This window comes from Geomonas terrae (genome assembly GCF_004791675.1).
In the GTDB taxonomy this organism is placed as follows: domain Bacteria; phylum Desulfobacterota; class Desulfuromonadia; order Geobacterales; family Geobacteraceae; genus Geomonas; species Geomonas edaphica.
Window position 1 is genome coordinate 115,344 of sequence record NZ_SRSC01000001.1, and the last position, 230,686, is coordinate 346,029.

The following is a 230,686-nucleotide window of genomic DNA, read 5'->3' on the forward strand; positions in this document are numbered from 1 at the left end:
ACACTTCACATTAAAACCACCGAACCGAGGTAGTCATGAAGATAGTTTCCAGATGGGTTGTTGCCCTCGTCATCCTCGTCAACGCGTCCGTTTGCTTTGGGCAGGGGCTTGCCGAGCGGGTGCAGGAGCACACCCTCAAAAACGGCATGAAGCTCCTGATGGTGGAGCGCCACAACTCACCCACCGTGGCAGCTTGGATCCGCTTCAAGGTTGGGAGCGTGGACGAGAGAAGCGACGAGCGCGGGCTTGCCCACCTCCTGGAGCACATGCTCTTCAAGGGAACCAAGACGCTCGGGACCAGAGATTATAAGGCGGAGAAGCCGCTTCTGGACAAGATCGAAGCGACCGCGCAAGAGCTGCTGGCGGAAAAGAACAAGCGCGACGAAGCCGATCCGAAGGTGATCGAGAAACTGACCGCGGAGCTTAAGCGCCTTGAGAAGGAGGCGGAGCAGTACGTCGTGAAGGAGGAGTTCGCCGACATCTATTCCCGAAACGGCGGCGCCGGCTACAACGCCTTCACCAGCAAGGACGGCACCACCTACCTCATCAACATCCCGGCCAACAAGCTTGAGCTGTGGGCCGCCATCGAATCGGACCGGATGCAGAACGCGGTGCTGAGGGAGTTCTACACCGAGCGCTCCGTCGTGATGGAGGAGCGGCGCCGCTCCTACGACGCGGAGCCGGAGGGGAAACTATGGGAGACCTTCCTCGCCGACGCCTTCAACGCGCACCCGAACGGGCAGCCGACCATCGGCTGGATGTCCGACATCGAGAACCTCACCCGTACCAAGGCGGAGAACTTCCTGCACAAGTACTACGCCCCCAATAACGCCATCGTCGCCATCGTAGGGGACATCGATCCGAAGCAGACCGTCGCCCTCGTCGAGCGCTATTTTGGCGGCATCAAGCCTGGGACCCCGGTCCCGCCCGTCGCGGTCCAGGAGCCGGAGCAGTCGGGTGAGAAGCGCACCGAGGTGATCGGCGACGCCGAGCCCGAGGTGATGATCGGCTTCCACAAGCCGACCCTGCCGGCGCCCGACGACTACGTCTTCGACGTCATCGACATGCTGCTCACCAGCGGCCGCACCTCGCGCCTTTACAAGAAACTCGTCCTCGAGAAGCAGCTCGTCACCTCCGTCTCCTCGTTCGGAGCACCCGGGAGCCGCTATCCCAACCTCTTCATAATCAGCGCGACGCCGCGCGCGCCACACACGGTGGCCGAAGTGGAGGCGGCGATCTATCAGGAACTCGATCGCCTGAAGACCGAGCCGATGACGCACGAGGAGCTGCAGCAGATCCTGAACCAGCTCGAGTTCGAGGAGTCGCGCCAGATGGCCTCCAACGGCGGCCTCGCGCGCAACCTCACCGAGTACGAGGCGATCGCCGGGACCTGGCGCTACCTCATCGAGCATCGTCAGAAGGTGGCTAAGATCACGCCCGAGGACGTCATGCGCGTTGCCAAACAGTACTTCACGCGCCAGAACCGCAACGTCGGTTTCATCACCAAGGCGGACGCCGCGCAGTAAGACACCCCCCTCCAGGGGAGGGAGTCGCGATAGATTCCAAATAAGTCCAGAAGAAGGGGACCTTGAATGATTCGAAAAAACCTTTCCCGTTTAGTGCTGCTGAGCGCCCTCGCCCTTTGCACCGCCGGCTCGTTGGTATCTGAGGCGAGCGCGGCCCGCTCCAGCACCATCGCCGAGTCAAAGACGCAGAAGGTGACACAGGCACCAACTCAGGCGCAGCCCCCGGCGAACCCGCGCAACATGACCTTCCCGCCGCTCAAGTTCCAGCTCCCGAAGAGCGAAAGGGTGCAGCTCAAAAACGGCATGATCGTGTACCTGCTGCAGGACCACGAGCTCCCCATCGTGAACCTCACCGCGTACCTGAACGCCGGGAGCGTCTACGAGCCGGAAGCGAAGACCGGGCTTGCCTCTTTGACCGGTGCGGTGCTGAGAAGCGGCGGGACCTTGAAGACCCCGGCCGACAAACTGGACCGCGAGTTGGAATTCATGGCCTCGTCCATCGAGGCCGGCATCAACTCGGACAACGCCAGTGTCTCGTTCTCCACCCTCTCGAAAAACTTGGACCGCACCCTCGCCCTCTTCGCCGAGGTGGTCCGGGAGCCGGCCTTTGATCCGGAGCGCGTCGAACTCGCTAAAAACCACGCCCTCGAGGGGATCCGGCGCCAGAACGACGATCCCAAGGGAATCGCCGGGAGGGAACTTGCCCGGGCCATCTACGCCGGCCACCCGCTCGGACGGATCCCCACCATAGCGACTGTGAACGCCATCACCCGTCAGGACATGATCGACTACCACCGTCGCTTCTTCTACCCGGCCAACATGATCGTGGCGGTCTCCGGGGACTTCGACCGGGAGGAGCTCCTCAAGAGGCTCGAGCGCCTCTTCGGCGACTGGCCCAACCAGACCGCGCCCTTCCCGGCGGTCCCCGCTCCCGGCGAGGAAATGACACCGGCGGTGCTGCACGTGCAGAAAGAGGTGAACCAGTCGGTGATCCGCATGGGGCATCTGGGGATCGACAAGAACAACCCGGACCTCTACGCCCTCAAGGTGATGGAATACATCCTGGGGGGCGGCTTCACCTCGCGTCTCACCCAGGAGATCCGCTCCAACCAGGGGCTCGCCTACAACGTCGACGCCTACTTCGAGGTCGGGCGCCGTTTCAAAGGCCCCTTCATCGCCGAGACCGAGACCAAGGTGGATTCCACGGCGCGGACCATCAAGCTGCTCGAATCGATCATCACCGGCATGACCCAGAGCGAGGTGTCCGAGGCGGAGCTCAAGCTCGCCAAGGATTCCATCATCAACTCCTTCATCTTCGCCTTCGAGAAGAGCAGTTCCGTGGTGACCCAGCAGGCGCGCCTCGAGTTCTACGGCTATCCCAAGGGGTACCTCGAGAACTACCGCGACAACATAGCCCGCGTCACCCGCGCCGACGTGCTGCGCGTGGCGAAAAAATACCTCGCCCCGGAGAACATGAAGCTCGTGGTGGTTGGGGACCAGAAGAAATTCGACCAGCCTCTTTCCACTTTCGGGAAGGTGCAGGAAATAAAGCTGAACAACAACTAACAGGAGGCAATTATGGCAACGTGGAAATGCAAGAGCTGTGGATTCACCAAGGAAGGTCGCTGCAAGCCGCAGAAGTGCCCCCAGTGCCAGGAGAAGGGGAACTTCGAGAAGGCGGAGGAATAAACTCTTTCGCTGATCGTGCAGAGTCATAGAACAACGAAGGCCCGACCGCGAAGATGCGGCCGGGCCTTTTTCTTGTCCCCTCTCCCGTGGGGAGAGGGAGAATGGTCGATTCTATTCGCCGGTGAAGACCGGCGCCCTTTTCTCCAGAAACGCCTTGATCCCCTCCGCGTAGTCCTTGCTGTCGTAGACGGTCCGCCTGAGCCCCTGCACCCGTTCGAAGGTGAGCGGCGAGAGGGGGTGGGCGCTCGCTAAAAGCCGGATCTGCTCCTTGATCACCCCGATGCTGAGCGGACTGTTCCTGGTGATCTGCTGCGCCATGGAGTAGGTGAAGTCCGCAAGCTCCGCGGCCTCCACCAAGTGGTTCAGAAGCCCCGCCCGGTTCGCCTGCTCCGCCGAGAGCGGCTCCGCGGTGAAGAACATCTCCTTGGCGAAGTTCACCCCCATGATGTTCATGAAGTGCAGGATGCCGGAGACGTTGTAGGGAACGCCGATCTTCGCCGGCGTCATGCAGAACGACGTGGTGGGGCAGCCGATCAGGATGTCGCAGGAAAGGGCGAGATCGCAGGCACCGCCCCAGACGCTCCCCTCGATCATGGCGATCACCGGGATCGGGAGGCTCTGGATCGAGCGGAGCACGGTCACCAGGGGATCGTGATACGAGAGCGGATCGCGCCCGGGAAGCGGCAACTCGTGCACATCGTGCCCGGCCGACCAGACCTTGGACCCCGCCGGGGCCCGGATCACCAGCACCCGCATCTTCCCCTTCTGCAGGGCGCCGATCGACTGCAGCATCTCGTCGATCATGGTGCTGCTCAGGATGTTGCGATGTTCCGGGTCGTTGAAGGTGATGGTCCCGATGTTGTCCTTTAGCTGCGTGTTGATGACCGCCATGGCTTTCCCCCTCTGTCCGATGCCGTCCATAGACAAGGGCGCTGCGGATGCTCAAGCGCCAGCTACTGATTCTAACAGGTAACGGTGAAAAATCAGAAAGCGCTCTGCAGCAATTTCATTAGCTGGTCGAGCCGGTAACCCGCGGCAGCGGCGCTCTCCTTCAGGAGGGCGACAAGCGCCTCCCCGCTAAGCTCCTTGCCCACAGTTTCCTTGCCACCTTCCGCCTTCTCCTTTGCAGCCTCTGCTTTTTCCTGCGCAGCTTCCACCCTGCCCGCGAACGGCTCCACCTTCAGCAGCCACGACAGCAGGAGCTCGAAGCGCTCCTTGTTGAACCACTGGGCACCGTCGCTTTCGTGCAGGTACAGGAAACGGGCCGCCACAGGATCGGAGAAGAGCGCGGTGCAGCAGCGCACGGCGCCCGCCTCGCGGCACTGTGCCAGGAAGGTGTCGTGCCGCAGCATGAGCCCTAGGAGTTTCCCGAAGCTCTTCGGCGGCAAGTCGATCAACTGCTCAGGATCGGCCGGCGGCAGCGACTGGAAGGCCTGCACCACGGGATGCACCAGGCCGAGCTCTTCGAAGAGCCCGTCCGTCTCGGTCCCGGCAAGGTCTCCGGTTCGGTGCAGTGCAAGGTAGGCGCATAACAGGACCCACTCGGCGGGGAGGAGATCCCCTCCCGCCTTCGCGGCGAGCGCCTCGGTCAGCTCGGTTCCGAAGGCGGCGAGGAGCGCGCGATGCGACTTATCAGTGGCCTGAGGCGCCAGACCCTTGTAGAAGCCGGCAAGAAGCGGCTCCAGCGGGCCAAGGCGCACCGGCTGCGCCACGCCAGGCTCCTGGAGCACCACGGCGGCCTTGGCGAGAAACGCCCTGAGCGTCTCGTGCAGCGAAGCGTAGCGAACCTTCTTCACCTCGTCGTCCAGGCTCTCGACCCCGGCTCCGTTCAGGCGGTAGCAGAGCGCCCCCCAGGTCCCGTAATCGTCGTCGTAGATCTCCCGGAAATCCAGGAAGGCGTGGTACTCGTAGCCGCCCATCTCGACGTAGAGCCCCCGGTCGCACAGGTCCCGCCCGTTTCTCAGGTAGCTAAGCCCCGATGCGTAGTCGCGGAAGCTGTAGTAGTGGCGACCGTCCCCCTTAAAGCCGAGCGACTCGCAAAGCGTGGTCTGCGCGAGCGAGGTCCCCCCCTCGGCGTTTTTCCTCAAGACGGCGCAGGAGGTGCGAATCCACCCGGAGGTGGTGGCGTAGGCGTTGTGATAGAGGATGAGACCGCGGTCGCCGTCGCTTCGGTTGGAATAGGCGAACACGTTCTCGTTCACGCCGTGACCGGAATAGAAATCGTACAGGGTGAATTGTTCGCTCCCCGAGAAGATGTGACGCCGCCGCATGAGCGGGAAGATGTCGCTTTCGTGGCGCGCCACGAAGTGCTGGTCCACCGGCTCATCCCAGTAGGCCCGGCGGTACTCCATGCCGTACTTCTCGTGGAACCCCTCGATCTGGCCGTGGCCGAACATGGGAAGACCGGGCATGGTGACGAGAAGCACCGTCGCCCCGAAATACTTCCCTTCCTTGCCGAACTGCTCGACCGCGGTCCTCTCGTCCGGATTGTTCATGAAGTTCACGAAGCGCTTCAGGATCTCAGGCTCGAACTCCAGTACGTTCTTCAAGGTCTGACGGTACTTGGCGTTCTCCTCCATCTTCAGCATGTTCATGAAGGCGGAGTTGTAGACCCGGTGCATCCCGAGCGTCCTCACGAAATAACCTTCCATGAGCCAGAAAGCCTCGGCGAGGAGCAGGGTGTCCGGCGCCTCGGCCGCGACCCGGTCCACCACCTCGCGCCAGAATTCCTCCGGGAAGACCTGGTCGAAGCTCGCGCGGTCCATGCCGTGCTCGGCGCGGGAAGGAACACCGGAGCCATGACCCGGCAGCGGATACCAAAGGCGCTGGTAATGCTTCTTGGCAAGCGTCATGGCGGCATCGAAACGGATGATGGGGGTCTGGCGCGCCACGTGGAGGATGGTGTTGATCACCGCCTCGCGCACCTCCGGGATCAGGTAGTTCAGCTGCGCGGTGTCGTTCCAGGGGGTCGAGGTCCCGTCGTTGCCGTGGTAGATGTAGCGCACGCGCCCGTTGCCGCGGTCCAGGTGCTTGAAGACGACGGCGGCGTCGCGCTTGTCCCAGTAACCGTCCTCGATGAAGAGTCCGATGCGCCCGTCCGGTGAGAGGTCGGGGCCGTTGAACTGGTAGTCGGGGTACGGCGGGTAATCGAGCTGGATGAACCAGTCCGGGTGCTCCACGGTCCATTTGGAGTAGAGTCCGGTGTGGTTCGGGACCATGTCGCTCGCAAGGCGGATGCCGCGGGCGGCGCAGCGCTGCCTCAGGTTGTCCAGGGCCCCTTCCCCACCGAGGTCATGGGCGATGATGTAGTCGTAGAGGGAGTACGCCGAGCTGATCGCCTCCTGGTTCCCGGCGATACGCTTGATGGTCTGCGAGGAGGGAGAGCGCTCCCATATGCCGATCAGCCAGAGCGCGGTGAACCCGTAACGGGCGAGACGGTCGAGCTCCGCGTCCGGGATCTGGTCCAGCGTGTTCACCTCGATACGGTAGGTCTTCGAGAGCTGCCCGAGCCAGACGTAGACCATCTTGGCGATCATGACCACGTTGGACATCCAGTCGGCGTCGCACGAGAAGCGCTCGTACTCGGGGTACTCCTCGGCGCCGTGCGCTCCCTTGCCGAAGCGGAGCACCATGGGTTCGCCCGGACCGCCGAAGAAGGCGCGTCCCTCCTGGGAGACGATGTCGAGGGCGGTGACGAGCTCGGTCAAAAGCTCCGAGGGGAGGATGGCACCCCAGTGCTCCCTGATGTAGGCGATCTGGCCGGCGAGGGAGTCTGGAGAGGCCTTCATCGGGGCGCGCAAAAGCTCCGGAAGGGGGACCCCCATCGGCTCGAAGGGAGGGGCCTTGGAAAGGCCGCGGTCGATGTCGGTGGCTACCTTAAGATACGGTGAGGAGCCGGCGAGTTCCGAGGCGTCGAAGAGACGGCGGAACTGGTCCAGGGCCCGGTTCTCACCGTTTAACAGCATGAGGAGGAGCTCCGCCGAGAGGGCCTGGCGGCGCCCCTGCTCCTCGTCGTCGCCGGAGATAAAGCCGTCGGGGGTTTCCGTCCCGAGCACCATGCGCTGTGAGGGGAAGAGTTCCATGAAACGCCGCAGGGTCGTCTCCGCGTCGCCGGTGAAACCCGGGTATCCCGCCCGGGCCGCCGTCGACGCGAGCACCCCCGGCTGCTGCTTTACGCAGTACTGCCCGGCGACATAGCGATAGACGCGGCTCAGCGTGGAGTAGAGATGCAAAAGCCCCGGCTGGATCGGCGTTTCGTGCGCCTGCAGCCGCTTGTTCAGCTTTCCGGCCACCCGCCGCGCGTAGATGACGCCCGGCACCTCACCCAGCTCCTCGAGCGTGCCGCGCAGGTCGATGCGGTCGCCGCAGGCGGCCGAGATCTGTATCTGAAAGGGGAAATAGTCCGAGTTAATAAACCTCTGCTTCATCAAGCACCTCGTCTGCCCTACTGTAGTGATGTTCCGGTCCCGGTCGGGCGGCACGGTCAGATATCATACCGTGGAATACCACCACTGTCTTTAAAAATTTTATTATTAACAACCCATAAGCATAAAATCGTCCGCTGCAGGCTCAGGCATTTAGCCTTGACACAGTTTGCGATTTCACCTAAACCTAGTGCTGAGTTAGCAAAAGCCCTGTTTTCACCTAGGATAGTGCCATCATCGCTTCCAGCCTCAAAGACATGTTCCGTAAGCAGCGCAGACTCTGCATCGTACTGCTTCTGATAGTCATCCTGGTTCCCATCACCCGTCTCACCAGGTTTCTCCTGTTTCCCGCCGGCGACGGCAAGCGCGTGGAAATAGTGGAACTGAGCAGAGGGCGCTCGCTGCGCGCCTTCGCCGCCGACCTCGAGGCGCGGCGCATCATCACCAGCGCCCGACTCTTCGTATTTTACGCCCGCATGAAAGGTGGCGACGCGCGTCTCAAGGCAGGTCCGTACCAGCTCGACGACGGGTTGCGGCCGGGACAGATCCTCGCCAAGATGATCGCCGGCGACGTATATCTGCGGCTTTTCGCGCTCCCGCAAGGGTACTCGAGCTACCAGGCTGCCGAGATGCTCGAAAAGCGTGGGATCTTCACCAGGGAGAGCTTCCTTGCCGCGTGCAGCGACCGGACGCTACTGAAGGAGATGGGGATCGACGCACCTAGCGCCGAAGGGTACCTCTTCCCGGGCAGCTACAACATCCTACCCGGCAGAAGCGAGCACGACGTCGTGCGCGAGATGATAAAGCGGCAAAAAGAGGTGCTTTCCGGATCGATCGACGGACGGGCCAGGGCGAAGGGGTTATCGATGCGGGAATTGCTCGTCCTTGCCTCGATGGTGGAAAAGGAGGCCGTGCTGCCGCAGGAGAAGCCGCTCATCGCCGCCGTGTTCCGCAACCGTCTCAAGATCGGCATGAGACTGCAGAGCGATCCCACGGCACTCTACGGCGTGCGCGCCTTCGCCGGCAAGGTGAGCCGCGACGACATCCTGAAGCCAACCCCTTACAACACCTATCTGATCCCGGGGCTTCCCCCCGGCCCGATCGGCAACCCGGGCAAGGATGCCATGGAAGCTGTGCTGAACCCCGCCGCGGTCCCTTACCTCTACTTCGTCGCACGCGGCGACGGCAGCCACCACTTCTCGAACGACCTCGCGTCCCACAACGACGCGGTCAACAGGTACCTTAAGGCGCCGAGCACGGCGCCCCGGGGAGGAGCCAGATGACGGGAAGGGTCCTGCTGGTTGAGGACAACGAACGGCTTTGCACCATGCTGCGCGGCGTCCTCGAGGCGCGCGGGCACGAGGTGCGCTGCGCGACCAGCGGTGAGGCCGCCCTCGCCCTTTTGCAGGGTGAGCGCTTCGACCTCCTCGTCCTAGACCTGAAGCTTCCCGGCATGAGCGGGGTGGACCTCCTGCGGCACGTACGGCGCAGCGCGGCACTAAAGGAGCTCCCGGTCGTCATCATGACCGGCGTTTTCCGCGGCGCGGGTTACGCCCAGGCGGCGGCAAAGCTAGGCGTCTCGGCGTACCTCGAGAAGCCCTTCGGCAGGGACGACTTCCTGAAGGCCGTCGACGGAGCCCTCGAGCAGGGGCCGGGAGGAAAGGAGCTGAACCGCCTCCTTCTGGAGCTTTTCCGCGACGGCAAGAGCGGCACGCTGGAGCTTCGCGGCGGCACCAGGGTATTCGTCATCGGGGGTGAACCGGCGAGCTTCTCGTCGCCCAGGTTCGTCCCCTTTCTCGTCCTGGGAAGCCATCTGCAGCGCGCGGACCTGGAGCGCTTCCCCCCCTCCCGTCCCGGACGGCTCCCGCTCGTGGAGGCGGGGCTTTTAAGTTACGAGGAGCTCCTGGAGCAGTCGAGGCTGTTCCTCTCCCGCACCCTCATCGAGGCGCTCGTGCAAAAGCAGGCGCCGCGCTTTGACCCTGAGCTTGCCGCGGTCGAACTTCCGCTCACCCCCCTTTGCCTGCCGCGTCTTCTGCACCAGGCCGCCGATGCCGCCCCCTTCAACCTCGCCGCCTACCTGGCCCGCGCCGGAGAGCTGTTCCCGATGCTGACCCAGGCCTACTTCCGCCTGGCGAACCTACTCAACATGGGGCAGGAGGAAATCGAGCTCCTGCAGCAGCTCGGGCAGGGAAACACGGTACGGACCATCCTTTCCGGACTGGATAGACCCGCCCGGGGCGGCGCATTCCTGGACATGCTGGCCGGCATGGGCATGCTCTCCTTGAACGGCGCGCAGGCCTCCGACCAGGCGCCCGACTTCCCGCAGAAACGACTCTTCAATCGCCCCATCGAGGAGGTTGCCGAATTGCAGGCGGCGACCATGAGCTTCGAGGACCTGGTAGACGAGGTGTCGGACTCCATCGAGCTGGTGGTGGGGGAGACCGGGATGGCGGCGCCGCTCTCCTCAAGCGACATCGACTTCGAACAGGAAGTGCAGCGCGACTACGCCACGATCCAGGACAAGAATTACTACGAGATCTTCGGCATGACTCCCGGCTCCTTCAGTTTCGACGCCCTTAAGGAGGCCTACTTCGCCAAAACGCGCCAGTATTCGCCCGAGAAGTTCATGCAGCTCTCCGGCGCTATCCTGGGCCGCGCCCAGGACGTCCTTTCCCATTACGCCAACGCCTACAACACCCTCTCCAGCGTCATCGCCAAGGAACGCTATGACGAGATGCTGAACGCGAACACCATAGGGCTCGGCGGAAAGCGCGACGACGAGCTGCAGGCCCGCATCCAGTTCCAGTCCGGCAAGGTCTTCCTGGAGATGGAGGACTTCGGCAACGCCGAACGGGCCTTGCAGGACGCTTACACCCTCGCCCCGGACGACGCACGCACGAGCGCCTACCTCGCCTGGTCCATCTACAAGAACCCGGGCAACCAGCGCTCTGCGGGCGCCCTGGAGAAGTGCCGCATGCTCCTCACCAAGAGCCTGCAGGCCGAGCGCACCGCCGAGGCCTTCGCCTTCCGGGGCTGGATGCTCCTCGACGAGGGACGCGACGGGCTCGCCGAGGGGGAATTCCAGAAGGCACTGAAGCTGAACGCGCACGACGCCCATGCGCTTGCAGGGATGCGCCTGATCACGGAGCGGCGCGAGGCCGAGAAGAAGGGGCTTTTCAAGCGCATCTTCGGCTGACGCTCCCCGCCACCGCATACAACCTGCTGCCACAACGAAGCCTGCCTGCGAGCAGGCTTTTCTTTTTCCTGCCCCACCCCTTCCCGACGCACCGAACAACCATGAAAACATTCTAAGAAGAAGCCTTGCCAACCAATCATTAGTAGTTTATTATTTGCGAGTTTTAAAAATCTACCATCCTCTGGATGGAGCCTGTTCGCAACAGCCCGGGATCATAGTGCTTCCAACCAGGACGCAGGCTGTCCCCCAGTGGCCCCTGCGCGAGCCTACCCAGAGAAAAGGAGGTTGTCATGAGAAAGATGATTTTCCTCACCGTGGTGCTGATGATGATCGCTCCGACGGCACAAGCTGCCGGGGCGGCAGGCGGCGTCATCAAGATCGGCATGGTGAACGACCAAAGCGGGGCCAACAAAGGCTCAGGAAGAGGGATGAAGGTCGGCGTCGACGCCTACTTCAAGGCGATCAACGCGAAAGGTGGTGTTAACGGCAGGAAGCTGGAGCTCGTCGCCATGGACGACCAGATGACGACGGATAAGACCATAGACTGCCTGCTGAAGCTGGCCGACGAACAGAAGGTGTTCGCGGTGGTCGGCTCGGTGGGCACCTCGAACTGCGTCGCGAGCCTGCCGGTGGTCAAGGAATACAAGCTCCCGTACATAAACCCGAGGACCGGCGCCACGGAACTGCGCACCCCGGTGGTCCGGGAGGTCTTCCACGTTCGGGCCAGCTACCAGCAGGAGGTGGACAGGATCGTGGACCAGTTGGTGAAGCAAGGGGCGAAGCGCTTCGCGGTCTTCTACCAGAACGACGGGCTCGGCACCGACATCCTCGCCTCCACCGAGAAGGCGGTGAAACGTCACGGGCTCTCCGTCGTCTCCAAGGGCTCCTTCGAGCGGAACACGGTGGCGGTGACGGCAGGGCTTGCCAGCATCATGGAGGGTAAGCCGGACGCCATCATCGTCGGCGCGGTGTACAAGCCGGGTGCCGAGTTCATCAAGCTCGCGCGCAAGGAAGGGGTGACCGCACGCCTCGCTTCCGGCTCCTTCGCGGGCGGCATGAACCTCGTCAAGGCGGTGGGGCCCGAGGCGGCCGAGGGTGTCATCATGAGCCAGGTGGTGCCCGAACTGGACGACTTAAGCCTCCCCATCACCAAAGAGTGCAAGGAGGCGATCGAGAAGAGCCCCGAAGAGGTCGGCTTCAACTCGGTCAGCATGGAAGGATGCATGGCGGCCAAGTCCATCGTCATGGCGCTGGAGAAGGCGGGCAATCCCCCGACGCAGGCCGGCTTCATCCAGGCCTACGAGGCGATGAAGGACGCCGACATGGGTGGCATCAAGCTCACCTTTACGCCGCAGGACCACCAGGGGCAGGACAACGTCTACCTGCAGATCGTGAAGGGTAACCAGCTGGTATCCATGAAGTAGCGCAGGAGTATGACGACAGGTCGGGAACCGGCGCCGCGACTGCCTGCGGCCCGGTTCCCTCGGCACGGCATCTTATTTCCGGGGGCGTGGCAATGACCGTCAAAAGCAAGCTCTGGGGCAACATCGCGCTGACCATCGTGGGGATCTCGGTACTGGCCGGGATCGGTCTTTTCTCCATAGCGAAGGTGAAGTCGAGCATCGAGATCCTGACGGGAAAGTCGACGCCGTTGCACCTTAAGATGCTGGAGCTGCAGCAGACGGTGGAAAAGGTCTCCGCCGATTTCATGCGCCTCGAGATGACGACCGAACCTGCCGAGGTAACACGCCTCTCCGAGTCGATAACGACGCGCATCAAGAGGATGGAGACCCTGAACGACGATATCGTCAAGGGGGGCGCCTCCTCCAGCGGCGTCGACACAGCGGTGCTGCGCGACATCGAAAAGACTGTGGTGCAGGTCGCCTCACAAAGGCTCAGCGACATGTCCCTTTTCAAGAGCGAGATCGCCTCGGTCAACGCCGAGCTCTTGAAAGCCGAGGGGAGTGTCAGCGCCATGCGCCGGCAGATCAGCCAGATGGGAAACAGCGCCCTCTCCAACATCAACTCCTCCCAGGCAGCAAACCTCCAGGTGAACAGCTCCATCAAGAAACTCCTCACCCTGCAAAGCCGGCTGAAGGATATCAACATCTTCATGGCGGACCTCGAACTGGTGAAGAGCAAGTTCAAGATCGCTCCCCTAAAGGAGAGGCTGAAGAACACTGTCGAGCTCACCCGCAACATCGAGGTGGATCCGGGGGACAACCCGGCCATCAAGGAGGTGAAGGGGGTGGCGACCGAGATCCTGAACCGGATCGGCGCCGAGGAAGGGGGTCTTCTGGCCCTCAGGCAGGAGATGCTGAACAACCCGGAGAAGGCTGACGCGGAGCAATACGCGACCAAGGCGCGGGAGATCATGAAGCCGCTCGAGGAAAACAGCAAGAAGATCTTCAACACCATCGACACCCTCGAGCTGCAGATCGTTAAGGACCGCAACAAGGTGGTGTCGTCGCTAGGCTTTCAGAATGCAGCCAACGGCGTCATGGAGGCCGGCAGCAACATCAGCGTGGACGTGAAGGAGCTGAATGCCGGGGTGCGCCAGATCATGCTGAGCGGCACCGAGGCCGAGGTAGGCAAGCTGTCGGGACAGCTCGCCCAATCACAGAAGAGGATCGAGGCGAACATTGCCGCGGCGAGAAAGCTCCTGCTCGACTCCGGGCAGAAGGACCTCGCGCGGAACATCACCGACGTCTCCGGCATCATCCGCAAAGCGGGCGCCTCGATCCGGAAGATAGAGTCGACCAAGCTCGGGGTGATGCGCAGCAACCTCGCCATGCAGAAGGCGCTGGAATCGGCGCAGGGGATCTCGCGCGAACAGGCGCAAAGAAGCGAGGAGCAGGTAAAAAGCATCGGTGAAAACCAGCAGCAGATCCTGACCGGCGTGCGCCGCGCGGTTGACAACGCCACCCTGCTCTCCTACGTCATGATTGCGGTCTCGGCGGCCGTGATTCTCATCTCCTTCGTGATCAGCCTGCGCATCATCGCCTCGATCACGAGGCCGCTCGCCCACGCGAAGCTCGTGACCGCGGAGATCGCCGCCGGCAACCTGACCAGGCGCATCCAGACCGGCTCGCGCGACGAGATCGGCGACATCTGCGACAGCATCAACAACATCGTCGTGAACCTGCACGAGGTGCTCTCGCGGGTTTCGCAGAACACGGCCCAGGTCGCATCGGCCTCAACGGAGCTCTCCTGCGCCGCCGAGCAGATGGCCGCCGGCGCGGCCCAGGTCGCAGGACAGGCAGCCACAGTGGCCACAGCCAGCGAGGAGATGGCGGCGACCTCCAACGAGATCGCCCTTAGCTGCACGCAGGCCGCCGAGGGATCGAAGCAGGCCAACAACGCCGCGGAGGCGGGCGCCGACGTGGTGAAGGAAACGGTCCAGGGGATGAACCAGATCGCCGAACAGGTCCGTGCCTCAGCGGTGACGGTGGGCGACCTAGGCAAGAAATCGGAGCAGATCGGCGCCATCGTCAACACCATCAACGACATCGCCGACCAGACGAACCTCCTGGCATTGAACGCCGCCATCGAGGCGGCGCGCGCCGGAGAGCAGGGACGCGGCTTCGCCGTCGTCGCGGACGAAGTGCGCGCCCTGGCGCAGCGGACTTCAAGTGCGACACGCGAGATCGGTGAGATGATCAAGGCCGTGCAGCAGCAGACGAGAGGTGCAATCGGCGCCATGCAGTCCGGCGTCACCCGGGTCGAGGCGGGCACCGTCGAGGCGGCGAAATCGGGTGCCGCACTGGAGGAGATCCTCCAGCAGATCGGCTCGGTCACCGTCCAGGTGAACCAGATCGCCACCGCAGCGGAAGAGCAGACCGCGACCACGGTGGAGATAAGCAACAACATCCAGAACATAAACGAGGTGGTGCAGGACACCGCAAAGAACGCCCAAGAGTCGGCGGCGTCCGCGGCCCTTCTGTCACGGCTCGCCGAGGAACAGCAGAAACTGGTCGGGCAGTTCAAGCTAAGCTAGCAGATCGCTGGGCGCACGACGCCCGGCCATGGCAGCGAGATGAGGTGCGATCATGATCAAGATTCTCCTCGAGAACCCGTTGATGCTTCTGCTCATGGTGGCTGCGCTTGGGTACCCGCTCGGGCGCATCAAGTGCTACGGCATCACCTTGGGCGTCGGCGCCGTCCTCTTCGTGGGGCTTGGCTTCGGCATGCTCCACCCGGACATGAAGGCGCCCGCCATCGTGTACATCATGGGGCAGGCGCTCTTCGTCTACACCGTCGGGCTCTCGGCCGGTCCTTCCTTCGTCTCGACCTTCCGTAGAAACGGCGTCATGAACAACGCCGTCGCCGGCGGCGTGCTCTGCGTGTCGGCGGCGGTATGCATAGCACTGCAGCGCTACCTGGAGCTGAAGCCGGGGATCGCCGCCGGGATTTTCTGCGGCAGCCTCACCGCCTCCCCGGCGCTTGGCGGCGCGCTCGAATCGATCCGTCAGACCGCGCCGGAGAACATCCTCGAGAAGCTCCTTGCCGAGCCCGTGGTCGGTTTCTCGGTCGCCTACCCCATCGGCGTCATCGGCCTTATGCTGACGATAAACGTCTGCCAGAAACTCTGGAAGGTGGACTACCAGGCCGAGTACCAGGTCCTGCACAAGCCCGAGGACCGCAAGTCGCTGGTGCACTGCACCATCAAGGTGCAGACGGTGGAGCCGCCGGACACGACCGTTCAGAGGCTGAACGAGTCGAACAACTGCGAGGTGATCTTCAGCCGGGTCAAGCGCGCCGGCGAGTTCTTCTACGCCGGTCCCGCCACCGTGCTGCAGCCGGGAGACCTGGTCATGGTGGCCGGCCTGCCGCAGGAGATCGAAAAGCTCGCGGCGGTGCTCGGGGAACGTAGGAGCAAGGAGCGCCTCGGGCTGGACCGCACCGAGTACGAGTACCGTCGCATCTTCGTATCGAGCCCGCAGGCGATCGGGCGCACCATAGGCGAGCTGCACCACGACCAGCGTTTCGGTGAGGTGATCACGCTCGTGCGCCGCGGCGACAGCGAGCTCCTTCCCGACGGGGAGATGGTGCTGGAATTGGGAGACGTGATCCGGGTGCTTGCGCACAAAAGCGACATGGATGCGGTGACAGCCTTCTTCGGTAACTCGTATCGCAAGGTGAGCGAGGTGGACGTGATGACCTTCAGCCTGGGCCTCGTCATCGGTCTCATCCTCGGTCTCATCCCCTTCCCCTTCCCGGGGGGGGGGGAGCATGCAACTAGGCTTCGCCGGCGGCCCCCTCATCGTCGGCATCCTCCTCGGCACCTTCGGCAGGACCGGGAAGATGGTCTGGAGCCTTCCCTACAGCGCGAGCATGACGCTGAAGCAGGTTGGCCTAGTACTTTTTCTCGCCGGGATCGGCACCCGTTCCGGCTACAGCCTGCTCACCACGCTGACCGAGGGTGGGGGCGGCGCCATCTTCATCGCAGGGGTCTGCCTCACCGCGGTCACCGCCTTCCTTGGCCTCTTCATCGCGCACAAGGTCATGAAGCTCCCGATGACGCTCGCCGTCGGCATCGTCGCGGGGATGCACACCTCCACGCCGGGCCTCGGATACATCAAGGAACAGACCGGCAACGACCTCTCCGACCAGGGGTACGCCTGCGTCTTCCCGTTCGCCACGATTGGGAAGATCATCCTGGTGCACATCATCCTTGCCACGGTCGGCCCCTACTGACACCGGCGGGCCAGACCCGCCTCCCCCACCCGCCGGCCGAACCGCAGCTGAACGTCATCAGCGTGTATAGCGTCGTTATACAGCGTCCCCTCCGCTGGCGCCGTCCACCCGCGCGTCCACCGGCACAAGTCTCCATTTTCCAAAGAGTTAACACATCCCAGCGCAATGGCGGCTATTCCGGCACGCGTGATGCAAAAGGTCCTCTCTGAAAACAATCTGCTCGAGAAACGGCAGTACGGTACATCAATCCACAAACCGGGAGGGACAGACCATGGGACGCAGATCCGCATTCGCCGTGTTGGCCGCATTGACACTGGCAGCATCCGGGGCGATGGCACTGGAGCTGAAGAACGTAGTGTACGAGACTGACGGGGCGGGCAAGGTGGTCTTCAGCCACGCGGCCCATCTGAAGGCGAAAAATGCCCAAGGTGGGAAAACGACCTGCAAAACCTGCCACGAAAACCCGGACGCCCCGAAAATCAAGGCCACCATGGCGGACATGGAGAAGGGAAAATCGTGCGGCAAGTGTCACGACGGCAAGCGCGCCTTCACCGTCGCACGATGCACCGGATGCCACAAGGTGAAAAACATCACCTACAAGATCAAGCAAACCGGGCCGGTGCACTTCAGCCACGCCAATCACCTGAAGAGCATGCAGTGCACCGCCTGCCACGACGCCATTTTTACCACCGGCCACAACCCGCCGACGACCATGGCGGAGATGAAGAAGGGGAAATCGTGCGGGGCTTGCCACAACGGCAGCAAAGCCTTCAGCATCGACCGGTGCGAGGCCTGCCACCCCTCGCCCAAGCAGGTGGTCTTCAAGGTCAAGCAGACCGGCCCTACCGTCTTCGACCACGGCAAACACGCCGGACTCTACAGCTGCGGCAAGTGCCACTCCGCCATCTACTCGCTCTCCCCCAATCACAAGCCGGTCTCCATGGCGGCCATGCAGAAGGGGAAATCCTGTGGCGCCTGCCACAACGCGAAAGCGGCCTTCGCCCTTGCCAAGTGCGAAAAATGCCATCCGGTTCGGGAGGTCAACTTCAAGGTGGCCAAGGCCGGCAACGTAAAATTCAGCCATACCTCACACCTGCAGATGTACAAATGCCAGGACTGCCATCCACGCACCTTCCCGACCAGAAGCGGCAACAAGCCGGTCTCGATGTCCGAGATGAAGAAGGCCAGGTCGTGCGGGGCATGCCACGACGGCAAGGGCGCCTTCACGGTCAACGGCAACTGTGACTCCTGCCACGTCCGCGGCTGAGAAGGGACCTTAAAACGCAACGCGGGCCGTCGCTTCACGAAGAAGCGGCGGCCCGCGTTTTTTTTTCATGCGGCAAGCACAAAGGTTACGTCTTGCCGAAGTAATCCTTCACCGAGATCCCGAGCCGCTTCAGCATGGTCTGGAAGTTCGGGCGCAGCATCCCGGTCTCCTCGGCGGCCCGCGAGATGTTCCCCTGGGTCTTCTTGAGCGCGTTGATCACGAAGGCCTTTTCCACGCCCTCCACCGACTTGTCGCGGATCTGGCGCTTCATCTCCTTCAGGTCTTCTACGTTTTGCGGCACCAACCCACCGAACTCGTCGTCACCCTCCGTATCATCCCTACCGGAAGCAACCGTGTCGCCAAGCTCCAGGTCTTCCAACTGGACCAGTTCCCCCGGGGTGAGTACGACGGCCCGTTCGATGCAGTTCACCAACTCGCGCACGTTCCCCGGGAACGGGTAGCGCTCGAGAAACTGCATCGCCTCCTGGGAGATACCACGGATGTCCTTCCCCATCTCGCCCACGAATTTTTCGAGGTAGTGCCGCGCGAGAAGCGGGACGTCCCCCTTGCGTTCACGCAGGGGGGGGAGGTCCAGCGGGATGATGTTCAGACGGAAGAAGAGGTCTTCGCGGAAGGTCCCCTCGGCGACCATGGTCTTCAGGTTTTTGTTGCTAGCGACGACCAGGTGTACGTCGAAGGGAACGGGCTGAGTCCCCCCGATCGGGGTTACCTTCCGCTCCTGCAGTACGCGCAAAAGCTTCGCCTGCGTGGAAAGGCTGATGTTGGACACCTCGTCGAGAAAAAGGGTGCCACCGTCGGCTACCTTGAAGAGGCCGGTCTTTGTCTGCACCGCGCCGGTGAAGGCGCCGCGCACGTGGCCGAAAAGCTCGCTCTCCAGAAGGGTTTCCGCGAGTGCCGTGCAATCGACGGCCACGAAGGGACGGTCCCTGCGGGGACTGTTGTTGTGAATGGCGCGCGCCGCGAGCTCCTTACCGGTGCCGCTTTCACCGTAGACGAGGACCGTGCTCGCCGTGGGTGCGACCTGCAGGATGCGCCGGTAAACCTTCTGCATCTCCGGGCTCTGCCCCACGAAGAGGTCGAAGCCCTGGTGGCACTGCAATTCGTTTTTGAGGAAGAGGTCTTCGGGGGGGAGCTTGCGCTGTTCCAGGGCGAGCTTGACTTTTTCGAGAATCTGGTCCGGAGCGAACGGCTTGACGAGGTAATCGACGGTGCCCCGGCGCATCGCCTCGACGGCGGTCTCCACCGTGGCGAACCCGGTGATCATGATGACCGGAACTCCAGGCTGCAGCGTCTTCACCGTGTCCAGCACCTCGAAACCGCTCATGCCCGGCATCTTGAGATCGGTGATGATGAGATCGAATTCCTGTTTTTGCAGCAACGGGATGGCTACGATACCGCTCTTGGCGGTTTCCACCTGGTAACCGCTCCCCTCCAGAATCCGTGAAAGCCCCTCCCGAATTACAGCCTCATCATCTACAACCAGGATGTTCATAGGCTCACCATACCTCATTCAAGGTTACAGGCTCGATCACCTCGCCGGTTGACGGCAACAAAAGATGTCATTCATGTGCTGCTATTCAATAGCCCACAAACATCATCGTGTCAACAGCAAGCATTGTAAACGGCAACTTCCTCACTGCAACCTTCCATACCGGCGCAGTTAAAGAATCAAAAACCTCGAGACAGTAAAGCCGCACGGTAACTCCTAGAGTGTATCCCGCCTTTATACACCGTGCCGGGCACGGATAACCTGTTGAAATTGCGTCACCTGCCTTTAGCGACAGCGGTTTTGCGCTTCTTCTCGCGACAGGGGGCTGTATTAAAGAGTTATACAGATTCGTGAAGGTGTTCTTCCCACGCCGAACGCGCTCACCATTTTTACCGCATAATTTCAAGGAGTTACAACTTTTAAAAAAGCGGCATGGTCGATGCAGATAGGAAAGCAAGATCCGGGCATGACGATCTGCCCGCGACAGGGAGGAAATCATGAAAGCGCTCGCCACCTTGATCGTAGCCCTGCTTGCCTCCGTACCCCAGGCCCTTGCAGCCCAGAATTCGGCTCCCGCCTGGAACGGTTTCGCTGCCACCTTCTTCATTACTTTCGCGGCCACCGTGTTCATTTTTCAACTCTTCCCCGGCGCAGCGCTCTTCATAGGGCTCATCAAGGGGCTCTTCGGCACCCACGCCAAACGGGAACCGGCCGCGAAGAGCCGCCGCGCCAGAATCGGCTAGAGCACCCTGAACCGCCAACAAGCACAATTCCCCAAACCAAGGAGGATGCCATGAAAAAGCTAGCCAACCAAAAAGCGAAAATCGTCACCTGCTCCATCATCGGTCTGGTCCTGGCCGGTGCCGCCATGATCTCCGGCGTCGTCGATCTCTCCGGGAAGGAAGGGAGCATGTCCAAGGTGTTCTTCCTCTTCCTCGGTGCGGTGATCGTGGTCCAGGTGATCCCGGGGCTCATGCTTCTGGGTGCCATGCTCAAAGGGGTCTACTCCCTGGTCAGCAAAAAATCCCGCGTTCCCGTAGAAACCGATACCAAGTAATCGGTGCTGGCTAAGGCCAGTCGAGGTGGGCCATGAAAGAGCTCAGAGTCATAGTAGCGGAACACGACGCAGCGCGGCGCGACCGGATGGCGGGCAGTTTCAGTGCCTTGGGGTACTCGGTGACAACCATGGGTTCAGCCGCCGAGTTGCTGCAGGGGGGCTTCGAGATGCAGGGTGGCGTACTGCTGCTGGACGGTGAGTTCGATCCCCATATCGCATCGGCTGACCTGCTCCACCTGCTCAAACGGGGCAACCCGAACCTCCAGGTGATTCTGGTATGCGACGACGTCCCCGCCGCGCTTGCCCGCCGCGTCCACAACGAGGGGATTTTCTACTGCGCCTTGAAACCTGCCGATCCGTGCGACACCGAGGAACTCGAGGCGGCGGTAGCATGTGCCTTCAGAAAGAACAGCGAAAACGGCCGCAAAGGCGTCATCGGCCGGGAACGCGCCAGGCTTGCGACACCCGCCAGGCACGTCGCCTGCCTCATGACGCTTCTGGCCGTGGTCATCGGCGCGGCCCTTACCCTTGCCATTCAGGGTGCCGGATTTGCCACTGCAGGGCTGACCTACCTATTCCTCGGTTTCTGCGCCGTCATCATCACCACTCAGCTCCTGCCGATTTTCCGCATCCGGCTGACGCAGAGGGTGGCGCAGACCGCGGTTAACGAATTGTCCAAGAGATAACTGCCGTAAAAAGGAGGCCAACGTGAACCGTCACACGAACCAGAACCGGATACCCCTTTTCCTGATGGCACTGCTCATCTTGGCAAGCGCGGCCGTCTGCAGGGCGGAAGGCTTTTCCTTCGGCGGCACCGAGGGAAAAAGCGGCACCTGCCTTTCCTGCCACGCGAACCCCGCCGCCGTAAGCGGGAAGATGCTTATCGATCCCACGCGCTACACGCGGACCACGCACGCCAAGATAGGCTGCCCGTCATGCCACGACTCCGTGCCGGCGGCCCATCCGCAAGGTGGAGTGCCGGCCAGGGCCGAGTGCGCCGAGTGTCATTCGGAGATCGCCCAACAGTACGGCTCCAGCATCCATGCCGGCAAGACCAGATGCGCCGGCTGCCACAACCCGCACAAGGTGAAGTCTCCCGCGGAGATCTCCGGCCAGGAGATCAACACCATGTGTTCCAGCTGCCATGACGTCTTAAAGATGACCGCGACGCACGGGCAGTGGCTGCCCCAGGCGGACCTCCACATCAGGATGCTGCCGTGCATCACCTGCCATACCGGCGCGAAGAGCTACTACATCAGCATGTACATCGTTAAAGGACAAAACGGCTCGCGCTTCGGAAAACAGGAGATGGCAAGCTACGACGAGCTGAAAAGCCTCGCCGGGGGCGTGGAGATCGTCGCCCTGGTCGACAAGAACCACGACAACTACATCTCCATCCAGGAACTGCGCAATTTCAACAACGACCCGGCGCACAAGAACCTGCACCTGCAGGGGATGATGACCCCGGAAACGGTCACACATAACTTCGAGATCCTCGACAACCGCCGCAACTGCTCTTTCTGCCACACCTCCGGCTCCACGGTCATGCAGACGAGCTACCTCACCTTCCCGGGCAGGGACGGCACCTACCAGCGGGTGGCGGTAGAGAAGGGGGCCATTTTCGACGCCCTGTACGGCACCCCTGACTTCTACCTCATGGGATCGACGAAAAACCAGAACCTGAACCGCATCGGCCTCGCCATCATCTGCGGCGGCCTGATCATGCCTGTCGGGCATGGCTTCCTCCGCTTCCTTACCCGCAAAAACAGAGAAAAAAAGGAGCATGAGTCATGAGCGAGAAAACGAAAATATACCTACAGCCCATCCCGATCAGGGTCTGGCACTGGCTGAACGCCTTCGGCATCATCACGCTCGCAGTAACGGGCACCCAGATCCGCTTCCCCGAAACGCTCAGTTTTCTCGGGAGCTACCAGACCGCAATCTGGGTCCATAACACCGCCGGCTTGATCGTATCGTTCTCCTTTCTGATCTGGTTCTTCTACTACGCGACGGTGAAGAGCAACCTGGACGACATCTACATCCCGAACCAGGAAGACATCAAGCACGGCATAGTAAGACAGCTTCTTTACTACTGCTTCTGGTACTTCCTCGGGCGTCCGAGCCCCTTCCACGCGACACCCAAGGTGAAGTTCAACCCGATGCAGAAGGCGGCGTACCTGGTGGTCATGTTCATGCTGGAGCCGTTCGTCATCTTCAGCGGGCTGCTGCTCATGAACGTCACCCCGCTCAGGGTGCTGGTGCTCATGACCGGAGGGATCAAGTTCATCGTCGCGCTGCACTTTCTCCTTGCCTGCTCCCTCGTGGCCTTCCTCTGCACCCACGTGTACCTGGCGACCCTCGGCGCCACCCCGCTTTCCTACCTGAAGCCGATGATCTTCGGTTGGGAGGAGGTGGAGGAGCACCACGAGATGGCCGAAGATCAGCAGGGCGCACCCAGGGGGTACCGTCCCGTGCGGCATTACCCGGAGTGCATGCAGAACTTACCTGACAACCAGCATAGCTGAGGCAGCAGCCACCCCGGCGCCGGAGTAAACCGCGTCGCCGGGGGTACGTGAAAACGGAGGTGCACCATGTTCGAGCGAATCGCAGGGAGGGCTTTGGTCCCGGTCGGGATCGTGGTAACCGGTTTCCTCGTGGTCTGCTTCGTGCTCCTGTACGCGGCGATCAAGAACGTGGTGCTGCGGGACTCGGTGGAACACGCGAACAACCTGGCGGGGATCGTGCTGAAGTCCACGAGACATGCCATGCTCAAATCGGACCGCGAGCTCAACCGGGCGATCATCAGGAACATAAGCGAGCAAAAGGGCGTACAGCACGTGCGCATCTTCAACAAGAAAGGGACCGTGGTGGTCTCGTCGCATCCGGAAGAAGTGAACCGCCAACTCGACAAGAAAGCGGAAGGGTGCGTCATCTGCCACGAAAAAGCGCAGCCGATCACCACGCTCGGCAGCATGCAGAAGGCCCGCAGCTTCAAGAACAACCTCGGCGCCGACGTGATAGCGATAACCGCGCCGATCTACAACGACCCCGAATGCGCCAACGCCGCCTGCCACTTCCACCCGGTCGACCAGAAGGTACTGGGGACCCTGGATATCGGCCTTTCGCAGGAAGCTACTCTCGCCTCGCTGGCTTCAATCCGCCTGCAGATGATCATCTTCTCGATACTGACGCTGGTACTGACAATGGCGGGGGTGATCGCACTGCTTAAGATGATCGTGCTTGTGCCTATGAGGAAGCTGCAGGATTTTGCGGAAAGAAACGAGGAGGGAGGTACTGCGCTGCACCCGCCAAAACTCCCCTATGAGCTTGACAGGATCGCACAGTCTTTCTACTGTATCAGGAAAAGGCTGGACAACGTCGAACCGAACCGGGTGAATCCTTCCCCGAATGCAGATCCGAACCGGTAGCAGGCCAGTCATGAAAGCGGACGGGTGCTCCATGGAAGCGGCAGGCAAAGACAAGATGGCGACGGGTAGCGCCGCCCGGGACGCGAAAAGCGTGCTGCGGCAGGGGCTCGTGGATGACATGGCGAGGCTGCGGCGCTTCTCAAACCGCGGGCTCTTCGCGCTGTCGCTCTTCATAGTCGCCAGTACCGTTGCGTGGCGGGGCTTCACCTTCCTCCCCACTCCGCAGCAGCTCGTGGCGGCCATGGGGACGCCCCCCACCCCGTTCATGATCAGCATGGTGCTGGTGCTTTACACCTTTTCCGCCATCATCCTGAGCCTGTCGCGCATGATGGCCGGCGTGTACCACAAAAGCAGCTTCTGTCATGTCGGCTACGCGCTCGGGTTCTACCTTTTCTACTACGTGGCCGACGCGCTCGCCGACAACTACTGGGCCGTTTTCGGCGCCGGTTTCACCGTCCTCTGCCTGGAAAGCTACAGGATCTGGACTTTCTGCAGCGACCAGCTCGGAAGGAAACAGGAGCAACTGGACTTTCTGGAACGAAACGGCAGGATGCCCCCCGAGGAAGAAGACTCCCTCTACAGCTGATCCCCCATCAGTTCTCAGCCGCCTGGTGCTTCTCGTAGCTGTTGCAGGGCTGACCCGTCTTCATGCGCGGCACGTCCAGCACGGTGTAGATGGTGCAGCGCCCCTTGAGGTGGAGCTTGCAGTCTTCGTAGCTGCAGACCACGTAGGCACGGTCGTTGGGGCCGGAGAGCATCTGCTCCAGCTTGTCAGCGATCTTGTCGTTTTTCCCCGCCATCGCGGCGATCTGCGTCAGCTTGTCTTCCATCGGTTGCCACCTCCACAGTGATCTCGCTGCAGTTGGACCGGCAGATTATCATCACACGTCCGGTACCGCCACAAAAAAAGGCCCCCGAGCGCTGCTGCGGGAGCCTTTTCGTTTTTCATGCCGTGCGCGGCATAACTTCCTATCCCTTTTCCACTTTCACTTCGACGAGGTTGCAATTTCCCTTGAGAAGGGCGTTCGCGTTCAGCTCTTTGAAGTGCGACGGGGCGAAGAGCAGGCCGGGCTGCACCTTGTCGCTGATGCGCGCCTGGGCGGTCATGGCACCGTTACCGGAGGAGAGTTTGACGCTCGCTCCTTCCGCGACGCCCAGAGAAGCGGCATCAGAGGGATGCAGCTCAACGAACCCGGTCGGGCAGACCTCGAGGTTCGCAGAGGAGCGTGTGGTGGAGGTACCGTTGTGGTAACCGACCGGTCCGACAAGGAGCTGGAACCGCGCCTTGGCGACGCTTGCCGGTTTGGCGATCGGCGCGAGCGGCGCATCGCCCCTGGCAGCGGTAGCACCCTTTGTCACGCCGTCACGGGAACCGTCAAACGCCTCGTACGCCTTGATCTTGGTCTTGATTTCGGCCATGACGCTTGCCGGGGTGATGTGCTGGTTCCCGGAGGTGAGACGGCTCCAGAGGTCGGCCAGGATGGCCCAGTCTTCCCTGGCATGACCGGGGGCGTCGACCGCCTTGAAGATGGCCTGCACCCTGTTGTCGAGCGACGTGAACGAGCCGCTCTTCTCGGCAGCGGCACCGGCCGGAAGCACGGCGTGGGCGTACTGGAGGGAGTCACCCTCGAAGACGTCCTGCACGACCAGGAGCTCAAGTTTCGCGAGGGCCTTCCTGATGCGCTGGTTGTCCGGGAAGCCGGCCAGGTCGCACCCCATGAGGTAGAGCGCCTTGATGCTCCCGGCCTCGATCCCCTCGACGATGCCCCAGATATCCTTGCCATCCGCCCCGGGGACCACCCCCATGTCGAGGAGGCCTACGCTGTTGTTCTTCGCGTCGATCGGGAAGATGCCCCCCCCTTGCGCGTCGGAGGCCCCGGTGAGCACGGCGAGGTCGGCAAGTGCTGCGATCTTGACGGACGCATCGGCGCTCCTGATCAGATCGGCGCCGAAGACGATGGCCACGCGGCTCATCCCGGCCAGCTGCTGCACCGCGTTCTCGACGGCAGCCTCGGTGATACCGGCCTGCTCGCAGAGTTCGGCCATGGAAAGCTGGACAAGCCCTTCCTTGACGCTCTCGGCCCCGGCGGGGACGGCGACACCTGCCGCGATGAGACCCTTCATCAGGGCGTAGATCACCTGCAGCTCGGCACCGGGTGCGTTCTTCAGGTGGACGTTGGAGAACTTCTTCAGCTTGACGTCGCGCATGTTCACGAGGACCAGGCGCGCATCCTTCTTCGTCGCCGCCTTGATGACGCGGTACTCGGCGTTGGTCGCCTCGGCGTTCAGGTCGCAGCCAAAGACCAGGATGGCCTGGGCCTCATCAAGCGCGTCGAGCTGCTTGCTCGCACCGGTGAAACCGAAGCGTCTCTGCATCTGGGCCTGCGCCTGGGCGAAGCCAAGCCCCGCTTCCGAATCGACGTTGCCGCTTCCGAGCGCCTCGCGGAAGATCTTCTGGAAGAGGAAGCTCTCCTCGTTGGTCACCCTCGGGGAGCCGAGGCCGGCCACCGCCTTACCCCCTTCGCGCGCCACGATCTCCTTAAGCTTCGCCGCCACGGTGTTGAGGGCGGTGTTCCAGTCGGTCTTGCCGAGGGCCCCGGCATCGGTTCTCAGCATCGGCTCGGAAAGCCTCTGGTCGGAATCGAGGTAGCGGTAGCCGAAGCGGCCGTTGATGCAGAGGTTGCCGTTGTTGTAGCCGTCGTCCTCGCTGGTCACCCGCTCGACGCGCCCTTCCTTCGCGTGATACTCGATCTGGCAGCCGGTACCGCAGAAGGCGCAGACGCTCGGGATCCGGTTGAAGGTCCAGGGGCGTCCCTTGAACTTGAACGGCCTGGAGATGAGGGCGCCGGTCGGGCAGGCCGCGACGCAGTTGCCGCAGAACTCGCAGTTAAGCGGTTTGCCGTCGACGGTGTCGATGATGGCGTCCTCCCCCTTGTTCGCCACCTTGATCGCGTCGCACCCGACGATCTCGTGGTCCACCTTGACGCACTTCTCACAGAGAATGCAGCGGTTGGGGTCGCTTTCGATGAGGGGCCAGTCGTAGCGGATCTGGCGGCGCTCCAGGATCGCCGAGTAGTCCTGCTTGGTCGCGTTCAGCGCGTAGCAGGAGTCCTGCAGGTCGCACTCGCCGCCTGCGTCGCAGACCGGGCAGTCCAGCGGGTGGTTCACCAGCATGAGCTCCATGATCTTGCGCCGCGCCTCCCTGAGGGCCGGCGTGTCCGTGGTGACCTGGATCCCCTCCTTGACCGGCGTGTTGCAGGCGGTCATGGTACGCTCCACCCCGGCCACCTCTACCGCGCAGACGCGGCAGGCGCCGGTGGGGGAGACCTTCTTCAGCCAGCAAAGGGTCGGGATCCTGATCCCGACCGTGGCCGCGGCCTCCAGTATGGTGGTACCTTCTTCGACCTGCACGCTCTTGCCATCAATGGTTAAGCTGACCATATAAAAACCTCAGTATTCGGTGTAATGAATTCAACTAGGTCGGGGCCGGCGTGTCGCCTAGACGGCCACCATGGCGACTCGGTAGCAGCGCAGGCACCTTTCGGCCTCCCGCACCGCCTGGCTGTTGGCGTAGCCGAGTTCCACCTCGCAGTAGTTCTTGTAGCTCGCCCTCTGCGCCCCGTGCACCTCCTTCTGGTGCGCACGGGAAGCCGAATCGAGCCACTGCACGTCCTCGTTCTTGTCGTAGACGCCGAAGTAGGTAAGGATGTCCTCCATCCTCTCGTCGTCGGTGAGTTCTACCCCTTTACCTTCGAGGTAGCGCTGGATCACCTTGGCGGCGCGGTGACCGGAGCCGATGCAGGCCACGACGGTGAGCGGGCCGATCTCGGCGTCGCCCCCGGCGAAGACGCCGCCGCAGTCGGTGATGAGGGTCCTGGAAAGCATGTTCCCCATGCCGTCTTTGAGGTCCTTGCCGTCGTGCCCCTTGAGCGGAACGTATTGGGTGACGATGGTGCTCCACTTGGTGGTGTCGATCCCCGCGTCGGCCGGGATGAAGGAGAGGTCGGCATCCTGGCCGATGGCCGGGATGATGGTGTCGCACTCGATGACGAACTCGGAACCGGGCACCGGCTCGGGACGGCGGCGGCCCGAGGCGTCCGGCTCGCCGAGCGCCATCCTGATCAGCTCGACGCCGGTGACCTCGTTCTGTTCGTTGGCGATGACCTTGGTCGGGAGCACCTGGAACTCGAAACGCACCCCTTCCTCGTCCGCCCCGTCGACCTCCCAGACGTCCGCCGGCATCTCCTTACGGGAGCGGCGGTAGACGAGCACCGATTCCTCGGCTCCTTCGCGCAGCGCCACCCTGACGCAGTCGATGGCGGTGTTGCCGCCGCCGACCACGAAGACCTTCTTGCCCATCCCGGTGGGAAGGCCCAGGTAGACGTTTCTCAGGAAGTCGATACCGCCGGTCAAGAAGCCCTTGTAGCCCTTGTCCTCGCCCTCGACCCCCATCGGCTTCGAGCGGTGCGCGCCCGGCGCCAGGAAGACGGCGTCGAACTTCTGCCTCAGCTCATCGAGGGTGACATCCTTGCCTACCCGCGTGTTGTAGACGATCTCGACGCCGAGGCTTGCGATGATATCGATGTCGCGCTGCAGAAGGTGACGCGGCTGCCGGTACGGCGGGATGCCGACGGCGACCATCCCCCCACCGAGCGGGAGTGCCTCGTAGATAGTGACCGGGTACCCTTCAAGCGCGAGATAGTAGGCGGCGGCGAGACCGGCAGGGCCGGCGCCCACGACGGCGATCTTCTTGGACTTCTTCTCCGCCGGCACCATGGGGGGGAGATGGCCGTGCTGCCATTCGTAGTCGGAGGCGCTGCGTTTGAGGACCATGATGTTGATCGGCTCGTCGACGTTTTTCCTGCGGCAGGCGGTCTCGCACGGGTGCGGACAGACGCGCCCGCATACCGAAGGCAGCGGCATCGATTCGCGGATCGTGGATAGCGATTCGCCGAAGCGGTAGTCCTTCACCGCTTCGATGTAGGTCGGGATGTCGATGTGGGCCGGGCACTTGTCCATGCAGGGGGCGGTGTACTTCTCGATGTAACGGAATTCGGAGGAGAGGCTCTTCGCGCCGCGGATGTAGTTGATGAAGGCGTCGCGGAAGTGGGTGACCGCGTCGATGACCGGCACCGACGAACTCGGGCAGAGGGTGCACTTGCAATGGGCGAGCACGCTCCCGACGTCGAGGATGGTGTCGAGGTCCTCTTCGCTGCCGCGCCCCTCGAGGATGCCGGCGAGGGCGTCCATGATGACGCGGGTGCCCTTCTTACCAGGGGTGCACTTGCCGCAGACGTACTTCGTCTGCACTCGCTTCATGTACTCGGTTACCATGGCCGGAATGTCGACATCCTTGTTGTACAGGATGATCCCGTCCCACCCGATGAAAGCCGAAAGGGGGCGCTCGCCATCGTAGGTGGCAGGCAGCTTGAAGGACAGGTCCTTCTTCTCGCCACCCTTGCGGTTGTCAACTATGTTTCTGCCCCAGCTGGAAAAAACCACCTCTGCCACTTAGGCCTCCGAAATAGCTGTAAAATCTGCCGCTTTATCGGCTAAATATTTACATTTATTAAGTAAATTTTGCCGGTCACATTGTATACAGTATCCAGTTTTTACCACATCACTCAGCTCTAATCAAGCGAAAAATCATTCGGATTATCGCCGCTGTACGTCGTATACAAAGCGGTGCCCCCCCCGGAGGGTGCGCGCATGCATGGCTGCAATTAATGGTTGTTTTTATCTCCGTTCCCCCCTAACATCGCCCCGTCCGCGTCCGGCACCCCGCGCTGCCGGACGCCGCATCAAGAAGACTCAACTTTTGCCGGGCGGCGCCGATAATAATGGCAAAGCGCCCATGAATACCCACTGGGCGTCTTCGGGAGGCGTTCATGGAGAAAAACCATTTGCTCGACGGCACCGGCCTGGCCCTCCAGCTCACCCCGGACGGGCAGTCGCTCCAGGCGCAGTTCACCCCGCTCGTCCAGCGTCGCACCCTCGAGGTAGGCCAGCTGCAGGAGGCGCTCTTAGAGCTCGGCTTCGGGGAGCTCTTCGTCCCTCCCGAGGCGCTGGAACAACTGCTGCAGAAATGCGCCGTGACCCCGCTTGGCTTCACGCAGCGCATCGGCGAGAGGCGCGACGCGACGCTCGCGGTCCAGCTTTCCGACGACGCCATGACGGCGACGATGACGATACAGCCCGCCTGCGGCGGCCGCACCGTCACCCTGGAAGAGGTCGAGAAGGAACTGGCGCGGCTCGGAGTGGTCTGCGGCATCCTCTACGACGAAATCAGGGACGCCCTGGCGGCCGGCAAGGCATCCCGGCTCGTGATCGCCCAGGGAACCCCGCCCGCCCCCGGCGAAGACAGCCAGTTCATAAGCCTCATTCCGGAGATGGCCGCGCAGATACCGCAGCTCTCCGAGAACGAAACGGCGGACTACCGCAACCTGGGGGACATCGTCAGTGTTGGCCTGGGCGATCCCCTGATGCGGAGAACACGCCCCACCCAGGGGATACCCGGGGTGAACCTGCTGGGGGTGAACCTTCCCGCCACCGACGGCGTCGATATCCCCTTCGCCGAAAACCTGACCGGCATCGCCTGCGACCTTGAAGACGGCGACCTCCTCGTCGCGGCGATCTCCGGATACCCGGTCATCGTGCCGCGCGGGGTCATCGTGGACCCGGTCTTCAAGCTGAAACGCGTCGATCTCTCCACGGGAAACCTCCACTTCAAGGGGTCCCTGGAGATCTCCGGCGACGTCTGCGACGGGATGGAGGTTGCCGCCACGGAAAACATCACGGTGGGAGGGCTCGTCGAAGCGGCAAGGCTCAAGGCCGGCGGGGACATCGTGGTGCTGGGCGGGGTCATCGGGCACGGCCACGCCATTCCGGGGAGGATGGTCAGCCGGCAGGAAATGGCCCAACTCGAGGCGGGGGGAACGGTGACGGTGCAGTTCGCCGAGAATGCCGCCATCACCGCCGGCGGCGACATCACCATCGGCGAACTCGCCATGCAGAGTGATCTCACCTCCGGGGGAAGCATCCTGATCGGCGAGCGTGGGGGGCGCAAGGGACACATCATCGGCGGGCTTTGCCGCGCAGCCTCGCTCGTCCACGCCGTGGTAATCGGTTCCCACGCGGGAGTGCCCACCGTGATAGAGGTCGGCGTCGACCCGGCCCTCAACCGCAAGCTGGAAATGGTACAGGAAGCCCTGGCGGAAAAGCAGCGCCAGATGGATGAACTGACGAAGACGATAGCCTACGTCCAGGAAAATCCGGGGAGCATGGAACCGGGGCTTTTCAACCTGAAACAGCGGATCTATACGAAGTACCAAGGGGAGATAGCCGAGCTGACCGGCGAGAAAAAGCGTTTGCAGAAACGGATGGAGATCAACGCACAGGCGCGTGTGGAGGTGGAACGGGAGGCCTTCTTGGGCGCGCAGATCAGGATCGGCTCGAGCGTCACCCAGATCGAGGAGGACCTCACCTCCCCGACCTTCACCCTCGGGGAGGAAGGGATCACCTACTGAAAAGGAGCAGCATGCGTATCATAGGACTCACCGGGGGGATCGCCTCCGGCAAGACCACCGTCGCCCGTCTCTTCGAGAAGCTGGGGGTGCCGGTGATCGACGCGGACAAGCTGGCGCGGGAAGTGGTGGAACCTGGGACGCAAGGGCTAGCCCGCATCGTCGACGCCTTCGGCGCAAAAGTCCTGAACCCGGACGGCAGCCTGAACCGGGCCGAGCTGGGGGCGGTGGTGTTCGCAGACCCTGCGGCCCGCCGCATCCTGGAGGGGATCACCCACCCCGCGATAAGAAGGCTCGCCGAGGAGAAGCTGCAAAGGCTCAGGGAGACGGGAACGGGGACCGCGTTCTACGTCGCCCCGCTTCTCATCGAGGCGGGGATCACCTCCCGCGTGCACGAGGTCTGGGTGGTATACCTCGACCGTGAGACCCAGCTGGAGCGGCTAATGGCGCGGGACGGCCTTTCCCGCGAGGCGGCACTCGCACGCATCGCGTCGCAGATGCCCATGGATGAGAAGAAAAGACTCGGCAGGATCGTCATCGACAACTGCGGGAGCAGGAAAGAATTGGAGGCCCAGGTGCTCAGGCTCTGGGAGGAAGAGATAGCACATCGGGAAGCGGAGCGCTGCCAGGACTCCGTCTCCCCGAAATGAAAAAGGCCCCATGGTGACGGGGCCTTTTTTTCGTTCGGGATACGGTGCGACTACTTGTGGTAGCCGAGCTTGTGGGAGATCTCCTCGCCGGCCTTGATCACCAGCGGGATGAGCTCCTTCTCCATGCGCTCGTCGGTGAAGCGCATCGAAGGCCCGGAGATGCTGACCGCGCCGATGATACGGCGGGTGTAGTCGCGGATCGGTGCGCCCACGCACTTGACCCCGACATCCATCTCCTCGTCGTCGATGGCGTACCCCTGGTCGGCAATCACCTTCAGGTGCTTCTTGAGCTCCTCGCGGTCGGTGACCGTCTTCTGGGTGTAGCGCTTCATCTCCTTGGTCGGCAGGTAATTTTCAAGCTCCTCGTCGGCCATGTAGGCGATCTGGACCTTGCCGGCCGCGGTGCAGTAGGCCGGGAGACGGGCGCCGACGCGCGGCACGACACGGACTGTCAGGTCGGTCTCGACCACGTCGAGGTAGACGATGTGGAACTCTTTCAAGATGGCGACGTAGGTGGTCTCGTTGCACTCCTTCACCAGCGCCTCGAGCACCGGGCGGGACTGGCGCAAAAGCCCCATCTGCTTGATGAAGGTCTGCCCGAGCTCGAGCGTCTTCAGCCCCAGCCGGTAGTTCTCCGTTACCCTGTTCTGCTCTATGTAGTTCCTGGACTCAAGGGTCGCCAGGAGTCTGAAAACGTTGTTTTTGTGGAGTTTCAGCCGTTTGGAGAGCTCGGTCACCCCCAGCTCGTCCACCTCGTCGTGAAACTGCTCCAGGAGGTCGAGTGCATGCGAGACGGCCTGGATGATGTATTCTGATTTCTCTTTTTTCGCCATTGGCTGCACCTATTCTTATGTCAAAAAAATTTCAAACAATAGTAACTAGGCCATTTGACCAGCCGTGTCAAGAAAATTAATCGCTTGATAAACCCTTTTAATGTGTTTAAACTCGCCGTATCCCAAACCGCGCATCATGGATGGTATGACGCTGGGTTAAAACAAGCAGTTCCGTCATATAGGGGAAAAAGCGCCCCTCAGAGATAGTTTGTAGCCAAAATATAGAATTATGTTCTAAAGAAGTCAAGCCCCAAAAAACTAACGTCGTACTGGCATCTTGACTACCCGGCGCCCCCATGGACGCCGTCACGCCGGCGGAGGGCGAACGTGCGCCTCAACCTCATTTCCAAGCTTGCTCTCGCTTCCGGCCTCGTGCTCCTTTGCACCATCGCCCTCTTCGCCTATCTTAATCTGAGAAGTCTTAAGGGGCTCCTGCTGCAGGAGGCCATCGCCGAAGCGGATCGCGTCTCCGAAACCATCATCCGGACCACGCACAACCAGATGCTCAGGGATGACCGGCCGCTGTTCTACAAGACGATACAGGAACTGGGCGCCCAGCAGGGGGTGGAGAGGATCCGCCTCATCAACAAGACCGGCCGCATCATCTTTTCCACCGACGACGCCGAGATCGGCACCGTGCTCAGCAAGTACTCGGAGGTCTGCGGCGTTTGCCACGGCGGACCGCAGCTTTTGCTCACTGCTTCCTCCATGCACCGCAGCCGCCGCTTCTTCGCCCCTTCCGGCGAGGAGTTCCTGGGCATCACCAACGCCATCTACAACGAGGAGAGCTGCTACACGGCGAGTTGCCACTTCCACCCCGAAAAGCTCAAGGTCCTCGGGGTGCTCGACGTGGTGGTGCCCCTTGACCGGATGCACTCCCTGATCGTCGCCTACCGCGACCGCATGCTGTTCCTCACCCTGCTCCTCATCACCCTCACCTCGATCAGCCTCACCTTCTTCACCCAGAAGCTGGTGAACCGTCCGGTGCGCGAGCTCCTTAAACACACCCACATGCTCTCCAGGGGAGAGCTGGACGGCTCGGTCCCGAGCTTCGCCAACGACGAACTTGGCGAGCTCGCCGACTCCTTCAACGCGATGACGCTCAACCTGAAGAAGGCGCGTGAGGAGCTCGAGGGGTGGGGGCGCGACCTGGAGCAGATGGTGCAGCAGCGCACCCTCGAGGTGACCCGCATGCAGGCGCAGCTGATCCGCTCGGAAAAGCTCGCCTCGTTGGGGGAGCTGGTGGCGGGGATCGCGCACGAGATCAACAACCCGCTCACCGGGATCATGGTGTTCTCCTCCCTGATCCAGAGCGCGCCGACCCTCGACCCCGCACTCAAGCGCGACATCGAGACGGTCCTGCGGGAGACCAAGCGCTGCGCCGAGATCGTGAAGGGGCTCCTCGAGTTCGCCCGCTGCGCGCCGCCGCAGAAGGCCCCCTGTTCCCTGAACGAGATATCCGACGCGGCGCTCGAGCTGGTCCGGCACCAGATCCTGTTCCAGGACGTCACCATCGTACGGCAATACGCGGGGAGACTCCCCGCGCTGCACCTCGACTCGAACCAGATCGAACAGGTCCTCGTCAACATGTTCGTCAACGCGGGGCACGCCATGATGGGAGAAGGGATGCTCATCGTGGTGACCGGGCTCGACCAGAAAACGGCGACCGCCTTCGTGAAGATCACCGACAACGGCTGCGGCATCCCGGAGGCGAACCTGGACAAGATCTTCGACCCCTTCTTCAGCACCAAGTCGAGCAAGGGAACCGGGCTCGGCCTCTCCGTCTCTTACGGCATCGTCCAGGAGCATGGGGGAAGGATCGAAGTGGAGAGCCAGGAGGGGGTGGGGACAACCTTCACCGTACTGCTGCCGATGCACCCTGCGCCGAGCGCTTCCCTGCCGGCTCCCGATGACGCTGGCGCCGAATCCTCCGCCCCGGCCTAAGCCGTATACAAATCCGCTACATCCCCCGCAAAACGCCCCCTTCCGGCCGCAACTGCGCGGAAGAAAACGATTGACAGGGAGGGGCCGTATTGCTAGTTTACGGTCGGGGCATCCCCGAACCCGGCTTTTTGCCCCGACCACACCGGCAGCATCGAACCCCACGCTTAAAGACGGAGCAGCAGTGAACATCACCACCAACGGCGAAGCCGTATCGATTAACCCCCTTACCATTCAGGAGTACCTGGTATCCCTCGGCATCGACCCGCGCCGGGTTGCGGTGGAGCTGAACCTCGAGATCCTCCCGAAGGCGCAGTACGAGACCACTCAGCTGAAGGACGGGGACGCCCTGGAGATAGTCCACTTCGTAGGCGGCGGGGCCGCGCGCGCCTGATCCAGCCACACGGACTCTTTCCTCCGCGCTCAGCCTGGCGGCGAGCGACCGGAGCCGACCAACGCGACACACCGATTGGAGAACAGTGATGCCCGAATCAAACGACAAGCTCGTCATCGCAGGACGTGAATTCGACTCCCGCCTCATGGTGGGGACCGGCAAGTACGCCGACTTCCAGCAGATGGTGCGCGCCATCGAGGTCTCCGGCGCCCAGATCATCACCGTCGCGGTGAGACGCGTGAACATCACGGACCGCACCAAGGAGTCCCTCCTTGACCATATCGACCTGAAAAAATACACCCTCTTGCCGAACACCGCGGGGTGCTACACCGCCGAGGACGCCATCAGGACCTGCCGGCTCGCCCGCGAGGCCGGCCTTTCCGATTTCGTGAAACTCGAGGTGCTCGGGGACGAGAAGACCCTTTACCCGAACAACGAGGAACTTCTGAAGGCGGCCAAGGTACTCATCGCCGAAGGGTTCACCGTACTCCCCTACACGAGCGACGACCCCATCATCTGCAAGCGCCTCGAGGACATGGGTTGCGCCGCAGTCATGCCGCTGGGCGCTCCGATCGGCTCGGGGCTCGGCATCCGGAACCCTTACAACATCCAGATCATCCTGGAGACGGTGAAGGTCCCGGTTATCGTCGACGCCGGCGTCGGCACCGCCTCCGACGCGGCCATCGCCATGGAGCTTGGCTGCGACGGCGTTCTCATGAATACCGCGATCGCCGGTGCCCAGGACCCGGTCGCCATGGCGCTGGCGATGAACCTCGCCGTCCGCTCCGGGCGCCTCGCCTACAAGGCGGGACGCATCCCGAGGAAGCTCTACGCGAGCGCCTCGTCACCGCTTGCGGGTCTCATCTCGTGAGAGAGTTCCACTCCCCCTGGATCGACTTCAACCTGTACCTGATCACCGGGCGCGGGGAAACCCTCGGGCGCAACCTCGAGTTCGTCGTCGAGGAGGCGCTGCGCGGCGGCGTGCGCGCCGTGCAGTTAAGGGACAAGGGGGCCAGCAGCAAGGAACTGTACGAGACGGCGCATGAACTGAGGCGTCTCACCTCGCGCTACGGCGCGAAGCTTTTCATCAACGACCGCACCGACGTGGCCCTGGCCGTCGACGCCGACGGGGTCCACATAGGGAGCTCGAGCCTGCCGCTTTACAAGGTGCGGCGGCTTATAGGGGAGCGCCGGCTGATCGGCGTCTCCTGCCACAACCAGACCCAGGCGATCACCGCGCAGGAGATGGGGGCCGACTTCATCACCTTCGGCCCGGTCTTCTACACGCCGAGCAAGGCGGAGTACGGCGACCCGGTCGGGGTGCAAAAGCTGGCACACGTGGCCGAACTCCTGCAGATCCCGGTCTTCGCCCTCGGGGGGGTGAACCAGGAGAACTGCGCCGAGGCGGTGGCCTGCGGCGTCCACGGCATCGCCCTCATCTCCGCGATCCTGTCGGCACCCGAACCGCGCGACGCCGCGAAGAAACTGCTGGCACAGCTCCCTGCACTGGAGCACAACGACTAGATGACCACGAGCGAACTGATCCATAGCGACCTGCGCATAAACTCCTACGGCTCTTACCTTAGACGCCGCTTCTCCTGCCGCGTCAGCAAGGTGAACGTGGACGGCGGCTTCACCTGTCCCAACCGGGATGGCAGCCGCGGCACCGGCGGGTGCATCTACTGCGACAACAGCTCCTTCTCACCGAAGGAGACGGTCGCCGTGATCCCGATAGAGGAGCAGATGGCGGCGGGGATGGCGTACCACCGGGAGCGCCTTGGAAGCGAGAAGTTCATCGTCTACTTCCAGAAGTTCACCAACACCTACGCCCCGGTGGAGCGGCTGGCCGATCTCTATCGACGCGCCCTCGACCACCCGGACGTGCTCGGCATCTCGGTCGGGACGCGTCCCGACTCGCTGGCACCGGGGGCAATCGACCTTTTGACCGAGATCGCCCGCGACCGCTACGTCTGCGTGGAACTGGGGCTGCAGTCGATGGACGACGCCATCCTCGCGCGCATCAACCGGGGGCACACCCTGGCCGAGTACCTGAACGCGGTGGAGCGCCTCTCCGGCCGCGGCATGGAGATCTGCACCCACCTGATCCACGGCTTTCCGGGGGAGACCCGGGAGGGGTTCCTGAAGACGGCGCGGCTCATCGCCGGGCTCCCGGTCACCTCGGTGAAGCTGCACCAGCTCCATGCCGTCGAGAACACGCGCCTCGCGCAGATGTACCGCGACGGGAGCTGGCAGCCGATCGGGGTCGACGAGTACATCGCCGCCGCCTGCGATTTCCTGGAGGAGCTCCCGACGCGGGTCTCGGTGCAGCGCCTCTACGGGTCGGCGCCGCTTTCCATCCGGGTGGCACCGAACTGGAACCTCAAGAACAACCAGATGTGGTATGCCGTGCTGAACGAGCTGAAGCGGCGGGGGAGCTGGCAGGGATGCCGGCTGGACCGCGCGGTCCGGGCGGCCTAGGGCAACGGGAGAGTCATGAAAAGCGTACAAGTGAAGGGAAGCGCGGAGCCGGTGAGGATCGGCAAGATCCTCTGCATCGGGCGCAATTACGCGGATCACATAAAGGAGCTCGGGAACGAGACGCCGGAGCGCCCGGTCATCTTCACCAAGCCCGCCTCCAGCGTCATCGGCGAGGGTGAGGAGATCGTCATCCCCCCCTACTCCGGCGACTGCCACCACGAGGCGGAACTGGCACTCCTCATCGGGAAAAAGGGGAAGGATATCGCTTCCGCGGACGCGCTCTCGCACGTGGCGGGCTACGGCGTCGCCATCGACCTGACCCTCAGGGACGTGCAGGCCGAGCTCAAGAAGAAGGGGCTTCCCTGGGACATCGCCAAGGGGTTCGACACCGCCTGCCCCCTCTCCTCCTTCGTCCCGGCCGGCGAGGTACCCGACCCGCAGGCCCTGCGCATCACCCTCACCGTGAACGGCGAGAAGCGCCAGGACGGCGGCACCGACCTCATGATCCACCGCATCCCGGAGCTTCTTTGCTACCTCTCCTCGGTCTTCACCCTGGAGCCGGGGGACCTCGTGCTTACCGGCACGCCGGCGGGAGTCGGCCCGGTGAAAAGCGGGGACCGCGTGGTCGCCGAGATCGGCGGCGTCGGGCGGATCGAGGTATCGGTCCGCTGACAGTTATGTTCAAAGAAAAGGAGGGTCAAGAGATGACCAACGAGAAGAGCTGCCCCGACTGCCAGGGGCTCATGATCCTGATGCCCGGCTGAGGGGGCCTCTTCTGGCGGTGCCAGAAGTGCGGCAAGAGAATGCCGGCAAGCCCCGACGGCTCCAAGGGATGCGGGTGCAAATGACGAAAAGGGGGACCGGGTAACCGGTCCCCCTTTTTAATTCGGAAAGCCCCCGCTAGAGGAGGAAGTCGACGACGAGCCCCTTGATCTTCACGATCTGGGCGACGATGCGGATGTGGTCTTTCTGCTCGCGCATGACCAGGTGATAGAGGAGGTCGGCCTCCTTGTCGATCACGGTGATCACCTCGTGGCTGCGCCCGGCAACGCCGCCCCCGAGCAACTCCATCCGGTACGCCTCGGCGGAAACCTTGCGCGCCATGGTGCCAAGAAGCTCGCGAAAGGCCTTGAAGTTCGCGATGGTCGGTTCCTGCTCGAGGATGTCCCCGGCCCGGTCGATCTCCTCCTTCAGGCGCTGCAACTCGCCGGAGTAGTCGGAGCTCGCCTTGGTGACCGCGGCGAGCCGGCCGGCAAACAGGGGGGCGCCCGGGGCCGCCACCCCCTTCGCGGGGGTCCCTTTTTCCTTCTTTGCTATGGAGCGGGAGTCGGATTTTTCGTTGATACGCATGTAGCACCGTCCTCACGGACACTAAAAAGGCCCCGACGAGATCGTCGGGGCCCGATCAAGGACAAAGGCGAGCCTAGTTCCTGACCACGTTGGCGGCCTGGGGCCCTTTGGCGCCCTGGACCACGTCGAAGGTCACCGAGTCACCTTCGGCGAGGGACTTGAAGCCGTCCCCCTGGATGGACGAGAAATGCACGAACACGTCCCCCCCGTTTTCCTGCTCGATGAACCCAAAACCCTTCGCGTCGTTGAACCACTTCACTACACCTTTTGCCATTCTCTTTCTCCTGGTACTGCCTTCGTTTTTGTCGGCGGCCGTTGCCGGCCGCCCCCGTCTCGCGTCATGGACGCGTTATCGGCTATTACACGTTTACCTTCAGCATGTCAAGGTTTCCGGCACTGTTGCGACGTCCCCGCCGTGGTGCCTGCCGGACTAGGCGCCTGCCACGGGCTGTTGCTGGGCGTCACTCCCCTTTCCCGCTGCGGCACCCTTGGCGGCGGGAGCGGCCGCCTGCGCGTTCAGCGTGGCGTGGGCTGCGGCCAGGCGCGCGATGGGCACCCGGAACGGCGAGCAGGAGACGTAGTCGAGACCTACCGAGTCGCAGAAGATGACCGAGGCGGGGTCGCCGCCGTGTTCGCCGCAGATGCCAAGCTTGATGTTCGGGCGCGTCAAGCGTCCCTTCTCGCAACCCATGCGCACCAGCGCGCCTACGCCGTTTTGGTCGAGGGTGACGAACGGGTCGTCCTCGAGGATGCCGTTCTCCACGTAGAAGGGGAGGAACTTGCCGGCGTCGTCGCGGGAAAGGCCGAAGGTGGTCTGGGTCAGGTCGTTGGTACCGAAGGAGAAGAAGTCAGCCTCGGTTGCGATGCTGTCGGCGGTGATGGCGGCGCGCGGCAGCTCGATCATGGTACCTATCAGGTAGTCGACCTTGACGCCGTAGCGCTTCTGCACGTCCTCGCAGACGGCGACCGCGTTGGCGCGCATGATGGAGAGTTCCTTGGTTACCGCGACGAGCGGGATCATGATCTCGGGGACGATCTGGAAACCTTCGTCCTTCACCAGCTCGCAGGCCGCCTCCATGATCGCCTGTACCTGCATGTCGTAGATCTCGGGGAAGGTGACCCCGAGGCGGCAGCCGCGGTGGCCGAGCATCGGGTTGAACTCGTGCAGGAACTCGACCTTGTGCTTCAGGGTCTGCGCCGACACGCCCATGGTGGCGGAGAGCGCGTCGATGTCCTTGTCCTCCTGGGGAAGGAACTCGTGCAGCGGCGGGTCGAGGAGGCGGATGGTGACCGGGAGCCCCTTCATTTCGCGGAAGAGTCCCTTGAAGTCACCCTTCTGCATCGGGAGGATCTTGGCGAGCGCCTTTTTCCTACCCTCGAGGTCGGCGGAAAGGATCATCTCGCGCACCGCGGCGATGCGGTCCGCCTCGAAGAACATATGCTCGGTACGGCAAAGGCCGATACCTTCGGCGCCGAAGTCGCGCGCGGTCTTCGCGTCGTGCGGGGTGTCGGCGTTCGCGCGCACCTTCATCCTGCGGAACTTGTCCACCCAGGCCATGACCGTGGCGAAGTCGCCCCCGACCCCGGCCGCGACCATGGGAACCGAACCCTTCATCACCTCGCCGGTGGAGCCGTCCAGGGTGATCACGTCACCCTTCTTGATGACGGTGCCGTCCTTCGCTACGAACTGGCCGGCGTGGTAGTCGACCTTGATGTCGCCGCAGCCGGCGACGCAGCACTTGCCCATGCCGCGGGCGACCACCGCCGCATGCGAGGTCATGCCGCCGCGGGCGGTGAGGATACCCTGCGCCGCGTGCATGCCGTGGATGTCCTCGGGGGAGGTCTCGACGCGCACCAGGATCACCTTGTGACCGAGCTTCGCCGCGCTCTCCGCCTCGTCGGCGGTGAAGACCACCTCACCGGCGGCAGCACCCGGGGAGGCCGGGAGCCCCTTGGCGATCACCTTCTTCTCGGCTTTGGGGTCGAGGGAGGGGTGCAGGAGCTGATCGAGCTGGGAGGGGGCCACGCGCAGCACGGCGGTCTTCTCGTCGATGAGCCCCTCGGCCACCATGTCCACCGCGATCTTGATGGCGGCCTTCGCCGTCCTCTTGCCGCTTCTGCACTGCAGCATGTAGAGGATCCCCTTCTCGATGGTGAACTCGATGTCCTGCATGTCCTTGTAGTGGTGCTCCAGGATGTCGCGAATCTGCACGAGCTGCTCATAGCACTCGGGGAGCACCTCCTCCATGGAGGGGAGGTCGCCCGGCTTGTACTTGGCGCGGTTGATCGGCTGCGGGGTGCGGATGCCGGCAACGACGTCCTCGCCCTGCGCGTTCACCAGGTACTCACCGTAGAAGTAGTTCTCGCCGGTGGAGGGGTCGCGGGTGAAGGCGACGCCGGTTGCGCAGTCATCCCCCATGTTGCCGAAGACCATGGACTGCACGTTGACCGCGGTCCCCCACTCGGCCGGGATGTTGTTCAGTTTCCGGTAGGTGATGGCGCGCTGGTTCATCCAGGAGCCGAACACGGCGCCGATGGCGCCCCAGAGCTGCTCCTTCGGGTCCTCGGGGAAATCCACACCCAGGGTCGCCTTGATCTTCGCCTTGAACTCGGCGACGAGCTCCTTCCAGTCGGAGGCGGACAGTTCGGTGTCGAGGTGCGCGCCGCGCGACTCCTTCTTGCGCTCGAGGAGGTGCTCCAGCTCGTCCTTGTGCATCCCCATGACGACGTCGGAGTACATCTGCACGAAACGGCGGTAGGCGTCATAGGCGAAACGCTCGTCGCCGGACTGGGCGATGATCCCCTGCACCGTGGTGTCGTTCAACCCGAGGTTCAGGATGGTGTCCATCATCCCCGGCATGGAGGCGCGGGCGCCGGAGCGGACCGAGACGAGGAGCGGGTTCTTGGCGTCGCCGAACTTCTTGCCCATGAGCGCTTCCACACGAGCGAGGTTCGCTTCGACATCGGCGGCGAGCGGGGCCGGGTACTGCTGGTTGTTCTTGTAGTACTCGGTGCAGACCTCCGTGGTGATGGTGAAACCGGCCGGGACGGGGAGTCCGATCGCGGTCATCTCGGCCAGGTTCGCCCCCTTGCCACCCAGAAGCTCTTTCATTTTGGCGTTGCCGTCAGCCTTGCCCGCGCCGAAGAAATAAACGTACTGCGTTCCCATGTGCACCCTCCTTACAGTTTGTTAATTAATTTGGAGCTTAAAGTATACACACAATCCAAAAAAGGCAACAGCCGCCGGGAGTTCCACCCGGACGGCTGTTTACGTGAGCGTCAGATATTCGTGTTACCGCTGCGGCGCCCTTCCCGAGGTTTTTGCATCCCGGTTCCGGCTGTCGCAGTCTCATCATGCCGATAACCTCGCGAAGTCGGCGAGGCGTCCGAAGAGCCTCGCGATCGAGGTGAGAAGCGCCAGGCGGTTTTGGCGCACCCGCTCGTCCTCGGCCATGACCATCACCTTGTCGAAGAAGAGGTCGACGGCGGGCTTCAAGGTGGCGATCTCGGTGAGGGCGGAGAGGTAGTCGGCGCGCTCCACGGCGCCCTCCACCTTCCCCTTCACCGCCTGCTGCGCCTGGAAGAGACCGCCTTCGGCATCCTCCTGGAAGAGTGCCGCGTCCACCGGGGTGTCCACCCCATCCTTCACGATGTTGCAGACGCGCTTGAAGGCGACGGCGAGCGCGCCGAAGTCCGCGCGCTTTCTAAAGCCGGCAAGGGCCTCGATCTTGGCGGCCGCCTCGACCAGGTCGTCGAAGGAGACCGAGACCACCGCGTCCACCACGTCGGAGGGGTAGCGGTCCGCCATGAGGTTCACGAAACGGCCGCGGAAGAACTCCAGCACGTCGCGGTAGACGTCCTCGACCGGGCGGGTCGCCTTGGCAGCGAGGAGGTCCAGGGATGCACGGACCAGGCCGGAGAGCGGCTCGCGGTACTGCTTCTCCAGGATGATGTTGATGATCCCGAGCGCGGAACGGCGCAGCGCGTAGGGGTCGGCGGAGCCGGTCGGGATGAGACCGACGCTGAAGCAGCCGCAGATGGTGTCGACCTTGTCGGCGAGGGAAACGAAGGCGCCGATGTCGGAGGCGGGAAGCTCGCCGCCCGCCTGGGTCGGGAGGTAGTGTTCGGCGATGGCGTTGGCTACCGCCGCGTCCTCGCCATCATACAGGGCGTACTCGCGCCCCATGATCCCCTGCACCTCGGGGAACTCGCCGACCATGCCGGAGACGAGGTCCGCCTTGCAAAGCGTGGCGGCGCGGGCGGCCTTGTCGGCGACGGCGGGGTTGTGACGTCCCGCGAGCCCCCTGGCAAGTTCGCGGAAGCGCTCCATCTTCTCGTAGGAGGTGCCGAGTTTCGCCTGGTACACGACGCTTTTGAGCGACTCCACGCGGGACTCGAGTTTAACCTTGTGGTCCTCGTCGAAGAAGAAGCGGGCGTCGGAGAGACGGGCCCGAAGGACGCGCTCGTTCCCCTTGACCACCACGGAGGGATCCTCGGTGAGGGTGTTGTTGATGGTGATGAAGCCGGGCAAGAGTTTCCCCTGGTCGTCGACCAGCGAGAAGTAGCGCTGGTGTTCGCGCATCGAGGTGATGAGCACCTCGCGCGGCACGACGAGGAAGTCCGGCGAGAAGGTGCCGTGCACCGCGGAGGGGTACTCGACCAGGAAGGCGACCTGCTCGAGGAGCGCCTCGTCGGCGAGGACGTTCCCCTTCGCCTGGCGCGCCACGCGCTCGATCTCCTGGCGGATGATCGCCTTTCTCTTCTCGGGGTCCGGGATCACGAAATGGCGCTCGCACTCCTCGAGGTAGCTCGCGAGGTCGCGCACCGGGAAGGTGGTGTTGGCCATGAAGCGGTGCCCGCGCGAGGCGCTGCCGCTTTCGATGTTGCCGAAGGAGAAGGGAACGACGACGCCGTCGAAGAGCGCCACGATCCAGTGGATCGGACGGGCGAAGCGGACGTCGAAATCGGCCCAGCGCATCGACTTCTTGAACGGGATGGCGCCGATCAGGCGCGGGAGCATCTCGGGGAGGAGCTCGGCGGTGTCGCGCCCCACCTCGCTTTTCACCGCGGCGAGGTACTCACCCTTGGGTGTCATGACCACCTTCAGGTCGGCGACGTCCACACCCTGGCCGCGGGCGAAGCCCTGGGCCGCCTTGGTCGGGTTGCCGTCTGCGTCGTAGGCGGCACTTTTGGCCGGCCCCATCGCGGTCAGCTCGGCGTCGGGCTGGCGCTCGGCCATCCCCTTCACCGCGAGCACCAGGCGGCGCGGGGTACCAAGCGTCACGATCTCGCCGTACTCGATGCGGGCCGTCTCCAGCTCCCGCTTCATGAGGGCTTCCATGTCGGCCATCGCCTTGGGGACGAAGCCGGCGGGAACCTCCTCGCATCCTATCTCGAGGAACAGATCCTTTGCCATTAGCGACCTCCTTTCAGGAGCGGGAAGCCGAGCCGCTCGCGCATCTGCAGGTAACCTTCGGCGCAAAGACGCGCGACGTTCCTCACCTTGCCGATGTAGGAAGCGCGCTCGGTGACCGAGATGGCGCCGCGGGCATCCAGGAGGTTGAAGGTGTGGGAGCACTTCATGACGTAGTCGTAGGCCGGGAGCACGAGCCCCTTCTCAACCAGGCGGATGCACTCCTTCTCGTACATCTTGAACAGGGAGAGGAGCATGTCGACGTCGGCCTCTTCGAAGTTGTAGGTGGAGAACTCGACCTCGCTTTCGTGGTGGATATCGCCGTACTTGACACCCTTGACCCACTCGAGGTCGTAGACGTTGTCCACCCCCTGCAGGTACATGGCGATCCTCTCGCAGCCGTAGGTGATCTCGGAGGATACCGGTTTCAGGTCGATGCCGCCTGCCTGCTGGAAGTAGGTGAACTGGGTGATCTCCATGCCGTCCAGCCAGACCTCCCAGCCAAGGCCCCAGGCGCCCAGGGTCGGCGATTCCCAGTCGTCCTCGACGAAGCGGATGTCGTGCTTGTTCGGGTCTATGCCGAAGGCGCGCAGGGAGTCGAGGTAGAGGTCCAGGATGTTCATGGGGGAAGGCTTCATGATCACCTGGAACTGGTAGTAGTGCTGCAGGCGGTTCGGGTTCTCGCCGTAGCGCCCGTCGGTGGGACGCCTGGAGGGCTCCACGTAGGCCACCTTCCACGGCTCGGGCCCGAGCACGCGCAGGAAGGTGGCGGGGTTGAAGGTGCCCGCCCCCTTCTCGGTATCATAGGGTTGCTGGATTACGCACCCCTGCCCTGCCCAGTACCCCTGCAGGGAGAGGATCAGGTCCTGAAATGTCAACACGCCGCCTCCGATCTAATCAATATTTTCAAGTGGTGCAGCTTTTGGCAGAAAAAAGTTTACTGTATCCAAACAGTTAGGCTCGCCAGATTACAACAGCGGCAAGCGCCCTGTCAAGGGAATATCACCGGGAAAAGGGCGGAAAACCGGGCTGCGGCGAACGCGCGACGGAGGGCGGGGAAAGGGAGCCGGAAAAAAACCGGTGAATTCTTCTGTTTACCGGCCACCCCTTTACGGTAAACTCATCGGGGGGGGGATCTTCACATGAGAGACAGCGATACCATCGTCATAATCGGCTCGGGTTCCACCGCGTTCGCCGCGGCGCTCAGGGCGAAGGAGCACGGGGTCAAATCGATCATGATCGAGCAGAGCATCCTCGGGGGGACCTGCATCAACTGGGGGTGCATCCCCTCGAAGACCCTCATCCACTGCGCCCTGTTCCGGCACGAGGCGCAGCTCGGCGAGCGGTTCGGACTCGGCGTGCGCCGCGACGGCGTGGAGTACCAGATCCTCGACGGGCACAAGTTCGCCGTGGTGCAAAGGCTTCGTGAGGAGAAGTACCTCGACGTTTTGCAGCGGCTGCCGGAGCTCTCCCTGGTGAAGGGAAAGGCTGTCTTCACCGCCCCTGGCACCATCCAGGTGGGGAAGCAGGTCATCGAAAGCGACCGCATCCTCATCGCAACGGGCGGCCATCCCCGCGTCCCGCAGATCCCCGGCCTCGATAAGACCCCCTTTCTGACCAGCAAGAGCGCCCTCATGCTGAAATCGCTCCCGGAGAGCCTCACCATCGTCGGGGGGGGCGTGATCGCCCTGGAGCTCGGGCAGATGTTCCTGCGACTGGGTGTTCCGGTCACCATCCTGGAGCACGGCTCAAGGGTCCTGCCCGCCGTCGAGGCAGAGCCTGCGCTTGCCCTGCAAAAGGCCCTTGAGAACGAGGGGATGCAGGTAGTGGTCGGTGCCGCGGTCTGCTCGGTGGCAAGGGACGGAGGCGGGGTGAAGGTGGAAGCGCTCGTCGACGGGGAGCCGCGCGAGTTCCGCTCGCAGCAGCTTTTGATCGCGGTCGGCACCGCCCCCGCCACCGAGGGGATCGGCCTGGAGCAGGCAGGGGTGGAACTGGACGCGCGCGGCTTCATCAAGGTGGACCGCGAGATGCGCACCACCGCCCCCGGCGTCTGGGCCGCCGGCGACGTGACCGGCGGGATGCAGATCGCCACGGTCGGGGCCCGCGAGGGGATCGCCGCCGTCGAAAACATGCTGCAGGCCGGCTGCCACTGCGCCCTCGACTACGAAAGCCTCCCGATGGCCATCTTCACCGACCCGGAAGTCGCCATGGTCGGTCACGGCGAGGAGTCCGCGAAAAAAGCGGGCTTCGACGTCGAGTGCCAGACCATCCCCGCCTCGGCAATCCCCAAGGCCCACGTCACCGGTTCACTCGACGGCGCCGTCAAGATCGTCGCCGACCGCGCGACCGACCGCATCATAGGCGTCCACCTCTGCCTGCACCGCGGCGCCGACATCATCAACGAGGCGGCGCTCGCCATACGCTGCCGCATGACCGTGACCGAGCTCGCCGACACCCTGCACGTCTACCCCTCGATGGGGGAAGGGTTGCGCCTTTGCGCCCAGGCCTTCAAGAGGGATCTGGGCCAGCTCTCCTGCTGCGCCGAATGACCGCTTCCTGCGCTTTATTCCTACATTAGATTAAAATTGACAAGTAATTCATGAAGGCATACCATGCAGCGCGAACGACCTCCGGGTCGGAACTGCATCTGCGCGGATATGCGCATGTTATGAGCGAGGGGAAGCACCGATGGCGGCTGAAATTCTGTTCGTGGACGACAACAAATTGATCCTGCAGGCATCCGTAGATCTCTTCAAGCAGAAGGGGATCGACCTGCTCACCGCCGGCAACGCGGAGGAGGCGCTGGAGCTGTTCCGGCACCACGAGATCGCGGTGGTGGTATCGGACAACCAGATGCCCGGGATGTCGGGGCTGGATTTTCTCACCGAACTGCGCCACGTCTCGCCGGACACCGTGAAGGTGCTCATCTCCTCCTACGTCGACCTCGCCACCGCGCTCGCCGCCATCAACAACTCCGAGGTGTACCGCTACCTTTTAAAGCCCTGGAAGGAACAGGAGATCCTGGACGTGGTGCAGGAGGGGCTTAAGCGCTACCGCACCGTGCGCTCCATGCGGCGCGAGGACGAGGCGGTGCTCCGTTCCCTCGCCCAGACCATCGAGCTCAAGGACCCGAGCACCAAGGGGCACTGCGACCGGGTCGCCGTGTACGCCCTCTTGATCGCCGACGCCATGGGACTTTCCAAGGAGACCCAGCGGCAGATCAAGTACGGCAGCTGGCTGCACGACTGCGGCAAGATCGGCGTCTCCGAGGTGATCCTGAACGGCAGCGGCAGCCTGAACGCCGCCGAGTACGCCACCATGAAGATGCACACCGACTGGGGCGCCGACCTGGCGGACAAGGCGAGGCTCTCCGAGGCCGCCCGCAACATCATCCGCCACCACCACGAGAAATACGACGGCACCGGCTACCCCCTGGGGCTCGCCGGCGAGGCGATCCCGCTGGAGGCACGCATCGTCTCGGTCGCCGACGTCTACGACGCCCTCACCATGGACCGCTCCTACCGCAAGCGCTACCCCCTCGCCAAGGCGCGCGAGATGGTGGCCGCCATGAGCGGCGAGTCACTCGATCCTATGATCGTGGAGGTGTTCCTCACCGTGGTGCCGGAAGGCTCCCTCCCGACCTCCGAAGAGCTGCAGGGAGAGATCCCGCTTGTAGCCAGAAAAGGCGCCCCCTTAAGCCTCCAGAGCGCCCGCGCCTAAACGCCTCACCCTCCCGCGCGGGGAAACCACCGGCGCACCACGAAGGTGCGGTCCCCGGCGCTCCCTTCCGGGAAACGGTCCACGGGCCTGCGCGTCTTCATGATCCCCTTCAAGAGCTCCAGCTTCGGCGTCATCATGACGCCGCTTTGCTTCCCGCCGCACCCCATCCGGCTCTCGATCACCGACTCTTCATCGAGCACGATCATCACGTGTCCCTTCCACACCAAAAGGTCCAGCGGTTCGAGCCTTCCTGCGATCGCCTCCGCGGAAAGCCCCGCCACCGCAACCGGATTGCCGTAGGAGGTGAGCATCGAGGTGTTGCGCGGCGTGAAGCCGTCGGTCGCCTCGTACAAAAGCCCCGAGCAGTCCACCCCGGATAGCGGGTCCCCCTGCGGGTAGTACTTTCTCAAAAGCGGCACACCGTCCTTGACGTTCCCGCCCCATACGTACGGCTTGCCCAGAGTGGATAGGAGCCGTTTCTGGATCTCTTCCCGCGCCGGGAGCTTGCGGCTGCGCTCCGTGACGGGACCGCTCGCCTGCTTCACGAAGCGCTCGTCCACGAAGAGCCCGGTCTTCGAGGGGTACGGGTAGTCGTTGGTGGTGACGCGCAGGACTTTCACACCGGAGCGCGTAAGCTCGCCGTGCACGGTGAAGAGGGTTCCCGGCAGGGCGACGAACTCGACGGGTCGCACGCCGCGGCAGGGGTCGAGACGGACGGCGCCGCCGAAGCTCCCTGCGAAGTCGGGGGTGTTCAGAACAGGGGCATAAGAGACGGCAACGACGTGTCGCTCGGCCGCCCAGGCGTGCCCGGGGACGGTGACGGCGAAAGTCGCGACAAGGGTGAGGATGACGAGAAAGAAAGGCTTCATGACGCACCTCGGCAAAAAGCTGCGGCACGCGGCCGGCAGCCGGTGGAACGCGGCGAGCGCCGCGCGGGGTAAAGGGGAAAAGAGCGGGATTTCAGCGGGCGAAGGCCTCCGAAAGCGGCAGCAGACGCGGCTTTTTCTCCCTCAAAAGCGGCAGCGCGAGCCTGATCCCCTTCGGCTCGTTGCCGTTGCCGTGCACGAGGATGAAGCTGCCGCGGTGCGGCTCCTCGCCCTTGGCGAGCCAGGCGTCGGCTCCGACCGGCACCAGGGAGAGCTCGCCCAGGCGCTCCATGACGGCGCGGTCCGACACGAGGCCGGGAAAGCGGAAGAAGGGGGACGGGACGAGGTCCCGGGCGAGGAGGAGCTCCTCCAGGTGGAGCACCTCGGCGGTCAGGTCCGTGCCGGGGGCAAGGAGGAAGTTTTCGGCCAGGGGCGCCTTGGCGTCGTAGTGATGGTGCCAGGAATGGTTCACCCAGGTGACGGCGAGCCGCCCCGCCGCGACCTCCCCTTTCAGGTAGGCGACCTCATCCGGGTGGCTTGCAAGCCACAGCCCCGAGACCATGACCGCGACCGGGACCGGTGCCCCCTTCCCAAGCGCCTCCGCCGCCTCGAAAAGCTCGCGCTCGAAGGGGCGCTTCGAGGGGCAAAGGTCGACGGTGAGGAACAGACCGTCCGCGCCGCTCTCGGCGCGCGTGGCGCCGCCGTTTTGCAGCCGGTAGGGGGGAGCGGTGTAACGGTACACGGTCCGGCCAAGCCGCGTGCGCCGGAAGGAGTCGGCCGGGGCGTCCTTGACGGGAAAAAGCTGGGCGGCCGGTAGATCGAAGCTCGCGAAGCTCTCCGCATCGACCGCGAGCCGGTGCTCTACGCCGTCCTTCTTGAACCCTCGAACGGCCCAGAGCGCACGCCCGGCGCGGTCGGTGACCGCTTCGCGCATCACGCGGTAGCCGGTGATTTCCGAGGCGGTCGCGCAGGCGGCGGCGAGCATCATGAGCGTAAAGCAAAGCGCCGCTACACGTAGCGGCGCAAAACGGCATGGTGTTGTCTTGCGGGTCGACATGGGGCTAGGCCAGCACTGAGCGGAGCGCGGCGTCGATCTTCTCGACGTCGACGCGGGTGTTGAAGCAGGGCCCGAAGGGACGGTCGTTCAGCACCCCGATCACGGGAAGGGGGTAGCAGTCCTTGATGCCGGAGGTGAGGTCGCGTTCGCAGGCGACGGCGAGTACTAACTTCGGGCGCTTCTCGATGATCACCTTGCGGGCGAGCGTGCCGCCGGTGGCCACCGAGATATCCACCTGGTAGCGCTGCGCCAGGTCGGCAAGCCCCATGATGTCGCAGCGGCCGCAGCGCATGCACTTGTTGATCTCGCCGGTCACCTTGATCTCGCACTCGGCAAGCTGCAGGCAATGCGGCAGCAGGATGAGGATCCGGTCCGGCTTCACCTTGAGGCGCTGCGAGATGACCAGCGAGTTGTTCATCGCCACGAAGGACTGCCTTATGGTGTCCTTCGATATGCCGCAGAGCTTCCCCATCTGCTCGATGAGCGGGAGGAGGAACTTGATCACCACGCCGCGCATGAACTTCGTTCCGAGGATGTCCTTGCCGAACGCGGTGGTGAGCACGAGAAGCGCCGTGCCGAGCACCGCGATACCGGAGAGGACGGCGAACACCATGCCGACGACACGGGGGAGATCCGGATGGATGTTGGCAAGCCCCATGGTGGGGATGTACCACCCGAGGTAGATGAGTCCCACCACGAGCAGGCACGTAACTCCCATGAGGGCGACGAAGAGCCGCTTCTGGGGCGGTTTCTGATAGGTTCCTTTAGACGCCAACGGCGGCATCCTTTCTACCGAGGGCAAGGCCTGCCTGCACCTTGTAGCCGGCCAGGAAGTCGCCGGCGGCCATCCTCTTTTTCCCCTCGAGCTGCAGCTCGCTGATCAGGAGGCTCCCCTCGCCGCAGGCCACCTCGATGCCGTCGCGCGAGGCTGCGAGCACGGTGCCGGGGACGCCGGTTCCGGTTGCGGTCTGCACCTTGTAGACCTTGAGGAGCTTGTCGTCCAGGTAGCTGAACGCGCCGGGCCACGGCGTCATGCCGCGTACCTGGTTCTTGATGTCGCGGGCGCTTTTCTGCCAGTCGATCAGGCCGTCCTCTTTCTTCATGATCGGGGCGTAGCAGGTGAGGGAGTCGTCCTGCTTCTCCGGGACGAGTTCCCCCGCGACCAGGCGGTCCAGGGTTTCGGCCAGAAGTTCCGCACCGAGCTTGGACATCCGGTCGTGCAGGCTCTGGGTGTCCTCGTCCGGATCAATGGGGGTGGCGCTTTTCAGGAGCATGTCGCCCGTGTCGAGACCCACGTCCATCATCATGGTGGTGACCCCGGTCTCGCTCTCGCCGTTTATGATGCACCAGTTAAGCGGAGCGGCGCCGCGGTAGCGCGGCAGGAGCGAGGCGTGCACGTTGATGCAGCCGTATTTCGGGATTTCGAGGAGCGCCTTCGGAAGGATCTGCCCGAAGGCGATCACCACGATGAGGTCAGGCTCGAGGGCGCGGATCTCTTCGATCGACTCGGGAAGGCGCACCTTCACCGGCTGCAAGACCTTGATGCCGTGCTCCTCGGCCAACACCTTCACCGGAGGGGGGAGGGTCTGCTGGCCGCGCCCCTTGGGACGGTCCGGCTGGGTGACGACGGCCACCACGTTCTCACCGCGGTCGATGAGGGTGCGCAGGGTCGGGCAGGCGAATTCGGGGGTTCCCATGAAGATGATGCGCAAACCGGTCATCAATGCTGCTCCTTTGCTTCCTCCAGGGCGCGCTGGTAGCGCTTCCTGAAGATCCCCTTCTTGAGCGGGGAGAGGTGGTCTATGAAGAGGACGCCGTCCAGGTGGTCGATCTCGTGCTGGAAGGCGATGGCGAGGAGATCATCGGCGCGGATCACCACTTCCTCCCCCTCCAGGTTGAGCATCTTCACCACGACGCGGGCATGGCGGCGCACGTTGGCGGAGAACTTAGGCACCGAGAGGCACCCCTCCTCCTCGAACGCCTCACCCTCGGCGTGGATGATCTCGGGGTTGATGGCGACGATCAGCTCGGGCTTTTCGTCCTTGCACGAGACGTCGATGACGACGATGCGCTGGTGCACGCCGATCTGCGGCGCGGCGAGCCCCACGCCCGGGGCGTCGTACATGGTCTCGGCCATGTCCCGCACGAGTTCGCGGGTCTTGTCGGTGATCACGGTGACCGGCAGGGAGCGCTGCTTCAGCTCCGGGTCCGGATAGGTCAGTATTCTTCGTACCATAAGTCCTTCCTTTGGCTTTGGGCTATCCGGGTCAATATACTAAAGTTGTCGATGAAAAATCAACGGGATACTCATGAGTGGGGAAAGCACGTCACGCGTCAAATTCCCGTCACAAAAGGGGCGAAAGTCAAAAAAACCTCCGTCAAAAGCGGTGCGTCCGGAAGGCGGAACCAAGCGATACCGGGTATTTACATCGGGGGAACGCCTCTTGCTTGTCTCGATCCCCGATGCAGCTTTTGAACCACGGAGGGAGCATGACGCACGAAACGATGACCATATTGAAGAGCTTTGCGGAGGCGGGCACGACCGCCGCCCCGGTGGCGCTCCTGGCCGCGGCCGCCGCACTGCCGCACCTGCTCACCCTGGGACATGCCGCGACGCCGGTCCGCGTACCGGCAAGGCGTGCGCGCCGCATCTGGGGGCGCGAGGACGGCTTCACGACCTCCTCACCCCGCAGGTAGCGCCGCTACCGCTCCAGCACCAGCTTCTCGCCCAGGAAACGTGCCCTTGTGAGGGTGCGTTTGCCCGCCCCCTGGCGCTCCTGCCGCGCCGCGAAACCGACGAAAACAGTCCCCACGCAACGAGCCCCCAAAAGATCCGCGCTTTGCCGGAGCGTCTTCAGCACCGGGGTGAAAAGCCGCGCCATGAAGGCGGGGGCCGCACTGGAGGCGACGAGGACGGCGCGCCGCGGCCTTTCCTGCGAGCGCGTCTTAGGGGCCGGGGTTCCCCAGGGCCAGTAGGCGTAGCAGACGAGCCGCTCCACGAAGCGCTTTGTAACGGCGGTCACCGAACCGAAGTTGGTGGGAGAGGCAAGAACGAGCGCCTGGCACCCCTCCACAAGGTCGAGCACCCGCGACATCTCGTCGGCTATCGGGCAGATGCCGCGCGCCCTCCCGGGCTCTTGGGTGCAGAGGCGGCAGTTGGTGCAAAATTCCACGTGGGTGTCGAGCAGGTAAAGCTTCTCGGCGCGACCGCCCGCTGCGACCACGCCGGCAAGGACCTCGTCCACCACCTGGTCGACGACGCCCCCCCTCACGTAGCTCCCAACGATCGCGACGACCTTCACCGCGCCATCCATGAAGCCCCCTACCCGGCCGGCCGCCGGTCCCTAACCCCTCTCGACGCCACGCGCCTCGGCCTCGGCGCGCGCCTTACGCTCGAGCCGCCTCCTGCGGCGTCCCCCGAGGAAAGACTCCTCGATCACGATGGCGACGAACAAAACGACGAAAAGGGCGAAGATCACACCCAGGATCTTGAACAGCATGGTCATCCTTCCTGCTCCTTCATTGCTTGCTTGCCCGGGGAGCCCGGACCGGCGGCTAATATACCGATCCGGCACGCCCTGTCAAGGCAAACCCTCTAGCCGTTGCCGGTGAGTTTCTTCCAGCCGCTGCCGGCAAGCTCCAGCATCCCGTCCATGGTGCGCCGGTAGAACTTGCGCACCGGGATCCGGTTCACGAGGATCTCCTCGCCCGCGCGCTCGAGGCTCACCGGATCACCGGTTTTGAGCTGCGCGATCTCCGCGTAGTGCTCGCCGGCAACACCGAAGAGGAAGGAGTAGCGCTTCCCTTCCGCGAAGCAGGAGACGATGATGATGATCCCCTCCGGCTCGCCGTTTTTGAAGTTGAAGCGGGTGGTGGCGGCAACGAAGCGCGCGGCTACCGGGGTGCCGTTCACGAGCTCGTTCACGGTGAGGTTCTTGGGCTTCATGCGCCCGAGGGGGGGAAGCCCCCACGGGGCGAGCTCGGGACGGGGGCGCTGCCGGTAGTGCGAGGTCTGCTCCAAAAGGGTCACCACGTTGTTGTTGATCGGGCCGCCGATGGAGTGGGCAAGCCCCGCCTTGAAGCGCCCCTGCGTGATGAGACGGTGGTTCTCGACGATCTGGATCATCCCGGTGGCGCCAAGCGGATGGCCGCGCCCCTTGAGCCCGCCGGTCACGTTGGTGGGGAAAGCCCCGTTTTCCCCGGTGAGCTCGTCGTCCAAAAGCCCGTCAAGGATGCGGCGCCGGTGCACGAAACCGAGGTCCACCATGTTGATCGGGCCGAAGCCGTTGAAGGGGTCGTGCATGTTGACGTGGATCTTGCCGGAGAAGTCGGTGATCTTTCTTATCCCGGCCATGGCGTACGCCTCGGCCGCGGCGCGCACCGTGGCGGGGAAGCTGTGGAAGTAGGGGCGGTCCGCGATGGTGGGGATGTCGGTGGCGCTCCCGACGCCGGAGACGATCACCTCGTGCGGCGTGGCCGACAAAAGGACCGCGGCAACCCCGTCGGACATGGGGCAGAAGTCGTGGTAGCGAAGCGGCCACCAGTAGCGGTAGTTCTTCCCGGTGACGATCTGGCGGTAGTAATCCTCGAGGGGGATCTCGAAATTTAGGTGCGCTTCCGGGTTCTTCGCGGCGAAGCGGTGCGCCCTCTGCGTCAAAAGCGCCGAGAATGCGGTCCACTCCTCGGTGGAGAGCTTCAGCCGCTCTATGAGGGAGCGCGCGACGAGGGCGCCGCAGGCGGGCATGGAGAGACCGAACTCCGCCTCGTCGCGGTCGATCACCCCGGCCACGATGCGGGTCGCCTGCCCGGTGGCGACGTCGCTCATCTTCTGGATGCCGATGGCGAGGACGTGGTCGCAGCGCCCGGAGGCGATCTGCAGGTAGGCGTACTCGAGCGCCGAGGCCCCCGACGAAGATGCGGTGTCGATCAGTACCGACTTCGCCCCGGAGATGCCGAGCACGCCGGCGATCTTGGCCGCGGTGTTGTCCACCCCGGAGAAGGCGACCGGGTTCTGGCAGCCGACCACGACCGCGCCGACGTCGCTGCGCCGGATGCGGCTCCCGGCGAAGACCTCGCCCGCCTTTTCCGCCATCTGCAGGAAGGTGAGCGCCTCGCGCTCGCGGCCGTTGTAGCGCCCCACCGGGGCCATGTACGAGGAGGCGACGTAGACCTCCCTGGGCTTGAAATGCTGCGTCACGTATCCCTCCCGCGGACGAAAAGTCGGCGGCTGATTAACCTTGCCAGCGCCCGCTCACTCTGCTATGTAGTTAAAACGCTGTCACAACATACCATTCAAGGTGGTTTCCATGGTAGAGAAAATTAAGAATGTTGTTGTATTTGTCAAGGACATCAAGGCCGCACGCCGCTTTTATCGCGAGCAGTTGGGGCTCCCCCCCGGCCAGGAGACCGAGTACATGATGGAGTTCCTCCCCGGCGAGGGTACCGCACTCGGCGTATCGCTTGCCATGCACGATGCGGCGGTAAAGCTCGTGGGACGCCACACCGGCATCACCCTGACCGTGAAGGGGCTCGAGGAGCTCTACGCGAAGCTCGTGAGCGAGGGGGTGCGCTTCACCGAGCCCCTGGAGAAGAGTCAGTGGGGCAAAATGGCGGTTGTCGCCGACCCGGACGGCAACGAGTTCGCCCTGGTGGAGATGTGAGACACCTTTTGCCGGGAGCCTTGCTTCTGGCCCTAACCGCCGGCGCTGCAGCGGGTGCCCCGCCGGCGCCGCGCCCCTACAGCGGCAGCGGTGTCCTCGTGGTGCAGGACGCCCCGGGGCGTGAGCCGGGAACGGTCCCGCTCTACCACGAGCCGGGCGTGGAGCGGCTCACCGAGCTCGCCCCGTTTTCCCTGCCCCACCTTAGCGGAGCACCCGACAGCGCGCTCGTCGCGGTGTACGAGAGGCGGCGCGGCTGGTCCCGGGTCGCCCTGGACGATGCGGGGCGCCAGGGGTGGGTGCAGGACGACCGGAGCTGGCGCTACATAGCCTGGCGCGAGTTCCTGCCGGGACGGAGCGTCCGCGTGCTCCCCGGCATGAAGAAGGAGTGGTACCAGGTGAAAAGCGCCCCGGGTGCTGCGGGTAGCGCGGCGGGAGCCGTCGCGCGCGACCAGCGCGTGCGCATCCTCGAGGTGGAGGACGCCTGGGCGCGGCTTGAGAACCCTGCTGGCTGGATGCGCTGGCGCGACCCGGATGGCAGGCTCACCGTGGCGACGGAACTTGCCCGGTAGACAGAAAAAACGTTGACATTGACATTTCCGCATGATATCAGAGGCGTCATGTATACTAACAGCGTTACATCACGTGGCGTCGTCCACGCAGCAGCAGCGGCCAGAAACTTCCAGAGCCGCCACTGCTGATTAGAAAACAAAAGATTTCTACTAAAGGCCGTGGGGGACCCCCACGGCCTTTTTTTATACAAAATCCGCTCGAACAACAGCTGCATACATACCATCAGGGGGAAAAAGATGCGCAACGAAATAGTTACTCCCGGCGCGGGAGAACTGACCTACGAAATCCGAAACATCGTCACCGTGGCCGAGAAGGTGCAGCGCCTCGGCGTGAAGGTCAATTGGGAGAACATCGGTGACCCCATCGTCAAGGGCGAGATCATCCCGCTCTGGATGAAGGAGATCGTAGCGGCAGAGGCGATGAACGACGACAGCTACGCCTACTGCCCGACGCGCGGCGTCCTCGAGACCCGCGAGTTCATCTGCAGCATCACCAACAGCCGCGGCGGCGCACAGATCACCCCGGACGACATCATCTTCTTCAACGGTCTCGGCGACGCCATCGCCAAGGTGTACGGGAACCTGAGGGCGGAGAGCCGCGTGCTCATGCCCTCCCCCACCTACACGACGCACTCCATCGGCGAGGCGGCCCACGCGAACGCCGTCCCGGTCTGCTACCGCCTCAAACCCGAGGACAACTGGTACCCCGACATGGATGACCTCGAGTGCCACGTGAAGTACAACCCGCAGATCTCCGGCATCATGCTCATCAACCCGGACAACCCGACCGGGATGGTGTACCCCCCCGAGGTGTTAAAGCAGATCGTGGCGATCGCGAAGAAGTACGACCTGTTCCTGATCGCCGACGAGGTGTACAGCAACATAGTCTACAACGGCGAGCACACCGTCCCCATCTCGGACGTGATCGGCGAGGTCCCGGCCATCGCCATGAAGGGGATCTCCAAGGAGCTGCCGTGGCCCGGCTCGCGCTGCGGCTGGATCGAGGTTTACAACGGCGAGCGCGACGCGCGCTTCAAGAAGTTCGTCAACTCGATCCTCTCCACCAAGATGAACGAGGTCTGCTCCACGACGCTGCCGCAGCGCTGCCTCCCCGCCGTGATGAAGCACCCGGACTACCATAACTACCTGAAGGAGCGCATCACCCGCTACGAGAAGATGAGCAACATCATGTACGAGGCGCTCGCGAAGGTGCCCGAGCTCTCGGTGAACCGTACCAACGGCGCGTTCTACATGGCGGTCCCCTTCAAGAAGGGGGTGCTGAACGACACCCAGAGCCTTCCCATCGCGAACCCCGAGATCCGCGCCCTCGTGGAGGGGATCGTGAACCAGCCCGGAGTGGCCCCGGACAAGCGCTTCGTCTACTACATCCTCGCCCACACCGGGATCTGCGTCGTGCCGCTCTCCTCCTTCAACACCGAGCTTTTGGGCTTCCGCGTGACGCTCCTCGAGCGCGACGAGGTGGAGTGCCGCAAGATCTACCGCACCCTCACCGAGAACATCGCCGCCTACCTCGCGTCCTAGGGTTACCCCTTCACGCGTGAAGGGCAAAAAGCCCCGTCCGGACAAGGCGGGGCTTTTTTCGCGCAAGTAGACGTCCTCATTGACTTTTGAGCCGCAGTTGTGCTATCTGATTTGCTGTTTGAACGGCATCTCCAATCACCAGTTCACAGGGGCTTTTCATGACCTCGGTTGCACCAGGCAAGGCAACGGCGACAAACGCCCGCGGCGCGGCAGATGCTTGACGGCGTAAGCGGCGCCGAGCCGGATATCGCCCCGGAAACCTTCGAGGCCATCGGGCGCATCCTGAAGACACGCTCCGGGTTCACCCTGGACGGGTACAAGGACAAATGCGTCAAAAGGCGCATCCATATCCGGGTACGCGCCACCCAGTCCCCCTCCCCGGAGGCCTACGGTGAACTCCTGGGCCAAAGCACTACCGAGCAGGACCACCTGCTGCGCGTCCTCACCATCCACGTCTCCCATTTTTTCAGGAACCCGTCCGTCTTCGAGAAGCTCGCCACCACGGTCCTGCCCGAACTCTTGGCCTCCCGCGAGCGGCTGAGGCTCATGAGCATCGGGTGCGCGGGGGGTGAGGAGCCTTATACCCTGGCGATGATCCTGAAGGAGCGCTTCGCCGGGTACGCCGAGAGGGTCGAGATCCGCGGCGTGGACGTCGATGCCGCGACACTCGTGCAGGCGCGCGAGGCGATCTACCACCCGGACCGGCTGGGCGAGCTCGCCCCCGGCCAGTTGGAGCGCTGGTTCGAGCCGGAGGGGGCGCGCTTTCGCCTGCGCCCCGAGCTCTCCGGCAAGGTCGCCTTCTCCCAGGCAGACCTGAACCACCAGAGGGAGTGGGAGCCGTGTGACCTGATCCTTTGCCGCAACGTCCTCATCTATTTCGAAAGGGAGCGGCAGGAAACCATCCTGAACGCCTTCGCCGACGCCCTCGCCCCTGACGGTTACCTCGTGCTCGGCAAGTCCGAGACCCTCTTCGGCACGGCCCGCAGGCGTTTTCGGACCGTCTGCCCGGTGGAACGCATCTACCGGGCCGTGTAGCGCACCGATTCTTGCAGCAAAAAGGAGCTCGCTTCATGTACATCCAAATCGGCTACAAGTTCATCCTAGGCTTTCTGGCCGTCGTCGCCGCCGTGGTCTTCGTACCTTCCGGTGTGAAGCTTTTGGACTACTCCCCCGAGATGACCAGCGTCATCTCCTACGTGGTGGCGCTCACCATCGGACTCATCCTAGGCTCCTTCTTCTCCAAGAGCTTCACCAAGAACATCTCGATCCTGACCGGTGCGACCGAATCGATCAGCCGGGGGGATCTCTCGAGCGACGTCGACTTCCCTGAGCCGAGGTTCCCGGACGAGACCCACTCCATGGCGCAGTCCATCAACACCATGCTGGAGAGCCTGAGAGCCCTGGTGCGCCAGATCCGCGACACCTCGGAGCGGGTCTCCGAATCGGCGCGCACCCTCTCCTCCACCGCGCTGCAGATAAACGCCTCCACCGAGGAGGTGGCCCAGGCGATCGAGACCATCTCCGGCGGTGCTGAGAACCAGGCCGAGATGCTGACCAAAGGGGCCAAGGTGATCCACGAGATGGCGATCTCCATCGACCTCGTGGCGCGGCGCGCCAAGGAGACCGCGAAGGCGGCGCGTGAGACGAGCCAGACCGCCCAGAAGGGCGGCGAGCTCGCCACCGACTCGGTGGAGCGGATGAAGAGCTTCTTCGACTCCGTCGAACTCATCTCGATGCAGTTCATGGACCTGAACGGGAAACTGCAGCAGGTGGGCAAGATCGCCGACTTCATCGTAGAGATGGCGCGCCAGACGAACCTCCTCGCCCTGAACGCCTCGATCGAGGCGGCCCGCGCCGGCGAGTCCGGCAAGGGATTCGGCGTGGTCGCCGAGGAGGTGAGAAAGCTCGCCGACGGGAGTGCGAAGAGCGCCACCGAGATCGTCGAACTGATCGACATCGTCAAGGTGGAGAGCCGCCGGGTGCAGGAAACCATCACCGACAGCTCGCGCGGCATCATCGGCGGCAAGAAGAACCTGGACACCACAGCCGAGGCCTTCAGGGAGATCCTCGCCACCGTCGTGGATACCGAGAGGAAGGCGAACTCCATCGCCGATCTCTCGCAGATGCAGACCACCGGTGCCGCCAAGATGGTGACCATGGTGGACGAGATCGCCAAGGTGGCCGAGGACAACGCGGCCTCCACCGAGGAGGTCTCCGCGGCAACCGAAGAGCAGCACGCCGCGATGCAGGAGATGGTGTACCAGACCCAGGAGCTCGCGAAACTGGCCGACGAGCTGCTCCATTCGGTGGAGCGCTTCCAGGTCGACCCGGGAACCGCGCCGGAGCCCCAAGCGTGATTGCGGAGCGCCTGCTCGTTTTCAGCGTGGGGCGCGAGCTCTTCGCCCTGAACCTGACCGAGGTCTGCGAGGTCATGGAGCCGCAGCAAAGCTACCCCTTTGCCGGCGCCCCTCCCTACTACCTGGGCCTCATCAACTTTCACGGCAACCTGACCGCCCTCCTCGACTTCGCCCAGTACCTGGGAGCGGGAAGCCGCCCCCTTCCCGGCAAGCTCCTCGTGATCGACACGAAACTCGCCCACCTCGCCCTGAAGGTGGATGCCGTCGGCTCCATCATCGATGCGCAGAGCATCACCGGGGCGACCCGGTCCGACGATCCCCTTATCGAGGCGCTCCTCGAGACCCCGCAGGGGCACCTGCGCCTGGTGAGACTCGAGACGCTCCTTTCCTCCCTGGAGGAGGATCTGCGCGCGGCCGCACCCAAATCCGCCCCAGGAGGTAACTGATGGCCATCAAGGTCATGATAGTAGACGACTCCATGTTCATGAGGAAAATGCTGCGCGACATCCTCACCGAAGAAGGTTACGAGATAACCGCCGAGGCGTCCGACGGCGAGGAGGCGGTCGCCAAGTACCGCGAATCCCTCCCTGACCTGGTCACCCTGGACATCGTCATGCCGAACAAGGGAGGCATCGAGGCGCTCCAGGAGATCATGGCGTACGACGCCGCCGCCCGCGTGGTGATGTGCTCCGCCATAGGCCAGGAGGCCCTCACCACCGCCGCCGCCGAGGCGGGGGCCAAGGCCTTCATCCTCAAACCGTTCAACCCGGAGCTCGTCACCCGGGTGCTCAGGGAAGTGGTCCAGGGGTAACCGATGGACATGTCGCAGTACAAAGCCCTCTTCCTCTCGGAATCGCGGGAGTACTTGAGAACCATCGCGGAGCAGGTGGTTGCGCTCGAGCAGTCCCCGGCCGAGCGAAGCGCCATCGACGCGCTGTTTCGCGGCGCGCACTCCCTGAAGGGGATGGCGGCCTCGATGGAGTACGGCGACGTGGTCGTAGTGGCCCACAGCATGGAAGACCTGATGGCGCGGGTGCGCGACGGCGCCCTCCCCTTCGGGGCCGGGGTGGCCGACCTCTTGCTCGAAGGGGTGGACCTGATCGACGCGCTTTTAAAGGACGTCGAAGAGGAGCGCCCCTCGAGCCTTCCGACCGACGGGTACGCCTTGCGGCTCGCGTCCTACGTCCCCGCCCCGGAGAAAAAGGCGCAGAAACCGGACGAAGCGCCCAGGGCCTTCTCCCCGGCTGCCGAGCCAGCGCAGGCTTCCGAACCCGCCCCACCGGCCGAAACGGAACGTGCGAAGGAGAGCACAACCGATCTGGGGGGCACGGTGCGGGTGAAGACCGAGCTCCTCGACCACCTGATCAACCTGACCGGCGAGCTGGTCACCAACAAGCAGCGCCTTTTGAGTATCGGCCGGGAGCTCGAGTCCACCGCCCTGAACGACGCGGTGTCCGAGACCTCGAAGCTGTTGCGCGCCCTGCACGACGAGGTGATGAAGGTGCGCCTGATGCCCTTCGAGGCGATCAGCGACCGTTTCCAGCGCTCGGTGCGTGCCGTCGCCAAGAAAAGCGGCAAGGAGATCCACTTCGAGCTCACCGGGCGCGAGATCGGCCTCGACCGCGGCGTCCTCGAGCAGCTCGTCGATCCCCTGAACCACATCCTGAGAAACGCCGTGGACCACGGCATCGAGGACGGGGAGGAACGGGAGCGGGCCGGGAAACCGGCGCGCGGGCTCGTCAAGCTGTCGGTGTCGCGGGACCGGGACCGGATCCACATCACGGTGCGCGACGACGGGCGCGGCATGGAGCCGCAGGCGATGATCGATGCCGCGGTGCGCAAGGGGCTCATCACCCCCGAAGAGGGGGAGCTCCTCTCCCCCCGCCAGGCGCTCATGCTCTCCTGCATCCCCGGCTTCTCCACCGCCAAAGAGGTGACCGACATCTCCGGGCGCGGCGTCGGCATGGACGCGGTGAACGCCGCCATCGCGAAGCTGGGGGGGACCCTCGGGATAGAGTCCGAGCCGGGACAGGGAACCGTCATCACGCTCAAGCTGCCGCTCACCATCGCCATCATCCACGCGCTTTTGGTGCAGTGCGGCCCGATCAAGACCGCCATCCCGGTGAACGCGGTACAGCGCACCGTGGAGCTCTCCCGGCGCCAGATCGAGACGGTGGGAAAAAGGCAGATGTTTCAGCTCGACGACGAGTCGATCCCGCTATTATCTCTGAACCGGGTGCTGGGGCTCCCCCTCGGGCGCTTCCCCGACGGGATCCTCCCGCTCTTCGTCACCGAGGCCAAGGGGCGCCGCGTGGGCATGGTGGTGGACCGCCTCCTGGGGCAGCACGAACTGTTCGTAAAAAGGCTGGGAAGACCGCTAGACGGGATGACGGGGCTCGCCGGCGGGGCGACGCTCGGCGACGGCGAGATCGTCACCATCCTCGACATTTCCGAACTTCTATAAGACGCATCGCGGTTACCCGCTTCAGCGCGGGAACCACCGGAGGCTGACATGGCTGACCAGGCAGAATACGAAGCGGAACTGAAAACGCTGACCAAGGTGTGCAGCCTCGGCATGGAGCACGCAGCCATCGCCCTGTCGCAGCTCATGGGTAAAGGGGTGCACATCCAGGTGCCGCGCCTGCAGGTGCTCGACGGCCCGGGGATGACCGGCCTGATGGAGGCGCACGAGGTCACCGCGCTGCAGTTGCAGATCCTCGGCAACGTGCGCGGCAGCATCCTGATCATGCTTCTCGAGGAAAACGCGCACCGGATCCTCGAGCTCCTCCTCGGGGTGGTCCCGAAGCCCGGGACGCCGCTTTCCGAGATGGAAAGAGCCACCCTCATGGAGGTCGGCAACATCCTCGCCTCGGCCTGCCTGAACGCCCTGGGTAACTCGCTAAAGATGACGCTGCTCCCCTCGGTCCCGGCATTTTGCTCCGGCAACGGGCGAGAGATCCTGGAGCGCGCCATGGAGCCCGGGGCCGACGGGGAAAAGGTGGTCATGATCGACACGGTCTTCGACGTTTCCGACTCGCGCTGCGGGGGGAGCATATTCCTCATGCCCTCCCCCACGTCGCTGGGCGCCATGCTCGCCTCCCTCGATCAATGAAACAGTTGCACGATATCCGGTTGTATGTCACAATGCCCGGTCAAACCGCCGCTTATGCGGCGCCACGAGGGTCCCGGGTCCACACCCGAGACCTTCACTAATTTTCAGAGGTCGAACATGAAATTTGCCAGAACCGTCGTCCTGTGTCTCGCCCTGATCACCCTTTCCGTCAGTTCCGCCCTCTGCGCCGAGCTCTCCCAGGTGGTACGCACCCTGGAGCAGGGGTACGCCTCCCTGAACGACCTGCAGGCGGACTTCAGCCAGAAAAGCCACGTCAAAGCGCTCAGGCGCGATGAGAAGGGGGGCGGCGAGCTCTTCATCAAGAAGGGTGGGAGCAAGGACTCCATGTTCCGCTTCAACTACACCAAGCCGAAGCAGCAGATCGTTTCCAACGGCAAGACGGTCTGGTACTACATCCCGGACCAGAAGCAGGTCATGGTGATGGACCTCGCGCAGATGTTCGAGGCGGGCAACGGCATCGCCATGAACTACCTGACCGGTCTCGGGCAGGTCTCCAAGGACTTCGCCATCGCCTTCGCCGACAACGCGAAGGACAAAAACGGCAACTACCAGCTGGAGCTCACCCCGCACAAGAAGAGCGCCGCCATGGCGAAGCTGCAGCTCACCATCTCCGGTGACGCGGTCGAGAGCTTCATCGCCAAGGGGAAGCCCTCCACCCCCTTCCCGGTGGTCTCCTCCACGGTGGTCGACCAGATCGGGAACACGACCCGGATGGACTTCAGCAACGTGAGGACGAACCGCGGCATCTCCAGCGGCAAGTTCAGCTTCAGGATCCCTTCGGGGGTGCAGGTCATCAAGAACAGATAGCAGCAGCTTGAATTTAATAGGGGGTTCTATGCCGTCATTCGACATCGTTTCCAAGGTCGACATGCAGGAAGTCGACAACGCCATCAACCAGACCGTGAAGGAGATCAGCCAACGCTACGACTTCAAGGGGAGCAAGAGCGAGGTGACCCTGGAGAAGGAGAGCATCAAGGTCCTTTCCGAGGACGACTTCAAGCTGAAGGCTGTCATCGACATCCTGCAATCCAAGTTCGTGAAGCGCAACATCTCGCCCAAGGCGCTGCAGTACGGCAAGGTCGAGCAGGCCTCCGGCGGCATGGTGCGCCAGATCATCACCCTGCAGGTGGGGATCTCCAAGGAGAAGGCGAAAGAGATCGGCCAGGTGATCAAGGATACCAAGCTGAAGGTGCAGAGCCAGATCCAGGACGACCAGCTCCGCGTCACCGGCAAAAACATCGACGACCTGCAGGATGTCATCAAGACCCTCAAGGGTAAGGACCTCGACATCGACATGCAGTTCGTCAACTTCAGAAGCTAATCAAGAAGAGGGGATTTTTTTGAACCAGAAGATTAAGGAAAAAGTGAGCCTGGTGAGCCTGGGCTGCCCGAAGAACCTGGTGGACGCCGAGGTGATGCTGGGCTACCTCTCCAAGGACGAGTACGAAGTCACCACCGATGAGATGCAGGCCGATATCATCGTGGTGAACACCTGCTCCTTCATAAAAGAGGCGAAGCAGGAGAGCATCGACACCATCCTCGACCTGGCGGACCGAAAGCACGACGCGCGCTGCAAGCTCCTGATCGTGACCGGCTGCCTGCCGCAGCGCTACCAGGAGGAGCTCGCCAAGGAACTTCCCGAGGTGGACATCTTCATCGGCACCGGCGACTACCCGCGCATCGCGGAGATCATCGCGGAGAAGAAGGGGACCGACACCCAGCTCTGCTACACCGGCGACCCGAACTTCGTCTACAACGACGAGCTGCCGCGCCTGCAGTCCTCGCCGCACTACACCGCGTACCTGAAGATCGCGGAGGGGTGCTCGAACAACTGCTCCTACTGCGTCATTCCCTCGCTGCGCGGCGCACACCGCTCCCGCCCCTTCGCGACGCTCATGGCGGAGGCCAAATCGCTCGTGGCGGCAGGGGTGAAGGAGCTGAACCTGATCGCCCAGGACATCACCGCCTACGGCCGTGATCTTCCCGAAAAACCGAGCCTCGAGCAGTTGGTCCAGGAGCTCGCGAAACTCGAGGGGCTCAAGTGGATCAGGCTCCTGTACGCCTACCCGGACGGGGTGAGGGACTCGCTCATCGAGCTCATAAAGAACGAGCCCAAGGTGTGCAAGTACTTGGACCTCCCGATCCAGCACATAGCCGATCCGGTCCTTAAGAACATGAAGCGCAGAAGCGGCGAGGACGACATCCGCACCCTGATCAAGAAGCTGCGCCGCGAGATCCCGGACATCGCCATCCGCACCTCGCTCATCGTCGGTTTCCCGGGCGAGACCAACGAGGACTTCAAGAAGCTCCTGCAGTTCGTGGAAGAGACCCGCTTCGACCGCCTCGGCGTCTTCTGCTACTCGCGCGAGGAGGGGACCCCGGCCGCCGAGATGGCGGACCAGGTTTCCGAGCGCGTGAAGCGCGAACGTCACAAGAAGCTGATGCGCACCCAGGCGCGCGTCTCCTTCAAGCACAACCGGACCCTGGTGGACAGCGAGGAAGACGTGCTGGTCGAGGGGTACAGCGAGGAAACCGAGCTGCTTCTGAAGGGTCGTTCCTCCCGTCAGGCCCCCGATGTGGACGGTCAGGTTTACATCACCGCAGGCAATGCCAATGTCGGTGACATAGTCAGATTGAAGATAACAGATTCTTCAGACTATGACCTGATTGGGGAGATCATAGAGTAGGCTTTTAACTTGACATGAACCTCTATTGCTGTATTATTGCGTCGCTTTTTGAGGGTATTAAGAAACAACGGAGATAGTTTATACATGACTGAAAAACCTGAAGAAATGAAAGCGATGCTCCTCAAAATGAAAGAGGAGACGCTTAAAGAGATTAACAAGACTGTCAAGTCCGGTTCTGATGCACCGATCAACGAGCCGAGCGGCGACATCTACGACCAGGCTTCCAGCGAGCGCGACCGCGAGCTCGGCCTTTTGCTGGGTGACCGGGAGCGCGAGAAATTGCGCAATATAGACGAGGCGTTACTTCGCCTCGAAGAAGGCGAGTACGGCATCTGCGAGGAGTGCGAGGAAGAGATCCCGATGGGGAGACTTAAGATCGTTCCCTTCGCCCGCCACTGCGTGAAGTGCAAGGCGGACCTCGAGAAGCAGCAGGCGCAGACCAAACGCTTCGAAGAGGACCGCGCCTACCGCGAGATCGCGCTCGGCGAGGAAGAGGAAGGGTAAGCAGAGAAAATCAGGCGGGAAAAGGGGCGAAACGGCACGATCCATTTTCACCCTCGCCATTCTGAAAATAACAAGAGGGGACGGTAGCGATACCGTCCCCTCTTTTCGTTTTTACTGCAGTTGTCACTCCGCCCCCCGGAGGGGCATGGACTACGGGTGCTCCACCGGCGGTGCGGCGATGAGCCTCTGGTAATCGCTCTTCGTTATGGAGCTGTGCCAGTGTCCGGTGGCGCGGCCGATGAGGGTCCCGCCGATGAAGACCGCGACGACGAGGGCTGCGTACACCATCCCCGGGATCACCTTGCCGTTCTTCGCCTTCATCTGCAGCGCCTCCGGCTTCGGGCAGGCGCTCACGCAGCGCAGGCAGCCGACGCACTCCTCGGAGCAGACCCGCTCCTGGTGCATCACGTCGATGTAAGAGGGGCAGGCCCTGGTGCAGCCGCCGCAGGAGATGCAGGCGCTCTCGTTACGCTGCACCTTGACCGGAGACAGACGGGAGACGAGCCCCAGGAGCGCGCCGTAAGGGCAGAGGAAACGGCAGAACGGGTTCTTGAAGAAAAACGACAGGGCGAGCAGGATCCCGATCACCACGAGCGGCGTCCCCGAGAGGTGCACGAAGAAGTCCAGCATCTTGATGTCGGCCATCTTGTTGTAGTCGCCGGCGATGAAGTCGCTCACGCTGTCAGGCGCCATGAACCCCAGGATGGAGACCACGAAAAAGGCGAGCAGCAGGTACTTGATGGGACGCAGCAGCCAGTCGAGCCAGAGCCAGATCTTGAAGTTTTTCCCGAAGATCTTGTACCCCACCTTCCAGCAGACCTCCGTGATCGTAGAGACCGGGCAGACCCACGAGCAGAAGGAGCGCTTCAGAAGAAGCGACATCGCGATCACGCTCAGAAAGACCACGAGCGCTGCGGGGTGCACGTCGTTGATGGTGCCGGAAACGATCCAACCCTTGAGGCTCACCAGAGCTGAGATGGGGAGAAAGGCCTCGACGCCGTTTGGACGCTCCACGAACGGCGTGGCACCGCCGCTTTGGAAGTGCAGCACGAAGCGGTAGAAGGTTACCCCCAGGTATAGGGAGAAGAGAAGGAAGCCCCACTGGACGGCCAAGCGAACCTTTTGCACTTTTTTTTCTGCCATGAACCTCACCTTGTTTTGCCTAGCTTATATAGTTGCGACTTTTCTTGTCGCTACCACCTGCTACCGTCGTATCATCACACGAAGCGGAGGTAGCACATGGAACCGATGGTCATAGGAGCCGTGGGAATCGTCATCTACTGCGGGCACATCACCGTGAAGGACATCATCGCCGACCTGCGTCAGGAGGGCTTTCTCGTCAACCCCTTGTCCAGCAAATGGCGCGGGTGGACGTTGGACAAGGCCTTCAGGAGGCTGTTCTTCACGAAGGGGTTGTCCCGCTCCAAGGTGGAGAGGAGTTCCTTCATCCTCTTGCGCTGCAGGTCCGCGGTCCCGCAGACGGGACAGCAGCAGCAGACCACGGGAAAACGGTTGTTGCGCGAGAACGGGATAATATCCTTCTCAGGAACGTAGACCAGCGGCCTGATAACCGTGGTTACGCCGTTATCCGCCAGCATGCTCGGGGCCATCGCCTTCAGCGAGCCGACGAAGAACTGGTTTAAAAGCAGCGTCTCGACGAAATCATCCATGTGGTGCCCGAGCGCCAGCTTGTTGCACCCCATCTGCTGCGCGAGGGTGTACAGGGTGCCGCGCTTGAGCCTCGCGCAGATCGAGCAGTAGGAGGAGTTCGGGCGCCGCTTCTCCGAGATGATGTCGTAGTGCTCAGTCTTCTCCATGTGGTAGGTGAAGCCGTGCTCCTTCAGGTGCTCCTCGATGATGTCGGCGCGGTACCCACGGTAGCCGGAATCGATGTTGATGGCGACCAGTTCGTAGCGCACCGGAGCGCGCCGGCGCAGGGTCTCCAGCACGTGCAGCATCGCGTAGGAGTCCTTCCCCCCTGAAACCGCGACCGCGACGCGGTCACCTTCCGAGATCAGGTCGAACTCCGAAATCGCCTTGCCTACCCTGTTCTTGATGCGCGTGAAGAGCGCGTCCTCAATAAGCGCCACGTGTCCCTCCCGCGCGTAGATCTTTTCTTGTCATCGTTGCCGCTCTCACCCTGACCTACTGCTGCGTGCCGAGGACGCGAACGCGGAAAGCCTCGATGCCGATCTCCTCGATCAGCCTACCCAGTCGCCCCTGCTGCGGGTCGTTCTTGTAGACCTCTACCACCTTCGCCACCACCTCGAGCACTTCTTCCTCGGTCTGGATGTTGTCCACGAGCATCTCGCCCAGGCGCGGACGGGGCCCGGCGTTACCTCCGACGAGGACGCGCCACCCCTTGTTGTGGCCGACGATGCCGATGTCCTTCACGCCGGACTCGGCGCAGGCGAGCAGGCAGCCGGAGACACCCATCTTCATCTTGTTGGGGAGCTCCATGGCGTGGTAGATCTTGTCCAGCTTGAGGCCGAGCGAGGCGGAGTCGAGCACCGCGCGCTTGCACTGTTGGGTGCCGGGGCAGATCCGGATGCTTCTCACGCACAGGCCGATGGCGGCACCCGGTTCCTCGGCGAGGTCGGTCCAGACCGCGTCCAGTTCTTCTTCCTTCACGCCGAACATGGCGATGCGCTGCGCCGAGGTGATCTTCAGGGTGAGCCCGTACTTGTCGGCCACGTCACAGATCTTTCTCAGCGTGGCGGTGTCGGTGAAGCCCCCGGGGATGTGCGGCGCGATGGCGTAGGTCTCACGGTCGCGCTGCAGGATGGCGCCTTTTTGCAGGATGTCTTTCTTCATCTCGGTCATCATCTGCTCCTTGGTCTCGATTGAAATTGATGCAGGTCAAAATAAGTTAAAAGCCGCTTTTCGGGTTTTCTCTTTTATGAATCTAACCAGTTCCACGGCGATCTCGTACTTGCCGAAGGGGGGGATCAGGTAAAACCCGCCCGCCCTGGCGCCTGCCGCCTCGATGAATTCCCTGGCTATGGCGAGCCCCTCGGCGACTCCGTCCTCGCCGGTCTTCCCGGCCATGCGCTTACGGATCTCCTCGGGGATGACGATACCGGGGACCTCGTTGTGCAGAAACTCGGCGTTACGCCCGGATACCAGCGGCAACACGCCAGGGAGGATGGGGATACTAAGACCGGCGGTGCGCTCCATCATCTCCTCGAAACGCGCGATGTCGTAGATCGGCTGGGTCTGCACGAAACGGGCACCGTTGGCCACCTTCTTCTCGAGGCGCCCAACCTGCACGTCCATCCGCTGCGTGTTCGGGTTGAAGGCGGCACCCAGGGTGAAGCCGGTCCCGGCGCCGATCGGGTTGCCGAGCGCGTTTACCCCGCGGTTCAGATCGCTCAAAAGCTTAAGGAGCGTGAACGAGTTGAGATCGAAGACCGAGGAGGCACCGGCCTCGTCCCCCAGGCTCGCCGGGTCGCCGGTGACGGCGAGGATGGAGGTGACCCCCAAAAGGCTCGCCCCCATCAGGTCGGACTGCATCCCGATCAGGTTGCGATCGCGGCAGGTGACGTGGGCGATCACCTCGATGCCGACCTCGCGGCGGATGGTCGCGGCAAGGGCCAGGTTCCCCATGCGCACGCGCGCGAGCGGGTTCTCGGCGAGGTTTATGGCGTGCGCCCCAGCCGCCTTGAGTGCCCGGCTCCCGGCCAGTACCCTCTCGCAGTCGAGCCCCTTCGGAGGGTCGAGTTCAACGGTGATCACCGGCTCCACGCCCCATGCGTCGAGGAAACTGCCTGAGAGCTCCCCTCGCCCCGTGGGAGAGGGGCCGGGGGTGAGGGCTTCGCCCACTGCAACGTCTTCACTGCGTGGCACCGCACTCACCAGCCCTGCGGGCACCCTCTCCTTAGGGGAGAGGGTAGAACCCTGCAGCCGCTCCGCCATCACCCGGATGTGTTCCGGCGTGGTACCGCAGCACCCACCCACCAGGGAGGCACCGGCTTCGACAAGTTCCTCGGCGCGGTCGGCGAAGTACTCGGGCGTGGTGCGGTAGATGTAGCGCCCTTCCAGGTATTCGGGGAAACCGCTGTTGGGATAGGCGGCGATCGGGAGGGAGCAGGCGGCCGCAATCCGCTTCACCGTGGCGAGGAGCTCGAGCGGTCCGGCGCCGCAGTTGGCACCGACCAGGTCGGCCCCGGCAGCGGCAAGACGCTGCGCGGCGTCCTCGGCGCGGGTCCCGCCGGGGAGACGCCCCCCTTCACCGAAGGCTAGGTTGGCGACCACCGGGAGCCCGGTCTCTTTCGCAGCGGCAAGCGCGGCGAGTAGCTCGTCGAGCTCGGAGAAAGTCTCAAGGATCAGCAGATCCACGCCACCTTCGGCGAGGGCCGACGACTGGACCCGGAAGCACTCGGCGATCTGCTCGGCGGAGAGCTCCGCCTTGCCGCGCCCGAGGGGACCGATGGAGCCGGCCACGAAGACGTCACGACCGGCCGCGGCGCTTTTCGCGAGCAGCGCCCCCTTGCGGTTGATCTCGGCCACCTTGGCGCCCAGACCGATGGCGGAGAGTTTGGCGCAGTTGGCGCCGAAGGTGTTGGTCTCGATGACCTGGGCTCCGGCGTCGAGGTACTCGCGGTGCAGCTCCAGCACGAGCTCCGGACGCACCAGGTTCAGGTGCTCGAAGTTCGCCTCCGGCGCCACCCCCTTGGCGTAGAGCATGGTGCCGATGGCGCCGTCGCCGACAAGGACACCCGCCGCGATGCGCTCCAGGAAGCTTTCCCTCATCGGGCGCCCCCGAGCACCTTCATCAGGTGCGGAACCAGCTGTTTCTTACGCGACATGACACCCTTCATCTCGAAGACGTGCGGCTCGGGCTGCGGGTACCCCATGAAGCGGACGAAGGCCTGCCCCCCTTCCATGACGAACATGGTGCTTTCGCTCGAGATGTCGGTGACCATGAGGCCGGCAAGCTCCAGCCCCTCTTTTTCACGCCGCGCCGCGAGCGCCTTGCGCAATTCCGCCTTCATCTCGTAGAACTCGTCGAAGCCGAACACCTCGACCTGCCCGACACCGAAGGTCACCTCGCCCTGGCTGAAGAGCTTGAAGTCGGAGCCGACCACGCGCTCGGGGCTTCCGTAACCGGAAAGGGCCCCCGAGGCGGCGAAGATCTCGGCGCCGAAGGACTCCCAGTCGAGCCCGGCAATTCCCGCAAGCCGCTCCACGGCGTCACGGTCGCGCTGCGTCGTGGTCGGCGACTTGAGGATCACCGTGTCCGAGAGGATCCCGGCGAGCAGGAGTGCAGCGATCTCGGCGGGGGGGAGCATGCGGTGCTCGTCGTAGAGCGACGCGACGATGGTGCAGGTGCTCCCGACCGGCGCGGTGATGAAGGGGATCGGGTGGCTCGTCGGGGCGTTCCCGAGCTTGTGATGGTCCACCACTTCGAGGATCTCCACGTCCTCTGCGCCCGGTACCGCCTGACCGAGTTCGTTGTGGTCCACGAGGATCAGGGCGTAAGGTAGCGGCGCGAAGAGCGAAGACTTGGTGGCGACGCCGGCGAGGGTCCCGTCCTCCTCGAGGGCTAAGACCGCGGTCTCGCCGGAATGCAGGAGCTTGTCGCGCAGGCGCCCGAGCGGCTCGTCCACGGAGACGCTCTCGAAACTCGGAACGGCAAGCTCGAGAACCGGAGTCGCTAGCCTGGCGCGGGAGACGGTCGCCGCGGTGTCGAGCGGCGTCGTCAAGAGGGCAACGCCACGGGAGGCGGCGACGCGCACGGTCTCATCGGAGACGGCAAGGCCGCCGGTCACGATGAGCAGGCGCACGCCGCGCTCGATCGAGGCGAGCTGGATGGAAGCCCGGTCGCCGGTAACCACGATAAGGGTGGCGGGGTCGCAGGCGGCGATCCTGTCGAGGAAGGATTCCTCCCCCATCGCGCCGACGAAGAGATGCAGGTGTTCCACTGCCGTGTCGGGAGCGCCGGCGAGGAAGCTACCCACGAGGCAGTCGGCGAGCGAGGCGAGCGAGGCGGAAACCAGGCGCAGGGAGTCCGGCCCGGTGACAAGGAAGCGCTCGGCGATCTTTCGGAGCGGGATCACCCCCTTCGGGACGCCGGCGTCGTCGACCACCGGAAGGATCCTGATGGAGTTGTGGTGAAATTCTTCCAGCGCGTTCAACAGCGGCGCCCCCGCCGGCACGGTGACCGGCGAGCGCTGGATCACGTCGCGCACCTTCGGGTGTACGTCGGCCAGGTAGAGCGGCGCTTCGATCCCCAGACGGGGGAGGAGCCAGGTGGTCTGCGGGTTCAGGCTGCCCGCCATCGCCGCAGTGACGCGCTCGTTGCCGAGCTCGCGTTTCAAATGGGCGTAGGCGATGGCCGAGGCGACCGAGTCGGTGTCCGGGTTCCTGTGGCCGATTACGAAGATCTGTTTGTCCATGTTTCCCTTCATCCGCCCGCCGCGGTTCCGGCAGGCGGAGTTAAATATTAAATTGGTCGTTTTTTTGCGGAGACCCGTATAGAATGACCGCCGCACAAAAAGTCAAAAGGAGAGTCAGGCATGCACGCAGCGGTACAGTGGCTGGTAGATACGATAGGCGCGATGGGATACCCGGGGATCTTCCTCCTGATGGCGATGGAAAGCTCCGTCTTCCCGATCCCCAGCGAGCTCGTGATGCCGCCCGCCGGCTACCTGGCGCAGCAGGGGCAGATGAACATGTTCGCGGCCATCGCCTGCGGCACCGTGGGGAGCCTCATCGGCGCCTACGCCAACTACTACGCGGCCCACTACCTCGGCCGTCCCCTGGTTCTCAAGTACGGCAAGTACGTCTTCATCACCGAGGAGAAGTTCGCCAAGGTGGAGCGCTTCTTCAAGGATCACGGCGAAATCTCCACCTTCATCGGGAGGCTTCTGCCGGTGGTCAGGCACCTGATCTCGCTTCCCGCCGGACTTGCCGGGATGAACCACGTGAAGTTCTCGCTCTACACGCTTTTGGGCGCCGGGATCTGGGTCACCGTGCTCACCTTCATCGGCTACTTCATCGGGAGCAACCAGGAACTGATCATGAAGTACTCGCACCAGGCGCTCATCGGCGTCATCATCGTGAGTGCCGTGATCATCACCATCTACGTGAGGCTGCAGCGCAGAAACGGCGCCAGCTCGCCGGAATAACCCACATAAATGAAGGGCGGGTCCAAGACCCGCCCTCAGATAACGCCTTTGTTACCCGTCGCGGGGGGGAGCCCCCGCGTCACCCTTCGAAACTCCCGCCTTACTTGGGAACCTTCTCCCAGTCTTCCAGGAACTTCTTGATCCCCGCGTCAGTGAGCGGGTGCTTGGCAAGCTGCAGCATGACCGAGTACGGGATGGTGCAGACGTCGGCGCCGATCAGTGCGGAGTTCAGCACGTGCACCGGGTTCCTGATGCTCGCCACGATGATCTGGGCGTCCATGCCGTAGTTGTCGAATATGGTCCTGATCTCTTCGATGATCCCCATGCCGTCCTGGGAGATGTCGTCCAGGCGGCCGACGAACGGGGAGACGTAGGTGGCGCCCGCCTTGGCGGCGAGGAGAGCCTGCATCGGGGAGAAGATCAGCGTGACGTTGGTCTTGATCCCCTGCTTGTGCAGGGTCTTGGTCGCCTTGAGCCCTTCCGGGGTCATCGGGAGCTTGATGACGATGTTCGGGTGGATCTTAGCGAGCTCGGTCGCCTCGGCGATCATGCCGTCGTGTTCAAGGGAAATGACCTCGGCGGAGATCGGGCCGTCCACGATCTCGGTGATCTCCTTGATCACTTCCTCAAAACGCCGGCCACTCTTGGCGATCAGGGAGGGGTTGGTGGTGACGCCGTCCACCAGGCCCAGTTCGTTGGCCTCCCGAATTTCCTTAACATCCGCTGTGTCGATAAAAAACTTCATCTTTCCTCCGGTTGGTTGTTTATTGCCGCTGTTGCATCGCTTCGAATTTCCTCAGGCACTCCATGGAGCAGAAGTGATATCGCTTCCCCTCCAGCCTGCCGACCACCGCGTCGGCCTCGGCTATGTACACGCCGCAGACCGGATCCTGAAAGGTCTCGGCGGCGCTTTTTTCCTGCTTCTCTATCTTTTGGGGCGCTTTCCCCACGAACATGCGGTACACGAGGTACCCTAAAAGCGCCCAGATCAAAAATTTCACGTTCCCCCCTAGATCCTGACCGCCTTCTCGGGAGAGGTCAGTTCCGTCAACAGTTCGATGATTCGCTTGCCCAGGGTCGGGTGTACCAGGTCGGGGGCGAGGTCGGCCAGCGGCTGGAGGGCGAAACGACGCTCGGCAAGGCGCGGATGCGGGATAGTGAGCTCGTCGCCGGTCATGACCAGCTCGCCGTAGAGGAGGATGTCAAGGTCCATGCTGCGTGCGCCCCATCGCTGCGAAGGCGCCCGGTGGAAGACCTCCTTTTCCAGCCGTTTCAGCCGTGCCAGGAGGTCGAGCGGCGCAAGCTCCGTGTTGAGGCGCACCACGGCGTTGTAGAAGTTATCCTGGGGCACCCCTCCGACCGGTTCGGTCTCGTAGAAGGGGGACACCGCGGTGACACGCGTTTGCGGCAGTTTCCCGAGCTCGGCAATCGCCATCAGAAGCTTCAACTCGCGGTCGCCGATGTTGCTCCCAAGTCCTATGTACGCGCATTGTTCCACAGCGGCAGATTAGAACATAAATCCCTTTTTTTTTCAACCCTGCCCGAGGAACTCGGGCTTGCGAGGTAAATTAGATGCTATAGTGTAGAATCTTAATTTGCCGTCACCATGGCCACTCCTCATGGACGGCCACGGACCAACAACAGGAGAATGCGTGAACGCTGCAGAGATTGCCGAAATGGAGACAGGCGAACTGGTGCACCTCGGGAAGGAGGCGCTGGAAACGCGCCGCATCACGGTGGCGCAACGCTACCTGCATGCCGCTCTGGAAAAGGAGCGCACGCCAGAGCACCTCTCCCTTTACGCCCTGGCTTTGGCCCAGGCGACTGGAAATGTACAGACGGCGGTAACCCTTTGCCAGGAGGCGGTTAAGAGAGAGCCCAAGAATTCGGAGCATTACCTGCGCCTTGGCACAATCTACCTAGCCGCCGGAAGAAAGAAAGAGGCGATCAGGGCGCTGCATCTGGGGCTCAGGGTGGGGAAGAATCCCGCCATCACGAAACTTTTGCAGGCACTTGGGCAGCGGGAACGGCCGGTGCTACCCTTCTTGTCCAGGGGGAACCCGGTTAACAAGTATCTGGGCAAGATAAGGAGCAGCCTTTTCAGGAAGTAGGAAGTCCATCCGGGAATTCCTGGGAGGCATGTGTGCGTTAGCCACGAAGCATTGAGCACGCATCACGCTCCCCCCTTCGAAAGGGGGGGCATTAAGTCACCTGCGGCGCTTCGTGGACACACTTTTTCGCCGTCACCGGAATTTCCTGAAGAACCTTCGCAAAGGGGGGAACGTTAAGGCTCCTGCAGCACTTCGTGAACTGCTCCAAGGTGGGTCTCCATGGGGAGGAGAGTCTATATATAAATAACGGACGGAGGGACGGATGATCCAATACATTACGCTGAAAAGCAGGGAGAGGACGGAGTTGATCGACATCACCGCGCGGGTGGAAGATCTCGTCGCGGCGGCAATGGTGGGAAGCGGCACCTGTGATGTCTTCGTGCTGCACACGACGGCCGGGGTCACCGTGAACGAAGGGGCCGACCCGGCGGTGAAGCGGGACATCGCAAACTGCCTTGACCAACTGGTGCCGGACGCGCACTACTTCACCCACGCGGAAGGAAACTCCGCGGCGCACGTGAAATCGACCCTGGTGGGGACCTGCCAAAGGCTCTTGATCGATCGGGGCAAGCTTTTGCTGGGGACCTGGCAGGCGCTCTACTTCTGCGAGTTCGACGGGCCGCGGGAGCGGCGCGTGGCGGTGAGGATCAGCGGGGATTAAGCAAAATGATCGAAGCCGCGCCTTGGCGCGCGGTAGGGCGTCCCGTCGGGAGCGGCGAGCTCGATTCCGGAGCCGGCGGTGACCGTCCCGATCACGGAAACCGGGACTCCGGCGCGGGCACAGACCTCCAAGGCTTCAGCATCCCTACCTTCAGGAATACAAAACAGCAACTCATAGTCCTCCCCACCCGAGAGCGCCAGGGCGAACGGGTCTTCGGCGCACTCGGAGAGGTATTCATCGGAAAGCGGCAGCTTCGCAAGCTCCAGACGCGCACCGACGCCTGACATCTCGCAGATGTGCCCCAAATCCTGCAGCACCCCGTCGCTTACGTCGATCATGGCGGTGACGCACCCCGCCGCGGCGAGGGCGATCCCCGCCTCCACCCTCGGGGTCGGGTCGAGCTGCCGCGAGACCAGGAATCCCTCCCGCTCCCCGCGCATGAGCAGGTTCAGCCCTGCCGCCGCGTCCCCGACCGTTCCGGTCACGCAGACCAGGTCCCCCGGCCGCGCGCCGCTTCGCTTCAAGACCAGCTCGGGATGCTGCTCGCCAAGCGCGGTGACCGAGATGGCAAGCCCCCCCTTAGAGGCGCAGGTATCGCCGCCAACCAGGGTCGCGCCGAAGCGCTCCGCCTGCTCCAGCATCCCGGCCATGAAGCCGTCCATGAATTTCAGAGGTACGTCCTTCGGGAGGGCGACGCCGAGCAGGAAGTGGCGCGGGCGCGCCCCCATGGCTGCGACATCGGATAGGTTGACGGAAAGCGATTTTCTGCCGAGGGTGCGCGGATCGCAGAAGGAGAGGTCGAAGTGGACCCCTTCAAGGAGCATGTCGGAGGTGATGAGGGTAACGAAGCCTTCGGTGGGAACGAGCGCCGCCGCGTCGTCCCCGATGCCCAGAAGCACCGAGGGTGACGCGGCGACGTGTGCCTTTATCCTGTCGATGAGGCCGAATTCCCCGAGTTCAGCAAGTTTCAAGCCTTGCCCCTCACCGTGGAGGATACCGGGACCCGGGTCCTCACCTTGGTCTTCGGAGGTTCGGCCTTTTGAGGCTTGGGCGCCGGGGGGGGATACTTCTCGAGTGCGACGGCCAGGACATCGTCGATGGTGGAGGCGGTGACGATCTTCAGCTTCTTGAGGATGGTCTTCGGGACGTCCTCGAGATCCTTCTTGTTCTGCACCGGGATGATCACCGTGGTGACGCCGAGGCGCGCCGCGGCGAGGATCTTCTCCTTCAGGCCGCCGATCGGGAGCACCTTGCCGCGCAGGGTGATCTCGCCGGTCATGGCAACCTCTTTTCTGACCGGGATCTTGGTGAGAGCCGAGACCAGGGCGGTCGCCATGGTGACACCAGCCGAAGGGCCGTCCTTTGGAATGGCGCCGGCCGGGACGTGCACGTGGATGTCGATCGAGGAGTTGAAGTCCTCGTGGATGTTAAGCTCTCCGGTCCGGGAGCGGATGTAGGAGAGCGCGGCCTGGACCGATTCCTTCATCACATCGCCCAACTGGCCGGTGAGCGTCAGCGCCCCCTTCCCCTTCATCACGGTCGCCTCGACGAAGAGCACCTCGCCCCCCACCGGGGTCCAGGCAAGGCCGGTGACCACGCCGACCTCGTTCTTATCCATCTCCTCCTCGCGCAGGAACTTCGGCGGACCGAGGTACTTGGCGACGGTGCCCGCGGTGATGACGAACTTCTCCCCCTTCCCTTCGGCGTACTTCCGCGCCACCTTGCGGCAGACGCTGCCGATCTCGCGTTCCAGGTTCCTGAGCCCCGCCTCGCGGGTGTACTTGGCGATGATCGCCCGGAGGGCCTCCTCGGAGAAGACGACGATCTCCTCGGTGATGCCGTTTTCCTTCACCTGGCGCGGCACGAGGTAGCGCTTGGCGATGCCGAGTTTTTCCTCCTCGGTGTAGCCCGCGAGGTTGATAACCTCCATCCTGTCCCGCAAGGGGCCGGGGATGGTGTCCATCTGGTTCGCCGTCGCGATGAACATCACGTTGGAGAGGTTGAAGGGGAGGTTTATGTAGTGATCGGAGAAGCTGTTGTTCTGCTCCGGATCGAGCACCTCTAAAAGCGCCGAAGAGGGATCCCCCCTGAAGTCGCTCCCGAGCTTGTCGAGTTCGTCGAGCATGAAGACCGGGTTGTTCGAGCCGGCCTGCTTGAGCCCCTGGATAATACGGCCGGGAAGCGCGCCGACGTAGGTGCGCCGATGCCCGCGGATCTCGGCCTCGTCGCGCACGCCCCCCAGAGAGATGCGTACGAACTTTCTCCCCATGGCGCGGGCGATGGACTTGCCGAGGCTCGTCTTGCCGACACCCGGGGGGCCGACGAAGCAGAGGATCGGGCCCTTCATCTTCTTCTTCAGCTTTCGCACCGCCAGGAACTCGAGGATGCGCTCCTTCACCTTCTCAAGGAAGTAGTGGTCCTCGTTGAGGATCTCGGAGGCGCGGTTGATCTCGAGGGAGTCCTTGGTCGCCTTCCCCCACGGGATGTCAACCATCCAGTCGAGGAAGGTCCTCAGCATACCCGCTTCAGCGGCGTCCGGATGCATCTGCTCCAGGCGCCCGAGTTGCTTCAGGGCCTCCTTCTCGACGTTTTGAGGCATCTTGGCGCTCTCGATGGACTTTCTTAGCTCCGCCATCTCCTCGCTGCGCGCGTCGCTCTCGCCTAGCTCCTGCTGGATGGCGCGCAGCTGCTCGCGCAGGTAGTACTCGCGCTGGCTCTTGCCCATCTCCTCCTTGGCGGCGGACTGGATGCGCGCCTGCATGTTGAGAAGCTCGCTCTCCTTATTCAGGAGGTCGTTCACGCGCTTTAAGCGCTCCAGCGGATCGACCACCTCTAAAAGCCCCTGCGCCTCCTCGACCTTGAGCCCTATGTTGCTGGCGACCAGATCGGCCAAGGCACCCGGCTCCTGCATGTTCTCAACGATGACCATGACCTCGGGGGAAACGGCCTTGCCGAGCGCCACGATCTTCGCGAGTTCCTCTTTGACGGTACGGATGAGCGCCTCGGCCTCGAGGGTGTTCTCCGGGGCGGCGGGCTCCAGGATGCGGTCGATGCGCACCGAGTAGAAGGGCTTGTCGGCCAGGTATTCGGTGATGCGCGCCTTGGTGAGCCCCTGCACCAGGATCTTCACCCTGCCGTCGGGGAGCTTCAGCATGCGCATGATCATGGCGACCGTGCCGACCTCGTAGATCGCCTCGGGTGCCGGATCCTCGTCACCCACGTCCCGCTGCGTCGCAAGGAAGATCATGCGGTCCTTGGAAAGTGCGTGATCGACGGCGGCGATCGATATCTCCCGCCCCACGAAAAGCGGCAGAATCATGTAGGGATAGACGACCACGTCCCGAACCGGGAGCAGCGGCAGAACATCCGGTATGTTCAGTTCTTCGGTCTCCTGCCTGTTTTCCATGTACTTCTCCTTACTCTATCGGGATCTCCCGGATGTGCGGTTTGTCGTTTTTGCGCCAGGGGAACGCCACGGTAAGCAGGCCGTTGCGGCAGCCGGCTTTCACCCCGTCCAGGTCGGCGCCTGGGGGAACTTCGACGGCCCGGCAGAAGCGCCCGGCGGGGCGCTCGAGGCAGATATAGGTGGCGCCGGGGTCGGTCTCCTCTCGGATGTTCCCCTCGATCACCAGGGTCGAACAGCAAAGGCTCAGGGTGATGTCTTCACGGTTGCAACCGGGGAGCTCGGCTTCGACGACGAACGAGTTGCCGGTCTCGTAGATGTCCAACAGCGGGGCATGCTCCTTTTCGGCGACTCCCTCCCGCCCCTCCAGCGTGGTGAGATAACGGAAGATCTCGTCCATCTGCTGGCGAAACAGGTTCAACCACTCCAACGGTTCCTTCGGAATCACCGCCATTTCGCCCCTCTCGCCCGACGCCCTCTTCCCGGCCGCCGGGGCCGTGACCGCTAAAGAAAAACCGGCCCCGTGGTGCCCACCCGGACCGGTGCAGATGATTTAACCATCTTTATCATGAAAGTCAAGGTAATCCGCCTTAACCTTGGAGCCCCCGCGCCAGGCAAGGCTTCCGGGGCGCAAAGGATCGGTATCGTTAATGATTGGCGTTTTGGAATTGAATTTAGCACCCCCGATGTGTATAATCCGCCATCCTCGCACGGTCCCCAAGACCGAGCCGCCGGCGCCCACGGCGCCTTCCATATCCTCATTACAATTTCAAAAGGGCCTTACATGAAACGATACGTAGCACTCTCATCGCTTTTTGCGGTGACCCTGTTCGGCACCGGCTTCAGCTGGCCTTTCCCGGCGACCAACAGCTGCCTGCAGGCGAAGAAGATCATCATGGAGCTCCCGCCGCAGGCGAGCGAGCAGAAACGAAACGACGCCGAGAAGCGCGTGGCCGAGCTCTGCCCCACCGGCGCTCCGGGGCGCTACCTGAAGGCGCTTGCCTTCGAGCGCAGCGGCAACATCGATGCGGCCATCCAGGAGTACCGCGAGACGCTCGCACTCGACCCGGAGTTCTACCCGGCGAGCGGAAACCTTGGCCTTTTGCACCAGCAGAAAGGGGCAAGCGAAGAGGCCGCGGTCGAGCTCTCCCAGGGACTAAAGGCCGGCGACCCGCGCTACCACGGCGGCCTCGCCCGTATCCTCGCCCAAAAAGACCTGCACCAACTCGCCGTCTTCCACTACACCGAGGCGCTCGCCGCCTTCCCAGAAGACGCCTCCCTGCACGGGGACCTCGCCGTCTCCTACCAGGCCCTCGGACAGCAGCAAAAAGCGGAGGACGAGTACCGCAAGGCGCTCGCCATCCAGCCCGGCAACGCACGGGCACGCCTAGGCCTCGGTGCGCTCCTGCTCACCCGCGGCGAGACCGACAAGGGTGTCAACGAGCTGAAACAGGCGGCCATCGCCGACCCGAAGAACAAGGAGGTGCACCGCCTCCTCTCCGAGGGGTACGCGAAGAAGGGGGACCAGAAGAGCGCCGACTACGAGCGCATGCTCGCCGGAATAACCACGGCCGAGAAGGACGCCCCCAAGGTCGACCACATGGCGCTTGCCGAGCAGCACCGGACCGCCAAGGACCTCGACATGGCGATCAGCGAGTACCGCCTGAGGCTTGCCGAGGAGCCCACCGACGCGGTGGCGCAGCAGCGCCTTGGGGATGCCCTGGTCGCAGTGGGCCGCGAAGACGAGGCGATGAACTACTACCGCGACGCGATCAGGAACAAGGCGGAGAACCCGCAGTTGCACCTGAACCTCGCCGGGATCTACGAGAGAAAGGCGCTCCTCGACGAGGCGGTGGTCGAGTACCGCCAGGTGCTCGCGAGCACGCCGGACAACGTCCAGGCCAGGCAGCGCCTCGCCGACATCTACACCCTGAGGGGGAGCTTCCCGCAGGCGCTCGAGCAGTACCAGGAGCTCGTCAAGCTGACACCTACCGACGCGGTGGCCCAGTTGAAGCTCGCACGCGCCTACGTGAACGCGAAGAACCTCGACTCGGCGATCACCGCGTACCAGACCGCGATCAAGCTGGACAGCGAGTCGCTGGATGCCCACCGCGAGCTCGCCGGGCTCCTGCGCAAACGTAACGAGATGGACCAGGCCGCCGGCGAGTACCAGGAGGTGCTGCGCCTGAAAAAGGACGACCAGGACGCCCGCACCGCGCTCACCGCGATCTACGTAAAGAACAAGAATTACGACGCGCTCGCTAAGCTCCTGAAGGAAGGGGTCGAGCTTGCTCCCACCGACTCCAACGCCCATTACAAGCTGGGCCTCGTTTACGAGTTCCAGAAGAACTACACCGCAGCGACCGACGAGTACAAGGAGGCGGTGAAGCTCAAGGCGGACCACGCGAAGGCGCTGAACGCGATGGGAAGGGTCCAGATGAAGGACGGCCACATCGCCGAGGCGAAGGAGTCGCTGGAGGCGGCCCGCAAGGCCGACCCGGAGCTCGAGGAGGCCCAGGTCCTTTTGAGCAACATAAAGGACGAGTTCAATCCGGAGCCGAGAAGCTACCGCAAGCACAAGTCCAGCTCCTCCAAGGCTTCGAAGGGGAGCAAGGCAAAGAAAGGGAAGAAGGGGAAGAAATCCAAGGACAGCGACGACAAGCCGTCCAAGAAGTCCTCCAAGAAGAAAAAGAGCTCCAAGAAGAAGCACAAGGACGATTAAGCCGCTGCCGCGGCAGGAACCGAACACGAAGCAGCCCGCAAGGGCTGCTTTTTTTGTTGGCGCGCGCAGCCGGCTTGGCGCGCGCATGAAAAAAGGCCGGGGTTGCCCCCGGCCTTTTCCTCTGTTCGCCCAGATTGTATTTTGATGTTTCTAGGATTCGCCTTCGGTGAGCGGGATGATGGCCACCTTGGCCTTCCCTTCTCCGAAGAAACCCAGCTTCCTTGCCGCAGCCCGTGAGAGATCGATGAACGGGAAACTCTTCTTGCGGCAACGGTCGTTGATAACAACCGTAACTTCCTTGTCGTTGGCGAGGTTCCTGACGAGAACCTTGGTCCCCAACGGCAGGCTCTGGTGGGCGGCGGTCAACTTCTCCGGATGGTAACGCTCTCCGGAGGTGGTTGCCCTGCCATGGAACTTCCTGGCATAGTAAGTCGCTATGCCGATCAGCTTTTTCACCACCGATTTTTGCTGCTGTTCTACTTTTTCAACAGAGGATTCTGCTACCGGTTTTACTACTTGTTCTGAAGCCAGCAGGGGAAGCGTGTGGATCGGGAGGAGCATCAGGGCCAGGGCGACTATGCGCACCAGCCTGAGACTCCGCTCGGGTGATGCCATGCGCACCTCCTTTGTTGGGCGAGGCATTCGTATAACATACCCCCGCGGCGAAGTCAAGTTCCAATGAGCCCGGAGGCGGCCAACCCTTTAATCTTGCGCAGGTTTTTCTACCTGACTGCGGACACCTGTACCGGTGCAGCTTCGTGCACCCCAACCTCCTCGGGGCGCCGTCCGATGTTGGTCGTGTCGTTAATGATGACCACCTCGCGCGTGGTGCCGTCCACCTCGGCAGTCGGGAACGCGTGCCTTTTGAGGACGAACCACTTCCCGGTTTCCTTGTGCAGAAGCTCGATCCCCGGAGCGGCCAGATGCCCCTTGAGCCCGTGCTCCTCGAGGAAGGAGAGGCAGTCACGCCCGACGATGTCCCGGTGCGCCTTGCCGGTGAAGGTCTCGACGGCACGGTTGAAGCGGCGGATCTTGCCGTACTGGTCGGAGAGGATGAACATGTCGGAGATGCAGTCCATGATCTCCTCCCACTCGCGCCGGATCCCCTCCATCTGGTGGAAGACGTTCTTCAGCTCTTCGTGCTTCATGTAAAGGCGTGCGTCGCTCTCGAGCAGCTCGCGCTCCATCTGGCGCTGGTCGGTGACGTCGCGCGAGATGGCGATCAGGCAGGCCTCCCCCTGGTACTCGATCACGTCCGCGGACCATAAAAGCTCCCGGATCTCGCCGGACTTCACCCGGAAGCGGACGTCCAGGTTGCGCACATGGCTGTGCTCGTTCAGAAGCTTCAGCATCACCATCCTGGCATCGTGATCCGCCCAGAGCTGCAGGTCGGTCGAGGTCCTGCCGATGACCTCCTCCCTGCGGTAGCCCGTGATCTCCTGGAACGCCTCGTTGACGTCGATGTAGGTGCCGTCCTCGGCGCGGGTGATGACGATGGAGTCGGGGCTTGCATGGAAGGCCTTGGAGAACTTCTCTTCGGAGTTTCTGAGCGCCTGCTCCGCCTCGATGCGCCAGGTGATGTCCTGGGCGGTGCCGAGCATGTGCAGCGGTTTCCCCTGCGCGTCGTAGGTCACCTCGCCCCGCGCCGACAGGGTGCGGACCGCCCCGCTTGCCAGCATGACGCGGTAGTCCATCTGGTAACTCTTGCGGTTGTAGATGGCGTCGTTCACGGAGCGGATCACCATCTCCCGGTCATCCGGGTGGACCGCCAGCAGGACGAGTTCGTGGGAAGGGGTGAAGTTGGCGGGGTCCACGTCGTGGATGCGGAACATCTCGTCGGACCAGATGAGCGTGTCGGTGGTGAGATCCCAGTCCCAGTTGCCGAGACGTGCGATGCGCTGCGCGACGGCGAGGGTGGCGCGGCTTTCCCTCAGTGCCTCCTCGACTTCCTTGTGGGCACTGATGTCGACCAGGGAGAGCACCGCCTGTTCGGTCCCTTCGATGGGGGCCCAGTTGCCGACCATGGTGCGTACCGCGCCGTTTCTGTCCACAAGCTGTACTTCGAAGCTGCGCCTTGGCGTGGCCGGCTCATCGACGAGCGGTGCGGCCGCGATCCCGTCGGAATCGCAGCTGCCGAGGAACTCGGTCCAAAGCTTCTTCCCTTCGAGCTCCTCACGCGAAAGCCCGGTGGCGTCCTCGAAGCCGCGGTTCACCGTCTGGAGCGTGCCGTCCGGGAGCACGATGGCCATGGCGGTCCCGGTGTTCTCGAATATGGCGCGATAGCGGGCCTCGGACTCCTCCAGCTGCTCCTGGGAGCTGCGGCGCGAGGTGATGTCGCGCGCCGCGTAAAGGACGGTCTGGATGCCTTGTTGCAGATCGCCGATGGGATGGATGGAAATCTCTTCGTAGTGGCTGCCGCCATCCTCGGTGTGGTAGCTTACCTCGCTGCTTACCGCAGTGGCGGTGCAGACGCACCGGGAGAGCTGGCTCATGACCTGCTCGGAGAGCCCGTAGCGGGTGATCAGCTCGGGAAAGCTTCGGCCGACGGCCTCCGCTTCAGCCAGAGCGTATTTGGCCAGGAAGACGCCGTTGCAGTTGGCAATGGTGTAGTCGTCGGTCCGCACCACGCAGATCGCGTCGCGCGAGGAGGCAAGGAACATGCTGGAGAGGTCGTCGGAATGACGCAGCGCCGTCTCGACCCTGCGGCTGCGCTCGCAAAGCACCGAGAGGGAGGCGAAGAACACGCCGAGCAGGCTCGCGTAGAAGGTGCGCATCCAGAGCTCGTACGCGTTCGGCGCGCTGAGCTGGTCCAGAAACGGCGCTCTCCGCAGGATCACGGCGTCGATGAGGGCGTCCCCCACCCAGAAGAGCAGGATGAAGCAGAAAGCCACCGCTATGTGCCGCTTCCAGTTGAAGGGCTTGGTCATGCGCATTCCTCCACGATGCTACGTACGGCACATCCCCGTTTCGGCAGCAAGGCAGATAACTTGAGAGGTATCCCTGTCAAGGGATCAGCAGCGGCTCCTGCCAGCGGGGTATGATCCCCGCCTCGGCCGCCCGGTTTAGCAAAAGTCGCACGGCATCCTCCCCCTCGGGGCCGAGCCCGCGGGAGAAGTCGTTCACATAAAGGGAGATGTGGGCATCGCACACCTCGTCGCTCATCTCCTGCGAGTGGGCGCGTATGTAGGGACGCGCCGCACCGGGGTGGGCGAAGGCGTACTCCACGCTAAGCGCAAGCCCACGCTCCAGGGATAAAAGCGCCTCCCGCCCGAGCGAGCGTTTCGCCGCGATGCCGCCAAGCGGTATGGGGTGCCCCGTCTCCTGCTCCCACCACTCACCCAGGTCGAGCACCTTCTTCAGCCCATACCCCTGATAGGTGAAGCGCGACTCGTGGATGATCACCCCAGCCGCGACCGAACCGTCGGCTACCGCACCCATGATCTCGTGGAACGGGAGGTAGACGAAGTCGGCAAGCGACGGGTTGAAAAGCCGCAAAAGAAGCGCCGCGGTGGTGTACTGCCCGGGGAGGGCGATCCTCTTGCCGGCGAGCTCGCCCGGGTCAATACCGTCGCGCGCGACGACCAGCGGACCGCAGCCGCGCCCGAGCGCCCCCCCGCTTCTGAGCAGGAGGTAGTCCTTCAGGATGTGCCCCAGTAGGTGGTAGGAGACCTTCGAGACGTCCAGCGTCGCGGAAAGCGCCATCCGGTTCAGGGTCTCCACGTCCTCGAGCTGCTCGCGGAAGGAAAAACCGCAGTCGACCCGCCCGTGGATCAGGGCGTCGAAGATGAAGGTGTCGTTGGGACAGGGAGAAAAGCCCAGGGTGAGCGTCGGGCGCTGCCCGTTTTCTGACATTACGCAATCCATGTCTTGTACAAGCTCCGATAAATCAGTCAAAGAGGCCCGGTTCTCTCTCAGATCCGCCCCTTGCAAAGTTTTTAAGACTCACCAATATACTACTTGAGGGAAGGTTGTGCAAGAAAAGCTTAACGAGCGCGCGATATATATAAGAGCAGCGCTGCAAACGGAAGGAAGCATACGAAGGGAAAACGGTGCAGATCAGCTCCCAAAGAGTGCATCGGGGCACTTAAGAAGGCTGAAGAGGAAGCGCTGCACCTCGCCTACGGCACGTTTCAAGTCCCAGCGCGACATGTCCCGGTCCTCCACCATGTTGCTGATGCCGCGCACCTCGAGACAGGCAACGCCGTAGATGAGCGCGACGTGGGCGAGCGCCGCCCCTTCCATGTTCTCGCAGATGCCGGGGAAGCGGCGCAGCATCTCCTCCCCGCGGCGGGAGGTCCCTGAGCAGGTGGAAACGGTGAGAAAGGGTCCGAGGGCGGCGGCAAAGCCTTCGGCAGCGGCATGCGCGAGCGCGCGTCGGGCCGGCTCAAGCGGCAGCGGGACGCGGTTGAAGACGCGCTCCCCCCTCCCCTCGTAGAGCGGGATGCCGATGAGGTCGAGCCCGCGCCACCCGTCAGGGGTCAGCACCCCTTCGTCCGCGAAACACTCGGCGTCGGCCACCGCTATGTCACCGACGCCGACCCCGCAGCCGGGAAAGGCGCCGCCGCAGCCGGTATTGACGAGAAGATCAGGCGTCAGGCGCTCGCAAAGAAGGGTCGCCGCGCAGGCGGCGTTCGCCTTGCCCATGCCGGTCTGGGCGATGAAGAGTTCCTGCCCCGCGAGCTCGGCGCGCCAAAGGGGGAGGTGCCCCACGCCGGAGAAGGGGAGTGCGGAAGCGGCCGGTATCAGCTCCGAGAGTTCCATCCTGGTTGATGCGGTGACGACGACTCGTCTCATGTGCGGCTCCAAGGTGCGTGGTTGCGCGAGTCTAGCACAGCAGTCGGCGGCAGTTCAACAGCGCTGTCAAAAAGCCGTCGAAAGTCAAAAAGCCGCTCGTCTTCCCTGGGCATCCTTGGCACCGGTTGGCAGGGACGCCCGACGAACCCAATGGTCTTCATTGGAAAAAGTGTGGCAATGCGGGAAGGTTTTGTTACAATGAGGCCTGCGACTTCGCTCCAGAAGCGGCGGCACAGGTTTTGCTGTTACTGTGGCGTTCGGTTAAGGCACGGGCAGCGCAAGCTCTCATTATCCTTCTCCCCCATGAGCTGAAGCTGCAGCGGTCCGGCGCCGGAAACGCAAAGGCGAATCGACTACGATGCAGGGGGGGAAGAACGAGCGTGCCGGAGGGCCTCCGGAGGAGCACTCGTACCCCCTTTTTTGTTGCATAACTCAAGGCCATCTAATATATTCGCACCGTTTCGACTACTCGCAGAGAAGGGTATTTCATGCCGCGCTGGATTCTCCCCCTGAACATAACCCTGGGCATCGCCATCATCGCGGTGGCGGCGCTCATCGCAGCGGACCTGCTGAGCTTCAAGATCTCCGGACTTTACCCACGTAACGCGCAGAAACCGGCCTCGCAGAGCGCGACCGCACCTGCGGCGAGCCAGGATCTCCTCACCTTCGGCCCCATCCTAGAGCGCGGCCTGTTCGGCAAGGCGACCCAGGGGAGACTGACCGCGATCGTGCAGACCGCTTCGACCGCCGGAGGGCAGGCGGCGGCGCCTCCCCCCCCTGCCGTGAACGACCTGATCCTTTTGGGGACCGCGGTCGGCTCGTTCCGCGAAACCTTCGCGCTGGTGCTGAAGAGCTCGACCCACGAGGAGCGGGTCTTCCGCCTGGGCGACACGGTGTTCTCGGCGGGACCGCTCGTTTCCGTCAAGAAGGACGTGGCCGAGATCCTGGTGGGAGGAAAACGGGTGAAGATCCTCACCCCGACCGCGGCAGCGGAAGCTGCGGCGACGGCAGCGGCGGCCCCTGCGGCACCCGCGTCCGGCGGCGGTCTCGCCGCCTCCGCCGGTGCCGGAAACTACATAGTCGACCAGCGCGCCTTGAACGCTGCCCTTGACAACATCGGGCAGGCCATGACCGACGCGCGCCTCCTGCCCAGCATGAAGGACGGCAAGGTGGAGGGGTTCCGGGCCACCGAGGTGAAGCCCCAGGGGATCTTCGGCACCGTCGGCATCAGAAACGGCGACGTCCTCTTGAGGATGAACGATTTCCCGATCGACTCCCCGGAGAAGGCGATCCAGTCCTTCGCCTCGCTCAAGGGGCAGAGCCGGATCAAGCTCGACCTGATCCGCGACGGCCAGCCCACCACATTCACTTACGACATACGGTAAAGACGGTTGCACAGAGACCCAAAGATCATCTGTCACTAAAAGCCTATAAGCTGTCACCAGCCGGTTTGAGTATCGTCTCAACCTCGACCCGGTTTTAGGGGGGTGCATTGAAAAGTAGAGTTACCCGCATAGCCGCCATACTCATGTTCCTGATCGCCGCACCGAACCTCGTCTTCGCGAAGGGGGTGGTGCTGAACTTCACCGACGTGGACATCGCCACCATGGTGAAATTCATCAGCGACCTCACCGGCAAGAACTTCATCATGGACGACCGGGTCAAAGGGAAGATCTCCGTCTTCTCCCCGGCCAAGCTCTCCAACGAGGAGGCGTACAACGTCTTCACCTCGGTGCTCGAGCTGAAGGGCTTCACCGTGGTGCCGGCAGGCAAGGTGATGAAGGTGGTACCGACCGCGGCGGCCAAACAGGCCGGGGTGAAGGTGCTTTATGACGGCGAGAAGGGGACGGTGAACGACAGCTATCAGGCGCGCGTGATCCAGTTGGAGCACGTGGCACCGCAGGACGCGGTGACCTTCCTGCAGCCCCTGGTCTCCAAGGACGGCCAGATCTCGGCCTTCGGCGCCGCAAACCTCATCCTCGTCATCGACTCTGCATACAACATCCAGAAGATCCTCGGGATCCTGAAACACATCGATACCGACCAGGTGCGCGAGGGGGCCGAACTGGTCTTCCTCAAAAACGCCGCCGCTGACAGCGTCGCCACCATGGTGAAGGACTGGCTCTCCGGCAAGCAAAGCGCGAAGCCTGGAGCGACTGCCGCCGCTACCGGCGCGGCTCCCGTCGTCGCCGACACTAGGCTGAACGCCCTCATCATCTTCGGCTCGGACAAGGACAAGGCCGACGTTAAGAAGCTGATCGAGCTGGTCGACGTGGTGCCGCCGACCACGAGCAGCAAGGTGAACGTCTACTACCTGGAAAACGCCGAGGCGACCGAGGTCGCCAAGGTGCTGGACGGCCTCGTGAAGGGGACCTCCAACACACCTGCGGCCGCAACACCGGGGGGCACCGCGGCCGCACCGCAGCAGGCCGTCTTCGAGGGGGGGAAGATCACCATCACCCCGGACAAGGCCACCAACTCGCTGGTCGTCATGGCCTCCCCGACCGACTACCAGAACCTCCTGCAGGTGATCCAGAAGCTCGACAGAAGAAGCCGCCAGGTCTTCGTGCAGGCGATGATCGCCGAGGTTTCCGTCAACAAGGCGAAGGACCTCGGGGTGCAGATCGGCGTGATCGGCGCCGCCTCCAACGGCACCGTGGCCACCATCGGCACCTTCGACCCCTTCGGCACCGTGGCCGGGCTCTCCACCACGGCCGCGGCGGCCAAGACCCTCGGCATGGACGTGACCCTCGGCAAGATCAACGTCCCGGTCGTGCTGCAGGCGCTGCAGACAAACGGCGCACTGAACGTCCTCTCCACACCGAACATCATGACCAGCGACAACAAGGAAGCGGAGATCTTCGTCGGCGAGAACGTCCCCTTCCTTTCGGGCACGAACCTCACTTCGACCGGCCTCTCCCAGCAGTCCATCGAGAGGAAGGACACCGGTATCATCCTGAAGATCAAGCCGCAGATCAGCGAGGGGGAGTACGTAAAGCTCGACATCTACCAGGAGATCTCCGCGGTGAAGGACTTCGGCACCGCGACCAGCCCGAACCTGGGGAGCACCAAGCGCTCCGCCAAGACCTCGGTCGTTGTGAAGAATACGGACACCGTGCTGATCGGCGGCCTGATCCAGGACACCGACCAGGTGGTCGAGAGCAAGGTCCCCCTCTTGGGCGACATCCCCGGGCTGGGCTGGCTCTTCAAGACCAGGACCACGAAGCGGGACAAGACGAACCTCCTCATCATGCTCACCCCGCGCATCATCAAGGACGCGCGCGACCTGGCCGAGGTTTCGACAACCCAGCGGAACAACTTCTCCGATGCGGTGAAGAACAACGCCCCCTTCAACCTGGAGCGTGCCCTGGAGGAAAAGCCGAAGTCGGTGACCGCGGACAAGCCCGAAATTCGCAACCAGTAACGGCGGACAGACTCCCATGGCAGAAACGCTCGATATAGAACGCATAGCGGAACGCCTCGGCCTCCCTTTCCAGGCCGAGATCGACGACACGAAGGTGGACGGCGCCCTGGTGAACCGGGTGCCCCTGAACTTCGCCAGGAACAACCTCCTGTTGCCGCTGCGCGAGGAGGAGGGCGCGGTGGTGGCGGCGAGCGCCGACCCGGCGAACCTACTGGCTCTCGACGAGATGGCGGGGCTCTTCCAGCTCCCGGTGCGCACCGTCGTGGTGCCGCAGCCGGTCCTCATCGACGCGGTGAACCGGCTCTACTCGCGCCTCTCCGGCTCCGCCCAGGAGGTGGTCGAGGAGCTCGAGGGAGAGGAACTATCCACCCTCGCCACCTCGTTCAACGAGCCGCGCGACCTTATGGAGCTGACCGACGAGGCGCCGGTGATCCGGCTTCTGAACTCGATCCTCTTCCAGGCGGTGAAGGAGCGCGCGAGCGACATCCACATCGAGCCGTTCGAGCGGGAGCTCGAGGTCCGCTTCCGGATCGACGGTCTCCTCTACAAGATGCTCTCCCCCCCGAAGGTGATCCAGGAGGCGCTCACCTCCCGCGTGAAGATCATGTCGGGGCTGAACATCGCGGAGAAGAGGCTGCCGCAGGACGGCCGCATCCGGGTGAAGGTCGCCGGGCGCGACGTTGACATCCGCGTCTCGCTCATCCCGACCTTCTTCGGCGAGCGCGTGGTGTTGAGGCTTCTGGACAAGCAGCGCGGCGTGCTCTCCTTGAAGGAGATCGGCCTCTCGGACAAGAACGACCTCCTCATGGAGCGGCTTTTGTCCCGCACGAGCGGCATCATCCTGGTCACCGGCCCGACCGGCAGCGGCAAGACCACGACGCTCTACGCGGCGCTCTCCCAGATCAACTCGCCGGAAAAGAACATCATCACGGTCGAGGACCCGATCGAGTACCAGTTGAAGGGTGTAGGCCAGATCCAGGTGAACCCGAAGATCGACCTCACCTTCGCGAACGGTCTGCGCTCCATCCTCAGGCAGGACCCGGACATCGTCATGATCGGCGAGATCCGCGACGCCGAGACCGCCGAGATCGCCATGCAGGCCTCGCTCACCGGCCACCTGGTCCTCTCCACCCTGCACACCAACGACGCCGCAACGGCGGTAACACGCCTCATCGACATGGGGATCGAGCCCTTCATGGTCGCCTCGTCCCTCTCAGCGGTACTCGCCCAGCGCCTCGTGCGCGTGATCTGCCCGCACTGCAAGGAGTCCTACGTCCCGGACCGCAGCTACCCGGGCGTCGAGCTCCCGCCACTTCTGTACCGCGGCCGCGGCTGCGAGAAGTGCTTCAACCTCGGGACCATCGGCCGGGTCGGCATCTACGAGCTCCTCCCCATCGACGCGGAGCTCTGCTCCATGATCATCCGGCAGGCCTCCTCCGGCGCCATCAAGGAGTACGCCGTCTCGAAGGGGATGCGCACCCTGCGCGAGGACGGCCTTTTGAAAGCGGCCCAGGGGATAACCTCCATCGAGGAGGTCCTGAGGGTGACCCAGGACGACTATGCCGACCTTTCGCTATAGCGCATTCAACCAGAAGGGGGCCGAGGTCACCGGCACCATGGACGCGGCGACTGAAGCCGAGGCGCGCCTGCAGCTCAAGGGGAAAGGTCTCTTCGCCAAGGAGATCGCCCCGGCGACCGAGGCGGGCTCGCGCTGGTCGTTTGGTTCCGGCGTCAGCGTCCCCGACCTCTCCCTCGCCACGAGGCGCCTCGCCACCCTTTTGGGCAGCGCCGTCCCGGTTTACGAGGCGGTCGCGACGCTCTGGGAACAGGAGGCGCCCGGCGAGCTGAAACGCGTGCTCGGTCGGGTGCGGGACCGGCTCGCCGAGGGTCAGGGGCTTGCCCAGTCACTTGCCGCGGAGCCGCAGGTATTCTCCGAGAGCTACATCGGCATGGTTTCCGCCGGCGAGGCGAGCGGCGCACTCGACGTGGTGCTGGAGCGCCTGGCCGAGTTCCAGGAGGACCAGGCCGAGGTGAGAAGCCGCGTCATCACCGCCCTCATCTACCCCGCCATCATGGTGGTGGTCGGAGTCGGCGTCATGATGGTGCTTTTGGGCTTCGTCGTCCCGAAGATCTCCGCGGTATTCGAGACCAACAAGGCGACCCTGCCGCTGGTCACAATTCTCCTCATCAAGGCGAGCACCCTGGTAAGGAAGGGGTGGTGGGCCATGGGGGCGCTCGTGATCCTGGCCGTGGCCGCCTGGAAGCGGGTGAAGGCGAACGAGGAGCTTCTTGTCAGGCGCGACCGCTTCATCCTGCGCCTTCCGATTGCCGGGCAGCTCTGGCGCCGCCTGGTGCTGTCCCGCTTCGCCAAGGTGCTGGGCCTTTTGCTGCAAAGCGGCGTCCCCATCATCAAGGCGATGGAGATCACCGGCGAGGCCGTGGTGAACCGGGAATACAAGAGCTTTCTCGCCCAGGCGCGGGAGACCCTGATCCAGGGTGGGAGCCTCTCCGGGGCGCTGAAGACGAGCCCGCTCTTCCCGCCGCTATTGACCCACATGACCGCCGTAGGCGAGAAGAGCGGCGAGCTCGACGCCATGCTCATCAAGGCGGGCGACGCCTTCCAGAAGGAGTTCAACGCCCAGGTGACCCGTTCCATGGCGCTTCTGGAGCCGATGCTGATCCTCGGCATGGGACTCAGCATAGGCTTCATGGTCATCGCGGTGCTGCTCCCCATCATGCAACTGAACCAGCTGGTTAAATAGTCGACTGACTCCATAAAATTCATTGCGAGGTCTACCCATGCTGAAACAACTGAAAGACAGCCGCGGCTTCACCCTGATCGAACTGATGGTGGTCATCGTCATCCTGAGCCTTCTGGCCGTCCTGGTCGGGCCGAAGATCATCGGCCGCAGCGACGACGCGAAGGTCGCCGACGCCAAGGTGCAGATCCGCAACATCGAGACCGCACTGAAGCTCTACAAGCTCGACAGCGGCGTTTTCCCGACCACCGAGCAGGGGCTGCAGGCCCTGGTGACCAAGCCGACCACCGGCAAGGTCCCCAACAACTACCGGGCCGAAGGTTACCTGGAGAACAAGAACATCCCGAAGGACCCCTGGGGCAACGACTACGTTTACCTCTCCCCCGGCGAGCACGGCGACTACGACCTCTCGTCCTACGGCGCGGACGGCGCCCGCGGCGGCGAAGGCAAGAACGCCGACATCGAAAGCTGGAGCATGAAATAGGGGCAGGTTGTCGGGAGACTGATTCTTTGGCTGGCAAGCAAACCGGTAAATCGTGCCGCCGCGAGGCGGGCTTCACCCTCCTGGAGCTCATGGTGGTGGTCTTCATCATCGCCCTGGCAGCGGGGATCGTGCTCCCGCGCCTGCCGGATACGGAGGGGACCCGGCTGAAGAGTTCGGCACGTAACCTGGCGAGCGGCATCAGGTTTTTGAACGACCAGGCCATCATCACCAAGAAGGTTTACCGCCTGCACCTGGAGCTCGGGGAGAACACCACCCACATCGCCGAGCTCTCTCCCACCGGCGAGGAGATGCAGCCGCAGGACCAGTTCATGGGGCGGCGACTCGTCGAAGAGGGTATCGACATCGAGGACGTGAGCGTGGGCAGCCGGGGTGTCGTCAACGAGGGGGAGGTGGTGATCCCTTTCGGACCGGCGGGGCTTGGGGACGGCGTCACCATCCACCTGAAGGCGGGGAAGGTGCATTTCACCGTCATCGCCTACCCCTCCGGGGGTAAGGTCACGGTCCAGGAAGGATACCAGGAGGTTACTTCGTGAGAGGCTTCACCCTGCTCGAGGTGATGATCGCCCTCGCCATCACCGCCGGCGTCCTTTTGACCGTCATCTCATCGGTCAACTACCATCTCTCCAGGATCGCCGAGGACACGGAGGAGACCACCGCGGTCCTTCTTGGACGCGCGAAGCTCGAGGACCCGGAGTTCGCCAAGAAGACCGACACCAAGGGGACCTTCGCCCCCGATCATCCCGATCACAAGTGGGAGCGCGAGATCTCGAAGACCGACATCCCGGGCCTCAACATGATCCGCTTCACCGTGATCTGGGGCAACAACAGCAAAAGGCTCTCCCTTGTGCAATACGTGCCGCAAAATGCCCAGTAACAAGGGTTTCACGCTCATAGAAGTCCTGATCGCCCTGGCTCTTCTGGTCATCCTCGCCGGCGCGCTGTACGGCACCTACTTCTCAGTGGTCGGGGCGCGCGAAAAGGGAGGCGTCCGGATGGAGGAGCGCCGCGAGCTCTCCACGACGCTCGGAAGACTGCACGACGAGCTGTCTTCGGCATTTTTCAAGGCAGCCACATCAAACGCAGGCGCAACAACAACGACAACGACGCAGCGATACCACTTCGTGGTGGAGGACCGGGACAGCTTCGGCAAACCCGCGTCGCTTTTGCAGTTCACCGCGGTCACCCCGCCCCGCATCGACCCCTCACCCGCGTCCGACGTCATGGTGGTGCGCTATTCGGTGCAGGAAAAGGAGGAAGACCAGGCCCTCACCCTGGTGCGCGAGGCGCGTGACCTCTACCTCGACACCAGCGTCACCTCGGTCCCCTACCCGGTCATGGACCGGCTGGAGGGGTTCCTGGTCGAGTGCTGGGACGGAGCCAAGTGGGTGAAGACCTGGGATACCGCACTCAACAACCAGATGCCGCAGAAGGTCAGGATCACCATCACCGTGAAGGGGGGAGAGACCTTCAGCACCGTCGCCACACCGAGGAAAGGGATATGAGGGGGGAGAAGGGTTTCGCCCTCGTCATAGCGCTCATCGTGACCACGCTCCTCGTTGCGCTTCTGGCCGAATTCGTCAACGAGGTCTACGTCGACGCCTCGCACAGCCGCAACTTCGTGGCGTCGCAGCAGGCAGGGATGCTCGCGGAGTCGGGGGTTGCGGGGGGGATCAAGCTACTGCAGGTCTCCAGCTCGCTCAGGCTTGGTGAGCAGTACAGCTCCCTTCTCGAGCCGTGGGCGCAACCCCAGTCACTCGATGCGGACAACGGCACGGTGACCGTCACCATCGAGGAGGAGAGCGGCAAGATCGACCTGAACTCGGCGACCTCGCAGACCGGGGTGCCGGACGACTTTTACAAGAACGCCCTGTTGAGGCTTTTCGACAACCTGAAGCTGTCGCGTGATCTGTACGACCCCCTGGCGGACTGGGTGGACACCGACGACACGCCACGCCCGAGCGGCGCCGAGAAGAACTACTACGGAACCCTGAAGCCGCCGCTGCAGGTGCACAACGACAAGCTGGAGACGATTGAGGAGCTCGGCCTCGTCAAGGGTTACCCCCCCGAGGTGCTGGCCAAGCTGCGCGGCATGGTCACGGTGTACGGGATGGCAAACGGCATCGCCGCGGCGAAGATCAACATCAACACCGCCCCCAAGGAGGTCCTCATGTCGCTGGACGACAGCCTCATGACCGGGGACCAGGTGGCGCAGATCCTAGAGTACCGCAAGACCAAGGTGATCAAGACGCTCGCAGATGTGTTTGGCAGTTCGCCGCTCACCAACACCCTGTCCCTAAAGGTGGGATGCAAGGGGTTCATTTATCGCATCCGTTCCGAGGGGAAGGTGGGAGAAAGCGTCAGCGTCGCCGAGGCCGTGGTGACCAACGTGGAGAGCACATCGCCTACGATCCTTTACTGGAGAGAATATTGATGGACATGCTGATCGTACAACTGAAAAGGTCCGAGCTGGTGCTCGCCTCCTTCAAGGCGAAGAAGGGGGGCGCGACCTTCCTCTCCGCCGAGCGGCACCCGCTCATGGGCGAGGAGGGGGAACTCTCCCGCATCATCGCGGGAAGCTCCATCGCCGCCGGTGAGCACCGCGTGGTCCTAGCCCTCCCGCCGTCCTCGCTGTTCATGAGGGAGCTGGAACTCCCCATCACCGACCGCGCCAAGGTACGCGAACTCCTCCCGCTCGAATTGAAGGGAGAGACCGCACTCGACACCGACCAGCTCGCCTTCGACGCCCTGCCGCTTGCCGGCGGCAAGGTGCTCGCGGTCTGGGGCAAGGTTCAGGACCTTTCCGAAAAGATCGCGCTCCTAAAAGAAGCGGGGCTCGAACCGGAAGTAGTCACCGCGTCCCTTTTCCACTGGGAAAAGCTCGCCCCCGCCACCGGGACCGTGGCGGTGAGCGACGGCGAGGCGCTGGCTGCGTACCGCGACGGGGCCCCCATTTACTTCCGTGCCCTCCCCCCGGGCGCCACCGAAGCCGAGCTCACGCGCACCATCGCCGCGCTGGAACTCTCCCGCGAGCTGCGCGTGGATCGCATCATCTCGCACGCCCCCGGGAAATTGGAAGGCGACGCGGAGTCGCCATCGGGCAAGGATCTCTTCGAAGCCTTCGGCGATGACCCGCGCGCCTCGCACGATCTCGCCGGCGCCTATGCACTCGCTGCCGCAGTCGCGGACGGCTCCGCCGTCAACCTGCGCCGCGGTCCCCTCGCCTACACCGCCGCCACCGAAAAGCTCTACCAGCGCCTCAAGATGAGCCTCATACTCGCCGCGGCCCTCGTCCTTCTCATCTTCGCCGAGAGCGGCGTGCGCTACTACCTCGTGAAACGCGACCTCACCTCGCTCGACCGCACCATCACCGGCATCTACAAGGAGGTCTTCCCGACCCGCAAGAAGGCGGTGGACGAGGTGGCCGAGCTGCGCTCCGAGATCAAGCGCCTGGAGGGGGCCAAGACCTCCAGCAACGTGCTCAAATTCCTGAAGGACCTCTCCGAGGTGAAGGGGGAGGACGTGGGTGGGATCTACGAGACCGAGGTGACCGGCAACGACGTGCGTTTAAAGGGTGACGCGAAGAGCATCCAGGCCGCGAGCGATTTCAAAGGGCGCGCCGCCGCCCTCCTCGAGGGGGCCGAGGTGAGCGAGACGAAGTCCCGCGCCGACGGCAGCATCACCTTCACGCTTAGCGGAAAGATCAAGGGGGTGAGCCAATGAGCCGCCAGGAGATGATCAGCATGCTGCAGGGACTGGACAGCACGATCCGCCAGCGCATCGGCGTAGCACTCGCCGTCCTCCTCGCCATCGTGGTCGCACTCTCGGCGATCAACAGCCGCATCACCGCGCTCGAGCACAAGCGCGCCGCGCGTGAGGCGGACATCGGCGAGATGATGCGCCTGAAGCTGCGCTACCAGGAGGCGAACGCCGGTGCCCAGCGCATGGCGAACCGGCTCATGGCCACTCGACCGGACGACTCGCCGGCCAAGATCATCGAGGAGACCGGCATCAAGGGTCGCGGCAGCCAGATCAAGCCGGTCAAGGGTGACGACATCCCCGGCTACGTCGAGGACGCCGCCGAGGTGAGGATGGAGGGGCTTTCCGCAAACGAGGCGGTGAACCTCGTCTACCGCCTTGAGAAGGGGACGCGCCCGGTGACGGTGAAGAAGGCCCTTATCAAGCAGAGGTTCGACGATCCCTCGAAGCTCGACGTAGCACTCACCATCGCGCTGATCAAGCCTGCACCGGCGGGGAAATAGATGAACAGACGTGCCCTATACCTCGCCCTGGGTATCCCCTCGGCGATCCTGCTGTTTTTGCTGCTTACGCTTTTGTTCACCCCGAACTACGCCATAAAGGGTGTGCTGGTGCGGGCTGCGGAAAATGCCGGTTATACGCTTGAGTGCGCGGGCCTCGGTAAGGGATTCCCGCTTGCGTTGCACGCCGACAAGGTGGAACTGGGTACCGCCAAAGGGACCGTTTTGAAGCTCTCCGACGTGAAGGTGCGCCTCGAGATGCTCCCCCTTCTCACCGGCAAGGCCCGCCTCGCCTACCGCTGCGCCATCGGTACCGGCGAGGCGAATGGGGAGCTGGAGCTGGGCAAGGGCAAGGGTTGGAGCCTGCAGTGCCGCGGCGTTCGCCTGGAAGACATCCCCTTCTTCAGTACCGTGGCCGAGGCCAAGGTCAGGGGGGAACTGAGGGTGAACGGTAAAATGGAGGAGGGCAAGGGTGGCAGCGTGGGCGACCTGCAGCTTGAGGTCCGCTCCGCCGAGGTCGCCGGGGTCAAGATCGGCGCCATGCCGCTTCCCGATGCCGCTTACCGCGAAATACGCGGCGTGCTGAAGGTCCAAAAAGGGCGTGCCGTTTTAAAAAGCTTCACCCTTAACGGCGACGGCGTCTACGTTCGCCTTTCCGGGGACACCGTTCTCGGGACTCCGCTCGGGGCATCCCCGCTCAACCTGACCATGGAGATGATGCCGAAACCCTCCTTCCTGGAGCGGCAGAAGTTCGTGTTTTTACTGCTGACCAAGTACCAGAGCTCCCCCGGGGCCTTCAGCGTGCCGATCCGCGGCACCCTCGCCCATCCATCCATGTAGACTCAAACAAAACACAGTTTCAGATTTTGGGTTGCATTTGCCTCCTCTCTTACTTAACATTACTGTAATGAGCGAAGTGCAGCGCTCGTCTTAACGAGAGGACCAACCCATGATCGAATTCCGCGGCGTCCACAAGTGGTTCAAGAAGCTCCATGTGCTGAACGATATCAACCTGCACGTGAAGCCTGGCGAGGTTGTCGTCGTCTGCGGTCCCTCAGGCAGCGGCAAGTCGACTCTGATCAGGACGGTGAACCAGTTGGAGCCGATCGACCAGGGGACCCTGATCGTCGACGGCAAGGACTTGAGCGAGAAAAAGCTCGACATCAACGCCCTGCGCGCCGAGGTCGGTTTCGTCTTCCAGCAGTTCAACCTGTACCCACACCTCTCCGTACTTTCGAACATCACCCTCGCCCCGATAAAGATCAGAAAAACCCCGAAGGCGGAAGCGCAAGAACAGGCCATGGCGCTTCTCGAGCGGGTGGGCCTTGCCGAGAAGCGCGATGCCTACCCAGCGCAGCTCTCCGGCGGACAGCAGCAGCGCGTCGCAATTGCCCGCGCGCTCGCCATGAAGCCGCGCATCATGCTCTTCGACGAACCCACCTCCGCGCTCGACCCGGAGATGATCGGCGAGGTGCTCGACGTCATGCAAAAGCTCGCGCTAAGCGGCATGACCATGGTGGTGGTCACCCACGAGATGGGGTTCGCACGCGAGGTGTCAAAGAGCGTCGTCTTCATGGACCAGGGGACCATACTGGAGCAGGCCGCCCCGGAAGAGTTCTTCATAAATCCTCAGCACGACAGGGCGAAACAGTTCCTGAAACAGCTGCTGTCACCAATGCATTGAACCTAAAGGCCGTTCTAAGTTCTATGTTCTATGTTCCAGGTTAACGGCGAAACCGAATATCGCGCTGACGCGGGACATGCCTCGCAGCATCTCCACTCAGATAGAACAGAGAGCAGCCATGGGAAGTTTTTTTGTGTGACGGGATGCGTGTGAAAATCACTCTGGTATAATGCCGTACGCTTTGTGTCGTTTAAACGTAGAACCTAGAACATAGAACTTAGAACGATTCTTTTATCCAAGGAGGAATGTTGATGAAGAAACTGATGACGCTTTTTGCTGCAATGGTCCTGACGGTACTCACGGCGCAGGTAGCTCTCGCGGCGGACACCCTGGCGGAAGTGAAGAAAAAGGGCGTGCTCGTGGCGGGGGTCAAGGACTCGCTCCCCCCCTTCGGCTACATCGATGAGAAGAGCCGCGAGATCGTGGGCTACGACATCGACTTCGTCAAGTACATCGCCAAGAAACTCGGCGTGAAGGTCGAACTGAAATCGGTCACCTCGGCGTCCCGCATGCCGCAGCTCATGGAAGGGAACATCGACATCATCGCCGCCACCATGACCAAAAACCCGGAGCGCGCGAAGCAGATCGACTTCAGCTACACCTACTTCCTCACCGGCCAGAAGTTCATCACCAAGAAGGGACAGGTGAAGACCCTCAAGGACCTGCAGGGCAAGAAGATCGGCACCGCCAAGGGGTCGACGTCCGAGCAGAACGTCTCCAAGGCGATCCCCACTGCCACCGTCCTCTCCTTCGACGACTACCCGCAGGCGTTCCTCGCACTGCAGCAGGGCAAGGTTGCCGCCGTCACCACCGACGAGTCGATCCTCGCCGGCATCCTCGGCAAGGCGCCCAACCGCAGCAAGTTCGAGATCCCGAACCTGCAGATCTCCGAAGAGCCGTACGGCCTCGGCATGCGCAAGGACGACAAGAACTTCGTCGCCTTCGTGGACAAGACCCTGCTCGAGATGGAGAAAAACGGCGAAGCGAAGAAGATCTTCGAGAAGTGGTTCGGTCCGAAAACAGCCACCCCGCTCAAGCGCACCTTCAAGATCACCGCCGACAAATAACAGTTCTTGCCAGCTCTCCCCCTCCCTTTGACGGGAGGGGGATTTTTTTTCACTACCGCCACATCCTGACTGGGAAAACTTCTGCCCCGATGCACCATTTCTCCGGCTGAATTCCCTTTTCCCCTCCCCTTCTTCTTGGTCATCTCTGCCTCAGACAGATCGTTTCCCGCTCAGCACAGGAGTAAGTTCAGCTTACATCGCTTGAATGCTGGATCAGAGCCTCCCTTTTAGTGCCTAAACCCTTGACAATTCACCTCAAGACGTTATATAAATCCATGCTTAAAATTAACTCTGTTTTAATACCAAGGAGGGGGCAATGAGAGTAGCAAAGTTTTTCAACCTTGTAGCGGCCCTTGCGCTGTTCGCTTTTGTGGGAACCGCAACCGCTGCCGATCCCGCACAACCTGCGGCAGTACTGAGCAATACGGACTGTGTGAAGTGCCATGAGCAGCCGCCCAAGGATATCGCCGCTGCAGGTGGCAAGCACAAGACCGAGGTGACCTGCCAGGACTGTCACGTCGGCCACCCGCCCAAGGTTAAGAAACCGATCCCGCAGTGCAGCCAGTGCCACGACGGCAAGCCGCACTACAAGCTCCAGGGCTGCCTCGGCTGCCACTCCAACCCCCATACTCCGAAGAACATAAAGTTCGGCAACAACGTAACCGATCCGTGCCTCACCTGCCACAGCGGCCAGATCGAGCAGCTGCGCACCTTCAAGAGCAAGCACACCGCCCTCAACTGCTCGTTCTGCCACAACGTTCACGGCCGGATTCCGGAGTGCACCCAGTGCCACAAACCGCACTCCAACGACATGGGCGCCAAAGACTGCAAGGTCTGCCACCAGGCCCACAAGCCGGCTGACGTGACCTACAAGTCCGACACCCAGTCCAAGATGTGCGCGGCCTGCCACGGCAAGGCGTTCAGCCTGCTCACCGCAAGCACCGCGAAGCACAGCAAGCTCGCCTGCGTCTACTGCCACCAGAACAAGCACAAGATGGTGCCGCAGTGCACCCAGTGCCACGTGAAGCCGCACCCGGCCGCCATCATGGCGAAGTTCCCGAAATGCGGCGAGTGCCACAGCATCGCCCACGACCTGAACCGTTGGGGTGACGCGGCGGCCCCGGCTCCGGCCAAGCCGGCTGCCAAGCCTGCTGCCAAGCCTGCCAAACCGGCCAAGAAGTAACGACTCCTGCAGTACATCGGGGAGGCCACGCGGCCTCCCCGACCTTTTTACCCCTCCCACGTAATCCAAGCCTTTTAAAATTCAGTTCCCGTAACACCAGGAGGATCGCATGCTCTTTCTACAGATAACCTCGGCAGTGACGGCGGTAACACTCGTGATCCTGGCAATGTGCATGATACCGGTTCTCGTGGAACTAAAGAAGGCGGCTGTCTCAATGCAGAGTGCCGCCGACCTTTTGCAGAAGGAAATCACCCCGCTCGTGAAGGAGTTGCGCGACACGGTCTCCGACGTACAGACAGTGACGAGCGCCGCTGCTGCCAACGCCGACGGAGTGAACATGCTTTTGTGCGAGCTCGGCCACGCCGGACACAACATACGCATGATCAACAAGGTGCTGGGGATCGCCTCAGACATCGTGACGAACTCTTCGGTCTATGCGACCGGCCTCAAGGTTGCGACAAGATATATTGTTGATAGAATAGTGAAATCCAAAATTAGGGGGTAACACCATGTCAAAAGATAATGATATCGGGACCGGAACCATGCTGCTTTCCTTCCTTGCCGGAGCCGCGGTAGGCATCGGCGCCGCACTTTTGTTCGCGCCGAAGACCGGCGAGGAACTGCGCGGCAGGATCAAGGACATGGCCGACGACGCGGTGGACAAGATCAAGGAATACGCGAGCGAAGCACAGGAAAAGATCAGGACCAGCTACGAAGACGGCAAGGATCTGGTGCTGGAAAAGAAGAGCATCATCGCCTCCGCTATCGAGGCGGGTAAAGAGGCGATGGAGCGGGAAAAAGAAAAGCAGAAGTCCCAAGAGGTATAAGGGGAGTTCCCCCGCCGAAAAAGCCCACCCCGGTGGGCTTTTTTTCGTTCAAGCAGACGCCCTTTGGGCAGCAGGTGGTGCATCCGGTATGAATGACAACAACAAGAACAAATTCCCCGGTATGATCTGGCGCCACGATCCGGCACAGGTCGGCGGCTTTAAGGGGAAGGGGCTCAGGCTCTTGCAGTTTCTGGACTTCGTCTTCGCCAACTTCATGGCCAACAACGCGCTCTTGCGCGCGACGGCCCTCTCTTTCACCTCGCTCCTTTCGCTGGTCCCCCTTCTGGCCCTTGCCTTCTCGGTGCTGAAAGGGCTCGGTGCCCAGAACCGCCTGGTGCCGCTCATCCTGAAACAGGTGACCGCCGGCAACGAGGAGGTGGTGGACCGGGTCGTCTCCTACATAGGCAACACCAACATGGGTTCGGTGGGGGCCATAGGCCTTGCCGCCCTCCTCTTCACCGCGATCAGCATGCTCGGGAGCATCGAGGAGGCCTTCAACGCCATCTGGGGCGTCCCGGAGACCCGCTCCTTTTACCGCAAGTTCAGCGACTACTTGAGCGTCCTCATCAGCGCACCGCTTCTGCTGCTCGCCGCGACCAGTATCACCACCACGCTGCAGAGCAAGTGGCTCACCAGCTGGATCATCGAGAAGACCTACCTCGGGGACCTGTTCCTGTTCACCCTGGGGCTCACCCCCTACCTCGTGGTCTGGACCGCCATTTTCCTCTTGTACGTCTTCATCCCCAACACCCGGGTACGCTTCGACTCGGCCGCCGTCGGCGCTGTGCTCGCCGGGACGCTCTGGCAGTTCGCCCAGTGGGCCTACATTCACTTCCAGGTGGGCGCCGGCAACTACAACGCCATCTACGGCACCCTTGCCGCCCTCCCGATCCTCATGGTATGGCTCTACGTCAGCTGGATCATCGTCCTCTTCGGGATGGAGGTCGTCGCGGCGCACCAGAACAGGAGCACCTTCCGGCGCGACATCCGCGGGCGCGATATCAGCCACGCCCTGCAGGAGCTGGTCGCGCTGTCGGCGCTTCGGCATATCGCCGATTCCTTCTACCGCGGCGAGCCCGCCTGGGGCGAGCACCACCTTGCCGTCAAACTCGGCATCCCGTTGCGCATCGTGCGCGACACCCTGGAGCATCTGCGCGAACAGGGGTTCATCGTGCAGGCGGGCGAGGGACGCGGCAGTTTCTATCCCGCCCGCGACTTAGACCAGGTCTCCATCGCAGACGTGCTCCTCTCCCTCAGGCGGCGCGGCGCCTCCGCAAGCATCGCCGGCGAGGAGCAGGCGGAGGCAATTGTGGCAAGCTCCGAACGCGCCCTTCGCGCCGCACTGGAGGGGCTTTCCCTAAAGGATCTCGCGCTGCCGGAAAAGCGCCCTGACGGCGTTGACAAAGGGGGAGCAGTTGACATATAGTGGCCCGATTAAACTGACGGCCAGAAGCGGGACATGCAAGATTTCAAAGATATAGACAAAGAGAAAAGCAAAAGAAGATTCCTCAGGGCGAAGGAACAGGACGGGCGCAACACCTTCAGGCAGATCAAGGAGACCAAGCCGCAGAAGAAACGGCTCAAGTACCTCCTCCCTGCCATCGCTCTCCTGCTTGCCGGCTACCCCATCATCTCCCTCTTCGGTTCCCCGCGCGCGAAGAGCGCGCCGACCGCTGCGAAGCCCGCCGCGGTATCCCTCTCCAAACTGGATCAGGGAAGTGCCTTCAAGCTCGCCGCCGGGGCCTATTCCAGTGCCCGCGTGCAAAACGGCAAGCTGTCGGCGCCCCTGCCGCAGGGTGGAGAGGTGATCTACAGCATCGACGCCGAGGTGCAGCAAAAGGTCGCGAAGCTCTTCGCCGACTACAAGGTCCCCTACGGGCTCTTCGTCGCCATGGATCCGAAGACCGGACGCATCCTCGCCGCCGTATCCCACTCCGCCTCCCGCCCCGGCTGGGAGAAGGACGCCAACTACCACCTCTACCCGATGGCCTCTCTCTTCAAGATCGTGACCGCGACGGCCGCCCTCGAAGAGAAGAAAGTCGGGCCCCAGACCCCCTTTGCGTTCAACGGCAAGCTCACCTCGGAAAGCCCGAAGTACTGGAGGGTGAAACCGGGGCGCGGCAACCAGACCATGCCGCTCTCCCTCGCCATGGGGAAATCGGTGAATCCGGTGTACGGCCGTTTGGCCGGCGAGGTGGTGGGACGCGACCCGCTGCTTTTGTACGCGGGGAGGTACGGCTTCAACCAGCCCATGTTCTCCAACAGCCCGATAGCGGCCAGCACGGCCCCGGCGCCGGGCACCATCGACGAGCTGATGAGGATGGGGGCTGGGCTCAACCGCGAGGTGAAGATCTCTCCGTTCCACGCCGCCGCCATCATGGCATCGGTTGCCAACGGCGGCGTGATGATGGCCCCTTCGCTTGCCAGCGAGATCCGCGACGCGAAAGGGAGCGTCGTCTTCACCCAGAAACCACAGCCGCTGCGTACCGTGATGACCCCTCAGACGGCGAACTCGCTCGCGCAGATGCTCGCCACCACCGTGGAGAGCGGCACCTCGCGCCGCGCCTTCCACGACCGCAGGGGAAGAAGGATGCTTGCCTCGGTGAAGATCGCCGCCAAGACAGGCTCCATCGACGGCACCGATCCCGCGGGACACTACAGCTGGTTCGCCGCCTATGCTCCGATGGAAGATCCCCAGATCGCGCTCGCCGCGCTGGTGATCAACGAGAACAAGTGGCGCATCAAGGCGACCACGGTGGGCGAACAGGCACTCGAGGCGTTTTTCCGGTAGGTGTGATGATGGAATGTACGGGATGCGGGACCTGCTGTGTCGCTCCTGACATCAGCGCCCTAGGGAAGAAGGTCGGCGAGCGGTGCCTGCACCTGGCAGAGGGGGAGCGCTGCGGCATCTACGCCGAGCGCCCCGCGGTATGCCGCGGCTATCGCCCCGACGATATCTGCCAAAGCGTGGCGGCGCCGACCCTGGAGGAGCGGGTGGCGCGTTACCTCGAGCTTTTTGGCCTGGAGCGTTCCTAGCGGAATCGCTCCAGCGTAACGTTGCCGTCCAAGAGCTGCGCGTACGAGTAATGGGTGATCCAGTCCCCGAGCGCCACGAACCGGCGCCCACCCTCGTCTTTGACCATGGGAAGGTGGAAATGCCCGGTGATGACGACGTCGCACCCGGCGGCGAAACGCCCGCGGGCGAAGTTTTCCAGGATGGCGCGGTAATCCCAGCGTACCTTGCGTGCGGCGTGCCTGCCGCTGGAACGGCGCGACAGGGTCGCCGCGGTCCGGTCGGCGAGGCGGCGCGAGAACACGGGGACGAGGGCACGAACCAGGGGGCTGTGCAGCACGAACCGGAAGAGACGGTAACGGTAGTCGGCGCGGTTGATCTGGTCGCCGTGACACAGGCAGACCCTGAGTCCGTCGATGGTGAGTTCGGCACCGCCTGCATGCACCTCCGCCTGCAGCTGCTCAGAGAAGAAGTCTCCCAGATGGAAATCGTGGTTCCCTTCGAAGTAGACGATGCGCACGCCGCGCGCCCTCACCCTCTTCAGGCAGTCGATGATGTCCTGGTAATGGCCGTAGACCGGCTGCGGGTTCCCGATCCAGAACTCGAAGATGTCCCCCAGAAGGTAGAGGGCGTCCGTGTCGGCGGGGAGCGTGTCCAGGAAGCGGAGCATGGTCCGGTAGTTCTCGTCTTCCGGGGCTCTAAGGTGGGCATCGGCGATGAAGATCTTGCGCATTGGCGCAATATATACAAAAATAGCGAGTTGGTAAAGGGAACAGGTTCTTAGGGGTATGTCCGCGACCCGGACCGTGACCTAAAAGCCGTCAAGAGGTATCGATGCACGCACTGCGCAACCTGGAGATCGTCTGGGAGGACCTGATGGAGGCCTTCGAGAACGTGGACTCCGACATGATATTTTTCCTGGACCGCGAGACCGGCGAGGTCTTCTCGGTCCCCACCGAGTATGACGACGAGGCGTTCTGGCTGGAGGTGGACGCCCAGCAGGACCGTTTCCTCGAGATCCCCCCCTTCGACTACGGCCAGGAGCGCCAGTTGGTGCACACCTTCATCCAGGGGATCGAAAACGAGGGGCTGAAGGGGATGCTGGTACGCGCCTTCACCGGGAAGCAGTCCCACGGCAGGCTGAACGAAATCCTCTCCTTCTACCCGGAGGAGCAGGAGCGCTTCCATGCCATCAGGGAAAGCTTTCTGACGGACCGGGCGGCGAACTGGCTCGAAGAGCACGACATCTACCCGCCGGAGCGACTGTAAGCGTTACCGTTGACCAACACCCCTCTTTTGCGTAACATCTCTCAGGTACTCAACGCCCCACGGATGCAATAGGCCATGATGAGAATGCGCTCGATCCATCCCCTATCAGAAATCGCCCTCGTGGTTTTGCTCGCCGCCCTCATCGGCGTTGCCAGGAACAAAACCCTGCTCACCGACGCCTGGCGCGGCGAGATCTCCAAAGCCGCCGTCGTCGCACAGCCGGCCCAGGCCGCCGAGGCGGTCCCCATGCCGGTTGGGCTTGCCCAGGCAAAGGAGTTGCACGACTCCGGGCAGGCCGTGCTCGTCGACGCGCGCAACGCCGACAGCTTCGTCAAGGAACACATCAGCGGGGCCCTCTCCCTTCCCCTTGCCGTCGCCGACAGGAAAAAGCCTCCCCTGCCGAAGAACGTCACCCCCGACACGATCATCATCGCCTACTGCAACGGTTTTTCCTGCCACGACAGCATGGAGCTCGGGAAAATCCTGATCAAGGCCGGCTACCGCCAGGTCTTCGTCTTCGAGGGGGGGCTTCCCGAGTGGCGCGATGCCGGCTACCCGACCGCGGGAGGGGCATCATGAAACGCATCGACTTCGTGATGGTGCTCCGCATCGCCCTGGGCGGCGTCTTCATCTACGCCGCAGTCCCGAAGATCGTCGATCCGGTCGCCTTCGCCGGGAGCGTGGCAGCCTACCGCATCCTCCCCTATTTCTGGAACTACGTGGCCGCGGCGGTGCTCCCCTTCCTCGAACTGATCTGCGGAGTGCTCCTGGTGCTCGGCATCCGGGTCAGGACCGGCGCCCTGATCATCGGCGCGCTGAACCTCGTCTTCATGGTCGCCCTCGCCTCCGCCATCGTGCGTGGCCTGGACATCGACTGCGGCTGTTTCCGCCAGGGGGGCGAAAAGACCACGCCGTGGCTTGCCCTCGCCCGGGACGCCGTCTTCCTCGCCATGACCGCCGCCGTGCTGCGCTACGAGCGGCTCCGCGCCGGTTAGTTTTTCTTTGCCAGCGCGTAAGCTTTTCCCCCGCCGCTTGCAGTTTTCACTGAAATCCTGTAGGATGCCGCGTTGTTTCATTAAGCTTCAGGAGAACGTTTTGAACGAGATAATGCTCCTCATCGGCGCGTACCTGCTCGGATCGGTACCGACCGGTCTGCTCCTGGCCCGGAGCATGGGCATCAACATAAGAGAATGCGGCAGCGGCAACATCGGGGCAACCAACGTCTACCGCACCGCAGGCAAGAAACTCGGCATCATGACCCTCCTCGGCGACTGCCTGAAGGGGCTCGTCCCGGTATTGGCCGCCAAGGCGCTCGGGCTTCCCCCCGTCTGGATCGCCGGCATTGGCCTCGCCGCCTTTCTCGGCCACGTCTACACCGTCTTTCTCGGCTTCAAGGGTGGCAAAGGCGTGGCGACGGCACTCGGCGTCCTGCTCGGCACCGCCCCCCTCGCCGTCCTCTTCGGCATCCTCGTTTTCGCCGCAGTCCTTTACAAGTGGCGCTACGTGTCGCTTGCCTCCATCAGCGCCGCGGCGGTCATCCCCGTCCTCGCCTGGGCGACCTGCACGCCCCGGGAAGTGATCGTCATGGCGTTCGTCATCGCGGTCATCGTGATCCTCAAGCACCACGAGAACATCGCAAGGCTGCGTGCCGGCACCGAGAACAAGTTCAAGGCCTGACCTTCCGTTCCCCCTGCGCATTCCCGCACTCTTCGCGGGAAAACCAGCAAACCCCATTGCACACCAAATGGGTCATTTCGCCTAAAAAGCGTCTTTCGCCGCACCGGCGCACACCTCCTCTGCAACAACACCGCGCTAACCTGCGGTAATCACGTCCATTCTCAACACACCACCGCCCGCGGTACGCGTCTTGCTCTCCACGACAGGTCAAGAAAGATCTGCGTGGAGGAGTGATGTTTTTCAGCAACAGGACGATGCGCGCCGCGATCATCGCGTCCTTTTTTTCGCTCGCCCTTAGCGCGTGCGACGCCTCCCGCGAAGAGCACGGCGAGGCGGCCTCGCTGCTTGCGCCTGAAGGTGCGCCGAACGAGCCGATTCAGAAGGTGAACGGTTCGGTGATCACCCGGGGCTCGGTGCAGCGCCGCCTGCAGTTGCTCCTGGACCGGAGAGGTCCCGTGCAGCCGACCGGCCCCGAAGAGATTCGCCTGTTAAGACGCGAGGCGCTGGAGCAACTGATAGCGGCGGAACTCCTCTACCAGGAGGCCAGGAAGAGTCCGGTGAAAAACCTGGACGAGCTCGTGGCGCAGCGCATAGAGCAGTACCGCAACAGGCTCCCGAGCGACGACGCCTTTGCCAGAAGCCTCGACGAGGCAGGGCTTAGCCTCCCGATCTTGCAGCAGGAGGTAAGAAAAGAGCTGGTGGTGAGCGATTTCGTGGACACCAGGTTCGGGCAGAAAGTCAGCGTGAGCGAGGACGAGGCCCTGAGTTTCTACGAGGAAAACAGGGAGAAGTTCAAGACGGGAAGCTCCGTCAGGGCGAGCCAGATCCTCGTTGCGGTGAAGGAACCGTGCGGCGAGCGCGACAAAAAAGAGGCCATGGAGAAGGCGGAACAGCTGCTGCAGCGGGTGCGCCAAGGTGAGAATTTCGGGATCATCGCACAGCTGCAGTCCGACTGCGCCAGTAAGGTTAGAGGCGGGGATCTCGGTTTTTTCAGCCGCGGCGACACAAACCCGCGCATCGAACAGGTGGCCTTCACCCTGAAACCCGGGGAGATCAGCAACATCGTCCAGACGTCATACGGCTACCACATCCTGAAGCTGACCGAAAAACGCCCACCAAGGCTCGAGACCTACGACGAGGCGCGGGGAGAGATCTTCCAGCTGTTGAAACGGGAGAAGACCATGAAACTGGCGGCGGAGCACGTTGCTCAGCTGCGCGCCAGGGCGAGAGTGGAGCGGGTGACCCGGCAATAAAAAAGGCGTCCCGGAAGGGACGCCTTTTCGACGAAACGGCATGTGAAGCGGCTCAGGCCGCCTGCGCTTCCACGACCAAGGGGGTCAGGAAACGCTTCATCTTTTTGAGCGCACCCTCCTCGACCTGGCGCACGCGCTCCCTGGAGATGGAGAAGTGGTCCGCGATCTCCTGGAGGGTCATCGGGTTCTCAGCGGCGACGCGCTGCTCGATCACGAAACGCTCCTTCTCGTTCAGGTGCTCGAGGGCGCTTGCCACCGTCTGCTCGAGCATGGTGGCCTCCTGCCGCTCGGCCAGCATCTCCTCCTGGTTCTGGCGCTGGTCCGGCAGGCTTTCCAGGAAGGTACCACCCTCCCCTTCAAACATCTCGACGTCGAGCGAGAGCTCCCCTCTCAGACGCTGCTCCATCTCCTGGGCCTCGGAATCCTTCACGTCGAGGGACAGGGCGACCGCGTGCAGGTCACCTTCGCCGGTCATCTGGGCGATGGCCTGCTTGGCCTGGTTCAGCTTGAAAAATAGCTTTCTCTGCGCCTGGGTGGTCCCGATCTTCAACAGGCTCCAGGCGGAAATGATGTGGTTCTGGATATAGGCCCTGATCCACCAGACGGCGTAGGAGATGAGGCGAACCCCCTTGGAGGGATCGAACTTACGCACGGCCATCATGAGGCCGATGTTCCCTTCCTGGATCAGGTCCAGCATCTTCATCCCGTAGGAGCGGTACTCCCCGGCTATCTTCACGACGAAGCGCAGGTTGGCGGTGATCAGCCTGTGGGCCGCCTCCAGGTCGCCTTCGTTGCGGAACCGGCAGGCCAGATCCATCTCCTCGTCCGCCGACAGAAGCGGGAAGCGGTTGATCTCCGCGAGGTACAGGGTAAGGCTGTCTACAGGTACCGGCATGGTGTATGTCATGGTTCATCTCTCCCTTGTGAGCTGCTTATTTCGTGCCTCGTGTTAGCACTCTCCACTCGTGAGCGCTAACAATATAACAAGGGGTAGGTAAAAAATCAAGGGGATGCCCGGCGATTTGCGGGGGTTAAATTGCTTGCGTGGTCCGCCGCTAATGTGGTAAACGAAAAGATCGAATAAGCGACGCCTGGCGCCGAAAAACCGGAGGTTTTGCCACATGGAGATCAGGATAGTACCGATTAGCGAGGGGGAGAAGAAGGCCAAGTATACCGACGAGTCGCAGCTCGGCTTCGGCAGGATCTTTACCGATTACATGCTGCTGGTCGAGTGGAAAGCGGGTCAGGGATGGGTCGACGCGCGCATCAAGAAGTACGAGCCGTTCCAGATTGACCCGGCTGCGCTCGTTTTACACTACGCGCAGGAGATCTTCGAGGGGCTCAAGGCCTACAAGTGGGAAGACGGCACCATCGCCCTGTTCCGCCCGGAGATGAACGCCCGCCGCTTCAACCACTCCGCCGAAAGGCTCTGCATGCCTGAGATCCCGGAAGAACTCTTCGTAAAAGGGATCGAGCAGTTGGTCGCCCTCGAGAGCGCCTGGGTTCCCGGCTCGGAAGGTACTTCGCTCTACATCCGTCCCGCCATGATCGCCGTCGAGCCTCACGTCGGCATCAAGCCCTCGGACCACTACTACTTCTACGTCATCCTCTCCCCGGTGGGCGCCTACTATGCAGCCGGCTTCAACCCGGTCAAGATCATGGTCGAGGACAAGTACGTCCGCGCCACCCCCGGCGGCACCGGCGAGGCGAAGACCGGCGGCAACTACGCGAGCTCGCTCAAGGCGGGCCTCGAGGCGAAGAAGAAGGGTTACGACCAGGTGCTCTGGCTGGACGGCGTACATAAGCGCTACATCGAGGAAGTAGGCTCGATGAACATGTTCTTCGCCTACGGCGACACCATCGTCACCGCGCCGCTCGAGGGGAGCATCCTGCGCGGCATCACCCGCGACTCCGTGATCACCATCGCGAAATCCCTCGGGCTCAAGGTCGAGGAGCGCAAGATCGACGTGAACGAACTCATGCAGGACCTGAAGAGCGGCAAGGTCACCGAGGCCTTCGGCAGCGGCACCGCCGCCGTGGTCACCCCGGTAGGGACGCTGTGCTACGCAGACGAGACGGTTCAGGTCGGCAACGGCGGCGTCGGCAAGCACACCCAGAAACTGTACGACACCCTCACCGGCATCCAGACCGGCAAGATAGAAGACAAGTTCGGCTGGATCACCAAGGTAAAATAGAGCCGAGCTCAAACAGACAAAAAGGGGACAGGCACCTTTAAACGGAGCCTGTCCCCTTTTTTTATTCAGCTCTCATCCCCTCTCCCGCCGGGAGAGGGCAGGGTGAGGGCGTCGGCAGCTGCAATCTCCTCACTTCGTGGCAATGCCCTCACCCGCCCGTTGGGCACCCTCTCCCGAGGGGAGAGGGAAATGGTCAGAAGAGGTCCATCTGCCCGTGCAGCAGCTCGCCGGGAGGCGGTGCGGTTTTGCCGGCGCCCTCGAGCCCCTTCCATGACTGACCGGTCCGGATCATCTCCTGGAGCCATTTTTTCGGAACGGAACGGTAACGGCACCGCTTGAGCGAGTCGACGGTTATGGTGGCGGAAACCACGCCACGACGAAGACGCGGCACGATCTCCTTTATTCTGGCGATGAAGAGGAAGCAGCGCGTCGCGTCTTTATGCTCCAGGAGCACCTCGTCACCGATTACCGCGAGACAAATGCCGTGGTGACGCTTGTTGTCCGCGAAGAAGCTGACCGCACATCCGGGAGTGGCTACGACCGGTTTGGCTAATTCTTCCGCGTCCCACACCAACTCCTCGGCGTCGTCCGGTTCCTCGTCGAAAGAGGCATCGGGATCCTCGCCGTAGAAAAGATTTTCATCGGCAGCCCAGTCCAGGTCGTCATCCAGATCGTCCTCGGCGTGCGCATGCAACTCCGCCTCGGTCTCCGGATCGTCCTCGACCTCCCTGCCCGTATTTTTGCCCGTGAACTTTGCCAACGTATCTCCCCAGCAGGCACCACAGCGTCATTAGCCGTGCGAACCATTGCGCGCCAGCGGTGTGCCGCTGAAACGCTGCCACCGCCCGCCGGATAATGCCATATCTTGTCGCGCACTACAAGCCTTGCCACGGGTAGAGCCACCTCGCGCCCCCGCCGCGACGACACTTAAAAGCTGCGCCCTGCCTTGACACACAACACTCCCCTCCCTATCTTCTTCTAAGACTTAGGAGGCAACCCCATGATTAGACCCGAGAAAATGACCGTAAAGACCCAGGAAGCGATCGCGACGGCGCACGAAAACGCCCTCGCCATGTCGGCTCCCGGCATAGAAGCCGAACACCTTCTGCTGGCCCTGATCGACCAGGAAGGGGGCTTCGTCCCCGACCTCATCAAGAAGATCGGCGCTCCTCTGCCGCGCCTGCGTGAGAGCGTGGACGAGGTGCTCAAGCGCCTACCGAAGGTGACCGGCGGCGCTCAGGTCGGGCTCTCGGCCGCTTTGAACCGCGTCCTCGATCAGGCCCAGAAGGAAGCGGACGGGATGCACGACGCCTTCGTCTCGACCGAACACCTTTTGCTGGCGCTGGTCGCGTCCAAGGACACCCCGAGCGGAAGGCTCTTAAGCCAGAACGGGGTGACCCGCGACGGCATACTCGCCGCGCTCAAGGAACTGCGCGGCGGCGAGGCGGTCAACGAGCAGGACCCGGAGCAGAAATACCAGGCACTCGCAAAATACTGCCGCGACCTCACCGACCTGGCCCGCCAGGGGAAGCTCGACCCGGTGATCGGCCGCGATGACGAGATCCGCCGTGTGCTCCAGGTGCTGTCGCGCCGGACCAAGAACAACCCGGTCCTGATCGGCGAGCCTGGCGTCGGCAAGACCGCCATCGCCGAGGGGCTCGCCCAGCGCATCGTCTCCGGCGACGTCCCGGAGACGCTGAAGGACAAGGTCATCATGGCGCTCGACATGGGGGCTCTCATCGCGGGCGCCAAGTACCGCGGCGAGTTCGAGGAGCGGCTGAAGGCGGTCATCAAGGAGGTGGCACGCTCCGAGGGGAGGATCATCCTCTTCATAGACGAGATGCATACCCTGGTCGGTGCCGGAGCAGCCGAAGGCGCCCTGGACGCCTCCAACATGCTGAAGCCCGCCCTTGCCCGCGGCGAGCTGCACTGCATCGGCGCCACGACGCTGAACGAGTACCGGAAACACATCGAAAAGGACGCGGCACTCGAGCGCCGCTTCCAGCAGGTGTTCGCCGGGGAGCCGAGCGTCGAGGAGACCATCTCCATCCTGCGCGGCCTCAAGGAGAAATACGAAAACTACCACAAGATCCGCATCAAGGACTCGGCGCTCATCGCAGCGGCGACCCTCTCGGACCGGTACATCACGGACCGCTTCCTCCCGGACAAGGCAATCGACCTCATCGACGAGGCCGCGTCCCGGCTCAGGATCGAGATCGACTCCAAACCGACCGAAATCGACGAGATCGACCGCCGCGTCATCCAGTTGGAGATCGAGCGCCAGGCCATGCTCCGCGAGAAGGACGCGAAGGCGCTGGACCGCTTGAAAAAACTGGAAGAGGAGCTCAGTACCCTCAAAGAGCAGTCCGCCGAACTGCATGACCACTGGCAGCGGGAAACCAGCATCCTGAAGGAGCTGGGCAACCTCAAGGAGCGCAGGGAGGAGAAGGTCGAGGAGGCGAAACGCGCTGAACGCGACGGGCTTCTCGCGCGCACCGCGGAGATCCGCTACGGCGAGATCCCGGCTATCGAGAAGGAGATGGAGGACAAGCGGCTCACCCTCGAGGCGATCCAGAAGGAAGGGAAGATGCTCCCCGAGGAGGTCGACGCCGAGATGGTAGCCGAGGTGGTCGCCAAGTGGACCGGCATCCCGGTGAACCGCATGCTGGAAACCGAAAGCGAGAAGCTCGTACGCATGGAAGAGCGCCTGAAAAGCAGGGTCGTCGGGCAGGACGAGGCACTCACCCTCGTGGCAAACGCGGTCCGCCGCGCGAGAAGCGGCCTCTCCGACCCGAACCGCCCCATCGGATCCTTCATCTTCCTGGGTCCAACCGGCGTAGGCAAGACCGAGACGGCGCGTGCGCTCGCATCGTTTCTGTTCGACGACGACCAGGCCATCGTGCGCATCGACATGAGCGAATACCAGGAGAAGCACACCGTCGCCCGTCTCATCGGCGCTCCGCCGGGATACGTGGGCTATGAAGAAGGGGGACAGCTGACCGAGGCGGTGCGGCGGCGCCCATATTGCATCGTGCTCTTCGATGAGATCGAGAAGGCCCACCCGGAGGTGTTCAATGTCTTCCTGCAGATCCTCGACGACGGGCGGCTCACCGACGGCCAGGGGAGGACGGTCGATTTCAAGAACTCGGTGATCATCATGACCAGCAACCTGGGGTCGCAGTGGATCCAGCAGTACGGCGCCACCGACTACGCGAGGATGCAAAGCGAGGTGATGGAGACGCTCAGGGAAGCCTTCAAGCCCGAATTCCTGAACCGGGTGGACGAAATCGTCATCTATCACGCCCTGCCACTCGAGCGGATCAAGGAAATCGTCTCGATCCAGTTGAACGCCCTCGTCCGGCGACTCGAGGAGCGGAGCATCGGTCTCGAGGTCACCGACCAGGCCAAGGAGTTCCTGGCACGCGAAGGGTACGATCCCGCCTACGGCGCTCGCCCGCTGAAGCGTGCCCTGCAGCGCAAGATCCAGGACCCGCTGGCCCTCATGCTGTTGGAAGGGAAATTCGGCCCCGGCGACGTGGTCCGGGTCGATCTGGCGCCTGGTGGCGACAGCCTGAACATCACCAGACAACTGTGAATACATTAAACAAAAACTAACAAATTGCTATTTCACGGTGAAGCTGCTATGGTACGCGGCGCAAAGCTGCAGTTTTGCGCCGCTTGCGCGGCATCTCGATCGGGGAGTCTTTCAATGAAGCGTTATTCAACTATTATGTCGGTCCTTGTAACCCTGGCACTGCCCGTCGCGGGAACCTGTGCAGACGCACCCAAGGCGCCTGAAAAGGCGGATACCAAAGTAGAGGCAGCCACCGCTCCCGGCGCGTCTGAAGCAATGACGAAGAAGGCCGAGGCCATCAGCAAGTCCATGCAGAAGAGCGGGCACAGCATGATGATGGCGGGAACCCCTGCTCCGGGCACCCCGGAAGCGAACCCGAACGCGGCCGGCAAGGTCGTCGAAACCATGAACTCCGGGGGGTATACCTACGCCAACCTCGAGTCCAACGGCACCAAGACCTGGGTTGCCTATCCGGTACTCGAAACCCGCGTGGGTGAGAACCTCTCCTTCCACAACTGCATGCCGATGACTAACTTCCAGAGCAAGACGCTGAACCGCAAGTTCGACACCATCCTGTTCTGCAGCGCACCGGACGTTGCCGCCACCGCCCCGGCGAAGCCCGCCCAGAAGGAGGCTAAGAAGGCCGCCCCCGGCGACACGATCAAAGTCGAAAAGGCAAACGGCGCCAACGCCTACACGGTCGAGGAGATCTTCTCCAAGCGCGCCGCCCTCGACGGCAAGCAGGTGGTGGTCCGCGGCCAGGTTGTCAAGGTCGCAGCCTCCATCATGAACAGGAACTGGGTGCACCTGCAGGACGGCACCGGTAGCGACAGCAAAAAAACCAACGATCTCGTTGTGACCACCAACGACAACGCCGAAGAGGGCGATATCATCACCGTTACCGGCACCCTCGCCAAGGACAAGGACTTCGGCGGCGGCTACCGCTACAACGCGATCATCGAGAAGGGTATCGTGATGAAGTAACGCCGATCGCTACATGCACCGGCAAAGGCCCTCCGTTTCGCGGAGGGCCTTTTTTGATCGTGCACAAAAATCTTTCCGGGACTCGGGACAGGGATACAGACCATGTCGACCACATCGCTATTGATAGCACTCTACTTCTGCCGTTTCGCCGCGGTATGCCTGCTGCGCTTTATGAACCTGAGCCACCTGAAGCGCTACGGTGCCACGGTCCCGGTGGGGTTCGAGGGTGCGATCGATGCGGACGCGCTGGCGAAATCGTCTAGCTACACCTTCGCGCAGAGCAGGCTCGCGCTCATCGAATCCATCTTCGACAGCGCATTTTTGCTGCTCTTCATGTTCACCCCGCTGCTGCCGCTCTACGACGCCTGGATCGGTTCGTTGACAGGCTCCTTCCTTTTGCGCGGCGTGCTCTTCATGCTGGTGCTCACCCTGGTGCAGGAGGTCCTCGAGATCCCCTTCTCGCTTTACCGCACCTTCCGGCTGGAGAGGAGCTTCGGCTTCAACACCACCACCGCTGGCATCTGGCTCTCCGACTTCTTCAAATCCACCCTCATCTCTGCGGTCATTACCGGCATCGTCATTTCGGCGGCGCTCCTGCTCGTCGAACACTCCCCCGATCTTTGGTGGCTCTGGGTCTGGGCCTTCTTCGCCCTCTTTTCCATCACGATGATCTACATCTCGCCGTACCTCATCGAGCCGCTCTTCTCGAAGTTCGAGCCGCTCAAAGACGAGGAGCTTGCCGAGGAGATCAGGAGGATGCTCGAGAGAACCGGTCTGCGCGTGAAGGACGTCCAGCAGATGGACGCCTCGCGCCGCAGCCTTCACTCCAACGCCTACTTCACCGGCATCGGCAGGGTGAAAAGGATCGTGCTGTACGACACGCTCCTCGATCAGATGGACCGCCCCGAGGTGCTCGCCATCCTTGCGCACGAGGCCGGACACTGGAAAAAGGGGCACATCTGGAAGCGCCTGGTGCTCATGGAGGCAGGGGCGCTCGCACTATTTTTCCTGGTGCACCAGATGCTCGGCTGGGGCGGGCTTCCCGCGCTCTTTAGGCTTGGCGAGGCGTCCTTCATGGCGCAGATCCTCATGGTGAGCTTTCTGTTCTCGCTCGTCTCCTTCCCGCTCACTCCGCTAGGGGCCTGGCTTTCGCGTCGCAACGAGTGGGAAGCGGACCGTTTCGCCACCGCACTTTCCGGCACTCCGGGTGCGCTCGCCTCGGCCCTCGTCAAACTCTCCAAGGAAAACCTCTCCAACCTGCATCCGCATCCGTTCTACGCGTGGTTCTACTACAGCCACCCACCGACGGCGGCGCGAGTGGCGGCACTGCGCGCGGCGGAACGGGAAACGGCGTCGGAATAATTAACACAACTTCATTGCGCCCAACTCCACGTTCTGGTATTTTTGGAAGGCTTAAGCCGTCAAGATACCTGCAACAGGAGCCGATTACATGCGCCTGAACATCCTGATCACCGCATCCGAAGCCGTCCCCTTTGCGAAGGAAGGGGGCCTTGCCGACGTGGTCGGCGCCCTGCCCCGTTACCTGGCGGCGCGCGGACACGACGTGCGCGTGGTCATGCCGCGCTACTACAAGGTTGACCGGGAGCGTTACGGACTTCGCCTGCTTCCGGGGACCCTCACGGTCCCCATGGGGATCATCGGCAACATGTACTGTGGCGTGTACGAGGGACGACTCCCGGGTTCACAGGTTCCCATTTATTTTCTGGAACACGAAAGCTTCTACGGACGCGACTCCCTGTATGAAAGGGACAACGAGGGGTACCTCGACAACGACAACCGCTTCATCTTCCTCGCCAAGGCCGGTCTTGAGATCTGCAAGATGCTCAACTTCTCCCCGGATGTCGTCCACGCCCATGACTGGCACACCGCCGCCGTCCCCGTGCTCATGAACACCTGGTACCGCCACGACTTCCACCTCGCTCAGGCCGCCTCGCTTCTCACCATTCACAACATGCAGCACCAGGGGAGCTTCTACGAGGGAGCCATGGACGTCCTCGGCATAGGCTGGGAGCACTTCAACTTCCTCGAGCTGGAGAAGGAAAACCAGGTGAACCTCCTCAAGGGAGGGATTTACCACGCGACGCTCCTTAACACGGTGAGCGAAGGATACGCCAGGGAGATCCAGACCGAGGCGTACGGCTGGGGGCTGGAGGACGTGGTGCGTGAGCGTTCCAACGTGCTCTCCGGCATCCTGAACGGTGTCGATTACGGCGAGTGGAACCCCGAAGCCGACCGACTGCTTCCGGCCAACTACAGCGCCTCGGACATGAGCGGCAAAAAGGTGTGCAAGCGGGAGCTGCAGCGCTCACTAGGGCTTCCGGAGCGCGAAGACGTCCCGCTCATCGGCATGGTATCGCGCCTGGTGAAGCAGAAGGGGATCGATGTTCTGGCCGAGGCCTTGCCGCGACTTCTCGACCTCGACATCCAGCTGGTTCTTTTAGGCGCCGGGGAGCCGTGGGCGCACTTTTATTTCGGTGAAATGGCGGCAAAACGTGGCGATCGCTTTTCCTGTCGCATCGGCTACGACAACGCTCTTGCCCACAGGATCGAGGCGGGGTGCGACTTCTTCCTGATGCCCTCGGCGTTCGAGCCGTGCGGGCTGAACCAGATGTACAGCATGCGCTACGGCACCCTTCCCATCGTGCGCGCGACTGGCGGCTTGGATGACTCGGTCGACAACTTCGACGCCGCCCAGCGTACCGGCGACGGCTTCAAGTTCTGGAACCTTGACGCGGGAGCGCTGTTCGACACGGTCGGCTGGGCAGTGCACACCTGGTACCACGACCCGGAGGGGATCAGGGCGTTGCGGCAAAACGCGATGGCGAAGCGGTTCACCTGGGAGGAGGCAGCGCAGAAATACGAGCACTTGTACCTGGAAGGGATGCAGAGAAAGCTTGGCGAGGAAGGCTTCCAGCAGGTGCTGCAGGATCGGAGTCGTCAGAAGAGGAGAGTCCCAGAGGATAGTACGGGACGGTTCCAGCCGCAGGCGTGACACTCGAGCAGAACACTTAGCCGTTACAGCCCGGCTACACCCCCACCCAACATGTCCCTCCCACAAAATATCTCACATGCAAAGGCGGACAACGCTATTCCGGATGAAATAGCACTATTCCCTGCGAAATAAGCTTATTCCTGGAGAAATAAGACTATTTTCTAGAAAACAAGCTTATTCCCGGGAGAATAGCACTATTTTGCATGAAATAAGCTTATTTCACCAGAAATAGCGCTATTTCTCTCCAAACAACACTATTTCGCCGTAAATAGCGCTGTTCCAACGAAAATAGTGTTATTTCGGCAAAAACAACACTACTCACCACACACGACGCAGCCAACCAGGCGTTTCCCCTCCCACGCCGCTGCGGCGAGGAAAAATCGCGGCACAATGAAAAAAAAGGCGCCCCGGAAATCCGGGACGCCTTTTTCACTTCAGCAAAAGCCGGTGCTACATCTTGTTCAGAAGCGGAACGATGAGCAGCGAGACGATGTTGATGATCTTGATCATCGGGTTGACCGCCGGGCCGGCGGTGTCCTTGTACGGGTCGCCGACGGTATCGCCGGTAACGGCAGCCTTGTGGGCATCGCTACCCTTGCCGCCGTGGTAGCCGTCCTCGATGTATTTCTTCGCGTTGTCCCATGCGCCGCCGCCGGTGGTCATGGAGATGGCCACGAAGATACCGGTGACGATGGAACCGACGATCACGCCGCCCAGAGCCTTGGGACCAAGGGTGAAGCCGACGACGATCGGGGCGAGGATCGGGATGAGGCCCGGGATGACCATCTCTTTGAGAGCGGTCTTGGTCACGATGTCTACGCAGGCAGCGTAGTCCGGCTTGCCGGTGCCTTCCATGATTCCTTTGATGGTGCGGAACTGGCGACGGACTTCGTCGACGACCGCGCCGCCCGCCTTACCGACCGCTTCCATGCACATAGCGGCGAAGTAGTACGGGAGCATGCCGCCGATGAAGAGACCGACGATGATCTTCGGATCGGAGAGGGAGAAGCTCTTGTCCGCGATGGTCAGCTCCTGAACGTAGGAGGTGAACAGGATGATGGCGGCCAGACCTGCGGAGCCGATGGCGTAGCCCTTGGTGACCGCTTTGGTGGTGTTGCCGACCGCGTCGAGCGGGTCGGTGACGGCGCGGACGGAGTCGTCCAGTTCAGCCATCTCAGCGATGCCGCCTGCGTTGTCGGTGATCGGGCCGTAAGCGTCCATGGCGACGACGATGCCGGTAAGGGAGAGCATGGAAACTGCTGCGATGGCGATGCCGTACACGCCCGCGCAGTTGGCCGCGACGATGATGCCCGCGGAGATGACGATGACCGGCAGTGCGGTCGCCTTCATGGAGATGCCGAGACCGGCGATGATGTTAGTGGCGTGACCGGTCTTGGATGCCTCGGCGATGTGCTTGACCGGGGCGTACTCGGTCGAGGTGTAGTACTCGGTGATCCAGAAGATGGCACCGGTGACGACCAGACCGACGATTGCGGAGATGAAGATGTTGGTTGCGGAGATGACCGTACCGTTTGCCTCGGCGAGACCCTGCGGGAACATCTGCACGGTGACGAAGTAGAAGGCGATGCAGGCGATCACGCCGGAAGCGATGAGCCCCTTGTAGAGGGCGCCCATGATCTTGCCGGAAGCGCCGAGCTTCACGAAGTAGGTGCCGATGATGGAGGCGATGATGGAGATGCCGCCCAGGATCAGCGGGTAGCTTACCGCGCCGGAGTTAGTGAAGGTGATGGCGCCAAGGAGCATGGCGGCGATCAGGGTGACGGCGTAGGTCTCGAAGAGGTCCGCGGCCATGCCGGCGCAGTCGCCGACGTTGTCGCCCACGTTGTCAGCGATGACGGCCGGGTTGCGCGGATCGTCCTCGGGGATGCCGGCTTCAACCTTGCCCACGAGGTCGGCGCCGACATCAGCGCCCTTGGTGAAGATACCGCCGCCCAGACGGGCGAAGATGGAGATCAGCGAGCCGCCGAAGCCGAGGCCGACCAGCTGGCTGACGACGTCCTTGACCGGTGCGCCCGGCATAACCTGCTGAAGGAACATGTAGTAGCCGGCAACGCCCAGAAGGCCCAGACCAACAACGAGCATGCCGGTGATGGCGCCGCCTTTGAAGGCAACGTTGAGAGCCTTGTGGATGCCGGACTTGGCAGCCTCGGTGGTCCTAACGTTGGCGCGCACCGAGACGAACATCCCGATGAAGCCGGTGAGGCCGGAAAACACTGCGCCGACCAGGAAGCCGACTGCGGTCATCCAGCCGAGGGAGGCGAAGAGGGCCACGAACATGGCGACACCCACCACCGCGATGATGGTGTACTGACGTTTCATGTAGGCGCCGGCGCCTTCCTGGATCGCGGAAGCGATCTGCTTCATCCGCTCGTTGCCCTGGGGAAGCCCCAGGATCCACTGGGCCGAGATCAGGCCGTAGGCGACTGCCGCCGCGGCACAGACCAGGGCGAAGACTACTGCATACTGTTCCATTGAAAAAATTCCTCCTATTTAGATATGCCTCAAGAAAAGGCGTGCCTTCTAAATACGGTGACAAAAACGCGTGATTGTTATCGAAAATGCACTATTTTGTCAATCTAATTCATACCGCTGCAGGCGATTTCTTGGAATACACTCATCTTCATGACGTATACTTTGTGTCGACCGCACCGCAGCTCGCTCCGGCTGAACCTCTAATTGATGCAAGGCTGGCGTCGTCACTCAAGTGGCAAGAGGTCATTCACACACACCTCTCCTTGCCGACAGACAAAAGGTATCTGCCACACACGAGCTTGATAGCATGTTGGTACTGTCGGGGCGACGATCATGTCCCCCCCTCTACCAGCCGACCGGCATGACGGCATCTATGCCAGTCACTTCAATTTCTTATCCAAGAACCGGATCCCGTAAACAGTTGCTTAACGGAGGTCGAATATGTATCATAACCCGATGCTTGATCTTAAATGCGGCGATCACAGCTATCCTTTGCATCTTGCGCCGGAACACGTCCTTTCCGTGCTGCGCCCCCGCCCCTGCACCCCAGAGGGAACGCCGGCCGAACTGGTCGAGCGCGCGCTTGACGGCTGCGCCGGGATCCTGGCGGGCTTCGCCCCCGGCGAGAGGGTGGTGATCGTCACCTCAGACGTCACACGCCCCACCGGAAGCGATATCTACCTCCCCTTGCTTGTCTCCAGACTGAACGCCGCCGGAATCAGGGACCGCGACATCGAGATCGTCGTCGCACTCGGGATTCACCGCAAGCAGACCGCGGCGGAGCACAGGAGGATCGTCGGCGGGCTCTACGGCCGGATCCAGGTCACCGACCACGATTGCGACGACCCCGGCGAGCTCGTGTACCTGGGCGACACCTCGCGCGGCGTTCCCGTCGAGATCAACCGGCGCGTTGCCGAAGCGGACCGGCTCATCCTGACCGGCGCCGTTACTTTTCACTACTTCGCCGGGTTTGGTGGCGGCCGCAAGAGCATGCTTCCCGGCGTATCCAGCCGTAAAAGCTGCATGGCGAGCCACTTCTCGGTCTTGAACCCGGAAGAGGGAAGCGGCCGGCATCCCAAAGCCGTGACCGGAAACCTGGAGGGGAATCCGGTGCACGAGGCGATGCTCGAGGCTTGCGCGATGCGGCCTCCGAGCTTCATCCTCAACACCGTGCTGGGAGGCGACAAGGAGATCATCGCCGCCTTCGCCGGAGACTGGCGCGAGGCCCATGGCGCCGGATGCCGTTTCTACGCCGAGACCTTCTCGGCCCCCATCGCTCAACAAGCGGACCTCGTGGTGGTTTCCTGCGGCGGCTTTCCCAAGGACATCAACCTGATCCAGGCCCACAAGTCGATGGCATACGCAAGCCGAGCGCTGAAGCCCGGTGGGGTCATGATCCTTTTGGCCGAGTGCCGCGACGGCTACGGCAACGCCACTTTTTTCAATTGGTTCGGCTACGAAACATGCACCGAGCTGGAGTCCGCCCTCAGGAAACGCTACGAGATCAACGGACAGACGGCCTGGTCGGTGAAGGAGAAGGCGGAACGCTTCCGCATCGTGCTTGTCTCCGTACTGCCCGATGAAGAGGTGCGCACCATGGGGATGGTCCCGGCGGCGACGCTGGATGCGGCGCTGGACGTCGCACGCCCAATGCTCCCGGAACAATTCAAGGCGTACGTGATCCCGGCAGGGGGAACGGTACTGCCGGTCCTGAACATTTAGAATACGAAATCCCCCTCTAGGCTTCCACGCTACAGCGGGGAGGAGCTATGAACGAAAGGAAATCTTGAATGCTAGACGCAAGCGTATTGAAGCAATTGACCGATATCGTCGGTGCAGAGAACATCGCCACCGGAACCCAGGACCTCATCTGCTACGGCTACGATGCGACCCAGATGGAATTTCTTCCGGACGCCGTGGTGCACCCGGACAGCGCCGAGCAGGTATCCAGGATCCTTAAGCTCGCCAACGAGGTGAAGCTCCCAGTCTTCCCGCGCGGCGCCGGCAGCGGCTTCACCGGCGGAGCCCTCCCCAAGGGAGGCGGAATCGTCCTCGTCACGACGAGGATGAACCGCATCCTCAGGATCGACACCGACAACCTGGTGGCCGAGGTAGAGCCTGGTGTCGTCACCGAGACATTCCAGATGGCGGTCGAGAAGCTAGGTCTTTTCTACCCGCCCGACCCCGCATCGCTCAAGTTCTCCACCCTCGGCGGAAACGTCGCAGAGTGCGCCGGCGGCCCGCGCGCGGTCAAGTACGGCGTCACCAAGGATTTCGTGATGGGTCTCGAGGTGGTACTCCCGACCGGCGCGATCATCCGGACCGGGGGCGAGACGGTGAAGGGTGTCGTCGGTTACGACCTGACCAAGCTTCTGTGTGGCTCAGAGGGGACGCTCGGGGTGATCACCAAGATCATCTTCAAGCTCCTCCCCTACCCCGATGCCAAGAAGACCATGCTCACCGTTTTCGACTCCATCGACGGTGCGGCGCGCGCCGTTTCAACGATCATCAAGAACAAGATCATCCCGACCACGCTGGAATTCATGGACCACCCGACACTAACCTGTGTCGAGCGCCGCTTCAACCTCGGCATGCCCGACAGCGCGCGTGCCGTACTCCTGATCGAAGTGGACGGTGACCGCGACCTGATCGAAAAGCAGGCCGGAGAGATCCACAAGCTGATCGAACCCCTGGGGCTCGTGCAGTTCAGGGTGGCGAAGGATGCCGCCGAGAGCGAGGAGCTTTGGAAGGTGCGCCGCCTGGTCTCCCCGTCGTTGCGCGACGTGAACCCGGACAAGTTCAACGAGGACATCGTGGTGCCGAGGAGCAAGGTGCCCGACGTGATCCGGCGCATCGAGGTGATCCAAAAGCGCTACGACATCCCGATCGTCAACTTCGGGCACGCCGGCGACGGCAACATCCATGTGAACATCATGATCGACAAGAGCGTGCCGGGTCAGCTTGAGAAGGCGCACGAGGCGATCAAGGAAGTGTTCCAGGCGGCGCTCGACCTGGGCGGCACCATGTCCGGCGAGCACGGCGTGGGGCTTGCGAAGCAGCCCTACATACCGATGGAGCTGAACGCCGAGCAGATAACGGCCATGAAGGCGATAAAGAGCGCCCTGGACCCGAACAACATCCTGAACCCGGGCAAGATGCTGCCGTAAGGCGAAAGACGAATTGACAATTGAGAATGGACAATTGACGATGCGGAGCCCCCATAATTCCCAAGCCTCCCATAAGTCATATAGTTCCCATTGACTACTACAAGCGAGACCCCAGCATGACCAAGAAGCAAACCGACCCGCTCGAGCGGGTAGCTCAAGACATGAAGAAATGCGTGAAGTGCGGCGCCTGCCGCGCCAACTGCCCCGCCTTCAGCACCTTCCAGCGCGAACCGGCTACGGCGCGCGGCAAGGTGGCGCTAGCACAGCACCTGGCGAAAGGCGACATCACGCTCGACGACGGCACCTATGCGGCGATGTCCAAATGCCTTCTGTGCGGCAGTTGCGTCGACAAGTGCCCGAACCAGGTTCCGACCGACGAGATCGTCATCGCGGCAAGAGAGGCGCTCGCGCAACGCCGCGGCCTCACCACCTTCCATAAGGCGGTTGGACAGGTGATCAGAAACCGCAAGCTGATGAACTTCGGCGCGCTCGCCGCCGCGGTGCTCGGCCCTGTCTTCTTCAGGAAGGTCCCCTCTACCTCGGGCCTCAGGCTCCGCTTCCCGATACCGTTTCTCGGCGGCAGCCGCCACGTCCCGCAGATCGCCAAAAAGCCGTTTATGAAACGCCACCCCGAGGTGATCAAGGGGGAGCCGGGTAAACCGACCATCGTCTTCTTCGTAGGGTGCATGACCAACTTCGTCTACACCGAGATCGGTGAGGCGACCCTCGCCCTGTTCCGGCATCTGGGGTGCACGGTCATAATCCCGCAGGGGCAGCAGTGCTGCGGCCTCCCCGGCATGTCCGGCGGCGACCTCAACACGGTGCGCGAACTGGCCGAACAAAACCTGGCGGCGCTGGAGAAGTACCCGGCGGACTACGTGATGACCGCCTGCGCCACCTGCGGCGGGGCGCTGCACAAGCTCTATCCTCTGGTGATCGGGAAGAGAAACCCGGAACTGAAGGAACGCCTGCAGGCACTCGCGGACCGGACCGTCGACGCCGCCGTCTTGCTGCAGAAACTCGGGTTGCACCCCGAGGAGACCGGCGCCGCGGAGGGGATGCGCATCACCTATCACGACCCCTGCCATCACAGGACCGCAGGGATCGCCAAACAGCCGCGCGCCCTTTTGAAAGAAACACCGGGACTGGAACTGGTCGAGATGGAGGGTGCGGACCGCTGCTGCGGCCTGGGCGGGACCTTCAACGTCTACCACTACGAGAGCTCGCTCGACATAAACGCCGGCAAGAGTGCGGCCATCATCGATACCGGCGCCGACGCCGTGGTAACCGGTTGCCCCGGATGCATCATGCAACTCTCCGACGGCCTGAAACAAGCCGGAGATAAAACGAGGGTATTACATACCGTCGAGCTTTTAGCGCGCAAAATCAGGAGCTGACAGGCACCCCCTGTCAGCTTTTCCTCCGCTCCTCCCCCTCCTAATTTTTTACTCTCCCTATAACCACCGTATTTCCAGCACTTTGGCCGTATACACGCTTTTTCTTATTGACTTTTTTACAGCAAAACCTTATGAAGGGTACGCGCCTAAAAAGTAAAACAATAGTTCGTTTTACTACGCCTCATTAGCTGTTCCGGCGCACCCAGGCCAGGTTCCATCAGCCCGAATGCTCTTTTAGTTAAAATGAAATTTCGAATGCTGCACGATACGTGAAAAGGACGTTACACCGGCCCGACCGACAGTACCTTTCTCCGCCGCACCACCCCTTCTGATTTACCAAAAGCCACCAATACCGCAGCATTAGCCTCCGGATCGTGCCCCAGGCCCCGCCCCCGCACGAAGGACGGCGACCGCCGCATCCCAGCCGGCGGTTTCAGGCAGCCTAAAACGGGCGGCCACGATAAGAGCCTCCCTTACCGCCCGGAGGTTGACGTTTTCGATAACTGACGAACCAAAGTGCAACACTTTTTTAATATCAAACCAGGAGGAAGTAGATGAGCTGCGCTGCACCCCCGAAACAGATGCAAAATCACAACGCCAGGAAGGATGCCACCAATGTCGAATAAAATAACCAAGCCCTCACTGAAAAACCCGTTTGACGTAGCGGAGAAGGTTGAATTCAATATCCCTGGCGAGATTTCCCGTGCCACGGGCGGCTATGAGGAGGCGATGCAGGCAGGTTACGACCTGATCCAGCGCCCCATCAAGTCGGTGAGCATCGACCAGATCGAGAAACAGCACTTTAAAAAACGTATGACGGTTTGGGAGAGGATCCGCGTCCTCACCGAGGAGGAGCCGAACATCCTGTTCCAGAACTGGGGCAAGAACTTGGACGGCGCTTCGCTCGTCACCGGCATCCTCAACATCCACGGCCGCGACGTCGCCGTGTACGGCCACGACTTCACGGTCCGCGCCGGCTCCATGGACGCGACCAACGGCAACAAGCTGGCCCGTCTTTTCTACATGGCAGGCGAGAAGGGGATCCCGGTCATCGGCATGAACGACTCCGCGGGCGCCTTCGTTCCCGCCGGCGTCGGCGGCCTCGACGGCTACGCTGAGGCCTTCACCGCGCTCAGGAAGATCTCGGGCGTGGTTCCCTCCATCATGTGCATGTTCGGCTTCAACGCCGGCGGCGGTTCCTACCTGCCGCGCCAGGGGAGCTTCGTGATCCAGCCGAAGGACACCTTCTTCGGCCTTACCGGCCCGGGCGTCGTCAAGAGCGTCCTCGGCGAGGACGTAACGCCTGAGGATCTCGGCGGCCCCAAGGTGCACGGCCAGTCCGGCGTCGCCGACCTCACCGTTGAGGACGAGGTGGGAGCGCTCAGGACCGCGATCATGCTCCTCAACTACCTCCCGGACAACAACTCGGTGATGGCCCCCTACCAGGAGACCAGCGACCCGCTGGACAGAAAGACCTGGGAGATCAACACCCTGCTGAAGAAGGCCTTCAACTCCCCGACCGGCTTCAACACGCCGTTCGACGTCTCCATCATCATCCAGCAGATCTGCGACCACGGCGACTACTTCGAGATGCAGCGCGACCGCGCAAGGAACGTCGTCACCGCCTTCGGCCGCCTGGGCGGCAACGTGGTCGGCTTCGTCGCCAACAACTCGGCCGTCGACTCCGGCCAGATCGACTGCGACGCGGCCTACAAGATCGCCCGCTTCAACCGCTTCTGCAACATCTACAACATCCCGATGATCTTCATGGAGGACACCACCGGCTTCCTCCCCGGCCGCGAGCAGGAAGCGCGCGGCATCGTGCAGGCCGGGCGCGCCATGCTCGACTCCATCGTCGACATCCGCACCCCGCGCATCCTCTTGATCCTCAGGAACGCCTACGGCGGCGCCTACGCCTCCTACAACAACTACCCGACCGGCGCCGACCTGGTCCTCGCCCTCCCCACCACCCGCCTCGCCGTTATGGGCCCGGCCGGCAAGGAGTTCGTCTACAAGGACGAACTGAGGAAGGTGAGAAACGCCGTGATCGAGCGCGTCAAGCGCGGCACCCAGGAGAGGATCGACGCCGGTGTCAAACCGGAAGCCGCCAAGGCGGACGCAGAGAAGGAAGCCGCTGAATGGCTGAAGACCGAGGAGGCCCTTCTCAACTCCCGTTACGAGAAGGAACTGATGAACCCGAAAGAGGCGCTATCCCTGGGCTCCATCTCCTCGCTGGTCATGCCGACCGACCTGAGGAAGGTGCTCGGTGAGAACATCAACTTCTTCCTGCGCCACTACAAAGCCGGCCCGATGCAGGGCGTACAGAGGGAGTTCCACTAATGGCCACTACTGACTTGGGAATTGGAATTGCTCAGGGTGGGAGCACGGCTCCCGGTATGCCCGCAGGTTTCGCCGCTCAGGGAACGGCCGCCATGCAGGGAGTGCGCCCCTCGACGGCGACATATAACGTAACGGAGATGAAATCGATGGCACACACGTCCGAAAAATACACTACGAACCCGATGATCCACCGGGACCGCCGACTCGGCCTCTCGCAGTCCGCGTGGATCCGCTCCTTCTCCTGCGAGGACCTGAAGCCGCTCATCGTCTGCCGCGGCCCGATCCGGAAAGAGGCGATGGACGTCTACCAGGAGATGGGCATCACCCACTACGGCATCCTCCTCTCCGAGAAGGACTCGATCGTTTACCCGAACGCCCTGGCCCCCGAGCTGCGCACCCTGACCGACTCCAAGCGCGTGCACCGCGTGCCCGACTACACCGGCGCCAGCAAGGAGGAGCGCGTCGAGCGCATCCACCAGATCATCAACATCGCCATCGACAACGGCTATGACTCCATCTTCGCAGGCTACGGCTTCATGGCCGAGGACGACGAGTTCGTCGGCGCCATCGAGAAGGCAGGCCTCAACTTCATCGGCCCCTGCGCCGCCACCCAGACCGGCGCCGGCAAGAAGGACGAGGCGAAAAGAACCGCACTCTCGGTCAACGTCTCGGTCACCCCGGGTATCGACAACGTCACCGCCCGCACCCTGGTGAAGAAGCACGGCACCCGCGAAAAACTCCTCGCGCTCGCGAACTCCGACGGGCTCCAGTGCGACCAAAAGGTCCTCGCCGACGAGAAGCTCTCCCTGGAGGACCTGGCGGACCACATCCTGTACGCCTCCTACGCCAGGGGCGTCGACCTCTTCTCCATCGAGGAGCTCTGCGCACAGGTCGAGGCGGAATGCGCCGCGATGCTGAAGAAGCACCCGCAGTCCCGCGTCCGCCTGAAGGCGATCGGCGGCGGCGGCGGTAAAGGGCAGCGCCTCCTCGGCGCGGCGCTTCTCACCAAGAAGAACGCATCCGACGCGGACATCGCCAAGGCGGCAGCCGACGCCCCGGGTCTCGTGCGCGAGATCCTGAACGAGGTCAAGGCCAACGGCATAGGCGACAACAAGAACGTCCTCGTCGAGCTCAACATCGAGCAGACGAGGCACAACGAGATCCAGCTGCTGGGCAACGGCGACTGGTGCATCGCCCTTGGCGGCCGTGACTGCTCCCTGCAGATGCACGAGCAGAAACTCCTCGAGGTTTCGGTGACCCAGGAAGGGCTCATGGCCGCCATCGAGGAAGCGAAGGCCGCAGGCCGCAAGGCCGAGGTGAAGGCGCTCGAAAGCGACCTCAAGGTCCTTAAGCGAATGGAAGAGGAATCCGAGCGCTTCGGTAAGGCGGTAGGGCTTGACTCCGCCTCCACCTTCGAGTGCATCGTCGACCGCGACCGCCACTACTTCATGGAGGTCAACACGAGGATCCAGGTTGAGCACCGCGTCACCGAACTCTGCTACGCGCTCAAGTTCGTAAACCCGGACGACGCCAACGACTTCTTCGTGGTCGAAAGCCTCGTCGAGGCGATGGCGCTCCTCGCACGCCACAAGAAGCGGGTGCCTAAACCGCAGCGTTTCGTCCGCATGAACGCCGCCGTCGAGGCACGCCTTAACGCCACCGACGCCTCCCTCTCTCCGCACGCAGGTGGGATGATCCGTTACTGGTCCAAGCCGATCGAGGGTGAGATCCGCGACGACCAGGGTATCAGCATGCTGAACCCGGATACCGGCATCTTCATGAAGTACAAGGTAGCCGGCGCCTACGACTCCAACATCGCCCTCTTGCTCACCACCGGCGATGACAGAAAGGCAAGCTACGACAAGATGTCCGAGGTGCTGCGCGCCACCACGCTGCGCGGCTCCGACCTCGCAACGAACCTCGAGTTTCACTACGGCCTGGTGAACTGGTTCCTCGGCCGGAACGTGATGGCGAAGCCGACCACCCGCTTCGTGGTCCCGTACCTCACCCTGGTCGGCACCCTGAAGGAGGAGGCGAACAAGCTCGATCCGGTCTACGCCTTCCTGCAGATGAAGAAGCACTACGCGAAGATGGTGGCCGACGCCTATGCCGACCAGCCCGAGGTTGCGGCAAAAGAATCGAAGAACATGTCAGCGCTTCTGGACCGCAAGGGGACCCTGATCATCCGCCCCATCGAGCGACTGCTCGGCGACCCGCACCTCCTTTCCGGCTGGCTGTCGATCAACACCAAGAACTTCAGGATCGACAACGGCAAGGTTGTTTGGCTTAGGAATCCGGTAGGTGTTCTGAACGAGACCTACGAGTACCTGCACATGAACCACCGTCCGCACAAGCCTGCGGCGGAGATCATCTGGAGCCACGACAACGAACTGCTGCAGCAGGCGCTGCGCTTCTCGAGAACGCTGCGCGAAAACTTCGGTCTCGCTCGTGACGAGTACTTCACCCTGAACGAGATCGTCAACAAGGAGGAGCCGCAGGGGGGCTTCGACGCGGATACCTGGCAGCAGATCCGTTCCGCCCACTTCGGCTACGAGGCGGGCCTGGAGCTTCTGGGCATGCTCTTCCTCGTCGGCCAGAACACCAAGTTCTGGGACCTGCGCGTCGAGGAGGACCTCGAGATCACCATCCCCGAGTACCTGAACGATACCGACCTGCAGGCCCGCATGAAGAAGGTGCTGGTTCCGCCGCCGGCCACCAAGGCGGACGAGATCGTCGCAGCCTGCGGCGGCATGTACTACGCGCAGGAGGCCCCGGGGATGCCGGCATTCGTCGCCGAGGGTATGCACTTCGAGAAGGGGCAAGCGCTCTACATCATCGAGGTCATGAAGATGTTCAACAAGGTATACGCACCCTTCTCGGGAACCATCGACAAGATCCTGGTCACCTCCGGCGACGGCACCATCGTCTCCAAGGGGCAGCCGCTCTTCAAGGTCACCCCGGACGAGAAGTTCGTCGAGGTCGATGTGAACGCGCTCGAGAAAGAGAAGCGCACCCTCACCTCCGAGTACCTGAAGGCGGTACTCTAGGGGGTCGTCTGCACGACGCAAAAGGGCTCCGGATGTAACCATCCGGAGCCCTTTTCCTCATCGACTGCCCCAGCGCAAACGGCCGGGTCAGTTGTTTTTTTGTCAGCGTATCAAGCGGCGGCGAAGCAGATGTTGTCGCCGGAGAGTGCCTCGAGGAAGGTGTCTGCAAGGGGGTCCTTCACGATGGCCATCATGCCGTGGTTGACGGACCAGGTGGTACCGCAGGTCGGGCACTCGACGAGGTCTTCGTTAAAGGCTCCGGCACGAAGGTCCATGCCGTTGTGTTCATCGTTCTTGCATACGGGACATTGCATCTAGGTTCTCCTCCAGCCCCCGATGGGGCGCTCTTTGTTTTTTTGTCGAAGTGAACTATAGAAACCCCGGGCTTGTTTTACAAGAGAAATAATCCCGAAAGTCGTTGTAAAACAGAATGTTATCAGGGCGTTTGCGTTTTGTATGACAGATCGACATTTTACGGAATCGTTCAGAAATAAAACAAGCAGAAAGAGGGCCGCCGAAGCGCGACAATATAAACTGTTGTTTTTACATAAATTTTGATATTTAGATCATCATTCTAAAAATAAAACAGTTTGAGATCCAGTCCCGGCTCAAATCGGCCGTGACAGTTAATAAAAAATAATTCCCTTTCCCGTAAATTTAGCGTAAACAAAAAACGTCTTCGAACCTTTCCTCTCATCACAAACACTTTGGTACCGCCAGGAGAGCAACATGAGCATTTCTGAAAAGAAGCAGGCATGGCAGGCAGCAGTTGAGAAAAGCATGGCCAAGGCGCCCGAGCGCAGGGGCTCGTTCAAGAACAGCTCCGACATGGAACTCGAGCGCTGCTACGCGCCGCAGTTCGACTACCCGGGCTACGGGGAGAACTTGGGCTTTCCCGGGCAGTACCCGTTCACGCGCGGCGTGCAGCCGACCATGTACCGCGGCAGGTTCTGGACCATGCGCCAGTATGCAGGCTTTGGCAACGCCGCCGAGTCCAACGAGCGCTACAAGTACCTGCTCTCCGCCGGCCAGACCGGCCTCTCCATCGCCTTCGACCTCCCGACCCAGATGGGATACGACTCCGACGCCTCGATGAGCCGTGGCGAAGTGGGCAAGGTCGGGGTCGCCATCGACTCGCTGGCGGACATGGAGGTTCTCTTCGACGGGATCCCGCTGGACAAGGTCTCCACCTCGATGACGATCAACTCCACTGCGGCCATCCTGTTGGCCATGTACATAGCGGTAGCCGAGAAGCAGGGGGTTTCCGCCGACAAGATCTCCGGCACCATCCAAAACGACATCCTCAAGGAGTACATGGCCCGCGGTACCTACATCTATCCGCCGAAGGAGTCGATGCGCATCATCACCGACATCTTCGCCTACTGCAGGGATAACGTTCCCAAGTGGAACACGATCTCCATCTCCGGCTACCACATCCGCGAGGCGGGCTCCTCCGCCGTGCAGGAAGTGGCATTCACCCTGGCCGACGGCATCGCGTACGTCGAGGCCGCCGTAAAGGCGGGGCTCGACGTGGACGAGTTCGCGCCGCGCCTCGCCTTCTTCTTTAACTCTCATAACAACCTCCTCGAGGAAGTGGCCAAGTTCCGCGCCGCCCGCCGCATGTGGAGCCGCATCATGCGCGAGCGCTTCAAGGCAAAGGACCCGCGTTCCCAGATGCTGCGCTTCCACACCCAGACGGCCGGGTGCACCCTCACCGCGCAGCAGCCGGACAACAACATCATGCGCGTGACGCTGCAGGCGCTCGCCGCCGTCCTTGGCGGCACCCAGTCGCTGCACACGAACTCCCGTGACGAGGCGCTTGCGCTTCCCACCGAGGAGTCGGTGCGCATCGCACTCAGGACCCAACAGGTAATCGCGTACGAGTCCGGCGTCGCCGACTCCATCGACCCGCTGGCCGGTTCCTTCCTCGTCGAGTCCATGACGGACCAGATCGAGCAGCAGGCAATGGCATACATCGAGAAGATCGACTCGCTTGGCGGCGCGGTCGAGGCGATCTCGAAGGGATTCCAGCAAAAGGAAATCCAGGATTCCGCTTATGCGTACCAGCGCTCCATCGAGAAGGATGAGACCATCATCGTCGGCGTGAACAAGTTCACCGTCGAGGAAGGCGCGCCGCAGGGTCTTCTGAAGGTCACTGACGAGGTGGAGGTTAAGCAGAAGGAAGCGCTTGCCAGAATGAAAGGCGCCCGTGACACTGCAAAAGTCGAAACGACGCTCAAGGCACTGGAGCAGGCTGCCAAGGGAAGCGAGAACCTTATGCCCTTTATCCTCGACGCGGTTAAGAGCTACGCGACTCTCGGCGAGATCGCCAACGTCATGCGCGGCGTCTTCGGTATACACAGAGAAACCGTGGTCCTTTAACCACAAACAGGCATACAGTTCCTGCCGAAGCAGCATCACGTTGTTCCGGCAGGAACCATACTCTTCCAGACAGTTGCAACCACACAACCACGATTCTTGCCGCCTTTTTTCCCGACTATACAGTCAATGCCTGCACCCAAATACTTCTCAGGCTGCTCACACTGAGTAAATTTTTCAGAACTGTAACTTGCACCCATTTCATTTTGCTGTAATATTTTCCGCGGTCAGATTTTTTCTGGCACGCAACAGGGGAGACGCATGCTCAACAAGATAAATCACCTCGGCGTAGCAGTCACATCAATCGAAGAAGCACTTCCTTTTTACCGCGACATCCTCGGAATGAACTTCGCAGGAATCGAAGAGGTCCCCAGCCAGTTAGTGAAAGTGGCTTTTCTATCCATCGGGGAATCCAAGATCGAACTGCTGGAGCCGACCTCTCCGGAGAGCCCGGTGGCCAAATTCCTCGAGAAGAACGGCCCCGGCGTACACCACGTGGCCTACGGTGTGAAGGATATCGAGGCTACCATCGCCAGACTCGTGGCCGGCGGCACGCGCATGATCGACGCGACCCCCAGAATCGGCGCCCATGGCGCACGCATCGCCTTTCTACACCCCAAGAGCAGTAACGGAGTGCTGACGGAACTGTGTGAGGCGCACGACGACTGTCATTGACACATGCAGGATCCGATATCTCATGAGTCGAATTTTTTTTTGTTGACATTTGTTTGAATAATAATATAGTGACGCCAGTTTTATATAACAGTGGTTTGCTCATTGGGATAGGCTGTACAGGCTGCTCTGCGTGACGTTCTGCTTTTATGTCGAGGAGATAATCGTTGCTGACTCAAAACAGCCGCGGGACACTAACACAAGAGCTCTCACATCGCCCTGTTCATTAACAGAGGCTGACACGAGGGCTCTTTTTGCGTAACAAGTTTCGCCCTTTAGGCGAAAATCGGCATAGCAGCAAATACATTGTGTTTAACAACCAACCAGGAGGTAGACAATGAGCTTTCAAAAGAAACTGCTTGCATTTGCAGCCGTAAGCGCGCTGAGCGCAGCAACCGCCGTTCCGGCAATGGCGCTGGAGAACGAGTTCCACGGGATGTTCAAGTTCATGGGTTACCAGACCAACGCACTGCAGGGCGGCGACGCTAAAGTCCTCGCATCTGACGACCCGCATTCCGGTTTCTTCGCCGAGCAGCGTGCACGCATCATGTACATCGCCAAGGCAAATGACAACCTGAAGCTCGTTACCCACTTCGAGCTCGATTCCCGCTTCGGCGGCATCAAGGTCACCGACACCAAAGGGTACAAGGGTACCTACAACGGCAACGACTCCGGTAACCTCGACGCCGACGCACTTACCCTCGAGACCAAGAACATCTACCTCGACTTCAACTGCCCGATCACCGGCGCCAACTTCAAGGTCGGTATGCAGCCTTGGGCTGACGCATACCAGAGCCTCTTCCTCCTCGCCGACATGACCGGTGCCATCGCCACCAAGAAGGTCGACAACTTCACCGGTTCGCTCGGCTGGTTCCGCTTCGACGACAACACCGCCGCTATTGCAGCTGGCGACACGACCAACACCGGTGCCGGCAAGTACACCGCAGACCTGATCGTTGTTGACGGCAAGTACGCCATCAACAAGGACATCACCGTCGGGGCTACCTACTACAACGTCCAGAATGACACCGTAGCCGTCGCCGCCACCGCCGGCACCACCACTCCGAGCGTAGTCGCTGGTACCGCTGCTGTTCCGCGCACCACCTCTTACGACTTGTTGCACATGATCGGCCTCAACGCTGACATTAAATTCGGCGACGCTGTGGTAAAACCGTTCGCCGCATACCAGTTCGGCGAAAAAGACAGCTCCACCGACATCTCCGCATACATGTTCGGCGCCACCGGCAAGGTGAAGGTCGGCCCGGGCTCGGTCAACTTCGCTGGCTACTACCTCTCCGGCGACAACAACAACACCGGCGACGTGAAGAGCTTCCAGACTATCGCTGCCTCTACCACCTACTTTAACGCGTCCAACATGTGGCTGCTCCAGCGTCCGGGCCAGGCGATCAACACCTCCACCTCGCTGCTTGGCAACGACAACACCGCTAAAGGCCTCGGCTCCGCCGGCGTATTCGCAGGCTACGAAGGGACCATGGACAAGGTCTTCTACAACGCCAACGTTGGCTACATGACGACCAGCAAGAAGAACGCAGCCGGCGACAAGTCGATCGGCACCGAGATCAACGCCCAGGTCGGCTACAAGGTCTACGACAACCTGAGCGCCAGCGTGGCGGGCGCCTACGCGTTCCTCGGCAACTACTTCGACGCAACCGCGCCGGACGCCGACAACCCGTACCTGGTCAACGTTCAGCTGAGCTACGCATTCTAAGAGCCAGCGAGACAAAGATCCAAACGAAGGGCCGGAGGGGCAACTCTCCGGCCCTTTCTTTTTATGCACAAAGTTGTCTCCCCCCTGCCAGCCACTGTGCCCCCCCTCACCCTTGCCGCTTTGACTCCTTTTCCATCATGAGCCACTGCTTTATGAGTAAATCCCCCTACAGCAGAGCCACCAAAACTCTTCAGCCAATATTTCTCACCCGAGTTGACAACGTGTGGCAATATGGTTCAATCCTTGCTGGTTTTTAATTCATCAGACAAGGAGCTACCGTATGAGAAAGATGGCACTTTTGTTGGCTGCCGGGCTGTCAATGCTGTCTTCGGTACCGGCTTTCGCACAGGCATCGGCCGATCAGAAGGACGAGTGCCTGCTCGCCTCCAGGAACTGCATGAACCAAGTCGACGACATCAAGGAAAGGATCTACAAGCTGAACAGCGAGATCAAAAAGGGGACTAGGGTCTACACCCCTCAGGAACTGAAGAAGCTCAAGGACAAACTGAAGGAAACGAGCGACGTGTTGCGTGCTCTGGAAAATCCGGACAGTTAGGGGTAAACTTAAGCAGTTGGCTATCAACAGCTGTCACAGAAAGGAGTGCACTATGAGAAGGGTTATGCTGGTATTGGTAGGATCCTTGTTCCTGGCAACTAGCACTGGCGCGTTCGCCCAGCAGACTCCGGCTGAGAAGAACGAGTGCCTGCTTGCCTCCAAGAACTGCAAGGATCAGGTAGACGACATCTACAAACGGATGCAGCGCCTGGACAAGGAAATCAAGAAAGGGACCAAGGTTTATACCCCGCAGGAGCTGAAGCGACTGCAGGAGAAACTCACCGAGACACAAGAGACCTTGAGGGATCTGGAAAAACCTGGTCACTGATGCCGACTTGAGACAATCTGATGCGTTGAAAAGGGCGGGCCTTGGGCCCGCTTTTTTCGTATCTCCCTCCAGCTCTACCACCCTGCAAAACTGCGCCCAGCAAGGTGCGAAACAGTTTGACTATCGCATATCGCTCTGCGATAATTCGGCGTCTTAAATTCACCCGAAAGCGGAGCAATCATGAAAAGATCCCTCGTCGCAACACTGGTTCTCCTTAGCGCACTACTCGCCGCCACCGCAGCCTCCGCCGGCACCATCCGCGCCTATATTGCCGACTTCGCCGTATCCCCGGCCGACACCGCCAATCTGAAACCGACCCTGCAGCGCCTCCTGGCTACCCGTATCGCCGGCGACGGCCTCGTAACCGTCGACAGCGCCGCCGAGGCCGATGTGATCGTCTCCGGGAGCTACGTCACCCTAGGCAAGATGTTCAGCCTCGACGTGATCGCCAAGAACGCGTCCGGCAAGCAGGTGGCGGCAGCCTTCGAGCAGGGGGAGAGCGTGGACGCGCTGATCCCGGCAATCGGCAAGCTATCCGCGAAAATCAAGGGCGACATCCTGAGCCAGGTTAAAGTTACGGCGGCAGCCCCTGCCACGACCGCGCAGGTCGCACCGAGCGCAGAGATCATCAAGAAACCGGCGTCCGCCGAAATCGTCATGGCCCCGACCGCTGAAATCGTGCGCAACGATGCGATGCCCGGCTGGTACAGCCAGCGCATCACCGGCGTCATGAGCGGGATAGCAACCTGGGGGACCAAGGACGTCGTTGTCGCCGACAGCACCGGGATCCACGTCTACCGTCCCGGCGCCAAATTGGACCTGGTAACCGAGGCGGCCCTCCCCGACCGGATGAAGATCCTCGGCATCGACGCAATGGGGCCCGAGGCAAGCGGGCGCGTCCTCATCTTCGTGACCATCATAGACCGTGAGACCGTCGCATCCAGGATCTACGCCCTGCAAAACGACACACTGAAGATCGTGGCGGAGGAGATCCCGTACATGTTCCGGTCTCTGTCACCTTACGGCGGTCCCAAGAAGGTGTACGCCCAGCAGATGGGACGTACCGAAGACTTCTACGGCGACGTGTACGAAGCGAACATCGTCGACGGCGGCGTGAAGCTCACAAACCCCATAAAAATGCCGCGTTATGCGAACGTCTTCAACTTCAACATGTTCCGTGACAAAAGCGGCAAATCCTACCTGACCGCCTTCAGCGAAAGCGGCTATCTCCTGGTTTACTCGGACACCGGCGAGGAGATCTGGAGAAGCAGCGACAAGCTGGGCGGCTCGGAGACCTACTTCCAGAAGAAGGATGCCGACGAAAGGACCACCGGCACCCCCTTCCGCACCCGCTTCATCGACCAGCGCATCGTGGTGACCGACAAGGGTGACGTGATAGTGCCCCAAAACAGCGGCTTCTTCGTGCTCGGCAACCTCCGCTCCTACTCCAAGTACTCGATCGTCTCCTTCGCCTGGAACGGCTCCTCCCTCGAAGAGAGCTGGCGCACCAAGCAAAGCCAGAACTACCTGGCCGACTGGACCTACAACCCGGCAGCGAAGGAACTCACCCTCCTCGAGGTCGCCCAGAAGGGGACCTTCGGCGGCAAGGGTGGCAGCGTGGTACGGGTTCTCGGCGTAGAGTAGCTCAAACGGCGGGGGGAATGGTCTTGACTTCCCCCCGCCATACTGTTACGATTCCTCGCTTTCTTGCCACATTTAGCCGGACTGCCGGTACCCCCGGACGTTAGGACGACCCGTGACCAACCCCTCATGTATTGAAGCGCCCCTCCCCAAAGGGGTAAGCGATTTTCTCCCGGAAACCGCAGACAAGATCACCTTCATCGCGGACAGCATCCACCGAGTCTTCGAGCTCTGGGGCTTCAGGCGCATGATCACCCCGCTGCTCGAGTTCGAGGACGTGCTCGCGCGCATGGGGGACGAGCTGCGCAGCAAGACCTTCCGCTTCGACGACCGCCAGACCGGTCGACTCCTGGCCATTCCGCCCGACATCACCCCGCAGGTGGCGCGCGTCGTCGCCACGCGGATGCACGCCCTTCCCCTGCCGCACCGCATCTACTATTCCGGCCGCGTGCTCAGGCAGGCGCAGATGCAGTCCGGCAGAAGCCGTGAGATCTTCCAGTCCGGCGTCGAGTTGATCGGCCTGAATTCGCCCGAGGCGGACGCCGAGATGGTGGCCATGGCGGTTGAGGTTCTGAAAGACCTCGGCTTCACCGGTTTCAAGGTAGACCTGGGACAGGTCGAGTTCTACCGTGGCATCATGGACAGCTCCGGGCTCGGCGCCGAGGTCAAGGCGCAACTGCAGGAGGCGATCAGCAAGAAGGAGGTCACCGCGGTGCGCTCCATCCTGGAAGCCGCCGGCGCCCCCGAGCGGGTGAAGGAAGAGATCTCCCTGCTGCCGAGGCTTTACGGCGGACGCGAGGTGCTGAAGGAAGCGGCCCGCATCGCCGGCAACGAGCGCTCGAAAAAGGCGCTCGACAACCTGGCCCAGGTGATCGAGATCCTCGACATCTACGGCGTTGCCGAGCACCTCACCATCGACCTAGGTGAGATCCGCGGGCTCGACTACCACACCGGCATCACTTTCGAGGGATTCGTTCCCGGCATCGGCGAGGCGGTTTGCAGCGGCGGCCGTTACGACGACCTCACCGCGAAGTACGGCTACCCGGCTCCGGCAACCGGCTTCACCTTCAACATCCTCGCCCTTCTCGCCAGCATGGCGAAGCGGCCCGAGGTGGAGGCGTCGAGCAGCCGCGACTTTCTCATCTTCAACAAAAAGGACGAGCGCCGCGAGGCACTCGAGGTGGCGCAGAAACTGAGGAGCCTAGGCTATACATGCGCCAGGGACATCATCAAGCGTGACTTTGAAAGCTCGTTGGACTACGCCAAAAAGACGGACATCCGGATGCTTTTGGTGATCGGCGCCGAGCAGTGCGCGGCGGACCAGCTCTACCTGGTACGTGTCGCGGACCGGCGCGCCGTCGCTGTCAGCAAAGAGGAGTTGTTCGACAAGGGTCTCGAGTTGAAATTCGATCAAGAAGGAGAGAATCATGGCTAACGTCGTTGTAATTGGTGCCCAGTGGGGCGATGAGGGTAAAGGCAAGGTAGTCGACATCTACACAGAGTATGCCGACAACGTGGTGCGTTACCAGGGGGGCAACAACGCCGGGCACACGCTGGTGGTGGGTGACGAGAAGGTCATCCTGCACCTGATCCCGTCCGGGATTTTGCACGACGGCAAGCGCTGCGTCATCGGCAACGGCGTCGTGCTCGACCCCGAGGTCTTCATCATGGAGATCACCCGTCTGAAGAGCAACGGGTACCTCAAGGATGACAGCATGCTGCTTCTTTCCGAGGCGCTGCACATCATCATGCCTTACCACAAGCGGATCGACATCGCCCGCGAGAGAAATTCCGGCGCCAAGAAGATCGGCACCACCGGGCGCGGCATCGGCCCCGCATACGAGGACAAGATCGGCCGCCGCGGCATCCGCCTCATGGACCTCCTGGACGAGAAGGCCTTCACCCGCAAGGTGAAGGAGGTGCTGGACGAGAAGAACCTGATCCTCACCCAGCTGTTGGGCGACGAGCCCTTCACCTTCGAGGAGATCTACAACGAGTACATGGAGTACGCCAAGGTACTGCGCAAGTACGCCGCGGACACCTCGCTTCTGTTGCACCGCGAGATCAAGGCGGGCAAGAGCCTCCTCTTCGAAGGGGCCCAGGGCACGCTCCTCGACGTTGATCACGGTACCTACCCGTACGTCACCTCATCCTCCACCTGCTCCGGCGGCGCCTGCACCGGCAGCGGCGTTTCCCCGAGGGAGATCCACGAGGTGGTCGGCATCTCCAAGGCCTACGCGACCCGCGTGGGGAGCGGTCCCTTCCCGACCGAGCTGCTCGATGACACCGGTGAGGCGCTGCGTCAGGCAGGACGCGAATTCGGCTCCACCACCGGGCGTCCGCGCCGCTGCGGCTGGTTCGACGCGCTGGTCGCGCGCTACGCCGTGCGGGTGAACGGCCTCTCCGGGATCGCCATCACGAAACTCGACGTGCTCACCGGGCTTGAGACCATCAAGGTCTGCACCGCCTATAAGTACAAGGAGCAGATCCTCGACGAAATCCCGGCAAGCCTCGAGGTGATGGAGCTGTGCACCCCGATATACGAAGAGCTCCCCGGTTGGAGCGAGGACATCACCGGCGCGAAGAGCCTTGCCGAGCTCCCGAAGAACGCACAGGCCTACGTAACGCGCGTACAGGAGCTCTCCGGAGCCCCGGTGGTGCTCGTTTCCGTCGGTCCGCGCCGCGACGAAACCATCGTGCTCAGGAACCCTTTCGAGCGCGGCTGATTTTTTAATAAAAAGTGTTGACTGGCAGAAATCGATTTGCTATAAGGTTGTTCTTGCTTCGCTGCACTGTTTGAGCCGCTAGCTCAGTTGGTAGAGCACCTGACTTTTAATCAGGTGGTCGTTGGTTCGATCCCAACGCGGCTCACCACCCGTCCCCATCGTCTAGCCCGGCCCAGGACACCGCCCTTTCACGGCGGCGACGCCGGTTCAAATCCGGCTGGGGACGCCACTCAAACAACAGCACAAAGGGGATTATCCCCCTCGAGGGAGCCGCTAGCTCAGTTGGTAGAGCACCTGACTTTTAATCAGGTGGTCGTTGGTTCGATCCCAACGCGGCTCACCACCCCTCAAAGGCAGGTTAAGTTTGACCCTCAAACTTAACCTGTTTTTTTCGGTCCCATCGTCTAGTGGTTAGGACACCGGCCTTTCACGTCGGTAACAGGGGTTCAAGTCCCCTTGGGATCACCACCAATAGAAAGGCCGCCTCCCAAAAGGAAGGCGGCCTTTTCTATTTGCCGCTTCCACCCCGCCTCACGCTTCCTTTTTACCCGGCCACACCCGCATGCAGTACGGACATTCCTTCACCTCGTACGGCACCGTATCGCGCAACTGCTCCTGGTCGCGGCTTTCAGCGCACCCTTTGGCAACCGGATAGGTGTGGATGATGTTCTGCTTGATGAAGTACAACATGACCTGCCTCCTTTGCTCGAAAAGGATTCCTGGCGAAATCACCGCCAATTGAAGAGTATGGTAAAGAACGATGTTGTCAACAGCGGGAAACTGGTCTAAAACTCATCCTGCTGCAGGACAGTGTCATGCATCCATCGCCAATGTCAGTAAATGCCGGTACGACCCATTCCCTATGACTTCTCTCGACACCAAAACGCACAACCCGCAGTCCGTGCTCGGCCACGAGCCGTTCCGGCTTTTCTGGCTTGCCCGCGTCAGCTCCTCGGTTGCGCTGCAGATGCTGGCGGTAGCGGTCGGGTGGCAGATCTACGCCCTGACCGGCTCAGTCTTTTATCTCGGGCTCGTGGGGCTCGCTCAGTTTCTCCCCATGTTCATGCTCACCCTCGCCGTGGGACACGTCGCCGACCGCCACGACCGGCGCCGCATCGCCGGCACCTGCCAGGTGCTGGAGGGAACGGCCCTAGTCGCGCTGGCTCTCGGGACCTGGATGGGATGGCTGCAAAAGGAGGGGATCCTCGCGATCGTCTTCGTGGCAGGCGCCCTGCGTGCCTTCGAGGGGCCGACCATGCTCACCCTGGTCCCGTGGCTTGTGCCGCAGCACCTGATCCCGCGCGCACAGGCTTGGTCCGCATCGGCGAACCAGACCGCGAGCATCGCCGGCCCGGCCCTTGGCGGTCTTCTCTACGCGCTCGGCCCCACAACGGTCTACGGCACCGCCGCCGCCCTCTTCTTTTGCGCGAGCTTCCTTCTTTCCCGCATCAAGGTGGAGCGCCCCCCCGCAAGCCGCGAGCCGGCCACCCTTACCTCCCTCTTCGCGGGAATCGCCTTCATCAAAAGCCGGCAGGAGATCCTGGGGGCCATCTCGCTCGACCTCTTCGCGGTCCTCCTGGGAGGTGCGACGGCGCTTCTGCCGGTGTTCGCCCGGGACATCCTGCACACCGGTCCGCTTGGCCTGGGCCTCTTGCGTGCCGCCCCGGCCCTGGGGGCCCTCGCCGTTTCGCTCTATCTCGCCCGGAACCCGCTCGGTGGCCGGGTCGGGCGCACCATGTTCGGCAGCGTGTTCCTCTTCGGCGCGGCCACCATCGTCTTCGGTCTCTCCAACTCCTTCACCCTCTCCATGCTCTCCCTTGCCGTACTCGGAGCGGCCGACATAGTAAGCGTCGTCATCCGCTCCTCGCTCGTGCAGATCGAGACGCCGGACGACATGCGCGGCAGGGTGAGCGCGGTCAACTCCATGTTCGTCGGAACCTCGAACCAGTTGGGCGAGTTCGAGTCCGGGGTTACTGCCGCCCTTTTCGGCACGGTGCCCGCCGTCCTGATCGGCGGCGTCGGAACCATGGTCGTCGTGCTCTTGTGGATGCGTCTCTTCCCGAGACTTCTGGCGGTGGATCGACTGGGAGGCGAGTGATCAGGTGAGGGCGCGCACCGGGCAGGCGGCGAGGCAGGCGCCGCAGCCGTTGCAAAGCTGCGGGCGGACCAGCAGGGCGTACTTTCGGAACCCGGATACCTCGAGGGTGATGCAGCGCTCATGGCAGGCGGCAACGCAGCGCCCGCAGCCGGTGCAGCGGTCGGGATCTATCTCCGGGAAGTCATGAGGCAGCGGCATTGTATCTGGTCCTTGGCGTGACTGGTTGAGATCGACAGCTTCTATTAAACGGAGCTAAAACCCCTTGCACAGCAACGGGGCAGCGCTTAGAATATCGCAGTCGACCGACACTACACAAGACAGGAGGTTCTTGCATGAAAAAGATAGGCGTAATTCTCTCAGGCTGCGGTGTGCGTGACGGAAGCGAGATTCACGAGGCGGTGCTCACATTGCTCGCCATTGACAACAACGGCGCCAAGGCGGTCTGCTTCGCCCCGGACGTGGAACTCGACGAGGTGAACCACGTGACCATGCAGGAGACCGGCGCGAAGCGCAAGGTGCTGGTGGAGGCGGCCCGCATCGCGCGCGGCGAGATCTCCGACGTGAAGAACGCAAAGGCCGCCGAGCTCGACGCCATCGTCTTCCCGGGGGGCTTCGGCGCTGCCAAGAACCTCTGCAGCTTCGCGGCAGCCGGGCCTCAGGGGAGCGTGCAGCCGGACGTGCTCAAGCTGATCCGCGAGATGGCGGCGGCCAAAAAGCCGATCTGCGCCATCTGCATAGCACCCGCCGTCATCGCCCTCGCCCTCGGCAAGGACCTGGCGCCGAAACTCACCATCGGCAACGACCCGGGCACAGCCCAGGCGATCGGCGCAACCGGTGCGACTCACGTCGAGTGCCCGGCGGTCGACTGCATCGTGGACCGCGACAACCTGATCGTTTCTACCCCCGCCTACATGCTGGCCGGCGGCATCGCCGAGGCGGGCAAGGGGATCGAGAAGGCGATCAAGGCGACCCTCGAGCTGATCAAGTAGGGGCTACCGGCCCAGGACGACCGCGTCTCTCGCCGTAAAAACTTCATTAGGCTTGAAGGCTGCCGCATTTTGCCCTAAGATGCGGCAGCTTCAATGAACGCTTTTATGGAGGGAAGACTACAGATGCGCAAAATGTTACTGCTCTTGGCGGGCGCGCTGCTCCTTGCAGCCCCCCTTGCGGGAGAGGCATCGGCGGAGGAGTTGAGGGGGAGGATCGCGGTGAGCGGCAAGATCGGCATCACGAACCCTGCCGACTCCGAGATGAACAGCCAGTACGGCAAGATGGTGGTTTCCAGCGACGCGGGACTGATCGGCGGCCTAGGGCTCATGTTCGGGGTGGATGACAACGTCGCGGTGGAGATGGAAGTGAGCCGCTCGACCTTCGACACCTCCGACTTCGGCGACGCCGACGTGACCGACGTCTCCATCGGCGCCCAGTACCGCTTTCAGGGCCAGAGGAACGTTGTTCCGTACGTGGGTGCCGGGCTCGACGTCCTCATCAACGACCTCGATCGGAAGTACACCAACACCACCGTCGGCGCCCACGTAAGCGGCGGTCTGGATTGTTTCGTGAACCGGCAGGTGGCCCTCAACCTCGAGCTCAAGGGGATCGAGTCGTTCAAGGCGGACGTGGACGGCCCGAACGGCAGCGGGAAATTCGACCCCTCCGCCCTCTCCTTCACCGTGGGGGCGAGGTTCTTCTTCAACTAAGAAAGCCACTTCACCAAAAGAACGACCGGCTCCCCCGCCCCGTTAACGAAGGGCGGGGGAGCCAACACCTCTCAACCCGCGTCCTCCCCGCCAAACGCCTTCAGGTATTCACGCTTCAGGCGGCCGGTATCCCCCCCATCGATGAAATCCCAAGGTAGCATCTCGTCGAGCGGCACCTCGCGATGCACATAGCCGTCGCAATCGAGGTCCGTCTCCCGCAGCGCCTCCTTCCAGTGGCGCAGCCGGTCCGCCTCGACGAGGAGTTCGGCAAGCCTGCGGTCCCCGCGCGACAAAAGCGCCTGCTGGTAGGCCTCGCGCGGGCTCTCCATCTGCAGCTTCACGTTGGAAAGCCGCCCGAGTGCCTTCTGCAGGAACTTCCATTTCTTCTCCAGCGACTTCACCGGCTCCATCGCGCACCACTGGAACGGGGTGAAGGGCTTGGGGATGAACGGGTTCACGGAGAGCTGGATCTCGCCCAGGCGCCGGTTCGCCTTCGCCGCGGCCAGCACCCGCTCCCGGATCTTCACGGTGAGCGCCACCAGCTCATCCAGGTCCTCCTGGGTTTCCGTGGGAAGCCCGATGATGAAGTAGAGCTTCAGGTTCAATATGTCGTGGCTCACCAGCATGTCGCAGGCGGCAAGGATCTGCTCCTCGTCGATCCCCTTCTTCACGAGATCCCTCAAGCGCTGCGAGCCCCCCTCGGGGGCGAGTGCCACCGACTTCTGCCCGCTCGCCTTGAGCGCCTCGATCATCCGGCCGTCCAGGTGGTCGATCCGGAACGAGGAGACCGAGAACTTCCCCCCCGCGGCGACGATGTCGCAGCAGAGGTCCCCGATGCCGGCGTAGTCCGAGACCGCGGCGGCCACAAGCCCCACCTTCCTCCCCTCCCCCACCCCTTCCATCACCTCCCGGCGCACGAGCTCCGGGGAGCGCGTCCGGTACGGAAGGTAGATGAACCCGGCGGCGCAGAAACGGCAGGCACGCGGGCAGCCGCGTGAGAGCTCGACCAGGTGCATTCCTGAGAATTCGGTCGCCGCGGTGTGGAGCACGGTAGCGGTGGGGCGGCTCTCCGGGTCGGGGTCCCAGAGGCGGCACACCTTTTCAGGCGCACCCGGCGCGACCTTGAGCGCCACCTGACGTGCCCCCTCGTACTTAGGCTCGTAGAGCGACGGCACGTACACGCCGGGGAGAGCCGAGGCATCCGCGAGGAGATCCAGGCGCGACCCGGCACCGCGCTGCAAAAGTTCGAAAAGCCCGGGGAGGATGGGCTCAGCCTCCCCCACGCAGACCAGGTCGAGGAACGGGGCAACCGGTTCCGGGTTCAGGAAGAGGGCCGCTCCTCCCGCCATGACAAGCGGCTGCAGCGGCGAGCGTTCCGCCGCGAAAGGGTGGATCCCGCTAAGACGGAAGATGACGGGGAGGTTCAGGTAATCGCTCTCAAAGGAGATGGAAAAGGCGATGAGGTCAAACGAGGAGAGCGGACGTTCCGTCTCCAGGGAGAGCAGGGTCTCCCGCGTCCGCTCGAGCTCCTCCAGCTCTTCCCGCTCCGGCAGGAAGGCACGGTCGCAGGTGACGCCTGGTAGGGCGTTCAGCATGGCGTACACCGCCTGGAAGCCCAGGTTGCTCATGGCGGAGTGGTAGCGGTTGGGGTAGACCAGGCAGCAGGAGAGGCCTCCGCCACCTTTGCCGGTGACCGGGCCGCTTTCTCCTGCCAGAAGGGCGCGTTTTCTTTCGATGATCTTCCAAGACATTGCGCCAAATTACCATCTTTGGGCGACCGGGTGAAAGAAAAAAGAAGGGAGCACGGGTTGTCAAACCGCTCCGTGCCCCCTACAGCCCCCTTGCACGCAACCCGTATACGGGCAATTTCAACTAATGAGAGTTCAATTACTTGTTTTTACACGACTAATCTGCTATGGTTCGACCATTTTAAACAAATGTTCCGAAGGAGCGGTAATGGTACTCAAGGACATGGATGACATCCGAAACAAAGCGGATTGTCTCAAGTCGGAGCAGGAAGTCGAGGAGGCGCTGTCACGCATGGCGCAGGAGATCGCGGAGCGCCTGGCGGGAACGGACCCGGTGGCGTTCTGCATCATGAACGGCGGGTTGTTCGTGACCGGCAAACTGGTGGACAAGCTCCCCTTTGCCCTCGAGCTGGATTATCTCCACGCCACCCGTTACGGCGCGGAGCTTTTCGGCGGCAACCTGCTCTGGAAGGTGAAGCCGGAACGCTCCCTGAAGGGACGCACTGTGCTCTTGATCGACGACATCCTGGACGAAGGGGTGACGCTCGCCGAGATCACCAAGTTCTGCCGGGAGGAAGGTGCGGCCGAGGTGTACACCGCCGTCCTCGTGGACAAGTTACACGACCGCAAGGCGCCCGGCGCCAAGGCCGACTTTGTCGGTCTCGAGGTTGAAGACCGCTTCCTGTTCGGCTGCGGCATGGACATCGCAGGATACTGGCGCAATCTGCCCGCACTCTACGCTATGAAGGAGCAAAACCAGTAATGACCTCACGTATAGCCTCTTACTTCCAGTTCCAGCGTTTCGGCACCACCATGAAGCGTGAGATCATCGCCGGTCTCACCACCTTCCTCACCATGGCGTACATCATCATCGTCAACCCGGCCATCCTCGAGAACGCCGGCATTCCGCGCGGCCCCTCCACCACCGCGACCATCATCGCCGCCGTCTTCGGCACCGTGCTCATGGCCTTCTTCGCCAACCGCCCCTTCGCCATCGCGCCCTACATGAGCGAGAACGCCTTCATCGCCTTCGTCGTCGTCAAGGTGATGGGTTATTCCTGGCAGACCGCCCTCGCCGCCGTCTTCTTCGCCGGCGTCATCTTCACCCTGCTCACCCTTTTCAAGGTGAGGAGCTGGCTTGCCGAATCGATCCCGCTTTCGCTCAAATGCGCCTTCGCAACCGGCATCGGCCTGTTCCTGACCTTCATCGGTCTCAACGAAACCGGCATCGTGGTGCTCGGCGTTCCGGGCGCGCCGGTGAAACTGGGTGACCTGTCCCACCCTTCGGTGCTCCTTGCCGTCTGCGGCCTGCTGTTCACCGTGGTGCTCATCTCACGCAAGGTGCTCGGTGCGATGATGATCGGTATCGTGGTCACCACCATCGCCTCCATCATCCTCAAGGTCACCCCGCTTCCGAACTCCTTCGTGAGCATGCCGCCGGACATCACCCCGATCCTCTTCAAGCTCGACTTCGCCGGCGCCCTCACCCCCGGCTTTTTCCCGATCATCCTGACTATCTTCATCATGGCGTTTCTCGACACGGTCGGGACGCTCCTCGGCCTCTCCATGCGCGCCGACCTCCTCGATGAAAACGGCAACCTCCCGGAGATCGAGAAGCCGATGCTGGCCGACGCACTGGCCACCGTCGCCGCGCCGCTCCTCGGCACCACCACCACCGGCGCCTACATCGAGTCGGCCGCCGGTATCGAGGAAGGTGGCCGCACCGGCTTCACCGCGCTCGTCACCGCGCTATTCTTCCTGCTCGCACTCTTCTTCGCACCGCTTTTCACCATCGTACCGGCACACGCCTACGGCATCGCCCTCATCGTGATCGGCTCCTACATGATCAGCCCGCTCGCGAAGATCGATTTCGACGACTTCACCGAGCTGATCCCGGCCTTCCTGACCGTGGTGCTGATGATCTTCACCTACAACATCGGGGTCGGCATGACCGCCGGCTTCATCGCCTATCCCCTCATGAAAGGGGCGACGGGCCGCATCAAGGAGATGAAGGGGGGCATGTGGGTACTGGCGCTCCTGTCGCTCTCCTACTTCCTCTTCGGCGCCAAGTAAACCAACGCCGCCACAACCGGCAACCCGAGGCCGCTGCATCGCAAGGTGCGGCGGCCTTTTTTTGTCCACTCCACCGCCTCTCGCCCCCTCCCCTACCCCCGCATTTTTTGCTAAAGTTTCCGGCACCTGTCGCCGATATGAAAACGAAATTCAAAACCTCTTCATTGCGACGATAAGAAGCACGATGCGCCGCGGCCGAAGGCAGGGGAGGCCGGAACATCCCCGCAAGAAAGGAATATCCGTCATGTTGAAGAACCTGAAGATACGCACGAAGCTGTCGTTGATGATCGCCGTTCCCGTCCTGGGAATGGTGCTCTTTTCCCTCTGGAACGCAAAGAAGGACTACGCGCTGCTCCAGGGATTGGTCCAGACCCAGAAATTGACGGCTCTCGCGGTGCAGGTGGGAGAGCTCTCCCACCAGATCCAGAAAGAGCGCGGCTACACCTCCGGCTTTCTCAATGCAAAAGGCACGAAATTCAAGGAGGAACTCGCCGGGCAGCGCGCCAAGGTGGACAAAGCGATCGAGGATGTGACCGCTTTCCAGAAAAAAAACGAGGACTCGGTGAAGCTGGTGAAGCCGAGCCTAGACACGGCCGCAGCCGCCATTGACAAGCTGAAGGCGACCCGCTCCGGGATCGACACCCTGCAGGTCACCGGCGCCCAGGCCTACACTTTCTACACCGGCCTCATCAACTCCTATATGGACGTAGTGGCCGCCGTCGCCACCACAAGCGGCAAGCGCGAGGTGATGCGCCAGGCAACCGCCTACTACAGCTTCGTGAAGGCCAAGGAGGAGACCGGCAAGGAACGCGCAACGCTGAATGCGGTCCTCGCCGCGGATGCGCTCGACCAGGATAGACTGCAGCGCACCATGACCATACTAGCAGCACAGCAGGACTACCTTGACCTGTTCCGCAAGTTCGCCTCGCCTGAGGCAATCAGCGCCTTTGACGAGAAGGCGAAAACCCCGGTATTCGCGAAAGTCGAGGAGATAAGGGGTGCGGTGCTCTCCAAGGGTATCTCCGGGCACTTCGGCATCCCGGCCGAGACCTGGTTCCCGGCCATCACCGAGAAGATCGACACCATGAAGGAGGTCGAGGATGTGCTCACCAAGGAGATCCTCGCCACCGCCGGCGGGCTCGCGCACAGCGCCAAAGTCACCCTCGTACTGAGCCTCGTGCTCGCCGCCCTGGCGAGCCTCGGCACCTGCCTGCTCGGCTTCATCATCACGGCCGGCATCACGAGACCGCTCTCCCGGATGCTCGGCATGCTAAAGGACATCGCAGAGGGGGAAGGCGATCTCACCAAACGGCTTGAGGTGGGACGCAAGGACGAACTTGGCGAGGTGAGCACCTGGTTCAACCGCTTCATCGAGAACGTGCACGGCATCGTCGCGCAGCTTTCCAGCAACACCATGCAGCTCTCCACGTCATGCCAGCAACTGAGCGCAACCGCGGTGCAGATAGCGACCGCCGCCGAGGAAGTTGCCTCGCAGTCCGGCGCGGTCGCCACGGCGAGCGAGGAGATGAGTGCCACCTCGAACGACATCTCCGCGAACTGCTCCCAGGCGGCGGAGTCGTCGAACCGCGCCAGTGACACGGCGCGCGGCGGCGCCGAGGTGGTGCAGCAGACCCTGATCGGCATGCAAAAGATCGCCGAAAGGGTCCAGGAGTCGGCACGAACGGTACAAAACCTCGGCACCCGCTCCGACGAGATCGGCGCCATCGTCGGTACCATCGAGGACATCGCGGACCAGACGAACCTGCTTGCGCTGAACGCAGCCATCGAAGCGGCCCGGGCCGGCGAGCAGGGACGCGGCTTCGCCGTGGTGGCCGACGAGGTGCGGGCGCTCGCGGAGAGAACCACCAGGGCCACCAAGGAGATCGGCACCATGATCAGGGCGATCCAGGGTGACACGAACGGGGCGGTCACGAGCATGAAGCTCGGCGTACAGGAGGTGGAGGGCGGCATGGAGAGCTCGCGACGCTCCGGCGAGGCCCTCGACCAGATCCTGAACGCCATCGGGGAGCTCACCACACAGATCCATCAGATCGCCACGGCGGCGGAAGAGCAGACCGCCGTGACCGGCGAGATAACCGCCAACATCGGCACCATCACCGGGGTGGTCTCCGAGACGGCAAACGGGGCGCACGAGACGGCAAGGGAGGCGACGCAGATGTCCACCCTCGCCTCGGAACTGCAACAGATCGTGGGGCGGTTCAAGCTCGCATAAAACCGCAAGACACAAACGAACAACAGGTGCATCTTCGCGGCATCTGCGCAGAAGACGACAGAGCCTCGCCAGTCGTCGATGCTATCCGCAGAACTGCTCATCCAATCGCCCCCCCTTATCACAGGGGGGGCGATTCATTGCACCCGCTCAGCGCGCTCCCACATCCATGCCGGGTGCCGTAGGCATTGATCCAGCCCCCCCCGGCGCAAAGCGATGACTCACGCGCCAAGCTTCGATCTTTTTGCATCGGAAGGTTGACAGCAAGAAAGGCCCCCTTATACTTGGTGAAAATTTCCTAAAAAAGGAGACCAAAAAATGAAAAAGATACTGATCGCTTTCGTAATCACCCTGTTGAGCAGTGCTTCCGCTTTCGCCGCCGGCCAGGCCCATACCAACGTAGGATGCGGCCTCGGCACCATGATCTTCCAGAACAAGGCAGACAACTCGATCATCCTCCAGGCCTTCCAGGCCACCACCAACGGCACCTCGGGTTCACAGACCTTCGGCATCACCTCCGGTACCTCCGAGTGCCAGCAGCCGAGCAAGATCGCCCAGAACGAGAAGCTGAACCAGTTCGTGCGCGCGAACATGGACAACCTCGCCAAAGAGATCGCCATGGGCAAAGGTGAAACCCTCGATACCTTCGTGGAGATGCTCGGGGTGAAAGGGGCCGAAGGGGACGCCTTCAAGACGAAGCTGCAGGCTAACTTCAGCAGCATCTTCACCTCCGACAAGATCGTGATGGCCGAGGTGATCGACAACGCGGTGGCGGTAAACAACAACTAGGGCAGAGCAGCCTTTTCTCAGCCGGGTGCACAGCAAAAACTGTGCACCCGTTTTTTGTCCGCCATACCGTCTCAAATCATGCTATGAGCACTGTAATGACCCGATCCCTGTTGCTCCACCTCTTTCTCGCCTTCGCATTCGTCACCTGCACCGCAGCCGCGTCCGTTGCAGAGGACCCCGCCACCTACCCTGACCAGTTGATCCGCAAAGCCAGGGAAAATCACCTAGCCGAGCAGCGGGGCTGGCACATCCTGTTGCACTACAAGAAAAGACTCACCGGCGGCACGATAAGCCGCATCTCCGATCCGGCCTTCTTCCTTTCCCGCACCGGCAGAACCGACCCGGAGGCGGAGCTCGAAGCGACCATCGGTGCGTTTTTCACGCCGTCCGCACCCGACGGCGAGCACCCCATCTGCCGCTTCCCCGCGCGCCTTGCCTGGCTCAGCGAACAACTGCACGTCGACCCGGCGCGGCTTCCTGCCGCCGCCTGCTCGGAACAAAAGGAGCAATTGCGCACCATCGATGCGCGTTCCGCGGTCCTCGTCTTCCCGGTCGGACACATCAACAGTCCCGCCTCGATGTTCGGGCACACCCTGATCCGCATCGACGGCAGCAGCAAAAGCAGCCTCATCTCCTACGCGGTGAACTACGCGGCAGACGCCAACGACACCAACGGTTTTCTCTACGCCTTCAAGGGGCTCTCCGGCTTCTACAAGGGGTACTATTCCCTCCTTCCCTACTACGAGAAGGTGAAGGAGTACGCCGACCTCGAGCACCGAGACATGTGGGAGTACCGGCTTAGGCTCTCCAGGGAGGAGGTGGAGCGCCTGCTCCTGCACGCCCTGGAGCTGCAGCGCATCTCCTCGGACTACTACTTCCTCGACGAGAACTGCTCTTACAACCTCCTGTTCCTGCTAGAGGCGGCACGCCCGACGCTGCACCTGTCGGACCAAACCGGCGTCTTCGTGCTGCCGACCAACACCATCGACATCGCAAGGCAAAGCGGCATCCTCGAGGACGCGGTCTACCGCCCGTCGCAGGGAAGGCGCATCGCGCAGATCGCCTCGCTGCTTGACGAACAAGGGCAGCAGGCGGCCCTCGAGCTCGCCCAGGGGAAACGGGAGGCGAAAAGCCTGCGGGCTGGCGATGCCGGCGACGAGCAAAGGCGGGAGATCCTTGACCTGGGGGCGGAGCTCATCCAGCTGCGCCTGTCCCGAAAGGAGCTTGAGCAGCAGGACTACAACCGGCTCTACCTGAAGATCCTCGCGGAGCGGAGCGCGCTCGGCAAGGGAGAGGCCGCCTACGACATCGCCCCCCCTCCCCCTCCCGACGCCGGGCATCGCACGAGCACGGTCGGCATCGGCGGCGGGGTGCGCCGCGGCGACGGTTATGCGGCAGTTCACCTGCAACCGGCCTTCCACGGTCTCCTCGACCCGGACCAGGGGTACCTTGCCGGGGCGCAGATCAAGTTCTTAGACACGCTCGTCGACTACGTCCCGGAGCAGGAACGCCTGAGGCTGCGCACCATGCACCTGCTCGACATCCTCTCCGCCGCCCCTAGGGACCGCTTCTTCAGGCCCTTCTCCTGGAAGATCGCAGCGGGATGGGACACCGAGGTGATGAAGGACGGCCGGGATTCCCTGATCTTCCGGCTGAACAGCGGCGGCGGGCTTGCGCGCAGGTCCCCCTTCGGCGGCATCCTGTACGCCTTCGCCGAGGCGGACATAAACGCGGGGAAAAGGCTGCGCGGGTCGGTTGCGGCGGCCCCTGGCGTGTCGCTTGGGGCGCTCGAGCAGGTGCGCGACTGGTGGAAGGTTCAGCTTCTGGGTGAGGCCTTCTTCTACGTTGTAGGTGACGACCGCATATCACTCAAAGCAAGCCTCGCGCAGAACTTCAGGCTGGCACAGCACCAAAGTCTGGCACTCGTCTTAAGTTACGGCGATGTCTCCGGACATGCCGTCCCAGAAGCAAGAGTTCTCCTTAACTGCTACTTCTGAGGTAACTTCTCTTTTAGTGATTCAACTCACAGGGATTCACCGTAAGTACATAGCCATTTTATTGACATCGGAGAGGGCAATGTGCATAATTTTCAAGACACATACATAACTGCAAGATAGACGATAATACTCAACCATCCGCGAGGATGGGGCGGAAAGCCTATTGGGTCTCCCTGAGACAGCCGGGTTGCCGAAATATCACTGGATATTCTGCCCCGGCTTTTTTGCGTTCCGAGGCAGAGCTCACTGGAGTGCAGGCCCAGGGGAGATTATCGTCATGCGTTGCACCCTCTTCAGCCCCGTCGTGGTTTTCCGCTCGCTCACCGTCATGCGCCAGATAAGCGGCGTACCACTGAAAAACTGCGGCTGCTATATAAACCTGAGCCTCGCCCTGCAGCAGGGGGTGCACCTGCGCCACCACGCCGGCTGCGCCTTTTTCCTGCAACACCCTCCGGCAAACATGGAGGAGAAGGCATGCTAGCAGAAACTCACCTGTCCACCCAGTTCCTCTACGAGGCACTTAGCCGAGGGAAGCGGGAATGGGAGCTCACCTTCGACGCGGTCCCCGACCTCATCTTCATAACCGACACCCGGCACACCATCACCCGGGTCAACCGCGCCATGGCGGAGCGGGTCGGGATGCATCCCTCCGAGCTCCCCGGCCGCAAATGCTACGAGATCTTCCACGGGCTAAAGGCATCCCCGGACACCTGCCCTTTCCTGCGGCTCATGGAAGATGGCGAGGCACCGAACGTTGAGATCGAGGAAAAGCATCTGGGCGGCTTCTTTGAGATATCCGTCTCTCCCCTCTACAACGAGGTCGGCGAGCTTGCCGCCTGCGTGCACGTAGCCCGGGACATCACCGAACGCAAGAAGGCCGAGGAATATCGACTCGCACTGGAACAACAGCTGCAACAAACGCAAAAGCTCGAAAGCCTCGGCGTCCTTACCGGGGGCATCGCGCACGATTTCAACAACATCCTGACCATCATCCTCGGGCACTGCGTGCTGGCCCGCAACATCGCGCTCCCGGACAAAACGGTGAAACACCTGGAGCAGATCGAGATCGCAGGAAACCGGGCCGCCGACCTCTGCCGCCAGATGCTGACCTATGCCGGGAAAAGCCCGCTCGTGCAGTCCGAGATCGATCTCCGTGCCCAGGTGAGCGAGATTATCAGCATGCTCCAGCCCGCCTTCAAGAAGAACGTCTCCTTCAGCTGCGAACTCCCCCATGGGCTGCCGCCGGTGATCGGAGACCGCAGCCAGGTCCAGCAGATCATCATGAACATCATCGTGAACGCGGTGGAGGCAATCGGCGACAGCAAAGGGACAGTACGCGTCGCTCTGGAAAGCTGCACGGTGGGCGAAGGCGACGCCGACTTCTTCGGCAGCGAGATCCCCCATGGTCCCTACGTCCGCCTCCAGGTGAGCGATACCGGCTGCGGCATGACCGAGGAGACCCAGAGACGGATCTTCGAGCCGTTCTTCAGCACCAAGTTCACCGGCCGCGGCCTCGGGATGTCCGCCATCATGGGGATCATCAAATCGCACAAGGGGGCGTTGCAGCTTTTCAGCACACCGGGCAGCGGCACCACCTTCAAGGTCTACTTCCCCGTAAGCGCCGTTTCGGGCGAAAAGACTCCGCGCCGTGACGATGCCTCCCTGGCACCCGGGCCGCGCGAGCCACTTAACGGCACCGTGCTTCTGGTCGACGACGAACCTGAGCTGCGCAGCGTCGGCACGGTCCTCCTAACCGCCCTGGGATGCAGGGTCGTCACCGCCTGCAACGGCCGTGAAGCGCTAGAAGTCTACCGCGACCGCGAGGGGGACATCGATCTGGTCGTCATGGACCTCACCATGCCGGAGATGGACGGTCTCGAGGCATACCACGAGCTGCGCAAAAAGAACCTGTCGCTCCCCGTCCTTTTTTGCAGCGGCTATGGCAAGAAGGAGGTCTCTCCGTTCATCGACCGCGATCGTCGTGCCGCCTTCATGGCGAAGCCGTACCGGATGGACCTGCTGCACGAGATGCTCGCTAAGCTGTGGCAGGTCGACCGCATTCCACCTCTGTAACAATGATCCCTGCACCGCCCGCTCACAGTGCCTAAATCTCCCCCAACTCGCAGGTGCATCAGGGAGCTTTCGCCGTTATGGCGCGCTTCTGCTCGACCGGTCCTCCCGCCTAAGTGCATTGTTCTGTCATAGTCAGTGATGCCGCTGTATGAGTACCACCTGGAATGAGATGAAGCCGCCCGCCAATCTCTCCTTCAGTTTTACCCGTAAATGCCGAGAAGAGTATGAATGCAGTGTTACCGCAGACATACTCTCACAGCCACGATCCCACCAGAAGTGAACCGGAAGGTTACCCAATGAAAGACCACTACTGGCGTGCCATAAGCATCGACAGCATAGATCCCGAATACTTTCCGTCCATACCGCTGTTCATGAAGAGTGCGGGGAACTACGTGCTGTACAAGGACGCTCAGAGAAAGTTCTCCAGTTCCGACCGCAGCAGGATGGAGAGAAACGGCATCGAGTTCATGTACGTGAGATCGGGCGACATGGAGGAGCTGTCGGCGTACATGGAGAAGGGGCTGGATGAGCTGCTGAACAACGATGATCTGGACAGCGCAAGGAAAGGGAAAATCCTGTACCAGACCTCGATCAACTACCTGGTCGATGCCTTCGAGGCCCCCGAACAGGCAGCGAACCTGGAGCGATGCCGGCAACTGGTACGTCACCTGATGCATTACGTGGCAGGCGACGAGCACGCCCTGCACTCGTTTCAGGGCGTCGTGGCCCATAACCTTTACATCTACGCCCACAGCGTACAGGTCACCGCGCTGAACCTCCTGGCACACGAAAAGCTCTTCCAGGTTGACCCGGACGAACTGGTGGATGTGGGGGTGGGGTCCATGCTGCACGACTACGGCATGATCTTCGTCACCAACGAGATACTGAACAAGCCGGATGCCCTCTCGGACGTAGAGTACTACAAGATCAAGCAGCACACCCAAAAGGGTTACGAGTTCCTGATGGACAGCCACCACTTCAGCGACGTCTCCCTCACCATCGTGCGTCACCACCATGAGCGCTACGACGGCAACGGCTATCCCACGGGCCTCAAGGGCGACAACATCCCCCGCAGCGCCCAGCTCTCGGCCCTTTGCGACATGTACAGCGCCCTAACCCTCGACCGGGTGTACCGCAAGGCGGTCCCCCACCAGGAAGCGGTCCGCATGATGCGCGAGGAATCGGGGAAAGCGTTCAACCAGCAGCTCCTCGAACATTTCATCGAGCTGGTCAGCGACCGCAAAGAGTAACGTCCCCGCTCCCATAAGCCGCGCGACAGGCCTCTTTTTTACGCATCAGCGCCACATCATCCCCACACCCGTGACGGCAACGCAACCCACCGCTGCGCCTTTTAGCCCCGCATTTACCGCCACTTACCCACTTTACCAGCCTGTCACAAAATTGACCTTTGCTAATAATATATGCTAATCTGATGTCAGCAGCATCGGATTGTATACATCTGCAACCTGGCGCCGCGACGCTCTCAAGCCGGCGATGCCGCTTCGGACGCAGGCGGGGCCTCCCCACGAAACGGGGTATGGAGGTCAGAAGATGAGAACAGTAAGAAGGTTGCTATTCACAACGGTGGCAATGCTCGGCCTGATGGGAATGACCACTGGCTCAGGTTATGCCGCGGACGCCGGCATGCACTCGGGCAAGACCCACAAGGCGTCGACACATAAAACGACGCACAAAACAGGCGCCCACAAAACGATGCATAAGGGTACAACGCACAGGACGGGCGCCGCTTCCGGCACAGGCGCAGGCGGTAGCGTTCAGAGCTTCGAGTCCGGGACAGCGCTGCCAAGCGGCGTCGGGGCAAGGACTACGGTGCGGCAGGACTTCACCGTTGAACGGCTAGGTCCGGACACCGGCGGCGCCATGGGCACCGGCGCAGGCGGAACGGTAGGTGGAACCACGGGCACCTACGATCAGAGGGGCACCGGCGGTACGCTGAACCAGACCCCGGGCAGCCAGACCCCGGGCAGCTACTACAACCAGGGAACCGGCGGCACGTACAACAACCAGGGTACCGGGACCGGGACCGGTAGTGGCACCGGTGGCACGCTGAACCGGACCCCGGGCAGCTATTACGACCAGGGAACCGGCGGCAGCTATGACAACCGGGGAACCGGGACCGGCACCGGCGGTACGCTGAACCAGACCAACCCGGGCACCTATGACAACCAGGGTGCCGGCGGCACGTACTACAACCAGGGTACCGGCATCGGCACAGGCACAGGCGGAACCATGGGCACCGGCACAGGCTCGATGGGCACCGGTACCGGCGGCACCACGGGCACCGGCACCGGCACCGTGGGAACGGGGGGGAGCACCGGTACTGGAACCGGTGGCACGGGCTCGATGGGCACCGGCGGTGGTGTCGGTAGATAAACGGGATGGATTATGAGATGACAGAAGAGGCAGGAAGGGTTACGGGGATTGCCCGTAGCCCTTTTTTTATGCTCCGCCGGCGCCGCCGGCGGTAAGGAGCACGGCGCCCTGGGTCTCGCCATGCCTTGTGTCCCGGTCGTAGTCGATCTGGATCTCCTTGAGGTGCCGGAACTTCTCCTCGGTCCGCTTCGTTATCTCGGCGGCAAGCTCCTCTTCGCTGCCGAAACTGGGGAGGGTGGCGAACATCTCGTTCACCTGGGAAGCGGCCTGTACCGCCAGGTCCTTGTGACCGTATTCATGACGCTGCAGATGTGCCAGATACTCCTTCCACCGGCCGGCGAGCTCCGGCGTGCAGGAGTCGGCATCCAGCCGGGGTAGGTAGTAGCAGATCTCCACGGTCGTGTCCGCGGACCGCACCGAATAGCGGCCGTTGTTGCTGGCGACGCGGTACTTGTAATGGATATCCCAATTGGTCAGTGCGGAGTAGACCTTGCCGTCGCTCCACCTGGTCCCTTTCTGATTGATCTGCTCCCTCAGTTGATCGAGGCTATTGCCGCTTATCTCATAAAAGCGGTACCCCTCCCGGACCTTCAGCTCGCACGACGGTGCTTCCGCAGCAAATAGATTGGACGAGCAGGCTAAAACAAACAGGGCGATCGCCGCGCGGGCGGTTAAACGGTGCACCATAGGGAAGGAGACTCCGATATTGGGATGAAATGGTAAAGCCACGATATCCCAATGAGGAGAAGCCACGGGTGACACGTATCACAATGGAGCGAGATTCCGCCTTTTACCAGTCGCGCGCGCAGTCGCTGCCGACGAGGGTGCTGCCCCACGGCGTCGCAGCGGTTCCCTCCCGGCGCCTTCCCAGTCGCAAAACGGCAAGACACGCCGCACAGGTGGACGAGGTGAGGATGAGGGCAAACTGGGCCCCGGTGCATGCGGCGATGGCGCCGACAAGGAGGCTGCCTATGGGTGCCGCCCCCAGAAGAGCCAGGGTGTACGCCCCCATGACGCGGCCCCGCAGCCGGTCAGGGCAGTTTTGCTGCAGAGAGCAGTTCACCCGGGCCAGGAAGATGACGACGGCGGCCCCAGCGGTGAAGAGCGCGACGAGGGATAGGAGATAGTTCGTGGAAAGCGCGAAGAGCAGCAGCGCAAGCGGTAACAGCATCCCTGCCGGCAGGTGGTCGTCGCGCCGTTGCGGCAGCCGTGCCGTGGCGGCGAGCCAGAGGGCGGCAAGCAGGGAACCTCCGCCAAGGGAGGCGGACATGGTGCCGAGCCCCCGGGGGCCTGCAGCGAACGAATCGGCGAACACCGGGAGCAGGGGGACGAACGGGATGGCGAGAAGGCCCACAAGCAGCACCGAGGTGAGGAGCAGGGCGATCTCCCTGTGCATCATTACAAAGCGCATCCCACCGCGCAGGTCCGCCGCAGACAGGAGCTCGCGCCTCACGGGATGCTCAACGCTGCGGTGTGGAACGCGGACGAAAAATAACGTCGCCCCTCCCGCAAGAAAGCTCACGGCGTTTATGAAAAAGCAGGAAGCAGCACCGCAGGAGGCGATGAGGCACCCCGCCGCGGCGGGGCCAAGGAGGCGGGTTGCGTTGAAGGCTACCGCGTTGCAGGCGACGGCCTGACCGAGTCGCTCGCGCGGAACGAGCTCAGCGAGGAGCGCCTGACGCGCAGGGACATCGAAGGCGTTCAACGCCCCCTGAAAAAAGGCGAGCGCCATGATGACCGGGGTGGTCGCCGCACCACGGAAGGCGAGCACCCCGAGCATAAGGCTCGGGACAATGGAGCTAAGCTGGGTGACGAGGAGGAGGGTGCGACGGTCGAAGCGGTCAGCGCTCACCCCACCCAACACGCCGAAGAGCAACACCGGCAGGGAAAGCATCACCGCCGTGAGCGCAAGATGCGCCGGCGACCCGGTCAGGGACCAGACCAGCCACCCCTGGGCCACCGACTGCATGACGCTGCCGAGCCAGGAGAGCCCCTGTCCGGTCCAGAAGAGGCGGTAGTTGCCGTCGGTAATCAGGGGAATGCCTTTGGCCATCTCCATACGTGCCTCATTGAAAGCATCCTGGCCAAGAGACGAGGCCCGCCGGATTCGGGAGGCGCCACGCGGCGCCTCCCTGCTTATGGTTCCTTAGTTACTTGCCCATCGCCATCTTCGCGGCGTTCTCGCCCGCGATCCTGCCGAAGGTGATGGTCTGGGAGATTGAGTTGCCCCCCAGACGGTTCTTGCCGTGCACCCCGCCGGTCCCCTCTCCCGCAGCGTAGAGGCCCGGGATCACCTTGCCGTCCTTGCCGAGCACCTCGCTGCCGGTGGTGATCTTCAGGCCGCCCATGGTGTAGTGCACGCCCGGTTTCACCTCGATGGCGTAATACCCGGCGGTGCGCAGGGCGCGCGGCAGGTCGGGGCGCTTGAACTCCGCGTCGTTTTTGTCGTCGACCGCCTTGTTGTAGGAGGCGATGGAGGCTTCCAGCGCGTCGGCAGGCACCTTGATCGCGGCGGCGAGATCGCGCACCGAGCCCCCCTGGCTGACCAGGTTCAGGTGGAAGTAGCCGTCGATCTGCTTCAGGCTTTTCCGTACCCCCTCGTCGAACACCAGGAAGGCGGACTGCCCCTTCTGGGCGAGGATGGCGGCGGAACATTTGTCGCGGGTGGTGAGCTCGTTCACGAAACGCTTCCCTTCGTGGTTCACCAGGATGGCGCCGTTGCCGCGCACCGCCTCGGTGATCAGGGTGCGGCTCCCGGCGGCCACGGTGGGATGGATCTGTATCTCCTTCATGTCTTTCAGCTCGCCGCCGGCCTGGTTCCCGAGCTCGATGCCGTCACCGGTCGCGCCGGGCTGGTTCGAGGTGGTCATCCCTTTGTACTCGGGGCGGTAGAAGGCAACGCGCTCGGGGTTGGCCGAGAAGCCGCCCGCCGCGATGATGACCGCCTTGGCCTTGATGGTGTACTCGCCGCTGTGTTTGCCGGCCACCCGTACGCCGATCACGCGCCCTTTCTTGTCCTCGAGGATCTTCACGACCTTGCTGTTGATACGGATGTCGATGTTGCGCTGGGCCGCGTTTTTGCGCAGCACCTCGGTGATGTGAGCACCGACTGCGGCGCCACCTTTCGGGCGATGGGTGCGGTTCACGCTCGCGCCCCCCATGCGGCCGACATCGCTCAGGTCAGCGCCGAGACGGGTCAGCCAGTCGACCGACGAGGCGGAATTTTTGGCCAGCACCATGGCGAGCGCCGGGTCGTTCAGGTTGCCGCCGCCGGTCATGGTGTCCTTGTACATGAGGTCGACCGAATCGGGAATCCCCTTCTCTTTCTGATAGACCGTTTCTGCCGCGTTCATCCCGCCTGCCGCGAGCATGCTGTTGCCTCCGGTGATCGGCTGCTTCTCGATGATGATCACCTTGGCACCGGCATCGTGGGCGGTGATCGCCGCGGTGAAGCCGGCGGCGCCGGCGCCGATCACGACGATGTCCGCCTTGTCGGTACGTTTGGCCTGCCTTGACGTCGCCGCAGCCTTGGTCGCGACCGCCCCTCCCCCCGGGATCTTCATGTCGAAGGCATGGCAGCTGAGACAGTAGGCCCAGGAAGCGGTGTGGCCGTGGTGACAGGTCGTGCAGTTGATGTCGCCCAGGTGCGAGCGGTGCGGGTTCACCTCCTCGCGTGACTTGCCACCAAGCTCGGCCAGGGTGCCGTGGCAACCGACGCAACGGCTGTTCACCCCCTTCTCGCTGTCGTCAACGACAACCTTTTTCCCCTTGCCGTGGCAATCCGCGCACGCCGCCTTCCCCTCGTGCAGTTTTGCCAGGGGCTCTGCACCGCCGGCCCAAAGCACCGTAGCCGATACCAGCACCAAGAGTGCCGCCAACAAAATGCCCAACCTTGAATTCATCATCTTTCTCCTTTCGCGTCTGTTTGCGTATTACCGCCCGCCTCCGGTTGGTATGCCCGTTACCGGAAAGCGCCCTCCCGAAGGGGGGCGCCCCTGCGCCCTCTGACAGAGCACGAGCGATGCCAACACCACCACCGACCGTAAAGGTGCTGATTTAATGATAACTTTAGCCACCACCTTGAAGAGCGCAAGAAGGGCCAACGATAACCAAAGGTTATGGGACGAACACCGCTCATTAGCAAAGTGTCCAATGCTTTCAAATGTTTACCAACAGGTATAACCCAGGGTTATGGTTATGCCCTTCGGCAATACCTTTTCGTGGTCCCATTTCTCCCATACCCGGGGCAAATCTGTTGCCAGCACACATGCAAACATGATATGCATACGCAGTTTTTTGCATGTAATTCGGACCGCGTGCTGCACGGCGGCGCAATGTGATGCTGGCCCTTCAAACGGAGGTGTTCCAATGGGGAAAGAGAGAGCAGCAAGGCAGGAGACGCGGCAAAATCAAAGTCCCGCGGCGGGGGTAAGGCGCTCGCCATTTGAGATCCTGGGCGGTAGTGCGTGGCTGCAGCTCGCCCTGATCGCCCTGGTGGGACTTCTGGCCTATTCCAATACCTTCCATGCACCCTTCGTCATCGACGACGAAGGCTCCATCACGGAAAATCCGGTCATCAAGAACCTCGCCTCGTTCCTCTTCGACGGGACCGGCTACCGCTACAACCCACGCCGCTTCATCGGGTACCTCACCTTCGCCCTGAACTACAACATGGGTGGGCTGGAGGTCACCGGGTACCACATCTTTAACACCGCCGTACACCTCTTAAACGGCGCCTTCGTCTTTCTCCTCCTACGCCTGACGCAGCAGACACCGTTCTTCAAGACGACGGAGGAAGTAGAAGACGCGGGCCGCGGCATCCCCCCCGAAACGCTTGCCCCGCTCATAGCCGCCCTCCTCTTCGTCGCCCACCCGATCCAGACCCAGGCGATCACCTACGTGGTGCAGCGCTTCGCCTCGCTCGCGACCCTCTTCTACCTCGCCTCGCTCACCTGCTACATCCTGGCGCGTCTGCGGCAGGAGGCCCGCGTCGGGGTGTCGCGGGGGGGCACCATCACGTGGTATATTGCGGCACTTCTGTGCGCCCTGCTGGCGATGAAAACCAAGGAGATCGCCTTCACGCTCCCCCTGACCGTCGCGCTCTACGAGCTCTCCTTCTTCGGGACCCCGTCGCGGAAGCGGTTACTCTTGCTGCTTCCGCTCGCGGCGACCCTGCTCGTCGTCCCGCTAGGTCTCATGCAGTCCGGTAAACCGCTCGGAGAGATGCTTGGCGAGATGGACCGGCTCGCACGAGAGACGACCAGCATCTCCCGGGGTGACTACCTGCTCACCCAGTTCAGCGTCATCGTCACCTACCTGAGGCTCATGCTCATACCTATCGGGCAGAACCTCGACTACGACTACCCCGTCTTCCATACCCTCTTCGCCCCACGGGTCTTCCTCTCCTTGCTGCTGCTCGTCGCCCTGGCCGGGACGGGGATCTACCTGTACCGCCGCTCGTCGCGCGAGCCATGGCAGCGGCTGGCCGGGTTCGGCATCTTCTGGTTCTTTATCACCCTGAGCGTCGAGTCGAGCGTCATCCCGATCCGGGATGTCATCTTCGAGCACAGGGTCTACCTCCCCTCGGTCGGGATCTTCTGTGCCGCCGCTGCGCTTCTTGCCCCACTGCTCGCGCGGCTCGCCCCCCGTGCGGCGGCCGCCGCAGTCGGTGTTGTCGTCCTCGTGCTTGCCGTCACCACCTGGCAGCGGAACCTGGTATGGGGGAGCGCGGTCACTCTGTGGCAGGACTGTGCCGGAAAGGCACCCGGCAAGGCGCGCCCCCACAACAACCTGGCCATAGCGCTCCTCGCGGCTGGGCGCAACGACGAGGCGGCCGCCGAACTGAAGACCGCCCTGAAGCTGGACCCGGGTAACGTGGAGGCGCTCAGGAACCTGGGGGCGGCCTACGAGAAGACGGGAGGTGTGGAGCAGGCGATAAGCCAGTACCGGGCCGCCCTGCAGGGGAACCCGGACAACAAGTACGCGCACTACAACCTGGCGGTTGCCTACAGCAAACAGGGGAAAACGGACCAGGCGCTCTCCGAGCTGCAGCTGGCGCTCAAGGTCGACCCGGAATACCCCGACGCACACAACAACCTCGGCGTGCTCTACGCCAACCAGGGGTTGATGAAAGAGGCGATCGCGGAGTTCAGCCTCGCGGTGAAATACGACCCGCGCTCCGCGGAAGGGCACAAGAACCTCGGCTTCGCGCTCGGGATGAACGGAAAGCAGGAAGAAGGGATGGCGGAGTTGCGTACGGCGGCCGACCTGCAGCCGGAAAATCCCGAGATTTACAACAGCATGGGGATCATGTACGCCAACCAGGGGCGCTTCAGGGACGCGGCCTCCGCCTTTGAAAAAGCGGTGCAACTGAGCCCACAGGAGCAGAAGTACCTCAACAACCTTTACCACGCCAAAGCGCAAGGGGGGTGAGGCGAAGAGTTGGCCTAAAGCTTTTACCTTAATGAGCCGATGAGATAGCATCGGTAACTGCATGCCGCAGAGTGAGGGAAAAAGCGTATGGGGACCTGCACGGGAGTAGGATTCAGCAGCAACAGGAATCCGTCGGCGGCCGGCCAAGAGGCCGCCCGGAAAGCCCTGGAACAGGCGAAGGTGACAACGCCCGACTTCGTCCTGGTGTTCGCCACCGTGGGCTACGACCAGCACCAGCTTATCGCATCGATCAGGGAGGCGACCGGCGGCGCCCTTTTGTGCGGTTGCTCCGGCGAGGGTATCATCACGCACGGGACCTGCATCGAGTCCAACTTCGGCGTCTGCGTCATGACCATCGCCTCCGACGAGATCCGCTTTCATAGCGCACACATCAAGGAGATCGAGGGGAGGGCCGAGGCGGCGGGCGAGGAGCTTGCCGTGACGCTCAAGCCCCTCACCGCACCCGACACCCGGGCCTGCCTGCTCTTTGCCGACGGCCTCGTCTTCAACTTCGACCCCTTTCTCTCTTCTTTCGAAAGGACCATGGGGCGGCAGGAACCGCTCCCGGTCTTCGGCGGGCTCGCCGCCGACAACTGGGCCCTCCACGCAACCTACCAGTACCACAACGACGAGGTCTTCACCGGGGGGATGGTCGCCGTCCTCATGTCAGGTTCCGCCAGCATCGCCTGGGGGGTGAACCACGGCTGCGTTCCGGTCGGGAGCAAGCGCACCATCACGCGCTGCGCCGGGAACGTGATCCAGGAGATCGACGGCAGGCCTGCCCTGGAAGCGCTCCAGGAATACCTCGACCCGGATTGGATGACGCAGTGGAACAAGTCGTCCCTCAACCTGTGCCTCGGCTTCAAGACGCCGGAGCACATGAGGCAGGGGTACGAGGAGTACGTGATCCGCTACATGCCCGGGAAGAACGACGGTGCAGGGGAGGTCATCATCCAGTCGGAGGTCACCCCCGGAACCGAGCTCTGGATCATGCGCCGCGACAAGGAACTCATCACCGCCGGTCTCGGCGCGATCTCCAGGGAGCTGAGAATGCAGCCGGAAAGCGTGCCGAAGTTCGTGCTCCACTTCGAGTGCGTGGGACGCGGCAAGATGGTGTTTCGCGAAAGCGAGAAAAGCGCCCTGCTTTCGTCGCTGCAGCGGGAGTTCCCGGACGACGTCCCGTGGATCGGTTTTTACACCTACGGCGAGATCGGTCCCATCGCCCACCACAACTGCTTCCACAACTTCACCGCCGTGGTAGCGGCCGTCTACTGATGGACAGGCGGGAGATGCCAGCCGGTGCCGCGCCACCAGACGATGAAACGGCCCTCCTGCGCCGGGAGAACGAAACGCTAGCCCAACAGGTGAAGGAACTGGTGAAGGCGGAGGGGAAACTCTACCGCTACCAGGAGCAGCTCGACGTGCAGTTGCGCGAGTACCAGGAACTGTACCAGTTCAACCGTAACCTGAACGGCCTGCGGGATCTTTCGGAAATCTTCAGTACGGCGGCGGACTTCATCATCAACAACCTGGGGTACGAAAGGGTCGTCTTCTGCAGACTCGACGCCGACGAGGGAAGCTATTGCGCCAACGCGTGGGATGGCTACTACCACGCCGAAGAGAGCGACGCCGCGAGCCGGCTCGCCGTCCCCAGAAACGATCCACTGCTCGCTCCACTGTACGGGGGTGCCCCCTTCCTGATCTGCCTCGAAGAGAGCGATGATCCGCTGCTGCGGCGCTTTGCTGCGCTGATGCAGGCAACGGAATACCTCATCTACCCCCTGGGGTCTCACGACCTCCCCGTAGCCCTGCTTGCCGTGGGCAACTCAGCGGAGCAGTTCCCTTTCTGCCGCAGGATCAGCGACAGCGAGTTGGCGCTGCTTGGCATCGGCAACCTGGCGGGGCTACTCTCCTCCAGCATCGAAAACCACATCCTTTTGGCCAACACCGCACGGGCGCTGGAACAGGAACGCCTGGCAGAGGCCAAGTACCGCGGCATCTTCGAGAACGCAACGGAGGGTATCTTCCAGGCCACTGTGGAAGGGAGGTTCCTGAACTGCAACCCCGCCCTGGCCGAGATCCTCGGCTACCACGCCCCCCAAGAGGTGATCGGCTCGATCACCGACATCGCCCGCCAGCTTTACGTCAACCCGCTGCAGCGCACACGGATACTTTCCGAACTGGCGCGGGGGTGCACCGTCAAGGGGTGCGAGGTTGAGTTCTACCGCAAGGACGGCTCGAAGTGCTGGGTGAGGCTCAGCGTGCGTGCGAGCTTCTCTCCCGGCGGCGGGATAAGCCACATCGACGGCGTCGTGGAAGACGTCTCGGAACGCAAGCGGGTTGAGGAGGCGATCCGGACGCTGAACGCCGAGCTAGAGCAGCGGGTGGCGGATCGGACCAGCGCGCTGGAGCAAGCCAGCGCCGAATTGCAACAGACCCACGCCCACATGCTGCAGCAGGAGAAGATGGCATCGATAGGGCAGTTGGCCGCCGGAGTTGCCCACGAGATCAACAACCCGATGGGCTTCATCATCAGCAACCTGAACACGCTCGACAAGTACGCCGAAAGGCTCACCGGCTTCATAAAGGTGCAGGACGAAGCGATCGCAAGGATGCGCCGCGAAGGGGGCGGTGCTGAAGTCGTCGAGGAGGTCGCGCAGCAGCGCCGGGGCTTGAAGGTGGACCATGTCATGGAGGACGTGGGACACCTGATCGGGGAGTGCCAGGAGGGAGCCGGACGGGTGAAGAGGATCGTGCAGGAGCTCAAGGGTTTCGCCCGGCTGGATGAATCCGAACTGAAGGTGGCGAACCTGAACGAGGGGCTGGAGAGCACCATCAATATCGTCTGGAACGAGCTGAAATTCAAGGCGGAACTGAGGAAGGAGCTGGGGGAGATCCCGGGCACCCTGTGCAACCCGGGTCAGTTGAACCAGGTGTTCATGAACCTGCTGGTGAACGCCGCCCAGGCGATCGAGAAGTTCGGCGTGATCACGGTGCGCACCACCCTGCAGGAAGGCATGATCAGGGTCGAGATCTCCGACACCGGCTGCGGCATCCCCGCCGACCGCATCAAGCGCATCTTCGATCCCTTCTATACGACGAAGGCGGTCGGCACCGGCACCGGCCTCGGGCTCAGCATAGTCTACGACATCGTGAAAAAGCACGATGGCGCGATCGAGGTGGAGAGCGAGCCCGGCGTCGGGACCACCTTCATCGTGCGCATCCCCGTGGTATCACAATAGCGGCAGGATCAGCCGCAGACCGCGAAGGCGTCGTGGTAGGCAACCACGCCGGTCGCGTTCTCGGCGCGGAAGGGGAGCGCCAGGAAGTACTCGGGAGGAACGCCCGGCAGGGTGAGCCCGTCACGTACCTTGAAGCCGAAGCGCCCGTAGTACGCCGGCTCGCCCAAGAGGACACAGCCGTCGCAGCCAAGGCGCTCAAGCTCTGCGAGTCCCGCCCGGATCAGCATGGAGCCGATTCCCTTCCCCTGGTGGTCCGGCTGCACCGAGACCGGTGCCAGGCCAAACCAGCGGCACGGCTTGCCGTCGATGGTGATGGGGGAAAAGGCGATGTGCCCGACCACCGCGCCGTCCAGGACAGCCACCAAAGAGACGCTGAGCGCCCCCGCCGAGCGCAGCCGCTCCACGAGGATGTGCTCGGTCTGGTTGCTATAGGGGTGGCTGTGGAAGGCCGCTTCGACCACCCGTGTGATGGCGGCCGCATCCTCCGGCCGCTCCTTGCGCATCGTCAGTTTCCCCGTTTCCAATCTTCCCCCCCGGCGCGGCAGCGCCCCTACCACCCGAGCGCGAGCTTGAGCCCCAGCACCCCGCCGAGCAACACGAAAAGCCCCCGCACCCAGTCATGCCCCTTTTGCCGCCCAAGCCTTGACCCCAGGTAGGCACCGAACACCGAGCCGATCGTCGAGGGGAGCATGAGCCTGGCATCGGCGAAGCCTGCGGCGCTGTAGACGGCGACGGCGAAGCAGTTCCAAAAAAATGCGATGGCGTAATAACAGCCAAGCGAGGCGACCAGGGTCTGGCCGCGCCCCTTGGCAAGCAGCATGGAGGTGAAGAGCCCGTTCCCCGAACCGAAAAAGGACTCGTAAACGCCGAGCGGGAAGGCGAGCAGGCCGGTAACCCCGCGCGACAGAAGCGGCTCACCCTCGCTGCGCCCAAGCGCCGGGTTGCATGCCACCACCGCGACGAGCAGGAGGATGATGCTGCCGATGACCCGCTGCAAAAGCGCGGCGTCGATCCCCCGCACGATGAGGGTCCCCACCCACGCGCCGGCAAGGCCGCAGACGACCATGATCCGGAGCAGCGCCCAGTCCACCGGGCGCCCCTTCAGGTAGTTTCGCGCCGCCAGAGGCGTCCAGGCCGCCCCGTTCAGCTGGTTCGAGGCGATGGCGACCGGCAGGGGAAACCCGAGCGCGAGCCAGACCGGCGTGGTCAGCATGGCCGAACCCGCCCCGCTCATCGAGCTCAGCAGCGAGGCAAGAAAGGCAACCGACAGGATGGTAAAAAAGCGCATGAGCCCCTCCCTGAGGCAGCTCCTTTCTACCCCATCCGCCGGCAACATTCAATGCCAAAGGGCGCTGGAAGTATCTCTGGCATCCGTCTCTCACGGGGGCCCAGTTCTTACTCGTTCTTTTTACTTTCTACTCAGTCGTGCGCTTTGACTCAAAACGTGCTAACTTTTGTTATAGTCAGTTCCCATCTTCACGCGTTGCAGCGAGGTTCTTGTGTCACGCAAAAAATATATTCTCATAACTTCTGCCGCCCTTGTCTTCCTGCTGCTGTTCATCGTGGCCATCCTCCCCACCATTGTCAGGATCAAAGCAGTGGAGGCTCTGGAAGAGAGCACCGGACGCAAGGCGCGCATCGAATCTGTGAGCTTCAACCCCTTCACGTTGACTGCCACGGTTGAGGGTTTTGCCATTGAGGAGAAAGAGGGACACCCCTTCATCGCTTTCCGGCGCCTTCAGGCGTCCCTGTCGCCGGCATCCATTTTCAGGAGGGCCCTCATCCTCTCCGAGGTCACCCTCGACACCCCCACGGTGAGCCTGGTGCGCAACGCGCCGAACCGCTTCAATTTCACCGACATCCTGGAAAAGCAGCCGAAGAAGAAAGAGGAAAAGGGAAGCACGCTGCGCTTCTCGCTCAACAACATCAGCATCAGGAACGGATCGATCGACTTCGATGACCGCATCGTCGGCGGCGGGAGAAAACACACGATCCGGGTGCTGAACGTCGATATCCCCTTCATCAGCAACAGCCCCTACCTTGCCGATAAATACATCGACCCGCGCATCTCGGCGCAGGTGAACGGCGCCCCCTTCACCTTCGCGGGGAAACTGAAGCCGCTCAGCAAGTCGCTGGAGACCTCGGTTCACGTGGGACTCAAGCGGCTCGACCTGCCGCAGTACCTGGCCTACGCACCGGTGAAGCCCCCGGCCGAGCTCACCTCCGGCAAGCTAACCGTCGACCTCGACATCGCCTACCGCATCTCGGCCGACAAGAAACCGGAACTGCTGCTCAAAGGAACGACCAGGCTCGACGCCGTCAGCATCGACCTCCCGGGTAAGAAGCCGCTCGCGCGCGTCCCTGCACTGGAGGTGAAAGCCGCCTCCCTCGAGGTGCTGGCCAAGAAGTTCCATTTCGACGCGGTAACGGCGGAGGGGCTCGAGCTCTTCGTCGAGCGGGACCGCCAAGGGGCATGGATGTTCTCCCGGCTCGCTCCGTCCGCGCCGGAAGGAGACAAACCGAAAGCGGCCGAACCTGCCGAAAAAACCGAGGTAGTGCTTCCTTCCCTTGCGGTGACCAACGCGACGGTTCACTTCCGGGACGAACTCCCCAAGGGGGGCTTCAACACCAACATCTCCGAGATAAACCTCGCCGCCAAAAACTTCAGCACCGCTCCAGGGGCCCAGGCCGCGTACCAGCTCTCCCTCAAAGCGGACGGAGAAGCCGCGCTGAAAACCGGGGGGACCTTCTCCGCTTCCCCCGTCGCAGTCACGTCGTCCATCACCCTCACTGGGCTCAAAATTCAGCGCATATGGCCTTACCTCAGCCCCTACCTCACCGCGCCGCTTCAGGGCACGCTCGGCCTGACCACGGAACTCGGCTACCGGGCCGAGGAGGGGTTATCGCTCAAAAAGGGGGATCTCTCCGTCGCCGGTCTTGCCGCCCGCTACGGAAAGGAAGGGTTCGACCTGGCCCTTTTGCAGGTATCCGGAACAAGCTTCCGCCAGAAGGAGAACCGCCTTGAGATTGGCGACATCCGCCTGGCGCAGGGAAACATCTCCCTGTCAAAGGAAGCGGACGGGAAGCTCTCCATAATGTCGCTCTTCCCGGCGCCATCCGCCGCAGCCACGGCACCTGCGTCCAAGGCGAAAAAGGCCAAGGCCGAACCGAAGGGAAGGCCGTTTTCCTATGTGGTTAAACAGACAAGGCTTGAGAAATTCAACGTCACCTTAACCGACAAGACCTTCGAGGAGCCGCCCCGCTTCACGCTGCGCAACGCGAACCTGACCCTCGCGAACCTGCAGGGGCCGAAGTTCCAGCCGTCTCCCTTGCGCTTTTCCACCACCTACGGCAAGGGCGCCACGCTTAGGACGAACGGCACCCTCATGCCGGTTCCCTTCCGCTACCGCGGGAGCATCGGCATCAGCAGGCTCCCGATCAGCGACTTCGAGCCTTACTTCCCTGAGAGCTTCAACTTCTCGGTCATCGGCGGGAACCTCGATACGTCGGTCGACCTCGATCTCGCCCTCAAGGACGGCAAGGCGGTGGGGAGCTTCCGCGGCAACGCCGGGGTGCGCGACTTCCACAGCATCGACATCACCGAGCAGGACCTCCTCAAGTGGGAGAGCCTGCAGTTCGACGCCTTCCAGGGAACCTTCGCCCCGTTCACCCTGAGCATCCGCGAGGTCGCGCTGAACGACGTCTATTCCCGCATCATCATCAGAAAGGACGGCACCCTCAACCTGCAGGACCTGGTCAGGAAAGAGCCGGAAGCGCAGACGGCAGCTCCGGTGGCACCCGCGGCGCAGGCAGCCCCCACGGCGCAGGCGGTTCCGTCTGCACTACCGGTGGCCGCACCCGGCACCGTTGCAGCGACCTCCGCGAGCCAGCGGCAGATCTCGGTCGGGAGCGTGACGATTCAAAACGGCACGCTCGCCTTCACTGACAACCACCTCCCCCAGACCTTCAACAGCACCTTCTACAATCTGGGGGGCAGGGTGAGCGGGCTCACCTCGGAGGCATCCAAGTTCGCCGACGTCGACCTGCGCGGCAACCTGGAAAACCATTCGCCCATGCAGATCTCCGGGAGGCTCAACCCGCTACGGGACGACCTCTTCGTCGACTTGAAGATCTCCTTCCGCGACATCGAGCTGGCCCCGGTCACCCCCTACTCCGGCACCTACCTGGGCTACGCCATCGACAAGGGAAAGCTGTTTCTCGATCTCAAGTACCTCATCGAGAAAAAGCAGCTGACCTCCGAGAACAAGGTCTTCATCGACCAGTTCACCTTCGGGAAGAAGGTGGACAGCGAGCAGGCGACCAGCCTGCCGGTAAGGCTTGCCATCGCGCTTTTAAAGGACCGTAACGGCGAGATCCACCTGGACCTCCCGGTCACCGGGCGGACTGACGATCCCCAGTTCAGCGTCTGGCGTCTCATCGGCCAGGTGCTGAAGAACCTGCTAGTGAAGGCGGCCACCTCCCCATTCGCCCTGCTCTCTTCGATTGGCGGCGGCGGGCAGGATTTCAGCATGGTGAGCTTCGAGGCGGGCTCAAGCGTACTATCAGCGAACGAGGCGAAGAAACTGACGCAGCTGGCCAAGGTGGTCGCCGACCGCCCCGGACTCAAGCTGGAGATAAAAGGGTTCGTCGACAAGGGGAGGGACCCGGAGGGATACCGGCAGGAACTCCTGGCGCGCAAGGTGCGCAACGAGAAGTTCCTCTTACTGGTGAAGGAACAGCAGGTTAAAGAAGGGGAAAACAGCGAGACGGTGCAGGTGACGCCGGAGGAGTACAGCAAATTCCTGAAGGGAGTCTACAAGAAGGAGAAGTTCCCGAAACCGCGTAACGCCCTCGGCATGGTTAAGGACCTGCCGGACAACGAGATGAAGAAGCTGATCATCGCCAACACCGTGGTCGGCGAGAACGAGCTGCAGGCGCTCGCGCGGGAGCGCGCGGCAACCGTCATCAATTATCTGGCGACCCAGGGAGGTTTACCGGCGGAAAAACTCTTCCAGGGAAGCGGCGACATCTACAAGGCGCCCGAAAAGGAAACCGCCGGTCGCAGCCGCGTCGAGTTCAGCGCCATCGCGCGGTGATCCCGCCTGCGCGGCGCAAGATCTTCCGCCAAGAGCTCGCAATCCCCTCTCCCTATGGGAGAGGGGCGTCACTCCGCCCCAATCCTACTTCCTCTTCTTCTTTTTCTTCGTGAATCTTCTTCCTTGATGGGCGGGATGGTCTTGTTGCTGGGCGTGGCTCTCTTCCTCGCCACCCTTCATCATCATCAACGGAATCAGTACCAGAGCAAAGACAGCCAGGATAGCCGCTACTGCGATGAGCGGTGTGGACATAGCTCCCTCCCATTCAAACTCTTCCAAGACATATTCAAGATTCCCGCACCGGTCCAGGGATGATACCACTCCCCGTTCCAATGAGTTTTAGGCAACGCAGCATAACATGCGCCCCCAACCTTTATCAATTCAAATGTAGTTCATGAGCCGCCCCCCTGCGCCCCTGCGCCCCTGCGCTCCTGCGCTACGCATGGACAACCAAGGTCGCGCCGATATAATGTGCCAGTTTTCATGCCCTTCACGCAGATTACGCCGGAGGTACCCCATGCTCAGTTGGAAGAACCACGCCATCCGCTTCCTCGTCTGCTTCACCCTTGCCCCCCTACCCTCTCCCGCTTGCACCCCCGACACGCCTTACGCCAACTCGACCGTCGGCGAGGACGGTGAGCTCTACCTCGCCGATTACGACAGCGGGACCATCTACAGGGTCGGGGTTCGTTGATCGTTGAGCGGCGGCCAAATTTCCCATTGATTAAAGGTTATATCAGGTTATAATAATGGAAGTTGTCTGGCAACCAAAGGCTGTTAAACAGCTCAAAAAGATCGGCGACCGCTCCGTGCAGCAGAGGATAGTCTTGGCTGCCCGGAGTCTCGTAGATCTTTCTTCCTGTCAAAACGTCAAGCAACTTGCCGGTCACAAGTACACGCACAGGATGCGGGTGGGAGACTGGCGCGTGCTACTTAACGTGCAGGAGGAAATCGGCATCGTCAGTATAGAGGAGATCAAAAACGCGATGAGCGAACCTACTGAATATCAAATCATAGAGCATGGAGGCCAACCAGCTTTCGTGCTGGTGCCATGGGAAGAGTTCCAGCGCATTCGCCCTATGTTGGAGGCTGAAAAAGCCCAGGGCTTAGGCATCCCCCAGTCCGTTGTCGAAGCTCACGTGCTGCACGACATGTCTCTGATAAGGGCCTGGCGGGAAGAACTGGGCCTGAAACAGGAGGACCTCGCAAAGCGACTGAATGTCTCGCAAGCCGCGGTTGCGAAGTTCGAGCATTCTACCGCACGCCCACGGCTGGCAACCCTTAGAAAGATAGCCGCTGCTCTGGGGATCACATTGGAACAACTGCATCTTTGAACCATCTTTTTTGGAGTTATAAATGTCCTTGCGCAGTCTTCGCATCCTTGCAGCGGTCGCCGGCAAAGGGAGTTTCGCCGCCGCCGCGGAACAGATGGGGTTAACCCAGTCCGCCGTAAGCCTCCAGATCAGGAACCTGGAGGAGGAATTCGGCGTGCAGCTCTTCGAACGGACCGGACGCAGCCCCAAACTCAACATGAACGGCAAACTGGTCGTGGAGCGCGTCCGCGAGATGCTCGACATCTACGACGGGATCAAGGCGGACCTCGCGCCCTCGGGCGCTATCAAGGGGGTGCTGACGCTGGGGGCGGTCCCCACCGTGCTCACGGGTCCCCTCCCGGCGGTACTCGGGCGGCTGCGCAAAACGCACGAGGAGATGCAGGTGCGCCTGGTCTCGAGCCTGTCGGCAGAGCTCGTGCGCCAGGTCGAAGAGGGGGATCTCGACGCGGCGCTCACCACCGAGCCCCCCTTCGCCATCCCGCCGCACTGCCGGTGGCAGGCGTACGACGAGGAGCCCTTCTTCGTGGTCGCCCCGCAGGGAGCTGCCGCCGCCACGGTACAGGAACTCTTCGAGACCTACCCCTTCGTCCGCTTCGACAAGACCGCATGGGCCGGGGCCCTCGTCGATGCCCAGTTGCTGGCGCAAGGGATAAAACCGCGCGAGGTGATGGAGTTCGACTCCCTGGAGGCGGCGATCAGCCTCGTGGAACAGGGGCTCGGCATCGCCGTCGTGCCGTTGAACCGGCGGCGCCTCGAGACGGCACAGGGGCATTTCAGCCTCGCCCCGTTCGGAACCCCGCAGTTGACCAGGCGGGTCGGGATGTACCAGAAACTACGTCACCCGCGTCTGGCGCTCACACAACTGGTGCTGGACGAACTCGCAACGGAGTGCCGACCCTCAAGAAATACTCAAGTTTAACGCAAGAATTATCAACTTTTGCCAAACTGTCCCCCATGTTACTCTCACCTCACCGAAGTAAAGGAGAGTAGCATGGCAACCATCATCACCGCCCTCACACCGGTTCTCTCGCTGATCCTCGTCGGCTTCCTGATCAGGCGCAGCGGGTTTCTACCCTCCTCGTTCTGGCCCTCCGCAGAAAGGCTCACCTACTTCCTGCTCATGCCGGCCGCGCTCATCCACAGCCTCGCGGGTAAGAAGATCGGGACGCTCCCCTGGCTCAACATCCTGCTCACCGTCGAGGGGGTCATCGTCGCCAGTGCCCTGCTGGTCGTTATCTGGGGAGCCGCCAACCGGCGCATGGGAGGTGGCGTCTTCACATCGCTTTTCCAGGGAGGGGTGCGTTTCAACACCTTCGTCGCCCTGGCACTCGCCGAGAGCCTGTTCGGCAAGGACGGTCTATTCCTCGCGGCCCTCGGCGCCGGCTTCATGATCGTGCTCATCAACGTGCTCTGCGTCTCGGCCTTCTCGCTCACCGTCGGCAACAGTGCCGGCATCGATTTCAAGCGGCTCGTACGGGATCTGACACGCAATCCCCTCATCATCGCATGCGTGGCAGGTATTGCCCTCAACGCCACCGGACTCAAGCTTCCCGCCGCGCTGGACGGGACCCTTCTTTTGGCCGGAAAGGCGGCCTTCCCGCTCGGGCTCATGGCCGTAGGCGCCGCCTACCGCGCCGGGAACCTCGCGTTGCACTGGCAGCCGCTCGTCGCAAGCTGCACCATCCAGTTCCTTTGCAAGCCGTTGGTCGCCTGGCAGCTCGCCTCGGCGACCGGCCTGTCCGGCACCGCCGCAGGGGTCGTGCTGCTTCTTTTCAGCGTCCCCACCTCACCGGCCTCCTACATACTCTCGCGGCAGATGGGAGGCGACCATGACAGCATGGCGGCCATCATCACCGCCCAGACCTGCCTCTCCTTCCTGACGCTCCCGCTCACCATCTGGATACTGGTCTAGCCAGACACCTCTCTTGAAGAACAAACAAATGTGTTGCCATACGAGATGCTTTCAGGTTATGCAGCCATGGGGTGATCAAGATGGACATATACAATGAGCACTGCCTGCCACACCTCACCAACTGCGTCTGCGGCATGAAGCCGCTGGCACGTCAGCGGGCGCTGATCGTCCCTCAGGCGCAAGGCAACGTCCTGGAAGTGGGGATGGGAACGGCGCTGAACCTGCGGTTTTACGACAAGGATAAGGTCACCCGCGTCTGGGGTCTGGAGCCGTCCCCGGGGATGCGCAGGGTGGCGGCGGAAAACGTTAAGCGCAGCGGAATTCAGGTGGAATGGCTGGATCTGCCGGCGGCGCGGATCCCGCTTGGCGACGCGACAGTAGACACGGTACTGCTCACGTTCACCCTGTGCAGTATCGCAGACTGGCGGGGAGCATTGGCCGAAATGCGGCGCGTGCTCAAGGTGCAGGGTAGGCTATTGTTCTGCGAACACGGCGCGGCACCGGACGCATCGATCCTTAAGTGGCAGAAGCGGATCACACCATGGTGGAAACACGCGGCCGGTGGATGCCACCTGGACCGCCCCATCCCGACGCTTCTTGAGACCGGCGGCTTCAGCATCCTGGAGATGGACGAGGATTATATGGGTGGCGTGCCAAGGATTGCAGGGTACACCTATCGCGGCAGCGCCGCTAAGCGCTGAACAAAGCAAGGGGAACCGCCTGTCTCAGTTCTCCGCTCTCAGCTTTTTGTGAACCAACTGGAGCTTTCGGCTCAGATCGGTTAGGCGGTACGGCTTCTGGATGAATCCCGTCAGGCCCCACCCGGTGAACCTCTGGGTGATTTCCTGTTCGCTGAAGCCGCTGGACAAGAGGACCTGCACCCCCGGATCAAGGGAGCGCAGCACGCGCAGCGCCTGCTCCCCGTCCATATGCGGCATGGTGAGGTCAAGGATGACGCACGTGATGTCGTCCTTTTGCCGCTGGAAGATTTCTATGGCGGCAGCCCCGTCCTCCGCAGTCAACACCTGGTAGCCCAGGGTTTCCAGCATCTCCGTCCCGAGACTGCGGATGGTCTCCTCGTCATCTACTAAAAGAACGGTCCCGGTGCCGGTCGGCGCAGGGAGTGCTTCCTGCGCTTGCGGCTGCGGCCGCGCATCTCCCGAGACGGCCGGGATGAAGACGGTGAAGCTTGACCCTTCGCCCGGCTTGCTGCGGACCTCTATGGTACCGTTATGCCCACGCACGATGCCGAGGACAGCCGCCATTCCGAGGCCGCGCCCGGTGAACTTGGTGGTGAAAAAGGGATCGAATATCTTCGCAACGGTTTCGGGGGCCATGCCGCACCCGTTGTCGGAAACCTCGAGGTAGACGTACAGCCCCTCCTGGAGTCTGTCGTTTAGCCACAGCTGCGAGAGCGTTACGGCGTCGCACCGCCGCGCGCCGGTCTTGATCGAGATGACGCCGTTTTTGTCGCCGATCGCTTCGGAGGCGTTGATGACAAGGTTCATGACCACCTGGCGGATCTGCGTCGCATCGACTTCCACCAGGGGGAGATCCTCGGCAAGCTCAAGGTGCATCTCCACCTTCTTAGAAATGGAGACATCCAGCATGTGCCTCATTTCCTCGACGAGAGCGTTGACGTTGACCTCCTCGATGAGAAAGCTCCCCTTGCCGGAATAAGCCAGCATCTGCTGGGCCAGGTCGGCCGCCCGTTGCGACGATTTTTCTATGTTCTGCAGGTTCCCGCGTACGGGAGATTCCTGCGTGAGCCTGAGCAGAGCCAGTTCCGCGTTCCCCATGATCGCCATCAGGATGTTGTTGAAATCGTGGGCGATCCCCCCCGCCAAAACGCCCAGGCTCTCCAGTTTCTGGACGTGCAGCATCTGGGCTTCCATCCTTTTCTTGTCCTCGGTCAGCCGCCTTTCATCGGTCACATCGCGCCCTACCACGAGGAGATGCTTCTTGCCCTTGATCATGAGCCGGGAAAGCACGTACGACATGGCGATGTCCTTGCCGAAGCTCGTATGCAGCTCTACCTCGTGAACACGCGCGATGCCGTCGCCGAGAACCGTTTCAGCCGCCTCCAACAGACCGCTTTCCCGCCAGGACTGCAATAAGCGGAAGTTCTGCTGCTGCATCTGCTCCACATCCCCACCCGCGATGTCCGCAGTCGCCTGGTTCAGCAGGATACATTTGCCTGATTCACCGTCAAAGATGCGGATGCCCATGGGCGAGTACTGCAGGAGCGATTCGAAAAGCAGTAACGTCTCCTGACGCTGCTCCTCGCTCTTCATCTGCTCGGTGATGTCCCTTGTGATGCCGAGCAGCGATACGATCTCTCCGCGATCGTTGCGGAAGGGGACCGCATGGGTGTCGAGCCAGACGCGCCTTCCCTTGAGCCCCGAGGTCTGAAATACCAGGTTGCCAGGGATGCCGCGGAACACGCTACGGGTCAGTTCCTTGAAAGCTTCCTTGAACTCGGGGGTGATCAGGTCAAAGACGCACTGTCCCTCTACCTGCGCTAAGGAGTCGGCATCGATCATGTTCAGCCCCGCGCGGTTCATCATCTGCAGGCGCCCCTCGGAGTCGAGCAACTTGACGCATTCGGGTTCGGTCTCGATGATGGTGTTCTTGAAGGTCTCGCTGCGCGCGAGCGCGTCCTCCCTGGCACGCAGCTGTTCCGCCATGGCGTCGAAGGTGCGGGCGAGCCCCCCAAGCTCACCCCCATGCACCAGGTCGGATACCTTCATACCCGTCTCCCCATCGGCCAGCCGCCTGGAGGCTTCCTCGAGGATCTTGATGCGGTCGCCCAGACAGCGCTTGCCGATGAAGATGGCCGCAAGGCACGCTAAGAGCAGAAACGACGACAGCAAAGTCATGCTGTAGGCAAGCGAGCGGTCTGCGTTGCGCGTGGCGGCCTCGATCGGTATTCCGGCGGTGACGTACATGTAAGGGGTGTTTTCGCCGGGAAGCCAAAGCTTGAGGTAGGAGATGATGCGCTTGTCCCCCTGGAGCCCGCCTCTGATGTGGGTCCCACGGTCGGGGCCCTCCTGGAGTTTCTTGAAGGCATCTGCGGGGTAGTGTTTGCCGAGGTAGTGTTCCGGGTCTATCCCCCTGGCGAGGATGACCCCCTTGTGGTCCAGTATCACGAAGCTGGTCCCTACCGGCAGGTGCATCTGCTGCAGCAGGGACCGGTAGTTCTCGATATTGAGGGTAACGCTGATGACGCCGACCACGGCCCCTTTCTCGTCCTTGAGCGGGTAGCCGAGGTTGAAGATGGGCCTCGTCGTGATCCTGCTTACCACGTACTCGCCCGAGGAAAGTCTGCCACTGGCCAAGGCGGCTTTGAAAAAGCGGCGGTCTGAGGTGATCAGTTGCTGGCGCATCGGCATGGCGGTTGCCCAGACCCGTCCCTGCCGATCCGCAACGATGATGTTGCCGTACATCGGGTTCAACTTGCGCAGCTCTTTTAGGATCGGCTCGACCCGAGCCGCGTCACGCGCCTTTACCTCGGGGAGTTGCGCCAGCGAGGTCATGAGTTGCTCAGCCGCCACCATGAGGTTGCGCTGTTCGGCACCGATCCTTTCGGTAACACGCAGCGTCTCCTTCCCGGCGTCGTCTATCATGGCGTTGCGGAACTGTATCCCGGAGTAAATGATGACGCCCGCAGCCGGCAGGGCAACGACGAAGGTGATAAGCAGCAGCAGGAAACGGGTGGAAAGTGTGGAAGAACGAGTCATGTGACATCTCTCGGCGCACAGTTGTTACCGAAACATCGGCAAAATGCTGTGTTAGCTTAGCAGAAATCGACTCGACCCTGAACGTGACAATCCGAATACAGAACTGCCAGTTGTCACATCGTCACGTTTTTTAGTAATGAGAGACGTTGTGCCTGCTGTGCAAGTTGGGTTTGCCAGTGGCCAAGTCTCCACGAAAGACTTGAAGTGCAGCCGAAGATTAAGGGGGGGGGCTTTTTATCTGGTAACCGCGCGTGAGGGACTGGACTTGCCGGCGGGGAATCCTGCCTTTGCAACCAACCTGACACCGCCCGCTTCCAATTTCTGCGCGATGCCCTTCTCCTCCCTCGCCTTGTCCATCCAACCTTTCATCGCATAGGCCTCGGCCAGGTTGTAGTGGTAGTCCGCGTCGTAACGGTTGATGCGAACGGCCAAGGTAAAAGAGTCGATGGCCTGGTCCAGCATCCCCTTCATGCCGTAATCGATCCCGAGATTGCCGGCAGCCTCGGCGTAGTCCGGCCTCAAATCGAGTGCTCTCTGGTAGCACCGTATTGCCTCGTCGGCGTTTTCTCCTAAATCGGCAAGCACCCCGAGGTTGTAATGGGCCCGGGCATTGCCGGGGTTACGATTCAAAACAGCACGGAACTGCTGGTTGGCCTCTGCCTCCCGCCCGAGTTTAAGATAGGTTTCTCCGAGGTTTATATAGGCGTCGAAGTAGTCCGGGTTGCAGCCGATCGATGCCTGAAACTCCGCGGCGCCCTGTTCCAACGCCCCCCGTTTAACCAGCGTGACGCCGAGATTGTTGTGGGCGGCGGCATGATCGTGGTTACTCTCCAAGACCTTCCGGTACAAAACAGAGGCCCCTTCCACGTCCCCCTTTTGTTCGAAAACGAAGCCCAGGTTCAAGGTGGCGTCGATATATGCGGGATCCAGACGCAGCGCTTCACGATACGCAGCCTCGGCCTGCCCCAGCATCCCCTTTTTCAAAAAGGCCGTGCCGATGTTGTTGTGGAGCTCCGCGAAGTCCGGACGGGCTTTGATCGCGGCTTGGTACTGCTCCAGCGCCTCGTCATACTTCCCCTGCGCGTTGAACGCATTGCCCAGGTTGTTATGGGGACGGAACTTGCCAGGCGACTTGGCCACGGCGTCGCTCCAAAGGGAAACCGCGTCACCCCAGACAACGTTTCGCTGCAAGGTAGCAACGGTCAAGGCCACGGACACTACCGCAGTGCCTGCCACGCACCATCTGGAGGAGGCTTTCGGCAAAAGCAGCGGCAGCAGTGAGGCGATGGTGAAGAAGGCGCCCACGGAAGGGAGATAGAGGCGATGCTCGAATATGACATCCGAGATGGGTATGACGCTTGATTCGACGCTCAAGGTGATGAAAAACCAGAGGATGCCGAAGGCGGCCGGACGGCTCCAGGGGAGCGCCGAAGAGTCAGCGGCGGAAACCTCGCGGCGTATGGGGAGCACATAGAGCCAGACCGCCCCGGCGATGAGGGCGCAAAGAAGCAGAAGGGAAAGAAATACGTCTGGCGCAAGCAGGGAGTGTCGGACCGGGTAATCGTAGTCCAGGTTCTGCCGAACCGGGAGAACCAGCAGCCTCAGGTAGGTGACGATGACGCGGAATTGGGTGAGCAGGTAATCGCCCCTGGTAATCACCTGGGACTGTCGGGTCATTTCGCTCACGTCCGAGAGAATCTCTCCCAGAGGTTTCCCGCTACCAAGCATGCCGATCGGGACGACGGCTAGCAAGGGGAGCATCACCGCCGCGAGGGACATGATTTTTTTGCGGCTCAAAGTGCCGAAAAAAGAGACCTCGTAGGCCAGCGCCACGAGTGGCAGCGTCACGGCGATCTCCTTTGTCCGCATGGCGAGCACGGCAAAAAGTATGGCCGTCACTGAAAAAGCGACCGTCCCCACCCGCAAGCCGGGCCTATCCTCCCATAGCAGCCGGGCGCGACCGTAGCAGATAAGCGCCGACAGGTAAAAAAGGGTGGCAAGGGAGGCGAGTCTCTGGACGATGTAAGTCACCGCCTGCGTCTGTACCGGATGAACAAGGAACAAAAGCGCGCTCAGAAAGGGGAACCAGAGTGCGAAAAAGGGTGCGATGCGGCGCTTAGCGAAGAAAGGGGTGCGCAGGGTAATGAAAGCCAGGAAGTAAACCGCCCAGCCGTTGAGGATGTGGACGACGAGATTTACCGCATGATAGCCGGTGGTATCGAGCCCGCCGAACGCGTAGTTTAAAGCGAAGGAGAGGTAGCCGAAAAAGCGCCTTGGATTGTAGGCGTAGCCGGCGCCGGAGAGGAATTTGTCGAGGTCCTTCACGACCGGGTTGTTGACGATGGAGGATTCGTCGTCGAAAACGAAGGGACCATGGAAGGTGTTGGCGTAGGCGAGACAGGCCATAAGCGCCAGCAACAGCAGATGCCCCAGGCGCGACTGCGCCAGGCCTTGCGATGCGGAAGCAGAAGTAATGTTTTCTTCTTTCAAGACCGACGATCGTTTCATGCCATCCCTCTTCGCTCGCAGTCCGACCATCTCCCGTACGGACCACACGATCTTTTCCCCCGAGCGGATAAGAGTTCCCGGCATGGGGCGCCCTCAGCAGGCACCCAAACATATGGTAAATGTGATTAAGTGTAAATTAAATTTGCGCTATGAGCTGAGGTGAGGGGCGACATATGATCCGCCCGTCACTGAAGAGATGCGGGCTGTTCACAAGAGGGAGGGAGAAACCATCGCCTGAGGTAAGGGCTCCGGTCTCCGGTCAGAGCGAGGACTGCGCGTGGATGGCGACTCCGCTGGGCCGGAGGGGCGCAACCTCCGATACTCCTCACTGGCTTTTTTTACCTGCCTCATCACGCTCGCCGAACGCAGGGTGAAGACGGTGTCCACGGGTACCCCCCCGCTTTCCAGTACCTTGGCCGTCCAGGTGTTGCAGGTATGGGTGATGAGGTAATACCCTTCCGCCTTGAAGAACCTGTCTTCGCCGCGCGGTCCACCCTTCAGGGGGTAGGGGCGACCTGCCGCGTCGAATTGGAAACTGGCCCGCAACTTATCTTTCAGGTGTTTCAAGCCGGCTTCCGAAAGCTTGAGCTCGACCACTTCGCCTCCTCGGTACTGCTCCGGCGGGGCGGCCGGCATGGAGAAGACGTGCATGACGCTCGGATTTCTCCAGAAGACCGCCTTCAAGAAGATGGCCGGCGTCACCTTGTCGGCTTGGTAGAAGTCCGCCTCTCCCCAGCCGAACTCGTAGTAGCGCCCCGGCCGAAGGTGTTCCCTCAAGAACCCCAGCTCGTCCCCCAGGTCCTCGCTCGATAGAGCGATCCCGGCGTGCCATCCGTGTGCTATCACGTATATCGAGCGTTCCTCACCCCGCGTCGCAGGCAGGTAGTCCCATTTCTTGCCGGAGGCGCACCCGGCGAGCGCCGCCACAAGCGGAAGAAGCAGCACGATCAGCCATTTCCGTCCCCACGCCGCCCGCAGCCTGGCAAGCACCGTTTGCATGGCCCCTCGCTTTTCCATGTGGACCTCCCGGAGTTTCCTGCAGCCCCGGAGATCTTACCAAGCCACCCCCATCCGTCAAAGCAGACACGCCACCATCACCGCAACCCGGCTTTCTTGAAGGCCTCATGTCGCAGTTGCGTGATCGATCTAAAGAAGTTCCTGTTCTGCCCTACCCTCCGATTGGTTGCCGCTACAGGTATCAGGTAAACCTTTCTCAGCTCGCGCAGCATCCACTCGCTCCTTAGGCAGAGCAGGAGCCCGGCAAAGGGCGCAGACAACAGGGCGGTCCCGAAGATGAGACCGACGACGCCGACGGTGTAATAGGAGAGGGCTGCGTGACTGGAAGCGAGTTTCACCCACTGGAGGAACTGAACGACTTCGTAGATTACCGCGACCGTGATACCGGACCAGGCCCCTTCGACCAGCCGACGCAAGCCTCCCTTCCTGAGCTTCCAGAACTGGTAGGCAGCCCAGAGCAGATGGATTCCTGCGACGGTGACGGTCCATGGGATGAACCCCAGATCAAAGAACACGGACAGCTTCGACACCGGGACCAGGTACGGCTCCGACAGTACCGCCTGCCAATCGGTACCGTAGTACTTCATGAGCCCGGTGATTCCGTAGAGAAGAGCTGCCGCACCGACCGCCATCACGAGCCAGGCGGTTATCTCGACTATCTCCGGTGGAGGTGCTCCTTCTTCCAAGGTCAGAGGCGGCGGTTCCGGTGTTGCCGGGATAGCTGAGGACTCCACGTGGGGATTGCCATAAACCTTTGGGGCGGCAGGGTCCTCCCGCTCTTCAACCAGTTCGCCGCGGTGCCTTTTTTCGTCGAGGATCCGCGAACCCTCCATGGCAAGAAACTGCGGATTGAGCCCCTGCAACAGCAGAAACTGCCCCGGGTCCAGCTTTACGGCGACTCCTTCCGTCACCTCCTGCATCTCGAACTCGAAAGTTCCCTTGGTCCAGGTAAAGAGGGAATAGACCACCTTCTCGATCTGGTCGCGCACCACGTTCTCGATCGCGTCGGCGCTGACCCCGAAGCGCTCGACCATGATGGTGCCAAGAAGCCGCCGGTACCCTTCGTCCGCCTGTGCGCTCAGAGCGAGGTTCAGGGTGCTTCGGTCGATGACGCCCTTACGTATCAGCAGCTCGCCCATGTTCTGTCTAAAGACGGTTGAACTCGCCCTGGTGACGTAGCCATTCTGGAAAATGATGCTGGCCTCGCGCCCCAGACTTTTCAGTGACAGCACGCCGGACTTTCGGCTCAAGCTGACGATCTGCATGATCTCACCGAGTCCCAGATCGTCGATGTTGCCAACAAGACTCATGGTTTTAGCCTCTCATATGAAGGATTAGGTAATGCGAGAAAGGGGGAGTCAGATGGAGCCGAGAACGGCATCAGCCCCCTTCGCATCGGGAATTGCTCCATAAAAAAAGCCGGGGCCAGAATATCTTGAGATATTTCGGCGACCCGGCTGTCTCTATGAGACCCAGTAGGCTTTCCGTCCCATCCTCGCGGATGGTTTAGTATTGTCGTTATCCGGCTTTAATTGTATTGGCTTGGGGCGCACGATAGCCCAAGCAGCCTGCCGCGTCAAGAGTAAACGATGAGAACCTTTGACCAAGAAGCCCAAAGTATGTTCTTTACCTTTTCACCATTCTGATGCACAGGAAATTCCGCAGCGGCCTCTCTCTCCACGGCCCAGCGCGCCCAAAGAATGATCCTTTACGGTGGAGAAGTGGTGCACTGCGTCAGATGAATCATCCATAGCGATGGAAAAGTCATACACGCCGGTATATTAATGATCCATCGCGATGGGTAACACGAATATCGCGATTGATAACACGTGCACCGCGGCAGAAAAGTCGTATACCGCGGTAGATTAATCATACATTACGAAGGATAAGTCATGCACTGCGGTAGATTAATCATACACCGCGATAGAAAAGTCATCCATCGCGGCAGATTAATCATCTATCGCGATGGATGACACGAATACCACGGTTGATAACACGTGCACCACGATGGAAAAGTCATACACCCCGGTATATTAATCATCCGTCGCGATGGATGACACGAATACCGCGATTGATGACACGTTCATCGCGATGCACGACTTTTATATGACCTGCCCCCCGCGAAAACATGGCATTTACTCAGACAGCAGATGGCGCCGTTCGACGGTTCTCCCTCCTGGTCCTCCTTGCCCAGCCTTCTTACTCACTTCTTCCACAACAGGTAGACGATTGACGACGAAGAACGATCGACGACTTGGTAAGAACCATAAGTCAATCCAAGAGGTCGCATTCGGGACAGGAGAGGCAAACAAGTGGGCCGGGTGGCCCTTCAGTAGGGCCAAGCACCTTATTCTTTTGATTTTTTAATTTTGACTTATTGCGTGTTTGGGATATATCCCGTAACTGTTGATACGGAATCAGCCACATTTGACCAAAGATGAAATCGCCTCTTGAGTCAATCAAAAGTAGGGGATGATGATTCTTTTCGGAAAGCAGCTCTTACGTTACTGGTTCTGACGATGAGCACGGTAAGATTTGCTACTTGCTACAAAGCAATTAAACGAGCTCAAAAAAGAGACTACTCTGACCGGAACCCAGTGCATCTCTCGAGCCGGTTTTCCGCATGATATTAATTACGGAGGGTCTTCCCCTTGCCCCTAAAGATTCTGCACATACTGAGTCAGCGTCCAGACGCCACCGGCAGTGGTTTTTTCGTGCAGAACATGCTGCGGCTGAGTGCGGCGCAGGGGCATGAGAATTATCTGGTTTGCGGCGTTCCCGCCGGCGACATCCCGGTTCTCGATTGTATCGACAGGGACAGATGCCGCTTTGTGCTCTTTGATGGCCCTGATCTGGCCTTCCCCATACCCGGCATGAGCGACGTCATGCCTTACCCGAGCACGGTTTTCGGTAAGCTCACCGAAGAACAGCTCCTGGCCTACCAACAGGCTTTTACCGGGAAAATACTGCAGGCTGCCAGGGAATTTTCGCCGGACGTCATTCACAGCCACCATCTCTGGCTGGTGACGGCAATCACCCGTAGAATCCTGCCGGATATCCCTATGGTGACATCCTGCCACTCCACCGATCTTCGGCAGTTCATTGAATGTGAGCACCTGCGGCCGCAGGTTTATGAGGATTGCAGGAAGATTGAGAGGATTCTTGCGCTCAGCAAGGACCAGAGCCAGATGATACAGAGTCTGTATCAGGTTGACGATCACCGGATTGATATCGTCGGCGCTGGCTTCAATCAGGAGATATTCAACTGGGGACCGAAGGAAGCCCTGCCGATACAGCTGCTGTATGCCGGGAAACTGAGCTTTGCCAAAGGTGTTGATTGGTTATTGCGTGCCTGTCGGCAGGTGGCCGCGCTGCCGGTGCACTTGCACCTCGCTGGTTCGGGGGGGGGACATGAGGCCGAAGTCTGCCGGGCCCTTGCCGAAGAGTTGGCTATCCAGGTTACGTTTCACGGCAACCTGTCGCAGCCGCAGCTCGCAGCCCTGATGCGAAACGCCCATATCTTTATCCTGCCATCTTTTTACGAAGGCCTGCCCCTGGTGCTGCTCGAAGCCCTTGCGTCGGGCTGCCGGATCATCACCACCAAGTTGCCGGGCAGCCACGAACTGCTGAAAAATGTGCGGCCCGATCTGGTCCAGTTCGTCAACCTGCCCCCCCTGCAGACGGTGGATCGGCCGTCTCCCGAGCATTGGCACAGCCTCGAAGCACAACTTGCCGAGGCGATACGGCACATGGTCAATCTGGCACGGATCCCCCCAGCGCCCGCCGCATCCGAAGCTGGCGAGCTCAAGGCATTCCACACCTGGGAGATGGTCTTTTCAAGGGTGATGACAAACTATCGCCAGGCTCTCAGTGCTTGACGTTAATGGCAATGGCGGCGATATCGTCGTGGAGCTTGAAGCGCGGGTAAACACGGCAGAATGGGTCATCCTGCTGCAACGCCCGGACCTGGTCGCAAATCTCTTGCAGGCCGCCTCGTTGATAGCAGGCGACGAAGCGCGACCAGTCACTTTTCTCTTCCGGATTTTCTTTGGGAAGAAAGAGACCATCGGTGAAAAGCAGGATACTTGCCACACCATCAAGCGCCACACGGCCACAGTTAATAAAATCGAGGGCGGTCGACTCGCCGTTTAACACCCCGTACGCCCTGTTCATCTGCAACCGCACCTTTTTAATCTGCTCGGCCAACTCAGTACCAATGGTGAGGCCGGAAGACCACGGCAGATGCTTCCACTGCATGAGCGTCTCGAGGTCATGATCGGTGTCAGGCGTCAGAAGCCTATACTGTCCATCTTCCATGACTAGCAGAATGAGACTGTCGCCGATTTGGCAGTAATCGGCATAGTCCTCTGCAACGCACACCACGGCTGCGCTGGTCGACCAGAGGAGGTGCCGTTCACCCTCAGTAATGCCGTGTACACTGGCAGCAGCATTGATCTGGCGATTGGCGAGATCGGCTGAACGGCAGAGGTCGCTGCCGCCGGTCCGGAAAGCGTCCGCGGCTATCCGGGCAGCGAGAAGCCCGCCTGTGGTCCCCGGCGGGAGATGGTCTCTTCCCAGGCTGCTAGCGCCGTCAAACACGCCAAAAAGGTTGCCCTCGCACAGCAGCACATCCTCGTTAACCGCGCCACTGCCCTTTTGCAAAAGCGTTTCGGCGGGCCAGCTGAAATAATCGTCATAAGGGTACGGTACGCGGAGATCGGTAGCAGTGTACATCGAGGCTTTCCTTCGTTATTAGTGCGAGCACTATAAATCAACATCGAGCGTAGTGGCAAATCGATAGTTCCAATGTTTGGCGCAGGAGCTATCGACAATACAGATAACGAGCTTGTGGTGCTGAATATGACTACGATTGTTAACGACTGCCGGCAGGATGTTTGGGATGCGTACATCGACAACAATCCCGGCGGCCTGTTCTTTCATCGCTATGGTTGGGCAGAGGCCCTGGCTGTCACCTACGATCTGCCTGTTTTTCGTCTGGCGGCCAGAGACGGCGCCGGAAACATCATCGGTGCCCTTCCGCTTATCCTTTTTTCTCCACCTAATGCGGCAAAACGACTGATCTCTCTGCCATATACCGATGCAGCGGGTGTGGTTGCCGAGAATGGCGAGGCCGCCGGCCAACTTGTTTCCGCTGCCTTGCACATGGCCCGGGAGCTGGGTGCTTACCATCTGGAGATTCGCCAAGCCGGAAATCCGGAGCAAAGCACTTTTCCTGCCGGCAATGCACAGTGGCAAAACCATGTGGCCCATGCCTTTAAAACCGGCCTTTCCCGGGTGCTTCCCGCATCCCCCGGGGCACTGTGGCTTGATTTATCTTCCAAAGTGCGGAACCAGGTACGAAAAGCGCTGCGGGAAGGGTGCCGGGCAGAGATAGGCGGGCGTGAACTGTTGCCCGATTTCTTTGCGGTATTTTCCGAAAATATGCGCGACCTTGGTTCTCCGGTGCATGACCCAGCCCTCTTTCAGCATCTGGCCGACCATTTTCCCGGCAGCATGCAGGTAGTGGTGATATTTCGGGCCGCAGTCCCGGTTGCCGCAGCGATCCTTTTGCAGCATGGCGCAACATTCTTCAACCCCTGGGCCTCCTCGCTTAGGCGGGAAAGGCCGGCTTGCCCAAACATGCTGCTCTATTTCACGATGCTCGACTTTGCTGTTCAGATGCATTGCGAACGGTTCGATTTCGGCAGGTCGAGCCCGGATGCCCCGACCTGCCGCTTCAAGCTTCAATGGGGTGCGGTGATGGAGCCTCTGATCTGGCATGTCTATTCCCGGCCTGACTGCCACTGGCAGCCTGAAAGAGAAAGCCTCACCCAGGAAAACTGGAGGAGCGTCAGCCTCTCAGACTCCCTCAGAGAAGGACCGGCGCTCAGGCGCTGGATCAGCCTGTGAACGGCAGGCGGCTGGCACTTTGCGGCGCGGAGGTTTCGCTGCCTCAACCGATCTTCCTGGTCATTGAGGATGTCGGCTGGTGGCAGGGATACGACGGTTCGACGCAGAACGAACCCTTTCGCAACGGTTTTTGCCGCCGACACTGCCTGGACGACTATCGTGCCTTGACCAGGCTTGCCAAACGGCTTTCCATGCGGGTCGCCATAGGCTTGGTGCTGGGCGAGTGGGATCGCACGAACTTCCTGAAAGATGTGCCGGGTGCCACCTGGATGGGCAAAAGTTGGGACAACCGCATCAACCAGGGTTCCTGGCTCGCTGAAACTGCGCAGTATCTGAAGGACCATCGGCAGTTTATTGAGATCGCCCTGCACGGTATCTGTCACGAGTTTTGGCAGGACGGGCAGATGCTTCGCACGGAATTCCATGATGCAAGCGGGCAGATGCGCCCCGCTGCCCTGGTCCGCCACCATCTCGAGGCCTATGCTAACCTCCTGTCACAGAACGGGCTTGGGGACTATCCGCGGTTATTCATTCCACCTGCCCTCCACCACAGCTTCGGTAACGGACAGGCGTCAATGCAGGCGATCCTCGAATCGTTCGGCATCAATTTTGTCACGACGCGTTTCGGCAAGACCCGCTTCCATACCGAACCTCAGCACCCGCGCATCGCCTGGGAGTGCGGCGTTGGACTCATCGAGAGGGGACTTTCCCCGGCGAACTGGGATGTGGCAGCTGCGCCGCCACTTTTGGGCGATGACAATCCTATCCTCGCCCTCCATTGGGCCAACATCCTGCATCCCGATCCGGAGCACAACGATGAGATAGTGGACGCCTGGGCGGATATCCTGATCGAAAAGGGTGCCGGGCTCGATTTTATGCTGGCGGAAGAACTTGCCGCCTGCTGGAGTCAGGCGGCAGCGTATTACCTTGCTGATTTTAGGGAGGAGTCGAATAGCGTCGTCATTGATCTCGGGGCGGTACCGAAGCTCCCCTGCTTTACCGGCGTAATAGCTATAAAAATACGGGATGAAGAATCGAAAAGGTGGCATTTTCGAGGGGCAAAAGTTGTGGGTCAAACAACAGGAGATGATGCAGTAACAACCATTTCTTTGTTACCCGAGCCACGAAGTACAAAGATTGAAGTTTATTGTCTTGGGGACTAAGCCCGGGATCGACCCTCAAGCACAGCGCCTCTTTGGATCGTCTCATATCCTCTAGCAGGTCCTTCTCACATGTTCTTACCCACCACCAGACGACGACCAAATGCGGCGACACTCCACCACCACCACCACGACGAAGAACGATCGACGACGACGCGCGTCGTCACGCTTCCCCCCATGCTCGCCTCTTGACTTACGAAAAACTTACGAGTATCCTCGCTTTCCTGATCGGACTGGAAAAGGATGCGGTGGAGGTGGGAATGACGCCTAAACAGAAGAGGGTTCTTGATTTCATACTGTGCTTCGTCGAAGAGCACGGCTTTCAGCCTTCCCAGCTGGAGATCGCTCAGGGGTGCGGCTTCGAATCGCTCGGGACGGTGCAACATTACCTCCGCATCCTGGAACGGCACGGGCTCCTTGCACGACAGTCGAATGCGAAAAGGGGGCTGCAGTTGACGGGAAATCCCACACTCGCACAGGAAGGGGCTGTTCCCGTAGGGGCTTTCGCACAGGGGGGAAACGTAAGCTTCCTGGAACTGCCGCTGGTGGGGATCGTGGCGGCGGGTAAGCCGGTGCACGCTTTCGAACTGGCGGACGCCATAGAGGTCCCTTCGGCGATGGCGGGACCGGGTAACGTGGTGTACGAGGTGCGCGGGGATTCCATGGTGGAGATGGGGATCATGGACGGCGACTACGTGGCGGTGCACCCGCAGTCGGTCGCCGAGAACGGCCAGACGGTGATCGCAGAGGTGAACGGCTCGATCACCATCAAGAAGTACCAGCGCAAGGGGAACACGATACAACTCCTGCCGGCCAATGCGGCGATGAGCCCTATCGCGGTGACGGAGGAGGACGAGTTTCACATCAGGGGCATCCTGGTGGGCTCGATGAGGTTTTATCGCAAGTGGACCGGGAAATCCTCCACATAACGGTTCCGGCCTTCCCCATCGCGCTCGCAAGGGTGGTGCACGCGCACCTGCGCGGCCGTCCGGTGGCGGTGGCGCCGCTAAACTCGGAACGGGCGCTTTTGCAGTGCATCTCTGCCGAGGCGGAGGCGGAAGGGGTGCACGTGGGGACGCCGATCTACCACGCGCGCAGGTCCTGTCCCTCGCTCATCGTCATCGCCCCCGACCCGTACCTGATGGCAAAGGGGAGCCATGCTCTAACGGAGCTTTCCGCCGAGTTCACCCCGATCGTCGAGCCTGGTGCCGGACGCGTTTTCCTCGACGTGACCGCTTCGCGTCGGCTTTTCGGACCGGCACGCGACGTGGCGGCGCGCATGGAGAAGTCGATTTCCACAGGACTAGGCCTCGTGGCGATGGCCGGGGCGGGTGGCAATAAGCTCGTTTCGCGGGTGGCCGCGGATGTGATGCAGGAACCCGGCGTCTACGACGTCTTTCACGGCGCCGAGAAAAGCTTCCTCGCCCCCTTCCCGGTGTCGGTGCTTCCAGGCGTGGGGGAATCGCGACAGACACTTCTTTTCCGGGACCTGAACCTGCAGCGGGTCGAGCAGGTGGCGGCGTTGTCGGTGCCCCAGTTGCGGCTGGCCGTGGGAGCGTTCGCTCCGTTGTTGCACGACCGGGCCTGCGGCATCGACCGCTCTCCGGTTCAGCCGCCCAGGCTTTCAACGGAGATCATCGAGGAGGGGCTTCTCGACCAGGAGGAGAACGACGACGCGGTCCTGCTCTCGGAACTCTTGCGGCTCGTGGAGGGGTGCGGGCTGAGGCTCAGACAGCTCAACAAGGGGACGCGCAAGATCACGCTTTCGGTGATGTACGCGGACGGGGTGACGCAGCAGGGTAAGAAGATCCTTCACTCGGCCACCGCTCTCGACTTGGCGCTTATGACCGCGGCGGAGGAGCTTTTCTTCTCCACCTGTAAGAGGCGGCAGAGGGTGAAGGGGCTGCGTCTGTCCTGCGACCAGGTGGCCGGGGAGGCTGGGCAGATGGATCTCTTCGCGCCTGCGGCTGCCGAGGTGTCGAGAAGGGAGAGCGACCTGCAGGAGACGCTGGACCTCTTGCGGGAAAAGCACGGCAAGAACGCGGTGCGCTGGGGCAAGGGGCTCGCGGCGCACCGGGAAGTCACCGTCGCCAGCGAGGCGCCACCAGCCTGGGACCCGGAGCAGAACAGGTATATGACGGTGACTAAAAATTAAATCGAAGCAGGACCACGGAGAACACAGTGGTCCACGGAGGGCGCAGAGGACTACTTCACTTAGTGGTGCTTTTGGGCTTCTACGTAACGGCGCAGGACCTTATTTATCGCAGTCTGATACCCCTTTCCCTGGGACTTGAAAAAATCAAGCACGTCGGGATCAAGGCGCAAAGTTATCTGTTTCTTCTGCGCAGGCCAAACGACGGCGTCTTTGAAAAATGTCTCATTCAGCTCCGGCGACTCACTCAGGTCAATGTCCTCGTCGCGCATCGCATTTATCCGCGGCCAGTCAGTTTTTGATTCTTTTTTCATACAGCTTGCGCTCCTCTTTCGTTCCCTTCCGCATGGAAATGATGCGAACCACGTTTGTTCTCGGCTCAGTAAAAATGATGACGACCACCACGGTGCCATCCAGCATCCCGATGCCTTGCCACCGGTCCTCGCCGTAATCGACTCTTATATCGAGACGAGCGTAAAAAGGCAGAGAACCGAAAATGACACTCCTGGCATCGGCAAAATCGAAACCGTGCTTCCTGATGTTTGACTCGTTTTTCGCATCGTCCCATTCGAGGTTCATGCTGGGTGATTGTAGCTACAGATGTAGGACGTTGTCAAATTGGAAGAGATAAAATGGCTGAAACATGCCCTTCACGTGAGTTAACCTGATGTTCGTCCATCTCCACGTACACAGTTCCCTCTCCCCCGGTTGGGGTGTGCTCGCGCCGGAGGCGCTTTGCGCCGAGGCGGCGCGCCTTGGCTTCGATACCCTCGCCGTCACAGACAGAAACGGCCTCTACGGCGTGCCTCGTTTCCTTGACGCGGCACGGGAGGCGGGGATCGCTCCCATCATCGGCACGGAGGCGGTGACGCTAGATTCACGCGCAGTGCTGCTCGCCTCGGACGAAGAGGGGTACGCCAACATCTCGCGTCTTCTCTCCGACCTCCACTGCGAAAAGGGATTCGACCTCTGCCGGGCGCTCCTGCAATACCGGCGCGGGGTCATCGTCCTGAGCGACGACGCGCGCCTGCTCGCCGCACTCAAGGGGGCATACACCGAGCGGCTCTTCGCGGAGCTGTCGCCGGGGCACGACATGCACCGGGCGCTCGCACTGTCGCGGGATCTCGAGCTGCCGCCGGTGGCTACGGCACGGGCGCTTGTACGCTCGACACGGATCGAAGGGGAAAATAACGAACATTTCGGCAGGGACAAGGAATTTCTCAGAGCTGCCGACGCCCTCACCCCGCCCCTCTCCCACCTGCGGACCGAAGCCCTACGGTGGGCGAAGGCCCGGAGGGAGAGGGGGGATGGGCCGGACGACTTCCATCTGCACCGCGTGCTGCGGGCCATCCACCTCAATACGAAACTCTCCAGGCTCGCGCCGGACCGGACGGCTTCGGAGGCGGACGCCCTGTACGGCGCGACGCAGATGGCGGACTTCTTCCCGCACTGCCCGCAGGCGCTGGAAAACTCGGCACGCATCGCCGCCATGTGCCGCAGGGAGTGGGACTTCTCGACGACCATCTTCCCCGCCTTCCGGGAACTCAACAACGACGATGCCTTCGCGACCCTCAAGTCCCGCGCCCGCGCCGGCGCACTCTGGCGCTACGGCGCGATCGACGAAAAGGTGGAGGCCCGGCTCGACAAGGAACTCTCCATCATCCGGGACAAGGGGTTCGCGCACTACTTCCTCGTCGTCGAAGAGATCACCGGACAGTCGCAGCGCACCTGCGGACGCGGCAGCGCGGCGGCTTCGCTCGTCGCGTACTGCCTCGGCATCACCCACGTCGACCCGATCCGGCACAACCTCTTCTTCGAACGCTTCCTGAACGAGGGGCGCAGCGATCCCCCGGACATCGACGTCGACTTCCCGTGGGACGAGCGCGACGCGATCCTCGATTTCGCCTTCGCCCGTTACGGGGCACGGCGAGCGGCGATGGTGGCGAACCAGGTGGGTTTCAAGGGAAGATCGGCGCTGCGCGAGGTGGCGAAGGTCTACGGCCTGCCGGACTGCGAGATCAAGGAGATGACCGAGCGCGTCTCCGGCTTCTGGCGGCCGGAACAGACGGCGGCGGCCATGTCGGAGCACCCGCTCTTCCAGGGTGAGAGCCTATCTCCGGACTGGCTGGAGATCGTGGCGACGGCAAGGCGGCTGAACGGCCAGTTACGCCACCTTTCGCTGCACTGCGGCGGGCTCATCATCGTCCCGGATGAGATCCGCCGGTACGTCCCGGTGGAGATCTCGCACAAGGGGCTGCCGGTCATCCAGTGGGAGAAGGACCAGGCCGAGGACGCCGGGCTCGTAAAGATCGACATCCTGGGGAATCGTTCGCTCGCCGTGATCCGTGACGCGATGGCGGCGGTCAATGAGCAGACGGGAGTCGAGATAGACTACGCGAGCTGGCGGCCGCTCGAGGACGAGCGCACCCGGAGCCTCATGCGGCGCGGCCTCACCATCGGCTGCTTTTACCTGGAATCCCCCTCGGTGCGCCTGCTGCTGCGCAAGATATGGAGCTCCACGGCGCCGCCGGAGACCTTCGACGCCGACCTCTTCGAGGTGCTGGTGCAGGCGTCGTCCATCATAAGGCCCGCGGCGAACAGTTTCATCCAGGAGTACGTGGCGCGCATGCAGGGAAAAAAGTGGCAGCACCTGCACCCGCTGCTGGAGGGGGTTCTCGGGGAGACGCTCGGGATCGCCATCTACCAGGAGCAGATCACGCAGATCGCCATGGAGCTCGCCGGTTTTTCCGCCAGCGAAGGGGACCAACTGCGCAAGGTGATCACGAAGAAGCACAAGGAGAAGCGGCTCGCCGATTTCCGGGCCAAATTCGTCGCCGGGGGAACGGAGCGGGGCGTTTCCGCCACGGTCCTCGCGGCGATCTGGGAACAGATCCTCTCCTTTGCAGGCTACTCCTTCTGCAAGCCGCACTCGGCAAGCTACGCCCTTTTGAGCGCCAAGGCCGCCTACATGAAGGCGAACCATCCGGCCCAGTTCATGGCGGCGGTAATCTCCAACCAGGGGGGATACTACTCCCCGTTCGCCTACATCTCGGAGGGGCGCCGCCTGGGTCTCGCCATCCTGCCGCCGGACATCAACGAGAGCGAGTACCACTACCTGGGCAAGGAAAAGACGCTGCGCATCGGCCTCATGCAGATCGACGGGTTTACGCGGGAAGGGGCAAAGCGGCTCTTCGGGGAGAGGCAGGAGGGGGGACGCTACGCCTCCTTCGCCGATTTCCTGCGACGAAGCGGCGTGCAGCGTGCCGATGCCGAGCGGCTCGTAAAGGCGGGGTGCTTCGACGCGCTGGAAGGTCTGGAAAGGCGCCCCGCACTTCTCTGGGAGCTGCTCCATTTCCAGCAGCAGGACACGGCGCTTCTCTTCGAACAGAAGACGACACTCCCGAAGGCTCCTCCCTACGATGCGGATACGGTGCTGCGGCAGGAGGTGGAGGCGCTCGGCTTTCTCGCCTCCCGGCACCCCCTTTCCCTCTACAAGGCGCAGTGGCAGCGGCACCGCCCCATCAGGGCGGCGGAGCTCATCAAGCATTCGGGGAAATGGGTGACCATGGTGGGATGGTGGATCACGACAAAGATGGTGGAGGACAAGCACGGGCGTCCCATGGAGTTCGTCTCCTTCGAGGACGTCACCGCCATCTTCGACGCGACCTTCTTCCCCGACGTCTACGCCCGTTTTTGCCGCAAACTTTCGCAGCGGCGTCCGTATCTCCTGAAGGGGGTCGTGGAGGAGGAGTTCGGCGTGGCGACGCTAAGGGTGAAGTGGGTCGGTTTCCTGGAGGAAAACGGCTAGAGCGCGGCGGGCTGATCGCCGACGTCGATTCCCGCGGGGATGCCCCCTATGAGCGGCAGCAGGATCTTGAAGGTAGTCCCTTCGCCCGGCTTGCTGTCGATGACGAGATAGCCGTCGTGCTGCTTCACGATGCCGTACACGATGGCAAGCCCGAGCCCGCTCCCCTTCCCCACCTCCTTGGTGGTGAAGAAGGGTTCGAGCACGTGGGATTTCGTCACCTCGTCCATGCCGACCCCGGTGTCGGTCACCGTTATCACGGCGTACGACCCGATGACGCCGAAGCCGTGCTCGTACACCCATTCTTCCGTGATATCCATGGAGCCGGTGCTGATGGTGAGGGTTCCCCCCTCGGGCATGGCGTCGCGGGCGTTGTTGGCGAGATTGGTGAACAACTGGTCGATCTGGCTCGAGTCGGCAACCACCGGCAGCGTCGCGTCGCAGAGCTCGAAATTCATGCGGATCTTGTTGGTGACCAGGCGGCTTAACAGCTTGCGCACGTTTTCCACAACCTGGTTCAGGTTGACCGGCTCGGGATGGTTGACCTGTTTGCGGCTGAAGGCGAGGAGCCCCTGGGTGAGCGAGGCGGCCTTTTCCGCTGCGCTCATCACCTGTTCCAGGAAAGGCTGGACGTCATCGTCCTCAGCCAATTTCATCTGCGCCAGGGTGACAAACCCCATCATGCCGGTGAGCAGGTTGTTGAAGTCGTGGGCGATACCGCCGGCCAGCACCCCGACCGACTCCATCTTCTGTGACTGCCGGATCTGCTCCGCCATGCGTTGCTCGCGCTCCAGATAGATGGCGTTGCGAAGGCTCATGCCGATGACCGGGGCGATGCCGGTCAGAAGGCTCAGGTCACTGTGCGTGAGCGGGCGCTTCGAGGTGTTGTTGTCCACGGCAATGATTCCCAGCGACTCCCCTTCGCAGACGATGGGACAGCAGATGAAGGATTCCGCCTCCATCTCACGGGACAAGGCCACGCTCTGCTCTGAATGCAGGTGCTCCAATTCAGAGAAGTCACCGACGAACTTGCTTTCCTTATCCCTGAAGGAGGCCACGAAGACCCCTTGTGAGCCAGGAGAGGTGAGGTCGAAAGACTTGTTGAGGAGCGCCTCGAGCTGCTTGTCGCTATAGCCGAACCCAGTGCTGAACCTGAGGCGCGACTTGCGGTCGTCGGCCAGCATGATGACGCCACGGTCATAGCAAAGCCTTTTTTCGATGACCCCGATGACGTTACGCAGCACCTCGTCGGTGCGGGTCTGCCTGCTCAAGGCCTGGCCGACCTCGTTGACCATCCGGGCGTTGTTGTAGTTCATCCCGATCTGCTCGATGGCCCGCTCGGTCGATTCCTTCACGTTCGCCAGGGTAACCAGGATCTCCTGCTTCTCGAGCCGCTCCGCGACATATGAGGCGACGAGGGCTGAGATGGCGATCCCGGCCAGCACCTCGGGGAGGTGCCCGATCCCGAAGCTATGCTGCAGCAGCGCGTACACCGCGAGGCTGAGCGGAACCATGATGTTCCTCGCGCGGCGTATGGTCGCGAATCTCGTCTTCTTCCAGGTGACCACGTAACGGCAGCAGTTCCCCCCATTGAAGATACATTCCGGATGCTCGACCAGGGGAATGTCGTAGTCGAACATGGTGACGATCGCCTCGAAGAAACCGATGCGGTTTTCGCACTGGTACGGCTTCTCCTGGACCCCCTCGTACGGGGTGACCGTTATCTCCGCCTTGTTTTCCGCGATCCTGCGTCCGACGAAGCGGGAGGAACGGGTGAAGTGGCTCGCGCATTTACCCGCAGCGAGGAGCGTGTTGCCGGGGCCGATGAGCCCGAGGGTGTACTTGGCGCTCGCGCTGAGCGCCTCCTTTGAGGTCGCAAAGCGCCCGCCTTCCCTGGCGATGTCAGTACCGACCAGCTGCGTCATCCTGGCGTGGAAGCGGTCCACCTGGGTCTGGGTGAGCCAGTGTCCCTCATCACTCAGTTCGTATGCGGTGATGCCTGCATAGCACAGGATGTCGCGCACGTCGACGCTGGGGTACTTCTTCTTCAGCAGCGTCACGAAGATGCTGATGATCTTGCTGTTGTAGAGGGGCTGTTCGCTCATTGACTGCAAATACTCCTGGTCGGGCGAGTCCTATATCACATTTCCTTATAGGCCATTCTCGCTTCATCGGCCGAGACATCGAATCCTTAAGGATAAAGTGGGCTGGTCGATGCTAAAAGTCCCGCGGACGTTCATCTGTGAATTCCGGGGAGTCGGAAAAATTTCTCCACGAAGCGCAGCGGGTGCCCAAGCGCTCTCCCCTTTGCGAAGGTTCATCCGGGAATTCAGGGGACGGCAGAAAAGTGTTTTCACGAAGCGCCACAGTTGACCTCGCGCTCCCCCCTTTGCGAAGGGGGGACGGGGGGGATTTGCTCTTTGCTCTGCAGTCCCAGCCGCTCACATTCCAAGTAGTAGCTCTATTCGTAGACGGTACATTGACAGTTGCTCGGCACCTTGCGTCTGCCTGACTATGGCCGCTTCAACAGGTGCTTGCCTGGTCCAACCAAGGCAAATCCCCTCTGTCCCCCCTTCGCAAAGGGGGGAACGTTAGGGCATGCTCTCTGCTACGAACGAGTAACCCCAGTGGCTCCCCGGAATTTCCGGATGAAAAAAGGCCCGGCTCCCTTTGCGGGGGCCGGGCCTCATTGCCTTGGCTGTGCCTGAAGCTAGTCGACGGACTTCCTGAGGAAGGTCGGGATATCGTACTGGTCCTCGTCGTCCATCATGAAGGAGCGCTGCTGCCTCACGGTCTCGCGCTGATGCTTCTCACGGATGAAGGTCGGGATCTCGCGGTTGATCTCGGGCTGCGGCTTCACGAGCGAGCTCACGTTCTTCATCTCGTGGCGCCCCTTGTCGAGGTCGAAACGGTCGCCGAAACCGGTGGCGATCGCGGTGACCTTGATGGTCTCGCCCAGGGTCTCGTCGATGACAAGACCGACGATGATGTTGGCGTCCTCGTGCACCTTCTCGTGGATCACCTTGCTGGCCGCGTCGAACTCGTCCATGGTCATGGCGGAGGAGCCGGAGATGTTGACCAGGACGCCTTTAGCGCCGGAGATGTCGATGTCTTCAAGCAGGGGGCTGGAAATCGCCTTGAGGGCTGCGTCGACGGCACGGTTCTCGCCGTTGCCAAGGCCGATGCCCATCATGGCCATGCCGCGCTCGCTCATGATCGATTTCACGTCGGCGAAGTCGACGTTGATCAGACCGGACTGGGTGATCAGGTCGGAGATGCCCTGCACCGCCTGGCGCAGCACGTCGTCCGAGGGCTTGAAGGCGTCGAGGATGGACATGGACTTGCCGGCAAGGCCGAGGAGTCTGTCGTTGGGGATCACGATCAGGGAGTCGACGTGCTTCTTCAGTTCCTTGATGCCGTCCTCGCCCTTGGCGAGACGCTGACGCCCTTCGCGGGTGAACGGCTTGGTCACGACACCCACGGTGAGCGCGCCCTGCTCGCGAGCGATCTCGGCGATGATCGGGGCTGCGCCGGTGCCGGTGCCGCCGCCCATGCCCGCGGCGACGAAGATCATGTCCGCGCCTTTGAGGGCCTCGTTCACCTTCTCCTTGTCCTCGAGGGCGGCCTCGCGGCCGACGTTCGGGTTCGCCCCCGCCCCGAGTCCCTTGGTGAGCTGGGTGCCGATCTGTATCTTGACCGGCGCCTTGGACATCCTGAGCGCCTGGGCATCGGTATTGGCAACGATGAAGTCGACCCCGGTGACGCCCACTGCCATCATGGTGTTGACTGCGTTCCCGCCGGAACCACCAACGCCTATCACCTTTATCTTCGCACTCTGGTCGATGCTTTCATCGAACTGAAACATGAACTACCCCCCTTTATTAGCGCGCCCCCCGGCGGCGTTAAAATATTAGCCGGTTTTATACTACGTTTATGTAGAGAATGGAAGCCCAAAAGCACTACATATTGTGCTTTTTTAGAAGAATTCTCCGAACCAGTCCTTCATCCTGCGGCTCACCCTGCGGAAGACGGTCTCGTCGCTTTGCTGGGTCGGGAATTCGTGCACCCCGACGTTCTTCGAGCCGTAGACGACAAGGCCCACGCCGGTCGCGTAAACCGGTGAATTCACGACGTCTGTGAGCCCGCCGATCCGCTGCGGCAGGCCGCGGCGCACCGGGAGGTTGAAGATCTGCTCGGCCAACTCCGGCATCCCCTCGAGGATGGTGGAGCCGCCGGTGATGACGACGCCCGAGGCGATCATGTCCTCGAGGCCGCTCTTCACGATCTCGCGGTTCACCAGGGTGAAGATTTCCTCGACGCGGGGTTCGAGGATCTCGCACAGAAGCTGCCGGGAGAGGATGCGCGGTTTTCTGCCGCCGACACTCGGCACCTCGATGGTCTCGTCCTTGCCGACCATGGAGGAGAGGCAGCAGCCGTACTTCTGCTTGATGCGCTCGGCCTCGGCCATCGGGGTCCTGAGACCTACCGCGATGTCGTTGGTCAGGTGGTTGCCGCCAAGGGAGAGCACCGAGGTGTGCTTGATGGCGCCGTCCACGAAGATGGCGATGTCGGTGGTGCCGCCGCCGATGTCGACGAGAGCTACGCCGAGCTCCTTCTCGTCCGCGGAAAGGACCGCCTCGGAGGAGGAGAGCTGTTCGAGGACGATGTCGGCGACCTCGAGACCGGCGCGGTTACAGGACTTGACGATGTTCTGCGCGCTCGCCACGGCGCCGGTGACGATATGCACCTTCGCCTCGAGCCTGACGCCGCTCATCCCGAGCGGCTCGCGGATGCCGTCCTGGTCGTCGATGATGAATTCCTGGGGGAGGATGTGGATCACTTCGCGGTCCATCGGGATGGCGATCGCCTTGGCTGCCTCGATCACGCGCTTCACGTCCTCGGGAGAGACCTCGCGGTTCTTGATGGCGATGACACCCTGGGAGTTGAAACCCTTGATGTGCCCGCCGGCGATACCGGCGTAGACCGACTTGATCTCGCAACCCGCCATGAGCTCGGCCTCCTCGATCGCCTTCTTGATGGCGGAGACGGTGCTCTCGATGTTGATCACGACACCTTTTCTCAGCCCTTTGGAAGGACTGGTGCCGATACCGACGATGTCGATGCCGTCTTCGGTGACGTTGCCGACGATGGCGCAGATCTTGGTTGTGCCTATGTCGAGGCCTACGATCAGGTTATCCCTTCTTGTTGCAGACATGCTCCCCCCCTTTTCCTACACTTTTTTAACTATGATTTTGTCGATGTAATCGAGGTCTATGTAATCCAAAGCCTGCATCTGCGTTTTCAGGTCGCCGTAGATGCGGGACAGGCGCGCCAGCTTGTCGCCGAACTCACCGTTGCCGAGCTTCACAGGGATCCCCCCCTGCATGGTGAAGAGGGTGAATCCGTACCCCCTGCTGTAGTGGATCTCGGAGATGTCGGCGAGGCTGAAGACGCTGCCGGACTTGAGCGTGCCGATGAGCTGCAGCGCGCTCTTGAGCGCCTCCTGGGTCCCTTTCGGGTCCTGAGCCAGCTCTTCCTCGGTGATCCCGGTTATGAGCGGGTAATCGAGCCGGTCGCCCTCGGTCAGCGATTTGAAGAGAACGCCCTTGTCGTCAAGGTAGTAGAGACAGCCGACGTTGGCTACCGCGACCGGCGTTCTCTCGGCAACGGTGATGGAGAGGGTGTGCGGGAAGTAACGGCGCACCTGGATCTGTTCCAGCCAGGGGTTCTTCCCGAGGCGGGCCATGACGGCCTTCAGGTCGAGCCCGAGCATCGAGTCGCCCGGGCGGACCCCGGCCAACGTGATTAGCTCGTCCCGGCTCACCTTTTTAAGCTGTGAGACCTCGATCGTTTCGAGACGCAGGAGCGTGGTGCGGGATACCACCCCGTAGGCCTTCCAGCCACCGAACCCGACGATAGCGCAGACGGCCGTGGCGCCGATCCCCCTGGAGAGCCATTTGAGGATGGGAGTCCAGTTGATCGGTTTGCGCTGCTTGGGCGGCTTCTTGACCCTGTTGTTGGGTATCCGCTGTTTTTTGGTGTGAAGATCGCGCATGGCAATTACCGTTCGAATTTAATTTCAATACACTGCATGACAACGGCTTTAAGCTTACGGGACTGAATCTCAATCCCAATCTTTCCGTCTAAATCTTGAGCGACGCGGCGAGAAGGATGCGCGTCACCAACTGGTCAAAATCAATCCCGGAGCCGCGGGCGATCTCCGGCAAGAGGCTCAGATCGGTCATCCCCGGCAGGGTGTTGACCTCGAGGAGGTAGCACTCGCCCTTCTCGTTCACCAGGAAGTCGACGCGGCTGTAGCAGTCGCACCCGAGAGCGGCGTGCGCCTTCTCGCCTTCCTTTAAAACCGCCTGGTAGACGCTCTCCGGCAGGCGGGCGGGGAGGATGTGTTCGGCGCCGCCGTCGGTGTACTTGGCCTCGTAGTCGTAGAACTCGTTTTTCGGGACGATCTCGATGGCGCCCATGGCACGGCCGTCCAGGATGCCGACCTGGACCTCTTTGCCGCTTATGAACGCTTCGATCAGGATCTCTGCGTCGTAGCGGAAGGCCTCTTCCAGCGCCTTCTCCATCTGCCCGGGCTCTTTCACGATGCTGACGCCGACCGACGACCCCTCCTTGGAGGGCTTCACCACGACCGGAAGCGGGTTCTCGAGCTTCAGTTCCTCGCCGCGGCGCAGCACCTGGTAGGGTGCAAGCTTGAGCCCCGCCGCTGCGAACATCACCTTGGCCGCGACCTTGTCGATGGCCAGCGCCGAGGCGAGCACGCCGGAGCCCGTGTAGGGAACGCCCATGAGTTCGAGGAGCCCCTGGACCGAGCCGTCCTCTCCGAAGCGGCCATGCAGGGCGATGAAGGCACGCTCCACCTTCTCCTCTACAAGGCGCTGGGCGAGGTCGCGCCCGACGTCGATGCCGACGGCGTCGTACCCCTGACGTTGCAGGGATGCGAGCACGGCCTTGCCGCTATTGAGGGACACCTCGCGCTCGGCGGAAAGCCCCCCCAGCAGCACGGCGATCTTCTTGGTTTTCAGCTCATCTATGGTCATGCTCTGATTCCTTTTTCCTATTCGCTACCCTTCGCCGACGATCCTCACTTCTTCTTCCAGTTCGACGCCGCTCTCCTCTTTGACCCGGAGCTTTATGAAAGCGGCCAGGGTGAGAAAGTCGGCGGCCCGGGCGTCGCCGCGGTTCACCAGGAAGTTCGTGTGCACCTCGGAGACCTGCGCTCCGCCTACCGTCTTGCCGCGCAGCCCCGCCTGGTCGATGAGGCGCCAGGCGTTTTCGCCGGGAGGGTTCTTGAAGAAGGAGCCCGCGTTGGGAAAGCCGACTCGCTGCCCGCCGCGCTTGGCGATGTACTCCTGCATGCGCGCCTCGATCAGACGGCGCTCTTCCGGCTCCAGCCTGAGCCTCGCCCCGAGGACGATCTCACCCGGCTCAAGCTTCAGGTAGCGGTAGCCGTACTCCGCCTCGGTCCCTTTTCTCACCAGGACCTCGCCGCCGCGCATCGTGGTCAGCGACTCGACCCGTAAAAAGGTCTCGCTGCCGTTTGCACCGGCGTTCATGGTGAGCGCACCGCCGAAACTCCCGGGGATGCCGCAGAGAAACTCGATGCCTCCCAGGCAGTTTTCCGCGGCGAAGCGGGTAAGGGCCTGGTTGGTGACGCCTGCACCCACATCGAGTCGGGCTCCGGGCATCTGGTCCATGGTGTCGAGGCGTTTCAGGGAGATCACGCACCCCCTTATGCCGCCGTCTCGCACGAGCAGGTTGTAACCGCCGCCAACCACCATGGAGGGGATCCCACCTTCCAGGAGCGCCTCCACTGCCGCTTTCAGGTCATCCTGATCGGCGGGTTCGAGGAAGAGGTCGGCCGGCCCGCCCACCCTGAGCGAGCTGTGCCGGGACATCGGCTCGTCCCACAGGACGCTGCCGCGGACCCTTTCCGCCACCCGCTCCAGATCGGCGCGCGACCAGGTCACTTGTCCCCCGTTGCCTTCAGACGCTCCAGCATCGCCTCACCGATCTGCCAGACGCTGCCGGCGCCAAGCGTGAGCAGGATGTCGCCCGGTGCGAGGACGCCTTCCAGGTGCGTGCAGAGTTTGTCGCGGTCCGAGATCCAGGTGACATCTTTCTGGCCGTGGCGCCTCACGCGCGCGGCAAGCGCCTCGGCGGTCACCCCTTCGATCGGGGCCTCGCCGGCCGCGTAGATGTCGGTGAGGATCAGGACGTCGGCATCGTGGAACGCCTTGACGAAGTCCTCGAAGAGCTCTTTGGTGCGCGAGTAGCGGTGCGGCTGGAACACGACCACCAGGCGGTTCTCCGCGAAGCCGGCCTTGGCTGCGGCGAGCGTCGCCCGGATCTCGGTTGGGTGATGGCCGTAGTCGTCGACCACCTTGATTGAGTTCACCTCGCCCTTGAGCGAGAAGCGGCGCCCGACCCCTCCGAAGGCCTTGAACCCTTCCTGGATGGTTTCGAACGGGATGTCGAGTTCCATGGCGACCGCGATGGATGCGAGCGCGTTCAGCACGTTGTGCGCGCCGGGCATCGAGTAGGTGATCTCCCCGAGCCTCACCCCCTTGTGGTGCGCCACGAAACTCGTGGAGAACCCGGAGAGGCGCACGTCGGTGGCGCGAAAATCGGCCTGGGCCGACAGGCCGTAGCTCGTGAAGCGTTTCTTCACGCGCGGCAGGACGTCGGCGATGTTGCCGTTATCGAGGCAGAGGACCGCGAGCCCGTAGAAGGGGATCTTGTTGATGAACTCTACGAAGGTGTCCTTGATCTCCTCGATGCCGCTGTAGAAGTCGAGGTGATCGGCGTCGATGTTGGTGACGACGGCGATGGTCGGAGAGAGGAGCAGGAAGGAGCCGTCGGACTCGTCTGCCTCGGCGACGAGGAACTGTCCCTGCCCCAGGCGCGCGTTGCTACCGAGCGAGTTGAGCCTGCCGCCGATCACCATGGTCGGGTCGATCCCCCCCTTGGCAAGGAGGGTCGCCACCATCGAGGTGGTGGTGGTCTTGCCGTGGGTGCCAGCCACTGCGACGCCGTACTTCATGCGCATCAGTTCCGCAAGCATCTCCGCGCGGGGGATGACCGGGATCAGTTTGAGGTGCGCCTCGATAACCTCGGGGTTGTCCTCGTGCACCGCGCTCGAGATGACCACGACGTCCGCCTGGGCTACGTTCTCGGCCGCGTGACCGATGAAGATCTCGCCGCCAAGGCTCTCAAGGCGCTGTGTCGTGTCCGAGCTTCTCAGGTCGGAGCCGGAGACCTTGTAACCCAGGTTCAAGAGCACCTCGGCGATGCCGCTCATGCCGATGCCGCCGATGCCGACGAAATGTATCCTCTCTATCTTTCCGTACACTTTCACTCCTAAAGGCGTTCAACGTTCAGCGTTCAACGTTCGCCTTACTCATTTGCTTCGTTCGGCCGCTTACTGACGGCCTGTTCTTCACGTGGTCATTCAAAGTGATGCCGCTTCGGCGTCGCCTGCCAGAGGGACATCCCGTCTCGAACGTTGAACGCAGAACGTTGAACGGCTTCTAGCCTTTCCCCGTCATGGCCGCGACGATCGCCTGGGCGGCGTCCAGCTGTGCCAGGAAGCGGGCGTTTTTCTCCAACTCGGCCACCTTTTCCGGGTGCTCCATAAGATCACTTATCTCGGCCGCGAGCCGCTCGCCGGAAAGATCCTCCTCGAGGACCATGCGCGCGGCGCCTTTGTGCACCAACGACTCGGCGTTCTTCCTCTGGTGGTCGTCGGCTGCGTACGGATACGGGATGAAGACGCACCCCTTGCCGCAGGCGGTCACCTCGGCGATGGTGGTGGCCCCGGCCCGACAGATGACCAGGTCGGCGGCCCCGTAGGCCGCGGACATGTTGTCGATGAAGGAGAGGACCTGCGCCTGGACGCCCTGCCCCTGATACCCCTCGCGCACCCGCGCTACGTCCTTGTCGCCGGTCTGGTGCGTGATGCGCAGCTTGTGCTTCACCGACTCGAGGAAGGGAAGCGCCTCCAGCATGGCGCTGTTGATCCGCTGCGCTCCGGCGCTACCGCCGAAAACGAGGATCCTGAACGCGTCGCCGGCCTCGCGCTCCCGCTGCTCCTGAAAGCCCCAGAGGATCTCCTTGCGGATCGGGTTGCCGGTCATCTGGGTTATCCCCTTCGGGAAGAACGCGGCCGCCTCCTCCATGGAGATGAAGATACCGTCCACGATGCGGCTCAGAACCTTGTTGGTGAGCCCCGGAAACGCGTTTTGCTCGTGGATGAAACGCCGGATCCCCATCCCCTTCGCGGCGAGAAGGATCGGGGCCGACGCGTACCCTCCCACCCCAAGCACCATGTCGGGACGGAACTCCTTCAGGATCTTTCTGGACTGCGAGTAGCCGTAAAGCAGGCGCCCGGCGCTCATGAGCTTCTTGACGGTCCCCATCCCCTTCATGCCGCTTGCGGAGATGAGCTCCAGTTTGTAGCCGAGCTTCGGCAGAAGGCGCGCCTCGATGCCGCGCTCGGTGCCGACGAAGAGAACCTCGTTCTCCGGGCTGCGGGAGAGGAATTCCTCGGCCACCGCTATCCCCGGGAAAAGATGCCCCCCGGTGCCGCCTCCTGCGATGATCAGCCTCATACCGCCCCCCTGGTCCTGGTGGAAACGTTAAGGAGCACGCCGACCGCGCAGAGCGTGATGATCAGCGAACTGCCGCCGTAACTTAAAAACGGCAGCGCGATCCCCTTGGTCGGGAGAAGGCCGGTGACGACTGCCATGTTGATGAACGCCTCGAGTCCCAAAAGCACCGAGATGCCGAAGGCGAGGAAACGCCCGAAGCTGTCTTCGGCGGCGATGGCGACACGGATGCTTCTTTGCACAAGCAAAAGGAACATCGACGCGATCACGATCACGCCGATGAACCCCATTTCCTCGCCGAGCACGGAGAGGATGAAGTCGGTGTGCGCCTCGGGAAGGTAGAAGAGTTTCTGTTTTCCTTCGCCTAGTCCCTGCCCGAAGAAGCCGCCGGTGCCGAGGGCGAGCCAGCTCTGGATGATCTGGAAGCCGGCGTCGGTCGGATCCTGCCATGGATCGAGAAAGGCGGTGATGCGCCGCATCCGGTACGCCTTGGTGAAGACGAGGTAGCAGACGCCGGGAAGTGCTACGAGCCCCATCCCGAGGATGTACTGCACCTTGGTTCCCGCGGCGAAGAGCATCATGATGGCGACCGCGAACATGGTGAGCGCGGCACCCATGTCGTGCTGCGCGAGCAGGACCACGATGAACATCCCCAGGATCAGCATGTAGGGAAGAAAACCGGTGGTGAACTGCTTTAGCTTGTCCTGGCGCTTCTCCAGCGAGTAGGCCATGTACATGATGAGCGCCACCTTGGCGAGCTCCGAGGGCTGGAAGTTGAAGCCCGGAAGCCGGATCCAGCGCGACGCCCCCTTGGCGGTGCCGCCGATACCCGGCACGAAAACCAGAAGTAGTAGCACGAAGGTGCCGAGAAAGAGCGGCACGGCGTACTTCTTCCAGACGTGGTAGTCGACGTGCATGGCAAGCCCCATGCCGATGAAACCGATCAGCGCGTAGAGGGACTGCCGTTTGAGGAAGAAGAAGCCGTCGTGAAACCTCTTGGCTGCCATCACGGAAGACGCGGAGTAGACCATGACCACACCGAAACAGGTGAGGATCACCGCCATCATAAGCACGATGATGTCGTACCCCTCCAGCCGCTTCACGCCCCGGTCTCCTCCTTTTTAGCCGCGCGTACCGCAGCCTTGAAGCAGTTGGCGCGCTCCTCGTAATTCTTGAACATGTCGAAACTGGAACAGGCAGGCGAGAAGAGCACCACGCCACCGGGCTCGGTCAGCCTGTGCGCCATGTCCACCGCTTCCTCCAGGGTCTCGGCGAAACGGGTGTCGGTCAGGTGGCCGAGTGCTTCCTTCATGCGCTCCTTCGCCTCGCCGATCAGCACCAGGTGGCTGACCCGCTCCGAGACGAGTTTCGCGAGCGGCTCGTAGGAGCCCCCCTTGTCCTTGCCGCCGGCGATCAGGGTGATGCCGGAGTCAAAGCTCTCAAGCGATTTCACCACGCTCCCGACGTTGGTCCCCTTGCTGTCCTCGTAGTAGGCGACGCCGTTCACTTCCTCGACGAACTCCATGCGGTGCGGCAGCCCCTTGAAGTTCTTCACGGTCTGGTAGGCGCACTCGCCGTCGCAGCACATGAGGAGCGTGGAGGCCATGGCCGCCATGATGTTGTCGAGGTTGTGCACGCCCTTCAGCCGGAACCCTTCGGTACCGAAGCGGAGCACCTTGCCGTTGTGGGCGAAGGTGATGAAGCCGTCGCGGTAGCTGATACCTTCCTCGAGCTCATGGAAGCGGCTCATCGGGAAGAGTTTCGCCTTCAGTTTCCCTGCGCATGCCGCGACCAGCGGGTCGTCGATGTTCAGGACGGCATAGTCGTCGGCACCCTGGTTCTCGAAGATGCGCAGTTTCGCGTCGATGTACTCCTGAAAGCTGTGGTAGCGGTCCAGGTGGTCTTCGGTCAGGTTCAAAAGGACGGCCACATGCGGGCGGAAGCTCTCGATCCCTTCGAGCTGGAAGGAGGAGAGTTCGACCACGACGCGCTCGACCTCGGCGCCGCTCATGGCGAGCTCGATGAGCGGATTGCCGATGTTACCGCCGACGAAGGTGTCGAAGCCGCACCCCTTGAAGATCTCGCCGGTCAGCGTGGTCGTGGTGGTCTTGCCGTTGGTCCCGGTGATGGCGACCATCGGGGCCTTGATGAACCAGGAGGCGAGCTCCACCTCGGAGACCACGCGGCGCCTCTGGGCCCGCGCCATCTCGAGCGGCTTGATGTCCATCGGGACGCCGGGGGAAACGACAACCAGGTCGGCCATGAGGAAGCTGTAGGGAACGTGACGCCCAAGCTCCAGGCAGAGATCGAGGTCGGCTAGTTCGGCGAGGACGTCTTTTAAAGCCTCGTCGTCGCGCATGTCGGTGATGGTCACCTGCGCCCCCGCCTCGGCCAGGAAGCGCGTCACGGCGACGCCGGTCTTCGCGAGACCTACCACCAGTATTTTCTTGTCCTTTAAATCCATATGACCTTCTTTATCTCCGGAAGCTAGCGCATCTTCAGGGTCGAGATGGCGACCAGCGCGAGGATGATGGTGATGATCCAGAACCTGACGATGATCTTCGGCTCGGCGACCCCCTTCAGTTCGAAGTGGTGGTGTATCGGGGCCATCCGGAAGATCCTCTTGCCGCGGTACTTGTACGACCCCACCTGGAAGATGACCGACAGCGCCTCGACCACGAAGACCCCCCCGACGATGACGAGAAGGATCTCCTGCTTGGTGAGGACGGCCAGGGTGCCGAGCGCCCCCCCCAGGGAGAGAGAGCCCACATCCCCCATGAAGACCTCGGCGGGATAGGCGTTGTACCAAAGAAAGCCAAGCCCCGCGCCGACCATGGCGCCGCAAAGAACGGCGAGTTCCCCTGCCCCCGGCACGTACGGGATCTGCAGGTAGCCGGAAAGCCGTGCATTACCTGCGATGTAGCAGAAGAGGAGGTAGGTGGCCGCGTTGATGGCGACGGGACCGATGGCGAGACCGTCGAGTCCGTCGGTCAGGTTCACCGCGTTACTCGCGCCGACGATGACCAGGGCTACGAACGGGATGTACAGGATGCCCAGTTCCGGGTGCAGCCTCTTGAAGAACGGGAAGTAGACTTCGGTGGAGAACCCGGGGAGGTTGTAGAGGAAGATGCCGACGCCGCCTGCGAGGATCACCTGCCAGAACATCTTCTGGCGCGGCGACAGTCCCTTCGGGTTTTTCTCGACCACTTTCTTGTAGTCGTCGACGAAGCCGAGCACGCCGTACCCCCCAAGGATGAGCAGGGTGAGCCAGATGAAGATGTTGGTGAGGTCGGCCCACAAGAGGGTCGGGACGACGATACAGACGAGGATCAGTACCCCGCCCATGGTGGGGGTCCCCTGCTTCTTCAGGTGCGATTCGGGGCCGTCGGTACGGATCACCTGGCGCGCCTGCAGCCCCTCGAGTTTTCTGACCACCCACGGCCCCACGATGAAAGAAAGCACCAGCGCGGTGATCATGGCGTAGATGGTGCGGAAGGTCAGGTATTTGAAAACGTTGAAAAGCCGGTAGTCCGCGGCGAGCGGATACAGCAGATGGTAAAGCATCAGTCATGCCCCCCTTGCGTCGCGGGTGTCAGCGCCTGTTTTACCGCTGCCGCCACCTTTTCCATCTTCATACCGCGGCTCCCCTTGAAAAGGACGCAGTCGCCGGGCTCGAGCCAGCTGAGCAGCTCCCCGGCAATTTCCTCGTGGCTTTGCGCATGCATAATGCGCTCGGCGGGAAGACCGGCCTCGAGGGCACCTTTCTTGATCTCGGCGGCAAGCTCGCCCAGCAGATAGAGGCGCTCCACTGCCGCCGCGGCCTTGGCGCCCAACTCGCGGTGCGCCGCCTCGGTGCCGAGCCCAAGTTCCAGCATGTCTCCAAGCACTGCGGCGCACCTTCCCCCCGCGGAAAGCTCATGCAGGGTGGTGAGTGCCGCCGCCATGGAGGCGGGGTTCGCGTTGTAGCTGTCGTCGATCAGGGTGACGCCGGCCACATCCTCGAGCTGGAAACGCTTGTCGTAGGGGGTGAACTCCTCGAGCCCACGGCAGATCACCTCGCCCGGAACGCCGAGCGCGTGCGCCGCAGCGGCCGCGGCAAGCGCGTTGTAGATGTTGTGGCGGCCGAAGGCCTTCAGGGTCACCGGCAGCTCGCCGTCGGGGAGCCTCAGGGTAAAGCTTTCCCCGAGCTTCCCGAGGCTCTTGATCTCGGCCGAGGAGACTTCCGCCCCCCTGAGACCGAAGGTGAGCCGGGTGACGTTGAGATGGGTCGGGCAGGCGGAGACGAGAGGATCGTCCACGTTGTACACCGCGACGCTCCCGGGCTTCAGACGCAGGAAAAGCTCACCCTTGGCCTTCGCCACCCCCTCGACGCTTTCAAGGGTCTCAAGGTGCGCCGGAAAGGCGTTGGTGATGATCCCCACCTGCGGGTCGGCGATCTCAGCCAGGCGGTCGATCTCGCCGAACTCGCTCATGCCGATCTCGACGACGGCCCAGCGTTCGCGGCCGGTCAAGCGGAACAGGGTGAGCGGAAGACCGATCAGGTTGTTCAGGTTCCCCTCGGTCCTGAGACCGGGGCCGGTCTGGGCGAGGATACGGGCGAGCATCTCCTTGGTGGTCGTCTTGCCGTTACTGCCGGTAACCGCGACCACCTTGAGATCGAAGCGGCGCCGGTGGAAGGCGGCCATGTCGCCCAGGGCGCGCAGGGTGTCCTTGACGGCAACCGCACTGCACCCGGCGGGAAGCGGGTTAGCGGCGAGCCACGCCTCGGAGGCGAGGAAAGCGGTGACGCCGCGGACGGCGGCGGGATTTATGAAGTCATGACCGTCGAAGCGCTCTCCTACGAGCGGCACGAACAGTTCGCAGGGAGCGACCTTGCGCGAGTCGGTGGAGACGGCGGAGACGTCCATGCCCCCCTCCCCGATCAGCCTGCCGCCGGTTGCCTCGGCTATTTCATACAGCGTGAATATCGACATCCGGATCCTGGTTTCCTTTTACTGCCGGGCGTCATGCGCCCTTGATTCGCCCCTTTTCCAATGGTGCTCAGGGCTTACGGTTCCTGCACCGCGAACTGCTTTTCCCAAGCGCGGGAAAACGACTAATGTGCCGCAAAATAAGGGAAAAGGGAACCTTTTTTTGCTACTGCTACTTCCTGAGCCGCAGCGCAGCTGCGGCCTCCTCCCGGTCGTCGAAGTGGAACTTTTCTGTCCCGACGATCTGGTAATCCTCGTGCCCCTTGCCGGCCAGAAGGACGATGTCGCCCGGCTTTGCCGCGAGGATCGCGGCGCGCACCGCGGTGCGCCTGGACTCGATGGTGGCAAACCCCTTCTCGCGGAAGCCCCCCTCCAATTCCTCGAGGCTGTACTCCTTCAGGTGCAAAGGCGTGATCCCCGCCCTCACGTCGACGAGAATGGCCGCCGGGTCCTCGGTGCGCGGGTTGTCCGAGGTGGCTACGGCCAGGTCGCTGTAGCGTGCCGCGATCTCCCCCATCACCGGGCGCTTCCCCTTGTCGCGGTCGCCGCCGCATCCGAAGATGGTGATGATCCGGTCCGTCTTCAGTTCCGAGATGGTGGAAAGGACGTTCTCCAGGGCGTCGCCGGTGTGGGCGTAATCGACGAGCACGATGATCCCCTGGTCGTTCGCGACCCGCTCGAGGCGCCCAGGCACCTTCTTGTGTGCACGGATCCCCGCCTCGATCGCTTCTTTAGGGATGCCAAGGGCAAGACCCGCCCCGACCGCGCCAAGGATGTTGTACAGGTTGAAGCGCCCCAGGAGGTCGGACTCGATGTTGATCTCGCCCACCGGCGACTGGAGGCGACAGCGGATGCCGTGCACCGAGAAGTCCACCTCGGCGACGGAGAGGTCGGCCGGGCCTTTCACCGAGTAGGTAAGGACCGGCGCGGTCGCCTCGGCGGCGATCCTCGGACCGTAGGGGTCGTCCAGGTTCACCACGGCGCGCCTGAGCGGCTTGTGCGCGCTCGGAGCGAGGAGGTCGGTGAAGAGGCGCAGCTTGCTTTTGTAGTAGGACTCCATGTCGAGGTGGTAGTCCAGGTGATCGCGGGTCAGGTTGGTGAAGATGGCGACGTCGAAGATGCAGCCGTCGGCGCGGTGCTGCTCCAGCGAGTGGGAGGAGACCTCCATCACCGCCCCCTGCGCGCCCTGGTCCACCAGGTCGCGCAGGATCTTCTGCAGGTCGACCGACTCAGGCGTGGTGTTAGGTGCGGGGATGTCGGTCGCGCCGAAGCGGTAGCTGATGGTGCCGAGGACGGCCGCGGGGATCCCCGCCTCAGCCATGATCCCTTCAACGAGGTAGGTGGTGGTGGTCTTGCCGTTGGTGCCGGTGATGCCGACGACCGGTATGTTCCCGGTCGGGGTACCGTAGAAAATTGCGGCCATGAGGCTCATGGCGCGGCGGGCATCCGGGACCTCGACGCACACGGCCCCGGCAACGGCGCAGGGGCGGTCCGCAATTATTGCGACCGCCCCCCCTTTTACAGCGGCTTCCACGAACTCCGTCCCGTTGCTCTTCACCCCGCGCAGGGCGAAGAAGGCGGCGCCTGGCGCCACCTGTCGCGAGTCGTAGCAAAGCGACGTTATCTCCATGGCGTCGTCTCCGGTCACCTTCGCTCCCGGAACACAGGCCAGCAATTCTTTCAGTTTCATGCTCCCCCCATGGTCAGGCCGACGGCACGAAGCGCACCCAGACCTGATCCTGCGTGGTGATGCGGGCGCCCGGTGGCGGGTTCTGCTCTACCGCCCGGCCGCTTCCCTGCAATTTTACGTTGAGACCGCGCTGCTCCATCACCCTGAGCACCTGCCGCATGCTCATGCCGCGGAAGTTCGGCATGGTCCCGGCGTCGCCACCCTCGATGGCGCCCCCCTCCACCGCGGCCTGCTCCACCTGCGGTGTCATCTTCTCTGGCACCGTCGCCGGCTTCTTCTTCACGTTCTTGTCCGGCGGGACGTTCAGGTAGCAGAGGGCCTGCTGAGCGATGGCGCTGAAAGCCGGAGCGGCGACCACACCGCCGTACACGTTGGCGGTCGGCTCGTCCACCATCACCATGATGGCCAGACGGGGTTTCTCCACCGGAACGAACCCTATGAAGGAGCCGATGCGCTTTTTTGCCGAGTAGCTGCGCCCTTCCACCTTCTGTGCCGTACCGGTCTTCCCCGCGACACGGTAGCCGTCCACCGCGGCACCGGTGCCGGTCCCACCCTCGGCGACGACGCCTTCCAGCATGCCGGCCACGGTCTTAGCCGTCGCGGGCGAGATCACCCTTCTTTTCAACTGCGGACCGAACTGCTGCAGCACGACACCCTCGTCGTCCACGATCCGGTCCACGAGGTACGGCTTCATGAGGTTGCCGCCGTTGGCTACCGCCGAAACCGCCGCGGTCAGTTGCAATGCCGTTGCCGTCACCCCCTGGCCGAAGGAGATGGTGGCGAGGTCGATACCGTACCACTTGTCCTGCGGCCGGAGCATCCCCGAGACCTCCCCCGGGAGATCGACGCTGCTCTTCTCGCCGAACCCGAAACCGGTGAGAGCGGTGAACAGGCGCTGCGAGCCGAGCCTCTGGCCGATCTTGGCAGCACCGATGTTGCTCGAGTATTTAAGGACCTGCGACACGTTCAGCGCACCGTACTTGTGCGTGTCGTGGATGGTTCTGCCGTACATGTTGCAGGAGCCGTTTTCGCAATTGAAACTGTCGCCGGGCCTGATCACCCCCGCCTCGAGGGCTGCCGCCACCAGGAAGATCTTGAAGGTCGACCCGGGCTCGAAGCTGTCCGCGATGGCGCGGTTACGCACCGACTCGTGGGTCAGTGCCGCGATGTTGTTCGGGTTGAAGGTGGGGTAGTTGGCCATGGCCAAGATGCGCCCCGTGTCCGGTTCCATGACGATCGCGATCCCGGCCTTGGCGCCGTTTTTCTCGATCGTCTTTACGAGTTCCTTCTCCGCTATGTACTGGATGTTCTTATCCAGGGTGAGGACGACGTTGCTTCCTTTGGAGCCGCTTTTCCCCTCGCTCCCCTTCTTGAGGGCGATGTCCCGGCCGAGCGCGTCGCGCTCGGTGACGAGGAAGCCGGTGTTACCGAGGATGACGTTGTCGTACTTCTTCTCGACCCCTTCCAGGCCGGCCGGGTCGACACCGGTGAAGCCTATCACATGGGCCGCCACCCCCGAGTTCGGGTAGAAGCGCCGGTTTTCCTTTACGAAGCCGACCCCGTCGAGTTCGAGCCCCCTCACCTTCTTCGCCTGCTCCGGGGCCATGCGGCGTGCGATCCAGACGAAGTTCTTGGCACCTTTCAGCTTCGCCTCGAGTTCGGCCCTGTCGCACCCGAGGACACTTGCCAGCTGCGCCGCCGCCTCCGGGATATTCTCCATGTTGCGGGTCTCGGCGTAGCAGGAGTCCATCTCTATGGAGACGGCGAAGGGGGCGTTGTTGCGGTCGTAGATGCCGCCCCGGCTCGGGGTGAGCGCCACGATCCTCTGGTGCTGCTTCTCGGCAAGCTTCACCAGGCGGTCGTTGTTCAAAACCTGCAGGTAAAAAGCGCGTCCTGCAGCGATGATGAAAACAACCACGAACAGCAGGGCCACGAAACGCATGCGGACCCTTGCCCATTTCTCCCGCTTCTCGATCACTTGACCAGGACCACCTGCTGGTCGTTGGGGAGCGCCATACCGAGCTCACCCTTGGCGAGCGCCTCGATGCGGGCCGGTGCCTTAAGCGAGGCGACCTCGACCCTCAGACGCTTGTTCTCCTGCTGCTGTTCCCTGAACTGCCGGTTCGCCTCCCCGATCCTCAGGTTCAGGTCGATCACCTCGACCCTCGACCAGACGTGGAAAATGGAAACCAGGGTAAGCAGGACCATCACCCCCGTGAGGTAACGGAAGCTGATCCAGTTTTCCCTTACCGCTACCCCGGGACGTGCCGGTGCGGCGACTTTGCCGTAGGCGACTTTGCTCTGTGCCATAGATCTACCCTCTTCTTTAAATCTTCTCGATGCCTCTTAGGCGTGCGCTGCGGGACCGCGGGTTGGCCTTCAGTTCCTCGTCCCCCGCCTTAATAGCCTTTTTGCTCAGCAGCCGGTACTGCGGCGTGCGGTTGCAGATGCAGATCGGGAGTTCCTTCGGGCAGGTGCATCCGGCACTCGCACCCCGGAACGCCTCCTTGACGATGCGGTCCTCCAGCGAATGGAAGGAGATCACCGCACCGCGTCCACCTTTTTTCAGGAGCCTCAAAAGGTCGGCAAGGCCGTCCTCAAGGCTCTTCAACTCCTCGTTCACCGCGATGCGCAGCCCCTGGAAGGTCCTCGTCGCCGGGTGCAACCGCTCCTCCCACTTAGCCTTCGGGATGGCCCCCTTGATGATGTCGACCAACTGCAGCGTGGTCTCGATCGGGCTCTCCTCGCGTGCCTTCACGATGAAGGAGGCGATCCGCTTCGCCCAGCGCTCCTCGCCGTAATCGGCGATGATGCGGTTCAACTCCCCCTCGGAGAGGGTGTTCACCAGGTCCGCGGCGCTCGGGCCGGAGCTGCGGTCCATGCGCATGTCAAGCGGTGCGTCCGTCTGAAAGCTGAAGCCACGCTCATCCTTGTCAAGCTGATGGCTGGAGACCCCGAGGTCGAGCACGAAGCCGTCGATGGCATCCACCCCGATCTCGGCCAGGGTGGCGGCGATGGAGGAGAAGTTCCTCTGAAAGATGCTGACCCGGTCGCCGAACTGGGAGAGGCGCTCCGTGGCCACCGCGATCGCCTCGGCGTCCCGATCGAAGCCGATGAGCCGCCCCTCCGGGGCACTCGCGGTGAGGATGAGCCCGGCGTGGCCTGCGCCGCCGAGGGTCCCGTCCACGTATACCCCCCCGGTTTTCGGTTCGAGGAGCCCGAGCACCTCGTCCGGGAGGACCGATATGTGATGGAAATCCGGCATCTAGAGGCCAAGCTCCGCGAGCGCGGCCGAATCGACCGGGAAGTTTTGTTCGTCCTTCTCGCATACCTGGGCCCAGACGGACTGGCTGTAGATGTCGACCTTGTTCTGCATTCCGACGAAGTGTAGTTCGCGCTCCAGCTGTGCGGTCTTTCTCAGGTCGTTGGGAACCAGGATGCGCCCAAGCTTGTCTGCGGTGCATTCGACCGCCGGAACCAGGATGGTGCGGCGCACCGCGGCGAGCGCCTCGACGGAGAGCCCGAGGCCGGCCCCGTTTTTGAGCCGCTCCTCGAGGGCGAGGAATTCGCGGTAGGGGTAGATGGTCAGTCCGTAGCACACCTGCCCCTCGCCGAGTCGAACCGGGCTCGACTTGGTGAGGAAAAAGCGCTCGTCGCCGAAGGTCTCCACCAGAACCTCGCGGAATTTCGCGGGAATGCTGGTGCGCCCCTTGGCGTCGATGGTTGTGTCGAACTTTCCTCTGAACATGGTGTCCCCGGCACTTGTTGCCACTTTATACCACTACATACCACTTTCGTGCACGAACTATACGGGAGGCCATGCTCTATGTCAAGGCAAAATTAGAGACAAATAGGGAATTTATGGGAGGTTTTCCGATGGTTTAACGGGCGGGGTAAGAAGTGGTGGCAAGAAGTGGTAAGAACCCGGCGTGAACCCGGTTCCATTAAAGGGCGTAAGGAAGAGACGGAGGGGAAAACGCATCGGGCGGGGCCGTTACGGCCCCGCCCGAAATGCTGCGGCATTACTGGTTCTTTTTCCTGTCGAAGAGCGAGACCACGTTTCCCTTTTTCTCACCGCCCCCCTTTTCCACCGGGTCGAGCGGTTTTTCCGGAGGCTCCGGGGAGACGATTTTTTCCAGCATGATCGGCGTCCCGGACATGGTGAAGGGGGCGCCGTTCACCTGGCTTTCGTCGAGGATCCAGGTGTAGACCTGGAGCGGCACGGTGAGCACCAGGAGTTTCACCTGCCACCACCCCGGTTTGACGTCCTGGACGATGTCTTCGATGCGCGCGTAAAAGGCCGGCTTGTCCTCGATGTGCGCGAGCACGATGTCGTTGATGGTTGTCGTCATTTTTTCTCCTTCTCTTCCCTAAAGCAGAGGACCGTCCATGCTCCGTGGCGGGAACAGGGAACGGATCTCCGTGTAGATTATTTTGAGTTCCCGCTCCATGCCGTAAAAGCGGGCAACGTCCTCCTGCGACAGCCGGTCCTCGATCAGGTCGCAGTTGAAGGTGATGCAGTTGAAGGGGCGGTATCCCGCCGGGATCAGGCATTGCCCCTCGCCCAGGAACGGGCAGAGGCCGTTTCCGAAGCGCGGAGCGAAGAGGGGTCGCTTGGTGGCGAGGTAGACGAGGAGGTCGGCGGCGCCGAAGTGGTATCTGCCGCTGACGCAGCAGGCACCGCCGCATCCGGCGCAGGAACCGGCGGCGTCGACCTGGGCGACGATCTGCTGCATCGCCTCCTTGTGCGCCACCATGCCGTAGGCGAGTCCCTCGAGGGTCTTGCGTTCCGCATCGGGGAGGCGCTCAAAGGCCGCCGTCACGCCACCCACCCTCTCCTGCCATTCATGGTTCCAGCAGCTCACCTTGAACCTCTTCCCCCGGATATAAAAAAAGCCGTCCGACGGTGCGGAAGGCCCTGCTTCTTGAGTAACGGATGTTCTACGTTCTACGTTCTACGTTCTATGTTCTACGTTTTTACCCTCGGTCCACGTACGGCAAAAATCGCATCAACGAAAGGAGCAAGCCCCGGTGTCGTTGGTTTTACGTAGAACGTAGAACGCGGAACGTAGAACGTCTTTTAGGTTTTTTGGCCGGAGCAGCCCGTAAGCCGGGTTCTGTTCCCGCAACCGGTTACCCGGCGGCGGGCGATGGTCATTCATCTAGGAGCACCGTTGCCGGTGCCCTCAAGCAACCAACCCGGAAGCACGGACGGGCCGCCCTTAACGCTTCCCTATTTGGTCTTGCTCCTGGTGGGGTTTACCTGGCATCCGACGTCGCCGCCGAACCCGGTGAGCTCTTACCTCACCCTTTCACCCTTACCCACCTTCCGCCTTCGCCGAGGCTACGGCGGACCTTGTCGCCAAGGTTGTGGTGGGCGGACTTCTCTCTGTGGCACTATCCCTGGGGTTGCCCCCGCTGGACGTTATCCAGCACCATGCCCTGTGGAGCCCGGACTTTCCTCCCTCCACCTTCGCCGAGGCTACGGTGGACAGCGGCCATCTGGTCTGCTCCGGCCAAAATCTTTATTCCGTTCAAGGTTCTGCGTTCAACGTTCGCCGGATTCTCCCCCTCGATCCTCACTTGGGTGACGACGCAGCGCCTCCTCCGACGAACCGGGTACAGATCCCCATGGAACGTTGAACGTTGAACGCCGAACGGGTTTCTAGTCCTGCACTTCCTGCTTCATGATGAGGATGCGCTGGCAGTGCGGGCAGGTGATGACGTCGTCGGCACGGAACAGGGTATTGTAGAGCTGCGGCGGAAGATGCATGTTGCACCCCATGCAGTTCCCTTCCTTCGCCTCGACCACGGCCACACCCCTGCGCTGGTCGCGCAGCTTGCTGTAACGCTTCATCACGCTCGCCGGGAGTACCTTCACGGTCTCCTCACGGACAACGACGTCCTTGGAGATGCCTCCCTCGAGAGCCTCGACCTTCTGCTGCAGCTCCGCCTGCTGGGCGGTGACGTTTCCCTCCAGCTCGGCCAGCTCTGCCTCGCGCTTGGCGATCTCACCGTTTGCCTCGTCGATGGCGCTGATCTTCTGAAGGATCTGCTCTTCGAGCTCGGTGATCTGCTTCTTAGCAGTGGAGATCTCCTTGGAAACCGCCTGGTACTCCTTCTGCGTCTTGATCTCCTTGAGATGCGTCTCGGAACGGGTGATGTTCTCGTTCTCGGAAGCAAGGTTGGCGTCGAGCGCCCCCTTTTCCTCCTCGAGTGCCTGTACCTCCTCGCGCTTGGCGGCGATCTTCTCGCGCGCCTCGGCAAGCTTCGCCTCAAGGGCCTGCGCCTCGCTCAAAAGCTGGGCCTTCTCCCCATCCAGCCCGTCGATCCTCAGGTCGATCTCCTGCAGTTCGTATAACGCCTTCAGTTTGTTACGCAAATTCCGCCTCCCCAACTACCTTTTTATGTGCTAAAGAGCGACGCCTTCAGTAAAACGCGAAAGGCTCCCGCTCTCCTTGGTACTCAATTACCTCTGCCTCCAGGCGACGCGCAGCAAGCGCCCCCCTCAACTGCGCAGCAAGCCCCTCGACCATGATCCGCTCGGTGGCGAAATGCCCAGCGTCGAGCAGCGCCACGCCGAGCGCCTCGGCCTCGCGCGCTTCGTGGTACTTGACGTCGCCGGTCACCAGGATGTCGGCCCCCTTGCGCGCCGCCTCGTGCAGCAGCGAAACGCCGGACCCGCCGCAGACGGCGACCTTCTTCACCTGGCGCCCGGCTTCCCCCACCAGGCGTACGCCGGCGGCGCCGAGACGCTCCCGCACGAAGCCCGCGAACGCTCCGGCCTCGACCGGCTCGGGAAGGGTCCCGATGCGCCCAAGTCCACGCGGCGCCCCTTGACTCAGCACCGGATACAGGTCGTAGGCCGGCTCCTCGTAGGGGTGTGACTTCCTCAGCGCGGCTACGGCGGCGCTTGTTTTATCCTTCATGATCAGGAACTCGAGACGGCTCTCCGGCTCGGCGTGTCCCGCCCCCACCTCCCCTACGTAGGGGTTCGCCCCGTCAAGCGGGGTGAAGCGCCCGGTCCCCTCGCTCTGGTACGAGCAGTCGCGGTAGTTTCCGATGAGCGGCATGAACGGGGCAAGCGCCTGCAGCAGCTTATCCTCGAAACCTTTCGGCACGAACAGCACCATCTTCGCGTGTTCCTCAACTCCGGTGATCTTGAGCGGTTGCGCCCCCTCGATGCCGAGACGGGCGGCGAGGAGATCGTTGACGCCCCCTTGGGCGATGTCGAGGTTCGTGTGCAGGGAGATGATGGAGAGGTCGTTCTTGAGGGCCAGCATGGTGAGACGACCGGTTTCGTCGGCCGCCGTGATCTTTTTCAGAGGGGAGAAGATGAAGGGGTGATGCGTGATGAGGAGCGGGCAGCGTGCTTCGATGGCTGCTTCGATGGCGGGGCGACCGGGATCCAGCGCCACCATGATCCGGGAAACCTGGGAGACCGGGTCCCCCAGTTGCAGGCCTACGTTGTCCCAGGATTCCGCGAAGTGCGCCGGGGCAATTTTGCCTGTAATTCCAACTAGATCCGAAACTTTGGGAGTAATCATCGCGCTCAAAAGAAAAAGAGTGCAACCGCTTGGTGTGCACTCTTTCTCCCCACTTGAAGTGTATTTTTTCGTCTGACCAGGTGCTTTAAGGGCATCCCCACATCATCCTAATTTGTAAGGTGGTGGGCCCACCAGGACTCGAACCTGGGACCGACCGGTTATGAGCCGGTAGCTCTAACCAACTGAGCTATAGGCCCGAAAAGCGAAATTAAAACATATATTAAAAGGATTAACGTGTCAAGCTTCTATTTTAATGACAGTGGGGCACTCCCCTCATACATCTCGTACTTTAAGAGTCGGCACTCGATCGGCCCGTTGTACAGCACCATCCGTCGCGACGCCTTGAGTCCGACCCCCTTGGCGAGGTCGAGGTTACCGGTGAAGAGGTAGGCGGTGTACCCCTGGCAGCGTTTCTTCAGCGTGTCGCCGATCTCCCGGTATAGGGGACGCAGCGCCTCCTGCTCGCCGAGCCTCTTGCCGTAAGGCGGGTTCATGATGAGCACGCCGGGGCCGGGAGGGGGCGACAGCTCCGCCATGGGGAGCTGTCCCAGGGTGAGATGCTCGAGCACCCCGGCGCGCCGCGCGTTCTGGATCGCCATGTTGACCGCGGAGTGGGAGAGGTCGCTCGCCTGGATCGGCGCCGGAGGCCTGTCGAGGATGCCGTTTTTCGCCTCGGCCACCATGGCGCGCCAGGCGGCACGGTCGAACCCCTGCCAGCGCTCGAAACCGAAGCGGCGGTTCAGTCCCGGAGGGATGCGGAGCGCCTTCATGACCGCCTCGATGGCGATGGTGCCGGTCCCGCACATCGGGTCGACGAACGGGGTGCTGCCATCCCAGCCTGAGAGTTCGACGAGGGCGGCGGCGAGGTTCTCCTTCAGGGGCGCCTCGTGCCGATCCAGCCGGTAGCCGCGACGATCCAGCGGTTCGCCGGAAAGATCGAGGCTCACCGTGCAGCGGTCCTTGAAAAGCCGGACATTGACGCGAAGGTCCGGGTCCTTTGTGTCGACGCTCGGGCGGCTGCCGAAGCTCTCGCGCTGCGCGTCGACGATGGCATCCTTGGTCTTCAGCGCCACGAACCCGGAATGGGTCATCGCCGAGTCCCTGAGGTTGCAGTCGACGGCGAGGGTCTGCGCCGGGGTGAGGAAGCGCTCCCAGGGGAGGGATCGCACCCCGCTGTAGAGTTCATCGGGTGTCTGGCAGGGGAATTCCGCCAGGGTCATGAGGACCCGGCTCGCGGTACGCAGCCAGAGGTTCGCCCGGTAGGCCCCCTCGATGCCGCCGCCGAAACTCACGCCGCCGCTCTCGACACGCACATCGGGGAGACCCAGGCGGACGAGCTCGCCTCCGAGGGCTTCCTCAACCCCCTTCGCCGTAGTTGCGAAAAAAAAGTGCTTCATCACCTGCTCCTTTAAAAAGGGTCGCCGGCCGCCATAATGAGAGACGGTGCGGCCTCGACCTGCATGACGACCGCGTCGGCGGATCTTCTCATTGGAACTTTCCGGGCACCCGCCTGCGGCAACGATGACGCCGCCCAAAATTAATTACCGTGAGAGGTTGCGTCAAACAAAAATAATGATAAAAAATTAATTTCTTTAGTCGCGACCGTTCCTGCCGATGGAACCTTCATGAGCAGCGCGCGGGGCGCGTGCCCGGCCCCCTCACCACTCACATGGGGACACTCTCACCATCCGGCACGGGACTTGCTTTTGCGCCGCCATAGTTTACACTTCCAGGGTGCCCGGCGACCCAATCCCCTGATTTATCGGAGAAAACGGTTATGAAGAGACTGCTCAGGGTCCTGATCGTAGAAGACGCACCGGACGACGCCCAGCTCATCGTGATACAGCTCGAGCAGGGAGGCTTCGACGTGCACGCCCGGCGCGCGGACGACGCGCAAGGACTCGTCGATGCCCTGGAGAGCGCCACCTGGGACGTGGTCGTTTGCGACTACGTCATGCCCGGCTTTTCCGGGCTGCAGGCGCTGCAGATCCTCAAGGAAAAGGGCTCCGACATCCCTTTCCTGATGATCTCAGGGAAAGTCGGGGAGGAGGCCGCCGCTGCCGCCATCCGCGCAGGCGCCGACGACTTCGTGCTCAAGGGGAACCTGCACCGCCTGGTCCCGGCGGTGCAGCGCTCGATCGCTGAAGCGGCGCTACGGCAGCAGAGCCGTCGTCACGAGGAGGAACTGAAGGAGAAGCTGGACTTCATCCAGGTCCTCATCGACACCCTCCCCACCCCGATCTTCTACAACGACCCCAACGGTCTATACCTCGGCTGCAACAAGGCCTTCGAGGAGCAGATCGGCATCAAGCGGGGTGAAAACGTCAACAAGAGCATCTACGACATCCTCCCGCCGGACCTGGCCGCCCTGTATAACAGGGGCGAGGAGGCCGCCGAAGCAGGGAGCGGCCCGCGCAGCTTCGAAGGGACCATCACCTGCGCCGACGGCGAGCACCGTGACGTCATCTTCTACAGTGCAAGCTTCAAAAAGCCGGGAACCAGCTCCGGTGGTGTGGTCGGGGCGCTCCTAGACATCTCGGAAAGAAAACAGGCCGAGCTGAAGCTGCGTTACCTGAGCAGTCACGACATCCTGACCGGTATCTACAACCGCGCCTACTTCGATGAAGAACTGGAGCGGCTGAAAAAAGGGAGGAAGTTCCCGGTGAGCATCGTCATGGCCGACGTCGACCGCCTCAAGGAGACCAACGACCAGCAGGGGCACGCAGCCGGGGATGAGCTCCTGAAACACGCCGCCGAGGTGCTGAAAAACGCCTTCCGGCGCGAGGACGTGGTGGCGCGTGTTGGGGGCGACGAGTTCGCGGCCTTGCTCCCGAACACCGATGAGACAGCCCTGCGCGAGGCGATGGAGCGGCTACAGCAGCAGCTGGCCCAGAGCAACGAAGGGCACGCCCCGCATCAGCTCAGCCTCTCCATTGGGGCTGCCACCGCACAAAACGGCGATGAACTCATGGCGTCCTGGCGTCTCGCCGACCAGAGGATGTACCGCCAGAAAAAAGGGCGCAAAAACGGCGGTGCCGGCAACAAGCAGCACCAGTTGGTGGCCTGAGCCGGCGCCCAGAAACAGGGCGCGCCTTCCACATGGAAGGTGCGCCTCATCTCCCTTCTTACTTCGCGTCCTTGAAGATGATCATGGGGAGCTCTTCGCCCCGGTCACCCTTACTCGGCTTCCCTTCCCCCTTCGCCTCGCGCAGCCGCGCGGGGTACTCGGTCTCAAGACGTTTCTGCATCTCCTCGGCCCGCGCCGTATCGCCAGAGTTCCGGTACGCCTGCTCGAGGTTGACGAGGGTGTCGGCCAGCCCCGGTTCGCCGGGGAAGCGCTGCAGCGCCTCGTTTAGACGCTTGATCGCCGAGCCGTACTTCTTCGTCCTCAGGTAGAAATTCCCGACGTAGTTCTCGTAGGCAAGCTGCTTCGCCCGGCAGTCGGCCAGCTTCACCTTCGCCTGCGGCGCGTACTCGGAAGCGGGGTACTGGGCCAGGAACTCCTGGAAGTAGTGCACCGCGTTCTTCACGGCGGTCTGGTCGGTGTCGATCCCGGTGATCTCGTTGTAGTTGCTGAGGGCTAGCCGGTACAGCGCGTAGGGCGCTTTCTCGTTGCCGGGGTGGAGCTTGCGGAAGTCTTCGTAGGCCGCGGCAGCCTCGATGAAGGCGCCGTTTTCGAAATGGGCGTCGGCGATCTTCAGCTCGGCCTTTGCCGAAAGCTCGGGAGAGCTGTAGCTCTCCTTCACCTTCTTGAACTGGTTGATGGCCTCCTCGTAGTTGCGGGACGCGTAAGCGGTCTCCCCTTCCTTGAAGTAGGTCTCGGGTGTCTTCACCGGCGCCGGGGTCGAGGCGCAGGCACTGATCAGGGAGAGCGCGGCGAAAAGGCCCAGGTAACGCAGGGAACGAGAGTGCATGGGGTCTCCTCCGGTCGGTGAAATTCGTGAAAGCCCCGCAGCCGTGGTCGGGCTGCGGGGGTGCTGGGATCAGGCCCTGCCGGCGCGCTTGCGCTTGGTCGGGTCGAGTTCCTTTTTCCTCAGGCGTATGGAGACCGGGGTCACCTCGACCAGTTCGTCCTCGTCGATGAACTCGAGCGCCTGCTCCAGGGTGAGGTTGCGCGGCGGCGTCAGTTTGATGGCGTCGTCGCTGCCGGAGGCACGCACGTTGGTGAGCTTCTTGCCCTTGCAGGGGTTCACCTCGAGGTCGTTGTCCTTCGCGTGCTGCCCGATGATCATGCCGCCGTACACCTCGACACCCGCGCCCAGGAAGAGGATGCCGCGCGGCTGCAGCGCGTCGAGCGAGTAGGCCGTGGTCTCACCCTGCTCCATGGCGATCAGGACGCCGTTCTTCCGCCCCGGGATCTCACCCTTGTAGGGGGCGTAGTTGTGGAAGGTATGGGTGATCACCGCGGTGCCGCGGGTCTCGGTCAGGAACTCGCCCCTGATGCCGATCAGGCCGCGGGCGGGAACGATGAATTCGAGGCGCACCGTCTCCCCCATCGGGTTCATGGAGACCATCTCGCCCTTCCTGGGACCCATCCTTTCGATGATGGCACCCTGGTACTCGGAGGGGACGTCCACCACGAGGTATTCCATCGGCTCGTGCCTCACGCCCTCCACCATGCGCATGATGACCTCGGGCTTGGATACCGCCATCTCGAAGCCTTCGCGGCGCATGTTCTCGATCAGGATGGAGAGGTGCAGCTCGCCGCGCCCGGAGACCTGGAAGGTGTCCGCATTGGCGGTGTTGGCGACCCTCAGCGAGACGTTGGTCCTCAGTTCGCGGTCCAGACGCTCGCGGATGTTCCTAGAGGTCACCAGCTTGCCCTCGCGGCCGGCGAAGGGGGAGGAGTTGACGATGAAGTTCATGGAGAGGGTCGGCTCGTCGATCGCCACGTAGGGAAGCGGCATCGGGTTGTCGGCAGCGGCGAGGGTCTCGCCGATCCCCACCTCGGTGAAGCCCGCGATGGTGACGATGTCCCCGGTGAAGGCCTCGGCGATGTCCACCTGTTTCAGCCCCTCGTAACCCAGAAGCTTGGTGACGCGCCCCTTGGAGATGGTGCCGTCGCGCTTGATGAGGGCGACGGTTTCACCGGAGGTCACCTTGCCGTTGAAGATCTTGCCGGTGGCGATGCGCCCGATGTAGTCGTTGTAGTCGATGTTGGTGACGAGGAGCTGGAAGGGCGCGTCCGGGTTCCCCTCCGGGGGATGGACGTTGTCCTTGATGAGCTCGAAGAGCGGCTCCATGTTGTCGGAGGGGTGCTCCATCTCGCGCATCGCGTAACCCATCTTGGCGCTCGTGTAGCAGATGGCGAAGTCGAGCTGGGCGTCGGAGGCCTGCAGTTCGCAGAAGAGGTCGAACACCATGTCGACGACCTCGGCAGGACGCGCGCCCGGGCGGTCGACCTTGTTGATGACGACGATCGGCTTGAGGCCCAAGTCGAGGGATTTCTTCAGTACGAAGCGGGTCTGCGGCATCGGCCCGTCGAGGGCGTCCACCAGAAGCAGCACGGAGTCGACCATTTTCAATACGCGCTCCACCTCGCCGCCGAAGTCGGCGTGGCCCGGGGTGTCGACGATGTTAATCTTGTAGTCGCCGTGGTGGATGGAGAGGTTCTTGGCGAGGATGGTGATGCCGCGCTCCTTCTCCAGGTCGTTGGAATCCATCACGCGTTCGGTGATCGCCTCGTTCTCCCTGAACACCCCGGACTGTTTCAGCATGGCGTCAACGAGGGTGGTCTTGCCGTGGTCGACGTGGGCGATGATGGCGATGTTTCTGATCTTCTCCTGCATGTTTTACTGCTCCTTTATCTTTGGCTCGTCACAAATAAAAAGACGAGCAGAGAAGCCCGTCTTAAAAAAACAGCCCAATATTGCATTTTTCGGATATCTTTACAAGCTATTTTCTGATGATACGGCGTCTGCCGCCCATGGCGGCCATCTGCTGTTTCTGGAGCACGGCCAGGCTCTCCAGGTGGAACTGGAGCCACATCTCGCCGTAACCCTTCATCTTCATCTTCTTCCCTTCGCGCAGAAGCTCCAGGTTGAGCTTCAGGTTCTCGTCGCCGGGGAGCTTCGCCAACCCCTTGGCGGCGATCTCGCATGCCTTCACGTTCTCGCCGATCTCGTTCAGGCAGTAGGCGTAGAGGGCGTAGAGGAGCGACTCCTTGGGGGTCGCCATGATCGCCTTGTCGAAGGTCTCCTTCATCTTGTCGTGCTTGTTGCGCTTCATGTAGGTGACGCCGAGCATCCCCATGGTGACCCAGTTTTTGAAGAACCCTTTCTCCAGGTACGGGAACGCGGTGGCGAACTCGCGGCGCACGAAGTAGACCATGCCGATGGAGGAGTTGATCTGGCTCTCCACGTAGATCTGCCACTTCGCAAAGCGGAGGGCGGACTTCAGGTCGCGGATCCCCTTCTCGAAGCGCTGCGCCTGGATATCCTTCATGGCCCCCTCCATGAGGACCTCGAGCTTTTTCGTCACGCTGCGGGCGATGAGGACGAAGCAGGCGGTAAAGACGATCATGGCGCCCAAAAGCGCGGCCCACCAGTACTGGAAGCCGGCGGCGAGGGAAACGATGAGGAAAACTGCGACAGCTGCGCCTGCGGAAATGAGAAGGTTGTACATCGGCTGATTTATCCTTTCGTGGTGCGGGTCAGGTGGTTGTAGGTGCTGCAGTGCGACGGACGGGGCCTATCCCTCGTCCTTGGCCAGGTTCCCCTTCTTCTGGTACTTGGCCACGATGATGCGCTTGCCCGGCTTGAGGGCGACCCTGGTCTTCAGGTTGTTCCAGGCCGAGAGCAGGCGGGCCGTGACGTTGAACCTCCTGGCAAGCGAGGTCAGAGTGTCTCCCTTTTTCACGGTGTAGTACTTGTGGACTTCCTTGACTTCGGCCTTGAGCTCAGCCTTCGCCTCGGCCTTCAGCTCAGCCTTCGCCTCGACCTGGGGCGGCTTCGCGGCATGGGATGCGACGTCGGCCGAGGCCAACTGCACCGGCACGGTCAGCACCTTACCGTGCAGCTTGACCTTCTTCTTGCCCAGGTTGTTCAGCTCGGCGATGACCTGCGGCGTGGTCTTGAAGCGCCTTGCGATGGAGTCCAGGGTGTCGCGCTTCTTAGCCCGGTACTGGACGTTCTTCACGCGCTCGACAAAGCGCTCCCCCTCGGGGATCTTGGCGTACGCCTCCTGGCAGGCGGCACCGCTCCCCTTGGGAACTTTCAGCAAATAACCCGCGTAGTCCGGCGGCGTAGTGCCGCGGCGCAGTTCCGGGTTCAGCTCCCGGAGGTTCTGCATCGGCACGCTGCAGGCCTTGGACATCACGTCGAGGTCGGTGCGCGTGGGGACGGAAACCTGGTCGAAGTCGATGGGGGGAAGATAGGCGACGTCGGCGAAGCCGTATTTCGCCGGTTCCTTAGCGATGATCGCGGCGGCCAGAAGCTTCGGCACGTAGTCCTTGGTCTCCCGGGCCAGGTAGCTCCCCTTGGAGATTTCCCAGAAGTCCCGGGTGTTGTACATGTTGATGGCGCGCAGGATCTTGTTCTCGCCTGCGTTGTACCCGGCTGCGGCGAGGTACCAGTCGTTGTTGAAGAGGGCGTAGAGCTCTTTCAGGTAGAGCGCCGCGGCGACGGTCGCCTTCAGGGGATCGCGCCTTTCGTCCATCCAGTAGTCGATGCGCAGGGAATAACGCTTGCCGGTGGCCGGCATGAACTGCCAGGGGCCCACGGCGGCCGCCACGGAGACCGCGTGCGGCAGGAAGCCGCTTTCGATCATGGCAAGGTAGACCAGGTCTTCGGGAAGCCCCTCCTTCTTGAGCACCGTCTTCATCATCGGGATGTAGCGCTCGCTCCTGGATAGCCACTTGGCGAAGGCGCCCCGCCCGGGGCCCTGGAAGTAACGGGTGAAATACTCGACTTTGGAATTGAAGGTAAGGGGGATGTCGGAATCCGGCAGCTCCATCTCGGGGAGCTTCAGCTCGAAGTCGTCCGGGTCATCGG

General features: G+C 62.1%; 196 protein-coding genes, 5 tRNA genes, 1 other RNA gene, 1 pseudogene and 2 riboswitches (1 of these 205 running past the window's edge). Of the genes and pseudogenes, 119 read left to right on the forward strand and 84 right to left on the reverse strand.

The features are described from left to right. The first annotated feature begins 35 nt into the window (after positions 1 to 35). The 3 genes from E4633_RS00520 (at position 36) to E4633_RS00530 (ending at position 3,215) form a co-directional block, all read left to right on the forward strand. Positions 36 to 1,526, forward strand: a complete 1,491-nt coding sequence (locus tag E4633_RS00520) for a M16 family metallopeptidase (RefSeq protein WP_135868334.1) — start codon at positions 36 to 38, stop codon at positions 1,524 to 1,526. 66 nt (positions 1,527 to 1,592) lie between these two features. Beyond that, positions 1,593 to 3,092 carry a M16 family metallopeptidase gene (locus E4633_RS00525; RefSeq protein WP_135868335.1) on the forward strand — a complete coding sequence of 500 codons (1,500 nt, stop codon included), beginning with the start codon at positions 1,593 to 1,595 and terminating at the stop codon, positions 3,090 to 3,092. Positions 3,093 to 3,104: 12 nt separating this feature from the next. Further along, complete coding sequence (locus tag E4633_RS00530; protein WP_129127189.1) at positions 3,105 to 3,215, forward strand: RCKP-type rubredoxin-like domain-containing protein; 111 nt, start codon at positions 3,105 to 3,107, stop codon at positions 3,213 to 3,215. A 111-nt stretch (positions 3,216 to 3,326) separates the two neighbouring features. Here the strand turns inward: E4633_RS00530 and scpB are convergent, their stop codons facing one another. Then, positions 3,327 to 4,106, reverse strand: coding sequence for a methylmalonyl-CoA decarboxylase (gene scpB / locus E4633_RS00535; protein WP_135868336.1), 780 nt, complete (start codon positions 4,104 to 4,106; stop codon positions 3,327 to 3,329). Between the two features lie 92 nt (positions 4,107 to 4,198). Beyond that, positions 4,199 to 7,642, reverse strand: coding sequence for an alpha-amylase family glycosyl hydrolase (locus E4633_RS00540; protein WP_135868337.1), 3,444 nt, complete (start codon positions 7,640 to 7,642; stop codon positions 4,199 to 4,201). Positions 7,643 to 7,896: 254 nt separating this feature from the next. Between E4633_RS00540 and mltG the strand changes: the two genes are divergently transcribed. The 6 genes and pseudogenes from mltG (at position 7,897) to E4633_RS00570 (ending at position 17,799) form a co-directional block, all read left to right on the forward strand. Next, positions 7,897 to 8,922, forward strand: coding sequence for an endolytic transglycosylase MltG (mltG, locus tag E4633_RS00545; protein ID WP_135868338.1), 1,026 nt, complete (start codon positions 7,897 to 7,899; stop codon positions 8,920 to 8,922). Further along, positions 8,919 to 10,835, forward strand: coding sequence for a response regulator (locus E4633_RS00550; protein ID WP_135868339.1), 1,917 nt, complete (start codon positions 8,919 to 8,921; stop codon positions 10,833 to 10,835). Before mltG ends, E4633_RS00550 begins: the two co-directional genes overlap by 4 nt. A gap of 290 nt (positions 10,836 to 11,125) precedes the next feature. Next, positions 11,126 to 12,259, forward strand: a complete 1,134-nt coding sequence (locus E4633_RS00555) for an ABC transporter substrate-binding protein (RefSeq protein ID WP_135868340.1) — start codon at positions 11,126 to 11,128, stop codon at positions 12,257 to 12,259. A gap of 92 nt (positions 12,260 to 12,351) precedes the next feature. Beyond that, positions 12,352 to 14,832 (forward strand): HAMP domain-containing methyl-accepting chemotaxis protein, encoded by a 2,481-nt coding sequence (locus E4633_RS20920; RefSeq protein ID WP_135868341.1) that lies wholly within the window; start codon positions 12,352 to 12,354, stop codon positions 14,830 to 14,832. Between the two features lie 52 nt (positions 14,833 to 14,884). Then, positions 14,885 to 16,532: pseudogene (locus E4633_RS20925) on the forward strand (aspartate:alanine exchanger family transporter). 271 nt (positions 16,533 to 16,803) lie between these two features. Then, positions 16,804 to 17,799 (forward strand): cytochrome c3 family protein, encoded by a 996-nt coding sequence (locus E4633_RS00570; RefSeq protein ID WP_135868342.1) that lies wholly within the window; start codon positions 16,804 to 16,806, stop codon positions 17,797 to 17,799. Positions 17,800 to 17,884: 85 nt separating this feature from the next. Here E4633_RS00570 and E4633_RS00575 read toward each other — a convergent pair whose 3' ends face one another. Beyond that, positions 17,885 to 19,312: a sigma-54-dependent transcriptional regulator gene (locus tag E4633_RS00575; RefSeq protein WP_135868343.1), complete on the reverse strand. Its 1,428-nt coding sequence runs from the start codon at positions 19,310 to 19,312 to the stop codon at positions 17,885 to 17,887. 494 nt (positions 19,313 to 19,806) lie between these two features. Between E4633_RS00575 and E4633_RS00580 the strand changes: the two genes are divergently transcribed. The 7 genes from E4633_RS00580 (at position 19,807) to E4633_RS00610 (ending at position 24,380) form a co-directional block, all read left to right on the forward strand. After that, positions 19,807 to 20,052, forward strand: a complete 246-nt coding sequence (locus tag E4633_RS00580; RefSeq protein WP_135868344.1) for a hypothetical protein — start codon at positions 19,807 to 19,809, stop codon at positions 20,050 to 20,052. A 50-nt stretch (positions 20,053 to 20,102) separates the two neighbouring features. Further along, positions 20,103 to 20,366 (forward strand): hypothetical protein, encoded by a 264-nt coding sequence (locus E4633_RS00585; RefSeq protein WP_135868345.1) that lies wholly within the window; start codon positions 20,103 to 20,105, stop codon positions 20,364 to 20,366. Between the two features lie 32 nt (positions 20,367 to 20,398). Further along, positions 20,399 to 21,052 carry a DNA-binding transcriptional response regulator gene (locus tag E4633_RS00590; protein ID WP_135868346.1) on the forward strand — a complete coding sequence of 218 codons (654 nt, stop codon included), beginning with the start codon at positions 20,399 to 20,401 and terminating at the stop codon, positions 21,050 to 21,052. Between the two features lie 22 nt (positions 21,053 to 21,074). Further along, positions 21,075 to 22,160 (forward strand): cytochrome c3 family protein, encoded by a 1,086-nt coding sequence (locus E4633_RS00595; RefSeq protein WP_246037850.1) that lies wholly within the window; start codon positions 21,075 to 21,077, stop codon positions 22,158 to 22,160. Next, the gene (locus tag E4633_RS00600) at positions 22,157 to 22,891 is read left to right on the forward strand and encodes a cytochrome b/b6 domain-containing protein (RefSeq protein WP_135868347.1); all 735 of its coding nucleotides are present in this window, start codon (positions 22,157 to 22,159) and stop codon (positions 22,889 to 22,891) included. Before E4633_RS00595 ends, E4633_RS00600 begins: the two co-directional genes overlap by 4 nt. Before the next feature lie 66 nt (positions 22,892 to 22,957). After that, on the forward strand, positions 22,958 to 23,794 hold the full coding sequence (locus E4633_RS00605) for a cytochrome C (protein ID WP_135868348.1): 837 nt from the start codon (positions 22,958 to 22,960) through the stop codon (positions 23,792 to 23,794). Positions 23,795 to 23,804: 10 nt separating this feature from the next. Further along, entirely contained in the window at positions 23,805 to 24,380 is a 576-nt protein-coding gene (locus tag E4633_RS00610) for a menaquinol oxidoreductase (RefSeq protein WP_246037853.1), read from the forward strand. A 7-nt stretch (positions 24,381 to 24,387) separates the two neighbouring features. Here E4633_RS00610 and E4633_RS00615 read toward each other — a convergent pair whose 3' ends face one another. From E4633_RS00615 to E4633_RS00625, 3 genes are all read right to left on the reverse strand, one after another. After that, positions 24,388 to 24,624, reverse strand: a complete 237-nt coding sequence (locus E4633_RS00615) for a hypothetical protein (RefSeq protein ID WP_129127204.1) — start codon at positions 24,622 to 24,624, stop codon at positions 24,388 to 24,390. Between the two features lie 139 nt (positions 24,625 to 24,763). Then, positions 24,764 to 27,235 carry a molybdopterin-dependent oxidoreductase gene (locus tag E4633_RS00620; RefSeq protein ID WP_135868349.1) on the reverse strand — a complete coding sequence of 824 codons (2,472 nt, stop codon included), beginning with the start codon at positions 27,233 to 27,235 and terminating at the stop codon, positions 24,764 to 24,766. A 57-nt stretch (positions 27,236 to 27,292) separates the two neighbouring features. Next, the gene (locus tag E4633_RS00625; protein ID WP_135868350.1) at positions 27,293 to 29,305 is read right to left on the reverse strand and encodes an FAD-dependent oxidoreductase; all 2,013 of its coding nucleotides are present in this window, start codon (positions 29,303 to 29,305) and stop codon (positions 27,293 to 27,295) included. Positions 29,306 to 29,682: 377 nt separating this feature from the next. Here E4633_RS00625 and E4633_RS00630 point away from each other — a divergent pair, with 377 nt between their 5' ends. After that, a complete protein-coding gene (locus E4633_RS00630; protein WP_135868351.1) occupies positions 29,683 to 31,320 on the forward strand; it encodes a FapA family protein in 1,638 nt (545 codons plus the stop codon). An 11-nt stretch (positions 31,321 to 31,331) separates the two neighbouring features. After that, complete coding sequence (gene coaE, locus E4633_RS00635) at positions 31,332 to 31,967, forward strand: dephospho-CoA kinase (protein WP_135868352.1); 636 nt, start codon at positions 31,332 to 31,334, stop codon at positions 31,965 to 31,967. A gap of 50 nt (positions 31,968 to 32,017) precedes the next feature. On the opposite strand, the gene E4633_RS00640 is transcribed toward coaE, so the two are convergent. Then, complete coding sequence (locus tag E4633_RS00640; protein WP_135868353.1) at positions 32,018 to 32,800, reverse strand: IclR family transcriptional regulator; 783 nt, start codon at positions 32,798 to 32,800, stop codon at positions 32,018 to 32,020. A 327-nt stretch (positions 32,801 to 33,127) separates the two neighbouring features. On the opposite strand from E4633_RS00640, the gene E4633_RS00645 reads away from it, so the two are divergent. From E4633_RS00645 to E4633_RS00670, 6 genes are all read left to right on the forward strand, one after another. After that, positions 33,128 to 34,744 carry a sensor histidine kinase gene (locus E4633_RS00645; RefSeq protein ID WP_135868354.1) on the forward strand — a complete coding sequence of 539 codons (1,617 nt, stop codon included), beginning with the start codon at positions 33,128 to 33,130 and terminating at the stop codon, positions 34,742 to 34,744. 181 nt (positions 34,745 to 34,925) lie between these two features. Continuing rightward, positions 34,926 to 35,135 (forward strand): sulfur carrier protein ThiS, encoded by a 210-nt coding sequence (gene thiS, locus E4633_RS00650; RefSeq protein WP_135868355.1) that lies wholly within the window; start codon positions 34,926 to 34,928, stop codon positions 35,133 to 35,135. Between the two features lie 88 nt (positions 35,136 to 35,223). Next, positions 35,224 to 36,006 (forward strand): thiazole synthase, encoded by a 783-nt coding sequence (locus tag E4633_RS00655; RefSeq protein ID WP_135868356.1) that lies wholly within the window; start codon positions 35,224 to 35,226, stop codon positions 36,004 to 36,006. Further along, positions 36,003 to 36,659: a thiamine phosphate synthase gene (gene thiE / locus E4633_RS00660; RefSeq protein WP_135868357.1), complete on the forward strand. Its 657-nt coding sequence runs from the start codon at positions 36,003 to 36,005 to the stop codon at positions 36,657 to 36,659. The genes E4633_RS00655 and thiE overlap by 4 nt, the downstream gene beginning before the upstream one ends. Then, entirely contained in the window at positions 36,660 to 37,613 is a 954-nt protein-coding gene (locus E4633_RS00665) for a TIGR01212 family radical SAM protein (RefSeq protein ID WP_135868358.1), read from the forward strand. It abuts the gene before it with no gap. A 15-nt stretch (positions 37,614 to 37,628) separates the two neighbouring features. Further along, a complete protein-coding gene (locus E4633_RS00670; protein WP_135868359.1) occupies positions 37,629 to 38,285 on the forward strand; it encodes a fumarylacetoacetate hydrolase family protein in 657 nt (218 codons plus the stop codon). A 228-nt stretch (positions 38,286 to 38,513) separates the two neighbouring features. On the opposite strand, the gene E4633_RS00675 is transcribed toward E4633_RS00670, so the two are convergent. The 5 genes from E4633_RS00675 to glyQ form a co-directional block, all read right to left on the reverse strand. After that, positions 38,514 to 38,963, reverse strand: coding sequence for a YaaR family protein (locus E4633_RS00675; RefSeq protein WP_135868360.1), 450 nt, complete (start codon positions 38,961 to 38,963; stop codon positions 38,514 to 38,516). 73 nt (positions 38,964 to 39,036) lie between these two features. Next, the gene (locus E4633_RS00680; RefSeq protein WP_129127217.1) at positions 39,037 to 39,237 is read right to left on the reverse strand and encodes a cold-shock protein; all 201 of its coding nucleotides are present in this window, start codon (positions 39,235 to 39,237) and stop codon (positions 39,037 to 39,039) included. 156 nt (positions 39,238 to 39,393) lie between these two features. After that, on the reverse strand, positions 39,394 to 42,132 hold the full coding sequence (ppdK, locus tag E4633_RS00685; RefSeq protein WP_135868361.1) for a pyruvate, phosphate dikinase: 2,739 nt from the start codon (positions 42,130 to 42,132) through the stop codon (positions 39,394 to 39,396). A 183-nt stretch (positions 42,133 to 42,315) separates the two neighbouring features. Beyond that, a complete protein-coding gene (glyS, locus tag E4633_RS00690) occupies positions 42,316 to 44,379 on the reverse strand; it encodes a glycine--tRNA ligase subunit beta (protein WP_135868362.1) in 2,064 nt (687 codons plus the stop codon). Then, a complete protein-coding gene (gene glyQ / locus E4633_RS00695; RefSeq protein ID WP_135869547.1) occupies positions 44,379 to 45,254 on the reverse strand; it encodes a glycine--tRNA ligase subunit alpha in 876 nt (291 codons plus the stop codon). The genes glyS and glyQ overlap by 1 nt, the downstream gene beginning before the upstream one ends. Positions 45,255 to 45,518: 264 nt before the next feature. On the opposite strand from glyQ, the gene merA reads away from it, so the two are divergent. Together merA and E4633_RS00705 are read left to right on the forward strand one after the other, a co-directional pair. Further along, positions 45,519 to 46,925, forward strand: a complete 1,407-nt coding sequence (merA, locus tag E4633_RS00700; protein ID WP_135868363.1) for a mercury(II) reductase — start codon at positions 45,519 to 45,521, stop codon at positions 46,923 to 46,925. A 139-nt stretch (positions 46,926 to 47,064) separates the two neighbouring features. Next, positions 47,065 to 48,096: an HD-GYP domain-containing protein gene (locus E4633_RS00705; protein ID WP_135868364.1), complete on the forward strand. Its 1,032-nt coding sequence runs from the start codon at positions 47,065 to 47,067 to the stop codon at positions 48,094 to 48,096. Between the two features lie 5 nt (positions 48,097 to 48,101). Here E4633_RS00705 and E4633_RS00710 read toward each other — a convergent pair whose 3' ends face one another. The 5 genes from E4633_RS00710 to def form a co-directional block, all read right to left on the reverse strand. Next, the gene (locus tag E4633_RS00710; protein WP_135868365.1) at positions 48,102 to 48,965 is read right to left on the reverse strand and encodes an NlpC/P60 family protein; all 864 of its coding nucleotides are present in this window, start codon (positions 48,963 to 48,965) and stop codon (positions 48,102 to 48,104) included. A gap of 91 nt (positions 48,966 to 49,056) precedes the next feature. Further along, positions 49,057 to 50,019: a polysaccharide deacetylase family protein gene (locus E4633_RS00715; protein WP_135868366.1), complete on the reverse strand. Its 963-nt coding sequence runs from the start codon at positions 50,017 to 50,019 to the stop codon at positions 49,057 to 49,059. Between the two features lie 4 nt (positions 50,020 to 50,023). Then, complete coding sequence (locus tag E4633_RS00720; protein WP_162604916.1) at positions 50,024 to 50,794, reverse strand: DUF116 domain-containing protein; 771 nt, start codon at positions 50,792 to 50,794, stop codon at positions 50,024 to 50,026. Further along, positions 50,784 to 51,740, reverse strand: a complete 957-nt coding sequence (fmt, locus tag E4633_RS00725; protein ID WP_135868368.1) for a methionyl-tRNA formyltransferase — start codon at positions 51,738 to 51,740, stop codon at positions 50,784 to 50,786. Before fmt ends, E4633_RS00720 begins: the two co-directional genes overlap by 11 nt. After that, complete coding sequence (gene def, locus E4633_RS00730; RefSeq protein WP_135868369.1) at positions 51,740 to 52,255, reverse strand: peptide deformylase; 516 nt, start codon at positions 52,253 to 52,255, stop codon at positions 51,740 to 51,742. The genes fmt and def overlap by 1 nt, the downstream gene beginning before the upstream one ends. 254 nt (positions 52,256 to 52,509) lie before the next feature. Here def and E4633_RS00735 point away from each other — a divergent pair, with 254 nt between their 5' ends. Then, positions 52,510 to 52,716 (forward strand): hypothetical protein, encoded by a 207-nt coding sequence (locus E4633_RS00735; protein ID WP_135868370.1) that lies wholly within the window; start codon positions 52,510 to 52,512, stop codon positions 52,714 to 52,716. A 5-nt stretch (positions 52,717 to 52,721) separates the two neighbouring features. On the opposite strand, the gene E4633_RS00740 is transcribed toward E4633_RS00735, so the two are convergent. From E4633_RS00740 to E4633_RS00745, 3 genes are all read right to left on the reverse strand, one after another. Then, positions 52,722 to 53,333, reverse strand: a complete 612-nt coding sequence (locus E4633_RS00740; RefSeq protein ID WP_135868371.1) for a flavodoxin family protein — start codon at positions 53,331 to 53,333, stop codon at positions 52,722 to 52,724. Positions 53,334 to 53,363: 30 nt separating this feature from the next. Then, positions 53,364 to 53,525, reverse strand: a complete 162-nt coding sequence (locus E4633_RS20390; protein WP_162604911.1) for a hypothetical protein — start codon at positions 53,523 to 53,525, stop codon at positions 53,364 to 53,366. Positions 53,526 to 53,614: 89 nt separating this feature from the next. Further along, positions 53,615 to 55,216: a thiolase family protein gene (locus E4633_RS00745; protein WP_135868372.1), complete on the reverse strand. Its 1,602-nt coding sequence runs from the start codon at positions 55,214 to 55,216 to the stop codon at positions 53,615 to 53,617. Between the two features lie 109 nt (positions 55,217 to 55,325). On the opposite strand from E4633_RS00745, the gene E4633_RS00750 reads away from it, so the two are divergent. From E4633_RS00750 to E4633_RS00810, 13 genes are all read left to right on the forward strand, one after another. Continuing rightward, positions 55,326 to 55,679 carry a VOC family protein gene (locus E4633_RS00750; protein ID WP_135868373.1) on the forward strand — a complete coding sequence of 118 codons (354 nt, stop codon included), beginning with the start codon at positions 55,326 to 55,328 and terminating at the stop codon, positions 55,677 to 55,679. Then, positions 55,676 to 56,248 carry an SH3 domain-containing protein gene (locus E4633_RS00755; RefSeq protein ID WP_135868374.1) on the forward strand — a complete coding sequence of 191 codons (573 nt, stop codon included), beginning with the start codon at positions 55,676 to 55,678 and terminating at the stop codon, positions 56,246 to 56,248. The genes E4633_RS00750 and E4633_RS00755 overlap by 4 nt, the downstream gene beginning before the upstream one ends. Positions 56,249 to 56,485: 237 nt before the next feature. Then, a complete protein-coding gene (locus tag E4633_RS00760; protein ID WP_135868375.1) occupies positions 56,486 to 57,790 on the forward strand; it encodes a pyridoxal phosphate-dependent aminotransferase in 1,305 nt (434 codons plus the stop codon). A 213-nt stretch (positions 57,791 to 58,003) separates the two neighbouring features. Then, positions 58,004 to 58,825: a CheR family methyltransferase gene (locus E4633_RS00765; protein WP_135868376.1), complete on the forward strand. Its 822-nt coding sequence runs from the start codon at positions 58,004 to 58,006 to the stop codon at positions 58,823 to 58,825. A gap of 35 nt (positions 58,826 to 58,860) precedes the next feature. Next, the gene (locus E4633_RS00770; RefSeq protein WP_135868377.1) at positions 58,861 to 60,147 is read left to right on the forward strand and encodes a methyl-accepting chemotaxis protein; all 1,287 of its coding nucleotides are present in this window, start codon (positions 58,861 to 58,863) and stop codon (positions 60,145 to 60,147) included. Next, on the forward strand, positions 60,144 to 60,593 hold the full coding sequence (locus tag E4633_RS00775; protein ID WP_135868378.1) for a chemotaxis protein CheW: 450 nt from the start codon (positions 60,144 to 60,146) through the stop codon (positions 60,591 to 60,593). Before E4633_RS00770 ends, E4633_RS00775 begins: the two co-directional genes overlap by 4 nt. Further along, on the forward strand, positions 60,593 to 60,958 hold the full coding sequence (locus tag E4633_RS00780) for a response regulator (protein ID WP_135868379.1): 366 nt from the start codon (positions 60,593 to 60,595) through the stop codon (positions 60,956 to 60,958). The genes E4633_RS00775 and E4633_RS00780 overlap by 1 nt, the downstream gene beginning before the upstream one ends. Positions 60,959 to 60,967: 9 nt before the next feature. After that, entirely contained in the window at positions 60,968 to 62,611 is a 1,644-nt protein-coding gene (locus E4633_RS00785) for a chemotaxis protein CheA (protein ID WP_342791897.1), read from the forward strand. Between the two features lie 48 nt (positions 62,612 to 62,659). Continuing rightward, positions 62,660 to 63,259, forward strand: coding sequence for a chemotaxis protein CheC (locus E4633_RS00790; RefSeq protein ID WP_135868381.1), 600 nt, complete (start codon positions 62,660 to 62,662; stop codon positions 63,257 to 63,259). A 117-nt stretch (positions 63,260 to 63,376) separates the two neighbouring features. Then, positions 63,377 to 64,087 carry a LolA family protein gene (locus E4633_RS00795; protein ID WP_135868382.1) on the forward strand — a complete coding sequence of 237 codons (711 nt, stop codon included), beginning with the start codon at positions 63,377 to 63,379 and terminating at the stop codon, positions 64,085 to 64,087. A gap of 28 nt (positions 64,088 to 64,115) precedes the next feature. Then, positions 64,116 to 64,601, forward strand: a complete 486-nt coding sequence (locus E4633_RS00800; protein WP_135868383.1) for a YajQ family cyclic di-GMP-binding protein — start codon at positions 64,116 to 64,118, stop codon at positions 64,599 to 64,601. 19 nt (positions 64,602 to 64,620) lie between these two features. Then, the gene (gene rimO, locus E4633_RS00805; RefSeq protein WP_135868384.1) at positions 64,621 to 65,967 is read left to right on the forward strand and encodes a 30S ribosomal protein S12 methylthiotransferase RimO; all 1,347 of its coding nucleotides are present in this window, start codon (positions 64,621 to 64,623) and stop codon (positions 65,965 to 65,967) included. Positions 65,968 to 66,051: 84 nt separating this feature from the next. Next, positions 66,052 to 66,471, forward strand: coding sequence for a TraR/DksA family transcriptional regulator (locus E4633_RS00810; RefSeq protein WP_135868385.1), 420 nt, complete (start codon positions 66,052 to 66,054; stop codon positions 66,469 to 66,471). 150 nt (positions 66,472 to 66,621) lie between these two features. Here the strand turns inward: E4633_RS00810 and E4633_RS00815 are convergent, their stop codons facing one another. The 5 genes from E4633_RS00815 to E4633_RS00835 form a co-directional block, all read right to left on the reverse strand. Further along, positions 66,622 to 67,614 (reverse strand): 4Fe-4S binding protein, encoded by a 993-nt coding sequence (locus E4633_RS00815; RefSeq protein ID WP_135868386.1) that lies wholly within the window; start codon positions 67,612 to 67,614, stop codon positions 66,622 to 66,624. Between the two features lie 179 nt (positions 67,615 to 67,793). After that, a complete protein-coding gene (ttcA, locus tag E4633_RS00820) occupies positions 67,794 to 68,561 on the reverse strand; it encodes a tRNA 2-thiocytidine(32) synthetase TtcA (RefSeq protein ID WP_129127243.1) in 768 nt (255 codons plus the stop codon). Positions 68,562 to 68,616: 55 nt separating this feature from the next. After that, on the reverse strand, positions 68,617 to 69,285 hold the full coding sequence (locus E4633_RS00825; protein ID WP_135869548.1) for a nitrite/sulfite reductase domain-containing protein: 669 nt from the start codon (positions 69,283 to 69,285) through the stop codon (positions 68,617 to 68,619). 45 nt (positions 69,286 to 69,330) lie between these two features. Beyond that, positions 69,331 to 71,223, reverse strand: coding sequence for a bifunctional homocysteine S-methyltransferase/methylenetetrahydrofolate reductase (locus E4633_RS00830; protein WP_135868387.1), 1,893 nt, complete (start codon positions 71,221 to 71,223; stop codon positions 69,331 to 69,333). Further along, positions 71,220 to 72,869 carry a putative manganese-dependent inorganic diphosphatase gene (locus E4633_RS00835; RefSeq protein WP_135868388.1) on the reverse strand — a complete coding sequence of 550 codons (1,650 nt, stop codon included), beginning with the start codon at positions 72,867 to 72,869 and terminating at the stop codon, positions 71,220 to 71,222. Before E4633_RS00835 ends, E4633_RS00830 begins: the two co-directional genes overlap by 4 nt. A gap of 120 nt (positions 72,870 to 72,989) precedes the next feature. Here E4633_RS00835 and E4633_RS00840 point away from each other — a divergent pair, with 120 nt between their 5' ends. After that, positions 72,990 to 73,601: a DedA family protein gene (locus E4633_RS00840; protein ID WP_135868389.1), complete on the forward strand. Its 612-nt coding sequence runs from the start codon at positions 72,990 to 72,992 to the stop codon at positions 73,599 to 73,601. Between the two features lie 100 nt (positions 73,602 to 73,701). On the opposite strand, the gene fsa is transcribed toward E4633_RS00840, so the two are convergent. From fsa to folK, 3 genes are read right to left on the reverse strand one after another with little or no spacing between them, the layout of a single operon-like run. Then, positions 73,702 to 74,346, reverse strand: coding sequence for a fructose-6-phosphate aldolase (fsa, locus tag E4633_RS00845; protein WP_135868390.1), 645 nt, complete (start codon positions 74,344 to 74,346; stop codon positions 73,702 to 73,704). A gap of 19 nt (positions 74,347 to 74,365) precedes the next feature. Beyond that, positions 74,366 to 74,602 carry a YHS domain-containing protein gene (locus tag E4633_RS00850; protein ID WP_198419364.1) on the reverse strand — a complete coding sequence of 79 codons (237 nt, stop codon included), beginning with the start codon at positions 74,600 to 74,602 and terminating at the stop codon, positions 74,366 to 74,368. A gap of 8 nt (positions 74,603 to 74,610) precedes the next feature. Further along, positions 74,611 to 75,099 (reverse strand): 2-amino-4-hydroxy-6-hydroxymethyldihydropteridine diphosphokinase, encoded by a 489-nt coding sequence (folK, locus tag E4633_RS00855; RefSeq protein WP_135868391.1) that lies wholly within the window; start codon positions 75,097 to 75,099, stop codon positions 74,611 to 74,613. Positions 75,100 to 75,253: 154 nt separating this feature from the next. Here folK and E4633_RS00860 point away from each other — a divergent pair, with 154 nt between their 5' ends. Further along, positions 75,254 to 75,712 carry a tetratricopeptide repeat protein gene (locus tag E4633_RS00860; RefSeq protein ID WP_246037855.1) on the forward strand — a complete coding sequence of 153 codons (459 nt, stop codon included), beginning with the start codon at positions 75,254 to 75,256 and terminating at the stop codon, positions 75,710 to 75,712. A gap of 262 nt (positions 75,713 to 75,974) precedes the next feature. Next, entirely contained in the window at positions 75,975 to 76,373 is a 399-nt protein-coding gene (locus E4633_RS00865; RefSeq protein WP_135868393.1) for a secondary thiamine-phosphate synthase enzyme YjbQ, read from the forward strand. On the opposite strand, the gene thiL is transcribed toward E4633_RS00865, so the two are convergent. Genes thiL through E4633_RS00880 form a run of 3 tightly spaced genes read right to left on the reverse strand, consistent with a single transcriptional unit; the run spans position 76,370 to position 80,230 of the window. Next, complete coding sequence (thiL, locus tag E4633_RS00870) at positions 76,370 to 77,344, reverse strand: thiamine-phosphate kinase (protein ID WP_135868394.1); 975 nt, start codon at positions 77,342 to 77,344, stop codon at positions 76,370 to 76,372. The two genes, E4633_RS00865 and thiL, sit on opposite strands and share 4 nt — an antisense overlap. After that, entirely contained in the window at positions 77,341 to 79,779 is a 2,439-nt protein-coding gene (gene lon / locus E4633_RS00875) for an endopeptidase La (RefSeq protein ID WP_135868395.1), read from the reverse strand. The genes thiL and lon overlap by 4 nt, the downstream gene beginning before the upstream one ends. A 10-nt stretch (positions 79,780 to 79,789) precedes the next feature. Beyond that, positions 79,790 to 80,230, reverse strand: a complete 441-nt coding sequence (locus E4633_RS00880; protein ID WP_135868396.1) for an Hsp20/alpha crystallin family protein — start codon at positions 80,228 to 80,230, stop codon at positions 79,790 to 79,792. 330 nt (positions 80,231 to 80,560) lie between these two features. Here E4633_RS00880 and E4633_RS00885 point away from each other — a divergent pair, with 330 nt between their 5' ends. Next, on the forward strand, positions 80,561 to 82,498 hold the full coding sequence (locus E4633_RS00885; protein WP_135868397.1) for a tetratricopeptide repeat protein: 1,938 nt from the start codon (positions 80,561 to 80,563) through the stop codon (positions 82,496 to 82,498). A 150-nt stretch (positions 82,499 to 82,648) separates the two neighbouring features. On the opposite strand, the gene E4633_RS00890 is transcribed toward E4633_RS00885, so the two are convergent. From E4633_RS00890 to mqnB, 4 genes are all read right to left on the reverse strand, one after another. Beyond that, positions 82,649 to 83,113 (reverse strand): septal ring lytic transglycosylase RlpA family protein, encoded by a 465-nt coding sequence (locus tag E4633_RS00890; protein ID WP_135868398.1) that lies wholly within the window; start codon positions 83,111 to 83,113, stop codon positions 82,649 to 82,651. 107 nt (positions 83,114 to 83,220) lie between these two features. After that, positions 83,221 to 85,425 carry a PAS domain S-box protein gene (locus tag E4633_RS00895; protein ID WP_135868399.1) on the reverse strand — a complete coding sequence of 735 codons (2,205 nt, stop codon included), beginning with the start codon at positions 85,423 to 85,425 and terminating at the stop codon, positions 83,221 to 83,223. A 76-nt stretch (positions 85,426 to 85,501) separates the two neighbouring features. Further along, positions 85,502 to 86,362 carry a 1,4-dihydroxy-6-naphthoate synthase gene (locus E4633_RS00900; RefSeq protein WP_135868400.1) on the reverse strand — a complete coding sequence of 287 codons (861 nt, stop codon included), beginning with the start codon at positions 86,360 to 86,362 and terminating at the stop codon, positions 85,502 to 85,504. Between the two features lie 192 nt (positions 86,363 to 86,554). Further along, the gene (gene mqnB, locus E4633_RS00905) at positions 86,555 to 87,292 is read right to left on the reverse strand and encodes a futalosine hydrolase (protein ID WP_135868401.1); all 738 of its coding nucleotides are present in this window, start codon (positions 87,290 to 87,292) and stop codon (positions 86,555 to 86,557) included. A gap of 488 nt (positions 87,293 to 87,780) precedes the next feature. On the opposite strand from mqnB, the gene gspC reads away from it, so the two are divergent. The 20 genes from gspC (at position 87,781) to E4633_RS01005 (ending at position 106,033) form a co-directional block, all read left to right on the forward strand. Beyond that, positions 87,781 to 88,677 (forward strand): type II secretion system protein GspC, encoded by an 897-nt coding sequence (gspC, locus tag E4633_RS00910; protein ID WP_135868402.1) that lies wholly within the window; start codon positions 87,781 to 87,783, stop codon positions 88,675 to 88,677. 143 nt (positions 88,678 to 88,820) lie between these two features. Continuing rightward, complete coding sequence (gene gspD, locus E4633_RS00915) at positions 88,821 to 90,716, forward strand: type II secretion system secretin GspD (protein WP_162604948.1); 1,896 nt, start codon at positions 88,821 to 88,823, stop codon at positions 90,714 to 90,716. A gap of 16 nt (positions 90,717 to 90,732) precedes the next feature. After that, a complete protein-coding gene (gene gspE / locus E4633_RS00920) occupies positions 90,733 to 92,295 on the forward strand; it encodes a type II secretion system ATPase GspE (protein WP_135868404.1) in 1,563 nt (520 codons plus the stop codon). Beyond that, the gene (gene gspF, locus E4633_RS00925; protein WP_135868405.1) at positions 92,276 to 93,478 is read left to right on the forward strand and encodes a type II secretion system inner membrane protein GspF; all 1,203 of its coding nucleotides are present in this window, start codon (positions 92,276 to 92,278) and stop codon (positions 93,476 to 93,478) included. The genes gspE and gspF overlap by 20 nt, the downstream gene beginning before the upstream one ends. Before the next feature lie 37 nt (positions 93,479 to 93,515). Continuing rightward, on the forward strand, positions 93,516 to 93,959 hold the full coding sequence (gene gspG / locus E4633_RS00930; protein WP_135868406.1) for a type II secretion system major pseudopilin GspG: 444 nt from the start codon (positions 93,516 to 93,518) through the stop codon (positions 93,957 to 93,959). A gap of 26 nt (positions 93,960 to 93,985) precedes the next feature. Then, positions 93,986 to 94,513 (forward strand): pilus assembly FimT family protein, encoded by a 528-nt coding sequence (locus E4633_RS00935; RefSeq protein ID WP_135868407.1) that lies wholly within the window; start codon positions 93,986 to 93,988, stop codon positions 94,511 to 94,513. Next, positions 94,510 to 94,854 carry a type IV pilus modification PilV family protein gene (locus E4633_RS00940; protein ID WP_135868408.1) on the forward strand — a complete coding sequence of 115 codons (345 nt, stop codon included), beginning with the start codon at positions 94,510 to 94,512 and terminating at the stop codon, positions 94,852 to 94,854. Before E4633_RS00935 ends, E4633_RS00940 begins: the two co-directional genes overlap by 4 nt. Further along, positions 94,844 to 95,482 (forward strand): type II secretion system protein GspJ, encoded by a 639-nt coding sequence (locus E4633_RS00945; protein ID WP_135868409.1) that lies wholly within the window; start codon positions 94,844 to 94,846, stop codon positions 95,480 to 95,482. The genes E4633_RS00940 and E4633_RS00945 overlap by 11 nt, the downstream gene beginning before the upstream one ends. Further along, positions 95,479 to 96,411 carry a type II secretion system minor pseudopilin GspK gene (gspK, locus tag E4633_RS00950; RefSeq protein ID WP_135868410.1) on the forward strand — a complete coding sequence of 311 codons (933 nt, stop codon included), beginning with the start codon at positions 95,479 to 95,481 and terminating at the stop codon, positions 96,409 to 96,411. The genes E4633_RS00945 and gspK overlap by 4 nt, the downstream gene beginning before the upstream one ends. Then, positions 96,411 to 97,700 carry a type II secretion system protein GspL gene (gene gspL / locus E4633_RS00955; RefSeq protein WP_135868411.1) on the forward strand — a complete coding sequence of 430 codons (1,290 nt, stop codon included), beginning with the start codon at positions 96,411 to 96,413 and terminating at the stop codon, positions 97,698 to 97,700. The genes gspK and gspL overlap by 1 nt, the downstream gene beginning before the upstream one ends. After that, positions 97,697 to 98,239, forward strand: a complete 543-nt coding sequence (locus E4633_RS00960; RefSeq protein ID WP_135868412.1) for a general secretion pathway protein GspM — start codon at positions 97,697 to 97,699, stop codon at positions 98,237 to 98,239. The genes gspL and E4633_RS00960 overlap by 4 nt, the downstream gene beginning before the upstream one ends. After that, a complete protein-coding gene (gene gspN, locus E4633_RS00965) occupies positions 98,240 to 99,076 on the forward strand; it encodes a type II secretion system protein GspN (RefSeq protein WP_135868413.1) in 837 nt (278 codons plus the stop codon). Between the two features lie 109 nt (positions 99,077 to 99,185). Further along, positions 99,186 to 99,920, forward strand: coding sequence for an amino acid ABC transporter ATP-binding protein (locus E4633_RS00970; RefSeq protein ID WP_135868414.1), 735 nt, complete (start codon positions 99,186 to 99,188; stop codon positions 99,918 to 99,920). Positions 99,921 to 100,171: 251 nt separating this feature from the next. Beyond that, on the forward strand, positions 100,172 to 100,987 hold the full coding sequence (locus tag E4633_RS00975) for an ABC transporter substrate-binding protein (protein WP_135868415.1): 816 nt from the start codon (positions 100,172 to 100,174) through the stop codon (positions 100,985 to 100,987). A 316-nt stretch (positions 100,988 to 101,303) separates the two neighbouring features. Next, positions 101,304 to 102,170 carry a cytochrome C gene (locus tag E4633_RS00980; RefSeq protein ID WP_135868416.1) on the forward strand — a complete coding sequence of 289 codons (867 nt, stop codon included), beginning with the start codon at positions 101,304 to 101,306 and terminating at the stop codon, positions 102,168 to 102,170. Between the two features lie 109 nt (positions 102,171 to 102,279). Continuing rightward, on the forward strand, positions 102,280 to 102,675 hold the full coding sequence (locus E4633_RS00985) for a DUF948 domain-containing protein (protein WP_135868417.1): 396 nt from the start codon (positions 102,280 to 102,282) through the stop codon (positions 102,673 to 102,675). A 4-nt stretch (positions 102,676 to 102,679) separates the two neighbouring features. Continuing rightward, positions 102,680 to 102,997 (forward strand): YtxH domain-containing protein, encoded by a 318-nt coding sequence (locus E4633_RS00990; RefSeq protein ID WP_135868418.1) that lies wholly within the window; start codon positions 102,680 to 102,682, stop codon positions 102,995 to 102,997. Between the two features lie 88 nt (positions 102,998 to 103,085). Next, positions 103,086 to 104,423, forward strand: coding sequence for a YhjD/YihY/BrkB family envelope integrity protein (locus E4633_RS00995; RefSeq protein WP_135868419.1), 1,338 nt, complete (start codon positions 103,086 to 103,088; stop codon positions 104,421 to 104,423). A gap of 33 nt (positions 104,424 to 104,456) precedes the next feature. Continuing rightward, the gene (locus E4633_RS01000; RefSeq protein WP_135868420.1) at positions 104,457 to 105,788 is read left to right on the forward strand and encodes a penicillin-binding transpeptidase domain-containing protein; all 1,332 of its coding nucleotides are present in this window, start codon (positions 104,457 to 104,459) and stop codon (positions 105,786 to 105,788) included. Between the two features lie 8 nt (positions 105,789 to 105,796). Beyond that, on the forward strand, positions 105,797 to 106,033 hold the full coding sequence (locus E4633_RS01005) for a CxxCxxCC domain-containing protein (RefSeq protein WP_135869550.1): 237 nt from the start codon (positions 105,797 to 105,799) through the stop codon (positions 106,031 to 106,033). Here the strand turns inward: E4633_RS01005 and E4633_RS01010 are convergent. Beyond that, a complete protein-coding gene (locus E4633_RS01010; protein ID WP_135868421.1) occupies positions 106,030 to 106,743 on the reverse strand; it encodes a UDP-2,3-diacylglucosamine diphosphatase in 714 nt (237 codons plus the stop codon). The genes E4633_RS01005 and E4633_RS01010 overlap by 4 nt on opposite strands. A gap of 101 nt (positions 106,744 to 106,844) precedes the next feature. Between E4633_RS01010 and E4633_RS01015 the strand changes: the two genes are divergently transcribed. The 5 genes from E4633_RS01015 (at position 106,845) to E4633_RS01035 (ending at position 110,209) form a co-directional block, all read left to right on the forward strand. Continuing rightward, positions 106,845 to 107,279 (forward strand): UPF0158 family protein, encoded by a 435-nt coding sequence (locus tag E4633_RS01015; protein ID WP_135868422.1) that lies wholly within the window; start codon positions 106,845 to 106,847, stop codon positions 107,277 to 107,279. Positions 107,280 to 107,354: 75 nt separating this feature from the next. Then, entirely contained in the window at positions 107,355 to 107,858 is a 504-nt protein-coding gene (locus E4633_RS01020) for a rhodanese-like domain-containing protein (protein ID WP_246037856.1), read from the forward strand. Continuing rightward, positions 107,855 to 108,274: a MauE/DoxX family redox-associated membrane protein gene (locus E4633_RS01025; RefSeq protein WP_135868423.1), complete on the forward strand. Its 420-nt coding sequence runs from the start codon at positions 107,855 to 107,857 to the stop codon at positions 108,272 to 108,274. The genes E4633_RS01020 and E4633_RS01025 overlap by 4 nt, the downstream gene beginning before the upstream one ends. Before the next feature lie 64 nt (positions 108,275 to 108,338). Next, the gene (plsY, locus tag E4633_RS01030; protein WP_198419365.1) at positions 108,339 to 108,956 is read left to right on the forward strand and encodes a glycerol-3-phosphate 1-O-acyltransferase PlsY; all 618 of its coding nucleotides are present in this window, start codon (positions 108,339 to 108,341) and stop codon (positions 108,954 to 108,956) included. Positions 108,957 to 109,189: 233 nt separating this feature from the next. Then, positions 109,190 to 110,209: a peptidylprolyl isomerase gene (locus E4633_RS01035; protein WP_135868425.1), complete on the forward strand. Its 1,020-nt coding sequence runs from the start codon at positions 109,190 to 109,192 to the stop codon at positions 110,207 to 110,209. A 52-nt stretch (positions 110,210 to 110,261) separates the two neighbouring features. Here E4633_RS01035 and rpoH read toward each other — a convergent pair whose 3' ends face one another. Then, a complete protein-coding gene (rpoH, locus tag E4633_RS01040; RefSeq protein WP_135868426.1) occupies positions 110,262 to 111,116 on the reverse strand; it encodes an RNA polymerase sigma factor RpoH in 855 nt (284 codons plus the stop codon). 214 nt (positions 111,117 to 111,330) lie between these two features. Between rpoH and E4633_RS01045 the strand changes: the two genes are divergently transcribed. After that, the gene (locus E4633_RS01045; protein WP_135868427.1) at positions 111,331 to 112,404 is read left to right on the forward strand and encodes a branched-chain amino acid aminotransferase; all 1,074 of its coding nucleotides are present in this window, start codon (positions 111,331 to 111,333) and stop codon (positions 112,402 to 112,404) included. 193 nt (positions 112,405 to 112,597) lie between these two features. Here E4633_RS01045 and E4633_RS01050 read toward each other — a convergent pair whose 3' ends face one another. Further along, a complete protein-coding gene (locus tag E4633_RS01050) occupies positions 112,598 to 113,164 on the reverse strand; it encodes a hypothetical protein (protein ID WP_135868428.1) in 567 nt (188 codons plus the stop codon). Positions 113,165 to 113,404: 240 nt separating this feature from the next. Between E4633_RS01050 and clpB the strand changes: the two genes are divergently transcribed. From clpB to glgA, 4 genes are all read left to right on the forward strand, one after another. Continuing rightward, entirely contained in the window at positions 113,405 to 115,999 is a 2,595-nt protein-coding gene (clpB, locus tag E4633_RS01055) for an ATP-dependent chaperone ClpB (RefSeq protein ID WP_135868429.1), read from the forward strand. A 114-nt stretch (positions 116,000 to 116,113) separates the two neighbouring features. Beyond that, complete coding sequence (locus E4633_RS01060) at positions 116,114 to 116,962, forward strand: DNA-binding protein (protein ID WP_135868430.1); 849 nt, start codon at positions 116,114 to 116,116, stop codon at positions 116,960 to 116,962. A gap of 102 nt (positions 116,963 to 117,064) precedes the next feature. Then, entirely contained in the window at positions 117,065 to 118,324 is a 1,260-nt protein-coding gene (locus tag E4633_RS01065) for a M48 family metallopeptidase (protein WP_135868431.1), read from the forward strand. 88 nt (positions 118,325 to 118,412) lie between these two features. After that, entirely contained in the window at positions 118,413 to 119,975 is a 1,563-nt protein-coding gene (gene glgA, locus E4633_RS01070; RefSeq protein ID WP_135868432.1) for a glycogen synthase GlgA, read from the forward strand. 450 nt (positions 119,976 to 120,425) lie between these two features. On the opposite strand, the gene E4633_RS01075 is transcribed toward glgA, so the two are convergent. Next, positions 120,426 to 122,468 (reverse strand): sodium-translocating pyrophosphatase, encoded by a 2,043-nt coding sequence (locus tag E4633_RS01075; RefSeq protein ID WP_135868433.1) that lies wholly within the window; start codon positions 122,466 to 122,468, stop codon positions 120,426 to 120,428. Positions 122,469 to 122,909: 441 nt separating this feature from the next. Here E4633_RS01075 and E4633_RS01080 point away from each other — a divergent pair, with 441 nt between their 5' ends. From E4633_RS01080 to E4633_RS01100, 5 genes are all read left to right on the forward strand, one after another. Beyond that, positions 122,910 to 124,190, forward strand: a complete 1,281-nt coding sequence (locus tag E4633_RS01080; protein WP_135868434.1) for a lactate racemase domain-containing protein — start codon at positions 122,910 to 122,912, stop codon at positions 124,188 to 124,190. 68 nt (positions 124,191 to 124,258) lie between these two features. Then, the gene (locus E4633_RS01085) at positions 124,259 to 125,635 is read left to right on the forward strand and encodes an FAD-binding oxidoreductase (protein WP_135868435.1); all 1,377 of its coding nucleotides are present in this window, start codon (positions 124,259 to 124,261) and stop codon (positions 125,633 to 125,635) included. A gap of 116 nt (positions 125,636 to 125,751) precedes the next feature. After that, on the forward strand, positions 125,752 to 127,032 hold the full coding sequence (locus E4633_RS01090; RefSeq protein ID WP_135868436.1) for a (Fe-S)-binding protein: 1,281 nt from the start codon (positions 125,752 to 125,754) through the stop codon (positions 127,030 to 127,032). Positions 127,033 to 127,647: 615 nt separating this feature from the next. Further along, the gene (locus E4633_RS01095) at positions 127,648 to 129,372 is read left to right on the forward strand and encodes an acyl-CoA carboxylase subunit beta (RefSeq protein WP_135868437.1); all 1,725 of its coding nucleotides are present in this window, start codon (positions 127,648 to 127,650) and stop codon (positions 129,370 to 129,372) included. A 146-nt stretch (positions 129,373 to 129,518) separates the two neighbouring features. After that, positions 129,519 to 132,419, forward strand: coding sequence for an ATP-binding protein (locus E4633_RS01100; protein WP_135868438.1), 2,901 nt, complete (start codon positions 129,519 to 129,521; stop codon positions 132,417 to 132,419). Positions 132,420 to 132,529: 110 nt separating this feature from the next. Here the strand turns inward: E4633_RS01100 and E4633_RS01105 are convergent, their stop codons facing one another. After that, positions 132,530 to 132,733, reverse strand: a complete 204-nt coding sequence (locus E4633_RS01105) for a hypothetical protein (protein ID WP_129127294.1) — start codon at positions 132,731 to 132,733, stop codon at positions 132,530 to 132,532. Positions 132,734 to 133,148: 415 nt separating this feature from the next. Here E4633_RS01105 and E4633_RS01110 point away from each other — a divergent pair, with 415 nt between their 5' ends. The 12 genes from E4633_RS01110 to E4633_RS01165 all read left to right on the forward strand — a co-directional run bounded on the left by E4633_RS01110 (position 133,149) and on the right by E4633_RS01165 (position 142,918). After that, complete coding sequence (locus E4633_RS01110; protein WP_135868439.1) at positions 133,149 to 134,801, forward strand: acyl-CoA mutase large subunit family protein; 1,653 nt, start codon at positions 133,149 to 133,151, stop codon at positions 134,799 to 134,801. Positions 134,802 to 135,059: 258 nt separating this feature from the next. Continuing rightward, complete coding sequence (gene mce / locus E4633_RS01115; protein ID WP_135868440.1) at positions 135,060 to 135,473, forward strand: methylmalonyl-CoA epimerase; 414 nt, start codon at positions 135,060 to 135,062, stop codon at positions 135,471 to 135,473. Between the two features lie 334 nt (positions 135,474 to 135,807). Next, positions 135,808 to 137,199 carry a porin gene (locus E4633_RS01120; protein WP_135868441.1) on the forward strand — a complete coding sequence of 464 codons (1,392 nt, stop codon included), beginning with the start codon at positions 135,808 to 135,810 and terminating at the stop codon, positions 137,197 to 137,199. A gap of 280 nt (positions 137,200 to 137,479) precedes the next feature. Further along, entirely contained in the window at positions 137,480 to 137,755 is a 276-nt protein-coding gene (locus E4633_RS01125) for a hypothetical protein (RefSeq protein ID WP_135868442.1), read from the forward strand. A 52-nt stretch (positions 137,756 to 137,807) separates the two neighbouring features. Next, positions 137,808 to 138,083 carry a hypothetical protein gene (locus E4633_RS01130; protein WP_135868443.1) on the forward strand — a complete coding sequence of 92 codons (276 nt, stop codon included), beginning with the start codon at positions 137,808 to 137,810 and terminating at the stop codon, positions 138,081 to 138,083. Between the two features lie 180 nt (positions 138,084 to 138,263). Next, a complete protein-coding gene (locus E4633_RS01135; protein WP_135868444.1) occupies positions 138,264 to 139,727 on the forward strand; it encodes a hypothetical protein in 1,464 nt (487 codons plus the stop codon). A gap of 112 nt (positions 139,728 to 139,839) precedes the next feature. Next, on the forward strand, positions 139,840 to 141,159 hold the full coding sequence (locus E4633_RS01140) for an ATP phosphoribosyltransferase regulatory subunit (RefSeq protein WP_135868445.1): 1,320 nt from the start codon (positions 139,840 to 139,842) through the stop codon (positions 141,157 to 141,159). Continuing rightward, a complete protein-coding gene (locus E4633_RS01145) occupies positions 141,152 to 142,450 on the forward strand; it encodes an adenylosuccinate synthase (protein WP_135868446.1) in 1,299 nt (432 codons plus the stop codon). Before E4633_RS01140 ends, E4633_RS01145 begins: the two co-directional genes overlap by 8 nt. Before the next feature lie 72 nt (positions 142,451 to 142,522). After that, positions 142,523 to 142,598, forward strand: a tRNA-Lys gene (locus E4633_RS01150). A 3-nt stretch (positions 142,599 to 142,601) separates the two neighbouring features. After that, positions 142,602 to 142,679 (forward strand) — tRNA-Glu (locus tag E4633_RS01155). A 38-nt stretch (positions 142,680 to 142,717) separates the two neighbouring features. Further along, positions 142,718 to 142,793: transfer RNA gene (locus tag E4633_RS01160), tRNA-Lys, on the forward strand. Positions 142,794 to 142,843: 50 nt separating this feature from the next. Continuing rightward, positions 142,844 to 142,918 (forward strand) — tRNA-Glu (locus E4633_RS01165). Positions 142,919 to 142,981: 63 nt separating this feature from the next. Here E4633_RS01165 and E4633_RS20470 read toward each other — a convergent pair. After that, the gene (locus E4633_RS20470; protein WP_198419366.1) at positions 142,982 to 143,140 is read right to left on the reverse strand and encodes a hypothetical protein; all 159 of its coding nucleotides are present in this window, start codon (positions 143,138 to 143,140) and stop codon (positions 142,982 to 142,984) included. A 172-nt stretch (positions 143,141 to 143,312) separates the two neighbouring features. Between E4633_RS20470 and E4633_RS01170 the strand changes: the two genes are divergently transcribed. Next, positions 143,313 to 144,548, forward strand: a complete 1,236-nt coding sequence (locus E4633_RS01170; protein WP_135868447.1) for an MFS transporter — start codon at positions 143,313 to 143,315, stop codon at positions 144,546 to 144,548. On the opposite strand, the gene E4633_RS01175 is transcribed toward E4633_RS01170, so the two are convergent. After that, positions 144,549 to 144,746 (reverse strand): ATP-binding protein, encoded by a 198-nt coding sequence (locus E4633_RS01175; protein WP_135868448.1) that lies wholly within the window; start codon positions 144,744 to 144,746, stop codon positions 144,549 to 144,551. Between the two features lie 134 nt (positions 144,747 to 144,880). Here E4633_RS01175 and elbB point away from each other — a divergent pair, with 134 nt between their 5' ends. Both elbB and E4633_RS01185 read left to right on the forward strand, forming a co-directional pair. Then, entirely contained in the window at positions 144,881 to 145,537 is a 657-nt protein-coding gene (elbB, locus tag E4633_RS01180; protein WP_135868449.1) for an isoprenoid biosynthesis glyoxalase ElbB, read from the forward strand. A gap of 123 nt (positions 145,538 to 145,660) precedes the next feature. Further along, a complete protein-coding gene (locus E4633_RS01185) occupies positions 145,661 to 146,248 on the forward strand; it encodes an outer membrane beta-barrel protein (protein WP_135868450.1) in 588 nt (195 codons plus the stop codon). Positions 146,249 to 146,319: 71 nt separating this feature from the next. Here the strand turns inward: E4633_RS01185 and E4633_RS01190 are convergent, their stop codons facing one another. After that, positions 146,320 to 147,999 (reverse strand): radical SAM protein, encoded by a 1,680-nt coding sequence (locus E4633_RS01190; RefSeq protein ID WP_135868451.1) that lies wholly within the window; start codon positions 147,997 to 147,999, stop codon positions 146,320 to 146,322. A gap of 205 nt (positions 148,000 to 148,204) precedes the next feature. On the opposite strand from E4633_RS01190, the gene E4633_RS01195 reads away from it, so the two are divergent. The 9 genes from E4633_RS01195 (at position 148,205) to E4633_RS20395 (ending at position 159,552) form a co-directional block, all read left to right on the forward strand. After that, entirely contained in the window at positions 148,205 to 148,759 is a 555-nt protein-coding gene (locus E4633_RS01195) for a hypoxanthine-guanine phosphoribosyltransferase (RefSeq protein ID WP_135868452.1), read from the forward strand. Beyond that, a complete protein-coding gene (locus E4633_RS01200) occupies positions 148,759 to 150,069 on the forward strand; it encodes an NCS2 family permease (RefSeq protein ID WP_162604702.1) in 1,311 nt (436 codons plus the stop codon). Before E4633_RS01195 ends, E4633_RS01200 begins: the two co-directional genes overlap by 1 nt. A 244-nt stretch (positions 150,070 to 150,313) precedes the next feature. Beyond that, positions 150,314 to 152,302, forward strand: a complete 1,989-nt coding sequence (locus E4633_RS01205; protein ID WP_135868453.1) for a methyl-accepting chemotaxis protein — start codon at positions 150,314 to 150,316, stop codon at positions 152,300 to 152,302. A gap of 315 nt (positions 152,303 to 152,617) precedes the next feature. Then, the gene (locus tag E4633_RS01210; protein WP_135868454.1) at positions 152,618 to 153,088 is read left to right on the forward strand and encodes a DUF3015 family protein; all 471 of its coding nucleotides are present in this window, start codon (positions 152,618 to 152,620) and stop codon (positions 153,086 to 153,088) included. A gap of 95 nt (positions 153,089 to 153,183) precedes the next feature. Then, positions 153,184 to 155,085 carry an Lnb N-terminal periplasmic domain-containing protein gene (locus tag E4633_RS01215; RefSeq protein ID WP_135868455.1) on the forward strand — a complete coding sequence of 634 codons (1,902 nt, stop codon included), beginning with the start codon at positions 153,184 to 153,186 and terminating at the stop codon, positions 155,083 to 155,085. Between the two features lie 118 nt (positions 155,086 to 155,203). Further along, positions 155,204 to 155,280, forward strand: a riboswitch (cyclic di-GMP riboswitch). 82 nt (positions 155,281 to 155,362) lie between these two features. Continuing rightward, entirely contained in the window at positions 155,363 to 155,566 is a 204-nt protein-coding gene (locus E4633_RS01220) for a hypothetical protein (protein WP_135868456.1), read from the forward strand. Further along, entirely contained in the window at positions 155,560 to 157,158 is a 1,599-nt protein-coding gene (locus E4633_RS01225; protein WP_135868457.1) for a hybrid sensor histidine kinase/response regulator, read from the forward strand. Before E4633_RS01220 ends, E4633_RS01225 begins: the two co-directional genes overlap by 7 nt. 296 nt (positions 157,159 to 157,454) lie before the next feature. After that, positions 157,455 to 158,408 (forward strand): HD-GYP domain-containing protein, encoded by a 954-nt coding sequence (locus tag E4633_RS01230; protein ID WP_135868458.1) that lies wholly within the window; start codon positions 157,455 to 157,457, stop codon positions 158,406 to 158,408. A gap of 301 nt (positions 158,409 to 158,709) precedes the next feature. After that, positions 158,710 to 159,552 (forward strand): hypothetical protein, encoded by an 843-nt coding sequence (locus E4633_RS20395; RefSeq protein WP_162604917.1) that lies wholly within the window; start codon positions 158,710 to 158,712, stop codon positions 159,550 to 159,552. A 66-nt stretch (positions 159,553 to 159,618) separates the two neighbouring features. On the opposite strand, the gene E4633_RS01240 is transcribed toward E4633_RS20395, so the two are convergent. The 3 genes from E4633_RS01240 to E4633_RS01250 all read right to left on the reverse strand — a co-directional run bounded on the left by E4633_RS01240 (position 159,619) and on the right by E4633_RS01250 (position 163,454). Continuing rightward, positions 159,619 to 160,239, reverse strand: coding sequence for a DUF922 domain-containing protein (locus E4633_RS01240; protein WP_135868460.1), 621 nt, complete (start codon positions 160,237 to 160,239; stop codon positions 159,619 to 159,621). Between the two features lie 103 nt (positions 160,240 to 160,342). Next, positions 160,343 to 161,611 (reverse strand): MFS transporter, encoded by a 1,269-nt coding sequence (locus tag E4633_RS01245; protein ID WP_135868461.1) that lies wholly within the window; start codon positions 161,609 to 161,611, stop codon positions 160,343 to 160,345. A gap of 91 nt (positions 161,612 to 161,702) precedes the next feature. Continuing rightward, entirely contained in the window at positions 161,703 to 163,454 is a 1,752-nt protein-coding gene (locus E4633_RS01250) for a flavocytochrome c (RefSeq protein WP_135868462.1), read from the reverse strand. Positions 163,455 to 163,920: 466 nt separating this feature from the next. Here E4633_RS01250 and E4633_RS01255 point away from each other — a divergent pair, with 466 nt between their 5' ends. The 3 genes from E4633_RS01255 to E4633_RS01265 all read left to right on the forward strand — a co-directional run bounded on the left by E4633_RS01255 (position 163,921) and on the right by E4633_RS01265 (position 169,226). Further along, positions 163,921 to 165,984, forward strand: coding sequence for a tetratricopeptide repeat protein (locus tag E4633_RS01255; protein WP_162604918.1), 2,064 nt, complete (start codon positions 163,921 to 163,923; stop codon positions 165,982 to 165,984). An 87-nt stretch (positions 165,985 to 166,071) separates the two neighbouring features. Next, the gene (locus tag E4633_RS01260) at positions 166,072 to 167,259 is read left to right on the forward strand and encodes an FIST signal transduction protein (RefSeq protein ID WP_135868464.1); all 1,188 of its coding nucleotides are present in this window, start codon (positions 166,072 to 166,074) and stop codon (positions 167,257 to 167,259) included. Positions 167,260 to 167,273: 14 nt separating this feature from the next. Continuing rightward, a complete protein-coding gene (locus E4633_RS01265; protein ID WP_162604919.1) occupies positions 167,274 to 169,226 on the forward strand; it encodes an ATP-binding protein in 1,953 nt (650 codons plus the stop codon). A gap of 8 nt (positions 169,227 to 169,234) precedes the next feature. Here E4633_RS01265 and E4633_RS01270 read toward each other — a convergent pair whose 3' ends face one another. Further along, positions 169,235 to 169,729, reverse strand: coding sequence for a GNAT family N-acetyltransferase (locus tag E4633_RS01270; RefSeq protein WP_135868466.1), 495 nt, complete (start codon positions 169,727 to 169,729; stop codon positions 169,235 to 169,237). 47 nt (positions 169,730 to 169,776) lie between these two features. Continuing rightward, the gene (locus E4633_RS01275) at positions 169,777 to 170,514 is read right to left on the reverse strand and encodes a sulfite exporter TauE/SafE family protein (protein WP_162604920.1); all 738 of its coding nucleotides are present in this window, start codon (positions 170,512 to 170,514) and stop codon (positions 169,777 to 169,779) included. Positions 170,515 to 170,725: 211 nt separating this feature from the next. On the opposite strand from E4633_RS01275, the gene E4633_RS01280 reads away from it, so the two are divergent. Beyond that, positions 170,726 to 174,322, forward strand: a complete 3,597-nt coding sequence (locus E4633_RS01280; protein ID WP_246037859.1) for a DUF748 domain-containing protein — start codon at positions 170,726 to 170,728, stop codon at positions 174,320 to 174,322. A gap of 84 nt (positions 174,323 to 174,406) precedes the next feature. Here the strand turns inward: E4633_RS01280 and E4633_RS20475 are convergent, their stop codons facing one another. After that, on the reverse strand, positions 174,407 to 174,574 hold the full coding sequence (locus tag E4633_RS20475; protein WP_198419368.1) for a hypothetical protein: 168 nt from the start codon (positions 174,572 to 174,574) through the stop codon (positions 174,407 to 174,409). A gap of 265 nt (positions 174,575 to 174,839) precedes the next feature. Between E4633_RS20475 and E4633_RS20400 the strand changes: the two genes are divergently transcribed. From E4633_RS20400 to E4633_RS01305, 5 genes are all read left to right on the forward strand, one after another. Beyond that, positions 174,840 to 175,016, forward strand: a complete 177-nt coding sequence (locus E4633_RS20400; RefSeq protein WP_162604912.1) for a hypothetical protein — start codon at positions 174,840 to 174,842, stop codon at positions 175,014 to 175,016. Between the two features lie 55 nt (positions 175,017 to 175,071). Beyond that, positions 175,072 to 175,656, forward strand: coding sequence for a helix-turn-helix domain-containing protein (locus tag E4633_RS20480; protein ID WP_198419369.1), 585 nt, complete (start codon positions 175,072 to 175,074; stop codon positions 175,654 to 175,656). A 22-nt stretch (positions 175,657 to 175,678) separates the two neighbouring features. Then, positions 175,679 to 176,575, forward strand: coding sequence for a LysR family transcriptional regulator (locus E4633_RS01295; RefSeq protein ID WP_135868470.1), 897 nt, complete (start codon positions 175,679 to 175,681; stop codon positions 176,573 to 176,575). Positions 176,576 to 176,647: 72 nt separating this feature from the next. Next, positions 176,648 to 177,568 carry an AEC family transporter gene (locus E4633_RS01300; protein WP_135868471.1) on the forward strand — a complete coding sequence of 307 codons (921 nt, stop codon included), beginning with the start codon at positions 176,648 to 176,650 and terminating at the stop codon, positions 177,566 to 177,568. Positions 177,569 to 177,648: 80 nt separating this feature from the next. Further along, positions 177,649 to 178,269, forward strand: a complete 621-nt coding sequence (locus tag E4633_RS01305) for a class I SAM-dependent methyltransferase (protein ID WP_135868472.1) — start codon at positions 177,649 to 177,651, stop codon at positions 178,267 to 178,269. 24 nt (positions 178,270 to 178,293) lie between these two features. Here E4633_RS01305 and E4633_RS01310 read toward each other — a convergent pair whose 3' ends face one another. The 4 genes from E4633_RS01310 to E4633_RS01325 all read right to left on the reverse strand — a co-directional run bounded on the left by E4633_RS01310 (position 178,294) and on the right by E4633_RS01325 (position 186,143). After that, positions 178,294 to 181,308, reverse strand: coding sequence for a response regulator (locus E4633_RS01310; protein ID WP_135868473.1), 3,015 nt, complete (start codon positions 181,306 to 181,308; stop codon positions 178,294 to 178,296). 234 nt (positions 181,309 to 181,542) lie between these two features. Then, positions 181,543 to 183,816, reverse strand: a complete 2,274-nt coding sequence (locus E4633_RS01315; protein WP_162604921.1) for a tetratricopeptide repeat protein — start codon at positions 183,814 to 183,816, stop codon at positions 181,543 to 181,545. 207 nt (positions 183,817 to 184,023) lie between these two features. Beyond that, on the reverse strand, positions 184,024 to 184,833 hold the full coding sequence (locus E4633_RS01320) for a DUF2459 domain-containing protein (RefSeq protein WP_198419370.1): 810 nt from the start codon (positions 184,831 to 184,833) through the stop codon (positions 184,024 to 184,026). 77 nt (positions 184,834 to 184,910) lie between these two features. Continuing rightward, the gene (locus E4633_RS01325; protein WP_135868475.1) at positions 184,911 to 186,143 is read right to left on the reverse strand and encodes a DUF4388 domain-containing protein; all 1,233 of its coding nucleotides are present in this window, start codon (positions 186,141 to 186,143) and stop codon (positions 184,911 to 184,913) included. Between the two features lie 134 nt (positions 186,144 to 186,277). Further along, a riboswitch (cyclic di-GMP riboswitch) is annotated at positions 186,278 to 186,354 on the reverse strand. 1,130 nt (positions 186,355 to 187,484) lie between these two features. Here E4633_RS01325 and E4633_RS01330 point away from each other — a divergent pair. Then, positions 187,485 to 188,711, forward strand: coding sequence for a glycosyltransferase family 4 protein (locus E4633_RS01330; protein WP_135868476.1), 1,227 nt, complete (start codon positions 187,485 to 187,487; stop codon positions 188,709 to 188,711). On the opposite strand, the gene E4633_RS01335 is transcribed toward E4633_RS01330, so the two are convergent. Continuing rightward, the gene (locus E4633_RS01335) at positions 188,701 to 189,567 is read right to left on the reverse strand and encodes a protein phosphatase 2C domain-containing protein (RefSeq protein WP_135868477.1); all 867 of its coding nucleotides are present in this window, start codon (positions 189,565 to 189,567) and stop codon (positions 188,701 to 188,703) included. The two genes, E4633_RS01330 and E4633_RS01335, sit on opposite strands and share 11 nt — an antisense overlap. 72 nt (positions 189,568 to 189,639) lie before the next feature. Between E4633_RS01335 and E4633_RS01340 the strand changes: the two genes are divergently transcribed. The 4 genes from E4633_RS01340 (at position 189,640) to E4633_RS01355 (ending at position 194,058) form a co-directional block, all read left to right on the forward strand. Beyond that, positions 189,640 to 190,743 (forward strand): GNAT family N-acetyltransferase, encoded by a 1,104-nt coding sequence (locus E4633_RS01340; RefSeq protein WP_135868478.1) that lies wholly within the window; start codon positions 189,640 to 189,642, stop codon positions 190,741 to 190,743. Beyond that, positions 190,740 to 191,906 carry a hypothetical protein gene (locus E4633_RS01345; protein WP_135868479.1) on the forward strand — a complete coding sequence of 389 codons (1,167 nt, stop codon included), beginning with the start codon at positions 190,740 to 190,742 and terminating at the stop codon, positions 191,904 to 191,906. Before E4633_RS01340 ends, E4633_RS01345 begins: the two co-directional genes overlap by 4 nt. A gap of 257 nt (positions 191,907 to 192,163) precedes the next feature. Then, a complete protein-coding gene (gene lexA, locus E4633_RS01350; RefSeq protein WP_135868480.1) occupies positions 192,164 to 192,832 on the forward strand; it encodes a transcriptional repressor LexA in 669 nt (222 codons plus the stop codon). Further along, a complete protein-coding gene (locus E4633_RS01355; RefSeq protein ID WP_135868481.1) occupies positions 192,808 to 194,058 on the forward strand; it encodes a DNA polymerase Y family protein in 1,251 nt (416 codons plus the stop codon). Before lexA ends, E4633_RS01355 begins: the two co-directional genes overlap by 25 nt. 59 nt (positions 194,059 to 194,117) lie before the next feature. Here the strand turns inward: E4633_RS01355 and E4633_RS01360 are convergent, their stop codons facing one another. Together E4633_RS01360 and E4633_RS01365 are read right to left on the reverse strand one after the other, a co-directional pair. Continuing rightward, positions 194,118 to 194,369, reverse strand: coding sequence for a BrnA antitoxin family protein (locus E4633_RS01360; protein ID WP_135868482.1), 252 nt, complete (start codon positions 194,367 to 194,369; stop codon positions 194,118 to 194,120). Continuing rightward, positions 194,347 to 194,634 carry a BrnT family toxin gene (locus E4633_RS01365; RefSeq protein WP_135868483.1) on the reverse strand — a complete coding sequence of 96 codons (288 nt, stop codon included), beginning with the start codon at positions 194,632 to 194,634 and terminating at the stop codon, positions 194,347 to 194,349. Before E4633_RS01365 ends, E4633_RS01360 begins: the two co-directional genes overlap by 23 nt. Positions 194,635 to 194,722: 88 nt before the next feature. Here E4633_RS01365 and E4633_RS01370 point away from each other — a divergent pair, with 88 nt between their 5' ends. After that, complete coding sequence (locus tag E4633_RS01370) at positions 194,723 to 197,863, forward strand: DNA polymerase III subunit alpha (protein WP_135868484.1); 3,141 nt, start codon at positions 194,723 to 194,725, stop codon at positions 197,861 to 197,863. Here E4633_RS01370 and E4633_RS01375 read toward each other — a convergent pair. The 24 genes from E4633_RS01375 to E4633_RS01490 all read right to left on the reverse strand — a co-directional run bounded on the left by E4633_RS01375 (position 197,860) and on the right by E4633_RS01490 (position 224,092). After that, positions 197,860 to 199,965 (reverse strand): sensor histidine kinase, encoded by a 2,106-nt coding sequence (locus tag E4633_RS01375; RefSeq protein WP_135868485.1) that lies wholly within the window; start codon positions 199,963 to 199,965, stop codon positions 197,860 to 197,862. The two genes, E4633_RS01370 and E4633_RS01375, sit on opposite strands and share 4 nt — an antisense overlap. Positions 199,966 to 200,570: 605 nt before the next feature. Further along, positions 200,571 to 201,725, reverse strand: a complete 1,155-nt coding sequence (gene ftsZ, locus E4633_RS01380) for a cell division protein FtsZ (RefSeq protein WP_135868486.1) — start codon at positions 201,723 to 201,725, stop codon at positions 200,571 to 200,573. A gap of 111 nt (positions 201,726 to 201,836) precedes the next feature. Further along, positions 201,837 to 203,075: a cell division protein FtsA gene (gene ftsA, locus E4633_RS01385; protein ID WP_135868487.1), complete on the reverse strand. Its 1,239-nt coding sequence runs from the start codon at positions 203,073 to 203,075 to the stop codon at positions 201,837 to 201,839. Between the two features lie 15 nt (positions 203,076 to 203,090). After that, on the reverse strand, positions 203,091 to 203,915 hold the full coding sequence (locus E4633_RS01390; RefSeq protein ID WP_135868488.1) for a cell division protein FtsQ/DivIB: 825 nt from the start codon (positions 203,913 to 203,915) through the stop codon (positions 203,091 to 203,093). 88 nt (positions 203,916 to 204,003) lie between these two features. Continuing rightward, positions 204,004 to 204,921 carry a D-alanine--D-alanine ligase gene (locus E4633_RS01395; RefSeq protein WP_135868489.1) on the reverse strand — a complete coding sequence of 306 codons (918 nt, stop codon included), beginning with the start codon at positions 204,919 to 204,921 and terminating at the stop codon, positions 204,004 to 204,006. A 24-nt stretch (positions 204,922 to 204,945) separates the two neighbouring features. Continuing rightward, the gene (murB, locus tag E4633_RS01400) at positions 204,946 to 205,851 is read right to left on the reverse strand and encodes a UDP-N-acetylmuramate dehydrogenase (RefSeq protein WP_135868490.1); all 906 of its coding nucleotides are present in this window, start codon (positions 205,849 to 205,851) and stop codon (positions 204,946 to 204,948) included. Continuing rightward, positions 205,848 to 207,233: a UDP-N-acetylmuramate--L-alanine ligase gene (gene murC, locus E4633_RS01405; protein WP_135868491.1), complete on the reverse strand. Its 1,386-nt coding sequence runs from the start codon at positions 207,231 to 207,233 to the stop codon at positions 205,848 to 205,850. The genes murB and murC overlap by 4 nt, the downstream gene beginning before the upstream one ends. 178 nt (positions 207,234 to 207,411) lie before the next feature. Then, positions 207,412 to 208,491, reverse strand: coding sequence for an undecaprenyldiphospho-muramoylpentapeptide beta-N-acetylglucosaminyltransferase (gene murG, locus E4633_RS01410; protein WP_135868492.1), 1,080 nt, complete (start codon positions 208,489 to 208,491; stop codon positions 207,412 to 207,414). Further along, on the reverse strand, positions 208,488 to 209,555 hold the full coding sequence (gene ftsW, locus E4633_RS01415; protein ID WP_198419399.1) for a putative lipid II flippase FtsW: 1,068 nt from the start codon (positions 209,553 to 209,555) through the stop codon (positions 208,488 to 208,490). The genes murG and ftsW overlap by 4 nt, the downstream gene beginning before the upstream one ends. Positions 209,556 to 209,587: 32 nt before the next feature. Continuing rightward, positions 209,588 to 210,952 carry a UDP-N-acetylmuramoyl-L-alanine--D-glutamate ligase gene (gene murD / locus E4633_RS01420; protein WP_135868494.1) on the reverse strand — a complete coding sequence of 455 codons (1,365 nt, stop codon included), beginning with the start codon at positions 210,950 to 210,952 and terminating at the stop codon, positions 209,588 to 209,590. A 23-nt stretch (positions 210,953 to 210,975) separates the two neighbouring features. Continuing rightward, positions 210,976 to 212,052, reverse strand: a complete 1,077-nt coding sequence (gene mraY / locus E4633_RS01425; protein WP_135868495.1) for a phospho-N-acetylmuramoyl-pentapeptide-transferase — start codon at positions 212,050 to 212,052, stop codon at positions 210,976 to 210,978. Then, on the reverse strand, positions 212,052 to 213,461 hold the full coding sequence (locus E4633_RS01430) for a UDP-N-acetylmuramoyl-tripeptide--D-alanyl-D-alanine ligase (protein WP_135868496.1): 1,410 nt from the start codon (positions 213,459 to 213,461) through the stop codon (positions 212,052 to 212,054). The genes mraY and E4633_RS01430 overlap by 1 nt, the downstream gene beginning before the upstream one ends. 169 nt (positions 213,462 to 213,630) lie before the next feature. Further along, positions 213,631 to 215,148 carry a UDP-N-acetylmuramoyl-L-alanyl-D-glutamate--2,6-diaminopimelate ligase gene (locus E4633_RS01435; RefSeq protein WP_135868497.1) on the reverse strand — a complete coding sequence of 506 codons (1,518 nt, stop codon included), beginning with the start codon at positions 215,146 to 215,148 and terminating at the stop codon, positions 213,631 to 213,633. A gap of 13 nt (positions 215,149 to 215,161) precedes the next feature. Continuing rightward, complete coding sequence (locus tag E4633_RS01440) at positions 215,162 to 217,126, reverse strand: penicillin-binding protein (protein ID WP_135868498.1); 1,965 nt, start codon at positions 217,124 to 217,126, stop codon at positions 215,162 to 215,164. Continuing rightward, a complete protein-coding gene (ftsL, locus tag E4633_RS01445; protein ID WP_129127351.1) occupies positions 217,123 to 217,458 on the reverse strand; it encodes a cell division protein FtsL in 336 nt (111 codons plus the stop codon). Before ftsL ends, E4633_RS01440 begins: the two co-directional genes overlap by 4 nt. Positions 217,459 to 217,474: 16 nt before the next feature. Beyond that, complete coding sequence (gene rsmH / locus E4633_RS01450; protein WP_135868499.1) at positions 217,475 to 218,413, reverse strand: 16S rRNA (cytosine(1402)-N(4))-methyltransferase RsmH; 939 nt, start codon at positions 218,411 to 218,413, stop codon at positions 217,475 to 217,477. Continuing rightward, entirely contained in the window at positions 218,414 to 218,896 is a 483-nt protein-coding gene (gene mraZ, locus E4633_RS01455) for a division/cell wall cluster transcriptional repressor MraZ (protein WP_135868500.1), read from the reverse strand. It lies immediately after the preceding gene. A gap of 274 nt (positions 218,897 to 219,170) precedes the next feature. After that, positions 219,171 to 219,500 carry a hypothetical protein gene (locus E4633_RS01460; protein ID WP_135868501.1) on the reverse strand — a complete coding sequence of 110 codons (330 nt, stop codon included), beginning with the start codon at positions 219,498 to 219,500 and terminating at the stop codon, positions 219,171 to 219,173. Positions 219,501 to 219,518: 18 nt separating this feature from the next. After that, positions 219,519 to 220,013, reverse strand: a complete 495-nt coding sequence (locus tag E4633_RS01465; RefSeq protein ID WP_135868502.1) for a hypothetical protein — start codon at positions 220,011 to 220,013, stop codon at positions 219,519 to 219,521. Positions 220,014 to 220,239: 226 nt separating this feature from the next. Further along, positions 220,240 to 220,662: RNase P RNA component class A (gene rnpB, locus E4633_RS01470), an RNA gene on the reverse strand. 151 nt (positions 220,663 to 220,813) lie between these two features. Then, positions 220,814 to 221,530 carry a zinc ribbon domain-containing protein gene (locus E4633_RS01475; RefSeq protein ID WP_135868503.1) on the reverse strand — a complete coding sequence of 239 codons (717 nt, stop codon included), beginning with the start codon at positions 221,528 to 221,530 and terminating at the stop codon, positions 220,814 to 220,816. Positions 221,531 to 221,576: 46 nt separating this feature from the next. After that, complete coding sequence (locus E4633_RS01480) at positions 221,577 to 222,695, reverse strand: Nif3-like dinuclear metal center hexameric protein (protein ID WP_135868504.1); 1,119 nt, start codon at positions 222,693 to 222,695, stop codon at positions 221,577 to 221,579. 120 nt (positions 222,696 to 222,815) lie between these two features. After that, positions 222,816 to 222,892, reverse strand: a tRNA-Ile gene (locus E4633_RS01485). 48 nt (positions 222,893 to 222,940) lie between these two features. Then, positions 222,941 to 224,092, reverse strand: a complete 1,152-nt coding sequence (locus E4633_RS01490) for a THUMP domain-containing class I SAM-dependent RNA methyltransferase (RefSeq protein ID WP_135868505.1) — start codon at positions 224,090 to 224,092, stop codon at positions 222,941 to 222,943. 380 nt (positions 224,093 to 224,472) lie between these two features. Between E4633_RS01490 and E4633_RS01495 the strand changes: the two genes are divergently transcribed. Next, positions 224,473 to 225,762 carry a sensor domain-containing diguanylate cyclase gene (locus tag E4633_RS01495; protein WP_135868506.1) on the forward strand — a complete coding sequence of 430 codons (1,290 nt, stop codon included), beginning with the start codon at positions 224,473 to 224,475 and terminating at the stop codon, positions 225,760 to 225,762. A gap of 58 nt (positions 225,763 to 225,820) precedes the next feature. Here E4633_RS01495 and E4633_RS01500 read toward each other — a convergent pair whose 3' ends face one another. The 4 genes from E4633_RS01500 to E4633_RS01515 form a co-directional block, all read right to left on the reverse strand. Beyond that, positions 225,821 to 226,609: an outer membrane protein assembly factor BamD gene (locus E4633_RS01500; protein WP_135868507.1), complete on the reverse strand. Its 789-nt coding sequence runs from the start codon at positions 226,607 to 226,609 to the stop codon at positions 225,821 to 225,823. 69 nt (positions 226,610 to 226,678) lie between these two features. Beyond that, the gene (typA, locus tag E4633_RS01505) at positions 226,679 to 228,484 is read right to left on the reverse strand and encodes a translational GTPase TypA (RefSeq protein ID WP_135868508.1); all 1,806 of its coding nucleotides are present in this window, start codon (positions 228,482 to 228,484) and stop codon (positions 226,679 to 226,681) included. Positions 228,485 to 228,590: 106 nt separating this feature from the next. Further along, positions 228,591 to 229,319 (reverse strand): tetratricopeptide repeat protein, encoded by a 729-nt coding sequence (locus E4633_RS01510; RefSeq protein WP_135868509.1) that lies wholly within the window; start codon positions 229,317 to 229,319, stop codon positions 228,591 to 228,593. 66 nt (positions 229,320 to 229,385) lie between these two features. Further along, positions 229,386 to 230,686, reverse strand: partial view of a lytic transglycosylase domain-containing protein gene (locus E4633_RS01515; protein ID WP_135868510.1) — the 3' portion only. It continues 187 nt past the right edge of the window; 1,301 of the gene's 1,488 nt are visible here — the last part of the coding sequence; its start codon lies off the right edge, out of view — the gene reads right to left on this strand; its stop codon occupies positions 229,386 to 229,388.

What these genes read in the sequence shown, in the direction of transcription:
- E4633_RS00520 (WP_135868334.1), top strand. Translation starts at nt 36, where the DNA reads ATGAAGATAGTTTCCAGATGGGTTGTTGCCCTCGTCATCCTCGTCAAC.
- E4633_RS00525 (WP_135868335.1), top strand. Translation starts at nt 1,593, where the DNA reads ATGATTCGAAAAAACCTTTCCCGTTTAGTGCTGCTGAGCGCCCTCGCC.
- E4633_RS00530 (WP_129127189.1), top strand. Translation starts at nt 3,105, where the DNA reads ATGGCAACGTGGAAATGCAAGAGCTGTGGATTCACCAAGGAAGGTCGC.
- scpB (WP_135868336.1), bottom strand. Translation starts at nt 4,106, where the DNA reads ATGGCGGTCATCAACACGCAGCTAAAGGACAACATCGGGACCATCACC.
- E4633_RS00540 (WP_135868337.1), bottom strand. Translation starts at nt 7,642, where the DNA reads ATGAAGCAGAGGTTTATTAACTCGGACTATTTCCCCTTTCAGATACAG.
- mltG (WP_135868338.1), top strand. Translation starts at nt 7,897, where the DNA reads ATGTTCCGTAAGCAGCGCAGACTCTGCATCGTACTGCTTCTGATAGTC.
- E4633_RS00550 (WP_135868339.1), top strand. Translation starts at nt 8,919, where the DNA reads ATGACGGGAAGGGTCCTGCTGGTTGAGGACAACGAACGGCTTTGCACC.
- E4633_RS00555 (WP_135868340.1), top strand. Translation starts at nt 11,126, where the DNA reads ATGAGAAAGATGATTTTCCTCACCGTGGTGCTGATGATGATCGCTCCG.
- E4633_RS20920 (WP_135868341.1), top strand. Translation starts at nt 12,352, where the DNA reads ATGACCGTCAAAAGCAAGCTCTGGGGCAACATCGCGCTGACCATCGTG.
- E4633_RS00570 (WP_135868342.1), top strand. Translation starts at nt 16,804, where the DNA reads ATGGGACGCAGATCCGCATTCGCCGTGTTGGCCGCATTGACACTGGCA.
- E4633_RS00575 (WP_135868343.1), bottom strand. Translation starts at nt 19,312, where the DNA reads ATGAACATCCTGGTTGTAGATGATGAGGCTGTAATTCGGGAGGGGCTT.
- E4633_RS00580 (WP_135868344.1), top strand. Translation starts at nt 19,807, where the DNA reads ATGAAAGCGCTCGCCACCTTGATCGTAGCCCTGCTTGCCTCCGTACCC.
- E4633_RS00585 (WP_135868345.1), top strand. Translation starts at nt 20,103, where the DNA reads ATGAAAAAGCTAGCCAACCAAAAAGCGAAAATCGTCACCTGCTCCATC.
- E4633_RS00590 (WP_135868346.1), top strand. Translation starts at nt 20,399, where the DNA reads ATGAAAGAGCTCAGAGTCATAGTAGCGGAACACGACGCAGCGCGGCGC.
- E4633_RS00600 (WP_135868347.1), top strand. Translation starts at nt 22,157, where the DNA reads ATGAGCGAGAAAACGAAAATATACCTACAGCCCATCCCGATCAGGGTC.
- E4633_RS00605 (WP_135868348.1), top strand. Translation starts at nt 22,958, where the DNA reads ATGTTCGAGCGAATCGCAGGGAGGGCTTTGGTCCCGGTCGGGATCGTG.
- E4633_RS00610 (WP_246037853.1), top strand. Translation starts at nt 23,805, where the DNA reads ATGAAAGCGGACGGGTGCTCCATGGAAGCGGCAGGCAAAGACAAGATG.
- E4633_RS00615 (WP_129127204.1), bottom strand. Translation starts at nt 24,624, where the DNA reads ATGGAAGACAAGCTGACGCAGATCGCCGCGATGGCGGGGAAAAACGAC.
- E4633_RS00620 (WP_135868349.1), bottom strand. Translation starts at nt 27,235, where the DNA reads ATGGTCAGCTTAACCATTGATGGCAAGAGCGTGCAGGTCGAAGAAGGT.
- E4633_RS00630 (WP_135868351.1), top strand. Translation starts at nt 29,683, where the DNA reads ATGGAGAAAAACCATTTGCTCGACGGCACCGGCCTGGCCCTCCAGCTC.
- coaE (WP_135868352.1), top strand. Translation starts at nt 31,332, where the DNA reads ATGCGTATCATAGGACTCACCGGGGGGATCGCCTCCGGCAAGACCACC.
- E4633_RS00640 (WP_135868353.1), bottom strand. Translation starts at nt 32,800, where the DNA reads ATGGCGAAAAAAGAGAAATCAGAATACATCATCCAGGCCGTCTCGCAT.
- E4633_RS00655 (WP_135868356.1), top strand. Translation starts at nt 35,224, where the DNA reads ATGCCCGAATCAAACGACAAGCTCGTCATCGCAGGACGTGAATTCGAC.
- E4633_RS00665 (WP_135868358.1), top strand. Translation starts at nt 36,660, where the DNA reads ATGACCACGAGCGAACTGATCCATAGCGACCTGCGCATAAACTCCTAC.
- E4633_RS00670 (WP_135868359.1), top strand. Translation starts at nt 37,629, where the DNA reads ATGAAAAGCGTACAAGTGAAGGGAAGCGCGGAGCCGGTGAGGATCGGC.
- E4633_RS00675 (WP_135868360.1), bottom strand. Translation starts at nt 38,963, where the DNA reads ATGCGTATCAACGAAAAATCCGACTCCCGCTCCATAGCAAAGAAGGAA.
- E4633_RS00680 (WP_129127217.1), bottom strand. Translation starts at nt 39,237, where the DNA reads ATGGCAAAAGGTGTAGTGAAGTGGTTCAACGACGCGAAGGGTTTTGGG.
- ppdK (WP_135868361.1), bottom strand. Translation starts at nt 42,132, where the DNA reads ATGGGAACGCAGTACGTTTATTTCTTCGGCGCGGGCAAGGCTGACGGC.
- glyS (WP_135868362.1), bottom strand. Translation starts at nt 44,379, where the DNA reads ATGGCAAAGGATCTGTTCCTCGAGATAGGATGCGAGGAGGTTCCCGCC.
- merA (WP_135868363.1), top strand. Translation starts at nt 45,519, where the DNA reads ATGAGAGACAGCGATACCATCGTCATAATCGGCTCGGGTTCCACCGCG.
- E4633_RS00705 (WP_135868364.1), top strand. Translation starts at nt 47,065, where the DNA reads ATGGCGGCTGAAATTCTGTTCGTGGACGACAACAAATTGATCCTGCAG.
- E4633_RS00710 (WP_135868365.1), bottom strand. Translation starts at nt 48,965, where the DNA reads ATGAAGCCTTTCTTTCTCGTCATCCTCACCCTTGTCGCGACTTTCGCC.
- E4633_RS00715 (WP_135868366.1), bottom strand. Translation starts at nt 50,019, where the DNA reads ATGTCGACCCGCAAGACAACACCATGCCGTTTTGCGCCGCTACGTGTA.
- fmt (WP_135868368.1), bottom strand. Translation starts at nt 51,740, where the DNA reads ATGACCGGTTTGCGCATCATCTTCATGGGAACCCCCGAATTCGCCTGC.
- def (WP_135868369.1), bottom strand. Translation starts at nt 52,255, where the DNA reads ATGGTACGAAGAATACTGACCTATCCGGACCCGGAGCTGAAGCAGCGC.
- E4633_RS00735 (WP_135868370.1), top strand. Translation starts at nt 52,510, where the DNA reads ATGACGCACGAAACGATGACCATATTGAAGAGCTTTGCGGAGGCGGGC.
- E4633_RS00740 (WP_135868371.1), bottom strand. Translation starts at nt 53,333, where the DNA reads ATGGATGGCGCGGTGAAGGTCGTCGCGATCGTTGGGAGCTACGTGAGG.
- E4633_RS20390 (WP_162604911.1), bottom strand. Translation starts at nt 53,525, where the DNA reads ATGACCATGCTGTTCAAGATCCTGGGTGTGATCTTCGCCCTTTTCGTC.
- E4633_RS00750 (WP_135868373.1), top strand. Translation starts at nt 55,326, where the DNA reads ATGGTAGAGAAAATTAAGAATGTTGTTGTATTTGTCAAGGACATCAAG.
- E4633_RS00760 (WP_135868375.1), top strand. Translation starts at nt 56,486, where the DNA reads ATGCGCAACGAAATAGTTACTCCCGGCGCGGGAGAACTGACCTACGAA.
- E4633_RS00765 (WP_135868376.1), top strand. Translation starts at nt 58,004, where the DNA reads ATGCTTGACGGCGTAAGCGGCGCCGAGCCGGATATCGCCCCGGAAACC.
- E4633_RS00770 (WP_135868377.1), top strand. Translation starts at nt 58,861, where the DNA reads ATGTACATCCAAATCGGCTACAAGTTCATCCTAGGCTTTCTGGCCGTC.
- E4633_RS00780 (WP_135868379.1), top strand. Translation starts at nt 60,593, where the DNA reads ATGGCCATCAAGGTCATGATAGTAGACGACTCCATGTTCATGAGGAAA.
- E4633_RS00785 (WP_342791897.1), top strand. Translation starts at nt 60,968, where the DNA reads ATGTCGCAGTACAAAGCCCTCTTCCTCTCGGAATCGCGGGAGTACTTG.
- E4633_RS00790 (WP_135868381.1), top strand. Translation starts at nt 62,660, where the DNA reads ATGGCTGACCAGGCAGAATACGAAGCGGAACTGAAAACGCTGACCAAG.
- E4633_RS00795 (WP_135868382.1), top strand. Translation starts at nt 63,377, where the DNA reads ATGAAATTTGCCAGAACCGTCGTCCTGTGTCTCGCCCTGATCACCCTT.
- E4633_RS00800 (WP_135868383.1), top strand. Translation starts at nt 64,116, where the DNA reads ATGCCGTCATTCGACATCGTTTCCAAGGTCGACATGCAGGAAGTCGAC.
- E4633_RS00810 (WP_135868385.1), top strand. Translation starts at nt 66,052, where the DNA reads ATGACTGAAAAACCTGAAGAAATGAAAGCGATGCTCCTCAAAATGAAA.
- E4633_RS00815 (WP_135868386.1), bottom strand. Translation starts at nt 67,614, where the DNA reads ATGGCAGAAAAAAAAGTGCAAAAGGTTCGCTTGGCCGTCCAGTGGGGC.
- E4633_RS00825 (WP_135869548.1), bottom strand. Translation starts at nt 69,285, where the DNA reads ATGAAGAAAGACATCCTGCAAAAAGGCGCCATCCTGCAGCGCGACCGT.
- E4633_RS00830 (WP_135868387.1), bottom strand. Translation starts at nt 71,223, where the DNA reads ATGAGGGAAAGCTTCCTGGAGCGCATCGCGGCGGGTGTCCTTGTCGGC.
- E4633_RS00835 (WP_135868388.1), bottom strand. Translation starts at nt 72,869, where the DNA reads ATGGACAAACAGATCTTCGTAATCGGCCACAGGAACCCGGACACCGAC.
- E4633_RS00840 (WP_135868389.1), top strand. Translation starts at nt 72,990, where the DNA reads ATGCACGCAGCGGTACAGTGGCTGGTAGATACGATAGGCGCGATGGGA.
- fsa (WP_135868390.1), bottom strand. Translation starts at nt 74,346, where the DNA reads ATGAAGTTTTTTATCGACACAGCGGATGTTAAGGAAATTCGGGAGGCC.
- E4633_RS00865 (WP_135868393.1), top strand. Translation starts at nt 75,975, where the DNA reads ATGATCCAATACATTACGCTGAAAAGCAGGGAGAGGACGGAGTTGATC.
- lon (WP_135868395.1), bottom strand. Translation starts at nt 79,779, where the DNA reads ATGGAAAACAGGCAGGAGACCGAAGAACTGAACATACCGGATGTTCTG.
- E4633_RS00880 (WP_135868396.1), bottom strand. Translation starts at nt 80,230, where the DNA reads ATGGCGGTGATTCCGAAGGAACCGTTGGAGTGGTTGAACCTGTTTCGC.
- E4633_RS00885 (WP_135868397.1), top strand. Translation starts at nt 80,561, where the DNA reads ATGAAACGATACGTAGCACTCTCATCGCTTTTTGCGGTGACCCTGTTC.
- E4633_RS00890 (WP_135868398.1), bottom strand. Translation starts at nt 83,113, where the DNA reads ATGGCATCACCCGAGCGGAGTCTCAGGCTGGTGCGCATAGTCGCCCTG.
- E4633_RS00895 (WP_135868399.1), bottom strand. Translation starts at nt 85,425, where the DNA reads ATGACCAAGCCCTTCAACTGGAAGCGGCACATAGCGGTGGCTTTCTGC.
- E4633_RS00900 (WP_135868400.1), bottom strand. Translation starts at nt 86,362, where the DNA reads ATGGATTGCGTAATGTCAGAAAACGGGCAGCGCCCGACGCTCACCCTG.
- mqnB (WP_135868401.1), bottom strand. Translation starts at nt 87,292, where the DNA reads ATGAGACGAGTCGTCGTCACCGCATCAACCAGGATGGAACTCTCGGAG.
- gspC (WP_135868402.1), top strand. Translation starts at nt 87,781, where the DNA reads ATGCCGCGCTGGATTCTCCCCCTGAACATAACCCTGGGCATCGCCATC.
- gspD (WP_162604948.1), top strand. Translation starts at nt 88,821, where the DNA reads ATGTTCCTGATCGCCGCACCGAACCTCGTCTTCGCGAAGGGGGTGGTG.
- gspE (WP_135868404.1), top strand. Translation starts at nt 90,733, where the DNA reads ATGGCAGAAACGCTCGATATAGAACGCATAGCGGAACGCCTCGGCCTC.
- gspF (WP_135868405.1), top strand. Translation starts at nt 92,276, where the DNA reads ATGCCGACCTTTCGCTATAGCGCATTCAACCAGAAGGGGGCCGAGGTC.
- gspG (WP_135868406.1), top strand. Translation starts at nt 93,516, where the DNA reads ATGCTGAAACAACTGAAAGACAGCCGCGGCTTCACCCTGATCGAACTG.
- E4633_RS00945 (WP_135868409.1), top strand. Translation starts at nt 94,844, where the DNA reads ATGCCCAGTAACAAGGGTTTCACGCTCATAGAAGTCCTGATCGCCCTG.
- gspK (WP_135868410.1), top strand. Translation starts at nt 95,479, where the DNA reads ATGAGGGGGGAGAAGGGTTTCGCCCTCGTCATAGCGCTCATCGTGACC.
- gspL (WP_135868411.1), top strand. Translation starts at nt 96,411, where the DNA reads ATGGACATGCTGATCGTACAACTGAAAAGGTCCGAGCTGGTGCTCGCC.
- E4633_RS00960 (WP_135868412.1), top strand. Translation starts at nt 97,697, where the DNA reads ATGAGCCGCCAGGAGATGATCAGCATGCTGCAGGGACTGGACAGCACG.
- gspN (WP_135868413.1), top strand. Translation starts at nt 98,240, where the DNA reads ATGAACAGACGTGCCCTATACCTCGCCCTGGGTATCCCCTCGGCGATC.
- E4633_RS00970 (WP_135868414.1), top strand. Translation starts at nt 99,186, where the DNA reads ATGATCGAATTCCGCGGCGTCCACAAGTGGTTCAAGAAGCTCCATGTG.
- E4633_RS00975 (WP_135868415.1), top strand. Translation starts at nt 100,172, where the DNA reads ATGAAGAAACTGATGACGCTTTTTGCTGCAATGGTCCTGACGGTACTC.
- E4633_RS00980 (WP_135868416.1), top strand. Translation starts at nt 101,304, where the DNA reads ATGAGAGTAGCAAAGTTTTTCAACCTTGTAGCGGCCCTTGCGCTGTTC.
- E4633_RS00985 (WP_135868417.1), top strand. Translation starts at nt 102,280, where the DNA reads ATGCTCTTTCTACAGATAACCTCGGCAGTGACGGCGGTAACACTCGTG.
- E4633_RS00990 (WP_135868418.1), top strand. Translation starts at nt 102,680, where the DNA reads ATGTCAAAAGATAATGATATCGGGACCGGAACCATGCTGCTTTCCTTC.
- E4633_RS00995 (WP_135868419.1), top strand. Translation starts at nt 103,086, where the DNA reads ATGAATGACAACAACAAGAACAAATTCCCCGGTATGATCTGGCGCCAC.
- E4633_RS01000 (WP_135868420.1), top strand. Translation starts at nt 104,457, where the DNA reads ATGCAAGATTTCAAAGATATAGACAAAGAGAAAAGCAAAAGAAGATTC.
- E4633_RS01005 (WP_135869550.1), top strand. Translation starts at nt 105,797, where the DNA reads ATGGAATGTACGGGATGCGGGACCTGCTGTGTCGCTCCTGACATCAGC.
- E4633_RS01010 (WP_135868421.1), bottom strand. Translation starts at nt 106,743, where the DNA reads ATGCGCAAGATCTTCATCGCCGATGCCCACCTTAGAGCCCCGGAAGAC.
- E4633_RS01015 (WP_135868422.1), top strand. Translation starts at nt 106,845, where the DNA reads ATGCACGCACTGCGCAACCTGGAGATCGTCTGGGAGGACCTGATGGAG.
- E4633_RS01020 (WP_246037856.1), top strand. Translation starts at nt 107,355, where the DNA reads ATGATGAGAATGCGCTCGATCCATCCCCTATCAGAAATCGCCCTCGTG.
- E4633_RS01025 (WP_135868423.1), top strand. Translation starts at nt 107,855, where the DNA reads ATGAAACGCATCGACTTCGTGATGGTGCTCCGCATCGCCCTGGGCGGC.
- plsY (WP_198419365.1), top strand. Translation starts at nt 108,339, where the DNA reads ATGCCGCGTTGTTTCATTAAGCTTCAGGAGAACGTTTTGAACGAGATA.
- E4633_RS01035 (WP_135868425.1), top strand. Translation starts at nt 109,190, where the DNA reads ATGTTTTTCAGCAACAGGACGATGCGCGCCGCGATCATCGCGTCCTTT.
- rpoH (WP_135868426.1), bottom strand. Translation starts at nt 111,116, where the DNA reads ATGACATACACCATGCCGGTACCTGTAGACAGCCTTACCCTGTACCTC.
- E4633_RS01045 (WP_135868427.1), top strand. Translation starts at nt 111,331, where the DNA reads ATGGAGATCAGGATAGTACCGATTAGCGAGGGGGAGAAGAAGGCCAAG.
- clpB (WP_135868429.1), top strand. Translation starts at nt 113,405, where the DNA reads ATGATTAGACCCGAGAAAATGACCGTAAAGACCCAGGAAGCGATCGCG.
- E4633_RS01060 (WP_135868430.1), top strand. Translation starts at nt 116,114, where the DNA reads ATGAAGCGTTATTCAACTATTATGTCGGTCCTTGTAACCCTGGCACTG.
- E4633_RS01065 (WP_135868431.1), top strand. Translation starts at nt 117,065, where the DNA reads ATGTCGACCACATCGCTATTGATAGCACTCTACTTCTGCCGTTTCGCC.
- glgA (WP_135868432.1), top strand. Translation starts at nt 118,413, where the DNA reads ATGCGCCTGAACATCCTGATCACCGCATCCGAAGCCGTCCCCTTTGCG.
- E4633_RS01075 (WP_135868433.1), bottom strand. Translation starts at nt 122,468, where the DNA reads ATGGAACAGTATGCAGTAGTCTTCGCCCTGGTCTGTGCCGCGGCGGCA.
- E4633_RS01080 (WP_135868434.1), top strand. Translation starts at nt 122,910, where the DNA reads ATGTATCATAACCCGATGCTTGATCTTAAATGCGGCGATCACAGCTAT.
- E4633_RS01085 (WP_135868435.1), top strand. Translation starts at nt 124,259, where the DNA reads ATGCTAGACGCAAGCGTATTGAAGCAATTGACCGATATCGTCGGTGCA.
- E4633_RS01090 (WP_135868436.1), top strand. Translation starts at nt 125,752, where the DNA reads ATGACCAAGAAGCAAACCGACCCGCTCGAGCGGGTAGCTCAAGACATG.
- E4633_RS01095 (WP_135868437.1), top strand. Translation starts at nt 127,648, where the DNA reads ATGTCGAATAAAATAACCAAGCCCTCACTGAAAAACCCGTTTGACGTA.
- E4633_RS01100 (WP_135868438.1), top strand. Translation starts at nt 129,519, where the DNA reads ATGGCACACACGTCCGAAAAATACACTACGAACCCGATGATCCACCGG.
- E4633_RS01105 (WP_129127294.1), bottom strand. Translation starts at nt 132,733, where the DNA reads ATGCAATGTCCCGTATGCAAGAACGATGAACACAACGGCATGGACCTT.
- E4633_RS01110 (WP_135868439.1), top strand. Translation starts at nt 133,149, where the DNA reads ATGAGCATTTCTGAAAAGAAGCAGGCATGGCAGGCAGCAGTTGAGAAA.
- mce (WP_135868440.1), top strand. Translation starts at nt 135,060, where the DNA reads ATGCTCAACAAGATAAATCACCTCGGCGTAGCAGTCACATCAATCGAA.
- E4633_RS01120 (WP_135868441.1), top strand. Translation starts at nt 135,808, where the DNA reads ATGAGCTTTCAAAAGAAACTGCTTGCATTTGCAGCCGTAAGCGCGCTG.
- E4633_RS01125 (WP_135868442.1), top strand. Translation starts at nt 137,480, where the DNA reads ATGAGAAAGATGGCACTTTTGTTGGCTGCCGGGCTGTCAATGCTGTCT.
- E4633_RS01130 (WP_135868443.1), top strand. Translation starts at nt 137,808, where the DNA reads ATGAGAAGGGTTATGCTGGTATTGGTAGGATCCTTGTTCCTGGCAACT.
- E4633_RS01135 (WP_135868444.1), top strand. Translation starts at nt 138,264, where the DNA reads ATGAAAAGATCCCTCGTCGCAACACTGGTTCTCCTTAGCGCACTACTC.
- E4633_RS01145 (WP_135868446.1), top strand. Translation starts at nt 141,152, where the DNA reads ATGGCTAACGTCGTTGTAATTGGTGCCCAGTGGGGCGATGAGGGTAAA.
- E4633_RS20470 (WP_198419366.1), bottom strand. Translation starts at nt 143,140, where the DNA reads ATGTTGTACTTCATCAAGCAGAACATCATCCACACCTATCCGGTTGCC.
- E4633_RS01170 (WP_135868447.1), top strand. Translation starts at nt 143,313, where the DNA reads ATGACTTCTCTCGACACCAAAACGCACAACCCGCAGTCCGTGCTCGGC.
- E4633_RS01175 (WP_135868448.1), bottom strand. Translation starts at nt 144,746, where the DNA reads ATGCCGCTGCCTCATGACTTCCCGGAGATAGATCCCGACCGCTGCACC.
- elbB (WP_135868449.1), top strand. Translation starts at nt 144,881, where the DNA reads ATGAAAAAGATAGGCGTAATTCTCTCAGGCTGCGGTGTGCGTGACGGA.
- E4633_RS01185 (WP_135868450.1), top strand. Translation starts at nt 145,661, where the DNA reads ATGCGCAAAATGTTACTGCTCTTGGCGGGCGCGCTGCTCCTTGCAGCC.
- E4633_RS01190 (WP_135868451.1), bottom strand. Translation starts at nt 147,999, where the DNA reads ATGTCTTGGAAGATCATCGAAAGAAAACGCGCCCTTCTGGCAGGAGAA.
- E4633_RS01195 (WP_135868452.1), top strand. Translation starts at nt 148,205, where the DNA reads ATGGTACTCAAGGACATGGATGACATCCGAAACAAAGCGGATTGTCTC.
- E4633_RS01200 (WP_162604702.1), top strand. Translation starts at nt 148,759, where the DNA reads ATGACCTCACGTATAGCCTCTTACTTCCAGTTCCAGCGTTTCGGCACC.
- E4633_RS01205 (WP_135868453.1), top strand. Translation starts at nt 150,314, where the DNA reads ATGTTGAAGAACCTGAAGATACGCACGAAGCTGTCGTTGATGATCGCC.
- E4633_RS01210 (WP_135868454.1), top strand. Translation starts at nt 152,618, where the DNA reads ATGAAAAAGATACTGATCGCTTTCGTAATCACCCTGTTGAGCAGTGCT.
- E4633_RS01215 (WP_135868455.1), top strand. Translation starts at nt 153,184, where the DNA reads ATGACCCGATCCCTGTTGCTCCACCTCTTTCTCGCCTTCGCATTCGTC.
- E4633_RS01220 (WP_135868456.1), top strand. Translation starts at nt 155,363, where the DNA reads ATGCGTTGCACCCTCTTCAGCCCCGTCGTGGTTTTCCGCTCGCTCACC.
- E4633_RS01225 (WP_135868457.1), top strand. Translation starts at nt 155,560, where the DNA reads ATGCTAGCAGAAACTCACCTGTCCACCCAGTTCCTCTACGAGGCACTT.
- E4633_RS01230 (WP_135868458.1), top strand. Translation starts at nt 157,455, where the DNA reads ATGAAAGACCACTACTGGCGTGCCATAAGCATCGACAGCATAGATCCC.
- E4633_RS20395 (WP_162604917.1), top strand. Translation starts at nt 158,710, where the DNA reads ATGAGAACAGTAAGAAGGTTGCTATTCACAACGGTGGCAATGCTCGGC.
- E4633_RS01240 (WP_135868460.1), bottom strand. Translation starts at nt 160,239, where the DNA reads ATGGTGCACCGTTTAACCGCCCGCGCGGCGATCGCCCTGTTTGTTTTA.
- E4633_RS01245 (WP_135868461.1), bottom strand. Translation starts at nt 161,611, where the DNA reads ATGGAGATGGCCAAAGGCATTCCCCTGATTACCGACGGCAACTACCGC.
- E4633_RS01250 (WP_135868462.1), bottom strand. Translation starts at nt 163,454, where the DNA reads ATGAATTCAAGGTTGGGCATTTTGTTGGCGGCACTCTTGGTGCTGGTA.
- E4633_RS01255 (WP_162604918.1), top strand. Translation starts at nt 163,921, where the DNA reads ATGGGGAAAGAGAGAGCAGCAAGGCAGGAGACGCGGCAAAATCAAAGT.
- E4633_RS01260 (WP_135868464.1), top strand. Translation starts at nt 166,072, where the DNA reads ATGGGGACCTGCACGGGAGTAGGATTCAGCAGCAACAGGAATCCGTCG.
- E4633_RS01265 (WP_162604919.1), top strand. Translation starts at nt 167,274, where the DNA reads ATGCCAGCCGGTGCCGCGCCACCAGACGATGAAACGGCCCTCCTGCGC.
- E4633_RS01270 (WP_135868466.1), bottom strand. Translation starts at nt 169,729, where the DNA reads ATGCGCAAGGAGCGGCCGGAGGATGCGGCCGCCATCACACGGGTGGTC.
- E4633_RS01275 (WP_162604920.1), bottom strand. Translation starts at nt 170,514, where the DNA reads ATGCGCTTTTTTACCATCCTGTCGGTTGCCTTTCTTGCCTCGCTGCTG.
- E4633_RS20475 (WP_198419368.1), bottom strand. Translation starts at nt 174,574, where the DNA reads ATGTCCACACCGCTCATCGCAGTAGCGGCTATCCTGGCTGTCTTTGCT.
- E4633_RS20400 (WP_162604912.1), top strand. Translation starts at nt 174,840, where the DNA reads ATGCTCAGTTGGAAGAACCACGCCATCCGCTTCCTCGTCTGCTTCACC.
- E4633_RS20480 (WP_198419369.1), top strand. Translation starts at nt 175,072, where the DNA reads ATGGAAGTTGTCTGGCAACCAAAGGCTGTTAAACAGCTCAAAAAGATC.
- E4633_RS01295 (WP_135868470.1), top strand. Translation starts at nt 175,679, where the DNA reads ATGTCCTTGCGCAGTCTTCGCATCCTTGCAGCGGTCGCCGGCAAAGGG.
- E4633_RS01300 (WP_135868471.1), top strand. Translation starts at nt 176,648, where the DNA reads ATGGCAACCATCATCACCGCCCTCACACCGGTTCTCTCGCTGATCCTC.
- E4633_RS01305 (WP_135868472.1), top strand. Translation starts at nt 177,649, where the DNA reads ATGGACATATACAATGAGCACTGCCTGCCACACCTCACCAACTGCGTC.
- E4633_RS01310 (WP_135868473.1), bottom strand. Translation starts at nt 181,308, where the DNA reads ATGACTCGTTCTTCCACACTTTCCACCCGTTTCCTGCTGCTGCTTATC.
- E4633_RS01315 (WP_162604921.1), bottom strand. Translation starts at nt 183,816, where the DNA reads ATGAAACGATCGTCGGTCTTGAAAGAAGAAAACATTACTTCTGCTTCC.
- E4633_RS01320 (WP_198419370.1), bottom strand. Translation starts at nt 184,833, where the DNA reads ATGGAAAAGCGAGGGGCCATGCAAACGGTGCTTGCCAGGCTGCGGGCG.
- E4633_RS01325 (WP_135868475.1), bottom strand. Translation starts at nt 186,143, where the DNA reads ATGAGTCTTGTTGGCAACATCGACGATCTGGGACTCGGTGAGATCATG.
- E4633_RS01335 (WP_135868477.1), bottom strand. Translation starts at nt 189,567, where the DNA reads ATGTACACTGCTACCGATCTCCGCGTACCGTACCCTTATGACGATTAT.
- E4633_RS01340 (WP_135868478.1), top strand. Translation starts at nt 189,640, where the DNA reads ATGTTTGGCGCAGGAGCTATCGACAATACAGATAACGAGCTTGTGGTG.
- lexA (WP_135868480.1), top strand. Translation starts at nt 192,164, where the DNA reads ATGACGCCTAAACAGAAGAGGGTTCTTGATTTCATACTGTGCTTCGTC.
- E4633_RS01360 (WP_135868482.1), bottom strand. Translation starts at nt 194,369, where the DNA reads ATGAAAAAAGAATCAAAAACTGACTGGCCGCGGATAAATGCGATGCGC.
- E4633_RS01365 (WP_135868483.1), bottom strand. Translation starts at nt 194,634, where the DNA reads ATGAACCTCGAATGGGACGATGCGAAAAACGAGTCAAACATCAGGAAG.
- E4633_RS01370 (WP_135868484.1), top strand. Translation starts at nt 194,723, where the DNA reads ATGTTCGTCCATCTCCACGTACACAGTTCCCTCTCCCCCGGTTGGGGT.
- E4633_RS01375 (WP_135868485.1), bottom strand. Translation starts at nt 199,965, where the DNA reads ATGAGCGAACAGCCCCTCTACAACAGCAAGATCATCAGCATCTTCGTG.
- ftsZ (WP_135868486.1), bottom strand. Translation starts at nt 201,725, where the DNA reads ATGTTTCAGTTCGATGAAAGCATCGACCAGAGTGCGAAGATAAAGGTG.
- ftsA (WP_135868487.1), bottom strand. Translation starts at nt 203,075, where the DNA reads ATGTCTGCAACAAGAAGGGATAACCTGATCGTAGGCCTCGACATAGGC.
- E4633_RS01390 (WP_135868488.1), bottom strand. Translation starts at nt 203,915, where the DNA reads ATGCGCGATCTTCACACCAAAAAACAGCGGATACCCAACAACAGGGTC.
- E4633_RS01395 (WP_135868489.1), bottom strand. Translation starts at nt 204,921, where the DNA reads ATGACCATAGATGAGCTGAAAACCAAGAAGATCGCCGTGCTGCTGGGG.
- murG (WP_135868492.1), bottom strand. Translation starts at nt 208,491, where the DNA reads ATGAGGCTGATCATCGCAGGAGGCGGCACCGGGGGGCATCTTTTCCCG.
- ftsW (WP_198419399.1), bottom strand. Translation starts at nt 209,555, where the DNA reads ATGATGGCGGTGATCCTCACCTGTTTCGGTGTGGTCATGGTCTACTCC.
- murD (WP_135868494.1), bottom strand. Translation starts at nt 210,952, where the DNA reads ATGGATTTAAAGGACAAGAAAATACTGGTGGTAGGTCTCGCGAAGACC.
- mraY (WP_135868495.1), bottom strand. Translation starts at nt 212,052, where the DNA reads ATGCTTTACCATCTGCTGTATCCGCTCGCCGCGGACTACCGGCTTTTC.
- E4633_RS01430 (WP_135868496.1), bottom strand. Translation starts at nt 213,461, where the DNA reads ATGTCGATATTCACGCTGTATGAAATAGCCGAGGCAACCGGCGGCAGG.
- E4633_RS01435 (WP_135868497.1), bottom strand. Translation starts at nt 215,148, where the DNA reads ATGAAACTGAAAGAATTGCTGGCCTGTGTTCCGGGAGCGAAGGTGACC.
- ftsL (WP_129127351.1), bottom strand. Translation starts at nt 217,458, where the DNA reads ATGGCACAGAGCAAAGTCGCCTACGGCAAAGTCGCCGCACCGGCACGT.
- rsmH (WP_135868499.1), bottom strand. Translation starts at nt 218,413, where the DNA reads ATGCCGGATTTCCATCACATATCGGTCCTCCCGGACGAGGTGCTCGGG.
- mraZ (WP_135868500.1), bottom strand. Translation starts at nt 218,896, where the DNA reads ATGTTCAGAGGAAAGTTCGACACAACCATCGACGCCAAGGGGCGCACC.
- E4633_RS01460 (WP_135868501.1), bottom strand. Translation starts at nt 219,500, where the DNA reads ATGACGACAACCATCAACGACATCGTGCTCGCGCACATCGAGGACAAG.
- E4633_RS01480 (WP_135868504.1), bottom strand. Translation starts at nt 222,695, where the DNA reads ATGATTACTCCCAAAGTTTCGGATCTAGTTGGAATTACAGGCAAAATT.
- E4633_RS01490 (WP_135868505.1), bottom strand. Translation starts at nt 224,092, where the DNA reads ATGAAGCACTTTTTTTTCGCAACTACGGCGAAGGGGGTTGAGGAAGCC.
- E4633_RS01495 (WP_135868506.1), top strand. Translation starts at nt 224,473, where the DNA reads ATGAAGAGACTGCTCAGGGTCCTGATCGTAGAAGACGCACCGGACGAC.
- E4633_RS01500 (WP_135868507.1), bottom strand. Translation starts at nt 226,609, where the DNA reads ATGCACTCTCGTTCCCTGCGTTACCTGGGCCTTTTCGCCGCGCTCTCC.
- typA (WP_135868508.1), bottom strand. Translation starts at nt 228,484, where the DNA reads ATGCAGGAGAAGATCAGAAACATCGCCATCATCGCCCACGTCGACCAC.
- E4633_RS01510 (WP_135868509.1), bottom strand. Translation starts at nt 229,319, where the DNA reads ATGTACAACCTTCTCATTTCCGCAGGCGCAGCTGTCGCAGTTTTCCTC.